Origin of the sequence: Massilia sp. Mn16-1_5, from assembly GCF_004798585.1 — a bacterium.
Classification (GTDB): domain Bacteria; phylum Pseudomonadota; class Gammaproteobacteria; order Burkholderiales; family Burkholderiaceae_D; genus Telluria.
In genome coordinates this window covers 1-230,686 of sequence record NZ_PPXQ01000009.1, presented here as the reverse complement: position 1 = coordinate 230,686, position 230,686 = coordinate 1, and the positions used below count along the sequence as shown (strand labels likewise).

The 230,686-nt window shown below is 64.5% G+C and carries 197 protein-coding genes, 3 tRNA genes and 4 pseudogenes (1 of these 204 cut by a window edge); 108 read left to right on the top strand and 96 right to left on the bottom strand.

The window, feature by feature from the left end; genetic code table 11:
* On the bottom strand, window positions 1-128 hold the 5' end (the start) of the coding sequence (locus C2862_RS12980) for an MFS transporter (RefSeq protein ID WP_136220545.1). It extends 1,159 nt beyond the left edge of the window; 128 of the gene's 1,287 nt are visible here — the first part of the coding sequence; its start codon is at window positions 126-128; the stop codon falls past the left edge of the window.
* Window positions 129-245: 117 nt separating this feature from the next.
* Entirely contained in the window at window positions 246-1,388 is a 1,143-nt protein-coding gene (locus C2862_RS12975; protein WP_136220544.1) for an MrcB family domain-containing protein, read from the bottom strand.
* 336 nt (window positions 1,389-1,724) lie between these two features.
* Here C2862_RS12975 and C2862_RS12970 point away from each other — a divergent pair, with 336 nt between their 5' ends.
* Window positions 1,725-2,825 (top strand): NADH:flavin oxidoreductase, encoded by a 1,101-nt coding sequence (locus C2862_RS12970; RefSeq protein ID WP_136220543.1) that lies wholly within the window; start codon window positions 1,725-1,727, stop codon window positions 2,823-2,825.
* A gap of 23 nt (window positions 2,826-2,848) precedes the next feature.
* Here the strand turns inward: C2862_RS12970 and C2862_RS12965 are convergent, their stop codons facing one another.
* Entirely contained in the window at window positions 2,849-3,985 is a 1,137-nt protein-coding gene (locus C2862_RS12965; RefSeq protein WP_136220542.1) for an acyltransferase, read from the bottom strand.
* 197 nt (window positions 3,986-4,182) lie between these two features.
* On the opposite strand from C2862_RS12965, the gene C2862_RS12960 reads away from it, so the two are divergent.
* On the top strand, window positions 4,183-5,868 hold the full coding sequence (locus tag C2862_RS12960; RefSeq protein ID WP_136220541.1) for a diguanylate cyclase: 1,686 nt from the start codon (window positions 4,183-4,185) through the stop codon (window positions 5,866-5,868).
* 7 nt (window positions 5,869-5,875) lie between these two features.
* Here the strand turns inward: C2862_RS12960 and C2862_RS12955 are convergent, their stop codons facing one another.
* Both C2862_RS12955 and C2862_RS12950 read right to left on the bottom strand, forming a co-directional pair.
* Window positions 5,876-6,439: a flavin reductase family protein gene (locus tag C2862_RS12955; RefSeq protein WP_136220540.1), complete on the bottom strand. Its 564-nt coding sequence runs from the start codon at window positions 6,437-6,439 to the stop codon at window positions 5,876-5,878.
* Window positions 6,440-6,441: 2 nt separating this feature from the next.
* Complete coding sequence (locus tag C2862_RS12950; RefSeq protein WP_136220539.1) at window positions 6,442-8,070, bottom strand: ATP-dependent helicase; 1,629 nt, start codon at window positions 8,068-8,070, stop codon at window positions 6,442-6,444.
* A gap of 120 nt (window positions 8,071-8,190) precedes the next feature.
* Between C2862_RS12950 and C2862_RS12945 the strand changes: the two genes are divergently transcribed.
* The 10 genes from C2862_RS12945 (at window position 8,191) to C2862_RS12900 (ending at window position 19,601) form a co-directional block, all read left to right on the top strand.
* Window positions 8,191-8,649 carry an Rrf2 family transcriptional regulator gene (locus tag C2862_RS12945; RefSeq protein WP_136220538.1) on the top strand — a complete coding sequence of 153 codons (459 nt, stop codon included), beginning with the start codon at window positions 8,191-8,193 and terminating at the stop codon, window positions 8,647-8,649.
* Window positions 8,630-9,535, top strand: a complete 906-nt coding sequence (locus C2862_RS12940; RefSeq protein WP_136220537.1) for an NAD(P)/FAD-dependent oxidoreductase — start codon at window positions 8,630-8,632, stop codon at window positions 9,533-9,535. Before C2862_RS12945 ends, C2862_RS12940 begins: the two co-directional genes overlap by 20 nt.
* 82 nt (window positions 9,536-9,617) lie before the next feature.
* Window positions 9,618-11,690, top strand: coding sequence for an ATP-binding protein (locus tag C2862_RS12935; RefSeq protein ID WP_136220536.1), 2,073 nt, complete (start codon window positions 9,618-9,620; stop codon window positions 11,688-11,690).
* Window positions 11,691-11,770: 80 nt separating this feature from the next.
* Window positions 11,771-13,639: an AI-2E family transporter gene (locus tag C2862_RS12930; RefSeq protein ID WP_136220535.1), complete on the top strand. Its 1,869-nt coding sequence runs from the start codon at window positions 11,771-11,773 to the stop codon at window positions 13,637-13,639.
* 42 nt (window positions 13,640-13,681) lie between these two features.
* Window positions 13,682-14,335, top strand: coding sequence for an HAD hydrolase-like protein (locus C2862_RS12925; RefSeq protein WP_136220534.1), 654 nt, complete (start codon window positions 13,682-13,684; stop codon window positions 14,333-14,335).
* A gap of 129 nt (window positions 14,336-14,464) precedes the next feature.
* A complete protein-coding gene (locus C2862_RS12920) occupies window positions 14,465-14,941 on the top strand; it encodes a MarR family winged helix-turn-helix transcriptional regulator (RefSeq protein ID WP_136220533.1) in 477 nt (158 codons plus the stop codon).
* Window positions 14,938-16,968: an FUSC family protein gene (locus tag C2862_RS12915; RefSeq protein WP_136220532.1), complete on the top strand. Its 2,031-nt coding sequence runs from the start codon at window positions 14,938-14,940 to the stop codon at window positions 16,966-16,968. Before C2862_RS12920 ends, C2862_RS12915 begins: the two co-directional genes overlap by 4 nt.
* On the top strand, window positions 16,965-17,171 hold the full coding sequence (locus C2862_RS12910) for a DUF1656 domain-containing protein (RefSeq protein WP_136220531.1): 207 nt from the start codon (window positions 16,965-16,967) through the stop codon (window positions 17,169-17,171). Before C2862_RS12915 ends, C2862_RS12910 begins: the two co-directional genes overlap by 4 nt.
* A 7-nt stretch (window positions 17,172-17,178) precedes the next feature.
* On the top strand, window positions 17,179-18,090 hold the full coding sequence (locus tag C2862_RS12905) for an HlyD family secretion protein (RefSeq protein ID WP_136220530.1): 912 nt from the start codon (window positions 17,179-17,181) through the stop codon (window positions 18,088-18,090).
* Window positions 18,087-19,601: an efflux transporter outer membrane subunit gene (locus tag C2862_RS12900; protein WP_136220529.1), complete on the top strand. Its 1,515-nt coding sequence runs from the start codon at window positions 18,087-18,089 to the stop codon at window positions 19,599-19,601. The genes C2862_RS12905 and C2862_RS12900 overlap by 4 nt, the downstream gene beginning before the upstream one ends.
* Window positions 19,602-19,607: 6 nt before the next feature.
* Here the strand turns inward: C2862_RS12900 and C2862_RS12895 are convergent, their stop codons facing one another.
* The 3 genes and pseudogenes from C2862_RS12895 to C2862_RS12885 all read right to left on the bottom strand — a co-directional run.
* Window positions 19,608-21,815 (bottom strand): xanthine dehydrogenase family protein molybdopterin-binding subunit, encoded by a 2,208-nt coding sequence (locus tag C2862_RS12895; RefSeq protein WP_136220528.1) that lies wholly within the window; start codon window positions 21,813-21,815, stop codon window positions 19,608-19,610.
* Window positions 21,812-22,807: a xanthine dehydrogenase family protein subunit M gene (locus C2862_RS12890; protein WP_136220527.1), complete on the bottom strand. Its 996-nt coding sequence runs from the start codon at window positions 22,805-22,807 to the stop codon at window positions 21,812-21,814. Before C2862_RS12890 ends, C2862_RS12895 begins: the two co-directional genes overlap by 4 nt.
* 16 nt (window positions 22,808-22,823) lie before the next feature.
* Window positions 22,824-23,342: pseudogene (locus C2862_RS12885) on the bottom strand ((2Fe-2S)-binding protein); the annotation flags it as partial.
* 217 nt (window positions 23,343-23,559) lie between these two features.
* On the opposite strand from C2862_RS12885, the gene C2862_RS12880 reads away from it, so the two are divergent.
* The gene (locus C2862_RS12880; protein ID WP_229467410.1) at window positions 23,560-23,970 is read left to right on the top strand and encodes a hypothetical protein; all 411 of its coding nucleotides are present in this window, start codon (window positions 23,560-23,562) and stop codon (window positions 23,968-23,970) included.
* On the opposite strand, the gene C2862_RS12875 is transcribed toward C2862_RS12880, so the two are convergent.
* From C2862_RS12875 to folE, 3 genes and pseudogenes are all read right to left on the bottom strand, one after another.
* The gene (locus tag C2862_RS12875; RefSeq protein ID WP_136220525.1) at window positions 23,967-24,575 is read right to left on the bottom strand and encodes a phosphatase PAP2 family protein; all 609 of its coding nucleotides are present in this window, start codon (window positions 24,573-24,575) and stop codon (window positions 23,967-23,969) included. The two genes, C2862_RS12880 and C2862_RS12875, sit on opposite strands and share 4 nt — an antisense overlap.
* Before the next feature lie 237 nt (window positions 24,576-24,812).
* A pseudogene (locus tag C2862_RS12870) lies at window positions 24,813-25,088 on the bottom strand (transposase); the annotation flags it as partial.
* Between the two features lie 84 nt (window positions 25,089-25,172).
* The gene (folE, locus tag C2862_RS12865) at window positions 25,173-25,739 is read right to left on the bottom strand and encodes a GTP cyclohydrolase I FolE (protein ID WP_136220523.1); all 567 of its coding nucleotides are present in this window, start codon (window positions 25,737-25,739) and stop codon (window positions 25,173-25,175) included.
* A 148-nt stretch (window positions 25,740-25,887) separates the two neighbouring features.
* Here folE and C2862_RS12860 point away from each other — a divergent pair, with 148 nt between their 5' ends.
* Window positions 25,888-26,799, top strand: coding sequence for a hypothetical protein (locus C2862_RS12860; protein WP_210735970.1), 912 nt, complete (start codon window positions 25,888-25,890; stop codon window positions 26,797-26,799).
* Here the strand turns inward: C2862_RS12860 and nudC are convergent.
* Complete coding sequence (nudC, locus tag C2862_RS12855; protein WP_136220522.1) at window positions 26,796-27,614, bottom strand: NAD(+) diphosphatase; 819 nt, start codon at window positions 27,612-27,614, stop codon at window positions 26,796-26,798. The genes C2862_RS12860 and nudC overlap by 4 nt on opposite strands.
* Window positions 27,615-27,881: 267 nt before the next feature.
* Between nudC and C2862_RS12850 the strand changes: the two genes are divergently transcribed.
* From C2862_RS12850 to C2862_RS12840, 3 genes are read left to right on the top strand one after another with little or no spacing between them, the layout of a single operon-like run.
* The gene (locus C2862_RS12850; RefSeq protein WP_136220521.1) at window positions 27,882-29,561 is read left to right on the top strand and encodes a carbamoyltransferase C-terminal domain-containing protein; all 1,680 of its coding nucleotides are present in this window, start codon (window positions 27,882-27,884) and stop codon (window positions 29,559-29,561) included.
* Window positions 29,558-30,916, top strand: coding sequence for a N,N-dimethylformamidase beta subunit family domain-containing protein (locus C2862_RS12845; RefSeq protein WP_136220520.1), 1,359 nt, complete (start codon window positions 29,558-29,560; stop codon window positions 30,914-30,916). Before C2862_RS12850 ends, C2862_RS12845 begins: the two co-directional genes overlap by 4 nt.
* A gap of 60 nt (window positions 30,917-30,976) precedes the next feature.
* A complete protein-coding gene (locus C2862_RS12840) occupies window positions 30,977-32,029 on the top strand; it encodes a glycosyltransferase family 9 protein (protein WP_136220519.1) in 1,053 nt (350 codons plus the stop codon).
* A gap of 170 nt (window positions 32,030-32,199) precedes the next feature.
* Here the strand turns inward: C2862_RS12840 and C2862_RS25730 are convergent, their stop codons facing one another.
* The 3 genes from C2862_RS25730 to C2862_RS25720 are packed head-to-tail and all read right to left on the bottom strand — an operon-like array spanning window position 32,200 to window position 34,894.
* Window positions 32,200-33,453 carry a glycosyltransferase family 9 protein gene (locus tag C2862_RS25730; protein ID WP_229467409.1) on the bottom strand — a complete coding sequence of 418 codons (1,254 nt, stop codon included), beginning with the start codon at window positions 33,451-33,453 and terminating at the stop codon, window positions 32,200-32,202.
* On the bottom strand, window positions 33,450-34,268 hold the full coding sequence (locus tag C2862_RS25725; RefSeq protein ID WP_136220518.1) for a glycosyltransferase family A protein: 819 nt from the start codon (window positions 34,266-34,268) through the stop codon (window positions 33,450-33,452). The genes C2862_RS25730 and C2862_RS25725 overlap by 4 nt, the downstream gene beginning before the upstream one ends.
* Complete coding sequence (locus C2862_RS25720; protein WP_136220517.1) at window positions 34,265-34,894, bottom strand: DUF4254 domain-containing protein; 630 nt, start codon at window positions 34,892-34,894, stop codon at window positions 34,265-34,267. Before C2862_RS25720 ends, C2862_RS25725 begins: the two co-directional genes overlap by 4 nt.
* Before the next feature lie 154 nt (window positions 34,895-35,048).
* On the opposite strand from C2862_RS25720, the gene C2862_RS12820 reads away from it, so the two are divergent.
* Both C2862_RS12820 and C2862_RS12815 read left to right on the top strand, forming a co-directional pair.
* Window positions 35,049-36,833 carry a glycoside hydrolase family 2 protein gene (locus C2862_RS12820; protein ID WP_136220516.1) on the top strand — a complete coding sequence of 595 codons (1,785 nt, stop codon included), beginning with the start codon at window positions 35,049-35,051 and terminating at the stop codon, window positions 36,831-36,833.
* Window positions 36,834-36,974: 141 nt separating this feature from the next.
* Entirely contained in the window at window positions 36,975-37,823 is an 849-nt protein-coding gene (locus tag C2862_RS12815) for an AraC family transcriptional regulator (protein ID WP_168710056.1), read from the top strand.
* Window positions 37,824-37,829: 6 nt separating this feature from the next.
* On the opposite strand, the gene C2862_RS12810 is transcribed toward C2862_RS12815, so the two are convergent.
* Window positions 37,830-39,002 carry an MFS transporter gene (locus tag C2862_RS12810; protein ID WP_373888257.1) on the bottom strand — a complete coding sequence of 391 codons (1,173 nt, stop codon included), beginning with the start codon at window positions 39,000-39,002 and terminating at the stop codon, window positions 37,830-37,832.
* 483 nt (window positions 39,003-39,485) lie between these two features.
* On the opposite strand from C2862_RS12810, the gene C2862_RS12805 reads away from it, so the two are divergent.
* Entirely contained in the window at window positions 39,486-40,505 is a 1,020-nt protein-coding gene (locus tag C2862_RS12805) for a lysozyme inhibitor LprI family protein (protein WP_168710055.1), read from the top strand.
* Here the strand turns inward: C2862_RS12805 and C2862_RS12800 are convergent, their stop codons facing one another.
* Window positions 40,506-42,455 carry a UvrD-helicase domain-containing protein gene (locus tag C2862_RS12800; protein WP_136220513.1) on the bottom strand — a complete coding sequence of 650 codons (1,950 nt, stop codon included), beginning with the start codon at window positions 42,453-42,455 and terminating at the stop codon, window positions 40,506-40,508.
* Between the two features lie 2 nt (window positions 42,456-42,457).
* Window positions 42,458-44,248, bottom strand: coding sequence for a DEAD/DEAH box helicase (locus C2862_RS12795; protein ID WP_136220512.1), 1,791 nt, complete (start codon window positions 44,246-44,248; stop codon window positions 42,458-42,460).
* A 133-nt stretch (window positions 44,249-44,381) separates the two neighbouring features.
* Between C2862_RS12795 and C2862_RS12790 the strand changes: the two genes are divergently transcribed.
* From C2862_RS12790 to C2862_RS12750, 9 genes are all read left to right on the top strand, one after another.
* Complete coding sequence (locus tag C2862_RS12790) at window positions 44,382-44,927, top strand: glutathione peroxidase (RefSeq protein WP_136220511.1); 546 nt, start codon at window positions 44,382-44,384, stop codon at window positions 44,925-44,927.
* A 207-nt stretch (window positions 44,928-45,134) separates the two neighbouring features.
* On the top strand, window positions 45,135-48,041 hold the full coding sequence (locus C2862_RS12785; RefSeq protein WP_136220573.1) for a monovalent cation/H+ antiporter subunit A: 2,907 nt from the start codon (window positions 45,135-45,137) through the stop codon (window positions 48,039-48,041).
* The gene (locus tag C2862_RS12780; protein ID WP_136220510.1) at window positions 48,041-48,385 is read left to right on the top strand and encodes a Na+/H+ antiporter subunit C; all 345 of its coding nucleotides are present in this window, start codon (window positions 48,041-48,043) and stop codon (window positions 48,383-48,385) included. Before C2862_RS12785 ends, C2862_RS12780 begins: the two co-directional genes overlap by 1 nt.
* Window positions 48,382-49,992: a monovalent cation/H+ antiporter subunit D gene (locus C2862_RS12775; RefSeq protein WP_136220509.1), complete on the top strand. Its 1,611-nt coding sequence runs from the start codon at window positions 48,382-48,384 to the stop codon at window positions 49,990-49,992. Before C2862_RS12780 ends, C2862_RS12775 begins: the two co-directional genes overlap by 4 nt.
* On the top strand, window positions 49,989-50,507 hold the full coding sequence (locus C2862_RS12770; RefSeq protein ID WP_136220508.1) for a Na+/H+ antiporter subunit E: 519 nt from the start codon (window positions 49,989-49,991) through the stop codon (window positions 50,505-50,507). Before C2862_RS12775 ends, C2862_RS12770 begins: the two co-directional genes overlap by 4 nt.
* Entirely contained in the window at window positions 50,491-50,769 is a 279-nt protein-coding gene (locus C2862_RS12765; protein ID WP_136220507.1) for a K+/H+ antiporter subunit F, read from the top strand. The genes C2862_RS12770 and C2862_RS12765 overlap by 17 nt, the downstream gene beginning before the upstream one ends.
* Window positions 50,766-51,170 carry a monovalent cation/H(+) antiporter subunit G gene (gene mnhG / locus C2862_RS12760; protein WP_136220506.1) on the top strand — a complete coding sequence of 135 codons (405 nt, stop codon included), beginning with the start codon at window positions 50,766-50,768 and terminating at the stop codon, window positions 51,168-51,170. The genes C2862_RS12765 and mnhG overlap by 4 nt, the downstream gene beginning before the upstream one ends.
* Window positions 51,171-51,245: 75 nt before the next feature.
* Window positions 51,246-51,467: a hypothetical protein gene (locus tag C2862_RS12755; protein WP_136220505.1), complete on the top strand. Its 222-nt coding sequence runs from the start codon at window positions 51,246-51,248 to the stop codon at window positions 51,465-51,467.
* 89 nt (window positions 51,468-51,556) lie between these two features.
* Window positions 51,557-51,916, top strand: coding sequence for a DUF1428 domain-containing protein (locus C2862_RS12750; protein ID WP_136220504.1), 360 nt, complete (start codon window positions 51,557-51,559; stop codon window positions 51,914-51,916).
* An 8-nt stretch (window positions 51,917-51,924) separates the two neighbouring features.
* On the opposite strand, the gene C2862_RS12745 is transcribed toward C2862_RS12750, so the two are convergent.
* The 4 genes from C2862_RS12745 to ssb all read right to left on the bottom strand — a co-directional run bounded on the left by C2862_RS12745 (window position 51,925) and on the right by ssb (window position 57,671).
* Window positions 51,925-54,108: a peptidase domain-containing ABC transporter gene (locus tag C2862_RS12745; RefSeq protein ID WP_229467407.1), complete on the bottom strand. Its 2,184-nt coding sequence runs from the start codon at window positions 54,106-54,108 to the stop codon at window positions 51,925-51,927.
* Window positions 54,105-55,415, bottom strand: coding sequence for an HlyD family secretion protein (locus tag C2862_RS12740; protein WP_136220502.1), 1,311 nt, complete (start codon window positions 55,413-55,415; stop codon window positions 54,105-54,107). Before C2862_RS12740 ends, C2862_RS12745 begins: the two co-directional genes overlap by 4 nt.
* A gap of 1 nt (window position 55,416) precedes the next feature.
* On the bottom strand, window positions 55,417-56,385 hold the full coding sequence (locus tag C2862_RS12735; protein WP_136220501.1) for a hypothetical protein: 969 nt from the start codon (window positions 56,383-56,385) through the stop codon (window positions 55,417-55,419).
* A gap of 785 nt (window positions 56,386-57,170) precedes the next feature.
* On the bottom strand, window positions 57,171-57,671 hold the full coding sequence (gene ssb / locus C2862_RS12725) for a single-stranded DNA-binding protein (RefSeq protein ID WP_136220499.1): 501 nt from the start codon (window positions 57,669-57,671) through the stop codon (window positions 57,171-57,173).
* A 454-nt stretch (window positions 57,672-58,125) separates the two neighbouring features.
* Between ssb and uvrA the strand changes: the two genes are divergently transcribed.
* Both uvrA and C2862_RS12715 read left to right on the top strand, forming a co-directional pair.
* Window positions 58,126-60,975: an excinuclease ABC subunit UvrA gene (uvrA, locus tag C2862_RS12720; RefSeq protein WP_136220498.1), complete on the top strand. Its 2,850-nt coding sequence runs from the start codon at window positions 58,126-58,128 to the stop codon at window positions 60,973-60,975.
* A gap of 219 nt (window positions 60,976-61,194) precedes the next feature.
* Window positions 61,195-61,656, top strand: coding sequence for a DUF2214 family protein (locus tag C2862_RS12715; RefSeq protein ID WP_136220497.1), 462 nt, complete (start codon window positions 61,195-61,197; stop codon window positions 61,654-61,656).
* On the opposite strand, the gene C2862_RS12710 is transcribed toward C2862_RS12715, so the two are convergent.
* A complete protein-coding gene (locus C2862_RS12710; RefSeq protein ID WP_136220496.1) occupies window positions 61,641-62,675 on the bottom strand; it encodes a MerR family transcriptional regulator in 1,035 nt (344 codons plus the stop codon). The genes C2862_RS12715 and C2862_RS12710 overlap by 16 nt on opposite strands.
* Before the next feature lie 116 nt (window positions 62,676-62,791).
* Between C2862_RS12710 and C2862_RS12705 the strand changes: the two genes are divergently transcribed.
* Window positions 62,792-63,268, top strand: a complete 477-nt coding sequence (locus tag C2862_RS12705) for a shikimate kinase (protein WP_136220495.1) — start codon at window positions 62,792-62,794, stop codon at window positions 63,266-63,268.
* Window positions 63,269-63,482: 214 nt separating this feature from the next.
* Here the strand turns inward: C2862_RS12705 and C2862_RS12700 are convergent, their stop codons facing one another.
* Window positions 63,483-65,345 carry a phosphoenolpyruvate carboxykinase (GTP) gene (locus C2862_RS12700; RefSeq protein WP_136220494.1) on the bottom strand — a complete coding sequence of 621 codons (1,863 nt, stop codon included), beginning with the start codon at window positions 65,343-65,345 and terminating at the stop codon, window positions 63,483-63,485.
* A gap of 337 nt (window positions 65,346-65,682) precedes the next feature.
* Here C2862_RS12700 and C2862_RS12695 point away from each other — a divergent pair, with 337 nt between their 5' ends.
* Window positions 65,683-66,675 carry a D-2-hydroxyacid dehydrogenase family protein gene (locus tag C2862_RS12695; RefSeq protein WP_136220493.1) on the top strand — a complete coding sequence of 331 codons (993 nt, stop codon included), beginning with the start codon at window positions 65,683-65,685 and terminating at the stop codon, window positions 66,673-66,675.
* Window positions 66,676-66,757: 82 nt separating this feature from the next.
* On the opposite strand, the gene C2862_RS12690 is transcribed toward C2862_RS12695, so the two are convergent.
* The gene (locus tag C2862_RS12690) at window positions 66,758-67,513 is read right to left on the bottom strand and encodes an L-asparaginase (RefSeq protein WP_136220492.1); all 756 of its coding nucleotides are present in this window, start codon (window positions 67,511-67,513) and stop codon (window positions 66,758-66,760) included.
* A gap of 134 nt (window positions 67,514-67,647) precedes the next feature.
* Here C2862_RS12690 and C2862_RS12685 point away from each other — a divergent pair, with 134 nt between their 5' ends.
* Together C2862_RS12685 and C2862_RS12680 are read left to right on the top strand one after the other, a co-directional pair.
* The gene (locus C2862_RS12685; RefSeq protein ID WP_136220491.1) at window positions 67,648-68,133 is read left to right on the top strand and encodes an asparaginase domain-containing protein; all 486 of its coding nucleotides are present in this window, start codon (window positions 67,648-67,650) and stop codon (window positions 68,131-68,133) included.
* A gap of 89 nt (window positions 68,134-68,222) precedes the next feature.
* Window positions 68,223-69,824, top strand: a complete 1,602-nt coding sequence (locus tag C2862_RS12680; RefSeq protein ID WP_136220490.1) for a catalase — start codon at window positions 68,223-68,225, stop codon at window positions 69,822-69,824.
* A gap of 72 nt (window positions 69,825-69,896) precedes the next feature.
* Here C2862_RS12680 and C2862_RS12675 read toward each other — a convergent pair whose 3' ends face one another.
* From C2862_RS12675 to C2862_RS12660, 4 genes are all read right to left on the bottom strand, one after another.
* Window positions 69,897-70,793: a recombination-associated protein RdgC gene (locus tag C2862_RS12675; RefSeq protein WP_136220489.1), complete on the bottom strand. Its 897-nt coding sequence runs from the start codon at window positions 70,791-70,793 to the stop codon at window positions 69,897-69,899.
* Between the two features lie 87 nt (window positions 70,794-70,880).
* Window positions 70,881-71,957: a DNA polymerase IV gene (gene dinB, locus C2862_RS12670; protein WP_136220488.1), complete on the bottom strand. Its 1,077-nt coding sequence runs from the start codon at window positions 71,955-71,957 to the stop codon at window positions 70,881-70,883.
* A 150-nt stretch (window positions 71,958-72,107) separates the two neighbouring features.
* Window positions 72,108-73,925 carry a S8 family serine peptidase gene (locus C2862_RS12665; RefSeq protein ID WP_136220487.1) on the bottom strand — a complete coding sequence of 606 codons (1,818 nt, stop codon included), beginning with the start codon at window positions 73,923-73,925 and terminating at the stop codon, window positions 72,108-72,110.
* Between the two features lie 389 nt (window positions 73,926-74,314).
* On the bottom strand, window positions 74,315-76,540 hold the full coding sequence (locus C2862_RS12660; protein ID WP_136220486.1) for a TonB-dependent receptor: 2,226 nt from the start codon (window positions 76,538-76,540) through the stop codon (window positions 74,315-74,317).
* A 333-nt stretch (window positions 76,541-76,873) separates the two neighbouring features.
* Between C2862_RS12660 and C2862_RS12655 the strand changes: the two genes are divergently transcribed.
* The 3 genes from C2862_RS12655 to C2862_RS12645 all read left to right on the top strand — a co-directional run bounded on the left by C2862_RS12655 (window position 76,874) and on the right by C2862_RS12645 (window position 80,009).
* Window positions 76,874-76,949, top strand: a tRNA-Val gene (locus C2862_RS12655).
* A 37-nt stretch (window positions 76,950-76,986) separates the two neighbouring features.
* A tRNA-Asp gene (locus C2862_RS12650) sits at window positions 76,987-77,063 on the top strand.
* A 234-nt stretch (window positions 77,064-77,297) separates the two neighbouring features.
* A complete protein-coding gene (locus C2862_RS12645) occupies window positions 77,298-80,009 on the top strand; it encodes a PAS domain-containing protein (protein WP_136220485.1) in 2,712 nt (903 codons plus the stop codon).
* A gap of 12 nt (window positions 80,010-80,021) precedes the next feature.
* On the opposite strand, the gene C2862_RS12640 is transcribed toward C2862_RS12645, so the two are convergent.
* The 6 genes from C2862_RS12640 to C2862_RS12615 form a co-directional block, all read right to left on the bottom strand.
* Window positions 80,022-81,173 (bottom strand): GGDEF domain-containing protein, encoded by a 1,152-nt coding sequence (locus C2862_RS12640; RefSeq protein WP_136220484.1) that lies wholly within the window; start codon window positions 81,171-81,173, stop codon window positions 80,022-80,024.
* Window positions 81,174-81,481: 308 nt separating this feature from the next.
* Window positions 81,482-83,671 carry a YgiQ family radical SAM protein gene (locus tag C2862_RS12635; RefSeq protein WP_229467416.1) on the bottom strand — a complete coding sequence of 730 codons (2,190 nt, stop codon included), beginning with the start codon at window positions 83,669-83,671 and terminating at the stop codon, window positions 81,482-81,484.
* A gap of 170 nt (window positions 83,672-83,841) precedes the next feature.
* Window positions 83,842-84,126: a DUF4404 family protein gene (locus C2862_RS12630; RefSeq protein WP_136220482.1), complete on the bottom strand. Its 285-nt coding sequence runs from the start codon at window positions 84,124-84,126 to the stop codon at window positions 83,842-83,844.
* Between the two features lie 23 nt (window positions 84,127-84,149).
* Complete coding sequence (locus tag C2862_RS12625) at window positions 84,150-84,362, bottom strand: VF530 family DNA-binding protein (RefSeq protein WP_136220481.1); 213 nt, start codon at window positions 84,360-84,362, stop codon at window positions 84,150-84,152.
* Between the two features lie 173 nt (window positions 84,363-84,535).
* Window positions 84,536-86,689: a M3 family metallopeptidase gene (locus C2862_RS12620; protein ID WP_136220480.1), complete on the bottom strand. Its 2,154-nt coding sequence runs from the start codon at window positions 86,687-86,689 to the stop codon at window positions 84,536-84,538.
* A gap of 152 nt (window positions 86,690-86,841) precedes the next feature.
* Window positions 86,842-88,977 (bottom strand): M3 family metallopeptidase, encoded by a 2,136-nt coding sequence (locus tag C2862_RS12615; protein ID WP_229467406.1) that lies wholly within the window; start codon window positions 88,975-88,977, stop codon window positions 86,842-86,844.
* 220 nt (window positions 88,978-89,197) lie between these two features.
* Between C2862_RS12615 and C2862_RS12610 the strand changes: the two genes are divergently transcribed.
* Together C2862_RS12610 and C2862_RS12605 are read left to right on the top strand one after the other, a co-directional pair.
* Entirely contained in the window at window positions 89,198-90,097 is a 900-nt protein-coding gene (locus C2862_RS12610) for an alpha/beta hydrolase (RefSeq protein ID WP_229467405.1), read from the top strand.
* 11 nt (window positions 90,098-90,108) lie between these two features.
* Window positions 90,109-91,395 carry an FAD-dependent oxidoreductase gene (locus C2862_RS12605; RefSeq protein WP_136220479.1) on the top strand — a complete coding sequence of 429 codons (1,287 nt, stop codon included), beginning with the start codon at window positions 90,109-90,111 and terminating at the stop codon, window positions 91,393-91,395.
* 141 nt (window positions 91,396-91,536) lie between these two features.
* On the opposite strand, the gene C2862_RS12600 is transcribed toward C2862_RS12605, so the two are convergent.
* Both C2862_RS12600 and C2862_RS12595 read right to left on the bottom strand, forming a co-directional pair.
* Complete coding sequence (locus tag C2862_RS12600; RefSeq protein ID WP_136220478.1) at window positions 91,537-91,743, bottom strand: SlyX family protein; 207 nt, start codon at window positions 91,741-91,743, stop codon at window positions 91,537-91,539.
* A gap of 25 nt (window positions 91,744-91,768) precedes the next feature.
* Window positions 91,769-93,850 (bottom strand): UvrD-helicase domain-containing protein, encoded by a 2,082-nt coding sequence (locus C2862_RS12595; protein WP_136220477.1) that lies wholly within the window; start codon window positions 93,848-93,850, stop codon window positions 91,769-91,771.
* A 69-nt stretch (window positions 93,851-93,919) separates the two neighbouring features.
* Here C2862_RS12595 and modA point away from each other — a divergent pair, with 69 nt between their 5' ends.
* From modA to C2862_RS12580, 3 genes are all read left to right on the top strand, one after another.
* Entirely contained in the window at window positions 93,920-94,690 is a 771-nt protein-coding gene (gene modA, locus C2862_RS12590) for a molybdate ABC transporter substrate-binding protein (RefSeq protein WP_136220476.1), read from the top strand.
* Window positions 94,687-95,385 (top strand): molybdate ABC transporter permease subunit, encoded by a 699-nt coding sequence (gene modB / locus C2862_RS12585; RefSeq protein WP_136220475.1) that lies wholly within the window; start codon window positions 94,687-94,689, stop codon window positions 95,383-95,385. The genes modA and modB overlap by 4 nt, the downstream gene beginning before the upstream one ends.
* A gap of 64 nt (window positions 95,386-95,449) precedes the next feature.
* Entirely contained in the window at window positions 95,450-95,935 is a 486-nt protein-coding gene (locus C2862_RS12580) for an SRPBCC family protein (RefSeq protein WP_136220474.1), read from the top strand.
* A 183-nt stretch (window positions 95,936-96,118) separates the two neighbouring features.
* Here C2862_RS12580 and C2862_RS12575 read toward each other — a convergent pair whose 3' ends face one another.
* Window positions 96,119-97,558, bottom strand: coding sequence for a dihydrolipoyl dehydrogenase (locus tag C2862_RS12575; RefSeq protein WP_136220473.1), 1,440 nt, complete (start codon window positions 97,556-97,558; stop codon window positions 96,119-96,121).
* A gap of 144 nt (window positions 97,559-97,702) precedes the next feature.
* Between C2862_RS12575 and C2862_RS12570 the strand changes: the two genes are divergently transcribed.
* Window positions 97,703-98,569 (top strand): hypothetical protein, encoded by an 867-nt coding sequence (locus C2862_RS12570; RefSeq protein ID WP_136220472.1) that lies wholly within the window; start codon window positions 97,703-97,705, stop codon window positions 98,567-98,569.
* Window positions 98,570-98,596: 27 nt separating this feature from the next.
* Here the strand turns inward: C2862_RS12570 and C2862_RS12565 are convergent, their stop codons facing one another.
* Entirely contained in the window at window positions 98,597-100,603 is a 2,007-nt protein-coding gene (locus tag C2862_RS12565) for a primosomal protein N' (protein ID WP_136220471.1), read from the bottom strand.
* Between the two features lie 565 nt (window positions 100,604-101,168).
* Entirely contained in the window at window positions 101,169-102,251 is a 1,083-nt protein-coding gene (gene hemE / locus C2862_RS12560; RefSeq protein WP_136220470.1) for a uroporphyrinogen decarboxylase, read from the bottom strand.
* A 121-nt stretch (window positions 102,252-102,372) separates the two neighbouring features.
* Between hemE and C2862_RS12555 the strand changes: the two genes are divergently transcribed.
* The 10 genes and pseudogenes from C2862_RS12555 (at window position 102,373) to C2862_RS12510 (ending at window position 117,748) form a co-directional block, all read left to right on the top strand.
* Window positions 102,373-104,310, top strand: a complete 1,938-nt coding sequence (locus C2862_RS12555) for a S9 family peptidase (protein WP_136220469.1) — start codon at window positions 102,373-102,375, stop codon at window positions 104,308-104,310.
* A complete protein-coding gene (locus C2862_RS12550; protein WP_136220468.1) occupies window positions 104,307-108,437 on the top strand; it encodes a DEAD/DEAH box helicase in 4,131 nt (1,376 codons plus the stop codon). Before C2862_RS12555 ends, C2862_RS12550 begins: the two co-directional genes overlap by 4 nt.
* Entirely contained in the window at window positions 108,434-108,898 is a 465-nt protein-coding gene (locus tag C2862_RS12545) for a hypothetical protein (RefSeq protein ID WP_136220467.1), read from the top strand. The genes C2862_RS12550 and C2862_RS12545 overlap by 4 nt, the downstream gene beginning before the upstream one ends.
* Before the next feature lie 76 nt (window positions 108,899-108,974).
* On the top strand, window positions 108,975-110,933 hold the full coding sequence (locus C2862_RS12540; protein ID WP_136220466.1) for a DUF885 domain-containing protein: 1,959 nt from the start codon (window positions 108,975-108,977) through the stop codon (window positions 110,931-110,933).
* Window positions 110,934-111,088: 155 nt separating this feature from the next.
* Window positions 111,089-111,886: a CsgG/HfaB family protein gene (locus tag C2862_RS12535; protein WP_136220465.1), complete on the top strand. Its 798-nt coding sequence runs from the start codon at window positions 111,089-111,091 to the stop codon at window positions 111,884-111,886.
* Window positions 111,887-112,162: 276 nt separating this feature from the next.
* On the top strand, window positions 112,163-113,899 hold the full coding sequence (locus C2862_RS12530) for a PHB depolymerase family esterase (protein ID WP_136220464.1): 1,737 nt from the start codon (window positions 112,163-112,165) through the stop codon (window positions 113,897-113,899).
* A 183-nt stretch (window positions 113,900-114,082) separates the two neighbouring features.
* Window positions 114,083-114,970: a DUF2167 domain-containing protein gene (locus C2862_RS12525; protein WP_136220463.1), complete on the top strand. Its 888-nt coding sequence runs from the start codon at window positions 114,083-114,085 to the stop codon at window positions 114,968-114,970.
* A 5-nt stretch (window positions 114,971-114,975) separates the two neighbouring features.
* Window positions 114,976-115,709 (top strand): annotated as a pseudogene (locus tag C2862_RS12520) (site-2 protease family protein).
* Between the two features lie 199 nt (window positions 115,710-115,908).
* Window positions 115,909-117,396, top strand: coding sequence for an alpha/beta hydrolase (locus C2862_RS12515; RefSeq protein ID WP_136220462.1), 1,488 nt, complete (start codon window positions 115,909-115,911; stop codon window positions 117,394-117,396).
* Window positions 117,397-117,493: 97 nt separating this feature from the next.
* Complete coding sequence (locus C2862_RS12510; RefSeq protein ID WP_136220461.1) at window positions 117,494-117,748, top strand: antitoxin Xre/MbcA/ParS toxin-binding domain-containing protein; 255 nt, start codon at window positions 117,494-117,496, stop codon at window positions 117,746-117,748.
* Window positions 117,749-117,797: 49 nt separating this feature from the next.
* Here C2862_RS12510 and tatC read toward each other — a convergent pair whose 3' ends face one another.
* The 30 genes from tatC to C2862_RS12360 all read right to left on the bottom strand — a co-directional run bounded on the left by tatC (window position 117,798) and on the right by C2862_RS12360 (window position 147,786).
* Window positions 117,798-118,553: a twin-arginine translocase subunit TatC gene (gene tatC / locus C2862_RS12505; RefSeq protein WP_136220460.1), complete on the bottom strand. Its 756-nt coding sequence runs from the start codon at window positions 118,551-118,553 to the stop codon at window positions 117,798-117,800.
* A gap of 7 nt (window positions 118,554-118,560) precedes the next feature.
* Window positions 118,561-119,052 (bottom strand): Sec-independent protein translocase protein TatB, encoded by a 492-nt coding sequence (gene tatB / locus C2862_RS12500; protein WP_136220459.1) that lies wholly within the window; start codon window positions 119,050-119,052, stop codon window positions 118,561-118,563.
* Between the two features lie 12 nt (window positions 119,053-119,064).
* On the bottom strand, window positions 119,065-119,304 hold the full coding sequence (gene tatA, locus C2862_RS12495) for a Sec-independent protein translocase subunit TatA (RefSeq protein ID WP_056341039.1): 240 nt from the start codon (window positions 119,302-119,304) through the stop codon (window positions 119,065-119,067).
* Between the two features lie 117 nt (window positions 119,305-119,421).
* Window positions 119,422-119,796 (bottom strand): histidine triad nucleotide-binding protein, encoded by a 375-nt coding sequence (locus C2862_RS12490; RefSeq protein ID WP_136220458.1) that lies wholly within the window; start codon window positions 119,794-119,796, stop codon window positions 119,422-119,424.
* A gap of 97 nt (window positions 119,797-119,893) precedes the next feature.
* Window positions 119,894-120,235, bottom strand: a complete 342-nt coding sequence (locus tag C2862_RS12485; RefSeq protein WP_136220457.1) for a phosphoribosyl-ATP diphosphatase — start codon at window positions 120,233-120,235, stop codon at window positions 119,894-119,896.
* On the bottom strand, window positions 120,228-120,641 hold the full coding sequence (gene hisI / locus C2862_RS12480; protein WP_136220456.1) for a phosphoribosyl-AMP cyclohydrolase: 414 nt from the start codon (window positions 120,639-120,641) through the stop codon (window positions 120,228-120,230). Before hisI ends, C2862_RS12485 begins: the two co-directional genes overlap by 8 nt.
* A 3-nt stretch (window positions 120,642-120,644) precedes the next feature.
* Window positions 120,645-121,406 carry an imidazole glycerol phosphate synthase subunit HisF gene (hisF, locus tag C2862_RS12475; RefSeq protein WP_136220455.1) on the bottom strand — a complete coding sequence of 254 codons (762 nt, stop codon included), beginning with the start codon at window positions 121,404-121,406 and terminating at the stop codon, window positions 120,645-120,647.
* Between the two features lie 18 nt (window positions 121,407-121,424).
* The gene (gene hisA / locus C2862_RS12470) at window positions 121,425-122,201 is read right to left on the bottom strand and encodes a 1-(5-phosphoribosyl)-5-[(5-phosphoribosylamino)methylideneamino]imidazole-4-carboxamide isomerase (RefSeq protein WP_136220454.1); all 777 of its coding nucleotides are present in this window, start codon (window positions 122,199-122,201) and stop codon (window positions 121,425-121,427) included.
* 40 nt (window positions 122,202-122,241) lie between these two features.
* Window positions 122,242-122,883 (bottom strand): imidazole glycerol phosphate synthase subunit HisH, encoded by a 642-nt coding sequence (gene hisH, locus C2862_RS12465; protein WP_136220453.1) that lies wholly within the window; start codon window positions 122,881-122,883, stop codon window positions 122,242-122,244.
* Between the two features lie 4 nt (window positions 122,884-122,887).
* Window positions 122,888-123,478 (bottom strand): imidazoleglycerol-phosphate dehydratase HisB, encoded by a 591-nt coding sequence (hisB, locus tag C2862_RS12460; RefSeq protein WP_136220452.1) that lies wholly within the window; start codon window positions 123,476-123,478, stop codon window positions 122,888-122,890.
* Between the two features lie 27 nt (window positions 123,479-123,505).
* Window positions 123,506-124,600, bottom strand: a complete 1,095-nt coding sequence (gene hisC / locus C2862_RS12455) for a histidinol-phosphate transaminase (protein WP_136220451.1) — start codon at window positions 124,598-124,600, stop codon at window positions 123,506-123,508.
* The gene (locus C2862_RS12450; protein ID WP_136220450.1) at window positions 124,597-125,442 is read right to left on the bottom strand and encodes a site-specific DNA-methyltransferase; all 846 of its coding nucleotides are present in this window, start codon (window positions 125,440-125,442) and stop codon (window positions 124,597-124,599) included. Before C2862_RS12450 ends, hisC begins: the two co-directional genes overlap by 4 nt.
* Complete coding sequence (hisD, locus tag C2862_RS12445) at window positions 125,439-126,755, bottom strand: histidinol dehydrogenase (RefSeq protein WP_136220449.1); 1,317 nt, start codon at window positions 126,753-126,755, stop codon at window positions 125,439-125,441. Before hisD ends, C2862_RS12450 begins: the two co-directional genes overlap by 4 nt.
* A gap of 3 nt (window positions 126,756-126,758) precedes the next feature.
* Complete coding sequence (gene hisG, locus C2862_RS12440; protein ID WP_136220448.1) at window positions 126,759-127,442, bottom strand: ATP phosphoribosyltransferase; 684 nt, start codon at window positions 127,440-127,442, stop codon at window positions 126,759-126,761.
* A 7-nt stretch (window positions 127,443-127,449) separates the two neighbouring features.
* Window positions 127,450-128,700 (bottom strand): UDP-N-acetylglucosamine 1-carboxyvinyltransferase, encoded by a 1,251-nt coding sequence (gene murA / locus C2862_RS12435; RefSeq protein WP_136220447.1) that lies wholly within the window; start codon window positions 128,698-128,700, stop codon window positions 127,450-127,452.
* Entirely contained in the window at window positions 128,701-128,937 is a 237-nt protein-coding gene (locus tag C2862_RS12430) for a BolA family protein (protein WP_056341013.1), read from the bottom strand.
* Window positions 128,938-128,953: 16 nt separating this feature from the next.
* A complete protein-coding gene (locus C2862_RS12425; RefSeq protein ID WP_136220446.1) occupies window positions 128,954-129,721 on the bottom strand; it encodes an ABC transporter permease in 768 nt (255 codons plus the stop codon).
* Complete coding sequence (locus tag C2862_RS12420) at window positions 129,718-130,632, bottom strand: ABC transporter ATP-binding protein (protein ID WP_136220445.1); 915 nt, start codon at window positions 130,630-130,632, stop codon at window positions 129,718-129,720. Before C2862_RS12420 ends, C2862_RS12425 begins: the two co-directional genes overlap by 4 nt.
* A gap of 166 nt (window positions 130,633-130,798) precedes the next feature.
* The gene (locus C2862_RS12415; RefSeq protein ID WP_136220444.1) at window positions 130,799-131,074 is read right to left on the bottom strand and encodes a lipid asymmetry maintenance protein MlaB; all 276 of its coding nucleotides are present in this window, start codon (window positions 131,072-131,074) and stop codon (window positions 130,799-130,801) included.
* A complete protein-coding gene (locus C2862_RS12410; RefSeq protein ID WP_136220443.1) occupies window positions 131,075-131,722 on the bottom strand; it encodes a phospholipid-binding protein MlaC in 648 nt (215 codons plus the stop codon). It abuts the gene before it with no gap.
* A 74-nt stretch (window positions 131,723-131,796) separates the two neighbouring features.
* Complete coding sequence (locus C2862_RS12405; protein WP_136220442.1) at window positions 131,797-132,609, bottom strand: VacJ family lipoprotein; 813 nt, start codon at window positions 132,607-132,609, stop codon at window positions 131,797-131,799.
* Window positions 132,606-133,079 (bottom strand): outer membrane lipid asymmetry maintenance protein MlaD, encoded by a 474-nt coding sequence (gene mlaD, locus C2862_RS12400; RefSeq protein ID WP_136220441.1) that lies wholly within the window; start codon window positions 133,077-133,079, stop codon window positions 132,606-132,608. The genes C2862_RS12405 and mlaD overlap by 4 nt, the downstream gene beginning before the upstream one ends.
* Before the next feature lie 61 nt (window positions 133,080-133,140).
* On the bottom strand, window positions 133,141-133,923 hold the full coding sequence (gene mlaE / locus C2862_RS12395) for a lipid asymmetry maintenance ABC transporter permease subunit MlaE (RefSeq protein ID WP_136220440.1): 783 nt from the start codon (window positions 133,921-133,923) through the stop codon (window positions 133,141-133,143).
* Complete coding sequence (locus C2862_RS12390) at window positions 133,920-134,723, bottom strand: ABC transporter ATP-binding protein (protein ID WP_136220439.1); 804 nt, start codon at window positions 134,721-134,723, stop codon at window positions 133,920-133,922. The genes mlaE and C2862_RS12390 overlap by 4 nt, the downstream gene beginning before the upstream one ends.
* Window positions 134,724-135,075: 352 nt before the next feature.
* On the bottom strand, window positions 135,076-136,539 hold the full coding sequence (locus tag C2862_RS12385) for a glutamate synthase subunit beta (RefSeq protein WP_136220438.1): 1,464 nt from the start codon (window positions 136,537-136,539) through the stop codon (window positions 135,076-135,078).
* A gap of 92 nt (window positions 136,540-136,631) precedes the next feature.
* Window positions 136,632-141,353: a glutamate synthase-related protein gene (locus C2862_RS12380; RefSeq protein ID WP_136220437.1), complete on the bottom strand. Its 4,722-nt coding sequence runs from the start codon at window positions 141,351-141,353 to the stop codon at window positions 136,632-136,634.
* Between the two features lie 279 nt (window positions 141,354-141,632).
* Complete coding sequence (locus C2862_RS12375; RefSeq protein ID WP_136220436.1) at window positions 141,633-142,337, bottom strand: transposase; 705 nt, start codon at window positions 142,335-142,337, stop codon at window positions 141,633-141,635.
* A gap of 218 nt (window positions 142,338-142,555) precedes the next feature.
* On the bottom strand, window positions 142,556-143,236 hold the full coding sequence (locus tag C2862_RS12370; RefSeq protein ID WP_136220435.1) for a response regulator transcription factor: 681 nt from the start codon (window positions 143,234-143,236) through the stop codon (window positions 142,556-142,558).
* Window positions 143,237-143,251: 15 nt separating this feature from the next.
* Entirely contained in the window at window positions 143,252-144,415 is a 1,164-nt protein-coding gene (locus C2862_RS12365; RefSeq protein WP_136220434.1) for a PAS domain-containing sensor histidine kinase, read from the bottom strand.
* Between the two features lie 254 nt (window positions 144,416-144,669).
* Window positions 144,670-147,786, bottom strand: coding sequence for a DEAD/DEAH box helicase (locus tag C2862_RS12360; protein WP_136220433.1), 3,117 nt, complete (start codon window positions 147,784-147,786; stop codon window positions 144,670-144,672).
* Between the two features lie 221 nt (window positions 147,787-148,007).
* Here C2862_RS12360 and C2862_RS12355 point away from each other — a divergent pair, with 221 nt between their 5' ends.
* The 4 genes from C2862_RS12355 to C2862_RS12340 all read left to right on the top strand — a co-directional run bounded on the left by C2862_RS12355 (window position 148,008) and on the right by C2862_RS12340 (window position 151,783).
* Window positions 148,008-148,346 (top strand): PadR family transcriptional regulator, encoded by a 339-nt coding sequence (locus C2862_RS12355; protein ID WP_136220432.1) that lies wholly within the window; start codon window positions 148,008-148,010, stop codon window positions 148,344-148,346.
* Window positions 148,343-148,888: a DUF2812 domain-containing protein gene (locus tag C2862_RS12350; RefSeq protein WP_136220431.1), complete on the top strand. Its 546-nt coding sequence runs from the start codon at window positions 148,343-148,345 to the stop codon at window positions 148,886-148,888. Before C2862_RS12355 ends, C2862_RS12350 begins: the two co-directional genes overlap by 4 nt.
* A 95-nt stretch (window positions 148,889-148,983) precedes the next feature.
* Window positions 148,984-151,335, top strand: coding sequence for a Tex family protein (locus C2862_RS12345; protein WP_136220430.1), 2,352 nt, complete (start codon window positions 148,984-148,986; stop codon window positions 151,333-151,335).
* A gap of 1 nt (window position 151,336) precedes the next feature.
* The gene (locus C2862_RS12340) at window positions 151,337-151,783 is read left to right on the top strand and encodes a GNAT family N-acetyltransferase (RefSeq protein WP_136220429.1); all 447 of its coding nucleotides are present in this window, start codon (window positions 151,337-151,339) and stop codon (window positions 151,781-151,783) included.
* A gap of 43 nt (window positions 151,784-151,826) precedes the next feature.
* Here the strand turns inward: C2862_RS12340 and C2862_RS12335 are convergent, their stop codons facing one another.
* Complete coding sequence (locus C2862_RS12335; protein WP_136220428.1) at window positions 151,827-152,135, bottom strand: hypothetical protein; 309 nt, start codon at window positions 152,133-152,135, stop codon at window positions 151,827-151,829.
* Window positions 152,136-152,268: 133 nt separating this feature from the next.
* Here C2862_RS12335 and grxD point away from each other — a divergent pair, with 133 nt between their 5' ends.
* Entirely contained in the window at window positions 152,269-152,580 is a 312-nt protein-coding gene (grxD, locus tag C2862_RS12330; protein ID WP_136220427.1) for a Grx4 family monothiol glutaredoxin, read from the top strand.
* On the top strand, window positions 152,580-153,185 hold the full coding sequence (locus C2862_RS12325; protein ID WP_136220426.1) for a UbiX family flavin prenyltransferase: 606 nt from the start codon (window positions 152,580-152,582) through the stop codon (window positions 153,183-153,185). Before grxD ends, C2862_RS12325 begins: the two co-directional genes overlap by 1 nt.
* 11 nt (window positions 153,186-153,196) lie before the next feature.
* Here the strand turns inward: C2862_RS12325 and C2862_RS25255 are convergent, their stop codons facing one another.
* The 3 genes from C2862_RS25255 to C2862_RS12315 form a co-directional block, all read right to left on the bottom strand.
* On the bottom strand, window positions 153,197-153,367 hold the full coding sequence (locus tag C2862_RS25255) for a hypothetical protein (protein ID WP_168710053.1): 171 nt from the start codon (window positions 153,365-153,367) through the stop codon (window positions 153,197-153,199).
* Between the two features lie 116 nt (window positions 153,368-153,483).
* Window positions 153,484-153,897, bottom strand: coding sequence for a hypothetical protein (locus tag C2862_RS12320; RefSeq protein WP_136220425.1), 414 nt, complete (start codon window positions 153,895-153,897; stop codon window positions 153,484-153,486).
* 271 nt (window positions 153,898-154,168) lie between these two features.
* Window positions 154,169-155,233, bottom strand: coding sequence for an MBL fold metallo-hydrolase (locus C2862_RS12315; RefSeq protein ID WP_136220424.1), 1,065 nt, complete (start codon window positions 155,231-155,233; stop codon window positions 154,169-154,171).
* A 138-nt stretch (window positions 155,234-155,371) separates the two neighbouring features.
* Between C2862_RS12315 and C2862_RS12310 the strand changes: the two genes are divergently transcribed.
* The 7 genes from C2862_RS12310 to C2862_RS12280 all read left to right on the top strand — a co-directional run bounded on the left by C2862_RS12310 (window position 155,372) and on the right by C2862_RS12280 (window position 162,730).
* Complete coding sequence (locus tag C2862_RS12310; protein WP_136220423.1) at window positions 155,372-155,803, top strand: MerR family DNA-binding transcriptional regulator; 432 nt, start codon at window positions 155,372-155,374, stop codon at window positions 155,801-155,803.
* 113 nt (window positions 155,804-155,916) lie between these two features.
* Window positions 155,917-157,101: an isovaleryl-CoA dehydrogenase gene (locus C2862_RS12305; RefSeq protein ID WP_136220422.1), complete on the top strand. Its 1,185-nt coding sequence runs from the start codon at window positions 155,917-155,919 to the stop codon at window positions 157,099-157,101.
* 107 nt (window positions 157,102-157,208) lie between these two features.
* Window positions 157,209-159,029, top strand: a complete 1,821-nt coding sequence (gene aceK / locus C2862_RS12300) for a bifunctional isocitrate dehydrogenase kinase/phosphatase (protein WP_136220421.1) — start codon at window positions 157,209-157,211, stop codon at window positions 159,027-159,029.
* Window positions 159,026-160,225, top strand: a complete 1,200-nt coding sequence (locus C2862_RS12295) for an acetyl-CoA C-acyltransferase (protein ID WP_136220420.1) — start codon at window positions 159,026-159,028, stop codon at window positions 160,223-160,225. Before aceK ends, C2862_RS12295 begins: the two co-directional genes overlap by 4 nt.
* A gap of 120 nt (window positions 160,226-160,345) precedes the next feature.
* Window positions 160,346-161,014, top strand: coding sequence for an SDR family oxidoreductase (locus C2862_RS12290; RefSeq protein ID WP_136220419.1), 669 nt, complete (start codon window positions 160,346-160,348; stop codon window positions 161,012-161,014).
* A gap of 32 nt (window positions 161,015-161,046) precedes the next feature.
* Window positions 161,047-162,174: an acyl-CoA dehydrogenase family protein gene (locus tag C2862_RS12285; protein WP_136220418.1), complete on the top strand. Its 1,128-nt coding sequence runs from the start codon at window positions 161,047-161,049 to the stop codon at window positions 162,172-162,174.
* A 1-nt stretch (window position 162,175) separates the two neighbouring features.
* Window positions 162,176-162,730 (top strand): GNAT family N-acetyltransferase, encoded by a 555-nt coding sequence (locus C2862_RS12280; protein ID WP_136220417.1) that lies wholly within the window; start codon window positions 162,176-162,178, stop codon window positions 162,728-162,730.
* An 84-nt stretch (window positions 162,731-162,814) separates the two neighbouring features.
* On the opposite strand, the gene C2862_RS12275 is transcribed toward C2862_RS12280, so the two are convergent.
* From C2862_RS12275 to C2862_RS12265, 3 genes are all read right to left on the bottom strand, one after another.
* A complete protein-coding gene (locus C2862_RS12275) occupies window positions 162,815-163,876 on the bottom strand; it encodes an LD-carboxypeptidase (RefSeq protein ID WP_136220416.1) in 1,062 nt (353 codons plus the stop codon).
* 89 nt (window positions 163,877-163,965) lie between these two features.
* Window positions 163,966-166,722, bottom strand: a complete 2,757-nt coding sequence (locus C2862_RS12270; RefSeq protein WP_136220415.1) for a TonB-dependent receptor — start codon at window positions 166,720-166,722, stop codon at window positions 163,966-163,968.
* Window positions 166,723-166,905: 183 nt separating this feature from the next.
* Window positions 166,906-168,702 carry an ABC transporter substrate-binding protein gene (locus C2862_RS12265; protein ID WP_136220414.1) on the bottom strand — a complete coding sequence of 599 codons (1,797 nt, stop codon included), beginning with the start codon at window positions 168,700-168,702 and terminating at the stop codon, window positions 166,906-166,908.
* A 230-nt stretch (window positions 168,703-168,932) separates the two neighbouring features.
* Here C2862_RS12265 and C2862_RS12260 point away from each other — a divergent pair, with 230 nt between their 5' ends.
* The 3 genes from C2862_RS12260 to C2862_RS12250 all read left to right on the top strand — a co-directional run bounded on the left by C2862_RS12260 (window position 168,933) and on the right by C2862_RS12250 (window position 174,412).
* Complete coding sequence (locus C2862_RS12260) at window positions 168,933-170,171, top strand: nucleoside recognition domain-containing protein (protein WP_136220413.1); 1,239 nt, start codon at window positions 168,933-168,935, stop codon at window positions 170,169-170,171.
* 8 nt (window positions 170,172-170,179) lie between these two features.
* Complete coding sequence (dacB, locus tag C2862_RS12255) at window positions 170,180-171,655, top strand: D-alanyl-D-alanine carboxypeptidase/D-alanyl-D-alanine-endopeptidase (protein ID WP_136220412.1); 1,476 nt, start codon at window positions 170,180-170,182, stop codon at window positions 171,653-171,655.
* A 291-nt stretch (window positions 171,656-171,946) separates the two neighbouring features.
* Entirely contained in the window at window positions 171,947-174,412 is a 2,466-nt protein-coding gene (locus C2862_RS12250) for a TonB-dependent siderophore receptor (protein ID WP_136220411.1), read from the top strand.
* Between the two features lie 72 nt (window positions 174,413-174,484).
* On the opposite strand, the gene C2862_RS12245 is transcribed toward C2862_RS12250, so the two are convergent.
* The 10 genes and pseudogenes from C2862_RS12245 to C2862_RS12200 form a co-directional block, all read right to left on the bottom strand.
* Window positions 174,485-175,114 (bottom strand): hypothetical protein, encoded by a 630-nt coding sequence (locus C2862_RS12245; RefSeq protein ID WP_136220410.1) that lies wholly within the window; start codon window positions 175,112-175,114, stop codon window positions 174,485-174,487.
* Between the two features lie 163 nt (window positions 175,115-175,277).
* Entirely contained in the window at window positions 175,278-175,892 is a 615-nt protein-coding gene (locus tag C2862_RS12240) for a M15 family metallopeptidase (RefSeq protein WP_136220409.1), read from the bottom strand.
* A complete protein-coding gene (locus C2862_RS12235) occupies window positions 175,889-176,794 on the bottom strand; it encodes a LysR family transcriptional regulator (protein ID WP_136220408.1) in 906 nt (301 codons plus the stop codon). The genes C2862_RS12240 and C2862_RS12235 overlap by 4 nt, the downstream gene beginning before the upstream one ends.
* A gap of 289 nt (window positions 176,795-177,083) precedes the next feature.
* Window positions 177,084-177,851 (bottom strand): annotated as a pseudogene (locus C2862_RS12230) (N-acetylmuramoyl-L-alanine amidase); the annotation flags it as partial.
* Entirely contained in the window at window positions 177,848-178,795 is a 948-nt protein-coding gene (locus C2862_RS12225; protein WP_136220406.1) for an N-acetylglucosamine kinase, read from the bottom strand. The gene C2862_RS12225 and the pseudogene C2862_RS12230, both read right to left, overlap by 4 nt.
* Window positions 178,796-179,000: 205 nt before the next feature.
* Window positions 179,001-180,608, bottom strand: coding sequence for a glycoside hydrolase family 10 protein (locus tag C2862_RS12220; protein WP_373888256.1), 1,608 nt, complete (start codon window positions 180,606-180,608; stop codon window positions 179,001-179,003).
* Between the two features lie 15 nt (window positions 180,609-180,623).
* Complete coding sequence (locus C2862_RS12215; protein WP_136220405.1) at window positions 180,624-181,766, bottom strand: acyltransferase family protein; 1,143 nt, start codon at window positions 181,764-181,766, stop codon at window positions 180,624-180,626.
* A 6-nt stretch (window positions 181,767-181,772) separates the two neighbouring features.
* The gene (locus tag C2862_RS12210) at window positions 181,773-183,038 is read right to left on the bottom strand and encodes an MFS transporter (protein WP_136220404.1); all 1,266 of its coding nucleotides are present in this window, start codon (window positions 183,036-183,038) and stop codon (window positions 181,773-181,775) included.
* 53 nt (window positions 183,039-183,091) lie between these two features.
* Window positions 183,092-183,973: an N-acetylmuramic acid 6-phosphate etherase gene (gene murQ, locus C2862_RS12205; RefSeq protein WP_136220403.1), complete on the bottom strand. Its 882-nt coding sequence runs from the start codon at window positions 183,971-183,973 to the stop codon at window positions 183,092-183,094.
* A 105-nt stretch (window positions 183,974-184,078) separates the two neighbouring features.
* A complete protein-coding gene (locus tag C2862_RS12200) occupies window positions 184,079-184,822 on the bottom strand; it encodes a GntR family transcriptional regulator (protein WP_136220402.1) in 744 nt (247 codons plus the stop codon).
* Between the two features lie 43 nt (window positions 184,823-184,865).
* On the opposite strand from C2862_RS12200, the gene C2862_RS12195 reads away from it, so the two are divergent.
* The 3 genes from C2862_RS12195 to C2862_RS12185 all read left to right on the top strand — a co-directional run bounded on the left by C2862_RS12195 (window position 184,866) and on the right by C2862_RS12185 (window position 188,658).
* Window positions 184,866-186,185 carry a serine hydrolase gene (locus C2862_RS12195; RefSeq protein WP_136220401.1) on the top strand — a complete coding sequence of 440 codons (1,320 nt, stop codon included), beginning with the start codon at window positions 184,866-184,868 and terminating at the stop codon, window positions 186,183-186,185.
* Between the two features lie 100 nt (window positions 186,186-186,285).
* Window positions 186,286-187,533, top strand: coding sequence for a D-amino acid dehydrogenase (locus C2862_RS12190; protein WP_136220400.1), 1,248 nt, complete (start codon window positions 186,286-186,288; stop codon window positions 187,531-187,533).
* A gap of 66 nt (window positions 187,534-187,599) precedes the next feature.
* Window positions 187,600-188,658, top strand: a complete 1,059-nt coding sequence (locus C2862_RS12185; RefSeq protein ID WP_136220399.1) for an AI-2E family transporter — start codon at window positions 187,600-187,602, stop codon at window positions 188,656-188,658.
* 29 nt (window positions 188,659-188,687) lie between these two features.
* On the opposite strand, the gene C2862_RS12180 is transcribed toward C2862_RS12185, so the two are convergent.
* On the bottom strand, window positions 188,688-189,473 hold the full coding sequence (locus tag C2862_RS12180) for a nucleotidyl transferase AbiEii/AbiGii toxin family protein (protein ID WP_168710052.1): 786 nt from the start codon (window positions 189,471-189,473) through the stop codon (window positions 188,688-188,690).
* A 22-nt stretch (window positions 189,474-189,495) separates the two neighbouring features.
* Window positions 189,496-190,527 (bottom strand): type IV toxin-antitoxin system AbiEi family antitoxin, encoded by a 1,032-nt coding sequence (locus tag C2862_RS12175; RefSeq protein ID WP_136220397.1) that lies wholly within the window; start codon window positions 190,525-190,527, stop codon window positions 189,496-189,498.
* A 261-nt stretch (window positions 190,528-190,788) separates the two neighbouring features.
* Here C2862_RS12175 and C2862_RS12170 point away from each other — a divergent pair, with 261 nt between their 5' ends.
* The 11 genes from C2862_RS12170 (at window position 190,789) to C2862_RS12120 (ending at window position 204,159) form a co-directional block, all read left to right on the top strand.
* A complete protein-coding gene (locus C2862_RS12170; protein WP_136220396.1) occupies window positions 190,789-192,840 on the top strand; it encodes a PAS domain S-box protein in 2,052 nt (683 codons plus the stop codon).
* 67 nt (window positions 192,841-192,907) lie between these two features.
* The gene (locus C2862_RS12165; RefSeq protein WP_136220395.1) at window positions 192,908-193,354 is read left to right on the top strand and encodes a YchJ family protein; all 447 of its coding nucleotides are present in this window, start codon (window positions 192,908-192,910) and stop codon (window positions 193,352-193,354) included.
* 27 nt (window positions 193,355-193,381) lie between these two features.
* The gene (locus C2862_RS12160) at window positions 193,382-194,989 is read left to right on the top strand and encodes a carboxyl transferase domain-containing protein (protein WP_136220394.1); all 1,608 of its coding nucleotides are present in this window, start codon (window positions 193,382-193,384) and stop codon (window positions 194,987-194,989) included.
* 9 nt (window positions 194,990-194,998) lie between these two features.
* Window positions 194,999-195,784, top strand: coding sequence for an enoyl-CoA hydratase/isomerase family protein (locus C2862_RS12155; RefSeq protein ID WP_136220393.1), 786 nt, complete (start codon window positions 194,999-195,001; stop codon window positions 195,782-195,784).
* A gap of 15 nt (window positions 195,785-195,799) precedes the next feature.
* Window positions 195,800-197,140, top strand: a complete 1,341-nt coding sequence (gene bioA, locus C2862_RS12150; protein WP_136220392.1) for an adenosylmethionine--8-amino-7-oxononanoate transaminase — start codon at window positions 195,800-195,802, stop codon at window positions 197,138-197,140.
* Window positions 197,141-197,142: 2 nt separating this feature from the next.
* Window positions 197,143-198,324 carry an 8-amino-7-oxononanoate synthase gene (gene bioF / locus C2862_RS12145; RefSeq protein WP_136220569.1) on the top strand — a complete coding sequence of 394 codons (1,182 nt, stop codon included), beginning with the start codon at window positions 197,143-197,145 and terminating at the stop codon, window positions 198,322-198,324.
* Between the two features lie 122 nt (window positions 198,325-198,446).
* On the top strand, window positions 198,447-199,154 hold the full coding sequence (gene bioD / locus C2862_RS12140; RefSeq protein WP_373888258.1) for a dethiobiotin synthase: 708 nt from the start codon (window positions 198,447-198,449) through the stop codon (window positions 199,152-199,154).
* A 17-nt stretch (window positions 199,155-199,171) separates the two neighbouring features.
* Window positions 199,172-200,206 (top strand): biotin synthase BioB, encoded by a 1,035-nt coding sequence (bioB, locus tag C2862_RS12135; protein WP_136220391.1) that lies wholly within the window; start codon window positions 199,172-199,174, stop codon window positions 200,204-200,206.
* 55 nt (window positions 200,207-200,261) lie between these two features.
* On the top strand, window positions 200,262-202,304 hold the full coding sequence (locus C2862_RS12130; protein ID WP_136220390.1) for an acetyl/propionyl/methylcrotonyl-CoA carboxylase subunit alpha: 2,043 nt from the start codon (window positions 200,262-200,264) through the stop codon (window positions 202,302-202,304).
* 3 nt (window positions 202,305-202,307) lie between these two features.
* Window positions 202,308-203,237, top strand: coding sequence for a glyoxylate/hydroxypyruvate reductase A (locus tag C2862_RS12125; RefSeq protein WP_136220389.1), 930 nt, complete (start codon window positions 202,308-202,310; stop codon window positions 203,235-203,237).
* 1 nt (window position 203,238) lies between these two features.
* Window positions 203,239-204,159 carry a hydroxymethylglutaryl-CoA lyase gene (locus C2862_RS12120; protein ID WP_307723542.1) on the top strand — a complete coding sequence of 307 codons (921 nt, stop codon included), beginning with the start codon at window positions 203,239-203,241 and terminating at the stop codon, window positions 204,157-204,159.
* Between the two features lie 112 nt (window positions 204,160-204,271).
* Here the strand turns inward: C2862_RS12120 and C2862_RS12115 are convergent.
* Window positions 204,272-204,348 (bottom strand) — tRNA-Pro (locus tag C2862_RS12115).
* An 88-nt stretch (window positions 204,349-204,436) separates the two neighbouring features.
* Between C2862_RS12115 and C2862_RS12110 the strand changes: the two genes are divergently transcribed.
* Complete coding sequence (locus tag C2862_RS12110; RefSeq protein ID WP_136220388.1) at window positions 204,437-205,042, top strand: hypothetical protein; 606 nt, start codon at window positions 204,437-204,439, stop codon at window positions 205,040-205,042.
* Window positions 205,043-205,155: 113 nt separating this feature from the next.
* Here the strand turns inward: C2862_RS12110 and rsmI are convergent, their stop codons facing one another.
* Window positions 205,156-206,064, bottom strand: a complete 909-nt coding sequence (rsmI, locus tag C2862_RS12105; protein ID WP_136220387.1) for a 16S rRNA (cytidine(1402)-2'-O)-methyltransferase — start codon at window positions 206,062-206,064, stop codon at window positions 205,156-205,158.
* A 75-nt stretch (window positions 206,065-206,139) separates the two neighbouring features.
* Between rsmI and C2862_RS12100 the strand changes: the two genes are divergently transcribed.
* The 6 genes from C2862_RS12100 (at window position 206,140) to C2862_RS12075 (ending at window position 210,397) form a co-directional block, all read left to right on the top strand.
* A complete protein-coding gene (locus C2862_RS12100) occupies window positions 206,140-207,348 on the top strand; it encodes a penicillin-binding protein activator (protein WP_229467404.1) in 1,209 nt (402 codons plus the stop codon).
* 1 nt (window position 207,349) lies between these two features.
* Window positions 207,350-207,709, top strand: a complete 360-nt coding sequence (locus C2862_RS12095) for a YraN family protein (protein WP_136220385.1) — start codon at window positions 207,350-207,352, stop codon at window positions 207,707-207,709.
* Between the two features lie 77 nt (window positions 207,710-207,786).
* Window positions 207,787-208,383, top strand: a complete 597-nt coding sequence (locus C2862_RS12090) for a phosphoheptose isomerase (protein WP_136220384.1) — start codon at window positions 207,787-207,789, stop codon at window positions 208,381-208,383.
* Window positions 208,376-209,011 carry a BON domain-containing protein gene (locus C2862_RS12085; RefSeq protein ID WP_136220383.1) on the top strand — a complete coding sequence of 212 codons (636 nt, stop codon included), beginning with the start codon at window positions 208,376-208,378 and terminating at the stop codon, window positions 209,009-209,011. The genes C2862_RS12090 and C2862_RS12085 overlap by 8 nt, the downstream gene beginning before the upstream one ends.
* 42 nt (window positions 209,012-209,053) lie before the next feature.
* Complete coding sequence (locus C2862_RS12080) at window positions 209,054-209,572, top strand: peroxiredoxin (protein WP_136220382.1); 519 nt, start codon at window positions 209,054-209,056, stop codon at window positions 209,570-209,572.
* Window positions 209,573-209,755: 183 nt separating this feature from the next.
* Window positions 209,756-210,397 (top strand): hypothetical protein, encoded by a 642-nt coding sequence (locus C2862_RS12075; RefSeq protein WP_136220381.1) that lies wholly within the window; start codon window positions 209,756-209,758, stop codon window positions 210,395-210,397.
* A gap of 7 nt (window positions 210,398-210,404) precedes the next feature.
* On the opposite strand, the gene C2862_RS12070 is transcribed toward C2862_RS12075, so the two are convergent.
* A complete protein-coding gene (locus C2862_RS12070) occupies window positions 210,405-210,824 on the bottom strand; it encodes a PaaI family thioesterase (RefSeq protein WP_136220380.1) in 420 nt (139 codons plus the stop codon).
* A gap of 86 nt (window positions 210,825-210,910) precedes the next feature.
* Window positions 210,911-212,899, bottom strand: a complete 1,989-nt coding sequence (locus C2862_RS12065; protein WP_136220379.1) for a helicase-related protein — start codon at window positions 212,897-212,899, stop codon at window positions 210,911-210,913.
* 253 nt (window positions 212,900-213,152) lie between these two features.
* Between C2862_RS12065 and C2862_RS12060 the strand changes: the two genes are divergently transcribed.
* The 16 genes from C2862_RS12060 (at window position 213,153) to C2862_RS11990 (ending at window position 228,265) form a co-directional block, all read left to right on the top strand.
* Entirely contained in the window at window positions 213,153-214,967 is a 1,815-nt protein-coding gene (locus C2862_RS12060; RefSeq protein WP_136220378.1) for a sensor histidine kinase, read from the top strand.
* On the top strand, window positions 214,964-215,368 hold the full coding sequence (locus C2862_RS12055; RefSeq protein ID WP_136220377.1) for a response regulator: 405 nt from the start codon (window positions 214,964-214,966) through the stop codon (window positions 215,366-215,368). The genes C2862_RS12060 and C2862_RS12055 overlap by 4 nt, the downstream gene beginning before the upstream one ends.
* On the top strand, window positions 215,358-216,875 hold the full coding sequence (locus tag C2862_RS12050) for an HD domain-containing phosphohydrolase (RefSeq protein WP_136220376.1): 1,518 nt from the start codon (window positions 215,358-215,360) through the stop codon (window positions 216,873-216,875). The genes C2862_RS12055 and C2862_RS12050 overlap by 11 nt, the downstream gene beginning before the upstream one ends.
* The gene (locus C2862_RS12045) at window positions 216,876-218,900 is read left to right on the top strand and encodes an ATPase, T2SS/T4P/T4SS family (protein ID WP_136220375.1); all 2,025 of its coding nucleotides are present in this window, start codon (window positions 216,876-216,878) and stop codon (window positions 218,898-218,900) included.
* A gap of 9 nt (window positions 218,901-218,909) precedes the next feature.
* Window positions 218,910-220,052 (top strand): type II secretion system F family protein, encoded by a 1,143-nt coding sequence (locus C2862_RS12040; protein ID WP_136220374.1) that lies wholly within the window; start codon window positions 218,910-218,912, stop codon window positions 220,050-220,052.
* Window positions 220,053-220,181: 129 nt separating this feature from the next.
* On the top strand, window positions 220,182-220,763 hold the full coding sequence (locus C2862_RS25910) for a prepilin-type N-terminal cleavage/methylation domain-containing protein (RefSeq protein WP_210735968.1): 582 nt from the start codon (window positions 220,182-220,184) through the stop codon (window positions 220,761-220,763).
* Window positions 220,764-220,772: 9 nt separating this feature from the next.
* Complete coding sequence (locus C2862_RS25250) at window positions 220,773-221,345, top strand: prepilin-type N-terminal cleavage/methylation domain-containing protein (protein WP_267873531.1); 573 nt, start codon at window positions 220,773-220,775, stop codon at window positions 221,343-221,345.
* Window positions 221,342-221,770, top strand: a complete 429-nt coding sequence (locus C2862_RS25245; RefSeq protein WP_267873530.1) for a prepilin-type N-terminal cleavage/methylation domain-containing protein — start codon at window positions 221,342-221,344, stop codon at window positions 221,768-221,770. The genes C2862_RS25250 and C2862_RS25245 overlap by 4 nt, the downstream gene beginning before the upstream one ends.
* Window positions 221,767-222,228 (top strand): PilW family protein, encoded by a 462-nt coding sequence (locus tag C2862_RS12025; protein ID WP_168710049.1) that lies wholly within the window; start codon window positions 221,767-221,769, stop codon window positions 222,226-222,228. The genes C2862_RS25245 and C2862_RS12025 overlap by 4 nt, the downstream gene beginning before the upstream one ends.
* Entirely contained in the window at window positions 222,225-223,130 is a 906-nt protein-coding gene (locus C2862_RS12020) for a DNRLRE domain-containing protein (RefSeq protein WP_136220371.1), read from the top strand. Before C2862_RS12025 ends, C2862_RS12020 begins: the two co-directional genes overlap by 4 nt.
* 14 nt (window positions 223,131-223,144) lie before the next feature.
* Entirely contained in the window at window positions 223,145-224,299 is a 1,155-nt protein-coding gene (locus C2862_RS12015; RefSeq protein WP_136220370.1) for a GGDEF domain-containing protein, read from the top strand.
* Window positions 224,296-225,402: a pilus assembly protein PilM gene (gene pilM / locus C2862_RS12010; RefSeq protein ID WP_136220369.1), complete on the top strand. Its 1,107-nt coding sequence runs from the start codon at window positions 224,296-224,298 to the stop codon at window positions 225,400-225,402. Before C2862_RS12015 ends, pilM begins: the two co-directional genes overlap by 4 nt.
* Window positions 225,395-226,042, top strand: coding sequence for a PilN domain-containing protein (locus C2862_RS12005; protein ID WP_136220368.1), 648 nt, complete (start codon window positions 225,395-225,397; stop codon window positions 226,040-226,042). The genes pilM and C2862_RS12005 overlap by 8 nt, the downstream gene beginning before the upstream one ends.
* Window positions 226,039-226,605, top strand: a complete 567-nt coding sequence (locus C2862_RS12000; RefSeq protein ID WP_136220367.1) for a hypothetical protein — start codon at window positions 226,039-226,041, stop codon at window positions 226,603-226,605. The genes C2862_RS12005 and C2862_RS12000 overlap by 4 nt, the downstream gene beginning before the upstream one ends.
* Entirely contained in the window at window positions 226,602-226,919 is a 318-nt protein-coding gene (locus tag C2862_RS11995; protein WP_136220366.1) for a hypothetical protein, read from the top strand. Before C2862_RS12000 ends, C2862_RS11995 begins: the two co-directional genes overlap by 4 nt.
* Window positions 226,916-228,265, top strand: coding sequence for a type II secretion system protein GspD (locus C2862_RS11990; protein WP_136220365.1), 1,350 nt, complete (start codon window positions 226,916-226,918; stop codon window positions 228,263-228,265). The genes C2862_RS11995 and C2862_RS11990 overlap by 4 nt, the downstream gene beginning before the upstream one ends.
* A 71-nt stretch (window positions 228,266-228,336) precedes the next feature.
* Here C2862_RS11990 and lipA read toward each other — a convergent pair whose 3' ends face one another.
* The 3 genes from lipA to C2862_RS11975 form a co-directional block, all read right to left on the bottom strand.
* Window positions 228,337-229,323 carry a lipoyl synthase gene (gene lipA / locus C2862_RS11985; protein ID WP_136220364.1) on the bottom strand — a complete coding sequence of 329 codons (987 nt, stop codon included), beginning with the start codon at window positions 229,321-229,323 and terminating at the stop codon, window positions 228,337-228,339.
* A gap of 6 nt (window positions 229,324-229,329) precedes the next feature.
* Entirely contained in the window at window positions 229,330-230,040 is a 711-nt protein-coding gene (gene lipB, locus C2862_RS11980) for a lipoyl(octanoyl) transferase LipB (RefSeq protein WP_136220363.1), read from the bottom strand.
* Between the two features lie 93 nt (window positions 230,041-230,133).
* Window positions 230,134-230,424 carry a DUF493 family protein gene (locus C2862_RS11975; RefSeq protein WP_267873529.1) on the bottom strand — a complete coding sequence of 97 codons (291 nt, stop codon included), beginning with the start codon at window positions 230,422-230,424 and terminating at the stop codon, window positions 230,134-230,136.
* A gap of 50 nt (window positions 230,425-230,474) precedes the next feature.
* Between C2862_RS11975 and C2862_RS25505 the strand changes: the two genes are divergently transcribed.
* Window positions 230,475-230,686 (top strand): hypothetical protein (locus tag C2862_RS25505; RefSeq protein WP_210735965.1); only part of this gene is annotated, 212 nt, incomplete at its 3' end.

Sequence of the window (230,686 nt, the reverse complement as noted above, 5' to 3'; positions counted from 1 at the left end):
TTGGCGACGGCCAGGGTGGCGCGGTCGAGGTAGTTGATGACGCCGGTGAGGACTAGCAGGATCAGGGCCAGGGTTTGGCGGCGGCGGATGCGTGGTGGTGCAGCTTGGTAGATAGGGGTAGCGTTCATCTGGCGATGCTACCAAATGAACGTTAATAGGATGAAAGTTTTTTCGGCCGGATGGGCGGTTGGCCAGCATCGAACTTACTACAGTCATGTCGTTATGTAGGGGATCGCTTTGCCTTACTAATCTTCCAACACGACCTTACCAGAATAGAACTGCAGAAAATCGCTATCTCTTACTTCAATCGCCTTGTCTCTCAACCTGGCTTTTCGTTCCCTTAGCAAACCTAACAAATGCGATTTTTTCTCCTCTGCGAGGCCAAAATGCATCATCCGGTGACAGGTAGCGCACAGGGACACCACGTTCGCTACCACATCTAACGAGGCTTCAAACAGGTTCTGCTGACTGATGGGAATTAGATGGTGTGCCTCGACGTAACGCTGCTTCTTGGCTTTGGAGCTAAACGTCCAGTGGTTTGGATCGATTTCACACTTAAATTCCGCTGCCCGAATAGCATTTGCAGCGACAATAGGAGATCGGATGAAAGCCTTTGTGCCTAGAATGGTCTTGGGAGACTCTGCACCTGGTACGTCGAGTTCAACATTTGGCGCCTGCGCTGCTGCCTTTTCCAACACAACCTGCTGAAATTCACCTTCGCTTACGTCGAACAGCGAATGTAGATTTGGTCCAAACTCTCTGTATAACAATTCGTAGTGGTCCAATAATTCGTTGAAGTGGCTGAAAAATACCGCTTCAGAAGGCAACTCATTGTTTGTATATAGAAAGCTTACGATAGCAGCCGCTTCGTACGCACGAGCTAAGTCGCCAGTCGACGCCAGATCGATTTTGCCAAGGTGCGCTTCGGGACTACAGTTCAGCCTTTTTAACGCCTCCGCAGCTGCTTCTAACATTTTGCGACGAGCAAACTGCTTGGTGTACATCTTCTCAATTGCCGTAATACCCTGATTCAGGCTCAGATAGCATCGGCTCATATCCTCAGAGAACAGAAGTACGATGTAGTACCCATTCTCAGCATTCTCTGTTACCCCTTGTCGAAAAACACCTACCCATGGGACGCGTGCTATGTTGCCGAGACCAATCGACCCCTTGATTTTGTAAAGATGAGCGCGGCCGCGGGCCGAGAGATGTGCTTGGATTTGTCTAGGAATTTCCGACAATAACGCCGTGTGATCCGGAGTATCAAGAATCTTAGCTCTACCGCTAAGGCGGATGCGTGTTTTGTAGTAGTGCTCGAAGACGTCACGGATTTCTGCCTGCATTGCCTGCTTGCCCAAAAGATATTGAACAAGATTAGCACTACCCACGCTGTTTTGCGACAGCTTATTACGTCCACTTGGTCACCGAACCACAGCACTCTTAGACGCCAATACTGCCAACACTGAGCGCTACCGCAATCCGTCTCCGGAATTGAAGTAATAACTCAGCCGCGACAAGACCGCCCTGCCTCGAAGAAACGTGCGGTGCGCTGACCCTGCGAGGTTTTACACTGCCTCACAGACAATTGCATGCGGCATTGGCTCCTGGTTCATTTCGCCAACGCACATCCCACACGCCCTCATGCCGGCGCCCTGCTACACGCAAGCGCTGCACACGGCATTGCATGCATCGATCACGCCATCCCACCCTCATGGAGAAACACGATGACATCACAGCATCTATGGTCCGCCCCCATCCAGCTAGGCAAGCTCTCGCTCAAGAACCGCATCGCCGTCGCCCCAATGACGCGCATCAGCGCCACCGAAGAAGGCCACGTGACCAACGACATGATCCGCTATTACCAGGGCTTCGCCGAGGGCGGCTTCGGGCTGATCATCACCGAGGGCATCTATCCCGACCTGAAACATAGCCAGGGCTACCTGCACCAGCCCGGCATCGGCGACGACGCCCAGGCGCAGGCGTGGAAACCGGTAGTCGAGGCGGTCCACGGCGCCGGCGCGAAGATCGTCATGCAACTGATGCATGCCGGCGCACTAAGCCAGGGCAATTACCGAACCAAGGAGAACGTCGGCCCGTCCGCCGTCCAGCCGAAGGGCGAGCAGCTGGGCTTTTACCGCGGCGAGGGCCCGTACGCGATGCCGCGCGAGATCACGGACCAGGAGATCGCCGGCGTGATCGACGCCTTTGCCGCCGCCGCGCTGCGTGCCAAACAGGCCGGTTTCGATGGGGTCGAGGTGCATGGCGCCAACGGCTACCTGCTCGACCAGTTCCTGACCGACTACACCAACCAGAGAACCGGCCGCTACGGCGGCGCGACCGAGAACCGGGTGCGCCTGCTGGTGGAGGTGCTCCGGGCCGTGCGCGCGGCGGTGGGCCCGGACTTCCTGGTCGGCATCCGCATCTCGCAGGGCAAGGTCAACGATTACACCCACAAATGGGCGAACGGGCAGCAGGACGCCGAGATCATCTTTACCAGCGTGGCCGCCGCCGGCGCCGACTACATCCACACCACGGAACACGATGCCCAGGCGCCCGCCTTCAGTGCGGCGAACAGCGACGGCGACACCCTGGCCGGCTACGCCAAGCGCTTCGGCAAGCTGCCGGTCATTGCCAACGGCAAGCTGGGCACGCCCGACGCGGCCAATGCCATCCTGGCCGACGGCAAGACGGACATCGTCGCGCTCGGCAAGTCGGCGCTGGCCAACCGCGACTGGCCGCAACGGGCTGCGAACGGCCACGATTTCCAAGAGCTCGACGCCGGCATCCTGCAGCCGCTGGCCCATATCAAGAGCAGCGAAATCTAAGATGCCCTAACGGGTGCGCCGCCTCAGCCTTTCAAGCCCAGCGGCTGCGGCGCGGCGCGCACCGTGAACAGCGAGACGGCACGCCCGATCGGCAGCTCGACCCAGCGGCAGAACGCGGCCCCGGCCAGCAGGCTGCATCCCCATGCGAGCACGGTGCCGGCGGCCTGCAGAACCACGTCGGCCGGCACGAAGCGCGCGAATGCGGCGTTGACGACCAGGCAGACCGGGAAGTGAACGAGGAAGACCGCATACGAGATTTTCCCCATCCTGCCGACCAGGCCCCACGCTGCGTTCGCGTTCGACGGCGCGCGCGCGCGGCCGAACAGGACCAGCACGCAGGCCAGCGCCAGGGCGACGGCAATGCGGCTGCGGAAGTCCAGCGTCAAGGCCAGCAGCGTCGGCACTGCAGCCATGAGCAGCAAGACGGCAACGCTGCGTGGACGGCGCAGGGGATCGCTTGCCCACCAGGCCAGGGCACCCAGGCCGTAACTGCCGAGGAAATACGGCGCCCACACGTCCCAGTCGGCATCCAGATTGAAGTACAGCAGCGAGCTGCCTACCGCCACCGTCATCACGGCAGGCACTAGCCAGGGCAGCCTGCGCTTGCCCGCCAGGCGACCGCAGCCCCACAGCAGCAGGGCCAGCACGGCGTAGAGCTGGAAATCGATCGCGACATACCAGACCCCGGCCGACAACGCCTCATATCCCAGCACATCGTGCAGCAGCAGCGCATGCGCCGCCAGTTGCCCCACGCTCGGCGGGCTGGATATCGAATCGTGCGTCATCCATGTGCTGGCCAGCGCGGAGGCGCCCACCGCCAGCAGCATCGCCACGATGAACGGCGGCGCCAGCTTCAGGTAGCGGCGCCAGATTTTCCCCAGCGGATCACTGAGCCCGGACTCGCCCCGCGGCGAGAGCGACTTCGCGGCCAGGAAGCCGCCAATGACCAGGAACACTTGCACGGCAATGCGCGCATCCCCGGCCAGCCAGTCGAACAGGCTTGGTGCCAGCGGCTGCGCGTGGTCCGCCATCGGACCGTAGAAGGCGAGATGGTGCAGCACGATCAGCTGCGCCGCGACTGCTTTCAGAAGATTAATCAGGCCAAATTGGGTGTGCTGCGATCCAGCTCCTGCGGGTACGACGCGACTGTTTGCTTTCATTGACTTCCCATGCCAGACAACATTGCTTCCCGACCTTACCGAAGCGAACGCTGCTGATATTGCCGACCGGGCGCCATCATAGCCGAGCTGGCAGAAGTGTTACCACTCCGTACACAGTTTGAAACATTTCAGCGGAGAAATCACTCATCCGGACGTGTGCTACCCTACCGGCGTCCGATGTTTTGCCGCTTCAGCCAATGAAATTCGAATCCAAGATCAAGCTCGCCGCCGCCGCGATCATCCTCGTCATGTCCACCGTGGCGGTGCTGCCGATGATCGTGAACCACCAGGTCACGACCGTCATGTCGGAATTACGCAGCGCCTCGGAGGTCGAGCGCCTGCAAATGTCGCTGTTCGAGATGCTCCTTAATGCCGAGACGGCGCAGCGCGGCTTCGTGGTGACGGGCGACGAGCGCTTCCTCGAGCCCTATCACACGGCGGTGAACGGCATCCCCGCGCTCCAGGCGGCACTGCGCAGGGAGTTGACCAGTCTGGACGAGATCGCGCGCCTCGCCGCCATCGAGCAGGGCACCGCGCACAAGATGAGAACGGTCGCCCTGACGATCGAGCTGCGGCGCGAACAGGGCTTCGACAAGGCCGCAGCCTTTATCGGCACCGGTACCGGCAAGATCCAAATGGACCGGCTGCGCCAGCTGATCGGCCAGGAGCTGACGATCTACGCCCAGCGCCGTACCGAACTGGGCGACCGCCTGCTGGCCACCTCGAATTCCGCGGCCAACGCCAGCCTGGTGGCGACGATCACCAACATCCTGTTCCTGGGCGCCGTACTGCTCGCGGCCACCCGCGTGCTGCGCCAGCGCGATGCCGCCGAGCGCAAGGCGCAGGCCGCCGCCGACCAGGCGCGCCTGACGACCGAGCGCATCTCGCAGCAGAACGACCTGCTGTTCCGCAGTGCCGAGCTGATGCACTCGCTGGAACTGGCCGAGTCGACCGACGAATCGGCGAACGTCATCGCCAGCTACCTGCCGCGCCTGCTGCCGAAGCTGTCAGGCAGCCTCTACTTGTATAACAACTCGCGCGACATCCTCGAGAGAAAAGCGGGCTGGGGCAGCGTCGCGGGCGAACCCGACACCATCGAGGCGCTCGACTGCTGGGCGCTGCGGCGCGGCAGTCCCCATGCCTATGCCGGCGGCGAAGGAGGCCTGGCCTGCCGCCACGTGCACAATCCCGAACTGGACCGCCTGTGCCTGCCGCTGGTGACGCAGGGCGATGTGATCGGTTGTCTCACCGTCACCGGCGAGCGCCTGGTGCATGACGGCGAAGACCGGCGCGCCTGGATCGGGCAGCTGGCCGAGCAGCTCGGACTCGCGCTGAGCAACGTGCGCCTGCGCGTCTCTCTGCGCCAGCAGTCGATCATCGATCCGCTGACCCAGCTCTACAACCGGCGCTACATGGACGAAGTCTTGAAACGCGAACTGGCGCGGGCCGAACGCAACGGCGCGCCGGTCTCGGTGCTGGTGCTCGACCTCGACCACTTCAAGCGCATCAACGACACCTACGGCCACGAAGCGGGCGACGCCATCCTGCGCAAGGTGGCGCTGACCCTGCGCGAGAACATCCGCTCCTGCGACGTCGCCTGCCGCATGGGCGGCGAGGAGATGGTCGTGCTGCTGCCCGACTGCGGCCTTGATGACGCCGCCAAGCGGGCCGACGCGCTGCGCCTGGCGATCGCCGCCGGCGACGTGCTGCACGGGGGCGAGCGCATCGGCGCCACGGCCTCGATCGGCGTCGCCTCGTATCCGGCACACGCGAACAATGCGCAAGCGCTGGTGCATGCGGCCGACCTGGCGCTGTACGAGGCCAAGCATGGAGGGCGCAATTGCGTGATGGTGGCGCAGGACAGTAGCGGCGCCCCGGCCTGAGGCCGTATCAGGGTTCCTTGTCGAGAATGCCCGGCGTGCGCCGCCTGACGACCTTCCCGGCCACCATGAATTCGCCGTCTCCCGTGTAGTGCAGCGTGCGCGGGTGGCGCGGCACGCGCGCGACCCGCGCGGACACGACTTCCCAGATAAAAAAGTTGTACTTGTCGACCAGGCTGTCGTCATGCAGGCGGCAGCCGAAACTGGCTACGCATTCGGCAATCGCCGGCGCCTCGACGCCTTCCTGCTCCTGCGCGCTCAGGCCGAAGCGTTCGAACTTGTCGCCCTCGCTGCCGGTACTCGTCCCGATGCCGACCACTTCATTGATCAGGTCCACGGTCGGCACGTTCAGCACGCAGGCGCGGCTCTGGCGCACCAGTTCGAAGCTGTGGTTTCCACGCGCGATCACGCAGCCGACCAACGAAGGACTGAATTCCATCACCGTGTGCCAGCCCATCGTCATGATGTCGCGCTCGCCCTGCCACGCCGAGCTGACCAGCACCAGCGGGCCCGACTCCAGGTAACGGCGCACCTGCTCGAGCGGCAGGTCGACCTTGTCGTAACGGCGGCGCACGCCTACATCCGGTCGAGCAACTGCAGCGAGGCCCGATCGCTCATCACCAGCACCAGTTTCAGCCTTGCCCGCGTCATCCCCACAAACAGTTTACGCAGCACGAGCTCCGTCATGTCCTCGAAATCAATCTCGGTAAAAATCAGGGCCGGCGCCGACTGGCCCTTGAAGCGGTACACCGATTCGGCCAGCAGCCCTCCTTCCCTGAACACCGGATTGCCGAACAGGTCGTACGACCCGGTGAAGGATTTCAGCGTATGCGCGTCGCTCAGCTTGTCGAGGTTGAGGATCGCCGACTTTTCGCGCCCGCGGAAGGAGCAGATGGCGATGTCGTGGCGGCCGAAACCGGCGGCCAGGCAGCTCGTCACCGCGCGCCGGGTCTGGGCCAGCATCGCCTCGGTATCTCCCTCCGGATAGGTCAGTTCCTCGATGTCCGCGCCCTTGAATGGGCTGCCGGCTTCGACCGGGTCGCGCGCGGCGCCGATCGATTTCAGCATCTGCACGATCTGGCGCGGGCTGCGGTAGTTGGTGTCGGAGTGCAGCTTCACCCAGCCCGGCAGGTCCACCATCTGCTTGCCATACAAATTCTGGTCGGGGTCCTCGAGCCAGATCGCGCGGCCGCCCGGCTTGAGCATGGCGAGCACGATGTCGCGCCAGCTGGTCGAGAAATCCTGCCCTTCGTCGACGATCAGCACGTCGTATTGCCAGGTCTCGGGGAACGCGACGTCGGCCAGCGCCTTTTCGATATCGTCCCAGACTTCGGGGGTGGAGTAATCGGGTGTGACGTCGCGTGCGCGCATGTAGGCGTCGCACAGCATGTGGAAGGTCGAGACGCGCCCGCCGGGCGGCACCAGTTTTTCGATGTGGTCGGCCAGCGGGCGGTTGAAGCAGACGTACAGCGGGCGCAGTCCGGCATCCAGGGCTGCCTGGTATTCGGCCAGCGCCAGTTGGGTCTTGCCGCTGCCGGCGGTGCCGACCACGCGCAAACGATACGGTTCGAATTCGAGGCGGCGCGCCCAGGTGGCCAGGCCGCCGGACAGGCGCGTCACCATCTGCGTGGCCGAGCCGATCATCGAGCTGGGGTCGGGACGCAGGCTCAAGGTGTCGCCGAGGTAGCGCGTGACCTTGTCGAATTCGTCGGTTTTATCCGTGATCGGCAGCGCCTCGCGGATCACCTTGGCCAGCTTGCCCTTGTTGGTGGCGTCGATGATGTGGCGCGGGTCGATGCCGGCCAGGTTCGGGTCGCGCACCGTGTAGTCGGGGCAGTACAGCAGGTAGTCGATCGACAGCTCGCCCTGGTAGCGCCGCGTCAGCCCTTCGATCGTGTGCAGGATGTGGGCGCGTATCTTTCTCGGCTTGCCCTGGAAGTTTTTTACCAGGCCGTCCGGCGTCTCGTTGAGGAAGCCGGCGACCTGCTCGATCAGCAGCATGCGGCCGTTGGGGGCGACGATGATGAAGTCGACGTCGCCGTACACCGAATAGCCCTGCTCGACATTGGTCCAGTGCACGCCGTGGTAGATGCTATAGGGCGTGTCGCTGAGCCGCTGCTCGAGCAGGGACAAGGTTTCGATCTCGCGGGTGGCGGCACCGGTGACGGACATCTCGCGCCAGCCGGCAGGATGGATTTGGGCCATGATCGACGCTTCGCAGATGATGAAGATGACAAGATTGTAAGGCTGTTCACCCTAAGCAAACACACTATTGAAAAAGAAGGCGCCGTGCATGCCGCGCGGTTTTGTACTATCATAAGTTACATGAGACGCGATTCCCGGCTTTCCTCGATCCTGCACCTGCTGCTGCACATGGCCCACAGCGAGCGCCCCCTCACCTCGGAGGAGCTGGCCGGCTTCCTGCACACGAATGCCGTGCTGGTGCGGCGCACGCTGGCCGGCCTGCGCGAACGCGGCTACGTCGGCTCGGGCAAGGGCCATGGCGGCGGCTGGGTGGTCACGGCGGATCTGCGGCAGGTGAGCCTGCGCGACATCTACGACGCCGTCGGCGCGCCCACCGTGTTCGCAATGGGGAATCGGGTCGACGATCCGGCCTGCCTGGTCGAGAAGGTCGTGAACCAGTCGCTGGCCAGCGCCTTCGACGAAGCCGAGGCGCTGCTTGTAAAACGCCTGGGCGAGGTCTCGCTGGCCGAGCTGTCCGAACGCTTCAATGCACAGTACGTACAACACTTGGGAGAACACCATGCACACCAGCGCACCTGAATTCGACGCCATCGTCATCGGCGGCAGCTATGCCGGCCTGTCGGCCGCAACCCAGCTGGCGCGGGCAAGAAAACGTGTACTCGTGATCGACGCAGGGCAGCGGCGCAACCGCTTTGCACAACACTCGCACGGCTTCCTGAGCCGCGACGGCATGGAGGCGGCTGCGATTGCCGCCACCGCGCGCGCGCAGCTGCTGCAGTATCCGACCGTGAGCTGGGCCGAGGGCACGGCAGCACAGGCGCAGGCCTCGGGGGATGGCTTTGCCGTCACGCTGCTCGACGGCGCCAACTATGCCGGCCGCCGCCTGGTACTGGCTACCGGCATGCGCGACGAGCTGCCGGCGATCGAGGGCCTGCGTGAACGCTGGGGTCGCAGCGTGTTCCACTGCCCCTACTGCCACGGCTACGAACTCGATGCCGGAGAAATCGGCGTGCTCGCCGTCGGTCCACTGTCGATGCACCACGCGCTGATGCTGCCGGACTGGGGCCGCGTCACCTTCTTCCTGAACGGCGCCTTCGAGCCGGACGACGCCCAGCTGGAGGCGCTGGCCACCCGCGGTGTCACCCTCGAGCGTGGCGGCATCGCGCGCATCGCCGGCGTGGCCGACGTGGTGCTCAAGGACGGCCGCGTGCTGCCAATGGCGGGCCTGTTCGTGGCGCCCCGGATGCAGCTCGCCAGCCCGATCGCGGCGCAACTGGGCTGCGAGATGGAGGAAGGTCCGATGGGCGCCTTTGTCCGTACCGACGCGATGAAGGCCAGCAGCGTAGCCGGGGTATTCTGCTGCGGCGACATGGCGCGCGCCACCGGCAACGTCGCCCTTGCCGTGGCCGACGGCGCCATGGCGGGCGTGGCGGCGCACCGTTCGCTGATTCCCGGGCTGGCCTGAGGCTTGCATGCTACATAAAATGACATCGCGCTCAGGATTGCTGGGCTAGAATCGAGCTCCTTTCCTAGCGCCGGATATAACAATGAGGTCCACAGCAGCAGGCTTGAAGTTCGACGGATTGAAGCACGTCCTGTCGGAGGCGGTGCGTGGCGCGCCCTATGACGTCATCCTGCAAAGCCTGCTGGAAGAGGCGCGGCGCCTGATCGGCCAACAGGCCTGGGCCGCGCTTTACCTGCTGGCCGCGCCGGCCAACGAGCTGCGCATGGCCGCATCGGCCGGCCTGCCCGCCGCGTTCGCCGATGCGCTGGCGCGGCTGCCGGTCGGTCCGGAGGAAGCCTCCTGCGGCCGTGCGGCGCATAGCGGGCAGGTCGTCGTCGTCGAGGACGTGCTGGCCGAACCGCTGCTGCAGCCCTACCTGCCCCTGGCGGCCCAACACGGCGTGCGTTCGTGCTGGTCCTTCCCGCTGCATTCGCCGGGCGGACGCGTGCTCGGCACCCTGGCCTTCTTTCATGCAGCGCCGAACGCCCCCGACGCGGCGCTGGCCGGCGAGATCGGCTACTTCACCGACCTGCTCGCCCTCCTCACCGAGCGCCACCTGCGCGAGCAGGAAAACGCGGCGCGCCACGCCGCCGCCGAGCGCGAGCTGGCGGCCATGGCCGAGGAATCCGAACGCCGCCGGCGCCTCTACGAAACCGTGCTCTCGAACTCGCCCGACCTGGCCTACGTGTTCGACCTCGAGCACCGTTTTACGTATGCCAACGCGGTGCTGCTGCAAATGTGGGGCAAGACCTTCGAGGAAGCCATCGGCAAGACCTGCTGGGAGCTCGGCTACGAACCCTGGCACGCGGCCATGCACGACCGCGAGATCGAGCAGGTCAAGGCGACCAAGGCGCCGATCCGCGGCGACGTCCCCTTCAACGGTACCTTCGGACGGCGCATCTACGACTACATCTTCGTGCCCATCCTCGGACCCGACGGCGAAGTCGAGGCGATCGCCGGCACCACGCGCGACGTCACCGACCGCAAGCGCTTCGAGGAAGCGCTGCAGGAAGAAAATCACCGCAAGGACGAGTTCCTGGCGATGCTGGCGCACGAGCTGCGTAATCCCCTGGCGCCGATCAGCGCCGCGGCCCAGGTGCTGCGCCTGGCGCCGAACAATCCGGACAAGGTGCGCCAGTACAGCGAAGTGATCTCGCGCCAGGTCAACCACATGACGACGCTGGTGAACGATCTGTTGGACGTCTCGCGCGTCACGCGCGGGATGGTGCAGCTGGAAAAGGCGCCGGTCGACGTGAAAAGCGTCGTCACCAGCGCCGCCGAACAGGTGCACCCGCTGCTCGAATCCGGGCGCCACACACTGGTGCTGCAGCTCGGCTCGGCCCCGGCCGGCGTGCTGGGCGACCGCGCGCGCCTGATCCAGGTGACCGCCAACCTGCTGGCGAACGCCGCCAAGTACACGCCGCCGGGCGGACACATCACGCTCTCGCTGCGCGTCGAGGACGGCCTGGTCCGTATTGCCGTGCAGGACGACGGCAACGGCATCGAGTCGGCGCTGCTGCCGCATATCTTCGACCTGTTCGTGCAAGGCAAGCGCACGCCGGACCGGGCCCAGGGCGGCCTCGGGCTTGGCCTGGCGCTGGTCAAGAACATCGTCACCATGCACGGCGGCCAGGTGGCGGCGCATAGCGACGGTCCCGGCACGGGCAGCTGCTTCACGGTCGTGCTGCCGGTGGCGGCGCAGCTGCCGCATCCGGCAGCGCCGGCAGCGGGCGCAACGCCGCCTGACGCGTCCAGCCGGGCGCTGCGCATCCTGCTGGTCGACGACAACGTCGATGCGGCCGCGACCCTGTCGGCCCTGCTCGCCGAAGCCGGCCACCAGGTCCAGGCCATCAACGACCCGCGCGACGCCCTCGAGGCGGCACTCGGCGATCCGCCCGAGGTCTTCATCCTCGACATCGGCATGCCGCTGATCGACGGCCACGCACTGGCGCGCCAGCTGCGTGCACAGCCGGCGCTGGCCGGCGCGCTGTACGTGGCGCTGACCGGCTACGGCCAGTCGAGCGACCGCGAATCCTCGCGCCAGGCCGGCTTCGACCACCACTTCGTGAAGCCGGTCGAGGCGGCGGGGCTGCTGGCCGCCCTGGCAAACCTGTAAAGGCCGGCGAACTGCCGGGTTGCCATTGGTGCTAGACTGCTCGCGCCCATTAACGATCGTCCTCATACAGCACTGCCCCGATGCGCGAATCAAGCCTGTTCAGCAACCTGACCGCCAGTTCGGTCGTCACCGCCACCTGCATCCTGGGCCTGCTGTATTTCGGCCGCGACGTGCTCGAACCGCTGGCGCTGGCCACGGTACTCAGCCTGGTGCTGGCGCCGCTGATCCGCGCGTTGCGCCGGGTCGGCCTGCCGCGCCTGCCGGCGACGCTGGTGTCGGTGCTGCTGGCCGGCGCCTGCGTGGTCGGCGTCGGCACCGTGCTCGCCTTCCAGCTGGTGGCCGTGACGCGCGACCTGCCGGAATACCGCGCGGCGATCAAATCGAAAATCGAACGCGTGCGCGAGCTGACCGAGCGCCCGTTCGCGCGCCTGGAAGCGGAACTCAGCGCCGTCGCTCCGCAATCGCCCGTCGCGCCGCCGCCGCCCGTCACCGTGCGCCGCGGTACCCTCACGACCAGCGCGAACCAGCCGCTGCCGGTCGAGATCCGCGCCCCGCGTGCCACCACCCGCGATACCCTGGCGCGCCTGTTCTCGCTGGCCTGGGGACCGATCGGAGAAACGGGCCTGGTGCTGGTGCTGCTGGTGTTCATCCTGCTCGAGCACGAATCGCTGCGCGACCGCGTGATCAGGCTGGCCGGCCAGGCCGAGATCAGCCGCACGGTGCGCGCGCTGTCGGACGCGACGCGCGGCGTCTCGCGCTTCTTCCTGTCGCAATTCGTCGTCAACCTGACCTTCGGAGCGCTGGTCGGCGTGCTGCTGTGGGCCTTCGGGGTGCCGCACGCGCTGCTGTGGGGCGCCCTGTCCGGCCTGCTGCGCTTCGTGCCTTACGTCGGCATCATGGTGGCGGGCGTGCTGATCGCCATTTTTGTGGCCGCCATCGACCCGGGCTGGACGATGGCGCTGTCCTGCCTGGCGATGTTCGTGGCTTTGGAGCTGCTGGTGGCGAACGTGGTCGAGCCCAAGGTCTACGGGCAAAGTTCGGGCCTGTCTCCGCTGGCGGTGATCGTCTCGGCCCTGTTCTGGGGCGCGATGTGGGGACCGGTCGGCCTGCTGCTGTCGACGCCATTGACCCTGTGCCTGGTGGTGGCCGGACGCCACGTGCGCGCACTGGAGCCGATCACGATCCTGCTGGGCGACGTGCCGAACGTGAACGTGGCCCAGCGCTTCTACCAGCGCATCCTCGCAGGCGAGACACACAGTATCATTTCCGACGCACGCAGCTACCTCGAGCGCCACAGCTTCGCCCGCTATTGCGACCAGATCCTGCTGCCGGGGATCTCGATGGCGGCGGCGGAACAGCGCACCGGCCACCTCGAGAGCGCGCAGGCCGCCCACCTGCGCACGACGATCGCCGAGGTCGCCGCAACCCTGACGCCGGTATCGAGCGAGCCGATGCGCAAGCGCCGCAAGGGTCGGGTGTCGCTGCTGGACGCCAACGTCGGCGCCCACCTGCGCCAGATGCGCGAAGCGCGCCTGGGCCGCTGGCAGGGCTCGCTCGACGTGCCTTCGCGCTCCATCGTACTGTGCGCGGGTCTCGGCACCGAGCGCGACGACCTGCTGACGGAACTGTTGGTGCGCTCCCTGCGCGAACTCGACGTCGACGCGCGCAGCGTGGTGGTCGGCGCCGACCAGGACAATCCGGGCCCGGACAAGGCCGACCTGATCTCGACCGTGTTCATCATCTACCCGGTCGAAGCGTCGCTGGAGCAATGGACACGCGTGGCCGACGAACTGCGCGCCGGCCTGCCGAACGCCTTACTGGTGACGATCCGCCTGCCTTTCGGCGAGACGGCGGCGAACCAGGCGGTGGTGCAGGAACACGTCGACATGGTGCTGCGCTCGTTCGAGGAAAGCCTGGCCTTCGTGGTGCCGGAACGCACCGAGGCCTGAGCTTGCGCTACCTTACCTCAGCCTGTGTATCATGGAAGCGCCATGCGCTACCGCCTCGCCATTTTCGACTTCGACGGCACCCTTGCCGACTCGTTTCCGTTCTTCATCAGCGTCTTCAACCGGATCGCTGACGAACACGGCTTTCGCCGCATCGACCACGCGCACGTCGAGCGCCTGCGCTATTTCGGCACGCGCGAGATCATGCGCCACGTCGGCATGCCGGCGTGGAAATTGCCGCTGGCCGCCGCCTCCTTTAAAACCCTGATGCGCGAGAACGCCGAGCAGGTACGCCTGTTTCCGCAAGTCGAACATGCCTTGCGCGAACTGGCGCGCGGCGATATCCAGTTGACCATTGTTTCCTCGAACGCCGAAGACAATGTGCGCCGGGTGCTGGGGCCGGACCTGTCGGCCCTGATCAGCCAGTACGAATGCGGCATGTCGATCTTCGGCAAGACCGCGCGCATCCGCAAGGTCTTGAAACGCGCGGCGACGGCGCCCTCGGCCGCGCTATACATCGGCGACCAGGCCACCGACGCCGATGCCGCCCGCCGCGCCGGCGTCGCCTTCGCCGCCGTGCACTGGGGCTATGCGCCGATCGAAGTGTTGCGCAAGGTCGCGCCGGAACACGAGTTCGACCTGCCCGCCTCACTGGCGGCCATCCCCAGCCTGCAGCCGAAACACCCCGCCCAGCCGTAATCCGCAGCGCCGGCTGACGCCTCCCCTCATTCCGTATGTCCGATACGCACGCCTGCAACGTATAACTTGGAAGAAATTACTTCGCATGCTAAACTTTTAGATTCGAAAAGTATTTATCTGAAATAATTCATGAGCCTATCGGACCAGACCCTGAGCAGTCTCACCGCCGCCCTCACCCTTTCTTCGCGCGTCTACCGCGCCGCCGCCGACAAGGTCGCGGCAGATTACGGGCTGTCGCAGGCGACCGGGCTGCCGGTACTGGTCATCAGCCGCTTCGGCGAGAGCGGCGTGCGCCCCGGCGTGCTGGCCGAAACGCTCAGCCTGGAGCCATCGTCGCTGGTGCGCGTGGTCGATCAGCTGCTCGAGTCCGGCTTGCTGGAGCGCCATGAGGACCCGAACGACCGCCGCGCCAAGATCCTGCGCCTGACCGGCGAAGGCCGCAAGACCGCCGATCTCATGGACCAGGCGCTGCGTCCATTCCGCCGCAAGCTGTTCGGCGCCTTCGCGCCAAGCGACGTCGAAGCCTGCCTGCGCGTGCTGGCGGGGCTCCCCGACGTGGTCGCCAACCTCACCCTGGAGCAGGCCGCGGAGCGCAAGAGCGCATGAAGCTGGCTTCCCGGACGGAGCTGCTGTTCTCCGTCAAATCATTCGCGGCAGCGATGCTTGCGGTGTACATCTCGATGCGCATCGGACTGCCGCGACCCTTCTGGGCGATGATGACCGCCTATATCGTCAGCGCGCCCTTCGCCGGGCCGACCCGTTCCAAGGGGTTTTATCGTGCGGGTGGTACGCTGCTGGGCGCCATCGCCGTCACCTTCCTGGTGCCGCAGCTGGGCAACTCGCCCGAGTTGCTTTCGCTGGCGCTGGCGCTGTGGATCGGCGGCTGCCTGTACTTCTCCCTGCTCGACCGCACGCCACGCTCCTACCTGCTGATGCTGGCCGGGTATACGGCCGGCCTGGTCGCCTTCCCTGCGGTGAACGAGCCGGGCGCGATCTTCGACATCGCCCTCGCGCGCGTCGAGGAAATCGTGCTCGGCATTACCTGCGCGACCGTGATCCACAGCCTGGTGCTGCCGCAGTCCTTCGGCCCGGTGCTGCTGGCGCGCCTGGACCATGCGGTGCAGGACGCCCACCACTGGATCCGCGACGCCCTCAATCCGGCTGGCGACAAGCGCAGTGCAAGCGAGCGCCGCAAGCTGGCCGGCGACATCACCGAACTGCGCGTGATGAGCACCCACCTGCCCTTCGATACCTCGCACGTGCGCTGGACCGGCAAGGCCGTCAACGCCCTGCAGGAGCGCCTGGCGCAGCTCGTTCCGGTCGTCTCGGGCATCGAAGACCGCCTGACGGCGCTGCGCGAGATGGGCGCCACCGCATCGTCGGAACGCTGGAGCGCCCTGCTGCACGACGTCACGGCGCTGGTCAACACGCCGAAGGACGCCGTGCTGGACGCACCCGCGGCCTTGCTGCATGCACGCATCGACGCGCTCGCGCCGCAGGCGAGCCGTGGCCTCGGCTGGAGCGGCCTGATCGAACTGAACCTGGCGGCGCGCCTGCGCCGGCTGCTCGACCTGTGCGTCGAGACCCGTACCCTGCGCCGGCACATCGACTCCGGCGTACACGGCAAGCTGCCGGATGCGGTGCGCCGCCTGCCGGGCGTGCCGCCCAGCACCTTGCACCAGGACCGCGGCATGGCCCTGCTGTCGGCCTTTGCGGCGATCGTCGCCACCCTCGCCTGCTGCGCCTTCTGGATCCTGTCCGGCTGGCCGTCCGGCGCCGCCGCGCCGATGATGGCCGCGGTGCTGTGCTGCTTCTTCTCGACCCAGGACGACCCGGTCCCCTTCATCAAGGGCTTCCTGGTGTATACGGTCTATTCGATCCCGGTGTCGGCGCTGTACATTCTCTGCATCCTGCCGGCCATCCACAGCTTCGAGATGCTGACGCTGGTGTGCGCGCCAACCTTCCTGCTGGTCGGCGTCTGGATCGCGCGGCCGTCGACCTTCGGGCGCGCCATGCCCTGGCTGTTCGGCCTGTGCGGCACGCTGGCCCTGCTCGACACCCACAACGTCGACATCGTGTCCTTCACCAACGGCACGCTGGCGCAGGTGCTCGGCCTGGTGGCCGCCGCCGTCACCACCAGCGTGCTGCGCCGCGTCGGCGCCGGCTGGACGGCGCGCCGCCTGCTGAAGGCCGGCTGGAGCGAGCTGGCGCGCCTCGGCAGCGGCGAACGCGTGACCTCGGCCGAATTCTCGGCGCGCATGGTCGACCGCGTCGGCCTGCTGACGCCGCGCCTGGCCCAGGCCGAAGCGCAGGCAGACCTGCAGGCGGCCGATGCGCTGCGCGACCTGCGCATCGGCCTGAACATGACCCTGCTGCAGGAAGTGCGCAGCCAGCTGGGACGGGGCGAAGCCGCGATCAAGCCCCTGATGACGCAATTGTCGCGCCATTTCGCGCTGCGCCCGCGCGTCGACAGGGACTGCGAATCGCGCCTGCTCGGCACCCTCGACAACGCCCTGCGCGCGATTCTTGCAGGCACCCGCGACAGCGCGCAGAACGAAGCGCTGGCTGCACTGACCGGCATGCGGCGCGACCTGTTCCCGCAAGCCGCCCCTTACGAAAAGGAGATCCGATGATCGGCGAAGTCAGCATCTACGGCCTCTACGTTCCTCCGCTCCTGCTGCTCACGCTGGCGGCGCTGGTGGTATCGAGGCTGCTCAACCTGGTCCTGGCACGGACCGGCTTTTACCGCCTGGTGTGGCACCCGGCGCTGTTCGATTTTTCCCTGTTCGTCATCGTGCTCGGCGCGCTGACCTACTTCACACGCAACTGGTCCTGATCCTGAGATGGCTTTGAAAATTTCGTTCCCGGCGCTGGGCCGGATGGGTATTACTCTGGCGTTCGCCGCCGGCGCGGTGTATGCAGGCTGGCAGCTGTGGCGCCATTACGAGGTCGAGCCCTGGACCCGCGACGGCCGCGTGAAGGCCTATGTGGTGCAGGTGGCGCCGGACGTCACGGGCCAGGTGACCAAGGTGTACGTGCACGATAACCAGCACGTCGCCATCGGCGAACCGCTGTTCGAGATCGACCGCGCGCGCTTCGAACTGGCGCTGCGCCAGAGCCAGGCCCAGGTGGTGGCCGCGCAGGCCGCGCTGGCCCAGGCCCAGCGCGAGAACCAGCGCAATACCCAGCTCGACGACCTGGTTTCGCAGGAGACCCGCGAACAGGGCCAGACCCGCACCGACCAGGCCCGTGCCGCCCTCGCCCAGGCCGAAGTCAACCGCGACACCGCGAAGCTGAACCTGGAACGCTCGCACGTGGTGTCCGCGGTGGACGGCATCGTCACCAACCTCGACCTGCGCGAGGGCGCCTACGCAAGCGCGGCGCGTCCGGTGATGGCCCTGGTCGACCGCACCACCTTCTATGTCGAAGGCTATTTTGAAGAAACCAAGCTGCCCGGCATCCAGATCGGAGATAAAGCCGAAGTGATCCTGATGGGTACGCGCCAGCCGATCGCCGGCCGCGTCGAAAGCTTCGCCGAAGGCATCGCCGACCGCGACCGCAGTACCGGCGCCAACATGCTGCCGAACGTGAACCCGACCTTCAACTGGGTGCGCCTGGCTCAGCGCATTCCGGTGCGCATCGCGCTCGATCCGGTGCCGGCCAGTGTGCGCCTGGTCGCCGGCCAGACCGCGACCGTGAAGGTGCTGCCGAAGGCTGTCGCCACGACTGCGCCGACTACGAACAAACGATCATGACCCGAACCAGATCCATTGCATATAAAACCTTCACGCTGACAGCGCTGGCGGCGGCAATCTCCGCCTGCACCACGGTCGGCCCCGACTACCACGTGCCGAAGGAGGCCGTGGTCAAGCGCGACGCCGCGAACGCCACATTCATGGGCGCCACCGAGCAGCCCTACACATCCGAACCGCTACCGGCCGACTGGTGGCGCCTGTACCAGGACCCGGTGCTGGACAAGCTGGTTACCAAGGCCTTTGCCGCCAACGCCGACCTGCGCGTGGCCGCCGCCAACCTGGAACGCGCGCACGGCGTGCTGGAAGAAGTCGAGGAAAAGAAGCGTCCTGAAGTCGAGATGAGCGCGTCTCCGGTGTACGGCCGCATCGCCGGCGCCTCGATCGGTCTCCCGGAACAGCTGCCGCGCACCGGCATCTATGACGGCGACATCAAGATCGGCTACCTGCTCGACATCTGGGGCCGTGTCCGCCGCGCCGTCGAGGCCGCGGAAGCCGACGTCGAAGCCGCGCAGGCGGCCAGCGACCTGACCCACGTGATCGTCGCGGCCGACACCGCGCGCGCCTACGCCGAGGCCTGCTCGGCGGGCTACCAGCTGAAGGTCGCGCAAGACTCGGTGGACCTGCAGCACAAGTTCGTCACGCTGACCTTTGAACGCGTCCAGCGCGGGCGCGGCATCGCCATCGACAACAGCCGTGCGCAGGCCCAGCTGGACCAGCTGCGCGCCAACCTGCCGCCGCTGGAGGCGCACCGCCGCACCGCGCTGTATCGCCTGGCGGTGCTGACCGGCGAAGTGCCGAGCGCCTTCCCGGCCGAGGTGGCGCAGTGCGCCACGCCGCCGCGCGTGAGCGCGGCGATTCCGGTGGGCGACGGCGCCGCCCTGCTGCGCCGCCGCCCCGACGTGCGCCAGGCCGAGCGCGTACTCGCCGGCGCCACGGCGCGCATCGGTGTCGCCACCGCCGAGCTGTACCCGAACATCACGCTCGGCGCATCCTTCGGCGGCGTCGGCTTCATGAACGGGTTCGGCGAAGCGAACACCTGGAAGTTCGCGCTCGGCCCGCTGATCTCGTGGAACCTGCCAGCGACCAGCTCGGCGCGCTCGCACATCGCCCAGGCCAAGGCCAACACGTCCGGCGCGCTGGCGAAGTTCGACTCGGTGGTGTTGAACGCCCTGCGCGAAACGGAATCGGCCTTGACCGTGTATGCGCGCGAGCTCGACCGCAACGCCATGCTGCGCGCGGCGCGCGACCAGAGCGCGCTGGCGTCGAAGCAGACGGCCAGGCTGTACCAGTTCGGCCGCACCGACTTCCTGGCCGCGCTGGATGCGGACCGCACGCTGGCCAGCGCCGAGAGCATGCTGGCGGCGTCGGATGCGCAGCTGGCAGCGGACCAGGTACAGCTGTTCCTGGCTTTGGGCGGCGGCTGGGAGAACACCCACGCCAAGCATGGCGAAGGCAAAGAGAAGGGTGAGCACGGGGCGGTTGCGCACCACACAGCTGCTACTCACCACTAACGCGGTTTATAAGACCTTATCGAGCGTCACCGGCAAATCCCGCACCCGCTTGCCGGTCGCGTGATACACCGCATTCGCAATCGCGGCCCCCACGCCGGTGATGCCGATCTCGCCGATCCCCTTCGCCCCCAGGGGGTTCACGTGCGGGTCAATCTCGTCGACGATCTGCACATCGATGGCCTGGATGTCGGCATTGGTCGGCACGTGGTACTCGGCCAGGTTGCCGTTCACCGCGCGGCCATTTCTCCCGTCGATCAGGGTTTCCTCGAACAGCGCCAGGCCGATGCCCCAGACGATCCCGCCCATCAGCTGGCTGTAGCCGGTCTTCTCGTTCATCAGCTTGCCGACACCGTAGACGCCGACCACGCGCGGCACGCGGATCTCGCCGAGGTCTTCGTCCACCGTCACCTCGACGAACACTGCACCAAAAGAGTGCATCGAGTACTTCTTCTTTTCGTCGCCGGGTTCGGCCTTCGCCGTCACCTCGACCGGGGCGCCGTGGCGCGTGACGATGGCCGCCATCGCTTCACGCCGCGCCGGTTCCGCCAACAGGTACAGTTCGCCGTTCTCGACGCCGACCTGGTCGGGCGTGGCGCCGAACAGCGGCGACGCTTCCGCGCTTGCGGCGATGCCCACCAGCTTCAGGCGCAGCGCATGGCCGGCCGCCTGCACCGCCGGGCCGACGCTGGCCACCGTGGTCGAACCGCCCGACACCGGCGACTCGGGCATCTGCGAATTCCCCAGCTCGAAGCGCACCTGCTCCACCTTCAGGCCGATGGCGTCCGCCGCAATCTGGGTCATCACGGTATAGGTGCCGGTGCCCAGGTCCTGGGTGGCGGAGCGGAACAGGGCCGTGCCGTCCGGGTTCAGGGTGGCCGAGCACTCGCCCGGCGAACGGTTGGTCGGATAGGTGGCGGTGGCCATGCCCCAGCCGACCAGCTTGTTCCCCTGTTTCATGGAACGCGGCTGCGGCTGGCGGTCCTTCCAGCCGAAGCGCTCGGCCCCGATCTCGTAGCACTGGCGCAGCGATTTACTGGACCACGGCAGGTCCTTGCCGGGGTCCTTCTCCGTATAGTTCTTCAGCCGCAGGTCGAGCGGATCCATGTTCAGCTGATAGGCCAGTTCGTCCATCGCCGATTCGAGCGCGAACGAGCCGGTCGCTTCACCCGGTGCGCGCATGAAGGTCGGCGTGCCCAGGTTCATGCTGGCCAGCCGGTGCGTGGTTTGCTGGTGCGGGCTCTCGTACATCATGCGCGTGACGATGCCGCAGGGCTCGATCCAGTCCTCGATCATCGAGGTATAGGCGATGGTGTCGTGGCTCGAGGCCAGCAAGCGGCCGTCGTCAAGCGCGCCCAGCCGGAAGCGCTGCTCGGTGTTGGGGCGCTGGCCGACCGGGCCGAACATATTGTTCCGGTCCAGCGACAGCTTGACCGGCCGCCCCAGCATCTTCGCCGCCATCGCCGTCAAGGGGGCATGCGACCACACCGAACCCTTCGAACCGAAGCCGCCGCCGGTGTAGGGGCAAATTGCCGTCACGTTCTCGGGCGGGATGCCGAAGATGGCGGCCATGATGCGCTGCACGCCCTTCATGTACTGGGTCGATTCGTGGATGGTCAGTTTGTCGCCGTTCCACTCTGCGATCGTCGCATGGGTTTCGAGCGGATTGTGATGCTCGATCGGCGTGGTGTAGCTTGCATCGAGCCGCACGCTGGCCGCGAGCAGGCCATCCGCCAGGTCGCCGCGTTTGGTGTCGGCGTCCTCGGTCAGCACCTTCTCGGGCGCATGCAGCGACTCCTTCGCCTGTTCGAAGTCGAGCACGGCATCCTTGCGCTCGTACTCGATGCGCAGCCGGGCCGCAGCCTCGCGCGCATGTTCAAAGGTGTCGGCTACCACCACCGCAATCGGCTGGTTGTTGTAGTAGACCTCGTCCTCCTGCAGCAGCGTGAGCCGGCGGCCGATCGGCGGCTGCAGCTTGCCATCCTTCGTCTCCTTCGGCAGGCGCATGGCGTTCTGCGGGGTCATCACCAGCAGCAGGCCGGGTACGTCGCGCGCCGCGCTGTCGTCGATCCGGAGCACGCGGCCGCTGGGAATCGTGCTGGTGACCAGTACAGCGTGGGTCAAGCCCTCGACGTAGTGCTCGGCGGTGTAATGCGCGGCGCCGCTGACCTTGGCCCAGCCGTCGGTTCGATTGATAGGTGCGCCGATGCCGTTCATGCCTGGCCTCCTTTTCCGATCACCGTCTGCAGCGCGCGCACGACGGCGCGCTGCGCCAGTTCGATCTTGAATGCGTTGTGCGCGTACCCGCGCGCGCCGGCGACCGCCGCCGTGCCCGCGCGCGCCAGCAGCTCCTCGGTGGGCGCCTGGCCGCGCAGCACGCTTTCCGCATCCCTCGCGCGCCATGGCTTGTGCGCCACGCCGCCCAATGCAATGCGCAGGTCGCGCACCTTCCCGCCATCGAGGTCGACGGCCACCGCCACCGACACCAGCGCGAACGCATAGCTGGCGCGGTCGCGCACTTTTACGTAGTGCGAGTTCTGCGCGAACGGCGTCAAAGGCAGCTCGACCGCAATGATCAGCTCGCCCGGCCGAATCACGGTATCGATCTCCGGATGGTCTTCCGGCAGGCGGTGAAAATCGATCAATGGCACCTGGCGTTCGCCGTCGGGCCCCTGCAGGTGGACGATGGCATCCAGCGCCGCCAGCGCGACCGCCATGTCGGACGGGTGCGTCGCGATGCAGTGCTCGCTGGCGCCGAGGATGGCGTGGATGCGGTTATGGCCGTCGATGGCGTCGCAGCCCGAGCCCGGGTCGCGCTTGTTGCAGTGGCTGAAGGCCGGGTCGGTGAAGTAATAGCAGCGGGTGCGCTGCAGCAGGTTGCCTCCGACAGTTGCCATATTGCGCAACTGGGTCGTGGCGCCGTTCAGCAGGGCCTCGGACAGCACACGATAGCGCTGGCGCACCAGCGGGTGGGTCGCCAGGGCGGTGTTGCTCGCCATCGCGCCGATGCGCAGGCCGCCGTTCGGCAGTTCGTCGATGTCGCGCAAGGACAGGCGGCTGACGTCGACCAGCCGTACTGGTTTCTCGATGCCGCTTTTATACAGGTCGAGCAGGTTGGTGCCGCCGCCGATGAATTTCGCGCCGGGTTGGCGCGCCAGCTCGATCGCGTGGTTCACGTCGCGGGCACGCTCGTAGGAGATCGATTGCATGGGCAGGAGTCCCTTTCTAGGCCTGGCGCAGCACGACGCTGTGGATCGCCTTGACGATGTTCGGATAGGCGCCGCAGCGGCACAGATTGCCGCTCATGCGCTCGCGGATCTCATCCTCGCTCAATGCGCCCGGCTCCAGCTGCTCGCCTTCCGTCAGCGCGCTGGCCTGGCGCTGCTTGATCTCGTCGAGCAGCGCCACCGCCGAGCAGACCTGGCCCGGCGTGCAGTAGCCGCACTGGAAGCCGTCGCAGTCCATGAAGGCCTGCTGCATCGGGTGCGGCTGTGCTTCGCTGCCCAGCCCTTCCACCGTGGTGATCTCGCGGCCGTCGTGCATGACCGCCAGTGTCAGGCAGGAATTGATGCGCTGGCCGTCGACCAGCACGGTGCAGGCGCCGCATTGGCCGCGGTCGCAGCCCTTCTTGGTGCCGGTGAGGTGCAGGCGCTCGCGCAGGGCGTCGAGCAGGCTCACGCGCGGCTCGACCATCAACTGGTGCTCAAGGCCATTGATGCGCAGCGTCAGCGGCTGCGCGGGAACATAAGGCGGCGCCGTCTCGTGCGCCATGGAGGTCTGGTCGTCGTCTGGCATGGTCTCGCTCGTCTCGAATGGGAGAGATCAAACATTCATCATCCCCGAATTCGCGAAAACGGGGAGTCCGGGAGAGATGCGGCATGCCGGCCAGGTTGCACGGCAAGAAAGACACGCTCTATACTGCCCAGGGCGCGCAAGGCCGCGCCGCAACCTGGAACCCTGCATGCGTAAATTCATCCTGATCGCCCCCCTGCTGCTCGCCGGCTGTGTCGACGACTCGGCTACCTATTACATCGACGGCAACCAGCATGCGCTGACCGTGCGCGCGGTGCAGGAACATTTCTGGAACAAGGACGTCACCCTCGACCTGATCGCCACCCGCATGCCGGATTGCCAGCGCCGCATCCCGCTGGGCCAGCTGCCGATGTCGGACATCGAAATCGAGCTGTTCGGCTCAGGCGAAAACATCTATACGCTGCGCGCGGGGGAACAGGCCTGGCGTGTGGAACTCGAGGGCTGCAACGAAATGGCGGCGCCGGAACAGGTGACCGGCGAGCCGATCGGCCTGTTCCACCTGGACGAGAACAAGAAGTTGATATTCGAGAAGGCGGAGCAGGAAGCCCCGAAGACCTAAGGTCGCAGCCAGCCGCGCGCGATCGGGGCGGCAAGGACGCGGCGGTACACGCTTTGCATCAGCGTTTCCAGCGTGGTGGCCAGTGCTTCGCCGACGCGGGTATCGACCAGGATCGCGGCGAAGGCCGCAACGATGAAGGCCCCCACCATATCCAGCGGCCAATGGACGCCAAGGAAGACCCGGGCCCAGGCCACCGACACACCCAGTACCAGCAAGGCCATGCCGAAGCGGCGCACTTCGCGCAGCTGGCTCAGCATCAGGGCCAGCGCCACCGAGAACATGCTGGTGCCGTGGTCGCTCGGGAAAGAACTGTCCGGCGCATGCGCCAGGAAATTCTGGCCGATGCCGCCCATGAAGGGCCGCGGATGGAACCACGCCAGGCCGATGAGCTTGCTCATCGTCAGGGCTACCATGGCCGTCAGCAGGGCCCGCACGGCCGCCTCGCGCTGGCCCGGCGCGCCGTTCGTCCACATCAGCACCAGGCCGAGCGGCACGATCATGATCACCCATTCGGCGGCGAAGATGGCCCCGTGCAGGCGCCAGCCCGACAGACCGGGCGCGGCATTGAACATGGCGAACAGGGATTGGTTCAAATAGTCGAACATGGCCGGGCTTGAAGAAAAGACAAGAGCTTAGCTTAGCTCAGCCGTGCAAGACGTACGATTCGAATTCGCAACAGATTGTGACAAGACGCCGGCGCAGGCACCGCAAACCTGATAAAGATCAGTCTTTACACTGGCAGTGGCGGAACTTTCATGCAGAAGCGTCGTGCAAACGCATCGCCAAATGTCTGCTCAGCGCGGCTGCAGCAGGCGGTGCAACTGGGCCAGTTCCGTGTCGCGTCCGAGTTTATCCAGGGTCTGTTCCAGCAGCGTGCGTTCGCCGTCGCGCAGCATTGTCCACTGGGTAAAATATTCGTGGACGGTGCGCCAGGGCGGGAAGTCGCGCGGCAGGCTGCGCCAGGCGGCGCCCGTGTGCAGGAAATACAGCACCGCGCAGTACACGTCGTAGAGGTCGTGCTTGCGCGGACGCGTCTTGCGCCGCGCCGCCTCGAGCATGTCGCGCACCAGCTCGAACTGCTCGCGCCCAATATCGCTGGGGAATGCGGGCCTGGCCATGTCGTTCTCCCCAAATTAGCTTTGAGAGGAAAGTTTCGGAACAGGTTCCCGGCAGGCCGCGGGCCCGCTGGCTTACTTGGATACTTAGTCGCGTGCGAGCGCCAGGAATTCGGTGCGCAACGCCAGATTCGGCTGCAGCTCGCCCAGCATGCAGGACGTGATCGTTTCTTCACCCTGGGTGCGGATGCCGCGGCTTTCCATGCACATGTGGCGGCACTTCACGACGACGCCGACGGCCTTCGGTTCCAGCACTTCCATCAGCGCATTCGCGATCTGCATCGTCATGCGTTCCTGCACCTGCAGGCGCTTCGAGAAAATGTCCACCAGGCGGGTCAGCTTCGACAGGCCGACGATCTTGCCGTTGGGCAGATACCCGACGGTGGCCTTGCCGAAGAACGGCGCCAGGTGGTGCTCGCAGTGGCTGTAGACCGGGATGCCGCGCACCACGATCAACTCGTTATATTGCTCGGCGCCATCCTCGAAAGCCTTCAGCACTTCGACTGGATTCTGGTCGTAACCGGAGGTCCAGTGCTTCCACGCTTTTGCCACGCGTGCAGGCGTTTCATGGAGGCCGGGACGGTTCGGATCTTCACCGAGGCTGGCCAGCAGCCGGCGCCAGTCGTTCTCGGTAAATTCTTCTTTGTAAGACATGGGGAAACCCTAAAAATACGATTGCCGCCAGTATATAGAAAACGGACGAAGACGGCCGGGAGCTGCTCTTTTCTTGAGCAAACCAGACTCATCCGTTGTAGGGATGCGCTAGCGTGGATTGGTACTTTATCTACAACGGAGGCGGCCTATGTTCGGAAGCTCGGTACTGGAACTGGCAATCGGTTTGACGTTTTGTTATGGAACGGTGGCACTGATCGTGGCCACCGTGCAGGAAGCATTGGCGGCGGCCTTCCGGCTGCGCGCCAACACGCTCCTGGCCGGCATCAAAAGCATGCTCAACGACCCGCGCTTTACCGCGCTGGCGCAGATGGTTTACGCGCATCCGCTGGTCAATCCGCACAGCGACGGCAAGGCGGTCGACGAACGGGCGCTCGCCAGCCGGCCATCCTACATCGAACCGGGATATTTCGCGATCGCGCTGATCGACAGCATCCAGCACGTGCCGGGCAACTTCGCACGGCTGGGCGCCGATATCGACGCCGTCTCCGATCCGCAGGTGCGGCGCGCGCTGCAGGGGCTGTATGCCCGTGCCGGCGGCGACCTCGAGCGTTTTCAATTGCTGGTGGCGGGCTGGTTCGACAATGCGATGCAGCGCCTGTCGGGCAGCTATAAACGGCGCCAGTTGCTGATTTCCTTCCTGATCTCGCTGCTGCTGGCGATCCTGTTCAACATCGACAGCATTGCCCTGTTCCGCACCCTGTGGCAGCAGCCGCAGCTGGCCGCCCACATCACGGCGGCGCCAAGCGCGCTCGACGCCGAGACCCTGCGCCAGCTGTGGGCGCTGCCGATCGGCTGGACGAGTTTTCCGCCGGTGCTCGATACCGCGTTCGCGCTGCAGGTGGCCGGCTGGATCGTGACCGCCTCGACGACCCTGTTCGGGGCCCCGTTCTGGTTCGACCTGCTGCAGCGTGCGGTGCAGTTGCGCAGCACCGGCACCCGTCCCGACGACGGCGTGCAGGTGCAGGTCGCGGCAACGACAACGGTTGCGCCGGCGGCAATTGAAGTACGTACTACTCCTGCCTTGCCAAACCAGGCTTAAGGGCCCGGCGGCCGGTGCGCGTCCACGAGCACGCTCGACACCGAAATGTGCGGCACGCGCTCCGGCCATTCGTCATCCGGTCCAAACCACCTTGCTTCGGCAATCTCGGTCGGGTCGACGCGGATCTCGCCGCCCGCATAATCGGCCGTGAAAGCGATCATCAGCGAATGCGGGAAGGGCCAGGACTGGCTGGCGAAGTAGCGCAGGTTCGTTACCTGCAGCCCGACTTCCTCGTACACCTCGCGGTGGATCGCTTCCTCGATCGACTCGCCCGCTTCCAGGAAACCGGCCAAGGGCGTAAAACGTTTCGCGGGTGAGGCCACGTGCATCGCCAGCAGCACGGCATCTCCCTTGCGGATCAGGACCATCATCGCCGGCGAAATGCGCGGGTAAGCCAGGTGGCCGCAATGGCCGCACTTGAAACTGCGCTCGTGCGCCACGCGCGCCATCGGATGGGCGCAGGCGCCGCAGAAGCGGTGGGTACGCGCCCATTCCGCGATCTGCGCCGCCCGTCCGGCCAGACCCAGCAGTTCCTCGTCGAAGTCTGCGAACAGCGAACGCAGGCTGCGCCACGCATAGCCCTGCGGCACTTCCTCGTGCTCCAGCCAGCCGGCCTGGCAATAGCGCTCGCCCAGCAGGCCAACCGGCTGCACATTGGCCGGGTCGAGCCCGAGCTCCTTGAGCACGCCCGCCTCGGGCAAGGCGAGATCGAGCTCGCGTACCAGCAGGCGGCCGCCGTGGAAGAGGAAGGTGATCGGGTCGGGATGGTCTTGCGGCGCCATCAGCGGCGTGAAGCTCGGGGGCGTTTTCAGCATCGTCGTTCGGAGTGAAATGGGTGGGCCATCATACCCCGGCTGCCGCCGCCGCGCCCGGCGCCGCATCCATCGTTTGGTCGCGTTGTCGCCTTTCCTTCTGTTGAACTTGCCACTCTCCCTGAGACCACATCCGGCGCGCCAAGTTTCCGTTTTCCCGGTTTCCTCCGACCTGCATCAGCCACGCGTAAACGAGCGAACTTCGGGCAGCTCATCCTGCTCAAAGATGGACCGGATCGCTCCATGGCTGGCACAGAACAGGAGAAGACGATGAACGATGTACCCGTCGTGCTCGGCATTAACCGTACCCAGGATGCGAGCATCTGCCTGCTGCACGGTTCGCACCTGCAGTGGGCGATCCAGAAGGAACGGCTGACCCGCCACAAGCACCACTGGGGCAAGCCCGGCGACCTGCGCCAGCATTACCGGGCGCAGCTGCCCGGACTCGAGCGGCCGATCGACGTGCTGGTCGAGTGTTTTTCCTCGGATGCCGAGATCGACGCGCTACCCGCCTACGAGGAGGAACTGGCCGCCACGCTGACCCTGTCTCCAGACTGCCGGCGCCTGCGCGTCTCGCACCATCTTGCCCACCTGTACAGCGTGTTTCATCCCTCTCCGTTTCGCGAGGCGGCCGTGATGGTGGTCGACGGCCAGGGCAGCGCCGCCAGCGACTTCACCGAGGCCTGGCCCGGCAGCGGCAGGGTGGCCGGCGACTGGCGCGAAGTCTCGTCCTTCTATACGGCCGACCGCGAGCGCGTCGCCTGCATCGCCAAGCAATTGTGGGACCGCGACGACGCCCGCCTGGTCGGCCTCGGCATGTTTTATTTCCTGCTGACCCAGGCCCTGTTTCCCGGCGAAGGCAACGAGGGCAAGGCGATGGGACTGGCGCCGCACGGCAATGCCCAGGCCCTGAACCTGCCGCCGCTCGAGGTCGACGGTTTCCAGGTCACGATCCCCGCGCCCTGGCGCACGCTGCTGGGCCAGCGCGGACGTTTCCGCTACGGCGCGCCCGGCGTGAAATTCTCCGAGTGCGCCAATTTGGCCGCGGCCGGCCAGCGCGCCTTCGAGGATGCGCTGCTGGCGCTGGCATGGCGCCTGCATCTTGAAACCGGTCTGGAGAACCTGTGCTTCGCCGGCGGCACCGCCCTGAACTGTTCGGCCAACGAACGCCTGCTGCGCGAAACGCCGTTCCGGCGCGTCTTCATTCCGCCGGCCCCGAGCGACGCCGGCACCGCGCTCGGCTGCGCCGTGTACGGCCTGGTCGAACTGGCAAATACATCCTGCGACTACCGCTGGCGCGACGACTACCTTGGCCCGGAACCGCAGCGCGCCGACATCGACGCCGCCCTCGCCGACGTGCCCGACCTGATCGTCGAACGCCTGTCCGGGCGCGACGCCCTGTGCGCACGCGTGCTCGACCTGCTGTGCGCGCAAAAGGTCGTCGCCCTGTTCCAGGGACGCAGCGAATTCGGTCCGCGCGCGCTCGGCCACCGCAGCATCCTGGGCGACCCGCGCCGCGGTTTCATTCGTGACTGGATCAATGCGCGGGTCAAGCAGCGCGAATGGTTCCGGCCGCTCGCGCCGGTGGTGCTGGAAGAACATGCGGACGCCTATTTCGACGTGCCGGGACCGTCCCCCTTCATGCAGTTCGCCGCGCCGGTGCGGCCGGAGCGCGCCAGCACGGTGCCGGCCATCACGCACGTGGACGGCACCGCGCGCCTGCAGACCGTGCCGCCCGACGGCGACCCGCTGCTACGCGCCTTGCTGCTGGGCTTTCATGCGCGCACCGGGGTGCCGGTGCTGCTCAACACCTCCTTCAATGGCAAGGACGAGCCGATCGTCGAAACGCCGGCCCAGGCCGTCGCCTCGTTCCGGCGCATGCCGCTGCACGCACTGGCAATGCCGCCCTACCTGGTGCGCAAGCGCATCGAACCGGAGCTGCCGGAATGATCCGCGCCTATCCCGCCCGCGCCAGCGTCTTGCCCGGCGAGCGCCTCGTGCTGCACGTGGCCACCGACAGCCGCCGCTTTCGCGTGCATTTCTACCGCTGGCGCGACGGCTTCGAAGCCTTGTACAGCTCGTCCTGGCAGCCCGGCGAACGCGCCCACGCACGCGGTGCCGGCGAGGACTGGGGCTGGCCGGCCTATGAATTCCCGGTGCCGGCGCACTGGTCCTCCGGGGTCTACATCGCCCATCTCGAGGAAGCCGGCGCCAGGCTGCCGCTGTCGCTCGCGCTCGAGAGCGCCGCCGCCCTGTTCGTCGTACGCGGCCAGCGCCGCGGCGGCATGCTGTATAAACTGCCGCTGGCCACCTATCAGGCCTACAACTTCAGCGGCGGCGGCTGCTACTACGCCAATCCGCCGCGCTCGCTCGATCCACCGGGTGCGCGCGTTTCCCTGCAACGGCCCGGTGGCGGCATCGGCGGCCGGACCTGGGGCGCGCCCGACCACTACGATTGCGCCTCGCAACGCCAGACCTTCGCCCACTGGGACGCGCGTTTCATCCGCTGGCTGGCACGCCAGGGTTATACGCCCGAGTTCTGCACCGACCTCGACATCCACGCCGACCCTGAGCTGGCGCTGCGCTACCGGCTGCTGGTGGCGGCGGGACACGACGAATACTGGACCGAAGCCACGCGCGACGCGGTCGAAGATTTCATCGCCTCGGGCGGCAACGTGGCCTGGTTTGCCGCCAACCTGTGCTGGTGGCGCGTGCACCTGGTCGACGGCGGCCGCGCGCTGGTCTGCCACCAGGGCGGCCCGCGCGGCGCCTTTGATCACTGGTGGCCCGCCAGCGGCGCCGGACGGCCCGAAGACCGCATGGGCGGCGTCAGCTACCGCCACGGCGGCGGCTGGTGGGACGGCGCGCGTGCCACGAGCGGCTTCATCGTCCAAAAACCGGAGCACTGGATCTTCGCCGGCACCGCGCTGCAGCGGGGCGAAGCCTTCGGCAGGGACACCTGGCCGCCGCTGGTCGGCTACGAATGCGACGGCGCGCCGCTCGACACCTTCGACCGCGCAAGCGGCAAGGCCACGCTGTCGGCCTGGGCCGACGAAGGCGGCACGCCGGACGGCTACCAGCTGCTGGCCGCCTGCCCGCTCGACCGGCGCTGGCAGGAACTGCCGCCGCGCGAACGCCACGCCGCCGGCGAAGGCGTCCACGCGGCCACCCTCGGCCTGTTCGAACGCGGCGGCACCGTGTTCTCGGCCGGCACCACCGACTGGGCGCAAGTCCTGGCCGACGGGCGCGACCGCAAGGTCGAACGCATCACCCGCAATGTACTCGACCGGCTGCTGTTGCACTGACCCGTCCCGCCTGTCACCTGCTGCCCGACTCTTTGCCTGTCTTTACCAACGGAGGAAACAGTGTCCCGGCGTCCGCTTTTTCACCGGCTCGATATCGCATCCGTCGTCGTGTTCCGCGCGCTGCACCTGGGCGACATGCTGTGCGCCGTGCCGGCCCTGCGCGCCCTGCGCGCTTCCCTGCCGACAGCGCACATCACGCTGGTCGGCCTGCCCTGGGCGCGCCAGTTCGCGCGCCGTTTCCCCCACTATATCGACGACTTCGTCGCCTTCCCCGGCCATCCGTTGCTGCCGGAACAGGTGCCGCGCCACGAAGAGCTGACGCCCTTCTATGCCGGCCTGTGCGAACGACGCTTCACGCTGGCCCTGCAATTGCACGGCAACGGCACCGTGACCAACGAGATCGTGGCCGGTTTCGGCGCCCAGGCGATGGCCGGCTACTGCAGCGGCGCCCCGGTCGCGACCGAGCACACGGTCCTGTTCCCGTATCCGGAAGTGGGCGCCGAACCGGACCGTTTGCTGCACCTGGTCGAGCGGCTCGGCGCCAGCGCGGCCGGCGACCACCTCGAATTCCCTGTCGCGCCGGAAGACCGGCAGGAGCTCGAGGCCAGCGGCATCGCCAGCGGCCTCGTTCCCGGCAACTACATCTGCGTGCACCCGGGAGCGCGCAAGCGCGACAAATGCTGGCCGCCGCACCGCTTCGCCGAAGTGGCCGACCGCCTGGCCGCCGAATTCGGCGTCGGCGTCGTGCTCACCGGCTCGGCCGAGGAGGCCGACCTGACCCGAGAAGTTGCGCGCCACATGCAGGCGCGCGCCATCAATGCCGCCGCACCGATTTCGATCGGCGCCATGGCGGCGCTGATGAAGAATGCCCGCCTGCTGGTCTGCAACGACACCGGCGTCTCGCACATCGCCGCCGGCCTGCGCCTGAAAAGCGTCGTCATCTTCAGCAAGGCCGATATCGCCCGCTGGGCTCCGCTCGACCGCGACCGCCACCGCTGCATCTGGGACCCCGACGCCCAGCGTTCGGCCGCCGTGCTCCAGCACGCCCGCGCGCTGCTGGCCGGCATCGATCCGAACCGGCAGCGGCGAGCGGGGATGTGGCCGTACTGGTAGCAAGGTACATCGGGCGCGTCCATGCGGGCGTCCAGATGTAGGGTGGACGGCTCCTCCTGAGCGCCTGGGTTATTCGCGCCAACTGCGCCGTCCACGCGTTCAACGCACGTCGGCACGATCACGCGGTACGCTCGAGTCGCGTGAACGCGTGGGCGGCGCGCGCTCTACCGTTATTCAAACATGTCGGTGGAGCCGACCACCCTATTACGTCCCTCCAGCACCTCCTGCGCCATGTGCACCACCTGCTCGACCGGCACGTCGGCCACGAAACTGACCTCGTGGCTGCAGCGCTGGCGCAAGTTCGGCAGGCCGCAGACGGGACAGTCCTGGCGCAGCGATAAAGCAGCGCGCAGCAGCGAGGGCCGCAGGGGCGCGCCGTCGACCAGGTTGGTCAACCAGAAGATGCCGACACAGGGTGTCCCGAGTGCCAGCGCCAGGTGCAGGGGTCCGGTGTCGTTCGAGACGACACAGGCCGCGCGCTCGATCAGGCCACACAGGCCGCCCAGGTCGAGCTTGCCGGACAGGTCGATCGCCGGTGCGTGCAGGGCGCGCAGCACGCGCCGCACCAACGGCGCTTCGTCGGCCGTGCCGTTCACCCCGATACGCGCGCCCATGGCGGCAAGCGCATTGCCGACGGCGGCGAAGGAGGCAGCCGGCCAGCAGCGGCGCGGGTCGCTCGACCCGGGCTGCAGCAGCACCAGGGGCGGGCCGGATGCCGCGACGGCAGAGGCGGCCGTCGCACCCGAAGCAAGCGCCCGCTGCGCGCTCGCGCCAGTCGCCGGGATCAGCCCCGACGACAATTCCGTCTTCCCATGCGCCAGTTCCGCCTTGCGCGCTGCTGCGCGCTCCGCCCGCGCCAACACGGCCGCGGCCGCCTGCCGATCCGCCTGCGTGACGGCCAGCTCCACTGCCAGGCTGACCTGCGCCGCGCCTACCAGCGCCGTGATCTCGAGCAGGGCCAGTCTCCGGTTCGCCGGTTCCACATAAGGCAGCCAGCGGTCCAGCGGCGGCGCCCCGGCGGCACGCGCGCCCACCGTCAGGCGCGCGCCGAACGAGGCGACCAGGGGATTCGAATAGCGTCCGCCGCCGTACATCTGGCAGGCGATATCGAATCCTTCCGCCTGCATCGCTGCGAGAAAAGGCCGGCGCGCCGCGGCATCGTCGGCATCCGGCGCCAGGCCGATGCCGGCCAGCGGCGGCACGACGATGACCCGGTCGACCGGCCCCGGCCGGCCCTGCAGGAAGCCGGCATGCCAGGGCAAGCCGAGCAATACCAGTTCGGCCTCCGGATACGCCTGTTTCAGGGCGTGCAGCGCCGGTAGCGCAAACACGAAGTCGCCCACGGCATTCGGACGCAGGACCGCGATCTTGCGCACGTCCGCCAGCCGGCCTGTCGCACACGCCCCATCAGCCGCCGCCGTCATTGCACGCCCGGCGCGGCGCCGGACAGCACATACGGCGCATCGACCTCGCGCGCCGTCACCGTGGTCGGCAACTCCATGTGGTACGCGCCGGACGGCAGCAATCCACAGCCGCCGTAACGCTCCATCACGCGCAGCTGGGCCAGCACATCTTCGCCGCAGTGTTCGGGCGGCAGGTCGCGCCAGAAATCGAAGCCGCCGCAAGCGCGCAGTTTATGCGTATCGAACAGCACGCAGCCGCCGATCCAGGCCACCCGGTACAGGCGGTCGGCCCTGTCCTGTGCGCGCGACTGCACGTGGAACAGATTGGCCGCGCTGTGCAGGTGGTGGCGTTGCCAGGCCGCGCTGCCGGGGCGCACGGTTTCCGGCTGCACGAGGCCGTCCCAGAACTCGATCCGCTCCTGCGCCGGCCGCTTCTGCCCCAGGTGGCTGAGTCCGTGCACCGCGCTGCCGACAAAGCCGCAGCCCTGCGCGACGAGCGCCGCATGCAGGCGCGCGAGCAGGCCGGGTTCGAGGATCACGTCGTCATCGAGGTAGAGGCAATACGGCGCCGTCGCCAAGCTCAGCAGGAAGGCGCGCTGTTCCGCCATGCCGCGCCGCGGCAGGTGCTGGCGCACCTCGGCCTCGATGCCGCGCGCCCGCAGGTAGCGCAGCACCGCCAGCACTTCCGGGGCAAGGGCGCCGGCCAGGCGTTCGGACTGGTCGGAGACGACAATACGCAGCGGCGGCCCGGTCTGCGCCGCCAGCGCCGTGAGCGTGACGGCCAGCGCCGCCGGGCGATCGCAGGTCGGCACCAGGACGTCGACGATGGCCGTCATGGCGCGCCCTGGCCCGCCGCATCCGCCGTGCGCGCCTGCCCGTACAAATACGGGTTCAGGGCCGGGTCGTTGTACATCTTGAACTGGCGATAGACCTTGAAGTAGGCGCGGCCCTCGCGTGCTTCGCGCAGCAGGCGGTCGAGGCAGCCGCACAGGTCGGCGCGCTGGGCGACCAGGCGCTGCAGTCGCGCGGCGCAGGCCTCGATGTGGCTGATACCCGCATCGCTGCGCTCGGTCTGGGCGCGCATGTGGTGGACCTTGAGGGCCAGGATCGAGAGCCGGTCGATCATGGCGCCGGCCGTCTCGCTCGACAGGCGCGCGTCCGGGCCTGGATCGACGCCGGCCAGGCTGGCGAGGATCGCTTCGTCGATGGCCTCCACGGCGTCGTTGCGCTGCTGGTTGTAGGCGTCGATGCGGCGCTTGCCGGCGGCGATGTCGGCGGCCGGTACGTCCTGGCGGCGCGCTTTGTCTTCTTCTCGCCACAGCAAACAATTAAATCGGTGGTTTGCCGCGATCGCAAACCAGGCGCCGGGACCGCTGCCCGGATGGTCGCTCTGGTCCTGCGCCAGGCGCACAACTGCGTCGTGATACTGGGTGATCGCGCTTGAATCAAGTGCATGTGCCATCGCCGCCTCCGCCTTTCCAGCTCATCGGTATGCCGTTTTTCAGCTCATGTTTGGAGGCAGATAGGGGCTTGAAAGTTCGGTGGGGTTCAGGTGTACACTTTATGAAAGCGCAAAAATATCGCAGTCCCTCCCCCCACCTCTCTCCACCACAATCATGCGCAGCTTTGACACCCCGAGCGCGCCCTATCCGCGTCCGCAGATGGTGCGCCAAGCCTGGGCCAGCCTCGACGGCTGGTGGGAGTTCGCCTTCGACGATGCCAACGCCGGCCTGTCCGAGCGCTGGTTCGACGGCCGCGAACTGCCCCAGCGGATCCTGGTCCCCTTCCCCTACCAATCCACCACGTCCGGCATCGGCAGCCGCGAGATCCACGAAGTCATGTGGTACAGCCGCAGCTTCGACGTACCCGAAGGCTGGGACAGCGGCGCCCTGCTGCTTCACTTCGGCGCCGTCGACTACCGCGCCGACGTCTGGGTCAACGGCCGCGTGGCCGGCCGCAACCGCGGCGGCCACGTGCCCTTCTCCTTCGACATCGCGCCCTACCTGCGGCCCGGTCCGAACCGGATCACGGTGCGCGTCGAGGACCGCCAGGACCCGTATCAGCCGCGCGGCAAGCAGTCCTCGTCCGGCACCCCGGTGCGGATCTATTACTACTGCACCAGCGGGATCTGGCAGAACGTCTGGCTGGAGCCGGTCCCGGCCCTGCGCATCGATCACCTGCGCGTGACCGAGTGCCGCCCGGACGGCAGCCTGGCGCTGAACGTGCACCTGCACGGCCCCTCGGGCGACTGGGAAGCCGAGCTCGAGGTGCTCGAGGATCTCGAGTCCGGACTGGTCTGCGCGCGCGCACGCACCTCCAGCAGCAGCGCCTGCCTGGAACTGCGCACGCAAGTGCCCGCGCCACGCCCGTGGTCGCCGAAGGATCCGCACCTGTACGGATTGCGGGTGCGCCTGCTGCGCCGCGGAGAAGTCGTCGACAGCGTCGAATCGTATGTCGGCCTGCGCTCGATCGAGCTGAAGGAAGGCTGGTTCCACCTGAACGGCGAACGCATTTTTCTGCTGATGGCGCTCGACCAGGGCTACTGGCCCGACACCCTGCTGGCGGCACCGAACGACGAGGCGCTGCGCGAGGATGTCCTGTGGGCCAAGCGCTTCGGCTTCAACGGCGTGCGCAAGCACCAGAAGATCGAGCACGAGCGCTGGCTGTACTGGTGCGACCGGCTCGGCCTGATGGTCTGGGAAGAGATGCCGAACGCGCGCTCGTGGTCCGAGGAGTCGGAAGAGCGGCTCGAGATCGAGTGGCTGCGCGCCGTGATGCGCGACGCGAACCACCCCTCGATCGTGGCCTGGGTGCCGGTGGTGGAAAGCTTCGGTTTTCCGGAACTGGTGCGCCATCCGCACCAGCACGATTTCCTGGAACGGATGGTGGCGCGCACGCGCCTGGTCGACGCCACCCGTCCCGTCATCGACAACGACGGCTGGCAGCACACGGACGTGACCGACGTCTGCACCATCCATGACTACTCGCATCCGGTCGAGGCGCTGCTGGAACGCTATGCCGCCACGCGCCTTTCCGGCCTGCCGCCGGATACCGGCTGGCACAAGGGCAAGGAGCTGTTCCTGCAAGGGGCCCAGTACCGCGGCCAGCCGATCGTGTTTTCCGAAGTCGGCGGCTACCTGCTGGCGCCCGAGAACCCCGAGCGGCGGCGCGACCGCCTGTACGACCACTACGGTAACGTGCGTAACGAGGATGAACTGGCGCAGCGATATCGCACCCTGATGGAAGGTCTCGCGTCGCTGCCCTTCCTTGCCGGGCTGTGCTACACCCAGCTCACGGACGTCGAGCATGAGCAGAACGGCTTGCTCACGACCGATCGGGTGCCGCGCCTGCCTCCGGAACAGGTCGCCGACCTGCACCGTACCCTCTGGCCGAATGCCTGAACAAACGCGGGTCATGCGGCGGGCTTGGCTCGCCCGCCGCATTGTTACTGTCTCGAACCTGACCCGACAATTTCATCAATTATCTTCCGGATTATTACCAAATCGTCCAAAATAAGCTGCCAATCCTCAAAAATGGAGCTTATGGATAAGATTTCGTCGCTGGTCGGCCGCTATTCGTTTCGTGCACGCGTGTTCTTCAATGGGGTGTTCTGCGATTCGAACACCTTTGCCGAAGACAAGGCGGCAGGACAATTGCACCTGGTGCGCAGCGGTCCGGTGATCTTCCGTCATGAAGGGGAGGAGCCGCTGCGTGTCAACCAGCCGGCCATGGTGTTCTACCCGCGCGGCACGGCCCATACGCTGGAAATCCCCGAAGGCGCCAGCGCCACCCTGCTGTGCGCCCATATCTGCTTCGAAGACGGCGGCGCCAATCCGCTGGCCCGCGCCCTGCCTACCTGCCTGTACCTGCCGCTGGCGGACATGCCGGCGCTCACGCATACGCTCGAACTGCTGTTCGCGGAAGCGGCCGCCAGGGCGCAGGGCCGCGACGTGATCCTCGATCGCCTGTGCGACGTGCTGATGATCCAGGTGCTGCGCCACGAGTTCGAAACCGGCACCCTGTCGGTAGGACTGCTGGCCGGCCTGGCCGACCGCCAGCTGGCGCCGGCGCTGGGCGCGATCCACGCGCGTCCGCACGAACCCTGGCAACTGGAATCGCTGGCGCGCGAAGCCTGCATGTCGCGTGCGCGCTTTACCGAACATTTCCGGAATGTGGTCGGCATGCCGCCGGGGGAATACCTGACGCGCTGGCGCATCGGCGTAGCGCAGGATTTACTGAGGAAGGGAATGCCGGTGAAGGTGGTCAGCAGCCAGGCCGGCTACACCAGCGCGCCCGCGTTCACACGGGCGTTTACTTCACTGGTCGGGGTGTCGCCACGGCAGTGGCTGAAGGATGTCGCGCCGGCCATCCAGGCCGGCGCAGGGCACTGAAGAAAATTACTTGAGCAGGCGGGTGCGGGTCGCAACGAAGGCGATGACCAGCGACAGCACGCCGACATAACCGATCGCCATTTGCATGCCGACGTGGTGGGCGATGGCGCCGATCACCGGCGGACCCATCAGGGTGCCGCTGTAGGCCATGCTGGCGACACCGGCCAGGGCCACCGGTCCCTGGGCGCCGGCGGCGCTGAACACGAACGGGAACAGCAGCGACAGGCCAAGGCCGGCGATCGCGAAACCGCCCAGGGCGAAGTAGGCGTTCGGCGACAGGACGGCGAAGAACAGGCCGGCGGCGGACAGCATGGCGCCGCTGGTGATCAGGCGCTGGGCGCCATATTTCGTCTTCAGCTTGTCGCCGACCAGGCGCGAGATCAGCATCATGGCCGAGAAGCAGGTCAGGCCCAGGGGCGCCATGCCGTCGCCGACATTGAAGTGCTCTTTCAGGAACACGCCGCTCCAGTCGGCGATGCTGCCTTCCGACATCGAACCCAGGAAGCCCAGCAGGCCCAGCAACACCATCGGACCGCGCGGCAGCGCGAACTTCTTCTTTTCGACGACTTCGGCGCTGTCTTCGATGTCCAGCATCTGGTAAGCGCCGTACAGGGCGGCGGCCAGCGGAATGGCGACCATCATGAAGTGGGTAGCCGGAGCGATCTTGAGGCCGGCCATCAGGCTGCCCAGGGTGGCGCCGGCGAGACCGCCGCCGCAGGCCAGGCCGTGCAGCATCGACATTTCCGATTTACCCGTCTGCTTTTCGCGCTTGGAAGCGGCGGCGTTCATGGCGACGTCATAGGTCGAGGCGGTGATGCCGAGCATCAGCACGGCCAGCATCAGGCGCGGCACGGTCGGGGCCATGCCGATCGAGACCAGCACGCACAGCAGGGCCATGCCGGCGATCAGCAGCGACTTACGCGCGCCGAAGCGGCCCATCAGGAAGGACGAGACCGGGAAGGACAGCAAAGCGCCGACGCCGCCGCACAGCAGCACCATCGACAGGGCCGAGTGCGACACGTGCACACGTTCGGCCAGGGCCGGGATACGGCCGGCCCAGGAACCCATGATCACGCCGAACAGGGCGAAGATGACAGGCAGGGCATATTGTTGCGCTTGAGCGAAAACCGAGCTGCGCGACGAAGAAACCGGGGATACAGCGGAAGCGGTGGTGTGCATTATTTCTGAATCAAAAATGTGCGTTTGTCTGTTTGCAGCGCGCTGGTCGAAGAGGCTCCACTCGTCGATTTCAGCTGTCGTCCGGCTTTGTTTATTGACTGCTCTGCCGTTCGTAACTGACTGCTAACAGGGGTCTAAAAAACCAAACGCCAACCGTATTGGCTGGCGTCAAGAAGTGATGGGTGGCAATTCTACGCAAGGGAAACGCAGTTTTCCTTTTCCACGCGGAAAAAATTTATGCGCGTTGCGTCATGTTCACAGTCGAAGTTTCAAGTAGTTGGCAGAGCTGCACAGGCCGTTTACGGACTTGCATCACATTAATGAAATTTCGGTTACGGAATGTAAATCGTCTTGGTCATGCGCTCATCCGGCGAGCAATTCGACAGCGCGGCAGATCGTAAAAATTGCGCCACCTCACCATCGCCTGCACCTGCCCGGGGTAGCGTTAAAGCTTCCGATAGGAAACTTTTTGAGGAGATTCCGATGTTCCGTGCGTATTGGCCTCTCTTGCTGGCAAGCCTGCTTGGCAGCGTCCATGCAGCGCCTTACCCGAATGTGTACGGCGCGCCGCCCGAAGTCCTGCGCGGCACCGACTGGTATCGCCAATGCCTGCGCGTCAAACAGCACAAACCGCAGCGCCCGCTGCTCGACGCCGGCAAGGGCCGCTGCGACGCCGCCGGCCTCTACTACGACACCCTGAACCAGCCGGATGCGAGCAAGGCCGACTGGCAGCGCGTGCACGCCTGCGCGGCGCGCACCGATGCGCATGGCGTGTTGATGATGCTGTATGCGAACGGCGCCGGGATGACGCCGCAGTTCGACCTGGCGTTAAAGCACGCCTGCAGCATCCAGAGTCCGGTCGACGAAATGAAAAGCCGGGTCCAGCACCTGCGGCGGCGCGCCGGCGGCGAGGACCGGGAAGCGATCGACGTCTGCGACGACGCCAGCACCGACATGCGCGGCCAGTGCGCGGCCATGCGCGAGCGCCAGCGCGACAGGTCGAGGAGCAGCCAGCTGGCGGCCTTGATGCGCGGCTGGAACGGCAAGGAACAGCTGGGCCTGGAGATGGCCAGCAAAGCCGTTCACTATTTTGCCCAGCACCGGGTCGACTACGAGACCGATGCCGGCAGCAGCGCCACCCGCTCGCTGCAGCTCGACGTCCAGGCAGCCGAGCTCGACCAGTTCGCCTTCGACGTGATGGATGCCGAAGCGGGCAAGGCGCCGCGCTTCACGGAAAACGAATTCGCCAGCCTGGAGGAGAAGATGAACACGGTGTACCGCCAGTTCATGTTGAACCGCCCGGCCAGCAGCTCTTACCTCGGCACCATCCGCAAGACGGGAGTGGAAAAGACCCAGCGCGCCTGGCTGGCCTACCGCGATGCGATGGAATTATTTGGTTCGATCCGCCATCCCCAGGTGCCCGGCTCCGCCTGGCGCGCGCAGCTCACCGCGCGCCGATTAAAACAGCTGACGGAACTCGACAACGCCGCGGCGGGACGCTGATCACCCGGCGCGGAACAGGGGCAGCGCATCCGGCGGCAGCGCTTCCGTACTCAGCATCACCAGGCGGTGGCTGGCGCGCGTCATCGCCATGTAGAGTTTGCGGGCATCGGCCTCGCGCGCATCGCCTTCTTCCACGTTCAGCAGGCCTTCTACCCCCAGCAGGAACACGGCGCCGCCTTCCAGGCCGGTCGCCGTTTCCAGGTTCGCCAGGCGCAGGTAATCGGGACCGTAGCCATCCGGCGGCTGCTTTTTATCCTTGTTCAGCCACCAGACCCGCTTGACGCCGAGCGCCGCGCACAGTCTGCGGTAGAGCAGCTGCTTCGGCGTGTCGCTGCCATAGATAACGAGGAAGGCGGACAAGGGCAGGCCGCGCGTCTGCACCAGTTCGACGATTTCGTTGACGGCGCGGTCGACCGCGTCCTGCGGCTTGTCGACCCGGATCAAAATTGGCGCCGCGCCCTCTTCCATGCCGGTGAAATCCGGCTCCAGGTAATCCTCGGGATCGGCCTGCACCGCGCGCGCCAATAAAGTGCCGGCGCTGTGCAGGATCGCTTGCGTGGTGCGGTAGGAGCGCAGCAGCTTCTTGGTACGCCCCGCCACGTCCAGCCCGGCGTTGCGCCAGCTGAGGCGGCTCTTCATGAACCCCTGGTTCGGATCGGCGCACAGGAACAGGCGCCCCTGCGGTTTCAAGGCCAGTTTCACGGTATGAAACCAGGACGGCGCAAAGAACTGGGCCTCGTCGATCAGGATGTGTTCGTAGCGCTCGAGCGCACCGTGGCCTGGTGCGCGGCAGACCTCGAAGGTGACCGCGCTCCACAGGCGCAGGCCAGCGGCTTGCAGCGCCTCCGTGACAGCTTCGAACAGGCGCCAGACTTCGCGCCGCTCTTTCGCCCGCAACGAAAAGCCGCGGCCGGCGCGGCTGGTGTCCATGTATTCCGCCTCGCTCGCGACCAGCATCTCGTTCAGAAAATCGAATTCCTCGATCAGCTGGCTTTCCTGCAGCTTCAGGTCCGGCCAGCTTGTGCGCAAGGCGCGCACCAGGTTCGGCACGTATTGCGGATCGGCCGGCATCGCCAGGGATGGGCCGAACAGCCGGCGCCACTGGCGGTGGATCCAGGCCGAATAGGTCGTGATCTCCAGATTATCCGGCAAGCTGCCGCGGGCGCGGTGCAAGCGCTCGCGGATATCGGCCACGATCGGCGTGTTGTGAATCAGGATCAGCACGCGCTCGCGCGGATGCATCTCGGCCAGCAGCAGGGCGCGGCTGAGCGCAATCAAGGTCTTGCCGCTGCCGGCGACGCCGTTCACCAGGCGCACCGCCAGGTCGGTCGCCGTGTGCACCTGCTCGTCGGGCAAATCGAGGTCGAGTTTACTGGCCCACTCTTGTTGCGAATCGAGGAACAATCCGCCTAAAACAGCCTGATTGTTTCGCTGGAAGCGACGACGCGCTACCGGAAGAAGCGGCAGGCCTGACTCGGGAAAGAAGCGTGTGCGCAGCGCGTCTTCTTCGGCCGGTTCCAGTGGTCGCTGTAGTGCCGCCAATCCGGCTGCGCCGCGTTCCAGATAGCGCTCGCGCGAGAGCAGGCGCAGGTTCTTCGCGTCGACCTGGCCGGCCAGTACGCTCACTTCGTCCTCGCTGCAGGCCCACAGTACCAGCAGCAAGGGCAGCGTCTCGGGCAAGGCGGCGCGCCAGGCTTGTACCTGGGCGTCGAAGGCGGTCCGCGTCTCGACGGCGAACAGCTGGCGCGCGTCGAGTCCATCGAAGGGCGTGTCGACCACGGCCAGCGCCAGCCAGCCGCGTTGCTCGTGTTCGATGAAGAGCTCGGGCGCCGCCGCCTCCTCGCGCAGGGGCTTGCGCACGACCGTCGCCTCATCGAGCCCGTTCAGCACACGCTTCACTTGCAGCTGGCGACCGCTGGCGCGGGTCCACTCGGGAATGAACAGCGCCATGGTCAGAACTCGATGCGGCGCGCCGCTGCCAGGAGGCTGCGGTACAGGGCCAGGTTGTGCGCCAGGCGCTCGTCATGCGCGCGGAATTCGGGCGGCAGCTCGGGACCGACGATGACCAGCTTCGTCATCGCCCGCGTGACCGACACGTTCAGCCGCTCCGGCTGAAAGAAGAATTCGGCGACCGCCGCCAGGAAGCGCAGATCGCCCGCGGCCAAGGAGAGAATGACCAGCTCGCGTTCTTGTCCCTGCATGCGTTCGACCGTGTCGGCGACGATGGCGCGCGCCGTGTGCCAGCCGAGCCGGTCGGCCAGGGCAGTCCTCAGCGCGCGGCCATGGGCGCGAAACGGCGTGACGATGCCGATGTCGTGCGGCTTCAGCCCGCCCTCGAGCGCGGCCGCGCACAGGTTCGCCACCAGCTGCGCATCCTCATGGTTGCGGCTGCGCGCGCTCTCGTCCAGCGTCGGGATGAACACCAGGCTGGCCGGATCGCGCAGCACCGCGTCGAACGGGTCGCCATCCTCGCGCGGGCGCAAGGCCAGCGTGCGTTCGCGGTTCGGCCCGGCCGCGCGCAGGCGGTTTCCGTAGAACGCCTTGCTCGGCCAGGCGGCCAGTTCGCGGTTCAGGCGGTAGGTATCGGTCAGCATGACGCTGTCGGCGTTGTGCAGGGTCAGCTTGGCAAAGATCGAATTCGGCGCCTCGTCCAGGATCGAATGCGCCAGCAGGACCGGCGGCAGCTGCTTCTGGTCGCCGATGAACACGAAGCGCGCGCCGCGCCGCATCGCCATCAGGGCCAGCGGCAGCGTCACCTGGCTCGCCTCGTCGAAGACGACGGTATCGAACTCGCAGTTCTCCAGCCGGCTGGTACAGGTGGCGAAGGGCGTGGCGCCGATCGCATAGCCGCCATCCTGCGGGCGGCCGTGCCAGTCGGCATAGCTGTCTGCGAGGGTCACGCCGCGGTCGAGGCCATCCATCTGGGTCAGGCGCCCGATCTTGGCGGCGCGCACGCCCTGGGCCGCGATCTTGTTCAAGGCATTGTTGATCGCCATGTGGGTGTGCGAGGTGACCAGCACCCGTTCGCCGCGCTCGGCCAGCAGGCGCACGGCCAGCGCCAGCACGCGCGTCTTGCCGGTGCCGGGCGGCCCCTGGATGCAGGCCACCTGCTCGGCCGCGAGGATTTTACCGACCGCCTCGGCCTGGGCCGCGTTCAGGCCTTCGCGCAAGGCGATGCTTTCCGCCTCCTCGAAATCGCGCGGATCGAATGCATTGCTGATGCGTCCCTCCAGCAGCGGCATCAGGCAGCGATGGGCGCGCGAGGGAGGCACGGTCTGGCCGATGTCGTCGAGCACGTCCTTGTAGAACGGGCTGAGGTCGAAGTCGTCGGGATCGGCGTAGCAGGGCGTCTCCCCCACCTCCTTCAGCACGGCCTGCGCATGCTTCAGGCGCAGCAGCCAGCGGCCTTCGTCTTCTTCCTCGAAGGCCGCCTCGCGCGCCAGCATCGAGCTCAAGGGCGAGCCGCCGTGCAGGCAGAGCAGGTCGCCCTCGCGAAAGCGCGATTCACCGCCGTCGACATAGGCCCACACCGTCGATTTTTCCGGGCCGGCCTCCAGACGCAGGAAGCGCTGGCTCAGACCCTTGGCCAGCCGGTCCGGCAGCGGCTGGCGCCAGATATCGGAAAGCTGCTGCTGCGCCGCCTCGCGTTCGCGCGCGACGAACTCGCGCAAGCCGTCGAGCAGGCGCGCCCGCCGCCGTTCGGTAGCGGCGTCGGCGATGGTCTTGCTGGCATCCTGCGTCATGGGGCTCCTTTCACAGCATGGCTTATAAGACGTGTGCCACGTCATCGTCAAGCATGGCCGAATTCGGGTGTTGCCAGCATGCTCCTGCGGCACGGAGTAGGATAGCGATTCCGCAACCCTGAGGACTGAACACATGAGCACGCTGTTCGATATCCCGCTGCACCGCCTCGAAGGCCAGGACGCCACGCTTGCCGAATACAGCGGCAAGGTGATGCTGATCGTGAACGTCGCCTCCCAGTGCGGCCTGACGCCCCAATACGCCGGCCTGGAAAAACTGTTCGAGAAGTATGAGGAACGCGGCCTGGTGGTGCTGGGCTTCCCCTGCAACGACTTCGGCGCCCAGGAACCGGGCAGCGAGGCGGAGATTGCCGATTTTTGCCAGCGCAACTACGGCGTGCGCTTCCCGATGTTCGAAAAGGTCGAGGTCAACCGCGAGGCGCGCCACCCGCTGTACCGCGAACTCATCCAGGCCCAGCCGCAGGCACGCCAGGCCGAAGGCAGCACCTTCGGCGACAAGCTGGCCCAGCACGGCCTGAGCCCGAAGAACCCCTCCGACGTGATGTGGAATTTCGAGAAATTCCTGGTCGGCCGCGACGGTGCCGTGATCGCCCGTTTCGCACCGGACGTGAAGCCGGACGACCCGGCACTGGTCGCGGCGATCGAAGCGGCGCTGGGCTAAATCCGCCGGGCAGGGGGTGTGGCGCCCTCCTGCTCGGCTAACGCGTTGCCGTCCTTGCCACAAAAACGGTAAAGTAGGCCGGGTTTGAGTCCTGACCCATGTGGAGGCACGCGTGACGACCAGCTTTGATGCGGCAGAGCCACACGGATTGCTGCCGGCTTCCGACCTGAGCACCCATTGCGGCCGCCCGCCGCCGCGCGGCGGGTGATGCCGATGCTGTCCTTGCTCATCCTTTTACCTTTCATCGGCGCGTTGGTCGCCGCCTGCATGCCCACGGGTTCGCGCAATCGCCCGGCGGCGGTGGCCGGCGCCGTCACCCTGATCGCGCTGGTGCTGGCCATCGGCTCCTTCGCCCGGGTCAGCGATGGCGAAGTCCTGCGCGAGCGCTACGCCTGGCTGCCCGACATGGGCCTCGACCTGATGCTGCGCATGGACGGCCTGGCCTGGGTCTTCACCGTCATGGTGCTCGGCATCGGCCTGCTGGTGCTGCTGTATGCGCGCTACTACATGTCCAGGCGCGACCCGGTGGCGCGCTTCTTCGCCTACATGCTCGCCTTCATGGGCGCGATGCTGGGCGTGGTCCTGTCCGGCAACCTGATTCAATTGGTCGTGTTCTGGGAACTCACCAGCGTCACCTCCTTCCTCCTGATCGGCTACTGGCAGCACCGCAACGACGCCCGCCGCGGCGCGCGCATGGCGTTCACGGTGACGACCATGGGCGGCCTGTGCCTGCTGGTGGGCGTGCTGATGCTGGGCCACATCGCCGGCAGCTACGAGCTCGACACCGTGCTGGCGGCCGGCGACCGGGTACGCTCTCACCCCTGGTACCTGCCGACCCTGGTGCTGGTCGCGCTCGGGGCGCTCACCAAAAGCGCGCAATTCCCCTTCCACTTCTGGCTGCCGCATGCGATGGCGGCGCCGACGCCGGTATCCGCCTTCCTGCACTCGGCCACCATGGTCAAGGCCGGCGTGTTCCTGCTGATCCGCCTCTGGCCCGCACTGTCCGGCACCGAGGAGTGGACATGGATCCTGGGCGCGGCTGGCGTCTGCACCCTGTTGATCGGTTCCTTCTTCGCGATCTTCCAGAACGACATGAAGGGTTTACTCGCCTATTCGACCATCAGCCACCTGGGCCTGATCGTCACCCTGCTCAGCATCGGCTCGCCCCTGTCCGTGGTGGCGGCTGTCTTCCACACCATGAACCACGCGATTTTTAAAGCCTCGCTGTTCATGGCGGTCGGCATCATCGACCACGAGACGGGCACGCGCGACATGCGCCTGCTGCGGGGATTGGGCCGTGCCATGCCCTACACCGCCGCGCTGGCCATCGTCGCCAGCGCGTCCATGGCCGGGGTGCCGCTGCTGAACGGTTTCCTGTCGAAAGAGATGTTCTTTGCCGAGACCATGCAGGTGGGCGGCACCGAGGACTGGTCGATGTCGTATGCGGCCGTCGCCATGGGTGTGTTCAGCGTGGCCTATTCGCTGCGTTTTATTAGCGTCTTCTTCGGCCGCCTGAGCGAGGACCTGCCACAGACGCCGCACGAGCCGCCGCGCTGGATGCGCTTCCCGGTCGAGTGCCTGGTGGTGCTGTGCATTGCCGTCGGCGTGATGCCCGAACGGGCCGTGGGCGAAGTGCTGGCGGTGGGCGCGCGCGCGGTGCTGGGTACATCTCTCCCCGAATACAACCTCGCGATCTGGCATGGCGTGAACCTGCCCCTCCTGATGAGCGTGGCCGCGCTGGCGGGCGGCCTGCTGTTCTACGTGCTGCTGCGGCGTTATTTCGATTTGGCCGAACGCGAGCGGGTGCCGGTGCTGTACCGCCTGAACGGCGCCCAGGCCTACGAGAACAGTTTATTGGCGCTGTCGCAGGCGGCCGCCTGGCTGGTACGCTGGACCGGTACCCGGCGCCTGCAATTGCAGCTGCTGGTGCTGATGGCGGCCATGGTCGCCGTCCCACTGCTGCTGGTGCGCCCGCTGCCGGCCCTGCCGCCGCTGCGCATGACCGACCTCGATCCGCTGTTCGCCCTGCTGTGGGTGATCGGAGCCGTCTGCGCGCTGGGCGCGGCCTACCAGGCCAAGTACCACCGCCTGGTGGCCCTGATCCTGGCCGGCGGCACCGGCGTCGTGACCAGCCTGACCTTTTTATGGATGTCGGCGCCCGACCTGGCGCTGACCCAGCTGATGGTGGAAACCGTGACCACGGTGCTGATCCTGCTCGGCCTGCGCTGGCTGCCGCCACGCTTCGTGCCGCCCGGCCTGGCGCCGCGCATTCCCCCCAGCAGCTGGCTGCGCCGTGGGCGCGACGGCGCGATCGCCGTGGCCGGCGGCCTGGGACTGGCCGCCACCACCTACGCCCTGCTGTCGACCGAGGCCCCATCGACCATCGCCGACTTCTTCGTCGAACGCGCCCTGCCCGAGGGCGGCGGCGCGAACGTCGTCAACGTGCTGCTGGTCGACTTCCGTGGCTTCGACACGATGGGAGAGATCACGGTGCTGTCGATTGTCGCGCTCACCGTGTATGCGCTGCTGCGGCGCTTCCGTCCCGCGCCCGAGAGTATCGCGATTCCCGTGCAGCAGGCCAGCGACGTCGATCCGGCCGTGAGCCAGACACCGGCGCAGCAGGCCACGACCGGCTACCTGATGATCCCGGCGGTCTACCTGCGCTTCCTGCTGCCCTTCATGGGCATCATCGCGGTCTACTTCTTCATGCGCGGCCATAACCTGCCGGGCGGCGGCTTCGTCGCCGGCTTAATTTTTGCCACGGCGATCATCGTCCAGTACATGGTGGCCGGCACTGACTGGGTCGAGTCGCAGCTGCGCCTGCGTCCGCACCGCTGGATCGCCTGGGGACTGGTCACGGCCTGCGGCACGGGCCTGGGCGCCTGGCTGTTCGGCTACCCCTTCCTCACCAGCCACACGGCGCACCTGCAGCTGCCGCTCTTCGGCGAGATCCACGTGCCGAGCGCTTTTGTCTTCGACCTCGGGGTGTTCCTGGTCGTGGTCGGCACCACCATGCTGATCCTGGTCGCGCTGGCGCACCAGTCGCTGCGCAGCCACCGCGCCCCGCCCGGCGCCACGCGCGCCACCATCCCGCCGGCCAAGGAGATCGCCTGATGGAACTCGCCCTGTCCCTGGCCATCGGCATCATCTTCGGCGCCGGCATCTGGCTGCTGCTGCGCCCGCGCAGCTTCCAGGTGCTCACGGGCCTGATGCTGATGTCGTATGCCGTCAACCTGTTCATCTTCGTCATGGGCCGCGTCTGGCTCGACCAGCCGCCGCTGACGCCGGCCGGCAGCACGCCCGACCCGCGCGTGCTGGCCGACCCGCTGCCCCAGGCCCTGGTACTGACCGCCATCGTGATCGGTTTTGCGACCACGGCCTTGTACCTGGTCGTGATGATCGGCGCGCGCGGCCTGACCGGCACCGACCACGTCGACGGCGAGGAGCCGGAACTATGACGGTTCATCACTTGGTCATTCTGCCGATCCTGCTGCCGCTGCTGTGCGGCGCGGTGCTGGTGCCGTTCACCCAGGGCCGGCACGAGCTGAAATTCGCACTGAGCTATGCCTCGGTACTCGGCTTGCTGGTCACGGCCTGCACGCTGATGGTGCAGGCCGACGGCGGCGCCTGGCCCGAAGGGATCGGCGTCTACCTCGCCGCCAACTGGGCCGCGCCCTTCGGCATCGCCCTGGTCGCCGATCGCCTGGCGGCGCTGATGCTGCTGCTGACCGCCGTGCTGGCGCTGGCCTCGCTGCACTTCGCCATGAAACGCTGGAGCCGCATCGGCGTGCATTTTCACTCGCTGTTCCAGTTCCTGCTGATGGGGATTAACGGCGCCTTCCTGACGCACGACTTATTTAATCTGTTCGTGTTCTTCGAGGTGATGCTGGCCGCCTCCTATGGCCTGGTCCTGCACGGCTACAACGCCGAACGCCTGCGCGCCAGCATGCAGTACATCGCCGTCAACCTGGCCGCGGCCCTGCTGTTCCTGATCGGGACCGCCCTGATCTACGCCAGCACGGGTACGCTGAACATGGCCGATCTCGCTGTGCGCATCAGCGCCATCGCCCCCGAAAACATCGGCCTGCTAAAAGTCGGCGTCGCCGTGCTGGCGCTGGCCTTCCTCGTGAAAAGCGCGATGTGGCCGCTCGGCTTCTGGCTGCCGACTACCTATGCGGCGGCATCTCCCCCGGTGGCGGCGATGCTGGTCCTGATGACCAAGGTCGGCGCCTACGTGATCCTGCGCCTGTGGCTGCTGCTGTTCGGCGACGAGGCCGGGGCCGCCGCCGGCTTCGGCTACGACGCCCTGGTCTGGGGCGGCATGGCCACCATCGTCTTCGGCGCGGCCGGCATGCTCTCGACCGACACCGCCGGACGCATGGCCGGCTACAGCGCCGTGGTCTCTTCGGGCACGCTGCTGGCCGTGATCGGCTACGGCCAGCCGTCCCTGGTAACGGCAGGCCTCTACTACCTGATCGGCTCGACGCTGGCGGTGGCGGCCTTCCTGCTGCTGATCGAACTGATCGATCGCATCCGCACCCCCAGCGCAGCCATGCTGGCGCTGACCATGGAAGCCTGGGCGGTCGAAGACACGCCCGACGAGCCGCGCGGCAAAGGCGTGCCGGCGGCGATGGCCTTCCTGTCGCTGGCGTTTACGGCCTGCGCATTGATGATCGCCGGCCTGCCGCCACTCTCGGGTTTCGTGGCGAAGTTCAGCATGTTCCACGCGCTGCTCAATCCGGAGCCCGGTGCCGGCACCATCGACGCCACCGGCTGGACCCTGATGGCCCTGGTCGTCGTCTCCGGCCTGATCGCCATCATCTCGATGCTGCGCTTCGGCGTGCGCACCTTCTGGGCTGCCGAGATGGTGACGCCGCCGCGCCTGCACCTGTCGGAAGTGGCGCCGGTCACGGCCTTGTTATTGCTGTCGCTGGCGATGACGGTACAGGCGCGTCCGCTGTTCGACTATCTCGGACGCGCCAGCGCCGACCTGCACGACCCGGGCCGCTATGCGCGCCAGGTCTTGCCCGGTCCGGTGGTCCCCAAGCCCGCGGAGGCGCCATGATGCGCTGGCTCCCTTATCCCCTGGTGTCGCTGGCGCTGTGCGCACTGTGGCTGCTGCTGAACCAGGCCTTCGATGCGGCCAGCATCCTGCTCGGCGCCGCGCTCGGCATTGCGCTGCCCTTGCTGCTGCGCCGCCTGCAGCCGCTCGGCTATCCGCGCCTGCACGCGCCTGCGACCCTGCTGCGCCTGCTGGGCATGGCGGGCGTCGAGATCGTCCGCTCCTGCTTCAACGTCAGCCGCATCATCCTGTTCGCCAAGCACGCGGACGTGAATTCGCAATTCATCCGTGTGCCCCTGACGATGCGCGATCCCTACGGCCTGGCCATGCTGTCCTGCCTGATCAACATGACCCCTGGCACGGTCTGGGTCGAGATCCTGCCCGAGGGGCACGAACTGTCCCTGCACGTGTTCGACCTGCACGATGCGGGGTGGTGGATCGACACCATCAAAACGCGCTACGAGCGCCCCTTGATCGACATCTTTGAACCCAGGAGCGTCCGTGGCGACCTTGCTTGAACTCTCGATAGGCTACGCACTCGTGTGCGTGCTGGTGGCGATGGTGCTGTGCGCCCTGCGCCTGTTAATTGGCCCCTCGGCCCACGACCGCGTGCTCGCCCTCGACACCCTGTGGATGGCCGGCATGCTGCTGGCGCTGGTGCTGGGCATCCGCTTCGGCACGCAGGTGTATTTCGAGGTGGCGGTCCTGATCGCGCTGGTCGGCTTCGTCTCGACGGTGGCGCTGGCGAAATTCCTGATGCGCGGGGAGATCATCGAATGACCGGCATCGCCGACCTGCCCGCCTGGGCCGCTCTGCCCGTCGCGCTGCTGCTGTTCGTCGGCGCCTCCATCATCCTGATCGGCGCGCTCGGCCTGCTGCGCCTGCGCACCTTTTATCAACGCATCCACGGACCGGCGATCACCATCACGCTCGGCGCCGGCTGCGTCCTGATCGCCTCGATGCTGTATTTCACGGTGTCGCAGGCGCGCCTGGTCATCCACGAAGTGATCATCGCAGCCTTCCTCCTGATGACGGCGCCGGTGGTGTCGATGCTGATCATGCGCGCCGCCGTTTACCGAGACTTGCGCGCCAGAAAGGCCGATGCCGGCGCCACCGCGGGCGGGGTCTATACGATTGTCGAGGCGGAAACACCCGCCAGCCCGGCCCCGGGCAAGGAATAAAAGCGCTGCGCCGGATCGCGCCCATGCGTTAAATAGGGCACGGTGGTAGCCGCCGCCCGGGTCTACCCTGAGCTCATGGTTAAGCATGTCTCACCTCGCAAGCTGTACGCGATGAAGCGGATGTCGGTCGCGCTGGCCCGCGCGTCGGGCGCCCGGCCGTTCGGCCCGGCAACCGACAAGGCCCTGCGCTGGGCCGCGGCCTGGGGCATGGCCGGCGGGATCCGCACGCCGCACACCCCGCTGCGCCTGCGCCGTGATACGCTGATCGGCACGGTGGGCGCCAGCCCTTCGCATTGAGCCTTGAGCAGGCGCACAGCAAGGCGCCGCACCGGGATTTTTCGTTTTCCGTCGCAGTCTCACCAGCCTACTCATAGAGGAGAGCGGTCATGGCCTACGTCGATGGTTTTGTCATCCCTGTTCGTAAAGAAAAACTCGAGGCTTACCTCGACATGTCCCGGCAATGCGCCGCCATCTGGCGCGAATTCGGCGCCACCGAATTCCGCGAATGCGTCGCCGACGACGTCAAGCCGGGCAAGCTGACTTCCTTCCCGCAGAGCGTGAACCTGCAGGAGGGCGAAGTCGTGATCTTTTCCTGGATCATCTATCCATCGCGCGCCAAGCGCGACGAGGTCAACGACAAGGTCATGAACGACCCGCGCATGGCCGAGTTCATGAAGCCGGAGAACATGGTGTTCGACGGCAAGCGCATGATTTTTGGCGGCTTCGAAATGGTGGTCGATAGCTAGATCTACGCTCAGGCCAGCGCGGAGGCGTTTGCCAGCGCATCCTGGGTGCCCGCCAGCGCCAGGAATTCTTCACGCCCGCGTTCGCCGCGCAGGTCTGCCACGATGCGTCCCTTGTCGAGAACGACGATCCGGTCCGCCGACAGGATCGTTTCGCGCCGGTGCGCAACAATAATACGGGTCATCGGCAATTCCCTGATGGCCGCGTTGACCTGGCGTTCGCGCGCCACGTCGAGGTGGCTGGTCGCTTCGTCGAGCAGCATCAGCACCGGCTCGCGGTACAGCGCACGGGCGATCAGGACCCGCTGCTTTTGTCCGCCCGAGAGCACGGTGCCCATATCGCCGATCAGCGTATGAAAGCCCATCGGCATGGCCTCGATGTCGTCCAGTACGCCCGCTTGCCGCGCGCATTCGCGGATGCGGACATTCGATGGCGCATCGGCGAAAAAACTGATGTTGTCGGCGATCGAGCCGGCAAACAGTTGGTCGTCCTGCATGACCACGCCGATTTGCGCCCGGTACTGCCCCAGCCCCGCCTCCTTCAGCGCCCGGCCATTGACGGCGAGTTCGCCCGAGGTCGGCTCCAGCAGGCTGGCGACGATGCGCAGCAGCGTGGTCTTGCCGCAGCCAGAAGGACCGACGATGGCGACCGATTCGCCGGGCGCGATCGACAGGTCGATGCCGTCGAGCACCCAGGGATCGCTGGCGCCGTAGCGATAGCGCAAGGCCCGCAGTTCGATCGCCAGCGGTGCCGGGTTATTGGTGCGCTCGAAGGGCGCCATATCGGCCGGCTCAGGCGGAGTCAGGGCGATATCGGCCAGACGCTCGGCATGCAGGCGCAGCATCCACAGGTCCAGGGCCTTGTCGATCAGGCTGCTGATGCGGCTGAGGAACTGGTCCTTGTAGCTGATAAAGGCGAGCAGCATGCCAACAGAAAACGTGTTCGCCAACACTTTTTCGGCGCCGAGCCAGACGACCAGCACGGCGATGACGCCAATCAGGCTTGCGTTCACGGTACGAAACATCAAGCCGAGCTTTTGCGTCGTCACCTGGCGGTTGACGGTCTGTACCAGCAGGTTCAGCCAATGGGCCTGGCGCGCTGCCTGCGCATTGAACAGCTTGATGGTCTTCATGCCGCGCAAGGTTTCCAATAAATGGCTGTCGCGCCGCGCACCCCAGACGATGGCCTCGGCCGAAGCATTGCGCAGACTGGCATAGGAAGCAGCGCGCAACAGTGCATAAAGCAATGCCCCGGACAGTACCAGTAGTGCGAGGCCGGGCGCATACACGACCATGACCGTCAGCGTGATCAGCGACATCAAGCCATCCAGCACGATCTCGACGAGGTCGGTCGTGAGTGCCTGCAGGATCGTTTCCTGCGAGCCGAAGCGCGACAGCACATCGCCCAGATGACGGCTCTCGAAATAGCGGGCGGGCAAGCGCACCATGTGGCCGAACAGGCTGGCGCGCCCCGACACTTTGAGCGTGCTCGAGATGGCAATCAGGGTCGCTCCGCGCATGGCGGTAATCGCCACCCGCAGCATCAGCACGAACAGGAAGCCGAGTGCCAGCGTCAGCAATAAATCGCGGTCGGCACTGACCAGTGCTTCGTCCACCACCCACTGCATGAAGAAAGGACTGATTACGCCGAGCAGTTCGATTGCCAGCGCCATGCAGGCCAGCACGCCGAGCGAACGCCGGATACCGACCAGCCTGCCGACCAGGGCGCGCAGACGCACCCGCGGCGCCGGCTCGGCCGCGACGAAACCCGGCGCCGGACTCAGCTCGAGGGCGACGCCGGTGAAGTGGCGCTGCGCTTCCGCATGGGCCAGGCGCCGCACGCCGGCGCCAGGATCATGGATCACCACGGCGGTCTTGGTTACGCGTTTCAGTACCACGAAATGGTTCAGGTCCCAGTGCAGGATACAAGGCACGGCCAGCAGGGCCAGCTCGTCGGCTTCAAGACGCAGCGGCCGCGCGGCCAGGCCCAGGTGGTCGGCAATGGCAACCAGGTCTTTCAGCGAAGCGCCTCGCTGCGACAGGCCGTAGCGGCGGCGCAAGGATGACAGATCGTAGCCATCGCCGTAGTAGGACGCGATCATCGCCAGGCAGGCCAGGCCGCATTCGGCCGCCTCGGTCTGCAGGATCAACGGCAGGCGGCCACCATAGCCGGCGCCTTCATGACTGGTCTTCATCGTTCCCACCTCCCGGTCAGGGTCAGCACCGGATCGAGTACCCATTCGATCAGGCGGCGACGCTCGAGCAACACATCGGCGTCGAGCTGCATGCCCGGTTGCAGCGGGGCAGCTTTGCCGTAGGCATTGACGCTTTGGCGTTCGAGTGCGACCGTGATGCGGTACAGGGCCTCGGCCGAGGCCCCGGGCGCGCCGGCAGTGAACATTGCAGGCAGCTCGGATGGTTCCATCGCGCTGCGCGATACGCTGGCGATCACGCCGCGCGAGTGGCCGAATTTCTGATACGGGTAAGCGCGGTAGCGCAGCAGCACCGTTTGCCCGGCATGTACGAAGCCGACGGCGCGGCTGGGCGCATACAGGTGCGCTTCCAGCACGGCGTTGCGCGGCACGATGCTCAGCAGCGGCACGGTCGGCCCGACCGCCGTCCCGCTATTGGCGTGGATCGCCGTGACGATACCGGCCTCGGGCGCCGGAATCACCAGGGAACGCCGCGCCTCGACCTCACCCAGCTCGCGGCTGTTGGCGGCCAGGGTGCGCGCGATCAGCGCATCCTGGGTCGCCTTCTTCGACGGCAACTGGTCGAGTTCGCCCTGGACTACAGCACGCTCGCGGGTCAGCGACAGCACCCCGCGTTGCAGCGTGCGCAGCTTGGCAGCCTGGTCAAGTGCAGTTTCGGCCGCGACCCGCACCTGCTGCTCGGAGATATAGCCGCTGCCCTGCAGGCCGCCCATCCGCTGCTGCCATTGCTGGGCCAGGGCCAGCCGTTTTTCCTGGACCGCGATTTCCTGGCGCAGGCTGTCGATCTCGCGGCCCAGCGTGTCGTAGCGTGTGTTCAGCGCTGCGCGCTGCTGCCCAAACATTTCCTCGGTGCGCGCCTTTTCCACATCGAGCGTCGCGCGCTGCGCTTCCAGCGCCCGCACCGTGCCCGCCTGGGTATCACCCAGGGCGGTGCTCTGCTCTTCCGCCGACAGCTGCGCCAGCGGCTGGCCCTTGTTCACTTGCGCGCCTTCGCGAACGAGCAGCTCGGTGACCACGGCGGCGCGCGGCGCAAACACCCGCACCATTCCCTGCTGCGGGATCAGCCAGCCGCTGACATGCGCCTTGCGCGTATAGCTGGCGGCAAACAGCAGACCGAGAATGGCGACCACCGTGATCCCGGCGAGCAGCGCGAACCACCAATTCATCGCGCGTGGCTTGACCAGGACCGGGCCCAGCCATTCAGGCTGCTGGTGGCGCATCACCTCGGGTCGGAACAGCGGTACGCCAACCGCGGTGCCGCGCCCGATCTCCTCGCTGCCGTCGCTCATGTCAGCCACCAGTAAACTGGTCTTCGGCCATGTAGTCGCGCACCTCGAAGGAGACCTCGATTACACGCGACACCTTGCGGATCGGCAGTATCTTGCGCAGCTTGGGATCGGCGAAATCCTTCAACAAGGGCGGGCGCGGAGCATTGAAGAAATAACCGGGATCGTTGGCGACGATCGGTTTCGCCACAAGGTCGAGCTCGTCGCGCGAGCTGACAGTCTGCACCACGCAGGGCGCGTGCGTCACGCCCAGTTCGAGCAGGGCGCAGGCACGGTGGTAGCCATTGTTCAGCAAGAGGCGGCCGCTGTCGTCGTCGCAGACCGCGTTCAGGAAATTCGAGCTGTAGCCGATCACCAGGCCCAGCGCCGCGGCGACCGAGCCGAACGAGGCATAACCGCTCAGCTGTTGGGGAGTCAGGACGACAGGTTCGTGGAAACGGAAATCGGTCGAGTCGGACCGGAATTCGTAGCGTTTGGAACCGAGTTCGCGGATCCGGACCGGCGCCGGGCAGTCGTCCGGCGGCAGGCAGAAGCGAAACAGCGCCTCCGGCTGAGGATCGGCGCCGAGACGCTCCTTGAGGTTGTCGACGAAACTGCGTGTGACGTGATTCTGGCAGACGACAAGGTGTTTCAGCTCCACCATGGCAAGGCGGGTCGGCAGATGGTCGAAGGTCCGCGTAAAACGGCTGCTCGCCAGGACGGCCTCGGCCAGGGGTGCGACTACCGGATCGAGCGGCCGACAGTCGAGCTGATCGGCAATGCCGGGTTCCCGTTGTGCCAGTTCCTCGTACCAGAGCGCGGCCTCGCTCCATTCGCGTACCAGCGCGGCCCGGTTCACGGTCGGGTTCTTGCAGCCGACTTCGTCGACGAAATCGAGATACTTGCGCAGCGGCGCCTGTCCCAGCAGCCACATCTCCTGTTCCGCGCCGGCTGCCTGCGCCAGCGTATCGCTCAGTTCACTATCCCTCTTCATTGTTGTTCTCCCCAGTATTGAATCAGCCCGGGGCGGTTCTTTGCCCCGGGCCGGGAGACAGTGAGTTCGGCAGCAGTGTGGTTTGACCGGCGTCCTGCCAGCCCGCGCGCTACCTGCCTACCGACCGCACTGTCCACTACAGCGGTGAGCCGCTCAGCCGGCAGGCTCAGTAGCCATGGCTCTTGCTGTGGCTACGGCTGTAGCTCCTGCTCTTGCTCATGCTCTTGCTTTTACTATGGCTGTAGCTACGGCTCTTGCTCTTGTGCTTGTAGTGCTTCGGTTTGTTACCACCGTACACATGCTCAAGTTCCGTACTCGTCAAGTTACGCATGATCTCTCTCCTTGATTTAACCGGACGTCTCCCGTCCAGCAAGGCCCTGCCGATGCTGCCCCGATGACAGCATCTGAAGAACAGAAACAAGCGATCCTGCAGCGGTGCGCGCCCCGCTGCGATGATGCATGTTGGGAATTTTTGCAGCGCTCCCGGCCTTGCAAAAAGACTAGCAACAAGCGGTCACAAGCTTTTACGCATTAAGGGTAGGGTTTGATATAAATCAAACGATGTTTAAAAAGTTGTAGTTTTCGGACAAATCCTACAAAAGTGATTGAACCTGTCCTACAGTAGAGTTACCACAAGTATTTATTTTCCTAAAACTAGAAGAACTAACGGTGGCTCATCGAGCTCATGCAGGTGGAGTAGGCCATGACATCGCCAGAGCAGATAAACAAAAGCCCGCTCTTCTTTCGAAGAGCGGGCTTTAACAGAAGAGAGCAGCGTTTGTGGATCAGAATGGAATATCGTCATCCATATCCGAGAAGTTCGGTGCCGGACGCTGCGGCTGCGGACGGGCTGCCGGTGCCGGTGGCGCCTGGCGTGGGGCCTGCTGGCGCTGCGGTGGGGCGTCGTAGCCGCCGTCGTCCATGCCCATGTCGTTGCCGCCGCCCATGCCCTGGCGGCCGCCCAGCATCTGCATGTTTTCAGCGATGATGTCGGTGGCGTAGCGCTCGATGCCGTCCTTGTCGGTGTACTTGCGGGTCTGCAGGCGGCCCTCCACATAGACCGACGAGCCCTTTTTAAGGTACTGGCCGACGATCTCGGCCAGGCGGCCGAAGAACGAGATGCGGTGCCATTCGGTCAGCTCTTTCTGCTCGCCGGTGTTGCGGTCCTTCGACTTGTACGAGGTGGCGACCGCGATGTTCGCGATGGCGTCGCCGCTCGGCATGTAGCGGATTTCCGGATCGCGGCCGAGGTTGCCGACGATGATGACCTTGTTAACTGATGCCATGTTGTTACTCCTTCAGGATTTGTGAGCCCTGGCTCTGCACTCTGTCTAAGCGCCAGGGAACTGGGTACCGCAGCACGATATTATGGGGCCGAAGTGCCTCCAAATAAAGGACATTTTGTTGGCCTCACTCAGCCTTTCTCGCGGTGAAAAACGGGGCAAAGCGGTGTCGCGACGCCCCGTCGACAGGGGCACCGAAAATTATTTTCGGATTCTGAACTGTTTGCCATTGAAGCCCGGCGCAAACGGCCCACCTACACCGGACTGGGGTATTGTCGATTTCACGCGCGCGGTCCGGATGGCGTAACAAATGCCATCGCTGGTACACCAGAGTACTGGATGAATGTACAGCCGCAACAAAAACGCGCTACACTAGCAGATTCCCCTCGATTGGCCCGCCCAACGCGACAGTTTCGTGCGCGGCCCCGCAAAACTTATTGAAAGCCTGCCAAAGTTAATGGAAGAAATTCGTATTCGTGGTGCCCGCACGCACAACCTGAAGAACATCAATCTCGACCTGCCGCGCAACAAGCTAATCGTGATTACCGGCCTGTCGGGTTCCGGTAAGTCCTCGCTTGCCTTCGACACCCTGTATGCCGAAGGCCAGCGCCGCTATGTCGAGTCGCTGTCGGCGTATGCGCGCCAGTTCCTGCAGCTGATGGAAAAGCCGGACGTGGACCTGATCGAAGGCCTGTCGCCGGCCATTTCCATCGAGCAGAAGGCGACTTCGCACAATCCGCGTTCGACCGTCGGCACCGTGACCGAGATCCACGACTACCTGCGCCTGCTGTACGCGCGCGTCGGCACGCCCTACTGCCCGGACCACCCGCACGAGCCGCTCGCGGCCCAGACCGTCTCGCAGATGGTCGATTCCGTGCTGGCCATGCCGGAAGGCACCAAGCTGATGATCCTGGCGCCGGTCGTGGCCGGCCGCAAGGGCGAGCATAGCGATCTGTTCGCGGCGATGCAGGCGCAGGGTTTCGTGCGCTTCCGCATCCAGAGCGGCGTGAACGCGGCCAAGATCTATGAGATCGACGAGCTGCCGAAGCTGAAGAAGACGGAAAAGCACTCGATCGACGTCGTGATCGACCGCGTGAAGGTCAATCCGGAAATCAAGCAGCGCGTGGCCGAGAGTTTTGAAACGGCCCTGCGCCTGGCCGACGGCCGCGCCGTCGCCTACGAGATGGACACGGAAAAAGAGACCGTGTTCTCGAACAAGTTCGCCTGTAACGTCTGCGGCTACTCGCTGCAGGAACTCGAGCCGCGCCTGTTCTCGTTCAACAACCCGATGGGCGCCTGCTCGCAATGCGATGGCCTCGGCCACATCGAGTTCTTCGATCCGAAGCGGATCGTCGCGTTTCCGAATCTGTCGCTGGCCTCCGGCGCCGTGAAGGGCTGGGATCGCCGCAACCAGTTCTATTTCCAGATGCTGTCGAACCTGGCGGACCACTATGAGTTCGACCTGGATAAACCCTTCGAGCAGCTGCCGAAGAGCGCGCAGGATGCGGTCCTGTTCGGCTCTGGTAAAACCGCGATTCCGTTCACCTATGTGAACGAGCGCGGCCGCACCGTGATCCGCGAGCACACCTTCGAAGGCGTGGTGAACAACCTGCAGCGGCGTTACAGAGAAACGGACTCGATGGCGGTGAAGGAAGAGCTGGCGAAGTTCATCAACGAGAAGAAGTGTCCTGCCTGCGAAGGCGCGCGCCTGCGTACCGAAGCGCGTTTCGTCAAGATCGGCCAGGGCGCCCAGCAGCGCGCCATCTATGAAGTGTCGGACAAGCCGCTGCGCGACACGCTGGAGTTCTTCGAAACGCTGGAACTGACGGGCGCCAAGAAGGACATCGCCGAACGCGTGATCAAGGAAATCACGGCGCGCCTGAAATTCCTGAACAACGTCGGCCTGGATTACCTGTCGCTCGACCGCAGCGCCGATACCCTGTCGGGCGGCGAGGCGCAGCGGATCCGCCTGGCTTCGCAGATCGGTTCGGGCCTGACCGGCGTGATGTACGTGCTCGACGAGCCGTCAATCGGCCTGCACCAGCGCGATAACGACCGCCTGATCGCGACCTTGAAGCATCTGCGCGACATCGGCAACAGTGTGCTCGTGGTCGAGCACGACGAGGATGCGATCCGTACCGCCGACTACATCGTCGACATGGGTCCGGGCGCGGGCGTGCATGGCGGCGTGGTGATCGCCGAGGGTACGCTGGACGAGATCATGCAGAACGAGCACTCGGTGACCGCCCAGTATCTGGATGGCCGCCGCAAGATCGTGGTGCCGAAGAAGCGTACCAAGGCGAATCCGGAACGCCAGCTGGTGATCACCAACGCCACCGGCAACAATCTGAAAGGCGAGACCTTGACGCTGCCGGTCGGCCTGATGACCTGCATCACCGGTGTCTCGGGTTCGGGTAAATCGACGCTGATCAACGATACGCTGTATCCGGCCCTGTCGCGCCACCTGTACGGCTCGCAGACGGAACCGGCGCCGCACGACGCGATCTTCGGCCTCGAGCACTTCGACAAGGTCATTTCGGTCGACCAGGCGCCGATCGGCCGCACCCCGCGTTCGAACCCGGCGACCTACACCGGCTTGTTCACGCCGATCCGCGACCTGTTCGCGACGGTGCCGACGGCCAAGGAACGCGGCTACTCGGCCGGCCGTTTCTCGTTCAACGTGAAAGGCGGCCGCTGCGAGGCCTGCCAGGGCGATGGCGTGATCAAGGTCGAGATGCACTTCCTGCCGGACGTGTACGTGCCTTGCGACGTCTGCCACGGCAAGCGCTACAACCGCGAGACGCTCGAGGTGCATTACAAGGGCAAGAACATCACCGAAGTGCTGGAGATGACGGTCGAAGACGCGCACGAGTTTTTCAAACCTGTGCCGGTCATCGCGCGCAAGCTGCAGACCCTGCTGGACGTCGGCCTCGGCTACATCAAGCTGGGGCAAAGTGCGACCACCCTGTCGGGCGGCGAGGCGCAGCGCGTCAAACTGTCGCTGGAACTGTCGAAGCGCGATACGGGCCGTACCCTGTACATCCTGGACGAGCCCACCACCGGCCTGCACTTCGCCGACATCGACCTGCTGCTGAAGGTGATCCACCGCCTGCGCGACCAGGGCAATACGCTTGCAATCATCGAGCACAACCTGGACGTGATCAAGACGGCGGACTGGATCGTCGACCTCGGTCCGGAAGGTGGTGCCGGCGGCGGCAAGATCGTTGCCACCGGTTCGCCGGAAGAGGTGGCGAACAACAAGGCCAGCGTGACGGGCAAGTACCTGAAGCCCTTGCTGAAACAGTAAACGGTTTATCCGGTTGAATAAAAAGGCAGAGCCGCGGCTCTGCCTTTTTTTGTTTTGGTTCTGGTTTTGGTAGGGTGGGCACTTTTGCCCACGCGGTACGCCGGCGGAGTGACCACAATAGCTTCGCGAACACGCGCCCGTTGAATCCGCGTGGGCACAAGTGCCCACCCTACGAAAGATGCGCTACAGTTGACACACCCAAACTGCCCAGCCGCCATCATGACCGACCTTGCCCTCGCCATCGTCCACCACCTGATCGTCTTCGGCATCGCCGCCGTGCTGGCCGCCGAACTGGCGCTGATGCGCCCCGCCGCCATGTCCTCGCAAACGGTGAAATTGCTGGGCCGCTTCGACGCCGCCTACGGCATGCTGGCGCTGGCCATCCTCGCCGTGGGTTTCCTGCGCGTCTGGTATGGCGCCAAGGGCCCGGATTTTTATCTGCACAACCACGTTTTCTGGGGCAAGATCGCCGCCTTTGCCGCGGTAGGGCTGATTTCCATTAAACCGACGATCCGCATCGCCGCCTGGAAGAAGGCCTTGAAGGCGAATGCCGCCTTCATGCCCGCGCTGGACGAAGTCGGCGCGCTGCGCCGCCTGCTGCTGATCGAGATCCACGTGTTCGCGCTGATCCCGATCTTCGCCGCGATGATGGCGCGCGGTATCGGCTACGGGGCCGGCTGAGGCTGCAAGGACTGCATCGCCGCGCGGATGAAGCCGATCATGCGCTCGTCCACCATGCCCGGCTGCTTCAGCTCCGGCTCGTTCTGGAGCGCCTGGCGGATCTTTTGCTGGGTCGCCGGATTGTCGCCGGCGTAGGAGCGGAACAGCTCGAACCAGTGGCGCGCCAGCGCCTGCGCTTCCGGCGAATCCGGCGCGCGTCCCTCGTCGATCGCCGTGCGGACGCGCGCCAGCAGCGGCGGCCATTCGGCGTTGCGCTTGCCGAGATTGGCGCGCACGAAGGCCATCTCCTCGGCATCGAGATAACGTTCGTAGACCGCCAACTGATTCTCTTTGGTCGCCGCCAGGATGAAGTCCATGACGTGTTGTGTGACGCCGGTGCGCTCCTGCACCGCAGGTTCTTGCTCATGCATCGTATTCAGCTTCGCGAACAGGATGGGATTGAAATTGGTGTCGCGTGCCAGGGTCGCCATCCAGCGTTTGGCCAGGGAGCGCGCCTTGCTGTCGGCCGGGCTGGTGCCGGCATCCATCAAGGTATGGACCTCGGACACCAGCGCCTGCCACTCGCCCTCGACCTGGTCGGCCTGGGTAACCAGCGGCAGTTCCTGCAATTCTTCCTGCGTAAAATATTTGTCGTACATCGTCATCTGCTCCAAAGTAGTCAGCCAGTCGGCCGGATCCGGCTGCCGCCCCGCATCGAGCTGCCCACGCAGGCGCGCCAGGCGGCTGCGCAGGGCGGTGGCTTGCGCGATCTGCTGATCGAGCATGCCGATCTGGCGCTCGACGATGCTTTCCAGGGACAGGTCCGGTCCGGATAGATAAGTTCCGATCTCGGCCAGCGCCATGCCGAACCTGCGCAGCGCCAGGATGCGGTGCAGCCGGGCGAGGTCGGATTCGTCATAGAGCCGGTAGCCGGCGTCGGAACGCGCCGAAGGAGACAGGAGCCCGATGTCGTCGTAATGGTGCAGCGTGCGCACGGTCAGCCCGGTGCGTTTTGCCAGCTCGCCGATTTTCAAGCGCATCGTGTCCTCTCCTCTTCTTGCGTGCACCCATGCTGGAGCCTGACGCTGCGTGAGGGTCAAGCACTACTTCGAAACGGCTAATATTAATACTTCAAGGAAATCAGGAACTGAAAAATATGCGCTTACTCATCATGGGCAATTCGGGTTCCGGCAAGTCCTGGCGCGCACGCGCCCTGGCCGCGCAGCACGACCTGGCGCACCTGGACCTGGATACGATCGTCTGGGAACCGGGGCAGATCGCCGTGCCGTGCGCGCCGGAACAGGTACGGGCCGACTTGCTGGCCTTTGTGACGGAACACGAACGCTGGGTGGCGGAAGGCTGTTATGGCGACCTGGTCGAAGCGGCGCTGCCTTTTTGTTCGGAGCTGGTCTTCATGAATCCGGGGCGCGACGTGTGCCTGGAAAACAACCGCCGGCGGCCGTGGGAGCCGCACAAGTACGCCTCGATGGAGGCGCAGCAAAGCAAGCTGGCCTTTCTGCTGGAGTGGGTGGCGGGATATTACGAGCGCGAGGATGCGATGTCGTATGCGTGTCACCGACGTATGTTTGATGCGTTTGATGGTAATAAAACCGAAGTCACAGTGGTCGATTAACTACGAAATGTAGGGTGGGCTCTGCCCACGCGGACTCATTGCCTGCATGGTGGAAACTGGGCCGCGAGTCTGCATCAGTTGTATCCGCGTGGGCAGAGCCCACCCTACGAAACCGGCAACACGAGCAGTGCCACAAAAAAAGGGCAGCGCCACACGGCACTGCCCTTCTTTACGCGCAGCCGCTGACTAGCGGCCGCCCTCCTCAGAAACCTGATTAGCCCAGCTGCTGTTCCAGCTTCTGCTTGGTCGCCACCAGCTCTTGCGGCAGGTGGTAAGACAGCTTCTCGAACAGCTCGGTGTGCAATTTCAGCTCTTCACGCCAGGCGTCCTTGTCGATCGAGGTGATCTGCGTGAATTGCTCTTGCGTGAACTCGACGCCGTCCCAGTTCAGGTCGACATAGTTCGGCGAGGTGCCGAACAGGTGCTCGCTGCCGCCGGCCTTGCCGGCCGTGCGGTCGAGGATCCAGCTCAGGACGCGCATATTGTCGCCGTAGCCCGGCCACACGAAGTTGCCCGACTCGTCGGTACGGAACCAGTTGACGCAGAAGATCTTCGGCAGCGCCGCCCCGCCCTTGGCTTCGACTTTCTTACCGAGATCGAGCCAGTGCTGGAAGTAGTCGCTCATGTTGTAGCCGATGAAAGGCAGCATCGCGAACGGATCGCGGCGCACGACGCCCATCTGGCCGGCGGCGGCGGCGGTCGTTTCCGAACCCATGGTCGCGGCCATGTACACGCCTTCGACCCAGTTCTTCGCTTCGGTGACCAGCGGCACGGTGGTCGAGCGGCGGCCGCCGAAAATAAACGCCGAGATCGGCACGCCGGCCGGATCGTCCCAAGCTGGGTCGATCACCGGGTTCTGGGTCGCCGACACGGTGAAGCGTGCGTTCGGGTGGGCGGCCTTGGTGCCCGAGGCCGGGGTCCAGTCCTTACCTTGCCAGTCGATCAGGTGGCTTGGGGCTTCCTTGGTCATGCCTTCCCACCAGACGTCGCCGTCGTCGGTCAGCGCGACGTTGGTGAAGATGACGTTCTCGCGCAGCGAAGACATGCAGTTCGAATTGGTCTTGTCGTTGGTGCCCGGTGCCACGCCGAAGTAGCCGGCTTCCGGGTTGATCGCGTACAGCTTGCCGTCGGCACCCGGCTTGATCCAGGCGATGTCGTCGCCGATGGTGGTGACCTTCCAGCCGTTGAACGAGGTCGGCGGGATCAGCATGGCGAAGTTGGTCTTGCCGCAAGCCGAAGGGAAAGCGGCCGCGACGTATTTCTTTGCTCCTTCAGGCGATTCGACGCCCAGGATCAGCATGTGTTCGGCCAGCCAGCCGGTGCCGCCCTGTTGCGCTTCCTGGTAGCCCATGTTCGAGGCGATGCGCAGCGCGAAGCATTTTTTACCGAGCAGCGCATTGCCGCCGTAGCCCGAGCCGAAGGACCAGATCTCGCGGGTTTCCGGATAGTGGACGATGTACTTGGTGCTGTTGCATGGCCAGCGCACGTCCTGCTGGCCAGGCTGCAGCGGCATGCCGACGCTGTGCACGCAAGGAACGAATTCACCATCCGCGCCCAGCACGTCGTACACGGCCTTGCCCATGCGCGTCATGATGCGCATGTTGACAGCGACGTAAGGCGAATCCGACAGCTCGACGCCGATGTGGGCGATCGGCGAACCCAGCGGGCCCATCGAGAACGGCACGACGTACATCGTGCGGCCGGCCATGCAGCCGTCGAACAGGCCGTTCAGGGTGGTGCGCATCTCGGCCGGGTCGGTCCAGTTATTCGTCGGGCCGGCCTGCTCCTTGGTAGCCGAGCAGATGAAGGTGCGGTCTTCGACGCGCGCCACGTCGGACGGGTCGGAATGGGCCAGGTAGGAATTCGGACGCTTTTCGGGATTCAGGCGAATCATCGTGCCGGCGTCGACCATCAGCGCGCACAGGCGGTTGTACTCTTCTTCGGAGCCGTCGCACCAGTAGATGGCGTCGGGCTTCGTCAGGGCGGCGATGTCGGCCACCCAATTGATGAGCTTCTGGTGTTTGACGTGGTCTGGGACGTTCAGGGCGGCGACACCGCTCATCACGGGCTGGTTCATGGTACCTCCAACAATTAAGAATTCTGTCTGGTCCGGCATGGCAGGATCGTCGTATGGTCCCGGGACTGCTGTGCATGCTGGCTCGAAAAGCGGCGCGACGGCGGTCGGGGCGATGGCCTCAGCGGGTGAGGCACGGAACGGTGATGCCTGGTCTGATATACACTTTGGTGCTGTCAAACCCTTAATATTCGGCCGATTGTACACCCCTCAAACAGCGATTCAAGCTCTTCGGATCGAAAAATGTAGGAAATATAGTTGACTAATATAGTAGGCTACTTCGAATCCCGGAGAACCCGTTATTCCTTTACGTGCTCATCCATAACTTCGTCCAACTTCCATGAAAATTGCCGTTCTCGACGATTACCAGAATGCCGTACCGGGTCTCGACTGTTACAAAATATTGGACGGTCATGAGGTCAAAGTGTTCAATAATTCCGCGCGCGGCCTGGGCCAGCTCGCGATCCGGCTCGCGCCCTTTGACGCGCTGGTATTGATCCGCGAAAGGACGAGCCTGTCTGCCGCCCTGCTGAACAAGCTGCCGAATTTGAAGCTGATTTCGCAGACGGGCAAGCTCAGCGGCCATGTCGACGTCGCCGCCGCCACGGCGCGTGGCATCGCGATTGCCGAAGGCGTCGGCTCGCCGGTGGCGCCGGCCGAGCTGACCTGGGCGCTGATCATGGCGGCCAGCCGCCGCATCGTCCCCTATGCGAATAATTTACAGGATGGGCTCTGGCAAACGGCCTCGACCAACCCGCGACTGAACGGCCTGGGCCGGGTGCTGCGCGGACGTACGCTGGCGATCTGGAGTTACGGCAAGATCGGCAAGCTGGTGGCAGGATACGGCAAGGCCTTCGGCATGCGGATCCTGGTCTGGGGTGGCGAGAAGAGCCGGCAGGCGGCCCTGGCCGACGGCTTTGAGGCGGCCGCGTCGCGCGAAGCCTTTTTTGAACAGGCCGACGTGCTGAGCCTGCATTTGCGGCTGGCCGATGCGACGCGCGGCATCGTCACGGCAAGCGACCTGGCGCGCATGAAGCCGGACGCCCTCTTCGTCAACACGAGCCGCGCGGAACTGGTCGAAGCCGGCGCGCTGGAGGCGGCGCTGCAGGCCGGCCGGCCGGGGATGGCGGCGCTCGACGTGTTTACCGACGAACCCTTGGCGCCGGACGCGCCGCTGCTGCGCATCCCGACGGTGCTGGCGACGCCGCACCTCGGGTATGTCGAGCAGGACAGTTATGAGCTGTATTTCAGGGCGGCGTTCGAGAACGTGGTCAATTTCGCGGCGGGCAAGCCAACCAACATCCTGAATCCAGAGGTGCTGGATATGGCGTAGGGTGGGCGCCCCGGGCCCACCGGACACGGGTTGAACTAACGCTGCTCATCGTTTTGGTGGGCACGGGGCGCCCACCCTACCACTAGCGCAGCTCGGGTTCGCCCGTGAGATTGATTTTCTTCGCCGGCATGACGTGGGAGCGCGTCCACATGCCCGCCCAGCCCGGCGGCCAGCCGATGTCGGGACCGTTATAGGCCGGCAAGCCGGCACGCACCGCCACCACCGGCACCGGCGGCGCCTCGATCAGGCCGCCGCCTGGCGGACGCTCGATGTTCAGGCTGTACATGTAGCCCGGCAGCAGCGCGTCGCAGGTGGCGGCGAACCAGGCCGTGTGGTCTTCGTCGCGGCCGAGGGCTTGCGCCAGGCCCTGCGGGTCGAACTTCGCCAGCGCGTGGATGAGTTCCTCGGTGCTGGCGCCGGGCGTATCTCCCCATCCCATCACCGGGTTGTTGTTGTACTCGGCGCCGGACCCATACCAGCCTTCGCGCCAGGAGCGCTGCATCCAGTTGCGCTGGCCGGTGAACAAATGCCAGCGCCAGTGCAGGCCGGAAGGCTTGGGCCAGGAGTACAAATACAGTTTCTGGTAACCGGCCCGGTGCAGTTCGCGCACGGTCGCCATCAGGCGCGCATGGGGCATGCGGTCGGGCGGCGCGCGCCTGAACAGGATCGGTTCGCCATCGGCGTGCTGGACTTCATCGCTCGACAAATTGAGGTCGAGCGTGCGTGCTTCGTTGCCGAAGCGTGCGGAAATCCAGCCCGTCAGCAGGTTGACGTGGGTGATCACGCCATAGCCGCGATGACGGTGGAAAATAACGGTTCCTGGAGCAACGGCTTTCATGAGTCTTGGGGCTTGCCCTTGGTAAAAGATCAGTCTACTCATCCGATCCAGACGATTCTAGCGCAGTCACATCTGGATACACACCATTTGGCGCTATGATGTTCCACCTTTTTTTACTGCGTGTATAAACCGATATGACTTTGCGACTCATCGCCACAGGCGGCACCTTCGACAAACACTACAACGAACTGAACGGCGTGCTCGGCTTTTCCAAAAGCCACATGCCAGACGTAATCAAGCGTGCGCGCCTGACCATTCCGGTCGAGCTGCAGGTGCTGCCCTTGCTCGACTCGCTCGACATGCAGGACCCGGACCGCCAGCGCGTGCTCGAGGCTTGCCAGGCCGCCGGCGAGAAGGCGATCGTCATCGTCCACGGCACCGATACCATGCCGCAAACCGCCGCCGTGCTCGGTGCCGCGAATCTCGGCAAGACGGTGGTGCTGACCGGCGCCATGATCCCCTACGAGATCGCCAATTCGGACGCCCTGTTCAACCTTGGTTTTGCCTGCGGTGTGGCGCAAACGCTGGCACCCGGCGTCTACGTGGCAATGAACGGACAAGTTTTTGCCTGGAACAATGTGACCAAGAACCGCGCCGCCGGCGTGTTCGAACCGCTGTAATCGGATAAACATTCCAGAGGGCAGCATAGCGCTGCCCTCTTATTAAAGTTCCTATACTTTTCTCTCCATGAACAGAGAGGAGAGTTCCCATGCCTGACCGTCCCATCCTGACTACGCGCCAGGGGCACCCCGTGCGCGACAACCAGTCCTTGCGATCCGTCGGCGAGCGCGGCCCGGCCACGCTCGAAAACTACCAGTTCATCGAGAAGATCACCCATTTCGACCGCGAGCGCATTCCCGAGCGCGTCGTCCATGCGCGCGGCACCGGCGCCCACGGCTTTTTCGAAGCTTACGGCACCATCGGCGGCGAGCCGGCATCGAAGTACACGCGTGCGCGCGTGCTGAACGAAACCGGCGTGCAGACGCCCGTCTTCGTGCGTTTCTCGACCGTTATCGGCGGCAAGGATTCGCCGGAGACGGCACGCGATCCGCGCGGCTTTGCGGTGAAACTGAAAACCGTGGAGGGCAACTGGGACCTGGTCGGGAACAATCTGAAAGTCTTCTTCATCCGCGATGCCATTAAATTCCCGGACATGATCCACGCCTTCAAGCCGGACCCGGTGACGAACCAGCAGGAAGCCTGGCGTTTCTATGATTTCGTCGCGAATTCGCCGGAAGCGCTGCACATGGTGACCTGGGTGAAAAGCCCCTGGGGCATCCCAGCCAACTACCGCGAGATGGAAGGCTCGGGCGTCAACACCTATAAGCTGATCAACGACGAGGGCGTGGCCCATCTCGTGAAATTCCACTGGCAGCCGCGACAAGGCGTGCGCAACCTGACGGCGGCGCAGGCGGCCGAGATCCAGGCCCATGACACCAGCCACGCCACGCGCGACCTCTACGATGCGATCGCGCGCGGCGATTATCCGGAGTGGGAATTCTGCGTGCAAATCATGGCCGACGGCGAGCATCCGGAACTCGACTTCGATCCGCTGGACGACACCAAGCGCTGGCCGGAAGACCAGTTCCCTCTGCTGCCCGTGGGCCGCATGGTGCTCGACCGCAATCCCGATAACGTCTTCGCCGAGACGGAACAGTCCGCCTTTGGTACCGGCGTGCTGGTCGACGGCATCGATTTTTCGGATGACAAGATGCTGCAAGGCCGCACCCTGTCCTATTCCGACACCCAGCGCTATCGTGTGGGACCGAATTACCTGCAACTGCCAATCAATGCGCCGCAAGAAAAAGCGCGCGCCCGCACCAACCAGCGCGACGGCCAGATGGCGTATTACGTCGACGACAGTGGTGAGAATAAACACATCAACTACGAGCCGAGCTTGCTGGGCGGCACGCAGGAAGCCTTGAGGCCGGCGCGCGATTATCACCAGTATGTCGAAGGCCACCTGGGCCGCTACCAGACGACGAACACGCGCAGCGACTACAAGCAGGCGGGCGACCGTTATCGTACGTTCGAGGATTGGGAGCGCGACGAGCTGGTGAAGAATGTCGGCGGCGACTTGAAGCAGTGTCCCGAAGTCGTGCAGCTGCGCATGGTGTGGCACCTGTGGCATTGCGACGAGGATTACGGGCGTCGCGTGGCGGAAATCGCCGGCATCGACCTCGAGAAAGCCAAGGCGCTGCCGCCGCTGCCGGGCAAGCCGGCACCACACGACAACCGCCAGGGACCGACCTACACCGACGGCAGGAGCGAAGAGCCGGCAACCAGCGACGAGGTCGCGAGCGCCAAGTAAGCACCAAAGCAAAACGGACCCATGAGGGTCCGTTTTCGTAGGGTGGGCGCTCCGTGCCCACCTTCCCAACGCTTACGCCTTCGCTTCGCCACCCAATGCCTCGACCACGTCGGCCAGCATCTTCGCCAGCTCGCCGGTCATCAGCATCATGTCGTTATCGAAACGCTCATCGTCGCTGTGCGTAACGCCTTGTCCCTCGTTGATGACGTCGAGCGGCTTGACGCCCTTGATCGCCAGCGATTCGGTCAGCACGAAGCTGATGCGGCTGTTCCAGGTCATGGCCAGGCGCGTGCACTGCTTGCCGGCCGCGATGTGGCGGCGGATGTCTTCCGGGTCGAGCGAGTGTTTTACGTAACGCACGGCGGCGCGGCTCTCGCCGGTGGCGCGCAGTTCCGTGTCCTGGTCGATCGTGAAGTTGTAGGGCGCCTCGTCCGATTCCAGCCAGCCGGTCATGACGGCCACCGGGGATTTCTGCACGCGCAGCGATTCGAGCGGCATGCGGTCCACGGCCTTCAGCAGCAGTTTCACGACGTCGTCGGCCTTGGCCGGGCTGGCGGCATCGACGACCAGCCAGCCGTTGACCGGGTCGATCCAGGTCCAAGTGTTGCTGCGGATCGTAAACGCGCGCGGCAGCAGCTCGTCGGCCACGCGTTCCTTCAGTTCTTTCATCGCCTTCTTACCTGGCGGGAAGCCCTGCTGCTCTTCCAGTTCGGCGGCCTTGGCCTTGGCGACCTGGTTGATAACCGAGCTCGGCAGCAGCTTCTTTTCGGTGCCCAGCATCATCAGCATCTGCTTGTTGACGACGTGGACCAGGCCGCCGTTCGGACGCGGCGTGTCCCAGCCCTGGCGCAGCAGTTCGTTGCTGTTCGCAGGCGTGAAGGCCTGGGTGGCCAGCGCCTGTTCCATCTGTTCAGGCGTAAAGGCCCAAGGTGCGGGCAGGCGGTAAATCTGAAGATTCTTGAACCACATAGTTGCTTTCTGTTGTCTCAGTATTTCAGGGGAACGACATTCTACACGCTGATGCCCGCGTATTTTCACGTGGCAACAGACGCTTTTTTAATGTGTTGCGTGTTCGTCAAACAGGCTGAGCTGCTCGACATGTTCGGTGTCGCCCAGGCGCACCCCTACGCCCAGCAGGCGTACGGGGCGGCTGGCGCGCAGCCAGCCGGTTTCCATCAGGCGGGCGAAGGTGGGCAGGTGTGGCGCGTAGGCGACGCACTCGACGGTGGTTTGCTGGAAGTCCGCGAATTTAATTTTTACAAATAACTTGTTGATGAATTTTTCGGCACCGGCACGTTTGATACGCCCCAGCAGGTGTTCATATAAATCGGGCAGCAGCGCCAGACAGGCCGGCAAGTCCGGCACGTCGTTGGTATAGGTTTCCTCGGTACTGACCGATTTACGCTCGCGCTCCGGGCTGACTTCGCGGAAGTCGATGCCGCGGCATAAATTGTGCAGGCGCGCGCCGAAACTGCCGAAGTGGTGCTGCAGCTCCTGCAGCGTCCAGCTGCGCAGGTCGGCGCAGGTCTGCGCGCCCAGCTTGTTCAATTTTGCCGCCGTCACCTTGCCGACCCCGTGCAGCTTTTTGACGGGCAGCGCCGCCACGAAGGCATCCACTTCTTCCGGACGTACGAGGAACAGGCCGTCCGGCTTGTTCCAGTCGCTCGCGATTTTCGCCACGAATTTATTCGGCGCCACGCCGGCCGAGGCCGTGATACCGACGGTCTCGAAGATGCGCTGGCGGATTTCCTGGGCGATCAGGGTGGCGCTGCCCTTGCAGTGCGGTGAATTCGTGACGTCGAGATAGGCCTCGTCGAGCGACAGCGGTTCGACCAGGTCCGTGTAGTCGCTGTAGATCTCCATGATCTGGCGCGAGGCAATCCGGTATTTTTCCATCGCCGGCGGGATCACCAGCAGCTCCGGACAGAGTTTCATGGCCTGCGCGGTGGCCATCGCCGAGTGGATGCCGTAGCGGCGCGCCTCGTAGTTGCAGGTCGCCACCACCCCGCGCTGGTCGGGACGGCCGCCGACGGCGAGCGGCCGCCCGCGCAGGGACGGATCGTCGCGCATCTCGACCGAAGCATAAAAGCAGTCGCAATCGCAATGGATGATTTTACGTGCGGGGGCGTTCACTCTGGCGGCGGCCGGAGCCGACTACTGTAATTCTGTACAGTATCTCGTCAATTGGGATTCCGTGCAAGGGGCGCAGGCAGCGGCGCTCCAGACAAAAAAAGACGCGCGGCAAGCCGCGCGTCTTCGATGTACCTACTCAGGCAGGACCAATTACCAGGTCGCCTTCAGCGTGTACTTGCCGTTGGTCGAACCGGTACCGCCGCTGTAGTACTTGACGCGCACATAGACTGATGCGGTGGTGGTGCCGTTATTCACCACCGAACCGGTGTCGGCGGCGCCGGCGCCATTTTCGCTGTAGGTCAACTGCGTGCCTGCACTGTTGTAGATGTACAGGTCGTAGTCGGCGGTCGACAGGCCCGGGGTCATCGTTGCCGTCAGCGTCTTACCTGCTGGCAGCTGGACGCGGAAGTAGTCCGAGTCGGTCGAGGCGCTCATCGTGCCGTTGACGGTGGTGCCCGAGGTGCTGATGGTGTTCGCGGTCGAGATCGTGTTGTTCGACTCGGTTTCCGACATCGTCGTCGTTGGCGGCGGGGTCACGCCGCTGGCGGCGGCGACGGCGGCTGCCGCGTCGACGATACCGGTGCCGCACTGCGAGCAGGTGCCCGGGAACGCACGTGCGGTCGACTTCAGCTTGGCTTCGATGTCGTCAGGCGTCAGCGCGCTGTTCTTCGCGAGCATCAGCGCAGCCACGCCGGCAACGTGCGGAGTCGCCATCGAGGTGCCCTGGTAGCCGGCGTAGTTGTCGGCGCCAGGCGAGCTGGTGCCGGCGTTCAGCGTCGACAGGATGTAGCCGTTGGCATCGCCGCCCGGTGCTGCGACGTCGACCACGGTACCGTAGTTCGAGTACGGAGCGCGGGCGCCGTTGCGGTTGGTTGCAGCCACGGTCACGACGCCGGCGCAGTTGGCCGGATTCGAGTTGCTGGCGTTCATGTTCTCGTTACCAGCCGCGACGATGACCACGGTGCCGCGCGAACGGGCGCTGTTGATCGCATTTTGCGTGGTGGTGCCGCAGGCACCGCCGCCGCCCAGCGACATGTTGATGACCTTGGCCACATTGGCGTTGGCCGGGACGCCGGTGACGGTGCCGCCCGAAGCCCAGATGATGGCGTCGGCGATGTCCGAGGTGTAGCCGCCGCACTTGCCGAGTACGCGTACCGGGACGACGCGGGCGTTATAAGCCACGCCGGAGACGCCGACGCCGTTATTCGTCTTGGCGGCGATGGTGCCGGCTACGTGGGTGCCGTGCCAGCTCGAGTTCGATGCCGGTTCGCCGGCGGCGCACTCGTTGGCGGCGGTCCAGTCGCCCGGATCGGATGGGTCCGCGTCGCGGCCGTTGCCGTCGTTGCCGATCGTTGCGTCGGAAATGAAGTCGTAACCGCCGACGTACTGGCCGGTCAGGTCGGTGTGCGGACGAATACCCGTGTCGATGACCGCCACCTTGACGCCGGTGCCGGTCGAGCTGTCCCAGGCTGCCGGCAGGCGCAGGCCGCCGGTGGTCTCGTAGTAGTGCCACTGCTGGGTGTACATCGGATCGGTCGGCGTCGCCATCTTGCGCATGATCAGGTCAGGCTCGGCGTACTCGATCGTCGCGTCGCGCTCCATCATGTCCTTGGCCAGCGCAGCGGCTTCCTTGACCGAGACCTTGCGGTCGATCTTGAAGACGTGGGCGCCGGTCGCGGTGGCGCGCAGCGCCTGCAGGCGCACGCCGATCTGCTGGCCGGCACGCTCGGCGATCGCCTGGCGGCCGGCGGTCATGGCGGTGGCCACGCGGGCACCGGCGACGTTGGCGTCCTTGTACTTGACGATCAGGCGGTCGGTATCGAGGATGTAGTGCGAGGAACCCGCGCCCTGTGCTTCAGGAGCGGCGCCGGCGGCGATCGCGGAGGCGGAGCCCAGCGAACCGGCGGCGATGGAGACAGCTACAGCGACTTTCAGCAAACTCGGGTAAATCGATTGCGTCGACTTCATGTTGAGTCCTTCGATGTGTAGTTTTCCGTCAAGGCGTGATTGCCTTGGTTTATGGTCATCGGCGGGTGACCGATGTGCCCTCGAACTGGCGGCTCAAGAAATGTACTGCGGAGTAATCATGCGTGTCGGGAATTTCGAATCGAGTGAGGCCAATCCGCAACACTTTCTACCGCTGATTTAACAAAAACATCGTTTATTTGCAGGTTTTGTATGTACGCCAAATAACATACGGCGCGCTTTCATTACCTTCGTCGCAACAGTCGTTACTTTGCAAAAAGAGCAAGACAAGTGCCTATGTATTAAGCATAAAAAAAGCCGCGCAATGCGCGGCTTTTTTACATTGCACAGGCCGATTTAACGTTTACCTGTGCGCTGTCAGCTTCGTGTAATTAAAAGTTACCCTTGAATTGCACACCCCAGGTACGCGGCTCGTTCGTAAAACCGGTCAGGTTGTTGAAGTCGATAGCACCCGTGATGCGGCGTTCATCCAGGATGTTGCGGCCAAACACAGCCGCTTCATACTTGCCGTTCGCCCAGGTATAGCCCAGGCGCAGGCCGCCTTCGGTCAGCGGCTTGCCGGTGAACTCAGCCGCCTCGTACAGGAAGAAATTGATCTTCGTGCGGTACGACCAGTCGGTGAACACGAACACTTCGCCGTCGGCAACCGGCATGCTCCAACGCGCGGTGGCGTTGACGATCCAGCGCGGCGCCTGCGGCAGCATATTGCCGTCGATGACGACGCGGTTGGCGGCGTTGATCGGGTCGGTAATGGTGCAGGAACCGCAGCGGTTCACCGACAGGCTGGCGTCGCGGATCTGCGTGTAGTTGTAGCTGGTGCTGCCGGTCACGCGCAGCGACGGGCTGATCGCCGCCTCGACGTCGAGCTCGACACCGCGGCCCTTGGTTTTATCGGCGTTGATCAGGCGGTTCACGTTCGAATTACCGCCGACCACCGTCAGCTGCTGGTCCTTGACCGTGTAGTCGTAGACCGAGAAGGCGACGCGGCCGCGGCGGTCGAACAGGTCGGCTTTGATGCCGGCTTCGACCGAGGTGATGGTCTCGGCATCGGCCACCGTGATCGGCACCGAGGCCGACGCCGCTGCGATACTCGGCGCGCGGAAGCCGGTGGCGACGCGGCCGTACACGTTGACGTCCGGCGTCAGCTTATAGGTACCGGACAGGTCCCAGCTGACCTTGGCCTTGCTGGTGCCCACCGACGTGTCGCCGATCTGCACCACGTTTTCGTTGACGACGGTAGCAAAATCCTTCTTGTCCTTGGTGTAGCGCACGCCGCCGCGCACGTCGAACACGCTCGAGACCTTATAGGTGGCCGAACCGAACAGCGCCCAGGCCGTATTGTCCTGGCGGCTGAACAGGCGAGAGGTGCGCGCGCCGGTGGTGCTGTTGAAGTTGTCGCTGCCACCGGTCGCCGATTCGTCGAACCAGTACACGCCGGCCTGCCAGTTCAGCGGTGCGTTGTATTCCGATTCGATGCGCACTTCCTGGCTATACTGCTTCAGGTCCTCGATCTTGCTGGCGGTCTCGACCTGGAAGGGGATGAAGCCGGGGCCGGCCGGAATGCCGCCGTCGATGTCGCCGCGGCTGTTGTAGTCGGCGATCTGCTCGTAGCCGGTCACCGAATACAGCTTGTAGTCGCCCAAGTCCCAGGACAGGCGCACGTTGGCGCCGCGGGTTTTCAGGTCCTGGTAGTTCTGGGCATTGGTGACGATGCGGTCGAGGTCGAGGCCGTCGGCGATGTCGTTCGTGCCCTTCTTGATCAGGTTCGCGCGGAACAGGCGGGCGCTGCCGCTGGTGGTGCGCTGGTGCACGTTGAACAGGGCGCTGAACGGACCGCTGGCCGGCTTGTACAGCAGCTGGATGCGTTCGGCGTGTTCGTTGTAGCCGTCGAGCTGGTTGCGCAGCTGGGTCTGCGCGAGATCCGCGTAGTTGTCGACGTAGTCGTCGCGGTGCTGGCGCAGGGTCGAGAAGCGCATGGCCCACTCGTTCGACAGCGGCACGTTGACGGCGCCGTCGACGTTGATCGTGTTGTGGGTCGCGACCGAAGCGTTGTAGTAGCCCTCGACGCGTTTCAGGTTCGGCTTTTCGGATTCGAATTTCACGACGCCGGCCGGGGTGTTGCGGCCGAACAGGGTGCCTTGCGGGCCGCGCAGCACTTCGACGTTTTGCAGGTCGAAGATCGGGAAGCCTTTCAGGATCGGGTTTTCCTGCACCACGTCGTCATAGATCAGGGAGACCGGCTGCGATGCGAAGGTGTTGAAGTCGGTATTGCCGTAGCCGCGGATGTAGAAGCGCGGGAAGGTACGGCCGTTCGACGATTCCACGTTCAGGCTCGGGAGCTTGCCGGCCAGCAGGCGGATGTCCTCGCCTCCGGATACCAGCACGTCGAGCTTTTCGCCACGCAGGGCGGTGACCGAGACCGGCACGTCACGGATGTTTTCGCTGCGGCGCTGGGCGGTGACGGTGACGGTTTGCAGCTCGCCCGCGTTGGCGCTTGGCGCGGGCTGGACCGCTTCCTGGGCAAAGGCCGAACCGAGCGGCAATGCTGCGCTCAGCGCAAGCACGACGCGCTTGTGCATCTTGGACATCTTGATCATGTTGTTCCTTGAAGTGAGAAAAAAACGTGATGCCGCTACTTCCTCCATGCGCCGCCAGGCGGCCGGCGGTTTGCCCGCCTACGGCAGCGCATCTTGTCGATGTCTAAAGCTTGCCGTTGTTTCAAGCCGCTATTGTTGGCGATGCCGGCGATAGAAGGCAAGCGCAGGTGGATATGCACGGACCGAATAACAACACTCGGAAGCGGCCACGGTGCCAAAACGGCTTTTCAGCTTTTTTTCGAAAAGCTCTTGCACAATCGCGAAGCCATACGCTATGATTCGGGCCTCTTCAGACGTGATGACAAACGTCAGACGAACAGAAAGCAGTGAGCGGGGCGCTTAGCTCAGTTGGTAGAGCGGATCCCTTACAAGGATTAGGTCGGGAGTTCGAGCCTCTCAGCGCCCACCAGATCTCTGTTCAACACGAAGAACCGATCAGTAAAAACGGAGCGGTAGTTCAGTTGGTTAGAATACCGGCCTGTCACGCCGGGGGTCGCGGGTTCGAGCCCCGTCCGCTCCGCCAGCATCAAGAAAAAAGGTCCGACTTGTCGGGCCTTTTTTCGTTTCAACGTCCACGCGGAGCCCGCGGAGCCAATTTGACAAAATTGAGCATCCGTCTCGAAATTCGCGTAAGCTCCTCAATTTGCTCATCCTCCCCCGGCGTTACCGAACGCACAGTCGTCCGTCCCGGGCACATGCTATTGATGAGCCCTCACAGTTTGAACCATGCCTGTCGGCTAACCTGGACCCTCGCCTCATGCAGCAATCCCCTGCCACCGCTCCCGCCATCGACACCAATGCCCTTGGCGTGCAACTCTTCGAAAGCAGCCCGGATTGCGTGAAACTGCTCAGTATTGACGGCAAGCTGCTGACGATGAACCGCAATGGCCTGTGCGCCATGGAGATCGACGACTTCGGGCCCTTTTCCGGCGCCGTGTGGAGCACGTTCTGGCCGCAGGAAAGCCAGGCCGCGATCGACGCCGCGGTCGAGCGCGCACGCGCCGGTGCGACGGCCCGGATCACGGCATTCTGCCCGACCGCCAAGGGCTCGCCGCGCTGGTGGGACGTCACGGTCACCGGCGTGCGGAGCGACGATGGCCAGGTCAGGACGCTGCTCGCGGTCTCGCGCGACGTCACTGCCACGCATGAGGCCGAGACCGAGCGCGAGCGCCTGTTCAAGGAAGTGCAGGCGGCGAATGCGCGCATGGCCGACATCTTCCACCAGGCGCCCGCCTTCATGTGCGTACTGAACGGTCCTGAGCACGTGTTCGAGCTGGTCAACGAACGCTATCTGCAACTGGTCGGCGGCAATCGCGACCTGATCGGCCAGCCGGTCCGCCAGGCATTGCCGGAAATCGAGGGCCAGGGCTTCTTCGAACTGCTCGATGGCGTCTACCGTAGCGGCGAGCCGTTTTTCGGCAGCGACCTGCCCGTCAAGGTCCAGCGTCATCCGGGCGCACCACTGGAGCAGCGTTTCGTCGACCTGGTCTACATGGCCCTGCGCGACGCCGACGGCAACATCACCGGCCTGCTGGCACACGGCGTCGACCAGACCGAACGCAAGCTGGCCGAACTCAAGCTGTTCGAAAGCCGCGAGCGCTTCGCGAAAATCGTCGGCCAGGCCGCCACCGGCGTGGTCGAGATGGATCGACAGGGCCGCATCACGCTCGTCAACCAGAAGTATTGCGACATGCTCGGCTACACGGAGTCCGAGCTGGTCGGTAAGGGCGTGGCCGACGTGACAGCGCCGGATTCACTGACCACGTCCCTGCGCGGCCTGGCAGGCCTGGCCACGGGCGGCCCCGGCTTTGTCATCGACAAGCATTACGTGCGCAAGGACGGTTCCCTGATGTCGGCCACCAGCAGCGTGAACGCCTTGCGCGGCCCTGAAGGTGAATTCCAGGGCCTGGTGGCGATCGTCCTCGACACCACGGAAAGCCGCCAGGCGGCGCAAAAACTGCGCGCCAGCGAGGAGCGCTACCGCACCCTGTTCGAGTCGATGGACCAGGGTTTCGCCATCATCGACATGCAGTTCGATGAGGCCGGCCAGGCGCTCGACTACCGTTTCGTCGAAATGAACGCCATGTTCGAGCGGCATACCGGCCTGGCTAACGCGGTCGGCAAATCCGCGCGCGAACTGGTGCCCAACCTCGACCGCTTCTGGTTCGACACCTACGGCCGGGTCGCGCTGAGTGGGGAGACGGTGCGCTTCGAAAACGAAGCGCCGGCGATGGGGCGCTGGTTCGAGGTCTACGCCACCCGCATGGGCGGCGCGGGCAGCCACCGCGTGGCGCTGCTGTTTTCCGACATCACGGCGCGCAAGCATTCCGAGGAACAGCTGCGCCGCCTGGCCACCGATTTGTCCGATGCCGATCGCCGCAAGACCGAATTCCTGGCCACGCTGGCCCACGAACTGCGCAATCCGCTGGCGCCGATCCGCAGCGGCCTGGGCGTGATGCGGCTGGCCGGCGACAATCCGGCCACCGTGCGCAAGGTGCGCGACATGATGGAACGCCAGGTCGGCCACATGGTGCACCTGATCGACGACCTGCTCGACGTGGCGCGCATCAGCGGCGGCAAGCTCGAACTCAAGCGCGAGCGCACGGGCCTGAAAGGCATTCTGTCGAGCGCGGTGGAAACGAGCCTGCCGTTGATCGAGGCAGCGCGGCACCACCTGGAGGTGGTCCTGCCCGAGCAGGATCTCATCGTCGATGCCGACGTCACCCGCATTGCCCAGGTCGTGGCCAACCTGCTCAACAACGCCGCCAAGTACACCCCGGGTGGTGGGCGCATCGAATTGTCGGTGCGGGCGGAAGCGGAGATGGCCGTGATCGCGGTGGCTGATAACGGTGTCGGCATTCCGGCCGACGCCCTATCCAGCGTGTTCGACATGTTCAAGCAGGTCGAGCGCCACCTGGAGCGTGCCCAGGGCGGCCTCGGCATCGGCTTGTCGCTGGTGCGGCGCCTGGTCGAGATGCATGGCGGAACCGCCCACGCCGCCAGCGCCGGTCCGGGCCGCGGCAGCCGCTTCGAGGTGCGGCTGCCGCTGGCGGCCGGCGCCGCGCAGGACCTGCAGCGTGTACAGCCTGGCATCCCGGCGGCGGGCGCGGGCTTGCGCGTGCTGGTCGTGGACGACAACGTCGACGCGGCCCTGACGCTGTCGATGATCCTTGAGGCCGGCGGCCACACGACCCACGTGGCGCACGACGGTGTCGCGGCTTTGGAGGCGGCCCCAGGATTCGCGCCCCAGGTCGCGTTCCTGGATATCGGCATGCCTGGTCTGAACGGCTACGAAACGGCCAGCGCCATGCGCCGCATGCCGGGACTGGAGGGCATCACCCTGGTCGCCCTGACCGGGTGGGGCTCGGAAAGCGATCGCCTGCGCTCGAGCGAAGCGGGCTTCGATCATCACCTGACGAAGCCGGCGCAGCTGGCGGCGGTACAGGACCTGCTGGCGGGCCTGGCCTAAAAAAGAGAGCGTTCAGGCGCGGCGCCGTCCGGGCAGGCCGGCCTCGACCCGGTTGCGCCCATTTCTCTTGGCTTCGTACAGCGCGTGGTCGGCGCGCGCCAGTGCCGCCGCCAGGTCTTCCTGCGGGTCGATCAGCACCACGCCGATACTCACCGTCATCGTATAGCTGTTGCCGCAGGTGAGCAGGCGAATCGCGAGCACGGCCTCGCGCAGGCGTTCGGCCGCGTGCAGGGCGCCGGCCAGGTCGGTACCCGGCAGCGCCAGCGCGAACTCCTCTCCGCCGAGGCGGCCCAGGATGTCGTGCTCGCGCAGGGCGTCGCTGCAGCTCGTCGCGAACTTCACCAGCGCCTCGTCGCCCGTCGCATGGCCGAAGCGGTCGTTGAGCTGCTTGAAATGGTCGATGTCGAGCATCAGCAGCGTGATCGGCTGGTGCTGGCGCAGGGCCAGCAGGCGCGCCGCCTCGGCACGGTCGAAGAAGGCGCGCCGGTTCAGGAGGCCGGTCAGGCCGTCGGTGGTCGCCAGGTGCTCCATGCGCGCGTCGTCGCGCTGCTTGCTCATCAGGATGAAGCCGAAACCGTTGACGATCAAGAGCAGGTAGCCGGCCAGGTAGGCCATCGCTTCGCCCCAGCCCGGCACGGGAAGGCCGGCCAGGAAAATCATCGACCAGACGGCCATGGCCGCGCCGGAACCCATGTCGCTCACGCCGATCAGGCGCTGCAGCGCGGTGGCCTCGGACAGGCGCGGGTGCATCAGGATCGCGCCGGTCGTGAACGCGCCGATACCCATGGCCAGCGACACATACACAATCAGCTCGCGGTGCGGCAAGCCGTGCAGGGAGGCTGCGCAGGCCAGCAGCAGGCCGAGTGCCGCGACGGGGATCAGGTAGCGCCGCAGCTGGGGATAGCCGAAGAACGCGGCATATGCTGCCGCCTCGAGCGTCAGGCCGGCGATCCAGCCGGCCGACTCCAGCATCGCCAGCACGGGGGAACCCGTTTCCGGACGCATCCAGGCCAGCAGCTGGGTGGCGCCGAAGGCCATGCGTGCGCCCATCCAGACTCGCAGGCCGGAGGTGGCGGCGGTGCTGCGCAGATAGGGCAGCATCAGCACGCCAAACGCGACGTTGCCCATGGCGACACCCAGGATATAAAGATAATGATCGATCACTGCAGATTCCTCGTGGGCGAGCATGGCCCGGCCTGGGCGCGGGCAAGCGTTCAACCGACTGCAGTCGTTGAAATATTATTCAACAGCTAACAGCTATTTCCCAAAAGAATTATTCTACATGGTTTGACGGGCTCGATTCGCACGCTTGGAAACGTTTAGTGTCCATACTCGGCAATCGCCTGCTTTGCGGTGTAAGGCAGACAATGTTACGTCGTCAATGTGCAACAAATCATCAATATGGCGCAAAAAAACGGCCCATGCGCTACTGCATGGGCCGGCTTTTTATCGGACTTGACGATCCGTATGCCTTATTTGCGTGCGCCCTTCGGCTTGGTCTTGATCGTCGACAGGATCGACGGGCGCGCACGCTCGGGCGCGGCCGCTACCACACGACCGCCTGGTGCAGCCCGTTCCGGCTTGCGTTTGGCATTCGCCGCGATCTGGTGCGGCTGGGGCGCTGGCATGCCACCCTGGCGCTTGCGGTCGCCTGCGATGGCGGTGCCGTTTTCTTCCGACGGATGCCAGGCCGGCACCAGGTGGCGCTCGCCGTTGCCGATCAGGTCGCCACGGCCCATCTTGGTGAGGGTCTCGCGCAGGATCGGCCAGTTCTCCGGATGGTGGTAGCGCAGGAACGCCTTATGGGCCTTGCGCATCTTGCCGCTTCTCGCCGTTTCCACGACTTCCGAATCTTCCGTCACCTTCTTCAGCGGATTTTTACGGGTGTGGTACATCGTCGTCGCCATCGCCATCGGGGTCGGCGTGAAGGTCTGGACCTGGTCGAGTTTAAAATTGTTCTTCTTCAGCCACAGGGCCAGGTTCAACATGTCCTCGTCGGTCGAACCCGGGTGGGCGGCAATGAAGTACGGGATCAGGTACTGCTTCTTGCCGGCCTCGAGCGAGTATTTTTCGAATAAACGCTTGAACTCGTCGTAGGCGCCGATGCCCGGCTTCATCATCTTCGACAAGGTCCCCTGCTCCGTGTGCTCCGGCGCAATTTTGAGCAAGCCGCCCACATGGTGGGTGACCAGTTCTTTTACGTATTCGGGCGAGCGCACGGCCAGGTCGTAGCGCAGGCCGGAACCGATCAGGATCTTCTTGATGCCCGGGATCGCACGCGCCTTGCGGTACAGCTGGATCAGCTTGCTGTGATCCGTGCCGAGGTTGCTGCAGATCGTCGGATACACGCAGGACAGGCGGCGGCAGGACTCCTCGATGCTCTTCTCTTTACAAGCCAGGCGGTACATATTGGCCGTCGGGCCGCCGAGGTCGGTAATCGTGCCGCCGAAATTCTTCGTCGTGTCGCGGATCAGCTCGATCTCGCGCAGGATGGACGGTTCCGAACGGCTCTGGATGATGCGCCCCTCGTGCTCGGTGATCGAGCAGAAAGTGCAGCCGCCGAAGCAGCCGCGCATGATGTTCACCGAATACCGGATCATTTCCCAGGCCGGGATGTGGGCCTTGCCGTAGCTCGGGTGCGGATTGCGCGCATACGGCAGGTCATACACGTTGTCCATCTCGTCCATGGCGAGCGGCAGCGGCGGCGCGTTCAGCCAGACGTCGCGGTCGCCATGCGCCTGCACCAGCGCGCGCGCATTGCCCGGATTCGATTCGAGGTGGAACACGCGCGAGGCGTGCGCATACATCACCGGGTCTTCGCTGACGGTCTCGAACGACGGCAAACGGACGACGGTCTTTCTCGCCTTTTCGCGCGCAGCCGCCTGGCGCTCTTCGCGCGTCATGATGACGACCGGCTTCACTTCCGGCTCCGGCTTGGCGTTTTCGGTGGCGCAGGCCTTGGTGTCCTCTTGCGCCATCGCGTACGGATTCGGGTGCGCGTCGATGCGGCCCGGCACGTCCACGCGGGTGGAGTTGTGCACCGACCACTCTTCGTCCGGCAGCCAGCCCTGCGGCACCAGGAAGGCGGTGCCGCGGATGTCGCGGATACTCTTGATGTTCTCGCCGGCGGCGATGCGGCGCGTGACGTCGACCAGCGCCCGTTCGGCGTTACCGAAGATCAGCAAGTCGGCCTTCGATTCGAACAGCACCGAGCGGCGCACTTTATCGGACCAGTAATCGTAGTGGGCGATGCGGCGCAGCGAGGCCTCGATCGAGCCGATCACGACCGGCACGCCCGGATAGGCTTCGCGCACGCGCTGGGCGTAGACGGTCACCGCGCGGTCCGGCCGTTTATTTGGCTCGGCGTTCGGCGTATAGGCGTCGTCGGAACGGATTTTACGGTCGGCCGTGTAGCGGTTGACCATCGAGTCCATGTTGCCGGCGGTGATGCCCCAATACAGGTTCGGCTTGCCCAGCGCGCGGAAGGGTTCCGCCGACTGCCAGTCCGGCTGGCTGATGATGCCGACCTTATAGCCCTGCGCTTCCAGCAGACGGCCGACCAGCGCCATGCCGAAGCTCGGATGGTCGATGTAGGCGTCGCCGGTGACGAGGATCACGTCGCACGAATCCCAGCCCAGCGCATCCATTTCGGCGCGGGTCATCGGGAGGAAAGGCGCGGCAGGTGCGCGGCTGGAGCGCTTTGGAACGCTCGCGAAGAGATTGGTTGGGGTCATTGGCCGGCATTTTACCGGAAAACGGTTAATACGGCTGCTGCCCCTTCCAGAAATTGCTTACATTTCAATGACTTGTGGCTGAGTCGCGACTGCTGGCGCTAGATGCCCATGCTCGACAAAATGTTTCCGAGCTGCCGCAACGCCGCCGACACGTTCGGGTGACGTGAATCGAAACGGGCGCTCAGCTCCTGGGTGCGCGAACCGAGACCATAGGTGTTGGCGTCCAGGTCGGCGTCGGCACGGCGTTCCAGGACCTGCTTGATGTCGCCGTCCAGCTGGCGCAGCAGCATCTGCAGCTCCTCGTCGACCTCGCCGGTCTCGGCCAGGCTGCGGTGCAGGGTTTTCAGGTGTGCCTTCAGGTTCGAATCGTTTTCGTTCAGCATGTCGGTTCTCTCCTAGTCCATCGCTAGTTGGTGAAGCGGGTCTCGAGGTACAAGGCCTCGACCTGCTCGCGCGCCCAGGGTGTGCGGCGCAAAAACTTCAGGCTCGACTTGATGCTCGGGTCCTTCTGGAAACAGTTGATGGCGATCCGGCGGCCGAGTCCCTCCCAGCCATAGTGCTCGACGAGGCGGGTTAACAGGGATTCTAAGGTAATACCGTGGAGGGATTGAACACTCATCGCTGGTGGTGCTTTTCTGTGGGTGGCGTTAGGGGATTTATACACCACGTTGGGGTGTGCAGGGACACGAAAAAAACGCGTGGGCACAAGTGCCCACCCTACGAACCATGGTTTTGTAGGGTGGGCATTCATGCCCACGCGGTTACAGCATCAATCCAGCCGCAACGTACGTATTACTGCCCCGTCAACCCACGACGCTCCAGCAGCGGCTGCACTTGCGCATCGCGTCCGCTGAAGTTGCGGTACATCTGCATCGCATCGAGCGTACCGCCGCGCGAGAGCAGGGTCTTGCGGAAGTGGTCGCCGTTCTTGCGGGTCAGGCCGCCGTGTTCCTTGAACCAGTTGACGGTGTCCGCGTCCAGCTTCTCGGCCCACAGGTAGCCGTAGTAGCCGGCCGAGTAACCACCCGAGAAGGTGTGCGAGAAGTAGGTGGTGCGGTAGCGCGGCGGCACCAACGGGAAGTCGACGCCCGCCTTTTTGAGGGCGTCAGCTTCGAAGGCCAGCACGTCGGTCGGGATCTGGTTCGGCGCCAGCTGGTGCCAGGCCTGGTCCAGCAGCGACGCGGCCAGGTACTCGGTGGTGCGGAAGCCTTCGTTGAACTGCTGCGAGGCCTGCACCTTGTCCAGCAGCTCTTTCGGCATCGGCGCGCCGGTCTGGTAGTGCTTGGCATAATTGGCCAGCACTTCCGGCCAGGCCATCCACATCTCGTTCACCTGCGACGGGAACTCGACGTAGTCGCGCGGCACGCGCGCCAGGCGCGGGTATTTCACTTCCGAGAACATGCTGTGCAGCGCGTGGCCGAACTCGTGGAAGGTGGTGCGCACTTCGTCGTAGGTGAGCAGGGTCGGCTCGCCCGCGGCCGGCTTGGCGATGTTCAGGTTGTTCGCGATGACAGGCTTGGTACCCAGCAGTTTGCTCTGCGCGACCCAGGCATTGGCCCAGGCGCCGCCACGCTTGGTCGAGCGCGCATACGGGTCGAGGGTGAAGATCGCCAGCTGCTTGCCGTCGGCGTCGAACACGTCGAAGGTACGCACGTCGGCGTCGTAGGTCGGCAGGTCGGTGCGTTCCTTGAAGCTGATCCCGAATTCCTTGTTGGCCGCGAAGAACACGCCGTCGATCAGCACGCGGTTCAGCTCGAAGTAGGGGCGCAGCTGCGAGGCGTCGAAGGCATAGCGCTGGGCGCGCACCTTGTCGCTATAGAAGGCCCAGTCGTGGGCCGCGGTCTGGAAGCCGCCTTTCTCGGCATCGATCACCGCCTGGATCTCGGCCGCTTCCTTCTTCGCGTTGCTCACGGCCGGCTTGGCGAATTCTGCCAGCAGGCTGTTGACGGCCTTGGTCGTCTTCGCGGTCTGCTCTTCCAGGTTGTAGGCCGCATAGTTCGGGTAGCCCAGCAGCACGGCGCGTTCGGCGCGCAGCTTGGCGATCTTGAGGACGACGTCGCGGTTGTCGAAGTCGCCGCCGCGCGAGCCGCGCGCCAGCGAGGCCGCCAGCAGCTTTTCGCGGGTGGCGCGATTGGTCAGCACCGACAGGCCGGCCTGCTGGGTCGTGTTCACGACCGGGATCGCGAACTTGCCGTCCAGGCCACGCTTCTTCGCTTCGGCGGCAGCCACGGCGATCTGTTTGTCGGACATGCCGGCCAGTTCGGCGGCGCTGTCGACGATCAGGGCCGAGGCGTTCGCTTCCTTGAGCACGTTCTGGGCGAACTGGGTCTGCAGCGCGGCCAGTTCACTGTTATAGGCCTTCAGCTTCTGCTTGTCGGCCTCGGACAGCTTGGCGCCGGCGCGCACGAAATCGGTGTGGTAGCGCTCGAGCAGATAGCTCGACTCGGCATCGAGTTTCAGCTTGCTGCGCTTGTCGTACAGGGCCTTGATGCGGGCGTACAGCTTCGGGTTCAGGCGGATCGCGTCGTTGTGCGCAGCCAGTTGAGGCGACAGTTCCTTCTGCAGCGCCTGCAGGGTGTCGTTCGTGTACGAACCGGTCAGGGTGCCGAACGCGGCCTGCACGCGGTTGAGCAGCTGGCCCGAGCGCTCCATGGCGACGATGGTGTTGTCGAAGCTCGGCGCGGCCTTGTTGTTGGCGATCGCCTCGACTTCGCGCGCTTCCTGGCGCATGCCTTCGGCAAAGGCCGGGGCGAAGTGCTCGTTCCTGATCTTGTCCCAGGCCGGGTAGTTGAACGGCAGCGTGCTCGGCTTGGCGAACGGGTTCGATGCGTCGAAGACCGTGGCCGATTGGGCGTGGGTGGCTGGCGCGACAGGCGCAGTCTGGGCCGAGGCCAGGCTGGCGACGGCAAGGCTGACGGCAGCCAGCAGGATGTGGGAACGGTTCATGGTGTCTCTATGGTGTGGTATTAAATGGGCAAACATGGTGCATGCTTCCGCGCGGGCATGCCCGCCCTACGGTAAACCGCTATTCGTAGGGCGGGCATGCCCGCGCGTGAACGACGAACATTGTTGGCGCGGACCGCAGCTCGCGCCGGCTATCAATTCGCCGTCAAGCCGCGGCGCTCGAGCAGCGGCTCGATGATCGGATCGCGGCCGCGGAAATCGCGGAACAGGTTCATCGCCTCGGTGGTGCCGCCGCGCGAGAGCAGGGTCTTGCGGAAGTGGTCGCCGTTCTTGCGCGACAATCCTCCGTTTTCCTTGAACCACTCGACCGTGTCGGCGTCGAGCTTTTCGCTCCACAGGTAGGCGTAGTAGCCGGCCGAGTAGCCGCCGTTCATCGAGTGCGAGAAATAGGTCGAACGGTAGCGCGGCGGCACCGGGGCGAAGTCGACGCCGGCATCCTTGAGCGACTTGGCCTCGAAGGCCAGCACGTCGGTCGGGATCTGGCTTGGCGTCAGCTGGTGCCAGCGCTGGTCCAGCAGCGAGGCCGCCAGGTACTCGGTGGTCACGAAGCCCATGTTGAATTTCTTCGAGGCGACCACTTTATCCAGCAGCGCCTTCGGCATCGCTTCGCCGGTCTTGTAGTGCTTGGCGTAGTTGGCCAGCACTTCCGGCCAGATCGCCCACATCTCGTTGACCTGCGACGGATACTCGACGAAGTCGCGCGGCACGTTGGTGCCCGAGAAGTGCGGGTACTTCACGTTCGAGAACATGCCGTGCAGCGCGTGGCCGAATTCGTGGAAGGCGGTGCGCACTTCGTCGTAGGTCATCAGGGTCGGCTCGCCGGCGGGCGGCTTCGGGATGTTCAGGTGGTTGCCGACCACCGGGTGACGGCCCAGCAGGTGCGACTGCGACACGTATTCGTTCATCCAGGCGCCGCCCTGCTTGTTGGCGCGCGCATACGGGTCGAAGATGAAGATGGCGAGCTGCTTGCCGTCGGCGTCGATCACGTCGAAGGTGCGCACGTCCGGATCGTACACCGGCAGGTCCTTGCGTTCCTTGAAGGTGATGCCGAATTCCTTGGTCGCGGCGAAGAACACGCCGTTGACCAGCACGTTGTTCAGTTCGAAGTACGGGCGCAGCTGGTTTTCGTCGAAGTTGTACTGGGCGGCGCGCACCTTGTCGGTATAGAAGGCCCAGTCGTGGGCCGCGACCTGGAAGCCGCCCTTCTGGGCGTCGATGATCTTCTGGATCTCGCCCGCTTCGCGTCGAGCGTTGTTCACGGCCGGCTTGGCCAGTTCCGCCAGCAGCTTGTTCACGGCGGCCGGGTTCTGCGCCGTTTCCAGTTCCTGCGAATAGGCCGCGTAGTTCGGGTAGCCGAGCAGGGTCGCGCGTTCGGCGCGCAGCTTCGCCAGTTTCAGTACCAGCTCGCGCGTGTCGAACTCGCCACCGCGCGAACCGCGGTTCATCGAGGCCGCCTGCAGGCGTTCCCGCACCGAGCGGTTCGTCAGGCTCGCGAGCGGCGCCTGGATCGTGGTGTTGGCGATGGTGATCACGTACTTGCCGTCCAGGCCGCGCTTCTTCGCTTCGCCGGCAGCGGCCGTGATCTCGGCCTCCGACAGGCCGGCCAGCTCGTCGCGGGTATTCAGCACCAGCGCCGAGGCGTTCGCTTCCTTCAGCACGCGCTGCGAGAATTCCGATTGCAACGAGGCGATCTGGCCGTTGTAGGCTTTCAGCTTTTCCTTGTCGGCGGCGGACAGCTTGGCGCCGGCGCGCACGAATTCCTTGTAGTAGCGCTCGAGCAGGAACTTCGCTTCCGCATCCAGGCCCAATTTATCGCGCTTGGCGTGCAGGGTCTCGACCCGTTTGAACAGCTTCGGATTCAGGTAGATCGCATCGTTGTGGGCGGCCAGCTTGGGCGACATTTCGCGGTCGACGGCGTCCAGGCGGTCATTGGTATTCGCGGTCTGCAGGTTCGAGAACACGGCCGACACGCGAGACAACATCTGGCCCGAGCGCTCCATCGCGACGATGGTGTTCTCGAAAGTCGGCGCCTTCAGATTGTTGGCGATGCCGGCGACTTCGCGCAGCTGCTCGCGCATGCCGGCGGCATAGGCCGGCAGGAAGTGCTCGTCCTTGATCTTGTCGAAGGCCGGGTAATTGAACGGCAACGCGCTCGGCTTGGCAAAAGGATTGGAGGCGTCCAGCACGGCGCCTGGTGCGGGCTGGGCTGCAAAGGCGGTACCGGCAAAGGCCAGGCTGGCTGCGATGATGAGCATTTGTGGGCGTGTCATGGTCTCTCTCACGAACTCGAAAAGGCTGCCCGCGGGATCGCCGCCGACAGGTGCGCCGGAGATCATAGCAGGCTTATTGTCGCGTCGGCGGCTGAAACATTACAGATACAAAGCGGGGTGGTACGCTTGCGGGCTGGATGCCGGATGCGCGCATGCGCGGCACGCGAATTGCCGTAAAATCAACAGATTGCATTTGATTGCCTATCGCCGGAGCGAGCATTTGAAAACGACCGTCCTTGCCCTCTTCTTCATGGCCGCTGCTGCATCGGTACCGGCCGCGGCGCAAACCGCACCGCCTTATACGCTCGAGAACACCGAAGTGCGCGACCTGCGCGCCACTGCCCTGAAACGCGACTACCAGGTGTTCGTGGCGCTGCCCGACTCCTACCGCGAGGGCACGCGCAGCTATCCGGTGCTATTCGTGACGGACGCGAACTACGCCTTCCCGCTGGTGCGCAGCATCACCCAAAGGCTGACCAAGCACGCCGGCATGGAAGAGACGATCGTGGTCGGCCTGTCGTATGCGAAGGGAGACACGGGCGTGTACAGCCGCCGCCGCGACTACACCCCCACGGTGCCACGCAAGCACGACTATCGCTCGGACATGCCGGGCCGCCCGCTCGCCCTCGGCGAGGCGCCGGCCTACGCGCGCTTCCTGACGGACCAGGTGCTGCCGCTGATCGCAAAGCACTACCGCGCCGACATGAAACGCAAGTTCTTCGTCGGGCATTCCTATGGCAGCCTGCTGGGCCTGCAGATCCTGTTCGACAAGCCGCGCACCTTCGAGTACTACATCCTCGGCAGTCCTTCGCTGTGGTACGACGGCGGCGTGATGTTCAACCGGCTCGAGGTCTACGGCGAACGGCACCGCGACCTGCAGGCCAACGTCTTCTTCGGCATCGGTTCCCGGGAAGGGCTCGCCCCCGGCAAGAAGCGCGCGCGCGACGAAGAGAACGCCGACATGGTGGCCGACTTGCGCGATTTCGATAAGGCCCTGAAGGCGCAGCGCTATCCGAACCTGCGCACGCAAGTGAAGGTGTTCGCCGACGAGGACCATGCGAGCGTGTTCCCGCTCGTGCTCACCCACGGCTTGCGGGCCGTGCTGCCGACGAAAAAGTAAGCTTCCTCGCCATGCCTCCTGCACTGCGCTCCTCGTATGACGCCATCGTCGCCGGCAGCGGCCCGGGCGGCGCCAGCACGGCGCGCGAACTGGCGCGGCGCGGCCTGCGCGTGCTGGTGCTGGAACAGGGCGGCGCCGTGCCCCTGACCGGCACCGTCACCCAAATGGCCGCGATGGCAGCGGTGCCCGGCAAGGGCGCGTTCCTGCATCGCGACGCTTCGCTGCTGGTGTCCGGCACCACGCTTGGCGGCAGCTCGGCGGTCAATTTCGCGACGGCCGCCGCGCCGCCGCAGGCCCTGTTCGCCCGTTACGGCATCGACCTGTCCGCGCCCCTGGCCGAACTGCGCGTCGAGCTGCCGCTGGCGCCGCTGCCCGATACGCTCGTCGGTCCGATGGCGGCGCGCATGATGACGGCCGCGCGTTCGCTCTCGCTGGATTGGCGCAAGCTCGACAAGATGATCCGGCCCGAGAGCTGCCGCAGCGGCTGCTGGCGCTGCGTGTACGGCTGCCCCTTCGGCGCCAAGTGGACGGCGCGCGATTTTATCGACGAGGCTTGCCGCCACGGTGCCCAGCTGCTCGACCACGCGCGCGTGCTGCGTGTGCTGGTGCAGGACGGGCACGCGGCGGGCGTCGAGTTCGAACATGGGAAGCAGTTGCATACCGTCGCCGCCCCCATTGTCGTGCTGGCCGGCGGCGGCCTGGGCAGCCCGCGCCTACTGCACCAGTCGGGCCTGGGGCCGCGTCATGCTCCCTTCTTCAGCGACCCGGTGGTGGCGGTGATGGGCACCGTCGACGACATCGAGGGCGGCGCCGAGGTGCCGATGGCGGCCGGGCTGCACCTGCAGGACGAGGGTGTGGCGCTGGCCGACCTGACCCTGCCGCAGCCGATGTATGCGGCATTCGCCATGCAGGTCGGCCGGGTCGACCGGCTGCTTGCGCACCACCGCACCCTGTCGATGATGGTCAAGATTCGCGACGATATCGGCGGCAGTGTCGGCCCGCGCTGGGTCGATAAAACGCTGTCGGCGGGCGACCGCAAGAAACTGGCGCATGGGGTCGGGCTGGCGAAAGCCATCCTGCGCGAAGCCGGGGCCCATCACATCTTCAAATCGTGGCATTTCGCGGCGCATCCGGGCGGGAGCGTGCGCATTGGCGCAGGGGTGGATGCGGACTTGCAGACGTCCACGAAGGGGTTGTTTGTGTGCGATGCGTCGGTGATTCCGGAGCCGTGGGGATTGCCGCCGACCTTGACCTTGCTGTGTCTCGGTAAGAGATTAGGGGAACATGTAGCGACGTAGGGTGGGCATTCATGCCCACGCGGTCCACCGGTTGAAACCCTGCGGCGCATTGTTCGACCAATCAACCGTGCCATACCGCGTGGGCATAAATGCCCACCCTACGGTGCGCCGCCGCAGATTCACAATGACGCAAGCGCACGATCAATAATGCGGCGGCCGCTCGTTCGCCGGCATCACCTGGCCGGTTTCGCGCAGCGTGCGCACGTGTTCGGCCAGCTGCTGCACGATGCCCTCGAGCTGGTCGATGCGGCGCGCCTGCTGGTAGACGGTCGTATTCAAGCTGTCGACCAGGTCTTCCATGTGCGCCAGCTTGATTTCGATATCGACAAAACGGTCTTCGTGTTCCACGGTGTGTCCCTGCATTAAACGACCATTATGACAGCAGCTTGCCCGCATCCGGCTTCGGCGTATTCAGCAGCGCCTTCAGACTGGCCAGGCGGTCCTTCGGGCTGATGATTTCCGATTCCTTCGGTGGCGCATCGCCTTCGTCCAGCGCCATCTCCTTGATGAAGCGCGACGGATCGCAGTGCACCAATTCTCCGGCGCGCTTTCTCTTCTTGCACCAGGTGATCTGCAGCGAACGCTGGGCGCGCGTGATCCCGACGTACATCAGGCGCCGCTCTTCCTGGATGCGCGCGGCGATCTTCTCGATCGGATCGTCCGGGTCGCCTTTATGGGGCAGGATGCCCTCTTCCACGCCAACCAGGAACACGTGCGGATATTCCAGTCCTTTCGAGGCGTGCAGGGTCGACATGCGCACCGCGTCCTGCTCTTCGTCTTGTCCCTCGAGCATGGACATCAGCGCCACCATTTGCGTCAGTTCGAGCAGGTTCTTTTCCTCGCCGGTGCCATCGCGCCCGCCGTTGCCGCGTTCCTTCAGCCAGTTCAAGAACTCCATGACGTTCTGCCATTTGCCTTGCGCGGCGCGGTCGTCGAAGTTCTCGTACAGGTAGTGCTCGTAATTCATCTCCTTCATCATGTCGTCGAGCACCTCGGCCGCATTTTCCCCGCTGCCCGATGGTCCCGGGCGGGTGGCGCGGCTTTCCAGCTCGTCGATGAAGCGGCAGAAGTCGCGCAGCGGATGCAGCTGGCGGTCCTGCAGCTTCGCTTCCAGCCCGCCTTTACTCGCCGCCTCGAACAGCGAGCAATTCCACTGCTTCGACACCTCCCCGAGTACCTCGAGCGTGGCCATGCCGACGCCGCGCTTGGGCGTGGTGACGGCGCGAATGAAGGCCGGGTCGTCGTCCTGGTTGGCGATCAGGCGCAGGTAGGCGATGATGTCCTTGATCTCCGCCTTGTCGAAGAAGCTCTGGCCGCCCGACATCGTGTACGGAATGCGTTCCTTGCGCAGCGCCTGCTCGATGATGCGCGCCTGGTGGTTGCCGCGGTACAGGATCGCGTAATCGGTCCACTTGTTCTTGCGTTGAAAATGGTCGGCCGAGATCATGATCGCGACCTGGTCGGCTTCCTGCTCGTCGCTCTGCATCCCCAGCACTTTAATGGGCTCGCCCAGGCCGTGCTCCGACCACAGCGACTTTTCGAACAGCTTCGGGTTATTGCCGATGACGGCGTTCGCCGCCTGCAGGATGCGCGTGGTCGATCGATAATTCTGCTCGAGTTTAATCACGCGCAGGTCCGGGAAGTCGGTCTGCAGGGTTTTCAGGTTTTCGACCGAGGCGCCGCGCCAGGCGTAGATCGCCTGGTCGTCGTCGCCCACCGCCGTGAACATCGGCTTCTTGCCGAGGCCCGTCACCAGCAGTTTCACGAGTTCGTACTGGCAGGTATTCGTGTCCTGGTACTCGTCCATCAAGAGGTAGCGCAGTCGTCTCTGCCAGCGGTCGCGGATCGGCTCGTTATTCCGGAACAGTTCCACCGGCAGGCGGATCAGGTCGTCGAAGTCGACCGCCTGGTAGGCCTGTAGCGTGGCGACATAGCTGCGGTAGATGCGGCCGGCCTGGGCTTCGTCCTCGTCCTTGGCGTTGTTGATGGCATCGTCGGGATCGACCAGGCCGTTCTTCCACAGCGAGATCATGTTCTGGATGCGCCGCACTTCCTGTTTATCGGTGGTGACGGCCAGGCTGGAGACGATCGTGTAGCAATCGTCGCTGTCCATGATCGAGAATTTATCTTTCAGGCCGACGCCGGCCGCCTCCTGGCGCAGGATTTTTACGCCCAGCGAGTGGAAGGTAGAAACGGTCAGCTGCTTGGCCTGCTTCGGCTGTTTCAGCAGCTTGCCGATACGCTCCTGCATTTCGAGCGCGGCCTTGTTCGTGAACGTGAGCGCGGCGATCGTGCGCGGATCGTAGCCGCAGTGCTCGATCATGTACGCGATCTTTTGCGTGATCACCCGCGTCTTGCCCGAGCCGGCGCCGGCCAGCACCAGGCAGGGGCCGTCGAGGTAGAGCACGGCTTCGCTTTGCGGCCCGTTCAGGCCGAACTTTGGTGCGTTGGACATGGGAAATGTTCTTGAAGACAGCCGAGCATTGTAGCGAACCGGCTCGGTGCGCGCGCTACAATGTTCAGCATGAAAAAATTGCTAATTCTGTTACTGGCAGGGATGTTTGCCATGCCGGCGCTGGCGCGCCCGCTGCTGGTCGCCGCTGCCAGCGATCTCGGCTATTGTATCGATGAACTCGTCAGCGCGTACCGGAAAACGGCGCCTGAGGCCGAGCCCACCGTCTCCCTTGGCGCATCCGGCAACTTTTTTGCACAAATTCGCAACGGTGCCCCCTTCGAGGTCTTCCTGTCGGCCGACATGGATTACCCACGCCAGCTGGCCAAGCTCGGCGCCGCCGACGGCAACACCCTGGTTCCCTACGCCATCGGCCGCATCGCCCTGTGGTCGCTCGATCCGCAGCTGGATCCGAACCGCGGCCTGGCCGCCCTTGTCGGCGACGAGCGCGTAAAACGCTTCGCGATCGCCAATCCGGTGACGGCGCCCTATGGGCGCGCGGCCAAGGCCGCCTTGGTGCGCGATGGCCTGTGGGACAAGGTGCAAAATAAACTCGTGATTGGCGAAAACATCGCCCAAACCGCCCAGTTCGTCCAGACGGGTAACGCCCAGGCCGGCATCATTTCGTTTGCGACGCTGCACTCGACCAAGCTGAAGGGCGTCGGCCGCTACGCGCTCGTGCCGACCAAGGACCTGGCGCCGATCGAGCAGGGCGCGATCGTTACCAAAGCCGGCGCCGCCAACCCGCACGCCGTCGGTTTTATCCGCTTCCTGGGTTCGCCCGAGGCGCGCGCCATCCTTTCGCGCAACGGTTTCAGCCTGCCCGCGGGCGCCGCCGAATGACGGATTGGCAGTTCCCGCCCGAACTCTGGGACGCCATCGGCCTGACCCTGCGCCTGGCCGCCGTCACCTCGGTCGTGCTGCTGCTCGTCGGCATTCCGCTGGCGAATTGGCTCAACAACAGCAGGATGCGCGGCATCATCTTCGTCGAGACCCTGGTCAGCCTGCCGATCGTGCTGCCGCCCACGGTGATCGGCTTTTATTTGCTGATGCTGATGGCGCCGCAGCAGCCGGTCGGGGCGGCCTGGATGAGCGTGTTCGGCCATCCGCTGCCGTTTTCGTTTGCAGGTCTCGTGGCCGGCTCCGTCGTGTACAGCCTGCCGTTCGCCGTGCAGCCTTTCCAGGCCGCCTTCCGCGGCGTCGGGCGCGAGCTGGTGCAATCGGCACTGGCGCTGGGCCTGACGCGCCGCCAGGCCTTCTGGTCCATCGTATTGCCGCTGTCGAAACACGGGATCCTGACTGGTGTGTCGCTCAGCTTTGCGCACACGATGGGGGAATTTGGCGTCGTGCTGATGCTGGGTGGGAACATCCCCGGTCAGACCCGGGTGGCGTCGATCGCGCTCTACGATGAAGCGCAGAAGTTGAATTATGCGACTGCGCACGCATATGCACTGGTATTGCTGGCGATCTCGTTTGCCATCCTGATCGGCATCGCCTTCCTGCAGCGCCGCCAGAATGCGATCCTGCTATCGAATTAGCCGTCATTTCGGCTACCATCGCCCCTTTGGCGCCAGCGCATCCACCTGATACGAGCACGACACGATGAAATTCGAACACCTTATTGAAATTAACGACCTGCTCAACCCGCTGATGGACACCATCACGCGCGAGCAACTCTGGCGCGGCCTCGTGATCCGCGCGGAATCGCCGAAGCTGTTCGTGCCCCACCTCGACGACGCTGAGATCGGCCCCTGCGAAGCCGGGAGTTTCAAGCGCCGCCTGCGCTACGGCGACCTGGTGGTCGAGGACACGGTCATCCTCACGCCGCTGCAGGAAGTGCGTTACGAGGTACCGGCCCAGGGCGAGATCAGCGCGTCGACCTTGAGCATGACGATCGAAACGCCCGCCGAAGGCCGGCTGTACGTGCGCTTCCGCTACGACGACGGCATGGGCGAAGCGCTGGATGCGGCCTCGCAGATGTATGCGGATTTCAAGAAGTCGGCGTACCAGGAGGCCGATATCGATACCGTGCGCATCGTGCGTGAGATGGCGGCGGCGGGCAAGCTGGATGCGAGTTATCTGAATTAAGCGTGGCCGTTGGCATTTGCCCTTGTAGGGTGGGCACTCGTGCCCACGCGGTATCACCCTTCGATCAGAGGCAAACGTCGCCGAGATGCGCAACGTGAGTCCGCGTGGGGTCATTGAGGCCAATGGCCTCAATGACGGCTTCACTACAAGTGCCCACCCTACGATGTGCACAAGCCAACAACATCAGGTCCCCGGCTCCGAATCCGCCGCATCGGTGTGATTGGTCGCCTTCGCCAGGTTCGCCGCCAGGTCGCGCAGCGCCGTGCGCACGCCTTCCTCGATCACGGGGTGATAGAACGGCATGTCCAGCATCTGCGGCACCGTCAGGTGCGCCTGCACCGCCCAGGCCAGCAAGTGCGCGATGTGTTCGCCGCGCGGGCCGATCATCTCGGCGCCCAGGAAGCGGCAAGAACCGTACTCCGCATACACGCGCAGCATCCCCTTGTTCTGCAACATGACCCGGCTGCGGCCCTGGTTCTCGAAGGAGACCTGGCCGATCGCGAACTTCGGCCGCCCGCCTTCGCACAGGGTTTTATAACTTTTACCCAGCGTGGCGATGTTCGGTTCCGTAAAAGCGATGCCCAGCATGGCCCGGCGCAGCCCCGGACGCACGTCCGGATAGCGGCCCGCGTTCTCGCCGGCGATCTTGCCGTGGTCGGCCGCCTCGGCCAGCAGCGGCAATTCGTTATTCGCGTCGCCCGCGATAAAAATGTGGCTGGAGCCGCACTGCATGGTGCGGCTGTCGAATTCCGGCACGCCGTTCGGCAGCAAGTCCAGTCCCGTCGTCTCCAGCCCCATGCCGCGCACGTTCGGGCTGCGGCCGGTGGCCACCAGGACATATTGAAAACGTTCGCTCGTCTCCTTGCCGAGCGCATCGCGGGTGGTCAGCAGCACCTCATCGCCCTGCTGCTCTGCGCGCACGACTTCGGTCTGGAAGCGCAGGTCGAGTTCTGCGCTCAAGGTACGCGTGGCCGCGTGCAGCACTTCCGGGTCGGTCAATTGGGCGATGCTGCCGCCGCGCGCGAACAGGCTGACTTTGACGCCCAGCCGCGTCAGCGCCTGGCCCAGTTCCAGCCCGATCACGCCGGTGCCGATCACGGCCACCGATGAGGGCAGGTCGTCCCAATAAAACACGTCGTCGCTGGTGACGATGCCGGGCCCGACACCCTGCAGCTGCGGCAGGACTACCGGAGAGGAGCCAGTGGCGATCACGATCCGCGCCGCTTCGATCTCGGTGTGCTCGTCGACCACCAGGGTATGCGGGCCGGTGAAGCGGGCGTGGCCGCGGATGCGGTCGGTTTCCGGAAAACTCTCGACGCTCTCCAGCACGAAGCCGACGAAACGGTCGCGTTCCTTGCGCACGCGCTCCATCACGGCGCGGCCGTCGATGCGCTTTTCGCCCGGATGCACGCCGAAGCCGGGCGCGAGGTCGAGCATGTGGGCGGCGTCGGCGGCGGCAATCAGGAGTTTACTCGGCATGCAGCCGACGCGCGCGCAGGTGGTGCCGTAATGGCCGCTTTCGATGACGACGGTACGCGCGCCTTGCGCGTGCGCTGCGCGGTAGGCCGACATGCCGGCGGTGCCGGTGCCGATCACGGCGACGTCGACTTGCAATTTCTTCATGTTGTTCCTTATAAGTCCGCAGACGTGACAATACGCCTTTTTTGACGATGTCGGGTTACCGCTACAACGCAACAATTCGAGAGTTTTCCGGCGGGAGTACGCCGGTAAAATCTGGTGGCATCTACCGACGAAAGAAGATTGCACATGCATGCCAAGAAAACCAGCCTGACCAACGCGATCGTACTCCTTTCCACTCCTTTGCTCGCCCAGGCTGCCGCTCCCATGGCCCCGCCGCTGTCCTCGTATTTCCCGAAGCTCGAGCCAAATGCCGGCCTCGTGGCCGACATGGGCAATGGTGCAGGAATGGCCGTCGTCGGTCTGCTGACACCCGAGGTAACGGCCTCGGTCCGGCTCATCCTCGACAAGAACGCACGCATCAACACGATGTATATCGATTCTCAGGGCGGCGACATGCGCGCGGCGATGGCCTTGGGCGAGCTGGCAAGGGAGCGCAAGCTGCGCCTGGTCGTGGCAGGCCGCTGCTTTTCGGCGTGTGCGAACTATGTCTTCACCGCAGCGCGCAGCAAGGACGTCCTGCCAGGCTCGCTCATCGGCATCCATGGCAAGACCTATAGTTACACTTACAAGGACAAACCGCTGACCTTCAGCGCGAACGACAAGAACCAGGTGATCGCCGCCTCCGGTGACCCGTCGGCACCTGCGCAGGTCGCGGCACTCGACCGGGCCGAGCGGGCGTTCAACGCGGCAGTCGGGATCTCGAGCGCGTATCACGACGCCTACGATCGTTATGCGGCCCAGTACCGTAGTGCACCGGCCGGCAGCTGTCCCGCGGTCGACTATTGGGTCCTGCGCCGCCGGGATCTGGAAAAGATGGGAGTAGACGGCATGGGCGCCGTGTGGGAACCGGCCGACCAGGATGCGGCAGGCAATGCCGCAGCCCGCTTCGGATTCAATCCCAAGACCGTGTTCTTCGGCGACCCAGCGGCGCTGGCAGTGCGCTGCCAACCTGCGTCCGGTCTCATGGCAAAGCTGCGCGCCCTGTTTGAGTAGGATAGCCGCGGCGCGTCAGGCCATGCGCTAAATGTCGAGCGGGTCCACTTCCAGCGACCAGCGCACGCGCGTCTTCACGGCGCGCAGCAGAGATAACCACTCCTTTAAAAACGCCTGCAGCGCCGGGCGCGACGGCGACTCGACCAGCAGCTGGGCGCGGTCGACGTTATGCACGCGCGTCATCGTCATCGGAATCGGGTCGTTGAGCGTAATGGCATCGGTCGGCAGGATGTCGCGGGCTTCCTCGAGGAAGGCGATCGCGGTGGCCAGTTCCGGCGCCTCCGCGCGCAGCAGGGCCTGGTACATGTAGGGCGGCAGCGCGGCTTGCCGGCGTTCTTCCAGCAAGGTGCCGGCAAAGCGGTCGTAGTCGTGGCGCACCACGGCCGAGTACAGCGGATGCTGGGCGTAGCGGGTCTGGATCAGCACCTCGGAGGCCAGGCCTGCACGGCCTGCCCTTCCCGCCACCTGCATCAGCTGGGCGAACAGGCGCTCGCTGGCCCGATAATCCTGCGAGAACAGGGCCGTATCCGGATTCAGGATGCCCACCAAAGTCAGCTTTTTGAAATCGTGGCCCTTGGCGACCATCTGCGTGCCGATCAGGATATCGACCTCTCCCCGGTGCACGGTGTCGAAGGCTTCCTGGGCGCTGCCCTTCTTTCTCGTGGAGTCGGCGTCGATGCGCAGGATGCGCGCCTGCGGGAACATCGCGCGCAGGTTTTCCTCGAAGCGCTGGGTGCCGCGTCCCAGGGGCTGCAAATCGACGTTGCCGCAGGTCGGGCAATGTCTCGGGATGCGCAGCTCGAGGCTGCAGTGGTGGCAGCGCAGCCGGTGCTCGGGTTTATGCAGCACCATGAAGGAGGTGCAGCGGGTGCAGTTGCTGATCCAGCCGCAGGACTCGCAAGTGATGACGGGTGCATAGCCGCGCCGGTTCAGGAACAGCAGCGATTGTTCTCCGCGCTCCAGGCGAGCGCGCAAGGCCGCCAGCAGGCCACCGGTGAGACCCTCCTTCGGCTTGTCGCGCTCCATGTCGAGCAGGCGCACGGTCGGCAGCACGGCATCGCGCACGGCGCGCTCGCGCAGTTCCAGCTTGCGGTAGCGGCCCGTGCCGGCGTGGTGCCAGCTTTCCAGAGACGGCGTGGCGGAGCCGAGCACGATCGGAATGCCCAGCTGGTGCGCGCGCCAGACAGCCAGGTCGCGTGCGGAATAGCGCAGTCCCTCCTGCTGTTTATAGGAGGGGTCGTGCTCCTCGTCGATCACGATCAGTTTTAAATGCGGCAGCGAGGCCAGGATCGCTAGACGCGTGCCGAGCACGATGCGCGCCTGGCCCTGGTGGGCCGATAACCAGTGCAGCATGCGCTCGCCTTCGGACAGGCTCGAATGCAGGGTGGCCAGCATCAGGCCCGGGAAGCGCGCGCGGATATTCCCTTCCAGCTGAGGCGTCAGGTTGATCTCGGGGACCAGGATCAGGATCTGCGCTTGCGGGTCGCGTTGTAATACCTGGGCGCAGGCCTGCAGATACACCTCGGTCTTGCCGCTGCCGGTGACGCCGTACAGCAGCAGCGGCGTGAAGCCATGCGCGCCGCCGATGGCATCCGCCGCTTCCTGCTGCGACGGATTCAGGGGTGGCATGCCCAGCGGGCTCGGATCACCCGGCGGCGGCAATTTGCCCAGTTTTTTCAGGGCGCGGTCGAGCGCGACCGTCTTCGGCACGCGCAGATTCTTGGGCAGGCCGGGCAGCGCCACTTCGCCCAGCGGGCGCTGGTAATAATCGGCGGCGAAGCCGGCCAGTGCCAGCCATTGCGGCGACAAGGGAGTCAATTGGTCGCGCACGGCGATTGCGTTCTTCAGCTTGTCGGGCGGGACATCGGTTTCCTGGACGACGTCGACGATCAGGCCGACGGCTTCGCGGCGCCCGAAACTGACCAATGCCAGCTGGCCGATTCGCGGCGCAGTACCCTCCTCATGCGGCCAGCCGTAATCGAACACGCTGTTGAGCGGCGTATCGAGTGCAATTCGTAGGATGCAGTGCGCCAATGCCGAACCTTGTATAAAAGCTGTGGAAAACTTTGTGGAGAATGAACTGCTTGACCGGTGGAGAAGTTTACGTTAAGTCAAATGATGTACGGATCAGCTAAAAACAAGACCAAATAAACCATTTAGTTTCAATGACTTGCAGATACCGAAGTAGTCCACAGCAACTCGTTTACCGCAGTGCAACGATTGTGTATAACTGCTCTTTTGCTTATGGTAAATGCATAGAGCCTGTGACGATTTAAACAAGAGTCTGCGATGCCGTGCGTAAGTGCTTGTCAACGCAGAGAATTTCACAGATGAGCTAAACAGCCTGTGAATAACTTTGTGAACAAGGGCTGATAAGCTGCGATTTCTGCTTCGAAATACTCGCTTCCAGATGGTCATGTGTGCTGAGGAATGAAGATAAAACCCAGCAATTTCAACCACTTATGGTTTACCGCCTTTGTTCTTCACATGTCCACAGGTTTCATTGGGGCGGTTTCGCCACATGTGAACAAGTGTGAGATTGCGCTCTGCCGTGGTGCATGACGCGGGGCGCCACGAATGTGGCGCCGCAGCATTTTGATCAGGCGCTACGCTGTTTGCGGCTGAATTCGTGGACGGCGTCCACCATCGCCGTGACGGACTCCGGCGGCGTGAATTGCGAAATGCCGTGGCCCAGGTTAAAGACGTGGCCGTGGCCATGCGACGGCGTGCCATAGGCAGTCAGGGACCGCTCGACTTCCGCGCGGATCTGCTCCGGCGAGGCAAACAGGATGGCCGGATCCAGGTTGCCCTGCAGGGCCACGCGCTCGCCCACCAGGGCGCGCGCACGGCCCAGGTTGACGGTCCAGTCCAGGCCGAGCGCATCGGCGCCGATATTCGCCATCTCGTCGAGCCAGATGCCGCCGCCCTTGGTGAAGACGATGGCCGGGATGCGCACGCCATCCTTTTCGCGCTGGAGCTGGCTGACGACTTTCTCCATGTAGCGCAGCGAGAATTCCTGGTAGGCGCCATCGGCCAGCGCACCGCCCCAGGAGTCGAAGACCATGACGGCCTGGGCGCCGGCATCGATCTGGGCGTTCAGGTACTGGGCGACGGCGGTCGCGTTGATGTCCAAAATCCGGTGCATCAGGTCCGGACGCGCGTACAGCATCTTTTTGATGGTGTGGAATTCGCGCGAGCCCTGGCCTTCGACCATGTAGCAGGCCAGCGTCCACGGGCTGCCGGAAAAGCCGATCAGCGGCACGCGGCCGTTGATCTCGGTGCGGATCTGCGTGACGGCCTTGAAGACATAGTCGAGCGATGCCATATCCGGTACCTGCAGCGCCATCACTTCGCTTTCCGTGCGCAGCGGACGCTCGAACTTCGGCCCTTCTCCCTCGGAGAAGTACAGACCCAGGCCCATCGCATCGGGCACGGTCAAAATGTCCGAGAACAGGATCGACGCGTCCAGCGCATAGCGGTCGAGCGGCTGCAGCGTGACCTCGGTCGCGTAGTCCGGATTCTTTGCCAGGCCCAGGAACGAACCGGCGCGCGCGCGGGTAGCGCGGTATTCCGGCAGGTAGCGCCCCGCCTGCCGCATCAGCCAGACGGGCGTGTACTCGGTCGGCTGGCGCAGCAGCGCGCGCAGGAAGGTGTCGTTCTTGAGCGGGGCAAATTGTGGCATGGCTGACAATAGTGGACGTCGGAAGAGAGCTATTATCGCATCCATTGCGGCCGCTGCGAACGCTGCCCGATCCGGCCAACTCTTATAATGCAGGTCCACCTTCGATAGCACATTCACCACCATGACCGACGCCATCCGCAAGCAGGCCGCTCCCTGCGGCACCTGGACTTCCCCGATCAGCGCTTCCGTTGTCGCGGCCGGCGCCGTGCCGCTCTCGCAGATCGCCCTCGACGGTCACGACGTGCTGTGGCTGGCCGGACGCGCCAGCGAAGCGGGCCGCACCACGCTGCAGAGATTGCGCGCGGGCGCGAGCGCCGAGCTGACACCCAGCCCCTTCAATGTGCGCACCCGCGTGCACGAGTACGGCGGCGGCGCCTACGCGGTCGATGGCGGCACGGTCTGGTTCTCGCACTTCGCCGATAACCGTCTCTACCAGGTCGAGCCAGGCGGCGAACCCGTCTGCTTCACGCGCGAGGAAGCCGTGCGCTATGCCGACTTCGTGCCGGACCGCGCGCGCAATCGCTTGATCGCCGTGCGCGAAGACCACCTGGCCGGCGAAGCGTATCCCGTCAATACCATTTGCGCGGTCGGCTTCGACGGCGTCGAGTCCATCCTTGTCGACGGCAACGATTTCTATGCGGCGCCGCGCCTGTCCCCGGATGGACGCCATCTGGCCTGGCTGTGCTGGGACCATCCGCGCATGCCCTGGCAGGGCACGGAACTCTGGGTCGCCGACGTCAACCCCGACGGCAGCCTGGTCGACGGGCGCCTGATCGCGGGCGGTATCGACGAATCGATCTGCCAGCCCGAATGGTCGCCCGACGGCCTGCTGCACTTCGTCTCGGACCGCAGCGGCTGGTGGAACCTGTATCGCTTCGAGGACGGCGTCGTCCATCCGCTGTGCCCGCGCGAAGCGGAGTTCGGCGGGCCGCAGTGGAACTTCGGCGGCTCGATGTACGGTTTTATTTCCAGCGACGAGATCATCTGCACCTATATCGAGGACGGCATCAGCCGCCTGGGGCGCCTGTCCACGCGCGGCTGCCTGCTTACGCCGATCGAGACGCCGTACCAGGAAATCCGGGAGTTGCGCGTGTCGCCCGATGCGGTGCTGGTCCTGGCCGGCTCGCCGACGATTGCGCTGGAGCTGGCCCTGATCGACCCGCACTCCGGAAAACGCACCGTCTTGGTGCAATCGATCGCGCAGCTGCCGCCTGTCGAGAACCTGTCGGTCCCACAGAGCATCCGCTACCCGAGCGCGAACGGCCGCAGCGCGTACGCCTTCTACTACCCGCCGGCGAACGCGCAATTCGAAGCGCCAGCCGGCGAGCTGCCGCCCTTGATCGTGATCGGCCACGGCGGCCCGACCAGCATGGCGACCAGTACATTAAAACTGGCGACCCAGTTCTGGACCAGCCGCGGCTTCGCCGTGCTCGACGTGAACTACGGCGGCAGCTCCGGCTTCGGCCGCGTCTACCGCGACCTGTTGAAGGGTCAGTGGGGCGTGCTCGACGTCGAGGATTGCGTGGCCGGTGCGCGCTACCTGGCCGAACAAGGCACCGTCGATCCCGAACGCCTGCTGATCCGCGGCAGCAGCGCGGGCGGCCTGACGACCCTGAACGCCCTGACCTTCCACGACGTGTTCAAGGCCGGCGCCAGCTACTACGGCGTGTCGGACCTGGCCGGACTGGATGCGGATTCGCACAAGTTCGAATCGCACTACAACGAATACCTGATCGCCCCGAAAGCGCAGGCGCAAGCCGTCTATCAGGCGCGCTCGCCGATCCACCATACCGATGCCCTGAAGCGCCCCATGATTTTCTTCCAGGGCCTGGACGACAAGGTGGTGCCGCCGCAGCAGTCGGAAACCATGGTCAACGCCCTGCGCGCGCGCGGCGTACCAGTCGCCTACCTGACCCTGGAGGGCGAAGGCCACGGTTTCAGGAAAGCCGAGAGCGTGGTGCGCACCCTGGAAGCGGAACTGGCGTTTTATCTGCGCGTGTTCGGCATCGCGCTGCCGGAAGGCTTGCCGCAGCTGGAGATAGAGAACCTGGCTGCATGATCGGTACGGAACTGCTTGACGCCTTCGCCACCTGCTCGGCGCGTGAAAAACTGATCCTCGGCCTGCTGGCGCTGGCCGGCGAGCCGCTCGGGCGCACGCGCCTGCGCGAGCACCTCGAGCTGCTGCAAGCATTTACAGGCGAAGACGAGTTGACGGCCACGCTCGCCCAGCTGCGCGAACGCGGCCTGGCCGCAGAGATTGCCCAGCGTGGCAGCGTTGTCGTGCCGAACGCCGCGTGGCCGGCGATCGAGTCCGTGCTGCGCGAAGGCCGCCTGGACGAGGTGCGCGCGGTCTACGACAGCGTCAATCCGCTGCGCCGCGACTGGCAGGGCAATCCGGTCCTGCGCAGCTACCGCCAGGGACTTGCCCTGCTGCGCATGGCCCTCGTTGGCGGCGACGGTCCGAAGGCGATCGCGCCGCTGCTGTCCGCCTGCCTGCGCTGCCACGAGGCGGCCTACCTGCACCCGCTGGTCGAAATCTGCGCACGGCCCTTCGAGCCGGAGCTCATCGGGCGCATCAACCCGGCCCTGCGCGACGAGGTGCTGGCGGTACTGATCGACCACGTCCAGCGCGAGCCCCTGAGCGCGCCGGCGGTGCGCGCCTATGCCGAGGAACACGTGGCGCAAGGCGGCGCCTCGATGGCGCTGCGCACCGCGCTGGCCGAACACCTGATCCTGTGCGGCCGCCTGGACGACGCCGGCGCCCTGCTGCAGGACATGGACGATTCGATCGCCCTGTTCTACCGCAGCACGCTGCTGCTGCTGCGCGACCACCTCGACGAGGCGCTGGCCGGTTTCGACGCGGCCTTGAAACAGCTGCGGCGCGAGACGGGCAAGAGAAAGCAGGTGTTTGCCGGCATCGGCGGCCACCTGTACGTGGCGGCCCTGCTGCGCCGCGGCGATGCCAAGCACCAGAAGGCCGTCGAAAGCTATCTGGACAGCGCCACGCGCGCCGTGCAGAGCCACGACACGGCCGTCTATCAACAACTGAGCATGCTGCGCCAGATCCGCGGCGGCACCGTCGATGCCGAGGTGCTTCCCTCGCGGAACTGGGAGACGGCGCTGCAGCCGATCACCTTCCGCGCGCTGCTGCACTGGTGGCTCGGCATGCCGCAGCTGGCGCAGCAGCGCACACGCCTGGAAGAAGCATTGAGCCTGTCGGAAAGCGCAGGCTTCGATTTCCTCAGCGCGACATTGGCGGGCGTGCTCGGCCAGCTGGGAAGCATCGGCCACGAGCAGCGCGCCATCGCGCTGCGCCAGCGCCACCGCCTCACCGACATGAGCCACTGGTTCGAACGCGAGCAGCCCTGGGAACGCCAGCTGAATGCCCTGATCAACCTGCAGCCGGCCGTGAACGTCGAGGCGGTGAAGGAATCGCGCCTCGTCTGGCTAATCCGCTACGACCCGGTGCTGGGCGTGCAGGAAATCGAACCGCGCGAACAGAAGCGCGATGCGCAAGGTGCCTGGAGCCGCGGCCGCCCGATCGGATTGAAACGCCTGACGGAGGATGCCGCCACGCTCGACTTCCTCACTGCGCAGGATTTGCTGGCGGTGTCGAGCATCGGCGCCGCGCGCCAGTACTACGGTAGCGGCCTGCGCTATGAATTCGACCTCGACAAGGCTTTATCGGCCCTGATCGGCCACCCATTGCTGTTCTGGTTCGACGCGCCCGGTACCCGGGTCGAGCTGCTGCCGGGCGAACCGGAGCTGCTGGTAAAGGCGGCGCGCGAGCACGTGACGATCTCGCTGCGTCCGCCGGTGAGCGACAACAGCGGCGAAGTCGTCGTCACGCGCGAGACCCCGACGAGACTGCGCGTGGTGCGCATCCGCGACGAGCACCGCCGCATCGGCGCCATCGTCGGCGATGCGCTGGTGGTGCCGCTGGAGGCGGAGATGCGCGTGCTGCAGGCGATCGGCGCGATCTCCTCGATCGTCACCGTGCAGTCGGACATCGGCGCCAGCAGCGCCGACATCGAGCGCATCGATGCCGACCCGCGCCTGCACGTGCACCTGCTGCCCTACAACCAGGGCCTGCGCCTGCGCATCCTGGTGCGTCCGCTGCCGGACGGCGCCTATTACGCGCCGGGTAGCGGGGCGGAGCGCGTGATCGCCGACGTCCAGGGCGTGCGTACCGAAGCGAAGCGCGACCTGAACGCCGAACGCGAGGCGGAGCGCCAGCTGATCGCCGCCTGCCATGCATTGGAAAGCGCCGAGGAAGAACACGACGAATGGCTGCTCGGCGCGCCGATCCACTGCCTGGAACTGGTGAGCGAACTGCAGGAGCTCGATGCGAGCAAGGTGGTGATCGCCTGGCCCGAGGGCGAACCCTTCCGCGTCAGCGCCAAGGCGAACTCGAAATCCGTGCGCATCAACATCAAGCGCGACAAGGACTGGTTCGCGGCGAACGGCGAGATTGTCATCGACGAGAACCGCGTGATGGATTTGCGCGAGCTGCTCGACAAGGTGAGAAACAGCGAAGGCCGCTTCGTGGCCCTGGGCGACAACCAGTTCATGGCGCTCACCAATGAGCTGCATCGGCGCCTGATGGACCTGGCCGCCTACACCGACGCCGGTAAGGAAGCCCTGCGCGTGCATCCGCTGGCCAGCTTCGCATTGGAAGAGCTGGCCTTGGGGGCCGGCGGCGTCGAAGCGGATAAAGCCTGGCGTACGCATTTGAAAAAAATGGCGGACAGCGCCGCCTACGAACCGCAGCTGCCCTCCACCCTGCAGGCCGAACTGCGCGATTATCAGCGCGAAGGTTTCGAGTGGCTGGCGCGCCTGGCCCATTGGGGCGTGGGCGCCTGCCTGGCCGACGACATGGGGCTCGGTAAAACCCTGCAGGCGCTCGCCCTGATCCTGCTGCGCGCCCCGAACGGACCGACGCTGGTGGTGGCGCCGACTTCCGTCTGCACCAACTGGATCGCGGAAGCGGCACGTTTTGCGCCCACCCTGAACATCAGGCTGTTCGGGCCGGGAGAGCGCGCCGAGATGCTCGAGCAGGCCGACAAGTTCGACGTCGTCGTCGCCAGCTACGGCCTGTTGCAGCTGGAAGCGCCGCTGTTCGCGAAAAAGCGCTGGCACACGATCGTCATGGACGAAGCCCAAGCTTTCAAAAATGCGGCGACCCGGCGTTCGCAGGCGGTGATGGCGCTGCAAGGGGACTTCAAGATGGTGGCCACCGGCACGCCGCTGGAAAACCACTTGGGAGAGTTGTGGAACCTGTTCCGCTTCATCAATCCGGGCCTGCTCGGCACGGCCGACCAGTTCCAGTTGCGCTTTGCCGGCCCGATCGAGAAGGCGCAGGACAAACGCGCCGAAGCAGGTGCGCGGGCGAGATTAAAACGCCTGACGCAACCCTTCATCCTGCGCCGTACCAAGAGTCAGGTGCTGACCGAGCTGCCGCCGCGAACCGAGATCGTGCTGCCGGTGGAATTAAGCAGCGAAGAGACGGCCCTGTACGAATCGTTGCGCCGTGAAGCGCTCGATAAACTGGCCTCGCTGGAAGCGCCGCAAAGCCAGAAGTCGATCGCGATCCTGGCCGAGATGATGAGACTACGCCGCGCCTGCTGCAATCCTGAGCTGGTCGCGCCTGGCCTGGGCATCGCCAGCAGCAAGCTGGCGGCATTCGCGCACCTGCTCGACGGTCTATTGGAGAACCGCCACAAGGTGCTCGTGTTCAGCCAGTTCGTCGACCACCTGTCGCTGATTCGCCAGCACCTCGATGCGCGCGGCATCCGGTATCAGTACCTGGACGGCTCGACGCCGATGCAGGAACGGAAAAAACGCGTGGATGCCTTCCAGGCCGGAGAGGGCGATTTGTTCCTCATCAGCCTCAAGGCCGGCGGCGTCGGCATCAACCTGACGGCGGCCGACTACGTGATCCACATGGACCCGTGGTGGAACCCGGCGGTCGAGGACCAGGCCTCGGACCGCGCGCACCGCATGGGCCAGCAGCGCCCGGTGACGATCTATCGATTGGTGGCGCGCCATACGATCGAGGAAGGCATCGTCGAGCTGCACCATCATAAACGCGACTTGGCCGACAGCCTGCTCGAGGGCGGAGATATGTCGGCGCGCATGTCGCCAACCGACATGCTGGCCATGCTGCACCAGGGACTCGGCCGTTGAACGCCCAGGACGCGCTGGCCTTTGTGCATGCGCACGGCGTCGTGCTGGCCTCGGCGCGCGGGCCCGTGCCGACGCTGACCCACGCGATCGCAGGGGAGCCGATCCGCGGCAGCTGGTGGAGCCACCCGCAGGGCAAGCATATCTTCGCCGTGCTGAACGCGGTGAGCGCGGATCCCGACATCCTGGTGTGCCGCCTGGTGGCCGATAAAATCACGCTGGTGCATCGGCGCTTGTGGCCTGCGCTGGCGGCGGCCGCGCCCACGTTCGCACCCGGCCGCCTGGCGCGCGTAAAACAGGAGCACAGCGCGCGCGGCCACCATGAAAACAGCGAGACGCCCTTCCCTGACTGGCTGCCGGCCGGCGTGCTGGAAGAGGCCGCATTGCTGGACCCGCAGGCGGCGCTGGCCGCGCTGGGGCCAACATTTGTTACAAACCCGGGGCAGCGCAGCGTGCGCGAATAATGCTAATCTGGCGCGCTGCCGCGTTCGAACGGGCGCCGCCGCTACCCGACATCTCCATCTTTACGGGCCGAATACGATGATGAAAACGAAACTCGCGCTGGCAGCCATGATCGCCAGCCTCGTGCTGGCGCCAGCTAGCGCCAAGCCAGCCAAGACCGGCAAGCCGAAAGCGGCCAAGGTCGTCAAATCCAAGGCGTCCAGTAAACGCGCCGCCGCGCCGGTCGCCAAGGCCAAGGGTAAACCGGCAAAGGGCGGCAAAGGCAAGGCTGCCGCAGCGGCGGCCGGCGCCGCCGCCGTCGCAGCCGTTGCTACCAATGCGGCACCGGCACGCGCCCAGGTGCAGGCGCCGGCATCGAGCGAAAAACGCCTCGACCGCCGCGCCGACGCCCTCAGCATGCAGTACCTGACGGCGCTCTGGCGCATCGATCCGGAAGGCGGCATCGCGGTCGGCAAGTTCGACGCCGCTGCGAATCTCACGATTCCGGACGACGCCACGCGCGCAAAAAAGCTCGCCTTCGCCGAGGAATGGCTGGAGAAATTCAGGAAGATCGACACGCGCCAGCTGTCGCCGCGCCAGCGCACCGACCTTGCCCTCCTGATCAACAAGCTGGAAACGGACCGCTGGCGTCTGACCACGCTGCGCGAGTTCGCATGGAACCCCTCGCTGTACAACATCGCCCAGCCGCTCGATCTGATCCTGAATACCGAGTACGCAGCGAAACCGCAGCGCCTGCGCACCATCCTCAAACGCCTGACCAATGTGCCGGCCTACTACCAGGCGGCGCAAGCGAGCATCGTGAACCCGACACGCGAGCACACGCAGCTGGCGATCGCCCAGGCGCCGGGCGCGCTGGTGGTGCTGGCCGACCTGGGCCAGGCGGTGCAGAACTCGATCCTGAACGTGCAGGAAAAGGCGATCTTCGCCCAGCGCATCGCGAATGCCGGCTCCGCGGTGCTCGGCTATGTCGACTTCCTGACGAACCTGGAAAAGACGCAGGCTGCCAGCGGCACCGCGCGTCCGTTCAGGCTCGGCAAGGCGCTGTATGAACAGAAGTTCGCGCTCGAGATCCAGTCGGCCAGCAGCGCCGAGCAGATGTACAACAAGGCGCTGGCCGCACGCGAGGAACTCCTCACGCGCATGAACGCGATCTCGGACGAACTCTGGCCACGCTACATGGCCGACGTGCGCAAACCGAACGACCGCTTCCAGAAGATCGGCATGCTGATCGAGCGTCTCTCAAGCCGCCACGTCGCCCGTGAAAACTTCTTCCCCGAGATCCGCCGGCAGATCCCGATGCTGCAGGACTGGGTGATCAAGAACGATTTGTTGACGCTCGATCCGGACAAGCCGCTCGAGGTGCGCGAGACGCCGATGTACCAGCGCGGCGTGGCCGGCGCCAGCATCGATGCGCCGGGCCCGTACCGACCAAAGGACAAGACCTATTACAACGTGACGCCGCTGGACGGTCTGTCGGCCGAACAGGCCGAGAGCAGCCTGCGCGAGTACAACGAGTGGATCCTGCAGATCCTGAACATCCACGAGGCGATCCCCGGCCACTACGCCCAGCTGGTGCACGCCAACCGTTCGCCCTCGCTCGTGAAATCCCTGTTCGGGAACGGCGCGATGGTCGAGGGCTGGGCCGTGTACGGCGAACGCATGATGCTGGAATCGGGCTATGGCGGCAACGCGCCCGAGATGTGGCTGATGTACTCGAAGTGGAACCTGCGCAGCGTCACCAACACCATCCTCGACTACTCGGTGCACGTGAACGGCATGGGCCGCGAGGAGGCACTCGACCTGTTGACGCGCCAGGCCTTCCAGACGCGCCAGGAAGCAGTCGAGAAGTGGCGCCGCGTGCAGCTGTCGTCGGTGCAGCTGACCAGCTACTTCAGCGGCTATGCCGAGATCATGGAACTGCGCGAGCAGCGCCGCCAGGCCCTGGGCGAGCGTTTTAATCAGAAGGCCTTCCACGACCAGTTCCTCAGCTACGGCAACGCGCCTGTCAAGATGATCGCGGAGCTGATGCGCGATTGATCCTCGATCGCGCTTGCGAGAGACCGGAGACGCGTGCTCCGGTTTTTTTTTGCCTGCCGCGTTTTTTGAGCGCCCACAAATCCCCGAAAATCCACCCCCTTACGATCTGAGGCTTGCGCGTTTTTTACTCCAACCTCTCGATCAAGGGATCCTGCATGAAAGCGATCGTTTTACCCTTCCTCCTGCTGCCGCTGGTCCTGGCCGGCTGTTCGACCACGCCCGGCATCGGTTCCTCCGGCGCGAAGACGGTGGCCACCGGCGCGGCCGGTGGCGCCACCGCCATCAACGCCAACGAGCAGCTTGAAAAATGCGACAGGACGCTTGGCACCTTGTCCATCGTCGAGGAAGCGAACCAGCCCTGGATCCAGCAGTTCACCGCCGAATACCGGATGCAGAGCACCGTTCCCCTGCTGCGCATGATCGTGCAGCAGTCGAACTGCTTCGCCATCGTCGAGCGCGGCCAGGCCTTCCGCAATATGCAGACCGAACGCGCGCTGATGGAAGCGGGAGAGCTGCGCAAGACCAGCAACATCGGCAAGGGGCAAATGGTCGCCGCCGACTACACCATCACGCCCTCGGTCACCTTCAGCGCGAAAGGCACCAAGGACTACGGCGCCCTGATCGGCGGGCGCGCCGGCCTGGTCGCGTCCCTGATCGGCGGCTCGATGAAAGCGAACGAGGCCTCGACCATGCTGCTCCTGACCGACAACCGCTCCGGCCTGCAGCTGGCCGCGGCCGAAGGCAGCGCCAAGAACTGGGACTTCGGCATGATGGCCGGCTTCTTCCACCACGGCCTGGCCGGCGCCAGCGGTTTCAGTAACACCCCGCAGGGCAAGGTGCTGGCCGCCTCCTTCATGGACTCGTACAACCAGCTGGTGAAAGCCGTGCGCAGCTACAAGGCGCAATCGGTCGACGGCGGCATGGGCAATGGCGGGATGCTGAAGACGAACTGACCCTCACCCTACGCTGTGCAAAACCGCACAAACGGCGTGCCTGTGCGCCGCTTGTGCGCCATCCCCGCAGGTCTAGAATAAGTTTGGCGACTTCTCGTCGCCCCATAAAACTATACAGACAGCGGAGACAAGCCATGACCTATTCCCCCTCGCCCGCCTCCTAGCGCCCCGCGCGCGGCTGCCTGCTTTCCCGTGTCACCCATCCCGGCTCCTGCGACGCCGTCGCGTCCTCACGTCCGGGCTTTACGCAGTGCTTCACGCTACGGAGGCTTTTCAATGGCATTCACGTTCAAGCGGACGGCCCGCCAGGCCGTCCTCCTCGCCGCATTGGCACCCTGGATCGGCGCCCAGGCGCAAGTGCAGGCCGGTCCCGGCGCCTGGTCCGGCAACCAGACCTGGGCCAGCGATACCGTCAACGGCGGCGCCCTCACCGGCTACTACTATTGGCCCTCCACTGCGCCGGCCCTCGCCGGCAAGCGCGCCCTGGTGCTGGTGCTGCACGGCTGTTCCCAGACCGCGGCCGGCGACGTCATCGACTCGACCTCCGACAAGGGCTACAACTGGAAAGGCGTGGCCGACCAATACGGTGCCGTGATCCTGGCGCCCAACGCCACCGGCAACCTGTATGGCTCGCATTGCTGGGACTGGGCCAAGAGCACCCATAGCCGCACGACCGGCCACTCGGGCATCCTGCTCGACCTGATCAACCGTTTTGTGAGCAACCCGCAGTACGCGATCGACCCGAAACAGGTGTATGTCGCCGGCCTGTCCTCGGGCGGCGCCCAGACCATGGTGATGGGCTGCCTGGCGCCCGACATCTTTGCCGGCGTCGGCATCAATGCCGGCCCGCCGCCGGGCGTGAGCACTCTTCAAATCGGCGCCGTCCCTTCCGGCTACTCGGCCAGCACCGCCGCCAACAATTGTAAAAACCTGGCCGGCACCAGCGTCTCCGAATTCGCGACCCAGGTCGCCGGCGTGATCTGGGCCACCAGCGACTACACGGTGGCGCAGGCCTATGGCCCGCTCGACGCGGCGGCGATGCGCATCGTTTATGGCGGCAGCTATACCAAGGGCGCGGCCGTCAGCGTACCCACGGGCGGCAGCAATATCCCTTATACGGATGCGAACGGTAAAGTACGCACCTCGGAGATCACGGTCACCGGCATGGGCCATGCCTGGCCGGCCGGCACCGGGGGACAGAACAGCAATTTCGTCGACGCCAGCAAGGTGAATTATCCGGCCTTCGTGATGGATTTCTGGTTCAAGAACAATCTACGGGTGGCGCGCGCGGCGCCGCCGAGCATGACGTCCTGCAGCGCCAGCGTGTCCGGTTCGACGATCACCGTGAACGGGGCGGCGAGCGGCAGCATCGGCAGCTACAAGGTGGTCTTGAACGGGCCGACGCCGGTGAACGACGCCGCCGCCGGCAGCGGCGCCAGTTTTACCAAAGCCTATACGGGGCGCGCCGACGGCTACTACAGCGGCAGCGTGACGGCGACCGACAGCGGCACCGGCCTGACTTCGAACGCCTGCACCATTGGGCAGTTCCTGGTCGGCAGCGCGCCGGCCCTGCAGCCGCCCGCCGGCCTCGCCGCCGGCACGCGCACGGCCAACAGCATCGCCCTGAGCTGGAACGCGGCGAGCGGCGCCACCGGCTACAACGTCTACCGCAACGGTAATAAAGTCAACGCCACGGCGATCACGTCCACCGGCTACACCGACAGCGGCCTGGCGGCGGCCACCAGCTACAGCTACCAGGTCTCCGCGCTCGGCAACGGCGGTGTGGAAAGCGCGCGCTCCGGCTCCATTACCGCCAGCACCACGGACGGCTTCGTGTGCACGACGACGACATCCAGCAATTACGCCCATGTGACGGCCGGACGCGCCCACAACAGCGGCGGCTATGCGCTGGCGAACGGCTCGAACCAGAACATGGGCCTGAACAACACCTTTTATACGAGCACATTGGCGCAGACATCGAGCGGCTACTACATCATCGGCAGTTGCCCGTAACCCCTCAGGTGCAGGACTTTGCCGGGGCGATGCCCCGGTTTTTTTTGCCTGGACGGGATAGACACGCATCAAAATTTTCACTAAGGAAACAATTGGAGAGTTTTCGCCGCCCTTGCGACGCCTAAAATAGAGGCAGGGCAATCTTGCCCATCCTTTCTTTTAACCACCGCTTTCGAGGAAGTCATGAAGACTGCTCTGTTTGCGCGCACCTGCGCGGCTCTCTTATTCACGCTGGCATGCGGCGCCGGCCACGCGCAAAACGGCAAGATCGACCAGGAAGCCGAGATGAACACGGCGCTGGCCGCCGCCCGGGCAGCCTCGCAAAACGGCCCAGCCGAGATCGCGCTGGGCAGCCAGGCTAAATTGAAGCTCCCCGAGGGCTATGCCTTCATTCCGCAGCCGCAGGCGGGCCAGCTCCTGAAAGCGATGGGCAACGGCGAGGACCCGACCCGCCTGGGCATCATCATCCCGCCCGACAGCGACAGCTTCGTGGTGCCGCGCTACATCGAGGCCGGCTACATCAAGGATGACGAAGCGGCCGACTGGAAGGCGGACGAGCTGTTGACTGGCCTGAAGGAAGGCACCGAGGAAAACAACAAGGAGAGAAAGGCGCGCGGCCTGGCGGAGATGGAAATCGTCGGCTGGAACCAGAAGCCGGTCTACGACAAGGCCGCGCACCGCCTGGTGTGGTCGATCGAGACGCGCGACAAGGGCACGTCGAACGAAGAGCACGGCGCCAACTACAACACCTATGTGCTGGGCCGCGAAGGCTATCTGTCGATGAACCTGGTGTCCGGCTTCGATGCGCTGGCGGCGAATAAACCCTTCGCCCAGGCCTTGCTGGCCCAGACCAGCTTCAATCCCGGCAAGACCTACGCCGACTTCAACGCCTCCACCGACAAGGTCGCGGAATACGGCATCGCCGCCCTGGTGACCGGCGTCGCCGCCAAGAAGCTGGGCCTGTTCGCCGTGATCGCGGCTTTCCTGGCCAAGTTCGCCAAGCTGGCGGCGATCGCCGCCTTTGGCCTGCTTGCCGCCATCGGCAAATTCTTCAAGCGCGACAAGGCGTAAAGGCCGTGAAACTGCTCCTGCTGCTTCTCAGCGCCGGCAAGCTCGGCAAGCTGTTCACCAGCGGCGGGACGATGCTGCTGTCGGTGCTGGCCTATGCCTTCGTCTATGGCTGGTGGTATGCCGCCGGTTTCGTGGCCCTGCTCTTCTGCCACGAGATGGGACACTTCCTGGCCGCCCGCCAGCGCGGCCTGCCGGTCGGCCTGCCGACCGGCCACCCTTTTTTACGGGTGGCCTTCCCTTCGTCGGCGCCTGGATCGAGATGAAGGAAATGCCGAAGGACGTCGAAACCGAAGCCTATGTCGGCATCGCCGGGCCGGTTGCCGGCAGCGTGGCAGCGCTCGCCTGCTATGCGCTGGCGCGCGAATTCGACAGCCGCCTGCTGCTGGCGCTGGCCTATGCGGGCTGCTTCCTGAACCTGTTCAACCTGATCCCGGTTTCCCCGCTCGATGGCGGACGCATCACGGCGATCGTCTCTCCGCGCCTGTGGCTGCTGGGCGTGCCGGTGCTGGCGGCCGCCTTCTTCTGGCGTCCCAGCCCGATCCTGATCCTGGTCGCCATCCTCGCGCTGCCGCAGTTGAAGGCGGCCTGGAACTGGGACGCATTAGCGCCCGCGAACCAGCATTACTATGCGGTCAGCAATGAAGACAAGTTCACCTACGGGGTGTTCTATCTGGCCCTGATCGTCTTCCTGAGCCTGATGGTGCACGGACTGCACACCGAACTCGGTCCGGCGCATTGAACGTGTTTCTCCACTTGATGACCGGGGCTGCGGCTCCGGTTTTTTTTCGCCCGCACGCTGCCGATCGTCTCATTCCTCGCACACCATGCTCACAAGATCGTGCTTTGCTTACATTACCTTTCGTTTAACTCTAGAATAAAACCGCTAGGCGAAGTCATATTTCGCTGTGCAAAACTATAAAATTATTGGAGACATACGAATGAAAAAGCAGCTCCGTACGTTCGTTTCACGTCGACTCATCCCGCCGCTGCTGGCGACCCTGGCCCTGTCCGCCTGCGGCGGCAGCGACGACGATCCGGGGGTGGCACCGACGCAAACCGCCGTCACGCCCATCCCGTTCACGCCGGAAGCGGAATCGACCCGCGCCCAGGATGCGCGCACCTTCGCGGTGGCCCAGACCTTGCCGACGCTGGCGGCCATGGCTGGCGCCCCGGCGACCGACCGCTGGACCGGTGTGCTGAACAACGCCTCCTACATGGTCGAAGTGCCGAAGAACTGGAACGGCATGCTGGTCATGTACGCGCACGGCTATGCCGGCGAAGGCGCCAACCTGTCGGTCTCGCCGCCGGCAATCCGCCGTCACCTGATCAGCCAGGGTTATGCCTGGGCCGCATCGAGCTACACCAAGAATTACTACGACGTGCGCGCCGGCGTGGAAGACACCAACGCGCTCGCCATCAACTTCGTCGACATCGCGCGCCAGAACGGGCGGACGCTGGCCGCTCCGTTTAAAACCTACATCATCGGCGTGTCGATGGGCGGCCACATCTCGGCCGCGGCCGTGGACGAGGAAAACATCGCCACCGCCAACAACCGCATCCGCTACAACGGCGCCGTGCCGATGTGCGGCGTGCTGGGCGACACCGAACTGTTCGATTACTTCGCCGCCTACCAGACCGCCGCGATGCGCGAAGCCGGCATGCCGGCCACCAGCTGGCCGGTCGCGGACTGGGCGACCATCGGCCCGCAGGTGCAGGCCAAGCTGTTCACCAGCTTCCCGACGGTGGCCGCGCCGACCGTCGAAGGCCAGCGCCTGAAGCAGATCGTGCAGAACCTGACCGGCGGCCCGCGTCCGCTGTTCGACTACGCCTACGCCAGCCCGCTGCAGGCCACCGTCTGGGGCACCTTCGGGCGCGACGGTAAAGTCAACGGCATCCTGAACCAGGACCTGGTGTCGACCCGCGACATCGTCTACCAGCTCGACGCCGACCCGGCCCTGAGCGCCGAGGAGCAGGCATATAACGCCTCGATCTACCGTGTGCAGGGCACGCCGGAGGCAAACCGCCTGCGCCGCGACGGCCTGCGCTGGATCCCGAAGACCAACGCCCAGATCAAGGTCCCGGTCGTCACCATCCACACCCTGGGCGACATGTACGTGCCGTTCAAGATGGAGCAGATCTATAAGCGCCGCGCCGATACGAACGGCACCTCCAATCTGCTGGTCCAGCGTGCGATCCGCGGCATCAGCCACTGCGACTTCACGATCGCCGAGCAGGTGTCGGCCTTCGAGGCGATGACCAAGTGGGAGCAGCAAGGCGTGAAACCGGCCGGCGACGACGTCCTGACGCCGTCGGTGGTGGCCGATCCGAAGTACGGCTGCCAGTTCACGGACAACACGCCGTCGACGGACGACAGCGCCAACCTGTTGCGCGTGCGGGCGTCGCTGCCGCAATGCAGCGCGCCGTGAACCTGAGCTGAAGCGCAGAACGCCGGCCTTGATCAGCCGGCGTTTTTTTATGGCGCGCGTATGATGTCCTCTTCTTCGACGACACCGAATCAGCAACATGAGCGACAAACCACTGAGCTCCGACGCCCTCGCCGCCCTGCAGGGCCGCTTCCAGCAGCAATCGCGCAAGGCGCAGGCCTATTACGCCGTCATGCACGAGGCGCGCCGTGTACTCGGCAGCGACGAGGCGGCAAGCGTCTGGATGGAAGCGCCGCTGGCGGCGCTTGACCGGCAGACCCCGGCGCAGCTGGTGGCAGCCGGGCGCGAGCAGGAGGTGCTGGAACATGTGCACGGCCTGAAGCCGGCGCGCTGACCCAGGCGAAAAAAAACCGGGCAAGCCCGGTTTCTTGCGCTGAACCTCCTTATGCCGGCTCTTCCGGCGACTGCGTCATCCGCACGAACAGCGGCGAGACCAGTAGCCCCAGCTCGAACAGCAGGCACATCGGAATAGCCAGCGACAGCTGGCTGACCACGTCCGGCGGCGTGACGATGGCGGCGATGACGAAGGCGCCGACGATGACGTAGGGACGCACTTCCTTGAGTTTCTCGAGGCTGACGATCCCCATGCGCACCAGGATCACGACCACCACCGGCACCTCGAAGGTGGCGCCGAAGGCCAGGCACATCGACATCACGAAGTCGAGGTAGTTCTCGATGTCGGGCATCACGGCGATCGAGGACGGCGCGAATTCGGCAATGAAGTGGAACACGCGGCCGAACACGAGGAAGTAGCAGAAGGCGACGCCGGCGACGAACAGCAGCGAGGACGAGATCACCAGCGGCAGCACGAGGCGCTTTTCGTGGGCGTACAGGCCAGGGGCTACGAAGGCCCATAACTGGTAGAACACCCAGGGCAGCGCCACGATGATCGCCGCCATCAGGGTCACCTTCATCGGCACCAGGAAGGGCGCGACGACGCCGGTGGCGATCATCTTCGCTCCCGGAGGTAATGAAGCCAGCATCGGCATGGCGAGGAAGTCGTAGATTTCCTTCGGCCCCGGCCAGATGAACAGCGCGATACAGACGATGGCGACGCCGATGATGGCCTTGACCAGGCGGTCGCGCAGTTCGACGAGGTGGGAAATGAAGGTTTCTTCGACTGGCGCTTCGTCGGTCATCTAGGTGTTAAAAAAATGAAGAATTAGATTTGACGCCCGGGCGGAACTTGCGCACGCGCGCGGCGCCCGACAGGACCCGGGTCTTGCCGCCGTGGCGGTGCTTGTACCAGGCGGGAACCGCCGACGAGCGTACCAGCTTCTTGCGCCGGAAGTCTTTCGCCTTGCGCTCGAGGTCGTCCATGCTGGCGGAAGGCGCCGGGACGTTCGGCTGGATGTCGCCGCGCCAGGCCGATTCGACTTCCTGCAAGCTGCTCGTCATGTGGTGCTCGATGTCGGACTGGAATTCGGCGGCGCTGTCGGCCACCTCCTTCTGCAGGTTGCGTAGTTCGTCGAGCTGGATCTCGCGGCTGACCTCGGACTTGACGTCGTGCAGGTAGCGCTGGGCGCGACCGTACAGGGTGCCGGCCATGCGCGCCACCTTCGGCAGCTTTTCAGGGCCGATCACGATCAGCGCCACCACACCGATGATGGCGAGCTTCGACAGTCCCAGGTCGATCATACGGCGACCGGATTACGAACGGTGTTTTTCGCGGGTTTCGACGTCGATCGTCGATTTGTCGGCAACCTGGCTCGGCGGCACAGGCGTCGACGGATTGGCGGCGGATTTCTCTTCCTCGCCCTTGACGCCATCCTTGAAACCTTTGACGGCCTTGCCGATGTCGGAACCGACATTGCCCAGCTTCTTGGTGCCGAACAGCAGCACCACCACGACCAGCACGATTACCCAGTGCCAAATGCTCATCGAACCCATTTTGATCTCCTCAGTGGGCGCTTGCGCCCAATCGTTACAGCTTTGCGTTACAGCTTGTTTGTGACTTTGCCGCACCAGTATAAGCCAAGCCGGCGCTAGTGATGCCTAGAAAAAGTCCTAGGTACCCAGGCCGCGCCAGGGACGCGGGCCGCCATACATGTGCAGGTGCAGGTGATAGACTTCCTGCCCGCCGTTCGGACCGCTGTTGATCAGGGTTTTGTAGCCGCCGCCAGGCTTGCCGTCCGCGCCCTTGGTCACCGCCACGCCGTGTTCGCGCGCCAGTTTCGGCGCCAGCGCCAGCATCTTGCCCAGCAGGGCCGTGTGCTCTTCCGTCGTATCGGACAGGGTGTCGATGTGTTGTTTCGGAATCACCAGCAGGTGCACCGGCGCCGCCGGGTTGATGTCCTTGAAGGCCAGCACGTCCTCATCTTCGAAGACGACCTGGGCCGGAATCTGCTTCGCAGCGATCTTGCAAAAAATGCAGTTATCCATCTTGTCTCCAGTCTCTGTTGCTGCGGCAATGAGGCCGCGAGTCAATCTGGTGAATCTTATACGAGAACAATGACGCTGGAATGACGCACGCCTTAATTCAAGCGTCCTTGCGCGACGCTTTCTCCTCGAGGCCAGACAAGCCTTCGCGGCGCGCCAGTTCGTCGACCACCTGCTGCGGGCTCAAGCCGAATTTGGCCAGCAGCACCATCGAGTGAAACCACAGGTCGGCCACTTCGTACAGCAGGCCGTCCGTCTCGCCCGAGACGCGCGCATCCTTGGCCGCCATCACGGTCTCGGTGGCTTCCTCCCCGATCTTTTTCAGGATCGCGTCGTCGCCTTTCGAGAACAGCTTGGCGACATAGGAGGTAGCCGGGTCGCCGCCGTTTTCCAGCTTGCGCGTTTCGATCGTCTGCGCCAGGCGCGCCAGGGTGTCACTCATGGGTTGTCTTCGTATTCGAGTAAATCGTTTGCGGGTCCTGCAGCACCGGCTCGACCGCCTGCCAGTCCTCGCCGTCGAACTTCTGGAAGAAGCAGGAGTGGCGTCCGGTATGGCAGGCGATGCCGCCCTTCTGCTCGATTTTTAAGAGGATCACGTCCTCGTCGCAATCGAGGCGCATTTCCAGCACCTTTTGCGTATGGCCGGACTCCTCTCCCTTGTGCCACAGTTTTTTACGCGAACGGCTCCAGTACACGGCCTCCCCGAGTTCGGCGGTGCGCGCCAGGGCGTCGCGGTTCATCCAGGCGAACATCAATATGTCGCCCGTGGCGGCTTCCTGGGCGATCACCGGCACCAGGCCATGCTCGTCCCAGCGCACCTTTTTCAGCCATGCGGCATTCGTCGTCATGATTTACTCCAGGCGCATCGGGATGCCGCGTTCGGCCATGTAGCGCTTGGCTTCGCCGACCGTGTGCTGCCCGTAGTGGAAGATCGACGCCGCCAGCACCGCATCCGCGTGCCCTTGCAGGACGCCGTCAGCCAGATCCTGCAGGCCGCCGACGCCGCCCGAGGCGATCACGGGAATGCCGACCGCATCCGACACGGCGCGCGTCAGGCCCAGGTCGAAACCGGACTTGGTGCCGTCGCGGTCCATGCTGGTCAGCAGCAGTTCACCCGCGCCCAGCTGTTCGAGCTTGATCGCCCACTCGACCGCATCCATGCCGGTGGCATTGCGGCCGCCATGAGTGAACACTTCCCACTTGCCGGGGGCGGTCTGCTTGGCGTCGATCGCCACCACGATGCACTGGGAACCGTGCTTTTGCGAGGCGTCGAACACCAGCTGCGGATTCTGCACGGCCGAGGTGTTCATGCTGACCTTGTCGGCCCCCGCATTCAACAGGCGCCGCACGTCCTCGACCTTGCGCACGCCGCCGCCCACCGTCAGCGGGATGAAGACGGTGGAGGCGACCGCCTCGATGATCGGCAGGATCAGGTCGCGGCCGTCGGAGGAGGCCGTGATGTCCAAAAAGGTGATTTCGTCCGCGCCCTGGCCGTCGTAGCGGCGCGCGATTTCGACAGGATCGCCGGCGTCGCGCAGTTCGGTGAAATTGACGCCCTTGACGACGCGCCCGCCGGTCACGTCCAGGCAGGGGATGATGCGTTTTGCCAGCATAGTCTTTCCAGAGGCTCCTTAAGCCTGTTCGCCCTCGGTCAGTTCGTCGGCGCGCGCCTGGGCCGAGGCCAGGTCGAGCGTGCCTTCGTAGATCGAGCGGCCGCAAATGACACCTTCGATGCCTTCGTCCTGCACCGCGCACAGGGCCTCGACGTCGGCCAGGTTGTGCAGGCCGCCGGAAGCGATGATCGGGATGCGCACCGCCTGCGCCAGGCGTACGGTCGCTTCGATGTTCACGCCGCCCATCATGCCGTCGCGGCCAATATCCGTGTAGATGATCGATTCGACGCCATAGCCCTCGAATTTCTGGGCCAGGTCGATGACTTCGTGGCCGGACATCTTGCTCCAGCCATCGGTGGCCACTTTACCGTCCTTGGCATCGAGGCCGACGATGATCGAGCCGGGGAAGGCGCCGCAGGCGTCGTGCAGGAAGCCCGGGTTCTTCACGGCGGCGGTGCCGACGATGATGTAGCTGATGCCGTCGTCCAGGTAGCGCTCGATGGTGTCGAGATCGCGGATGCCGCCGCCCAGCTGGACGGGGATCTCGTCGATGCCGTTGTCTTCGGCGAATTCCTGGACCACTTGCAGGATCGATTTGATGGCCGGCTCGTTCTTCGGTTTGCCGGCGAAGGCGCCGTTCAGGTCGACCAGGTGCAGGCGGCGCGCGCCCTTCTTGAGCCAATGCAGGGCCATTTCGGCGGGGTCTTCGGAGAAGACGGTGGCGAGGTCCATATCGCCTTGTTTCAGGCGAACGCAGTGACCGTCTTTCAGGTCGATGGCGGGGATCAGCAGCATGGTCGTGGTGTGTAAGTGAACGGTGGAGTGAGGTTAAACGTCACGGATTCCAGTGGATGAAATTGCGGTACAGGCGCAGCCCGGCGGCCGCGCTTTTCTCGGGGTGGAACTGGGTGGCGACCAGATTGTCGCGTGCGACGGCGCAGGTGTACAGGCCGCCGTAGTCGGTCTCGCCAATGGTGTCGCTCGCGACGTCCGGCGCGACGTAATAGCTGTGCACGAAGTAGAAATAGGTACTATCGTCGACGCCGTCCCACAGCGGGTGGCTGCGGGTCTGCCGGACGCGGTTCCAGCCCATCTGCGGCACTTTAAAACGTGAGCCGTCGGCCTGCACCTTTCCATCTAACTGGAACCGTACCACCTTGCCCGGCAGGATACCGAGGCCCGGGGTGCCGCCATTTTCTTCGCTCTCGTCGAATAGCATCTGTTCGCCGACGCAGACGCCCATCACCGGACGGGTTTTCACGGCGCGCAGCAGGGCTTCCTCGGCGCCGGATTCGCGCAGGCTGTTCATGCAGTCGCGCATCGCGCCCTGGCCCGGCAGCACGATACGGTCGGCGGCGTCGATGTCGGCGGCCTGGTTCGAGACCAGGATGTCGGCCTCCGGCGCCGCGGCGCGCAGGGCCTGCGCTACCGAACGCAGGTTGCCCAGGCCATCCACTACTACGATCTTGTTCGCCATAAGCTTACAGGCTGCCTTTGGTGGACGGGATGATGCCGGCGGCGCGCTCGTCGAGCGTGGTCGCCATGCGCAGCGCGCGCCCGAAGGCTTTGAAGACCGTCTCGCACTGGTGGTGCGCGTTCACGCCGCGCAGGTTATCGATGTGCAGGGTGACGCCGGCGTGGTTGACGAAGCCGCGGAAGAATTCGCCCGTCAGGTCGACGTCGTAGGTGCCGATCATCGCGCGCGTCCAGGGGATGTGCATTTCCAGGCCGGGACGGCCCGAGAAATCGATGACCACGCGCGACAGCGCCTCGTCCAGCGGCACGTAGGAATGGCCGTAGCGGGTCATGCCTTTCTTGTCGCCGACCGCCTTGGCGATCGCCATGCCGAGCGTGATGCCGGTGTCCTCGACCGTGTGGTGGGCGTCGATGTGCAGGTCGCCGACGGCCTCGACTTCCAGGTCGATCATGCCGTGGCGCGCGATCTGGTCGAGCATGTGGTCGAGGAAGGGCACGCCGGTGTTCAGTTTCTGGCGGCCGGTACCGTCGAGGTTGACCGAGACGCGGATCTGCGTCTCGTTGGTGTTGCGGGTGATGTCTGCGGTGCGGGTCATGAGGGGTGCTCGTCGGTTCAGGGCCGCCTACGCTTGCGTCAGCGCGGCCTTGAGGGCATTCAGGAATGCGGAATTTTCTTCCGGGGTGCTGACCGTGACGCGGATGCAATTGGCCAGCATCCCGTGCATTTTACTCAAATTCTTGATCAGCACCCTTGCGTCGTACACTTTTGCGCAGACGGCGGCGGCATCCGGCACGCGCAGCAAAATGAAATTCGCGCTTGAAGCAAATACTTCGACTCCCGGCAGCGCCGCCAGTTCGGCGCTCAGGCGCTCGCGCTCGGCATTGATGCTGGCGGCCTGGGCGTCGAGTACATCGATATGCTCGAGCACGAACTCGGCCGCCACCTGGGTCAGCACGTTGACGTTGTAGGGTGGACGCACCTTCTCGAACTCGGCCAGCAGCTCGGGCGCGGCCGTCATGTAGCCGAGGCGGATGCCGGCCAGGCCGAGTTTGGAGACGGTGCGCATCACGACCAGGTTCTCGAACTCTTTCACGCGGTCCATGAAGGTTTCGCGGGCGAAGGGTTGATACGCTTCGTCCAACACCACGATGCCGTGCTCGCCCTGCGCGTGCAGGATCGCCTCGATATCCTCGACGGCGAACAGGTTGCCGGTCGGGTTGTTCGGGTAGGCCAGGAATACGACGGCCGGCCGGTGCAGGGCGATCGCCGCCAGCATGGCTTCCATGTCGAGCGTGAAGTCGGCTTTCAGCTTCACGCCGACGAAGTCGGCGCCCGCGAACTGGGCCGAGCGCGCATACATGACGAAGGCCGGCACCGGGGCCAGCACGGACGCGCGCCGTTCCTGGCTCGCCACCGTCGTGGTCACGATCTGGATCAGCTCATCGGACCCGTTGCCGAGCATGACATCGAAGCCGGCCGGGATGCCGAGCTTGTTTTTTACTTTTTCCTTCAGCGTCGCGTAGGACGCCACCGGATAGCGGTTCAGCACGGCGTCGGCCAGGCGCTGGCCCAGTTCCTGGCGCAGTTCGGCCGGCAGCTCGTACGGGTTTTCCATCGCGTCGAGCTTGATGAAGCCGGACGCATCGGGCACCACGTAGGCGCCGGCAGCGCGCACGTCGGCGCGGATCACGTTGGCGATCAGGTTATCGATACTCATGCTTGTTCCTCGGTGGTGGCAGCGCCGGCGCGCGCATCGAGCTTGGCGGCGCGGGCGATACTCTTGCGTTGTTTGATGGTCAGTTGCGGTTCCGGCGCGGCCAGGCGCGCGTCGATGATGGCGCAGTACTCAGGATTGAGTTCGAACCCGGCGTACTGGCGCCCCAGGCGGCGCGCGGCGATCGCCGTGGTGCCGCTGCCCATGAAGGGGTCAAGCACGACGCCGCCTGGTGGGCAGGACGCCTTGATCATGCGTTCGATGATTTCCAACGGCTTCTGGGTCGGATGGTCGGCGCGCTCCGGATGCTCGCGGTGCAGGCGCGACACGCTCCATAAATCCTTCGGGTTGTAGCCAACTTCGAGCCACTTGGCGCCGACGAAGATCGAGCGCGAGCGCGCCTTCTTGGTCGCCGCGTCATAGGGAATGCGCACCGAGTCGAGATCGAAGTAGTAATCCTTGCGGTTCACAAAAAAGCCGATGGTGTCGTGCACGGAACTGAAGCTGCGCACGCTGCCGCCCATCGAGGGCACGCGGCGGTCCCAGATAATCTCGTTCATCATCGTCATGCGTTTTTTCAGCATGACGAAGATCTCGGGCGCGAAGCGCCAGGTGAGGAAGATGTACAGGCTGCCGTTGGGCTTGAGCTTCGGCAGCGCGGCGTCGATCCAGCGTTCGGTCCACTCCAGGTAGGCTTCGACGCTTTGCTGGTCGGAGCCGTTGCCGTAGTCCTTGCCGAGGTTGTAGGGCGGGTCGGTCAGGATCAGGTCGACCGAACTGTCGGGGATGCGCGCCAGGCCCGCCAGCGCATCCTCGCAGAAGACCTGGTTGACCCAGTCCGTCATGACTTGGACTTTAGACGCAGCTCGGCGCTGCGCGCGTGCGCCTGCAGACCTTCGCCGTAGGCCAGTTCGGCCGCCACTTTACCCAGGGTCTGGGCACCCGCCTCGCTCACGTGCAGGATCGAAGAGCGCTTCTGGAAATCGTACACGCCCAGCGGCGACGAGAAACGCGCCGTGCGCGAAGTCGGCAGCACGTGGTTCGGACCGCAGCAGTAATCGCCCAGCGATTCGGACGAGAAGCGGCCGATGAACATCGCACCCGCGTGGCGGATTTTGTCGGCCCATTGCTGCGGGTTTTCCGCCGAGATTTCCAGGTGCTCGGCGGCGATGTCGTTGGCGATCGCGCAGGCCTCGTCCATGTCGCGCACTTTGATGAGCGCGCCGCGGTCGGTCAGCGAGGTGGTGATGGTTTCGTGACGCGGCATGGTAGGCAGCAGCTTGTGAATGCTGGCTTGCACGCGCGCGATGTACTCGGCGTCCGGGCACAGCAAAATTGCCTGCGCCAGTTCGTCGTGCTCGGCCTGCGAGAACAGGTCCATCGCGACCCAGTCCGGGTCGGTCGTGCCGTCGCACAGCACCAGGATTTCCGAAGGACCGGCGATCATGTCGATGCCGACCGTGCCGAACACGCGGCGCTTGGCAGCGGCGACATAGGCGTTGCCGGGGCCGACGATCTTATCGACGGCCGGAATCGTCTCGGTGCCGTAAGCGAGGGCCGCGACGGCTTGGGCGCCGCCGATGGTGATAACGCGCGTCACGCCGGCAATCGCGGCGGCGGCCAGCACCATCTGGTTTTTCACGCCGTCCGGAGTCGGCACCACCATCACGATGTCCTTGACGCCGGCTACCTGCGCCGGAATCGCATTCATCAGGACCGACGAGGGATACGCGGCTTTACCGCCGGGGACGTAGATACCGACGCGGTCGAGCGGCGTGACGCGCTGGCCCAGCACCGTGCCATCCGGCTCGGTATAGGTAAAACCGTTCAGTTCTTGCTTCTGGCGCTCGTGGAACACGCGGATCCGTTCAGCGGCCGTCTGCAGCGCCTGGCGCTGGGCGTCGGGCAACGCGCTGAGTGCGGCCTGCAATTCGCTTTGCGGCAGGTCGAAGGCGGCCACGTCCTGCGCGTTCACGCGGTCGAAACGATTCGTGTACTCGAGCACGGCGGCGTTACCGCGTTTCTTCACATCGGCCAGGATCTTACTCACGGCCGTTTCGATCGCGTCGTCGGTCTCGGCCTCGAACGCCAGCAGCGCATGCAGCTGCTGTTTGAAACCGTCGTGGGTGGAGTCGAGTGTGCGGATCTGTACTGCCATGGTTCAGCCTTGTTTCGTTTGAAGTGCCGACGCTTTTTCGAAAGCCTCGATGATGGGTTGCAGGCGTGCGCGCTTGAGTTTCAAGGCGGCCTGGTTGACGACCAGGCGCGAGGAGATCTCCATGATCTTCTCGACTTCGACCAGGTTGTTCGCGCGCAGCGTGTTGCCGGTCGAGACCACGTCGACGATGGCGTCCGACAGGCCGACCAGCGGCGCCAGTTCCATCGAGCCGTACAGTTTGATGAGGTCGACGTGCACGCCCTTGCTGGCGAAATGCTCGCGCGCGGTGTGGGTGAACTTGGTCGCCACGCGCAGGCGCGCGCCCTGGCGCACGGCGGTCTCGTAATCGAAGCCGGCATTCACCGCCACCGACATGCGGCAGCAGGCGATGTTCAGGTCGACCGGTTGATATAGCCCTTCGCCGCCGTGCTCGAGCAGTACGTCCTTGCCGGCCACGCCGAAATCGGCCGCGCCGTACTGCACATAGGTCGGCACGTCGCTGGCGCGCACGATCAGCACGCGTACACCCGGATCGTTGGTCGCCAGGATGAGTTTACGCGAGGTTTCCGGATTCTCGGTGACGACGATGCCGGCCGCTTCCAGCAGCGGCAGCGTGTCTTCGAAAATGCGCCCTTTCGAGAGCGCGAGGATCAGACCGGAGTCGGTCGATTGTGTTGCGATGCTCATAGCTCTTTTATTTGATGCGCACGATGTCGGCGCCCACCTTCGACAATTTGACTTCCATGCGGTCGTAGCCGCGGTCGAGGTGGTAGATGCGGTCGATCAGGGTCGTTCCTTCGGCCGCCATGCCGGCGATCACCAGCGAAGCCGAGGCGCGCAGGTCGGTCGCCATCACGGGCGCGCCCACCAGGCGTTCGACGCCCTTGATGAAGGCCGTATTCCCCTCGGTCGAGATGAAGGCGCCGAGGCGGTTCATCTCCTGCACGTGCATGAAGCGGTTTTCAAAAATGGTCTCGGTCACGCGGCTCGGGCCGGCGGCGATCGTGTTCACGGCCATGAACTGGGCCTGCATGTCGGTCGGGAAGCCCGGGTATTCGGTCGTGCGGAACGAGACCGGCTGCGGACGGCCGTCCATGCGCGCACGGATCGTATTCGAACCGATGTCCATCTGCAGGCCGACTTCGCGCAGCTTATCCAGCGCGACGTCGAAGATGTCGGTGCGGGTATTGGTCAGCACGATGTCGCCGCCGGTGGCCGCGACCGCGCACAGGAAAGTCGCCGCTTCGATGCGGTCCGAGATCACGGCGTGCTTGGCGCCATGCAGTTCGGAGACGCCCTGGATCACCAGGCGATCGGTGCCGATGCCTTCGATCTTCGCGCCCATTGCCACCAGCAGGTTGGCGAGGTCCGTGACTTCCGGTTCGCGTGCCGCGTTTTCCAGCACCGTCTCGCCTTCGGCCAGGGTCGCGGCCATCAGGAGGTTTTCGGTGCCGGTGACCGTGATCATGTCGGTCAGGATGCGCGCGCCCTTCAGCTTTTTCGCCTTGGCGTAGATGTAGCCGCCTTCGATGGTGATCTCGGCGCCCATCGCGCGCAGGCCCTTGATGTGCTGGTCGACAGGGCGCGAACCGATCGCGCAGCCGCCCGGCAAGGACACCTTGGCTTCGCCGAAGCGCGCCAGCAGGGGACCGAGCACCAGGATCGAGGCGCGCATGGTCTTCACCAGTTCATACGGCGCTTCCAGGCTGGTGATGTTGGCGCCGTTCAGGGTGACGTTTTCGTCGTCCTGGGTCACCTTCAGGCCGGTCTGCTCGAGCAGTTTCAGGATGGTCTTGACGTCGTGCAGGCGCGGCACGTTCGACAGTTCGACGTCGCCGCTGCTCAGTAGGCCTGCGCACAGGATCGGCAGCGCCGCGTTCTTGGCGCCCGATACCGCGATCTCGCCGTTCAGGCGCTTGCCGCCAACAATTTGAAGCTTGTCCATTTAGCCTCCGTATTCTTCAGGGGTCAGGGTCTTCATCGACAGCGCGTGGATTTCTTCGCGCATGCGGTCGCCCAGCGCCGCATAGACCAGCTGGTGGCGCTGGATCGGACGCTTGCCGGCAAAGGCCGGGGACACGATCAGGGCCGAGAAGTGACGGCCATCGCCCTCGACTTGCAGGTGCGTGCATTGCAGGCCGTTTTCGATGTAGCTGTGGATCAGTTCTGGAGTGGTCGACACGATAATTCCTAAGGTTTCAGTGACGCAGCTTGTAGCCGCGGCGGAGCAAATTGATCGCCACTGCCGCGAGCACCGCGAAGAAGGCGCAGACGATGGCAAGGCTGGTCCACGGCGAGATGTCGGACTGGCCGAAGAAGCCGTGGCGGAACCCGTCAATCATATAAAAGAACGGGTTGAAATGCGAGACCGCCTGCCAGAATGCGGGCAGCGAGTGGATCGAATAGAACACCCCGGCCAGGAAGGTGGCCGGCATGATCAGGAAGTTCTGGAACGCGGCCAGCTGGTCGAATTTATCGGCCCAGATACCGGCGATCACGCCCAGCGTGCCGAGGATGGCCGCGCCCATGATGGCGAACACGATGATCCACAGCGGCGCCGCAAAGCTCAGGTGCGCGAACCAGGCGGTGATCGCGAACACGCCGGCGCCGACCGCCAGGCCACGCACGACGGACGCGGCCACATAGGCGAGCAGGATTTCCCAGTGCGACAGCGGCGGCAGCAGGATGAAGACCAGGTTGCCCGTGATCTTGGACTGGATCAGCGAGGACGACGAGTTGGCGAAGGCATTCTGCAGCACGCTCATCATCACCAGGCCCGGCACCAGGAAGGCGGTGTAGGACACGCCCGGATACACCTCGACCCGCCCTTCCAGCACGTGGCCGAAGATCAGCAGGTAGAGCATGGCCGTCAGGATCGGCGCGGCAATCGTCTGCGTCGCGACTTTCCAGAAGCGCAGCATCTCTTTGTAGAACAGGGTACGGAACCCTACGGACACGACGCTCACAGGGCACCCTTTTCCATGATTTGCAGGAAGATATCTTCGAGATCGGCTTGCTGCAGCTGCATCTCGTCGATGACGGCGCCGCTCGCGCGCAGGCGTGCCAGGATCGGCTCGACCTCGGCGTAATCGTTCACGCGCAGGCTGTATTTGTTGCCATTCTGGTGCTCGTCATGCGAGACCAGGTGGCGCAGGTCTTGCGGCAAGTCGCCGCTTTTCAGGTGCACGATCAGTTGCGAGCCGGACACGCGGCGCAGCAGCGCATTCATCGTGTCGAGCGCGACAACTTGCCCGGATTTCAGCATGGCCACGCGCTGGCACATGGCTTGCGCTTCTTCCAGGTAGTGGGTGGTCAGCACGACCGTGTGCCCGCCTTCGCGGTTCAGGCGCGAAATGAATTTCCAGAGGGTCTGGCGCAGCTCGACGTCGACGCCGGCGGTCGGCTCGTCCAGCACGATGACGGGCGGTTTATGGACCAGCGCCTGCGCCACCAGTACGCGCCGCTTCATGCCGCCCGACAGGGCGCGCATGTTGACGTCGGCTTTGCTGGTCAAATCGAGGTTTTCCATGACCTCGTCGATCCACTTGTCGTTGTTCTTGATGCCGAAGTATCCCGACTGCAGGCGCAGGGTTTCGCGCACCGTGAAGAAGGGATCGAACACCAGTTCCTGCGGCACGACGCCCAGCTTCTTGCGGGCTTCGCGGAAATCGGTGACGACGTCGTGGCCGTGGATCTGCACGCTGCCGACGTCGGGCCGGATCAGGCCGGCGATGGTGGAAATCAGGGTCGTCTTGCCGGCGCCGTTGGGGCCGAGCAGGCCGAAGAATTCGCCCTGTTCGATGGTGAGAGACACGCCTTTCAGGGCCTTAAAGGCCTTGTAGCTCTTCTCGACGCTGTTAATCTGGATCGCTGTCATTGTTCTTGGATGTGGCCGCCGTGCGGGCGCACGCAAGCCGGGCGGGGAAACGGCCCATTATAGGTGAAATCGGAAATACAAGAGCCCGGCGGCATTGGACATGCCGTGGGCATAGAGGGAGGAATGATCCGGGGCCGTGTGGACCGCCCCGGAAACAGCGATGCGATTACGCGCGCGCCAGCACGTCTTCCAGGCCGTACAGATGCGTCAACGCATCGATATTGCCTGGCACGTTGATGAATGTGAGTTTCTGCCCCGCATCGCGGGCACGGCGCTGCCAGGCCAGCAGCAGGGCCACGCCGGACGAGTCGGCGGCGCGCACGCCGCCCAGGTCGAACACGGTCTCGCCGGCCCGGATCGCGGCGCAGCCCTGCTCCAGGGCCGCATTGGCGGTCTCGAAGGTCAGGGCGTCGAGCGAGAGCATCGGATTTGCTTCAGCCATTTACTTGGGGGCCTTCAGCGGCTTGCTGGCCAGCTGCTTGTTACGCTCGGCCAGTTTGTTGATCAGGCCATCGATACCCGACTTGTTGATCTCGGCCGCGAAGGTGCCCTTGTAGGTTTCGACCAGCCAGGCGCCCAGCACGTTGATGTCGTAGATCTTCCAGCCTTGCGGACCCTTGGCCAGGCGGTAGTTCAGCGTGATCGGCTCGCCGCGGGTGACGTTCACCTGGGAACGCACTTCGACTTCGGTGTCGGCCGCGTCGTTACGCATCGGCTTGAACTCGATGGTTTCGTTCTTGATCTGCGACAGCGCGCCCGAGTAAGTGTAGACCAGCAGCGTGCGGAATTCTTCCGACAGGCGCTTTTGCTGTTCCGGAGTGGCCTGGCGCCAGAAGCGGCCGGCGGCTTGCGCCGTCATTTTTTCGGCGTCGACATACGGCAGGATCTTGGAATTGACGAGTTCCATGATCTTGTTGCGGTTGCCGGCCTGGATGTCCTTGTCGGACTTCACGGTCTCGATCACGTCGGCGCTGATGCGCTTGACGAGCACGTCCGGTGCCTCGTTGGCGGCCGGGGCCGGTGCGGCGATCACGCTGGTGGCGAAGGCAAAGGTAGCGGCGGTGGCGATGAGTTGGGCGATTGGTTTCATAAGCTCTCTTTTCTGTATTTGATGAGACAGCTTGCAGGACAGGTCGTGCCGCATGCGAGCTGTTTTACGAACTCTTACTTCCGCTGCGTTTCGGTCGCGCTCGATGCCGGTTCCGGCACCACTTGCGTGTTCGACTGCGCTTCATCCTTCGGCTTTTCCTTCGGCGCATCCTTTTCGGGGCCCGATTCGCCGTCGTAAATCCGGCTCTGGCGGCGTTGCAGGTAACCGTCACGGATGAACTCGTAACGGTCGAGCGCGGCTTCCTCGAACAGGTTCGATGCTTCCAGCACCGAGGCACGTTGGTCGACGGCACGCACGGCAACACCAATGTTGCGCACGTGCTCAGGATTCTTGTTCGACCACGGATCAGCCCAGATGTCAGCAGGCAATGCAGCGGTGTCACGAATCGTAGATGGGCCCAACAATGGCAACATCAAGTAGGGACCGCTTGGAACGCCCCACACACCCAGGGTCTGGCCGAAATCTTCGTTGTGTTTCTGCAGGCCCGCCTCCGAGGCGATGTCGAGCACGCCGGCGATACCGAAGGTCGAGTTGATCGCAACACGCATGAAGTCGCTCATGCCTTCCTGACCCTTGCCCTGCATCAGGTTATTCGCCGAGCTCCAGACATCCGACAGGTTGCCGAAGAAGTTGCTGACGCCCGTTTGCACGAAGCCCGGCAGCACATTCTTGTAGGCGGTGGCGGCCGGCTTCAGGGCCACGCGGTCGACCGCGTCGTTGAAGGCGAAGGTAGCGCGGTTGAATTTTTCCAGCGGGTCTTGCGGATTGCTCGGGGCCGCGCAGCCGGCCAGGACGACGCAGCTAGCAGCCGCCAGCGCCAGTCCGCGCCAGCGCGGCAGAGTGTTGTCTTTGTTCTTGCTCTTCATTCACTGCCTTCCTTTCCTTCGGCAGCCTTGCTGTAGATGAACTGATTGATCAGGTCTTCCAGCACGGTGGCCGATTGCGTACGGTTGATTCGATCGCCGTCGACGAGGTTCTTGGTGTCGCCGCCCGGTTCGATGCCAATGTATTGCTCGCCCAGCAGGCCTGCGGTCAGGATCTTGAGCGACGAATCTTTCGGGAACTTGTAGTTTGGATCCAGGTCGAGGCTCACCATGGCCTGGAAGGTTTTGTCGTCGAAACTGATGTCGCCCACCCGGCCGACCACGACACCGGCGCTCTTGACTGGCGCCTGTGGCTTCAATCCACCAATGTTGTCGAACTTGCCAACGACGGTATAGGTTTCGGCAAACGACAGCGAGCTCATATTCCCCGCCTGCAGCGCGAGGAACAGGATGGCGGCGGCGCCCAGCAGGACGAACAGGCCGACCCAGACATCGATGATTTTACGGTGCATAGTATTTCCTAGTATTCAGGCCGTCTGTGCGCGGCCAAACGAAACGGTTTTTATTAATTCTTTACTGAGTGAACATCAGGGCGGTCATCACGAAGTCCAGGCCCAGGACCAGCAGCGAGGCGATGACGACGGTACGCGTGGTCGCGCGCGCCACGTCGGCCGGGGTCGGCTTCACGTGGTAACCCTGGAACACGGCCGTGAAGGTCACGGCAATGCCGAACACGAAGCTTTTGATGACGCTGCTCACGACATCGCGGCGCACGTCGACGCCGGCCTGCATCTGCGACCAGAAGGCGCCTTCGTCCAGGCTCAGCATTTTCACGGCGACCAGGTAGCTGCCGATGATGCCGACGGCCGAGAACACGGCGGCCAGCACCGGCATGGCGATCACGCCGCCCCAGAAACGCGGCGCCAGCACGCGCGCCACCGGATTCACGGCCATCATTTCCATGGCCGACAGCTGCTCGCCCGCCTTCATCAGGCCGATCTCGGCCGTGAGCGAGGTACCGGCGCGGCCCGCGAACAGGAGCGCCGTGACGACCGGACCGAGTTCGCGGATCAGCGACAGCGCGGTCAGCGAACCGAGCTTTTCCTCGGCGCCGAACTGGATCAGGTTCACGTAGAACTGCAGGCCCAGCACGAGACCGACGAAGAGGCCGGAGACGATGGTGATGACCAGCGAGTAGTTGCCAATAAAGTGAATTTGCTCGGAAATCAGGGTCGGACGACGCCATGCACCCGGCGAAAAGCGCAGCAAATTAAAAAAGGCGCGCGTGGCAAAACCCAGGCTTTCGATCGATTCGCGCACGGTGGCGCCCGTGCTTTCAAAGACACGCATGATCATCGCGGCGCTCCCAGGCCCAGGTCGTCGGCCAGCGACTTACCCGGATAGTGGAAGGGCACCGGACCGTCGGGCTCGGCGTTCACGAACTGTTTGACGTAAGGATCTTGCGAGACACGCAGCTCGGCCGGCGTGCCTTCGGCCACGATCTTGCCCGCCGACATGAAGTAGACGTAGTCGGCGATGGCGAAGGTTTCGTTGACGTCGTGCGAGACCAGGATCGAGGTCGACCCCAGCGCATCGTTCAGGTTGCGGATCAGGCTGGCGGTCAGGCCCATCGAGATCGGGTCGAGGCCGGCGAAGGGCTCGTCGTACATGATCAGTTCAGGGTCGAGCGCGATGGCACGGGCAACGGCGACGCGGCGCGCCATGCCGCCGGAAATCTCGCCCGGCTTGAGTTTCGAGGCGTTACGCAGGCCGACCGCGTTCAGCTTCATCAGCACCAGGTCGCGGATCAGCTCTTCCGGCAAGTCGGTATGCTCGCGCAGCGGAAAGGCGACGTTGTCGAAGACGGTCAAATCGGTGAACAGGGCGCCGAACTGGAACAGCATGCCCATCCGGCGGCGCAGGCGGTACAGGCCCTCGGTGCGCAGCTCGTGCACGACCTCGCCGCCGACCCGCACCGAACCGCGCTGCGGACGGATCTGGCCGCCGATCAGGCGCAACACCGTGGTCTTGCCGCAGCCGGAACCACCCATCACGGCAATCAGCTTGCCGCGAGGGAAATCCATGCGCAGGTTCGACAGGATCTTGCGTTCGCCGTAACCGAACTCGAGATCGCGTATTTCTACAAGGTTAGACACAGAGGGGATAATCGGATGTAAAGAATCCCGTATTGTAGTGCAGAAACGGCAATCCCTGCTTGAGACACCCCCGTTTCACGCCTCGTTTCGACGCGCGCCTACAACACTAATAACCGAGAAGTCAGATATTTCCTGCCGCAAGTCATTGTTTTTGTTGAGATATGCATATATGTCAACATTGCAATTTGTTGACATAAACCAACATTTCTCGGAGGCAGTAGCAATAAGCGAAATGTAGGGTGGAGTCCCGACTCCACGCGTTTGCAATGGGCGAGTCGATATGGAGTATGCGACTCAACCGTTGTACGCGTGGAGTCAGGACTCCACCCTACGTCTAATTACCTTAACTAATTTAGCGCGGCAGTACCGACGAGCCCATCAGGAACTCATCCACCGCCCGCGCGCACTGGCGGCCTTCGCGGATCGCCCACACCACCAGCGACTGGCCGCGGCGCATGTCGCCGGCCACGAAGACCTTCGGCACCGAGGTCTGGTAGCAGGTCTCGCCCTCGGTCGTCGCCCGCGCGTTACCGCGCGCATCCTTCTGCACGCCGAAGGCGTCGAGCACCTGCTGCACCGGGGAGACAAAACCCATGGCCAGGAACACGAGGTCGGCCTTCAGCTCGAATTCGCTGTTCGGCACTTCGGTCATCTTGCCGTCTTTCCACTCGACGCGGCAGGCGATCAGCTTCTCGACTTTGCCGTTTTTACCCTCGAAGCGCTTGGTCGCCACGGCGAAATCGCGTTCGCAGCCCTCCTCGTGCGAGGACGAGGTGCGCAGCTTGGTCGGCCAGTAGGGCCAGACCAGGGGTTTGTTTTCATGCTCGGGCGGCATCGGCATCAGCTCGAACTGGGTCACCGTGGCCGCGCCGTGGCGGTTCGAGGTGCCGACGCAGTCGGAACCGGTATCGCCGCCGCCGATCACGACCACGTGTTTGCCGGTCGCCTTGATCTGGTCTTTCAATTTATCGCCGGCATTCACCCGGTTTTGCTGGGGCAGGAAGTCCATGGCGAAGTGCACGCCTTTCAGTTCGCGTCCCGGCACCGGCAAGTCACGCGGCTGCTCGGCGCCGCCGGCCATCACGACCGCATCGAATTCGGCCTGCAGATCTTCCGGGAAAATCGTGTCGCGCGCCATGTTGCTGACCGTGGCCGGGAAATCCTTGCCGATCAGGACGCTGGTACGGAAGGTGACGCCCTCGGCCTGCATCTGCTCCATGCGACGGTCGATCAGGCCCTTTTCCATCTTGAAGTCGGGGATACCGTAGCGCAGCAGGCCGCCGATGCGGTCGCTCTTCTCGAACACGGTGACATCGTGGCCGGCGCGCGCCAGCTGCTGGGCGGCTGCCAGGCCGGCTGGGCCGGAACCAACCACCGCCACTTTTTTACCCGTTTTCACGGCCGGCGGCTGCGGCACGACATAGCCGTGTTCAAAGGCGTTGTCGGCAATCTTGCGCTCGATCGACTTGATGCCGACCGGGTCGTTGTTGATGCCGAGCGTGCAGGCCGCTTCGCAGGGTGCCGGGCAGATGCGGCCGGTCACTTCTGGGAAGTTGTTGGTCGAGTGCAGGTTGTCGATCGCTGCACGGTAATTGTTGTGATACACCAGATCGTTCCAGTCGGGGATCTGGTTGTTGACCGGGCAGCCGGTATTGCAGAAGGGGATGCCGCAATCCATGCAGCGTGCGCCCTGCACCTTGGCTTGGCCGTCGGTCAGGGTGACAACGAATTCTTTGTAGTTCTTGACGCGTGCGGCAGGTTCCAGGTGATCTTCTTCCTGCCGTTGAAATTCCATGAAGCCGGTGATTTTGCCCACGTTTTATTCCTTTTAATCTCGATGCAGCGGCTGCTTTGCAGCTGGTTGAACGCGTGGGCAGGAAACCTGCCCACCTTACGGGTCGAGCTGCGTTATGCCGCGAGTTCGATTTTGTCGTTCGCTTCTTCCATGCTGCTGTTGTGCATTTCTTCCAGCGCGCGCTTGTAGTCGGTCGGGAAGACTTTTACGAATTTGCCGCGGCTGTTGGCCCAGTCGTCCAGCAGGTTGCGGGCACGGGTGCTGCCGGTGTACTTGAAATGGCGCTCGATCAGGCGGCGCAGGATGACCTCGTCGGCCTCACGCTCGCTGCCGCGGCTCTGGCTGTGCCAGCCGGAGACGTCGCCCTGCTCTTTCGCCGAGACGACACGCTCCAGGTTCACCATGGTCGTGTTGCAGCGTGCGGCGAACTCGTCCTTCGGATCGTAGACATAGGCCACGCCGCCCGACATGCCGGCCGCGAAGTTGCGTCCGGTCTCGCCCAGCACCACGACGGTACCGCCGGTCATGTATTCGCAACCATGGTCGCCGCAACCTTCCACGACCGCGGTGGCGCCCGAGTTACGCACCGCGAAGCGTTCGCCGGCCACGCCGTTGAAGAAGGCTTCACCGGAAATCGCGCCGTACAGCACGGTGTTGCCGACGATGATGTTGTCCACCGCCCAGCCACGGAATTCCGTGTTCGGACGCACGATCACACGGCCGCCCGACAGGCCTTTGCCGACGTAGTCGTTGCCTTCGCCCACCAGGTCGAGCGTGATGCCTTGCGCCAGGAAGGCGGCCGCCGACTGGCCGGCCGTGCCTTGCAGCTGGATGTGGATGGTGTCGTCCGGCAAGCCGGCGTGACCATAGCGCTTGGCGACTTCGCCCGAGAGCATGGTGCCGACCGTGCGGTTCACGTTGCGCACCGGAGAAATGAAGGAGACGCGCTCGCCCTTTTCCAGTGCCGCTTTCGCCTGCGCGATCAGCTTGTGGTCCAGTGCCTTGTCCAGGCCATGGTCCTGCTCGTCGCTGTGGAACAGGTTGCGCAGCGAATCCGTCTTCGGCTGATAGAAGATGTTGCTGAAGTCCAGGCCTTGCGCCTTCCAGTGCGTGATCGCCTTCGATTTGTCCAGCAGGTCGGCACGGCCGATCAGTTCGTCGTAGCTGCGGATGCCGAGCTGGGCCATCAGCTGGCGCGCTTCTTCGGCCACGAAGAAGAAATAATTCACCACGTGTTCCGGCTTGCCCTGGAATTTGGCGCGCAGGACAGGGTCTTGCGTCGCCACGCCCACAGGACACGTGTTCAGGTGGCACTTGCGCATCATGATGCAGCCTTCGACCACCAGCGGGGCCGTGGCGAAACCGATCTCGTCAGCGCCGAGCATGGCGGCGATCACGACGTCGCGGCCGGTCTTCATCTGGCCGTCGGCCTGCACGCGGATGCGGCTTCGTAAACCGTTCAGCACCAGGGTCTGCTGGGTTTCCGCCAGGCCCAGCTCCCACGGCGTACCGGCGTGTTTGACGGAGGACAGCGGCGAAGCGCCGGTGCCGCCATCGTGGCCGGCCACCACCACGTGGTCCGCCTTGGCTTTCGAGACGCCCGCGGCGACGGTGCCGATACCGACTTCCGACACCAGTTTCACGGAGATCGACGCGCGCGGGTTTGCGTTTTTCAGGTCGTGGATCAGCTGTGCCAGGTCTTCGATCGAATAGATGTCGTGGTGCGGCGGCGGAGAGATCAGGCCCACGCCCGGCACCGAGAAGCGCAGCGAGGCAATGTATTCCGACACCTTGTGGCCCGGCAGCTGACCGCCTTCGCCCGGTTTCGCGCCCTGCGCCATCTTGATCTGGATCTGGTCGGCGGCGTTCAGGTATTCCGCGGTGACGCCGAAGCGGCCCGAGGCGACCTGCTTGATCTTCGAGCGCAGCGAATCGCCCTCTTCCAGCGGAATGTCGGCAGCCACGCGGTCGGAGCCGAGCACCGAGGCCAGGGTTTCGCCCTTGGAAATTTTGATTCCCTTGAACTCGTTGATGTAGCGCAGCGGGTCTTCGCCGCCTTCGCCCGTGTTCGACTTTCCGCCGATGCGGTTCATGGCGATCGCCAGCGTCGCATGCGCTTCGGTCGAGATCGAACCGAGCGACATCGCACCGGTCGCAAAACGCTTCACGATCTCTTTCGCCGGCTCGACTTCGCCCAGCGGAATCGCTTTACTCGGATCGATCTTGAATTCGAACAGGCCGCGCAGCGTCAGGTGGCGGCGGCTCTGGTCGTTGATGATCTGGGCGTATTCTTTATAGGTGCTGAAGTTGTTGGCGCGGGTCGCGTGCTGCAGTTTCGCGATCGAGTCCGGCGTCCACATGTGGTCTTCGCCGCGCACGCGGAAGGCATACTCGCCGCCCGTGTCCAGCGCGTTCGCCAGCAGCGGATCGGCGCCGAAGGCCAGGTTGTGCAGGCGCAGCGCTTCTTCCGCCACTTCGAACAAGCCGATCCCTTCCACCGTCGACGAGGTGCCGCGGAAGTACTTGTCGACCAGCGATTTATTCAGGCCGACGGCCTCGAAGATCTGGGCGCCGCAGTAGGACATGTAGGTCGAGATGCCCATCTTCGACATCACCTTCATGAGGCCCTTGCCGATCGCCTTTGTGTAGTTATAAGCGGCGGCGCTCGGATCCATCTCGTGCGGCAGGTGCTGGGCGAGATCGGTCAGGGTTTCCAGCGCCAGGTACGGGTGCACGGCTTCCGCGCCGTAGCCGGCCAGCAGGGCGAAGTGGTGGGTTTCGCGGGCCGAGCCGGTTTCGACCACCAGGCCGGTGGAGGCGCGCAGGCCGCGCATCACCAGGTGCTGGTGGATGGTCGAGGTTGCCAGCAGGGCCGGAATCGCCACGGTCTCGCTCGAGACCGCGCGGTCCGAAACGATCAGGATGTTGTGGCCCGATTTGACGGCGTCGACCGCTTCCGCGCACAGCGAGGCCAGGGAGGCTTCGATGCCCTCCTTGCCCCAGGCGACCGGGTAGCAGATATTCAGTTCATACGATTTGAACTTGCCGCCGGTATGCAGGCTGATATTGCGCAGGCGCGCCATGTCGTCGAAACCGAGCACCGGCTGCGATACCTCCAAACGCATCGGCGGGTTGACGTTGTTCGTGTCCAGCAGGTTCGGCTTTGGACCGATGAACGAGACCAGCGACATCACCATCGCTTCGCGGATCGGGTCGATCGGCGGGTTCGTCACCTGGGCAAACAATTGTTTGAAATAGTTGTACAAAGGTTTGAGCTTGTTCGACATCACCGCCAGCGGCGAGTCGTTGCCCATCGAACCGGTCGCTTCTTCGGCCAGCACCGCCATCGGCGCCATCAGGAATTTCAGGTCTTCCTGGGTGTAGCCGAAGGCTTGCTGGCGGTCGAGAAGCGAGATGGCCGCCTTTTCGCCCTGGGCCGGGGTGTCTTTTGCACGGTTCTGCGCCAGCTGCGATTCGCTCAGCTTGATTTCGTTGAGCTTGATGCGCACCGATTTGATCCAGGCTTTATAGGGCTTGGCGTTCGAATAGGTGTCTTTCAACTCTTTGTCGTCGATGATGCGGCCCGCTTCCAGGTCGATCAGGAACATTTTTCCTGGCTGCAGTCTCCACTTCTTGACGATGCGCGATTCCGGGATCGGCAGCACGCCCGACTCGGAAGCCATCACGACCAGGTCGTCTTCGGTGACGACGTAACGGGCCGGACGCAGGCCGTTGCGGTCCAGGGTGCCGCCGATGTGGCGGCCGTCCGTAAACGCCATGGCGGCGGGGCCGTCCCATGGTTCCATCATCGCCGCGTGGTATTCGTAGAAGGCCTTGCGGTTGTCGTCCATCGCCGAATGATTTTCCCAGGCTTCGGGAATCATCATCATCATTGCCTGGGCGATCGGGTAACCCGCCATCACCAGCAGTTCCAGGGCGTTGTCGAAGCAGGCGGTGTCGGACTGGCCTTCGTAAATGAGCGGGAACAGTTTATTCAGGTCCTCGCCCAGCACGGCCGACTTCATCATGCCTTCGCGGGCACGGGTCCAGTTGAAATTGCCTTTGACGGTATTAATTTCTCCGTTGTGGGCAATCAGGCGGTAGGGGTGGGCCAGCGGCCATTCCGGGAAGGTATTCGTCGAGAAGCGCTGGTGCACCAGGGCGAGCGCGGAGACGCAGCGCGGATCTTGCAGATCCTTGAAGTAGACGCCGACCTGGTCGGCCAGCAGCAGGCCTTTATAGACGATCGTACGGGCCGACATCGAGGGCACGAAGAATTCCTTGCCGTGCAGGAGTTTCAATGCCTGGATCGCGTGGCCTGAGGATTTGCGGATCACGTACAGCTTACGCTCGAGCGCGTCGGTGACCATGATGTCCGGACCGCGGCCAATAAAGATTTGGCGAATCACCGGTTCCTTGGCTTTCACGGTCGGCGACATCGGCATCGCTTCGTCGACCGGCACATTGCGCCAGCCGAGCACGACCTGGCCTTCGATGCGCACGGCGCGCTCGATTTCCTGTTCGCAGGCGATGCGCGACGCGTGTTCCTTCGGCAGGAACACCATGCCGACGCCGTATTCTCCGGGCGGCGGCAGCTCGACGCCCTGCTTGGCCATCTCGTCGCGGAAATACTGGTCGGGAATCTGGATCAGGATACCGGCACCGTCGCCCATCAGCGGATCGGCACCGACGGCGCCCCGGTGGTCCAGGTTTTTAAGGATCAATAACCCCTGGTCGATGATGGAATGGCTTTTGTTGCCCTTGATATGGGCGATGAAACCGACGCCGCAGGCGTCATGTTCATTGGCGGGATCGTATAAACCTTGGGCAATCATTGCGGGACTCTCCACAGCTTTTCAGGGGTTGAAGGCCGAGAATAGTGCAATGCAACAAAGGCTGCAAGTGGAACAATGAGGGTCGGAGTCGAATTAATTCATTCACTCGGCAAGGATGACATAAATAGGGACAGGTCGAATCATGGTAATAAAGTGACTTTCCGAGCAGCGAAAATTCGGCCTTTTCCTACTAGGTCAGCAGGAAATTGCTATGCCTAAAAGATGAGCAGCGCAAACATTGCGCGATAGCCGAGGATGACCGAACGGCTGATGCAGGGTTCAGGCGGCTGTCGCAGGAGGCACTTTGAATGGCCGGCCGCGCTTGGCCGGCAGGATGCGGCGCTGGGTCTGGCGCTCGAGTTCGAGCTTGAAAGCATGGGAGCCGAGCGGCTGCCCCTTTTGTACGGCGCCGGTCACCTGCGCCAGCTCGTCCGGGCCGATGCCTTGCTCCACCCACTCGATATACGCCGCCTCGCGCTGGAAGGGCGTATTGCCCAGCCCCCAGAACAGGGCGTGGTCGGTGACGACGGCATCGGGCGCCATGCCGGCATGGTGGCGGTAGCTCGACCACAGATACACCGCCGGCTCGGCCCCCTCCCCCTCGCGCACCGGCGCCAGCTCGATGAAGCGACTGCACATCAGCAGATGACGGTCGGGTTCGACCACGGCCGTGCGGAACCGTCCTTCGAACAGCCCGCCGGCGCGCTCGTACTTGCCGTTGTACCAGGGAACGTAGAGACGGCCGAGCTTTTGCATCATGGCCGCCAGACCTTCCTCGGTTTCGGGCGTGGCCAGCAGCTGCAGCTGGGTCGGCAGCAGCACGTAGGCGTGGATCGCCACTTTATAAAAGCGGGCGGCTTCTGCCAGCCAGGCCAGGAAACGCTCGTAATCGGCCGGCTCGCGGAAGATGCGCTGGCGATCGTTGCCGCGCTGGAGGATGTGGTGGGCTTGCTTCGGGAGGATCAGGCGGGGTTGGCGGGCCATGGTGCGCAAGAATGAGGCAGATAAGCGTATTCTAGCGCGGTGGGAAGACTGTGTCCCTCATTTATTTTAAGCAAGGGAAATTTTACCATTGACTCTGTCCCGATTTTGTAGGGTGGGCATTCATGCCCACGCGGTGCGGCATGTGCGGGTCGAAAACACGTTTCGATCAGGAAGGGTTGCACCGCGTGGGCATGGAATGCCCACCCTACAAACGACGATCAAGCCAGCGTAAAGCCTGCCGAGAGGCTGTAACCCTCGCCATACGCGCTACGCAGCGGCAGCTCCTGTCCCAGCGCGCTTCTCGTCTTCTTGCGCAGGCGATACACCAGCATGTCGACGCGGCGGCTGGCGTCCGGATCATCTCCTCCCATGCCGGCCACGATGGTGGCGCGCGGCACCGGGCGCGTATTGATCGTCAGCAGGTGCAGGAAATTGAACTCCTTCTCCGTCAGATCGATCACCTTGCCGCTCAGCTCGAGCTGGCGCGCGCTCACGCGCAGGGTCCATTTCACGGGCGCCGGGGCCGGCTCGCTCGGACGCACGCGGCGGCCCAGGGCTTCGATGTGGGCGGCCAGTTCCGGGAACTTGATCGGTTTCGTCAGATAGTGGTCGGCGCCCAGCTGCAGGCCGAGGATGCGGTTGTCGAAGGCGACGCGGCCGGTCAGCACCAGCAGGCCGATTTCCGGATACAGCTGGCGCATGCGCGGGATCACCGTAAAACCGTCCTCGTCGGGCAGGCCGAGGTCGAGCACGACCACCGCGGCGGGCGTGCGCGTCAGGGCCGCCCACATCTCGCTGGCGGAGGTGGCGATGGTGACTTCATGCTCGAGTTCGCGCAGGAAATCGGCCATGTCCCCGGCGTAATCGCCGTTGTCTTCCACAATCAATATCTGCGTCATGGGCTTACACGTTCTTCATGTTGGGTTGCCGGAGGGCAGCGCGGGATTATCGGGTGTCGTGCCTTGGCGCGCAAGCAACTTCGCAGCGCCGGCGATCGGCAGCCAGATGCGGAATTCGGCGCCACCGCCGCTCGGCGTGACCAGGCTGAGGACGCCGCCGTGTACCTCGACGATCGAGCGCGCCATGTACAGGCCCAGGCCGCTGCCCGGCATGCCGGCAGCGTTGCTGCCACGGTAAAACTTGTCGAAGACCCGGGTTTGCTCGTCGCGCGGCACACCCGGGCCATGGTCGCGCACGGCCAGTTCGATGCCGCTGGCGGCCAGGCGTCCTCCCAACACCACCGGGGAGGTGGCCGGTGAATACGCGATCGCGTTGTCGACCAGGACTTTTAAGGCCAGGCGCAAGCCTTCGGGATCGCAGCGCAGGGTTTCGGGCAGTTCGCGCGCCTTGATGCTGGCTGTGCGCCCGGCCGCGCGCAGCTGGGCCGCGCCCTCCTCCAGCAGGATACGTGGCGCCACCGTGGTCGGCTGGCGCTCGCTGCCGATGCCGGCCATGCGTTCGGGCGACAGGTAATCGTCGAGCATGCCGATCAGGCGGTCGGTGGCGACGGCGATCTTGCGGTAGCGGGCGCGCGTCGCCTCGTCGGTATGCGGGCTGGTGGCCTCGAGGCGCTGGATCGCGCCGTCAATGGTGGACAGGGGCGTGCGAAATTCGTGGTTCAGCATGCTGGCGAAGCGCTTTTGCTCGGCTTCGCGCAGGCGCCGCGGCGACAGGTCGCGCAGCAGGCCGACCAGGGCCTGGGGCCGCCCGTCGTCGTCGCACAGCAGGGAAGAGATGACTTCGACCGGCACCGGATACCCGTGTGCGCCTTGCAGCTCGGTCTCGCGCACCAGGCGCAGGCGGCTGCGGTCGCCCGCGCGCAGGCGCCGCATGCGCTCCGGCACGCCGGCATGCAGCACGGCCAGCGGCCCCTCGGCGCCGGCACCGAAATCGGCCACGATTTGCTCCGGGGTGTAGCCGAGCAGTTGTTCGATCGCAGGGCTGACATAGCGCAGCTGGCCGCTGGCGCAATCGATGCTGAAGGCAACGTCGCCACCGATCTCGGCAATCACGCGGAACTGCTCGGACAGCGCCACGCCGGCATGGCCGGAACAGTCGCTACTGGCGCTGCGGTTCATCAAACACCCTTCTAGAAATTAGTACAATCAGCGCACTGAACTAGTGCGCAAGGAGTATATAGCTGGGAATACCCTTCTGTATAGGCAAGCGTTGTTGCAATATCAATTACCTAAAATTGCATCATACATAATTCTGTTCAATATCTTTTACATTACGCCTCCTGGATGCCACATTTCATGCCCTGCGCATGAGAATCCGGCAAAAGAGCGAAAAAAAGCCCGCCGAAGCGGGCCTGGTTCTGCGCCGGACAACTTTACTGCTCGTCGAGCGGCGCGAAGATTGCCTGTAGATCTTCCTGGGTCAAGGCCATCTTCTGCGATTCGCCTTCGGCCAGGATCGACTGCGCCAGTTCCGATTTCTTCTGTTGCAGCTGCTGGATCTTTTCTTCCAGCGTACCTTTCGCGATCAGCTTGTACACGAACACCGGCTTGTCCTGCCCGATGCGCCAGGCGCGGTCGGTGGCCTGGTTTTCCGCCGCCGGGTTCCACCACGGGTCGTAGTGGATGACGGTATCGGCCGCCGTCAGGTTCAGGCCGACGCCGCCCGCCTTCAGGCTGATCAGGAAAATCGGCACCGCGCCCTGCTGGAAGGCTGCCACCTGCGCCGAACGGTCGCGCGTTTCGCCGGTGAGGATGGCGTAGCGGATGCCACGCGCCGCCAGTTCTTCTTCGATCAGCGCCAGCATGCTGGTGAACTGCGAGAACACGAGGATCTTGCGGCCCTCTTCCAGCAAGTCGTCGACCATCTGCATCAGGTCGGTGAGCTTGGCGGAGATGGCTGCCGTGTTCTTTTTCGCCGGCATGGCTTTGACCAGGCGCGGATCGCAGCAGACTTGTCGCAGTTTCAGCAGCGCTTCCAGGATCACGATCTGGCTGCGCGCCACGCCCTTGCGGTCGATTTCCTCGCGCACTTTCTTGTCCATGGCCAGGCGCACGGTTTCGTACAGGTCGCGCTGGGGGCCGGTGAGTTCGACCCTTCTCACCATCTCCGTCTTTTCCGGCAATTCCTTGGCCACGTGGTCTTTCGTACGGCGCAGCAGGAAAGGACGGATGCGGCGGTTCAGCAAGGCGCGCCGCACCGGATCGTCCTGGCGTTCGATCGGGTGGCGGAACTGGGTATTGAAGGCTTTTTCCTCGCCCAGCAGGCCGGGCAGCAGGAAGTGGAATTGCGACCAGAGTTCTCCCAAGTGGTTCTCCAGCGGCGTGCCGGTCAGGCACAGGCGGTGGTTCGCGTTCAGGGAACCGGCCGTCTGCGCCGCTTTGGATCTCGTGTTTTTGATGTAGTGCGATTCGTCGAGGATCACCAGGTGATAGTGGTGCTCGCGCAGCTTTTCCTCGTCGCGCGGCAGCAAGGCATAGGTCGTCAGCACGATGTCGGCCTGCTCGATCTGGTCGAACATGTCCACGCGTTCCTTGCCCTGCAGCAGCAACACCTTCAGGCTCGGTGCGAAGCGCGCGGCTTCTTCCTGCCAGTTGGTCATCAGGCTGGTCGGCGCAATCACTAAGGCCGGGCTGGTCAGGCGGCCCGCCTCCTTCTCCGTCAGGATGTGCGCCAGGGTCTGCACGGTTTTACCGAGACCCATGTCGTCGGCCAGGATGCCGGCGAGGTCGTATTCGCGCAGGAACTGCATCCACGACAGACCATCGAGCTGGTAGTCACGCAGGGTCGCCTGCAGGCCGGCGGGGGCCGCCACTTTTTTCACCGAACCGAACTGGCTCAGCTTGCGGCCGGTCTCGCGCAACTGTTCGCCGCCGAACCAGCGCAGCTCGACGCCGCGCGCCAGTTCTTCCAGGCGGCTGGCGTCCAGGGTCGACAGGCGCACCCGGTTCTTGATCTTGTCGTTGAAATACAGCTCGCCCAGCGTCGCCAGGATCGGTTTTACGCGCGCCCAAGGCAGGGCGACCCGTAAACCTTCCGGCAGCGTCGCCAGCATCTGGTCGGCTTCGCCATGGGCGGCCAGCACGGCCGGATCGAAATCCGTCGGTGCGTTGCGGATCAGCTGCACCAGTACCGGCAGCAGCGGCACGCGCTTGCGGTTGACGACGATGCCCAGCTCCAGCTCGAACCAGGCTTTACCGGCCTCTTCCGGCTCGTCGATCTCGGCATACCAGTCTTCCACCGGCACCACATCGTAGCGGTATTTATTCGACTTTTGCAGGTGCCAGCCGGCATCTGACAGGGCGTCCAGGTCGGTTTCGGCAAAGCGCAGCCAGTGCGCCTGGCTTTCCAGCTGTACGGCGCCGGCCACGGCCGACAAAGGCGTGGTCGCCGGTTTACGGAAGCCGAGTTCCGTCAGTTTGTCCAGCGCTGCGGCCTCGGCGGCCGCGTCGCGCTCGATGATTTCGGTAACGTCGCCGATCTGGCGCACCACGCGCTGCGAAGGGTCGAAGGAAACACGCTGGCCGTCGTAGTCGAAGGACAATACGGCGAAATCGTGCCAGCGCGGGGCGCCGCTGTCGGCCAGCGACACGGAATCCAACAGCAGGAAGGGCTGTGGCTTGACGTCGGTGCGCAATTTCTGCGTGAGCGGCTGCGGCAGCGGCATCAGTTCCTGCAGGCCGTGGGCCAGCAGCAGTTGCGAGACGCGCTTTTTGTCGTTGCCGGTGAGGACGGGGGCTTGCGCCACCAGCGCCTGCAGTTCGGCCAGCGAGATGTCGACGCCGCCGCGGTTCAGCGACAGCGGTCCGCAGGACAGGTTGTCGATGTACCAGGGCGGATCGGTCGGCAGCATGTAGTCGATCAGGTCGGCGCCCGGGTGATTCGCACCGTTGGCCGGTTCCACCGACCAGCCGAGCTTGGCGGCGCGGCCTTCGTCGCGCCATGCCAGGTTTGCCTGGCGCGTGGGGCCGGCCTGCAGCGGATAAACGAGACCGTTGGCCATGTCGGCCCAGGAATTCGCCCACAGCAGCTTGCCCTGGCGCAGCAATAAATCGAGCAGGATGGCGCCGACTTTGCCCTTCGGCTCGGTCGCGCTGGTGCTTTGCGAGGAACCGCTGCGCATGGCGATGAAGAAGCGCACCAGGTCTTCGTCTTCGCCTTCCAGGTAGGCCGGCGGGGCGGACAGCAGGGAAAACACCTCGTTCACCGGGCTGGCGGCGGCGACGTCGCCGTTCGGACGCAGGCGCGCCTTGCACAGGCAGATGGCGACATGGCGTCCACCGCTGGTGGGGGCCATCACATAGACGAATTTGTACTGGATCGCTTTTGGATCGGCAACTTCGACATCCAGCTTGGGTTGCGGATGCGCTGCCGCTTCGACCCGTTGCAGCCAGGTCGCCACCGGCGCGGGCAGTGCGGGCGCGCGTGCCGGCGTCGCGCGCGGTGCCGGGGCATCGCTCGCGTGTTCGCGTGGGAAATCAACTGTGTGCATTGGGTCCTTGAACCTGTATGAAAAAAAACAACAAACACCATTATCTCTCATACGGGCACTTCAGTTTTGTTCGGAATCGCACCTTGCCGAAAATTCTTTACGGTGTGAAAGATACGCATCGCTTGACCCGGCTTTCAAAAACACATTGACAAGCCGGCAAGCGCTGCTAGTATATCGAACAGCGATATGTCGGGACCCGATATATCAACCGAGGAGCTGGTTTGGACATCGATTTCGCAAAACTCTTGCCTTTATCCGAGGCGACGTATTACGTGCTGGCGGCGCTCGACGAGCCCTTGCACGGCTACGCGCTGATGCAAAAGGTGGAAAGCATGAGCCAGGGGAATGTGGTGATCGGCCCCGGCACCCTTTACGGCGCCTTCGGCACGCTGGAAAAGCAGGGGCTGATCGAGAAAGTCAGCGAAGAAGAGCGGCGCAAGACCTATGCGCTGACGCCGAAGGGACGGCTGGTGCTGGCCGAGCAGGTGCGGCGCCTGGCGATCATGGTGCGCAACGGACAGTTTGCACTGTCGACAGAGGGAAAGGAAGCAGCGGCATGAACGATGTGACTGTTACCAAATTCAAATTCTTCTGGGCGCACCAGGACCAGGAGCAGGAAGCCTGGCTGCGCGCGATGGCGCAGCAGGGCCTGCACCTGGTGAGCGTGAATCCCTTCTGCTTCTGGACCTTCCGCCGCGGCGCCCCGCGCGACCTCGTGTACCGCCTCGATTTCGGCCATGGCCGCACCGACGATGGCTTTGCCCAGCTGATGGAGGACGCCGGCTGGACCCTGGCCACGACCTGCACCGGCTGGCATTACTGGAGCATTCCGGTGACTAACGGCCGCGAACCGGAAATTTTTACGGACGGCGCCTCGAAGGTCAAAAAATTCCAGCGCCTGCTGGCCCTGCTCGTCTGCAGCGCCCTGCCCGCGTTCATCATGGTGGTCACGACAGATAAAGCCTCCCTGCCCTCCCGATTGTCGCTGCCTTCTCTGGTCATCCTCAGCGGCATTTATATCGTCCTGTTCGCGATGCTAGGGTATTCGGCGCTGCAGCTGCTGCTGCGCATCCGCGCGGAGCGCGCGCTGCAGCGGGCCTGATAAAATCTACTGCACGGTGCATATCCGCTGTCAAGACTGGCACTTCGCGCGCGTTTGCGTATCATTGCCCGCCTGACTCACGGATTTCTTGCACCATGCTGCCTTCTATCGAACAACGCCTCGCTCTCGAGCTGGCCGCCAAGCCGGCGCAAGTCGCCGCCGCCATCGCCCTGCTGGACGAAGGCGCCACCGTCCCCTTCATCGCACGCTACCGCAAGGAAGCAACCGGCGGCCTCGACGACGTCCAGCTGCGCCTGCTGGAAGAGCGCCTGCGCTACCTGCGCGAGCTGGAAGACCGGCGCGCCGCGATCATCGAATCGATCACCGAACAGAACAAGATGACGCCGGCCCTGCTGGAAGCCATCGCCCTGGCCGAAGACAAAACCCGCCTAGAGGATTTGTACCTGCCCTATAAACAGAAGCGCCGCACGAAAGCGCAGATCGCGGTCGAAGCGGGCTTGTCTCCGCTGGCCGACGACCTATTGAACGATCCATCCCGCAATCCGGAAGAGGAAGCGAATAAATACCTGCGCGAGGCGTTTACGAATGCCGATGGCGTGAACAATCCCGGCGTGGCGGACGTGAAGGCGGCGCTCGACGGCGCACGCCAGATCCTGATGGAACGTTTTGCGGAAGACGCGACGCTGCTGCAGTCCCTGCGCGAATATGTGCAGGAGCACGGCGTCGTCGAATCGAAAGTCGTCGACGGCAAGCAGGAAGAAGGAGAGAAGTTTGCCGATTACTTCGATTATTCGGAGCCGCTGGCCACTGTCCCTTCGCACCGCGCGCTGGCGCTGATGCGCGGGCGCCGCGAAGGTATCCTCGACGTCACGCTGCGTCTCGACACCGAGGCGGAAAAACCGAAGTGGGATGCGCCGCACAATCCCTGCGAAAGCCGTATCGCCGCCCGTTTCGGTATCAAGGCCGCCGGCCGTCCGGCCGACAAATGGCTGCTCGACACGGCGCGCTGGACCTGGCGTGTGAAAAGCTTCATGTACATCGAGACGGAATTGATGGGTGCCCTGCGCGAAAAAGCGGAGCTGGACGCCATCAACGTCTTCGCGCGCAATCTGAAATCCCTGCTGCTGGCGGCGCCGGCCGGCCAGCGCGCCACCATGGGCCTCGATCCGGGCCTGCGTACCGGCGTCAAAGTCGCGGTGGTCGACGCCACCGGTAAAGTGGTCGACACGGCGACGATCTACCCGCACCAGCCGAGAAACGACTGGGACGGTTCGCTACACGTGCTCGGCCAGCTGGCCGCGAAACACAATGTCTCGCTGATCTCGATCGGCAACGGCACCGCCTCGCGCGAGACGGACAAGCTGGCGCAGGATCTCATTAAAGCCCGTCCGGAACTGAAGCTGACCAAGATTGTCGTCTCGGAAGCGGGCGCCTCGGTGTACTCGGCCTCGGAATTCGCCTCGCGCGAACTGCCGGACCTGGACGTGTCCATCCGCGGCGCCGTCTCGATCGCGCGCCGCCTGCAGGATCCGCTGGCGGAACTGGTGAAAATCGACCCGAAATCGATCGGCGTCGGCCAGTACCAGCACGACGTCTCGCAGACGCAGCTGGCGCGTTCGCTCGATGCCGTGGTCGAGGATTGCGTGAACGCGGTCGGCGTGGATGTGAACACGGCCTCGGCGCCGCTGCTGGCGCGCGTGTCCGGCCTGTCGTCGAGCGTGGCGCAGAGCATCGTCAGCTACCGCGACATGAAGGGCGCCTTCGCCTCGCGCGCGGCCTTGAAAGCCGTACCACGCCTGGGCGACAAGACTTTCGAGCAGGCGGCCGGCTTCCTGCGCGTGATGGGCGGAGAAAATCCGCTGGACGCCTCGGCGGTGCACCCGGAATCCTATCCAGTGGTGCAGAAGATCCTGGCGGATGTGAAACGCGACATGAAGGCGGTGGTCGGCGACAGCGCCCTGATCAAGACCCTGAATCCGGCGAAATATGCGGATGAAAAATTCGGCGTGCCGACCGTGACCGACATTTTGAAAGAGCTGGAAAAGCCGGGGCGCGATCCGCGGCCGGAATTCACGACGGCGACGTTCAAGGAAGGCGTCGAGGAAATCAGCGACCTGCGTCCGGACATGATCCTGGAAGGCGTGGTCACCAACGTGGCTGCCTTTGGCGCCTTTGTCGACATCGGTGTGCACCAGGATGGGCTGGTGCACATCTCTGCGCTGTCGAACACGTTTGTGAAAGATCCGCACACGGTGGTGAAGGCGGGCCAGGTCGTCAAAGTGAAAGTGCTGGAAGTCGATCCGAAACGCAAGCGCATTGCGCTGACGATGCGCCTGTCGGATTCGGCGCCGCAGCCGGGTTCGCAGCCGCAGCAACGCGGCGACCGCGAGGACCGCAAGCGCGTGGCCCAGCATACGCGCCAGGAACGCCCAGCCTCTGATGCGGGCGGCGCGATGGCGGCAGCTTTTGCCAAGCTGCGCAAATAAAATGCAGTGCGCACCCGCCGATCCGGACAGTCTTGATGCGCGGGTGCTGGTCAAGGAACTCGATGCCGCGCTGGCTGCGATCTGCGGCGACAATGGTTCGGGTTCCTTCGATCCGGCGGACGTGCGCGGGCCGTCCGCCGTGTTCCTGGTGGCGCGCGATGCACAGGGCAATGCGCTCGGCTGCGGCGCCCTGCGGCCGCTGGCGCCGGGCGTGGCGGAACTGAAAAGGATGTATGCCAGGCCGGGCAGCGGCGCCGGGCTGGTGTTACTAAAGGCGCTGGAAACGCAGGCGCTCGCCTTCGGCTACCGCGACATCTGGCTGGCGACGCGGCGTGTCAACGCGAAAGCGCTGGCGTTTTATGCGCGCAATGGCTACCTGCCGGTCGAGAATTACGGACGGTATGTCGGGCGGGAAGAATCCATCTGCCTCGGCAAACGTTTGCGCTGATCACACGGTGTCCCGCGTGGACTCGGGAGTCCACCCTACAAAATCAAGCAAAGAACTGCGCGAGTTCGGGCACTCGTTTCACCAGCACCCCGAACACATACAGCGCCAGGCAGGCCAGCCCGATCTTGTTCATCTTCGCCCGGCTCATGGCCGGCTGGCCGGTTTTTTTGATGTGCAATGCGTCGCGCAGCAGCAGGGCTGCGTAGATCGTCATCGCCAGGCCGGTGATGAAGACACCGGCGCCGGCGCCGCGCGCGCCCATCACCAGGTCGAACACGCCCATGAGGCCGAGCACGGCGGCGAGCACGAGATTGAAAACGGCGGACGGTGCGGCGCTGGGACCTTGTTGCATGCTTGATTCCTGGATGATTGGCACAAAATAAACCCGCGGATAATACCGCAATCGCCGGGCCTGGCGCCGCACCGGCGCGGGCGATTTCTTATAGAATGGCGCCATCTATCTCATCTCCACCGAAGGCACACACATGAGCGACGTACAAACCTGGATCAAAGACACCGTGACCAACACCCCGGTCGTGCTGTTCATGAAGGGCACCGCGCAATTCCCGCAATGCGGCTTCTCCGGCCGCGCCATCCAGATCCTGAAAGCCTGCGGCGTCGATAACATCGCCACCGTCAACGTGCTGGAAGATCCGGAAGTGCGCCAGGGCATCAAGGACTTCTCGAACTGGCCAACCATCCCGCAGCTGTACGTGAACGGCGAATTCATCGGCGGCTCCGACATCATGAACGAGATGTACGAGTCGGGCGAACTGCAGGCGATGTTCAAGAAGTAATGACTGATAAGCGACCGCGTCGTATCGTCGTCGCCATCACCGGCGCGACCGGCGCGGTGTATGGCGTGCGCCTGCTGCAACGGCTGGGCGCGGTTGAAGGCGTCGAAACCCACCTCGTGGTCTCCGACGCCGCCTCTCTTACGCTGCACCAGGAAGTCGGGATGCAGCGGCGCGACGTCGAGGCCCTGGCCCACGTCGTCCATAAAAATCGGGAAATCGGCGCCTCGATCGCCAGCGGCTCGTTCCAGACCGACGGCATGGTGATCGCGCCCTGCTCGATGAAAACGCTGGCTGCCGTGGCGCATGGCCTGGCGGACAACCTGGTGGCACGCGCGGCCGACGTGATATTGAAAGAGCGGCGGCGCCTGGTGCTGATGGTGCGCGAAACGCCGCTCAACCTGGCGCACCTGCGCAATATGACGGCGGTGACGGAAATGGGCGGCATCGTGTTTCCGCCCCTGCCAAGCTTTTATCACCGGCCCAACAGTATCGACGAGATGGTCGACCACACGCTCGACCGCGTGCTGGATTTATTGGGTCTCGAAACCACCACTGCGCCACGCTGGCCCGGCATGCGCGGTTCCCCGGACACGCCAGCCAGCTGAACCGGCAACTGTCAGCGCTTCAAATGATCGCTGTCGCCGGCCTTTTTCAATTCCCTGGCTTCCTCCAGCATCCTGCGCTGGGCGATACGCTTGCGCATCACCTCGGCATGGCGCGCGGCCGACATCGGCGGCGCGGTCATGAGTTCCTTCAGCTGGGCGGTGTTCATGTAATTGCTTTTCATAGGCGCACGATCCTCGGCTGTGAGAAATCGATTATGCGCCAAGTTCGGGCAATATGGACTACCTGACTCGGAAGAAAATTTGTAAGCGGAAACGCTGTCTGGAAGAAGGCGGCGGCTTACTTCGAGGGGGCCGGGTGGTTCATCCGTACCAGCATGCGGATGAACTCGCGCGCCAGCTGACGGTGGTGTTCATCGAGCCGCTGCAGGTCGGCGATCAGCTTGACGTCGGCCGATTCGAAGCGGGCCGCACCGCTGCCTTCGGCTTGCGCACCCGGCGCCTCGGCACCGCCAAAACGCAGCCAGTCGGCAGGCACGCCCAGCCATTGGGCAATCATGCGCAGCTTTTCCTGGGTCGGAATGGCTTCGCCGACCAGCCACTTGCGGGCGGCGTGTACCGTGATCGGACGGCCCTCGAAGCGAATGTTAAATTCGCGCGCCAGCCGGGTTGGGCTGTCGGGTGAGTAATGGGCGTTTTTCAGGGCCTGCTGGAGACGCTCACTAAAGCTCTCCCGTTCGTTCGTGGAATTCATGATGGCACTATTTCATGCTCGACCATAAAAGTCAGTTAGTGGACTGTAAAGACCACTTGTGACACTTGCTAGGCCGATGACTTAACAAAGAAGTGGAAATTGAAGAGAGTTTTCCCGGATGGGATGCATCATGCCACAAAATTTCCAAAAAGCATGAATGTATCGTATCTGTAGCTGTACAGAAACAAAGAGTCGTCGCGTGCGCGGCACGGTATAAGCGGGGCCGGCGTTGCCGTGGCGCCGGATCCAGGACGGATCCGGCCTGAAGCGTTCAGGTGAGTGCGAACCGGATGACGGCGTCGTCGCCGCCGTCGTTACCAGTTACACGCCTTAACATACCATCGTTCCAAAGTTTATGCAGGTGCGCGAGCGCCTCGCCCAGGGCAAAGCTGAGCTGGTGGGCATCGAGCTGGCGCCGGAACATGATGGGCACGATATCCATCGCGCTCTGCGGCGTACGGCAGGCTTCCAGCACCTCGGCCAGGCGCGCCACGTGGTGCGCGCGCAGCTGGGCAATGCGCGTGTGCAGGCCGCGGAAAGGTTTACCGTGCGAGGGCAGCACCAGCACGTCGGCCGGCAGGCCGGCGAATTTATCCAGGGAATCGAGATATTGCTGCAGCGGGTTGCCCTCCGGCTCAACGGCGAATACCGAGACGTTCGTCGAAATGCGCGGCAAGACCATGTCACCGGACACCAGCACATTCAATTCTTCCGAGTACAGCGAGGCGTGTTCCGGCGAGTGGCCGAAACCGGTGATCACGCGCCAGGTCGCATCGCCGATCGCGACCCGCTGGCCATCCTGCAGGCGCGTATAGGCTGCGGGCACGGCCGGCACCAGAGAAGGATAGTAATTGCGGCGGCTGCGCATCTGCTCGTGCATGGCCGGGTCCTGTAAACCGTGGCGCTCGAAATGGGGGATGGCCGACGGGCCGTCCACGCCCGGCAGGGCGGCCGCCATCATGCGCGCGAAACCGAATTCGCCGGCGGTCAGCCAGAACGGCGCCTCGAAACGCTCGCACAGCCAGTTCGACAAGCCGACGTGGTCCGGATGGCAGTGGGTGGCCAGCACCCGCAGCACCGGTTGCTGGTCCATGGCGCCGGCGAACACTTGCTCCCAATTGGCGCGGGTGGCGTCGGTGGCCACGCCGCAATCGATCACCGTATAGCCGCTCCTTCCCTCGCGCTCGTCGCGCAGCAGCCACAAATTGATGTGGTCGAGCGCGAACGGCAGCGGCATGCGCAGCCAGCCGACGCCGGGCGCCACCTCCTGCACGCTGCCGGGCGCAGGCAGCAGGTCGGCGAAGGGATAGGACAGTTCGGATTCGAGCGGATTCATGTTCGACAATCTTTCGTATTCGTGACGGGTAGTGCGCGCTACAATGCGGTTGACGTTGACGTAAACGGAAAACGCGTAAGAAGATTCTAAGCGATTCCACGATTTGCCACTTTCAGCCGCCTAAGTGCTCTACCGGAAATGCCCACGACCTATACCATCGCCGAACTGGCCCGCGAATTCGATATCACCGCGCGCGCAATCCGCTTCTATGAAGACCAGGGTTTATTGAGCCCCAGCCGCGAAGGCGTCGGCGGACGCAACCGTGTCTACACGCCGCGCGACCGCACCCGGCTAAAACTGACGCTGCGCGGCAAGCGCCTCGGCCTGACCCTGTCGGAAATCAAGAGCATCGTCGACATGTACGAGTCGCCGAAGGACACGCGGGCGCAAATCGACCGTTTCCTGGGCGTGCTGGCGCACCAGCGCGAAACGCTGGAGCAGCAGCGTGCCGACATCGAGATGGCGCTGGAGGAAATTGCCGCGCACGAGGAAGAATGCCGCCGTTTGCTGGCCGACAGCGCCGCCGGCATGGCTGCCGACCTTGCACCCGAGGCCAGCAAGGCCGCCTGAGCTGCGCGCAAGGGAAGCTCTTCCCTTACCCTCTACTTGACGTTTACGTTAACGTCATACGCGAGTATGATCGCAAACGCTCAACCGCTAACCCCGTTCACCGAGAGGACGACATGCTGCATCTTCCAGGCTTGACCTTTGACCATGGCGAAGACATCGCCGCGCTGCGCGAAGCAGTCCAACAGTTCGCGGCGAGCGAGATCGCCCCGCGCGCTGCCGAGATCGATCGTACCGACCAGTTCCCGATGGATTTGTGGAAGAAGATGGGCGAACTGGGCCTGCTCGGCATCACCGTGAGCGAAGAATACGGCGGCGCCAACATGGGCTACCTGGCCCACATCGTCGCGATGGAAGAGATTTCGCGCGCCTCGGCCTCGGTCGGCCTGTCCTATGGCGCCCACTCGAACCTGTGCGTCAACCAGATCAAGAGAAACGGTACCGAAGAACAAAAGCGCAAATACCTGCCGAAGCTGATCTCGGGCGAGCACGTGGGCGCGCTCGCCATGTCGGAACCGAATGCCGGCTCGGACGTGGTCAGCATGAAGCTGCGCGCCGACCTGAAGGGCGACCGCTACGTCCTCAACGGCACCAAGATGTGGATCACCAACGGTCCGGATGCCGACACCCTGGTGGTCTACGCCAAGACCGACCTGGAAGCCGGCCCGCGCGGCATGACCGCCTTCCTGATCGAAAAAGGTTTTAAAGGGTTCTCGATCGCGCAAAAGCTGGATAAGCTCGGCATGCGCGGCTCGCACACGGGCGAACTGGTGTTCCAGGACTGCGAAGTGCCGGTCGAGAACGTGCTGGGCGGCGTCGGCAAGGGTGTGAATGTCCTGATGTCGGGCCTCGACTTCGAGCGCACCGTCCTGTCCGGCGGCCCGCTGGGCATCATGTCGGCCTGCATGGATTCGGTCGTGCCGTATATCCATGAGCGTAAACAGTTCGGCCAGGCGATCGGCGAATTCCAGCTCATGCAAGGCAAGATCGCCGACATGTATTCGACCATGATGGCTTGCCGCGCCTACGTCTACGCCGTGGGCCAGGCCTGCGACCGCGCAACCAGCCCGGAGCAAGTGCGCGCGCTGCGCAAGGACGCCGCCGGCGCCATCCTGTACAGCGCCGAAAAGGCGACCTGGATGGCGGGCGAAGCGATCCAGACCCTGGGCGGCAACGGTTATATCAACGAGTATCCGGTCGGCCGCCTCTGGCGCGATGCGAAGCTCTACGAAATCGGCGCCGGCACCAGCGAAATCCGCCGCATGCTGATCGGCCGCGAGCTGTTCGGCGAGACGATGTAATTTCGCGGTTGTGGGATGGACGGGCCCCCGTCCATCCCACATCGGGTTCAACACGCCACGTTGCATTGCAATAAAATAGCCGCTCATCCCCAGGCGCGAGACGAACGATGACACAAGTTGCGTTCCCCAAAATGCTGTCTTCCCAGATCGCATTCGACATCGCGCGCACCATCCTGGACGGCTTCGACAAGCACTACCGCCTGTTCCGCGCGGCCAGCAAGGCGGCTAAACGCCATTTCGAGACCGCCAGCTGGGCCGTCGCCCAGCGCGCCGCGCGCGAGCGCATCGATTACTACGACCAGCGCGTCCAGGAAACCGTCACCACCCTGGAAGGCGGCTACACCGCCGACGAACTGGGCGACGCCGTCTGGCGCGAAACCAAGCTGCATTACATCGGCCTGCTGTCCGGCCACAAGCAGCCCGAACTGGCCGAGACCTTCTTCAATTCGGTCAGCTGCCGCATCTTGCACCGCAGCTATTACCACAACGATTTCCTGTTCGTGCGCCCGGTGATCTCGACCGAGTACATCGAGACCGACGAGCTGCTGCCGACCTACCGCGTGTATTACCCGGCCGTCGACGGCCTGCGTTTTGCCTTGAAACGGATCGTCACCAACTTCCAGCTCGACTGCTCCTTCGCCAACCTGGACCGCGACGTGCAGCTGGTCGAAGCGCGTATGAGCGAGGCTTTCGGGCTCGACCAACTTGAACCGAACCAGCAATTCCAGGTGCTGTCGAACCTGTTCTTCCGTAACAAGGGCGCCTACATCGTCGGCCGCGCGATCAATGGCGCGCGCGACTATCCGTTCGTGATCCCCCTGCTGCACAACCGGCGCGGCGAACTCGTGCTCGACACGGTGCTGACCGACCCGCGCCAGATCGCCGTCCTGTTCTCGTTTACGCGCGCATACTTCCTGGTCGATATGGAAGTGCCCTCGGCCTATGTGCAATTCCTGCGCAGCCTGCTGCCGCGCAAGCCGAAGAGCGAGATTTATACGCTGCTCGGCCTGCAAAAGCAGGGCAAGACCCTGTTCTATCGCGATTACCTGCAGCACTTGAAACATAGTTCCGACCAGTTCCAGATCGCCCCCGGCATCCGCGGCCTGGTCATGCTGGTCTTCGAGCTGCCCTCTTTTCCCTATGTGTTCAAGGTGATCAAGGATTTCTATCCGCCGCCGAAAGACACCACGCGCGCCCAGGTCAAGGAAAAGTATTTATTGGTGAAGCACCACGACCGGGTCGGGCGCATGGCCGATACGCTCGAATATTCCGACGTCGCCTTTCCCTTACACCGCTTCAGCGAAGCGCTGCTGGCCGAGCTGCGCGAGTACGCGCCCTCTCTCATCGAGATCGAGGACGAGCACCTCATCGTCAAGCACCTGTACATCGAACGGCGCATGGTGCCGCTGAATATGTTCCTGGCCGAGGCCGGCCAGGCGAACGACGAAGCACGCCTGGAACACGGCATCCTCGAATATGGGAATGCGATCCGCGATCTGGTCGCCGCGAATATTTTTCCGGGCGATATGCTCTACAAAAATTTCGGACTGACGCGCCAGAACCGGGTCGTGTTCTACGATTACGACGAGATCGAATACCTGACCGATTGCGTGTTCCGCGACGTGCCGGAGGCGCGCACCGAGGAAGAGGAAATGGCGGCCGAGCCGTGGTACCCGATCGGGAAACACGATGTATTTCCCGAACAATTCGGCCGTTTTCTTCTTGGAAATTCGAAGATTCGCCATTACTTTATGAAGCACCACGCGGACCTGTTGACGCGCGCCTGGTGGCAGGCCCATCAAGACCGCATCCTGGCGGGCGAAGTCCAGGATATTTTTCCGTACCCGCAGCACATCCGTTTTCACCACCCGCTTACCACCCCGGCGCAGACAAGCGAAGCGCCATCCCTTTTGGAGACACAACAATGAATGATCCAGTCGTTATCGTCGGCGCCGCCCGTACCCCGATGGGCGCCTTCCAGGGCGATTTCTCGTCGAAGTCGGCGAGCGACCTCGGTGCGGTGGCAATCAAGGCCGCGGTCGAACGCGCCGGCGTCGATCCGCAATCGGTCGAACACGTCTATTTCGGCAACTGCCTGATGGCAGGCCAAGGCCAGGCCCCGGCACGCCAGGCCTTGATCAAGGCCGGCCTGCCGCTGTCGACCGGCGCCGTGACCCTGTCGAAAATGTGCGGCTCGGCCATGCAGGCCGCGATCTTCGCCCATGACCAGCTGGTCGCCGGCAGCGCCGACGTCGTCGTCGCGGGCGGCATGGAGTCGATGACCAACGCCCCTTACCTGATCCCGAAGGCACGCGGCGGCTACCGCATTGGCCACGCGCCGATGTTCGACCACATGATGCTCGACGGCCTGGAAGACGCCTACTCGCGCAACGAAAAGACCGGTGAAGGCCGCTCGATGGGCACCTTCGCCGAAGAGTGCGTGGCCACGTACCAGTTCTCGCGCGAAGACCAGGACAACTTCGCGATTGAATCCGTCAAGCGCGCACAAGCCGCCAACAACGACGGCACCTTCGGCTGGGAAATCGCCCCGGTCACGCTGGCAACCCGCACCGGCGAGCTGGTGGTCGAGAAGGACGAAGGCCCGATGAAGGCCAAGATCGACAAAATCCCGTCGCTGAAACCGGCCTTCAAGAAGGAAGGCACCGTCACCGCCGCTTCGTCCTCGTCGATCAACGACGGCGCCGCGGCGCTCGTCATGATGCGCGAATCGACGGCCAAGGAACTGGGCCTGACCCCGATCGCGCGCGTGATCGGCCACGCCACCCATGCCCAGGAACCGAACCTGTTCACGACCGCCCCGATCGGCGCGATGCAGAAGCTGTTCAAGAAGACCGGCTGGATGCCGAAGGATGTCGACCTGTTCGAGATCAACGAAGCTTTCGCTGCCGTGCCGATGGCCGCCATGCGCGACCTCGACATCCCGCATTCGAAAGTTAACATCCACGGCGGCGCCTGCGCGCTGGGCCACCCGATCGGCGCCTCGGGCGCGCGCATCATCGTCACCCTGCTGGGCGCGCTGAAGAAGACCGGCGGCAAGCGTGGCGTGGCATCGCTGTGCATCGGCGGCGGTGAAGCGACGGCGATGGCGATCGAGATGGTGTAATTGAGGCTGTAAACGCGTGGGCTCGAGAGCCCACCCTACGGTTGCGCACCGTAGGGTGGGCATTTATGCCCACGCGGTCGTCCCCATGCGCACCACCAGGCCAACCGGAGGAATACCATCATGCCAACCGCTTTGATCATCGGCGCCTCGCGCGGCATCGGCCACGAACTGGCGCGCCAATACCGTGCCGATGGCTGGCGCGTGATCGCCACCGCCCGCAAGCCGCAAGACCTCGACAACCTGAAACAACTGGGCGCCGAGCCGCACGAGCTCGACGTCACGAATCTTGAGGCCATCGCCGGCCTGGGCTGGAAACTGGACGACGAAAAGATCGACACCGCCTGGCTGGTCGCCGGCCTGTACGGCCCGCGCCACGACGGTTTTCCTACCCAGCAGGATTTCGACGCCGTCATGCACACCAACGTGCTGGCCGCGATGCGCCTGCTGCCGATCGTCGCGCCCCTGGTCGCCTCCACGCGCGGCAAACTCGGCGTGCTGTCTTCGCAGATGGGATCGATCGGCGGGCGCCACAGCGCCAACGGCTCGCTCTACCGCGCCAGCAAGGCGGCTTTGAACTCGGTGCTGCGCGACACCGCCATCAGCTTCGGCCCGCAAGGCGCCACCTGCATCGCTTTTCATCCGGGCTGGGTCCAGACCGACATGGGCGGTCCAAGCGCGGCGATTCCCGTGGAAGACAGCGTGCGCGACCTGCGCACCACGTTGGCGAACGCGCAGCCGGATGCCAACGGCACTTTCCTGAACCACGACGGCGCCCCGATTCCCTGGTAAGCCGATCACACAATAATCAGACAAGAGACACCATGATCCTGACCGAAGAACACCAGATGATCCGCGACGCCCTGCGCAGCTATGCGCAGGAACGCCTGGCCCCGCAGGCCGCCCGCTGGGACAAGGAACATTATTTTCCGAAAGCCGAACTGAAGGAACTGGCCCAGCTGGGCGCCTTCGGCGTGGCGGTGCCGGAACAGTACGGCGGCGCGGGCCTCGACTACGTGTCGCTGGCGCTGGTGCTGGAAGAAATCGCGGCCGGTGACGGCGGCATCTCGACCATCATCTCGGTCAACAACTGCCCGGTGTGCAGCATCGCCATGATGTATGCGAACGAGGAGCAGAAAGAACGCTTCCTGCGTCCGCTGGCGCAAGGCGAGATGCTCGGCGCCTTTGCGCTGACGGAACCGCACACGGGCAGCGATGCGTCGGCCCTGCGCACCACGGCCACCCGCGATGGCGACGAATACGTCATCAATGGAACAAAACAGTTCATCACCAGTGGCAAGTACGGCGACGTCGCCATCGTCATGGCGGTGACCGACAAGGCGGCCGGCAAGAAGGGCATCAGCGCCTTCTGGGTGCCGATCGACACCCCCGGCTACATCGTCGCCGGCCTGGAACAGAAGATGGGCCAGCACTCGTCCGACACGGCGCAGATCGTATTCGAGAACTGCCGCGTGCCGGCAAGTAACCTGATCGGCGAAGAAGGCATGGGCTACAAGATCGCCCTGTCCGGCCTGGAAGGCGGCCGCATCGGCATCGCCTCGCAATCGGTCGGCATGGCGCGTGCCGCCTTCGAAGCGGCCCTCGGCTACGCCAAGGAGCGCGAGAGCTTCGGCAAGCCGATCTTCGAGCACCAGGCCGTGCAGTTCCGCCTGTCGGAGATGGCGATGCAGATCGAAGCGGCGCGCCAGCTGATCCTGCATGCGGCCTCCTTGAAAGATGCGGGCGTGCCCTGCCTGAAGGAAGCGGCGATGGCGAAACTGTTCGCGTCCGAGATGGCCGAGCGCGTCGTCTCGAGCGCAATGCAGGTCTTCGGCGGCTACGGCTATGTGGCCGACTTCCCGATCGAGCGCATTTATCGCGACGTGCGCGTCTGCCAGATCTACGAAGGCACCAGCGACATCCAGAAGATCCTGATCGCACGGGCGCTCTGAGATGCAGGACGAGGCGCGACTTGCGATCCACAGCGTCGCGCCGGCGGACCTGCCGGCCCTGTTCGTCTACCTGGACGACCACCTGCAGGACAACGGCCGCGCCGGCACGCCCCTGTTCCAGCCCATGGCGCGGGCCGACTCGCGCTTCCCGGTGGACAAGCGCGCGAGCTTTGCCATCGGTTTGAATGCGGAAGTCGGTGCGCCCGGCTGGCGCCGCGCCTGGATGGCGCTCGATGCGGACGGCGCCATCTGCGGCCACGTCGACCTGCGCGCACGGCCGGAACGGGCCGCAAGCCACCGCTGCCTGCTCGGCATGGGCGTGCACCGCGACTGGCGCCGCCAGGGACTGGGCGAGCGCCTGCTGGCGAGTGCCCTCGACTGGGCACGGGGGCAGCCGGGCCTGGACTGGGTCGACCTCGAGGTCTTGTCGAATAATGCCCCGGCGCGCCGCCTGTACGAGCGCTGCGGGTTCGTGTTTGCCGGCGAATTGCCCGACCTGTTTCGCATCGATGGCGAAGGGCATGGGTACGTTTACATGACGTACCGGCTGCGGTGAATGTAAACGCGTGGAGTCAGGACTCCACCCTACGGTTAGCCGCTATTCGTAGGGTGGAGTCCCGACTCCACGCGTCTACGAACGCTAGCTGACTGCGGGCTCCAGCAAGGTCACCGTCTGCCGCTGCGTATCAAGGGTGGCCCGGATCCCCATCGGGATCGTGAACTGATCGCGGATGTGCCCGATCGAATAACCCGTCACGGCCGGAATCGACAGCGGCTGCAAATGGATGTCGAGAGTCTCGTCGAGCGTGAGCGAGATGTCCTCATGCTCGGGCCCGCAATCCTCGCAAATCCCGATCATGACCCCGGCCGCCTTTGAAAAGCCGACCGACAATTCGAGCTGGGTCATCCAGCGGTCGAGCCGGTACGGCGCCTCGTTGACTTCTTCCAGGAACAGGATGCTGTCCCTGAAATCGGCCGCGTAGGGCGTGCCGGCCAGGGCTGCGACCAGGCTCAGGTTGCCACCGATGAGGGGACCGGTGGCGACGCCGCCGTGCACGGTGCGCATCGCGAAATGCGGCTGTTCCAGGGCGCGCCGGCTGTTCTCCAGGGCCATCGGGATCGTGTAGGTCGGCTGCGGGTCGGACAGCACGGCCAGCATGTGTTCACGCGAATAATCGGTCATGGTCGACGAGGCCACCGGGCCGTGGAAAGTCACCAGTCCGGCGTGCTTGAGGATCGCCAGGTGCAGGGCCGTGATGTCGGAGTAGCCCAATAAGATTTTGGGGTTGGCCCGGATCAGCTTGAAATCGAGGTGGGCCAGCAGCGAGATGCAGCCCGAGCCACCGCGGATCGGCCAGATCATCTTGATCTCCGGGTCGCCGAACATGGCGTGCAGGTCGGCCAGGCGTTGCGGCACGGTGCCGCCATAGTTGCCGTTCACTTCGCGCAGGGACGCGCCTTCGCGCACTTTCAGACCCAGGGCTTCGATGTTGTGGCGGGCTTTCGCAATCGATTTCTCGGTGGCGTAGCCGCCGGGGGCGATCAGGCCGACGGTGTCGCCCGGCTGCAGGCGGGGAGGTTTGATCAGGGGTTTCATGTGGGAGCGAGTCGAAGGACGCTTGCGCGGCGCGGCCAGCGTCGTCGCCGGCAGCAGAGCAGCAGCGGCAAGCAGGGAAGAAAAGGCGCGGCGGCTGATGGTCATGCGGCTTGGCTTAATAGAAAAAAACAGCCCCGGGAAACGCGCTGGCGCTTCCCGGGGCTGCAGGCTGTCTCACGAAAGATCAGAAAAGATCAGAAGAACTTGTAGGTGAGGTTCAGCGTATAGGCGCGGCCGCGCGGGTCGGCGACACGTGGATCCCAGCCGGCACCGACGACGTCGTCGACGTTGTGCGCGGTGAACGGTGGATCGCGGTCGAACAGGTTCTGGATACCGAAGGTGATCGACGTGTTCTTGAAGCCCTTATACGTCGTCGCCAGGCCGAAGCGGGTGTAGCTCGACACGTCCGGATCGAAGCCGCTTGGTGGCGTGCCCTTGCCGCCGTTCGGCAGCTGGTCCTTGTAGCCCGATGCGAAGTTGTTGCTCACCAGGACGTTCCAGTCGCCTTTCGTCACGCTGAAGGTGGCGGCGTGCTTCCAGCGCAGGTACAGGTCGCGCGTGAAGAACTGGCCCACGTATTCCTTGTACGGCTGGCCTTCGATTTCGGCGAACTTGTAGCTGCCGGTCCAGGTGCCGTCCAGGGTCGCGCTCCACTTGTAGCCGTCGCCGAACTTGCCGTCGCCGCGCAGGCCGAGGTCGATACCGCGGGTCTTGGCGCCGGCGGCGTTGATCCAGCCAGCCTGGACGTAATTGATGGTGTCGTCGGCGTTGCGGATGATGTTGCCCGACAGCGCAACCGGATTCTGCAGCACGATAGTCGCGCTACGGTTCAGGATGCGGTCCTTCATGTTGATCGCCCACCAGTCGATCGAAGCCGAGAAGCCCTTGAACGGCTCGACCACGAGACCGAGGGTGCCCTGCTTCGAGGTTTCCGGCTTCAGGTTCTGGTTGCCGCCCGACTTGAAGTCGAAACGCTCCGGCGCGCAGAAGCGCACGTCGCCAGGATGGTTCGCGCAGCCGACGCTGTCGATCACGCCGCTCGACAGTTCGCCGTCGAGCGAACCGGCGTAGAGCTGGCTGAAGCTCGGTGCCAAGAAGCCCTTGTTGGCCGAACCACGGAACAACAGCCAGTTGGTCGGCTGGTAGCGGAAGGCGACCTTCGGATTGGTAGTGGCGCCGATAACGCTGTAATCGTCGCGGCGTACGGCCAGCTGCAGTTCCAGGTCCTTGGTGACCGGCACGATGAATTCGGCGAACAGCGCCTTGACGTCGCGCGAGGCCTTCGGCAGGTTGGCGTTGCCCGGTGCCAGCAGGATCGGCTCGGCGGCCACGTCCTGGGAGTACAGGTAGCTCTCGCGGCGGAAGTCGAAACCGGCCGCCATCGCCAGCTTGCCGGCCGGCAGCTGGAACAGCTCGCCCGAGACGGTACCGTCGATCTGCGTCAGCGTGGTCTTGCCAGTCTGGAAGGCGCCGCGGTACTTGGTCGCTTCGATCGCATCCATGGCCTCCTTGGTCTGGCTGCCGTCGAGCGACCAGGGGTTGACGATGCCGCTGCCCAGCACCTTGTAGAAGGCGGTGGTGTTGGCGTAGCCGTCGAGCAGCTCCATGTGCGAGGTGCTCTGGGCTTTCGACAGGCCGAGCTTGTAGTCCCATGCATTGACCGTACCTTCGAAGCCGACCAGCAGGCGGCCGCTCTCGGTCGAGTTTTCCTGGGTGCGGTTACCCAGCGGATTGGCGCGCCACTTGTAGATGATCGGCTTGGTGCGGTCGAAGGTCGAGATGATCGACGACAGGTCCTGGTAGTACTGGCCGCCGACCGGATAGGCATTGCCGTTGGCCAGCGAGGTCGAGATCTGGGCCGGCGTCAGGATCGACACGACTTCCGAGCGCGAACCGATCGCCTCGACGAACATCGTGTGGTTCGGCGCCAGCTTGTAGCTGCCGCGCAGCAACAGGTTGGTCTGTTCCGACGGCGACTGCATGACGTAGTCGCCACCGTAGTCGTAGGCGCAGGAATAGGTCGAGCGCAGCGGCGAGGTGACGTCCTTCCACAGCTCGGTCTGGTATTGCGACATGCCTTCGACGCTGTCGCACTTGCCCTGGAAGCTCAGGGGATTGGCTTGCAGGTAGGTATTGGTGCTGCCGGGTACCTTGAAACCGGTGCCCAGCGCCGTGCCGGCGCCGGTCAGCTGGTTGGCGTAGGGCGTGCCGGTAGTGTCCGGCGACAGGCCGCGCGAGGGCTGGAAGCCGTTGGCGAAATCGCGCTGGCGCGATTCGAGCTTTTCGTTCTTGGTGAAGGAAGCGGTGGCCATCAGGTTGAAGCCATCGTTTTCCAGGTCGCCATGGCCGACGATCAGCGAACCGCGGTGGATGTTGCCGCCGCCGGCTTCGGTAACGTTGGTGTAGGCCGACGCTTCCGCGCCCTGGTAGTTGGTCTTCAGGATGATGTTCATCACGCCACCGATCGCATCGGTACCGTAGATCGCCGAGGCGCCATCCTTCAGGATCTCGATGCGGGAAATGGCCGCCATCGGGATCGAATTCAGGTCGACCGCCTTGCCGCTCTTGCCGTGGGTCGGCGCGCGGCGGCCGTTGATCAGCACCAGGGTGCTGTTCGGGCCCAGGCCGCGGAAGGAGGCGAAGGATGCGCCGCCGCTGACGCGGTCGGCGTCCGGGCCGAAGACGTTGTTGCCCGAGGTCGGGTTATCGGCACCATTGCCATTCGCCGAAATCGTGGCCATCAGTTGTTCGGCCGAGGTGATGCCCTGCTTTTGCAGGGTATCGAAGGTGATCACTTGCACCGGCAGTGCGCCTTCCTTGGCGACGCGCTTGATGCTGGAGCCCGTGATCTCGACGCGTGCCATCGGCGGGTCTTGCTGGACTTGCTGTGCAAGCGCCGGGCTTGCCACCCCGATCAATGCAATCAGATGGGCTAATTTCTTTAACTTCACGCGTCTCTCCTAAGGGTTCCGTCAAACTTGTAATCAGTGCGCACTATGTCGCTTATGTGTAATGTCATGGCATTACGTTATGAGTCGTTCCGAGACTACGCCGCGCATGGGGCGCCATCCAATGAAATAACTGGCGAGAAGTATAACTTCGAGGAATGTTTATAAGCGGAAATCTATCACTTTCTAACGCTGCCGCTCGGCAGCGCGTGCTCTTTCCGCAACATCGACATCCAGATAGCGCCAGGACGTGAATTCGACCGGGTGACGCTTGTAGTTTTTTAACCACGAATGACGGATGTCGGCCGATACCGCATGGGTCAACGGCACCCAGGGGTTATAGGCGTGGATCAGCTGGTTCATCTCGAAATACAGCTGTTGGCGCGCGGGGCCGTCGTTCAGCTGGCGCGCCTGTTCGTAGCGGCTGTTATAGGCCGGCAAATTGAAGCGGGCGTAGTTGGCGCGGCCCGCGTTCGGGCCGTAGAGCAGCTGGTAAAAATTGTCGCCGTCGGGGAAGTCGGCGATCCAGTTACTCTCGAACATGGTCACCTTGCCCAGGCGCGAAGCCTTGATGATCTCGGTCTTCTTGTCCGATTTAAAGACGACACGCAGGCCGATCGAGTTCAGGCATTTGCGCCACAGCTCGTCGCGCAGGCGGCCGCCGACCGTCGCTTCGCTGTGCATGGTCAGGGTCAGCGGCTTGCCGTCCGGGGTGCGCCGGAATCCCTCGTCATCACGCTTGCCGTAACCGTGGCGGTCCAATAATGCGTTGGCCAGCGCCGGGTCGTAGGGGATCGGGCTGCGGTAACCCGGGTCGTAGCCGAGTACATTCGGCGGCAGCGGCGACTCGGCCTTGATCGCAAAGCCTTTTTTCAGGAGCGCGATGTCTTCCGCACTGTTGTAGGCCAGCGCGATGGCGCGGCGCAGGGCGATCCGATCCTTGCTGTAGCCACCCAGCACCGGATCGTTCATGTTCATCCACATGTAATAGGTCTGCAGCACGGGAAAGCGCGACAATCGCATGCCGCGCGCCTGCAGTTCCGGTTTTAATTGACCGTCGCGGATCACCATCTCCGTCATCGATTCCGGCACCTGCTCGAGGTAGTCGTATTCGCTGTTCAGGAAGCCGAGCATGCGGCCCTGGAATTCCTCGGCGATTTTGACTTCCACCCGGTCCACCCGCGGCAGGCGTTTGCCGTTCAATGCGGCGGCAATCGCCTGGTCCTCGGGATCCTTGCCAGGCGTGGCGCTGAACACGGCCGTCGAATAGGGATTGGCCAGCAGGACGATGCGGTCGCTTCTCTTCCAGTCGCCCAGCATGAAGGGACCGGTGCCGATCGGATGGTTGCCGGCCTGCCCCGGATAGGCCTCGATCACTTCGCGCGCCACCACGCCGGATGCCGGCGTGGCCATATAAAACAGGAAGTTGTTGTCGGGTTCTTTTAGACGAATGCGCAGGGTGTACTTGTCGAGCGCCCGCAGGCCGGGAATGGCCGTGTCATAGCTGAAGCGATTTTTCAGCGCCTCGTCGCCTTCGAGCTTGCCGTCGAACATGTACGACCAGGGCGATTTCAGGGAAGGATCGTACAGGCGCGTCAGGCTGTACACATAGTCCTGCGCCGTCATCTCGCGTTTGATCCCCTTGAACGCCGGGTCGGGCGTGAAATAAATGCCGGGGCGGATACGGAAGGTGTAGGTACGCCCGTCGGCGCTGACTTCCGGCATGCTTGTTGCCGTATTCGGACGCAGTTTGACCGGGCGCGCCAGGTAGTCGTAGCGCAGCAGGGGGTCGAACAGGTTTTCCAGCAGGGACAAGGTGGCGATGTCGGAGGCGGCGGCCGGATCGAGGCCGGTTTCGCTGGTCGACAGGAACAGATGCAGCACTTTTTCGCCCTTCACTGGAGCGGCCGGGGCTGCGCCCGCCGGCAAGGTGCAGGTGGCGCCAGCGAACAGCAAGGCGAAAAGAGTGGCGCGAAGTGTCATGGTGCAAGTCCTGGTTGAGCGTGCGTATCATAGGCGCGGTGTGCTGTGCAGGCAAACGAAACACGGCGCTCATAACTTTTCTGCATGGCGCGGCTGCATTCTTTCATCTGTGCAGCTTGCTCTGCGCCTATACTCTCCGCTGCACAATCGTGCGCAGGATTGCCGTGACTTCGTCTGCGGCCTTGAACCAGCAGCTTACCCGCTGCCCTGCCGCCTTATCGGACTGACTCATGGCTTTAAATTACATCTGGACTGGTTTCTTCCTCGTCGGCTTCGTTGCCGCGCTCGGACAGTGGATCTTCCTGGGCGACACCGAGATCTTCAAGCGCATCATCGACGGCACTTTTAGTTCAGCCAAGATGGCGGTGATGGACATCGCCCTGCCGCTGGCCGGCGTCATGACCTTGTGGCTCGGGATCATGAACGTGGGTGAACGGGCAGGCGCCATCAACTTGTTCGCGCGCATCATCGCGCCCTTCTTCTCGCGGATTTTTCCCGGGGTGCCGCGCGATCACCCGGCGAATGGCCACATGGTGATGAATTTTTCGGCGAATATCCTTGGCCTGGACAACGCGGCGACGCCCTTCGGCCTGAAGGCCATGGAAAGCCTGCAAACCCTGAATCCGCGCAAGGATGAAGCCAGCGATGCCCAGATCATGTTCCTGGTGATCCAGACCTCCGGCCTGACGGTGATTCCGCTGGCCATCATGGCCCAGCGCGCCATCCTCGGCGCGGCCAATCCCGCCGATATTTTCATTCCAACGCTGATCGCGACCTTCTGCTCCACGCTCACCGGCATCGTGGCCGTCAGCCTGAAGCAACGCATCAATCTGCTCCATCCGGTCGTGTTCGGCTGGATCGGCGGCCTGACGGCCGTCGTCGGCGCCCTCGTGTTCTACATGACCAATTATCTCGCCAAGAACGAGATCGAACTGTTCTCGGTGGTGGTTGCCAACCTGATCCTGTTCTCGATTATCGCCGCCTTCATGACGGCAGCCCTGCGCAAGCGGGTCAACGTGTTCGAAGCCTTCATCGAGGGCGCGAAGGGCGGCATCGAGACCTCGTTGAAGATCATTCCTTACCTCGTCGGCATGCTGGTCGCCATCAGCGTGGTACGCAACTCCGGCATCCTCGGCCTGATCGTCCAAGCCTTCGCATGGGTATTCAGCCAACTCGGACTGCCCACCGATTTCGTCGGCGCCTTGCCGACCGCGCTGATGAAACCCCTGTCCGGCAGCGGCTCGCGCGCCATGATGATCGATGCCATGAACACCTATGGCGTCGATTCCTTCGTCGGCCGCCTGGCTTCGATCCTGCAGGGCGCCGCCGATACGACCTTCTATATCGTCGCCCTGTATTTCGGCTCGGTCGGCATTCGCAAGACCCGCTATGCAATCGGCTATGGCTTGCTGGCCGACCTCGCGGGCGTGATCGCCGCCATTTTTGTGGCCTACCTCTTCTTCGGTTAAGGAAACGTATGCTCCGTCCGCTCGCTCTCGCCGCCGCCCTGTTCTCCTGCCTGCCCGCGCAGGCACAGTTGCCGGAACCGGTGGCAAGCCTGCTGGCGCAGAACGGCATGACGCCGGCCTCGTTCAGCGCCCTCGTGCTGCGCGGCGACCAGGTCGTGCTCTCGCACCTGGCGGAACGTCCGATGCAGCCGGCCTCCACCATGAAACTGGTGACGACCCTGGTCAGCCTTGAGCACCTGGGTCCGGTGTTTCGCGGGCGGACCGAGCTGCTGACGAACGCCGACGTCAAAAAGGACGTATTGAAGGGCGACCTGGTGCTGCGTGGCGGCGCCGACGCCGACCTGTCGGGAGAAGTATTGGAAGGCATGCTGCGCGCCCTGCACAATGCGGGCATCCGGCGCATCGCGGGTAATCTGGTACTGGACCGCGGCGTGTTCCAGCCGGCGCGCATGGATGTCGGCCTGCCGCCCTTCGACGAGTCGCCCGAAGCCTATTACAACGTCATTCCCGACGCCCTCCTGATCAACAAGAACATGCTGCAGATCGACATGCGCTCGACGGATAAACGCATGCAGCTGGACATGCAGCCGGCGCTGTCCGGGGTGACGATCGCCTCCAACATGACCCTGATCGACGCCGATTGCGCGAAGTGGGAGGACGGCTGGAAGCTGCCGCAGGTCGTGCACACGGACGACAACAAGATCAAGGTCGTGCTGCAGGGGACGTACCCGAAAAACTGCGCCAAGACCAACAGCATCAACGTGCTCGAGCGCGACGCCTATATCGATGGCCTGTTCCGCCTGAAATGGAAGCAGCTGGGCGGCAAACTGGACGGCAAGACGCAGGCGGGCACGGCGCCGCTGGACGCGAGACTACTGGCCGAGCACCGCGCCCGCGCCCTGCCGGAAGTGGTGCGCGACACCAATAAACCCTCGGACAATGCGCTGGCGCGGACCCTGTTCCTCAGCCTGGGCGCACTGGAAGCCGATCCGGTGCTGGGCAGCCGGCCCTTGCCTTTGGCGCCGGACCAGACCACCTACACCCGCGCCGATGCCACGGTGCGCAACTGGATGCGCGCGCATGGCATCGACGACAGCGGCCTGGTCATCGAAAACGGCTCCGGCCTGTCGCGCATCGAGCGCATCAGTCCACTGCAGATGGGCGGCCTGCTGCGCGCCGGCCTGCGCAGCAACTGGGCGCCGGAATTCCTGGCCAGCATGCCGATCGCGGCAACGGACGGCACCATGCGCCGCCGCCTGAACGGCAGCCCGGCCGCCGGCCGTGCCCGTTTGAAGACGGGGACCCTGCGCAATGTGGTGGCGGTAGCCGGCTATGTGCCGGATGCGAGCGGGGTGCAGAACGTGGTAGTGGCTATGGTCAACGACGACCTGGCGGGAGAAGGACGCGGACGCGCCGTGGTCGATGCGTTAGTGGATTGGGTGGCGAAGTCGGGAGCGGCAACGCCAGCGGCAGTACAGCCGTAAAGCAGGGAGATCGAGGTAGGGTGGGCGCCCCGTACCCACCATGCGCGGCATGCGCCCACATCGCACGTCACAATCGACGCACCAAAACCGGGCACAAGCGATCCAGCTTACTGCCTTTTCTCTTGCTTCGCACCCAATATTGCTGTGATAACACGCAAATACAACGCTCATGCTGTGTGCGTTGTATGGACAAACGTCAATTGTTAATATGAATTTCACGTATGGAAACATAGCCATACCTTATGGTGCATTTCAGACCGGTTCGTATCGACAATCCAGAAAAGAGAGAACATGACGCGTCACCCTGCCTGCCATCCTTTCCGCCAGACCCTGCTTGCCACCGCCCTGCTGGCCGCCTTTTCCTCCGCCGGCGCACAAGAAACCACCTCGACCACGACCACGACGGTCGCCGATGAAAACAATCCGGCCCGTGTCGTCGTGCTCGGTTCGCGCTCCAGCGCCAAGACCGCGCTCGATACGGCCGCGCCGGTGGGCCTGATCAACGTGAAGGACATGCAGACCGCCGGTCCGCTGGAACTGGGCAAGCTGTTGCAGACGCTCGATCCCTCGTTCAATTTCTCGACCACCTTCATCAGCGACGGCACCGACATCATCCGTCCCGCCACCCTGCGCGGCCTCGGCCCGGACCAGCTGCTGGTGCTGGTCAACGGCAAGCGCCGCCACCAGCAGGCACTCGTCAATGTGCAGCAGACCATCGGCCGCGGCTCGGCCGGTACCGACATCAATGCGATCCCGATGTCGGCGATCCACCACATCGAAGTCTTGCGCGATGGGGCGGCGGCCCAGTACGGGTCCGATGCGATCGCCGGCGTGATCAACATCGTATTGAAATCGCAGGTCAAGGAAACGCAGGTCAGCAGCTCGATCGGCACCACGGCCGAGGGCGACGGCGACATGATCTCGGCCAGCGCGAATACCGGCTTTGCGATCGGCGACGGCGGCTATGTGAACCTGACGGCCGAAGGCCGCCGCCGCGGCGAAACCAACCGCGCCGGCCTCGACACGGCGCGCACCGATCCGCCGCGCGTGACCCAGCGCATCGGCGACAGCCTGGCCAAGGATGCTTTCCTGTGGCTGAATGCCGGCCTGCCGGTCGACAAGGACAGCGAGTTCTACGCCTTCGGCGGCGTCTCCAAGCGCACCGGCGACTCGGCCGGCTTCTTCCGTACCGCGGGCGATGGCCGTAACGTGCCGGCCGTGTATCCGAACGGCTTCCTGCCGAACATTCTCACCACCGTAAAAGATGCCTCCTTCGCCGTCGGCTACAAGCGCAACCTGGCCAACGACTGGAAATTCGACGTCAGCGTGAACCATGGCCGCAGCCAGCTCGGCTTCCACGAGCGCGAATCGATCAACGTCAGCTACTGGTACGAACCGAAACCGGGCGGCGGCATCTATGCCGAATCGCCGCTGGAAGCCGATACCGGCACCCTGAAATTCAACCAGACCACCTTCAATGCCGATGTGCGTGGCCCGATTGACATCGGTGGACGCAAGATTTCGCTGGCCACCGGTTTCGAATACCGCCGCGACAACTACGAGATCGAAGCGGGCGATCCGATGTCCTACCAGTACGGCCGCACCAACAACCCGGCCATCGTGATCCGCGACCAGAACGGCGGCATTGCCGCCTCGGGCGCCCAGGGCTTCCCCGGCTACACGCCATCGACCGAAGTCGACGACGGCCGCCACAACATCGCCCTCTATGTCGATGCCGAGCACAACCTCACCGACCAGCTGCTGATCGCCGGCGCGGTGCGCTACGAAAAATACTCGGACTTCGGCAGCACCACGACGGGCAAACTGTCCATGCGCTACGACCCGTCGCGCACGGTCGGCCTGCGCGGCAGCATCTCGACCGGTTTCCGTGCTCCCTCGGTGCAGCAGAAGTTCTACAGCTCGGTGTCCACCAACCTGAACGCGGCCGGCGTGCTGACCGAAACCCTGACCGCGCGCGAAGGCAGCGCCGTCACCCGCGCCTTTGGCATCGCTCCCTTGAAGGAAGAGACCTCGAAGAACGCCAGCGTCGGCATCGTGCTGCGTCCGCTGCAAAACTTCTCGGTCACGGCCGACCTGTACCGCATCGACATCGACGACCGCATCGTCTTCTCGAGCAATATCGCACCAGAAGCCGGCGCCGGCCCGATCCGCGCCATCCTCGACCCGCTGAAGGTCGGCCAGGCGCAGTTCTTCACCAACGCGATCGACACCCGCACCAGCGGCCTGGACATCGTTGCCGAGCACACCACGCGCTGGCCCGGTTCGACCCTGGTGCTGTCCGGCCAGCTCGGCTTCAACAAGACCGAAGTCAAGGCACGCCATTCGCAGTCGCCAGTCCTGACCGGCGAGCAACTTTTCGACGACACGCAGGTGACGCTGATCGAACGCGGCCAGCCGCGCCAGCACCACGTGGTGGCGGCCGACTACACGACCGGTCCGTGGAACGTGAATACCCGCGCCAGCTACTTCGGCGAAGTCCAGGGCCAGGGCTTTACGCCCGGCTTCATCCAGACCTGGGATGCCAAGTGGTTAGTGGACCTGAGCGTGCGCTACGCCTTCACCAAGCGCCTGAGCCTGTCGGTCGGTGCGAACAACCTGTTCGATACCTATCCGACGGAATGGGACAAGGTACGCGCCGCACCGTTCCCGCAGCTGGGCTTTACCCACTGCTGGGAAACCTGCCCGATCGGCATCAACGGTCGCCAGATGTACGCCCGCGTCGACTGGTCGTTCTAAGCAGCACCTGCCGAGCTGCCCCCGCAGCTTCGACCGAGCTGCCCCCCCAGCTCGGTCGCATTCACCGGCGCGTCAGGGTTTCGAGGCCTGCGCGCCGGGCCGTGAAGGCTCGAGCCAGGGCGCGCCGGCCAGCTCCGGTTTCGCCTCCACCAGCGCCACCTGCGCGCCCGTCGTTTCGCGGATCGTGCGCACCAGGTCGATCATTGTCTTTTCCACGAATTTCTCGGGTGTCCCCATCACATAGCCGGTGGCGCGCCGCGGCCAGGCCAGCCAGCCGCCCTCCTTTTTGGTGAACCCGGCGTACATGTCGAGGTGATAGCCGGTTTTATACGGATAAAGGCAGGCGACGATGTGCACGTCCTGGCTGCCGCGCACGTCGGGGCGGGCCTGGGCGGTCCAGCTGGCACCCTCGCAGCTGGGGCCGCGGGCGGCGCCCGGGGCGTCGGCCATCTTGAAGCGGCCGGGCTGGTCGAGCCTGTCTTCTGATTCAGGCAGGGGCGTCGCCAGCGTGGCGTTCCGGATGTTGCGGCTGATGCCTTCGCTGGCCGCGCGCGCCACGGCCAGCGGCGGCGCCTCGGTCTTGATATCGAATACCCGGACATACTCGACCGTCCGGTCGCGCGCCGTAAACAGGTCGCCCGCCGCCGTGCCGCAACCCGCCAGCGCCGCGCCCACGACCGCGGCCATGATGACTCGTTTCATCGCCCACCTCTCTCGTCCGTTGGAAGAATGATTGCGCGAGAAGATGAAAGCGGACTCGTCAAGCCACGGCATCAATCTCTCGTCAATACGAGAAGATTGTCTCGGGCTCAAGCCTTATAAAGGCTGAGACAACTCAAGTGTGTGCGGGGAACGAAATGGGAGCTTACAGGACGCGACGAAAAGTCGATCGCACGCGCTCGCGGTCGCCGCAGTCGAAATGCCACCATTCGGTATTGATGCCGACAAAACCGGCACCGAACATGGCGCCACGCAGCAACTGGCGGTTGGCGACTTGCCCTTCGCTCAGCTGGCCGGCAGCCATAAACCCCTCTTCCAGCGCCGGGTGCGACAAATCGGTCATGTCGTCGAAGCCGGTGCCCATGTCGAGCTCGCGGCCTTGCGGATCGAGGATGGTGACGTCGAGCGCCATGCCATAGGAGTGGATCGAGCCGCGCGCCGGATTAGCGAGGTACATCTGCAGGCCGGTACCCTCCAGGGCGTCCCACAGCTGCTGCTGCACCCGCTGCGGGCGCAAGGCGTCCAGCACCAGCAAGGTGTGGCCGGGCGCGTGGCTGCCGAGCCAGGCCACGGCCGCTTCCAGCGCCGCGGCGGCTTCAACGTGCAGCCAGGCGCAGTCGAAGGGCGAATACAGATCGCGTCCCACAAAATTGTTCGGACCGGCGTAACGGAGGTCGACCGCGATGCCGGCGATCATTGAGAGGTGACGGAATTCTTCGCTGCCGGCGATGTCTTCGCTGGCAACCGTCAGGATACTCATGCACAACCCTTATCAAGACAGGCGCGGGCCGTCGCGCCGATACAATTGGCCAGTTCACGCGCGCCGTGCGACAGCGGCGCGTGGTTTGCGGTCAGCAGATACAGCTGCACGGGAATCGCGGGTGCCCACTGGCGGCGCTGGACCTTGTCGGACGCCGCCGAGGCTGCGGTGAACGGATCGACCACGGCCGTGCCGGCGCCCGCTTCCACCAGGGAACGGGCGATCTGGTAAGTCTGGACCACGGTGCGAAACACGGGCTGCACGCCCTGGGCCTCGCAGGCGGCCACCACAATTTCGCCCAGAGGATCGTTGTCGGCCAGGCCGATCAGTTCACCGGACAGATCCGCGGCGCCGATCGGCTGCGCGCACTCGGCTTCGCTCCAGGTGCCGGCGGGGGCCATCACCGTCAGGTTGCCGGAGGCAATCGGCTCGGCGACGATGCCGGGATGGCGCGGGTCCTGCAGCGACAGGGCCAGATCCGCCTCGCCCAGGCGCAGGGCATTCACGATCTCGCTGGTGTGGTAGGTCGCCAGTTCGCAGCGCGTCTGGGCGAAGTCGCGGCGCCAGGCCGTCATCGCCTGCGGCAGCACGCTGATGGCCAGGGTCGGCGTCGACACCAGGCGCACCGTTTCCACCGCGCGCCCTTTCAGGCTGGCGGCGAGGCGGCGGATACCCTGTAAATCGCGGTTCAGTTTTTCCGTCTCGGCGAACAGGCGGTGCGCCTCCGGCTTCGGATACAGTTTGCCGCGCACGCGCTCGAACAGCGGCATGCCCAGCTGCAGCTCGGCGTGCTGCAACACCTTGGTGACCGCGGGCTGCGAGATGTGGAGAACCTGGGCGGCACCGCTGATGGTGCCGACCTGCATGATGGCGTGGAAAACTTCGATGTGGCGCAGGCGCATGTATCAATCCTTCAACGAGACGCCCGCGCACCGTATGGGCGCGGGCTGGCCGCAGGATACATGGAAACGCACATCGGAGCGACCGTCATCGTGGGTTCTACGCCACCGGCGGCGTGTTGGGCGGCGTCGGCGGGGTGGTCGGGGTCCCGGGCGGCAGCGGCTGGACTGGCTGGACTGGCTGGACCGGCTGGATGGGCTGGACTGGATCCACCGGCTGGGTCGGCTGTACCGGACGCATTTCCGGAATCGGTGCCGGCGGCACCGGCGGCAGCGGGGCATTTGCCGGCGTGGTCAGCACTTCCAGCATGGCCGCCGTTTCCGCATCCGGCTCGCCGGCAATGTTCGCCGGGCGGTATTTCATCTGGAAGGCGGCGATCGTCGTCCTGGTCGGCTGGTCGAACACGCCGCTCTGGGTCACACCGTAGCCGTGGGCCGCCAGTTTTTTCTGGAACCAGACGGCATCCGGCACCTGCACATCGAACACCTGGCGCACGGCGGCAACGCGGTTCGCGTCCGGCCACACGATCAGGCCGGCCTGCGCCAGCTGGTACCAGGGGAACATCGGACCCGGGTCCTGCTTGCGCAGCGGAGCGATGTCGCTGTGGGCGACGACGTTTTCCGGCAGGATGCCATGGCGCGCGACGATGTCTTTAACCAAGGGAATCAGCGCGTCGATCTGGGTTTGCGGGAAGGGCGCATAGACGCGGCCTTGCGGCGTGTCCTTCCAGCCGGCGTTCACGATCTCGATGCCGATCGAGCTGTTGTTGAGCTGGGTATACCCTTTCCAGCTCGAGTTGCCGGCGTGGTAGGCGGAGCGGGTTTCGTCGACCAAGCCGTAGATGGTTGGGCTGGCATCGTCGGTGAGCAGATAGTGGGCGCTTACTTGCTGCTCGGTCAGGATCTTGATCGAGGCCGGCTTGTCCGCCACCGTGTAGTGCAGCACCAGGAAGCGCACCCGGCTGCCCTGGCCCTTGGCCGTATAGGTCTTGTCGATGCCGCCTTGGGTGGCGCAACCGGCCAGCAAGGCGATCAGGAGGGTAGCTGCAAGCGATTTCATGGTTGTCCGTTCGATAATGAAAATGCGGGGTGACTGTCGGCCACCGCCAGGCGCGCGGCGGCGTGGTGGGCGCGCATGGCGGTCTGGGTCAGCAGGGTATCCGGCGGCAGGCTAGCGCGCATGCTGGCCGCGATCGATGGGTGCAGCTCGGCGGCGCGTCCCGCCAGCGCCACCGGACGCGGCCCGAAGCGGCGCAGCAGTGCGTTCGCGAGGCGGCCCAGCTCGCGCCCGGCTTCAAGCAGGATCGCGTCGGCGGCCGGGTCCTGGCCGGCGCTGGCGGCCACGGCCAATGCCAGCTTGCCGACTTCGCCACGCTCCTGGCCATAGATGAACTGGCGAGAGAATGCCCAGTCCGAACCGCCGACGTGTTCGAAGACGGCGCGCGCCATGGGCGAACTTTCCCAGCTCCCCGGCGCTTCGTCCTCGCGGCGCCAGATGTGGCGCAGGGCTGCGCGCGCGATCCAGAATCCGCCGCCGCCGTCGTCGAGCACGACGCCGCGGCCGCCGGCACGGTGGAATGTGCCGTCGCTATCGATGAAAGCCCCGATCGAGCCGGTGCCGGCGTATACCAAATAGCCTTCGCCGGGGGCGAAACTGGCGCGGTAGGCGATGTCGATGTCGTTGCACATGGCAATCGCAGTGGGCTCGATGCCCAGCAGCTCCGCCAGCCAGGCCGTCATTTGCGCGCCCTCGCCGCCGAAGCCGGTCAGGCCGGCGCGCACGCTGGCCGGCTGCGCGTGCTGGAGCACGGCGCGCGCGAGCTCAATGAACGTGGCGCGCACGCTGGCGCGGCCGTCGGGTTTGCTCATTTGCAGGGCAGACAGGCCGGCGACCGTGCCTTCAGCCAGGATCGCGCCATCTGGCGCCGCCAGCGCCCAGCGGGTCTGGGTGCCGCCGGCGTCGATGCCAAGGCCGATGCCTGGATGAGCGGAAGAATTCAACATGAAGCGAGTGTAGGGCTTGGAAGCAAATGACGCGAATGAATGCTGGCCGTCAATCTATGAATGTAGGTTATGAATGAGGGCGTCAATACATGAACAGGGAAACTGAATCTGGTGCGGCAAATCAAGCGTGCGTTGAACGCGTGGGCGGCGCATACGCTATCTCGACGCATCATGTAGGGTGGAGCCGACCACCCTACGCCTACGATTACGGCTTGCCCCACACCTGGATCCGGTCGCCTTCGATGCCGAGACGGTCCACGGCGCCGACGAATACGGCGTCCGGCGCACCGAGACGGACGTCGTCCTCGAGCTTCCAGTCCACTTTCGAGGCCGGCACGACATTGAAACGCCACTCCTCGCCATGGCGCGACCACACGGTGTACAGCGCATTCGCTTTGCCGGCCGTCAGTTTCAGGTCGACGCCCTTACCCGTGCGCACCGCCTTGACGCGCGGCAGGCCGGGTTTCACGTTGCCGAGCCAGGGCGTGGCCGGCACCAGGGCCGGCGTCGCGTAGGCACCGCTGCTCAGCTGGTCGGTAATGCCTTTGCGGTTCTGCATCAGCGCAATCATGCTGAAGTGTACGTGACCACCGGCCTGCGGGCGCGCACGGGTCGATTCGATCTGGTCGACGATTTCCTGCGGTGGATAATCCTTGGTCGGGGCGCCGATGCGGCTCGTAAACAGGCCCGGCCACAGGTGGCGGCCCTGCGTGTTCTGGCCGATCCAGTAATCGAGCAGCACGTCATAGGCTTGCGCCGACTGGCTGCGCGCCCAGTACAGCTGCGGCGTGAAGTAGTCGAGCCAGCCCTTCTGCAGCCACAGCTCGGCATCCGCGTACAGCTTGTCGTACTGCGAGAAGCCGGCGATGCCCGGCGGACGGCGGTCCGGGCGGCCCAGGCCGAAGGGGCTGATGCCGAAGCGCACCCAGCTCTTTTCGCGGTGGATACCCTCGTACATGTCCTTGATCAGCTCGTTGACGTTCTGGCGGCGCCAGGATGCGCGGTCGAGCTTGCCGCCGCGGGCGAGATAGCGTTCCCAGGCCGGCGTATCCGGGAAGTCCAGTTCGGCCTTGACGCCGGGCTTGCCGTCCAGCGCCGCCTCGTTGCCGGCGACGGTCGTGGCGGCCTCGATCGGGTAAGGATAAAAATAATCGTCGATATGGACGCCGTCGATGTCGTAGCGGCGCACGACGTCGAGCACCACGTCCAGGGTCTGCTTCGAGGCCGCGTCCTCGCCCGGGTCCATCCACATGAACTTGCCGTAGCGTTTGACGGCGGCCGGATTGGTGCGGGTGATGTGGTTAGCTGCGGCGGGCGAGCGGGCGCCGTCGTGGCGGGCGCGGTAGGGATTGAACCAGGCGTGCAGTTCGAGGCCGCGCGCATGGGCCTCGGTGACCCAGAATTTCAGCGGGTCGTACCAGGGCTGTGGCGCCTGGCCCTGGGTGCCCGTCAGGTATTCCGACCAGGGCTCGATCGAGGACGCGTAGATTGCATCGGCCGAAGGACGCACCTGCAGCACGATCGCATTCAGGCCCATGGCCTTGGCGCGATCCAGGATGGCGATCGCCTCCGCCTGCTGCTGCGGGGCCTTTAAATTCTGGCGGCTCGGCCAGTCGATGTTCGCCACCGTCGAGACCCAGGCGGCGCGGAATTCGCGCGGCGCGGCGGGCGGCAGCTTGCCGCTGGCGTGGATCGTGCCCGTCGGGCTCGTCGTGCTTTTTTGTGGCGTGGTGCAACTGGCCAAGAAACCACCCAGGGTCATCATCCCCGCCACACCTGCCAGCGCCAACGCGCGTTTTTTCAAATCAACCACTACCGCTCCCACTATTTATACTTTGACAAACCATCGTTTGCGCCACATGCCCCAGGCCAGCAAGAACATGGCGGCATTGAACAGCAGCGCGTACAGCACCGAGGTGTTGAGCGCGCCGATCGGCAGCTCGCGGATCGGCGCATAGAGAAGGCGTCCGAGCGAGACCGTGCTGCCATCCGGCTGCGCGAGTTTGATAAAACCGAACATCTTGGCCACCAGGCCCGAAAACGCGAAAATGAACAGCGCATTCATGCCATAGATCTGGAACGGCCGCGTCCAGCGCGCCGCTGCTTCACGCACCGCCGCATACGGATTCACGTCGAGCAGCCAGAAGAAGGCGCTGAATATTAGCAAAGCCCACCCCGTCATCAGGAAACAATAGGAAGGTGTCCACAGGCTCTTGTTGATCGGCATGAGGATGGCGTCCAGGATCACGCCCAGCCAGAGGAACAGCAAACCGGCCAGCAGCAGCCAGACGGTCTGCTCGATGCGGCTCAAGCCGCTCAACAGGAAACGCCCGGCCAGCACCCCGAACAGCTGACTGCACAGGGCGGGAATGGTCGAAAACAGGCCTTCCGGATCCCAGGTCTTCGATTGCACCCACATGTGCCCGTCGAGCAGCATGCGGTCGATGTAGGCCCCAAAATCCTTGCCTGGTTCCAGCACGCCGGCGCCGATGCCCGGCACCGGATAGAACAGCATGAAGGCGGAATACAGCGTCAGCAGGACGGCAATGATCGCCAGTTGCAGGCGCCAGCCGCAATACACGACGATGGGCGCGGCCAGCAGGGTGCACAGGGCGATGCGCTGGAGGACGCCCGGAATCCGCACCTTCTCGAAATTAAAATACGGGATCAGGTTCAGCAGGAAGCCGATCAGGAAGATCAGCGCTGCCCGTTTCGCCAGTTTGATCAGCAGGCGCGGCTTGTCGGCGCCCTCGGCGGCCAGACGGCCCAGCGACAGCGCCATCGAGACACCGCCGATGAAGAGGAAGAAGGGGAAGATGGTGTCTGTAAAAGTCCAGCCGTGCCACTTGGCGTGTTCAAGCTGGGAATAAAGATGAGACCAGTCGCCGGGATTGTTCACCAGCACCATGGCGGCAATCGTGAAGCCGCGGAAGGCGTCGAGCGAAGAGAGGCGGCTGGCGGATGTCGTCATCGTCCCTTATTTCTTCCCGAACTCCGGATCGATCCTGACCAGCGCCGCCATGATGAAGGCGGGGATCGTCGCGATGCACACCCAGATGAAGAAGTGCTTGTAGCCCAGGTATTCCTGCAGATTCCCGCTCCACATGCCCGGCACCATCATGCCCAGCGCCATCAGGCCGGTGCAGATCGCGTAGTGCGCCGTTTTATGTTCGCCCTCTGACACCATGATCATGTACAGCATCATGGCGGTGAAACCGAAACCGTAGCCGAACTGTTCGAGCGCGAGGAAGGCGGAGATCAGGTAGAAATTGGCCGGCTGCGCATGCGACAGGTACACGAACACCAGGTCCGGCAGGTGCACGGCAAACACCATCAGCCACAGGCAGCGCTTCAGGCCCAGTTTCGAGATCAGGTAGCCGCCGGCCAGGCCGCCGATGGTCAGGGCGATGATGCCGATGGTGCCGTAGGCGATGCCGTACTGGGCCGTGCTGAGGCCAAGTCCCCCCTTTTCCAGCGGGTCCTTGAGGAAGGGCGCCACCAGTTTCAGCAGCTGCGCTTCGCCAAGGCGGAAGGTCAGAATGAAACCCAGGATCAGCCAGATGTCGCGCTTGCGGAAGAAGGAGCCGAAGGTACCGAAGAATTCGCGCAGCGGATTGCTGCCGGCGGCCACGGCGTGGTCCTCCTTCGGTGTCGGCAGCACCAGCTGGTGCCAGGCAAAGGCGACGGCGAACAGGCCGGCGAGAACAAAAAAGACGATCGACCAGGCCTGGTGCGCATCACCCAGCGAGACGGCGAGATAGCCGGCCAGCACCACCAGCGGCCCCTGCCCCGCCAGCGTCGCCAGGCGATAGAAGGTGCTGCGCACGCCCACGAAGGCGGCTTGGTCCTTCTGGCGCAGGCCCAGCATATAAAAGCCGTCGGCCGAGATATCGTGGGTGGCGGAACCGAAAGCCATCAGCCACATCACGGCCAGGCTGACCGCGAAGAAGGCGGGCAGGTGCAGCACCGTGCCCACCGCCGCCAGCGAGGCGGCCACGACCAGCTGCAGCAGCACGGTCCAGCGGCGCTTGGTACCGAACATGTCCACCACGGGCGACCACAGCGGCTTGATGACCCAAGGTAAATACAACAGGCTCGTATAGAAGGCGATGTCGGAATTCGACACGCCCAGGTCCTTGTACATGATGACCGACAACTGCATCGCGACCACATACGGAATGGCCTGGGCGAAGTAGAGCGAGGGCACCCACAGCCACGGACTTTTCGCTTGAGAAGTTTGCATAGAGCTTTCGTGATCGGGCAAGGGTCCGGCCAGGCAGCCCTATCGCATCACGCTTACTGGGCCAAGGCTTGGCGCACGCTTCCGCGTGCCGTCTCCAGCAAGGCCCGTGCTTGCTCGACATTGATTTGTTTGGACAAGGCCACGATCGCGGTCTTGACGTGGAATTCGCACTGCTCCAGCACCGCGCGCGCCGCTTCCTCGTCGGCGCCGGTCGCGAAGGCCGTCAGGCGGATGGCGCGCCGTACCAGCTTGGCGTTGGTCGCCTTCAAGTCTACCATCAGGTTGCCATAAACCTTGTTCAAACGCACCATCAAGGCGCTCGAAAAAGTGTTCAAGGCAATCTTTTGCGAGGTGCCGGCTTTCAAACGGGTGCTGCCGGAAATGATTTCGGGACCCGTGTCGAGAGTGACGCCGATTTCCGCTTCATTCGCGACCGGAGCGTCGGTGTTGTTGGCAAAGCCGATCGTCAGCGCGCCGATGGCACGCGCGGCGCGCAGGGCGCCCAGCACATAGGGCGTGGCGCCGGAAGCGGCGATCAGCAGGACGACGTCGTCCTTGCACACATCGACGGCACGCAGGTCGGCCGCGCCCTGCTCGATATCGTCCTCGGCGCCTTCGACGGCAACGAACATCGCATCGCTACCGCCGGCCAGCAGGGCGACCGCGCGACCATGCGGCCAGGAAAAAGTGGGGTACAGTTCCACGCTGTCGAGCAGGCCCAGGCGGCCCGAGGTGCCGGCGCCGACATAGATCAGGCGTCCGCCCGCTTCCATGCGCGGCAGGGCGGCCGCCACCGCGGCGGCGATGCGCGGACCGGCGGCGCGCACGGCGTTCACCGCATTCAACTGGTCGTCCACCAGCGCATTGACCAGTTCCGCGGTCGGGTACTGGTCGAGGAGGGCGTGGTCTTGGGCCGGGGTTTCGGTTTTCAGCATGGCGGCGGCTTTTGACAGATTTTCGATAAAACCAGTGTAATACCAATTAAGCAAGGCCGGTCATGAAAACCAGGACCGGGCTCATGCCATAAAGTTATGCGGCGCTTATGCTGGAGCTCGGCGCAGCTCGGCGACGAAATCGTAATAATCGCTGCGGCAATACGAATGCGTCAGCTCCACCGCGACGCCCGATTCCAGGTAGCCGACCCGGGTGATGAACAGCACCGCCTGCCCTTCCGGCACGCCCAGCCGGCTCGCCAGCTCGGCGGGCGCGTTCATGGCGCGGATATGCTGCAGGGCGCGCACCGGCATCTGGCCGCTGCGCTCAAGGTGGGCGTACAGCGAATACTCCACCGCCTGCGGGTCGGGCAATACCGTCGCCGGGATCACGCTCGTTTCATAGGCCATCACGACCTCGTCGGCCAGGCGCAGTCGCTCCAGGCGCGCCACCCGGGCGCCGGGCGACAGGCCCAGCGCCAGCTGCTCGTCGGCGTCGGCAACGACCGTGTCGCGCCGCAGCCAGCGCGAATTCGGCGTGTAGCCGCGCTGCTGCAGCTGCTCGGAAAAGCTCGACAAGTTCGACAGCGGCTGCTCGATGCGCGGCGCGATGTAGTTGCCGGAACCGCGCCGGCGCACCACCAGGCCCTGCTCGACCAATTGATCGATGGCTTTTCTCGCCGTGACGCGCGAGACGTCGAGCAGCTCGGACAGGGTGCGTTCCGAAGGCAGCGCCTGGTCGGCCTGGTAGCGCCCTTCGCGCACGTCCTGGGTCAGCTTGCGGGCCAGCTGCATGTAGAGCGGCGAGTTGTCGTTGAGATCGATTTTGAAATCGATGAGAGCTTGGTTCATGGTTATGATTGTAAGCTGATCGGAGAAGACAGAAGGAGACCGAATGAATGGACACAGGCGCACGATACTTGGACTCGCCCTGCTCGGCACGATCGAGCCGCTGCTGGCGGCCGTTCCCATGAGCGGCGCCGATACTGCGCTGGGGCGCGAGCTGGCCGCTATCGCCGCCGACCCGGCCTGCGAGCTGGCCAGCCTCTCGGTGCTGGCGATCCGCGACGGCAAGGTCAGCTATGAAGGCCAGTTCGGCCGGCGCAGGATCGGCAACGGCGCCACACCCGACCTGCCCGCGAACCGGGACACCCTGTATCGGATCGCCTCGATCTCCAAGCTGATGACGACCCTCGGCCTGATGCGCCTGGTCGAAGACAAAGGGATCGACCTGAACGCCGACGTTTCCGGCTACCTGGGTTTCAAGCTGCGTAACCCGCATTTTCCGGACCGGACCATCACCCTGCGTCACCTGTTGACCCACACGTCCTCCTTGCGCGACGAGGCCGGCTATTCCTTCCCGGCCGGCACCGCCCTGCGCGACTTCGTCACGCCCGGCGCGGCACTCTACGGCACCGGCGCGATGTGGGCCAGCCATGCCGGTCCGGGCGAGTATTTCACGTATTGCAACCTCGGCTGGGGCCTGATCGGCACCCTGATGGAGAGAATGACGGGCGAGCGCTTCGACGGCCTGATGCAGCGGCTGCTGCTGCAACCGCTCGGCCTGACGGCCGGCTACAACCCGTCCGCCCTGCCGCCGCAGGCGCTGAATAACCTGGCCACCCTGTACCGCAAGCGCACGACGGACACCGAAGTCTGGGATCCGAACGGCCCCTGGATCGCCCAGGTCGACGATTATTCGACCCGGCCACCGGCACCGCCGCCCGGCATCGAGCGCTATGTCATCGGAGACAACGCGACACCCTTCAGCCCCACCGGCGGCCTGCGCATCGCCGCGCGCGACATGGGCGTCATCATGCGGATGCTGATGAATGGCGGCGTACACGAGGGCAAGCGCATCCTGCAGCCGGCGACCTTGTCACGCATGTTCGCGCGCCAATGGACGGCCGACGGATCGGGCAAGAATGGCGACACCCTGAATGGCTTCTTCAACTGCTGGGGCCTCGGCAATGCCCAGTTCCCGGACCAGCCGGGACGCCGGCTGGCCGAAGGCTTCGACGCCATCGGCCACCTGGGCGACGCCTACGGCTTGCGTTCGGTCTTCGCCTTCGATGCCGCCCGACGCAACGGCCTCATTGTCCTCGTCGGCGGCACATCAAGCGATCCCGGCCTGCAGAAAGGCACCTATTCGGCCCTGGCCCGTTTCGAGGAGCGCGTATTGACAAGCCTGTTCCGCCACGCCATCGCCGGTTAGCATCACCGCCGGTTATGGCGTGACGTTTCACTTTCATTGGCCCAGACAGCGCCGTGCCCCTAAGCTCTTCCCTTATATCAGTAACTTACGGTGTAGCGGGATGGGGCAAGGGGGACAACAAGTAATCGTCATCGGCGGCGGCGTCGTCGGCCTGACCTCGGCCTGGTGGCTGCTCGAGGCCGGCTTTGGCGTGACCGTCGTCGAACGCGCACCCGAGGTGGCCATGGGCGCAAGCGGTGCCAATGGCGGCCAGCTGAGCTACCGCTACGTCTCCCCCCTCGCCGATGCCGGCGTGCCTTTAAAAGCCATCGAATGGCTGTTCCAGGAACACGGCCCGCTGCGCTTCAAGCCCGAATTCGACCTGCGCCAGTGGACCTGGCTGGCCAGCTTCCTCGGCCAGTGCACGGCTGGCGCGAATCGCCGCACCACCGCCAAACTGCTGGAACTGGGCGAATGGTCGCGCGCCGGCATGAAGCAGCTGGAAAATATCGTCGCACCAAGCGATTTCGCCTGGCGCGACGCCGGCAAGCTGGTGGTGTACCGTTCGTCGAAAATCTTCGAGCAGGCGGCGGGTAAAGCCACTGCCGGCGAAATCTGGAGCGGCGCCGAATGCGCCCAGCGCGAACCGGCACTAAGCGCGGCCCGCTCGCTGCTGGCCGGCGGCATCTATAACGGCGGCGAAGCCGTGGCGGACTGCCACGCTTTTTGCGTCAAACTGGCCGAGCGCCTGCGCGCACATCCACTCTTCAAAGGTTTTGTCCAGGCCAAGGTGGAGCGCATCGCCGCGAACGGCGGCCGGGTGGTGGGCCTGGACACGGATGTCGGCGCTATCGGCGGCGACGCCTTCGTGCTGGCCGCCGGCATCCAGAGCCGTAACCTGGCGGCGCAGGCCGGCATCCGGCTGCCGCTGTATCCATTAAAAGGCTACAGCCTGACGGCGCCGATCCGCCCCGGCGACACCGCGCCCGAGATCAGCGTGACCGACTTCGAACGCAAGGTTTTATATGCGCGCATCGGTGACCAGCTGCGGGTGGCGGCCATGGTCGACATGGTCGGCGAAGATGTCAGCCTGAACCCAAAACGCATCGGCAGCCTGACGCGGCAAGTGCGCGAAACCATGCCGCACGCGGCCGACTACGAACGCATCTCGGCCTGGGCCGGCCTGCGCCCGGCGACCCCGAACAGCGCGCCGATCATCGGCGCCACGCCACTTGCGAACCTGTGGCTGAACGTCGGCCACGGCCCGCTCGGGTTTACGTTTGCCGCCGGCACCGCGCGGATCCTGGCCGACCTGATGGCGGGGAAGAATCCGCCGTTCGCGCTGGACATGCTGGCGCTGCGGCGCTGACGAGAGCGACTCGGCGCACCGGATGCTCTATCATGAGGTCAACATTATGAAAAGAGCATCGGCACCATGACCCAGTACACCCTGCAGCAAAAATTCTTCCTGCTCTTACTCGCCCTCGTCACCCTGGCCTTCGTTTACATCCTGCTGCCGTATTCGGGCGCGGTGTTCTGGGGCGTGGTGCTGGCGATCCTGTTCGCGCCCCTTTACCGCAAGCTGCTGCGCGAAACCAAGAACAAGCCGACGATTGCCGCCCTGTTGACCCTGCTCCTGATCATCGTGATGGTGATCCTGCCGGTGTCGCTGATCACCGCCTCGCTGGTCAAGCAGGCAGCCGGCATCTATGAGATGGTCAATTCCGGCCAGATTAATTTCGGCGCCTATTTTCAGCGCATCATTCACTCGCTGCCGCAGTGGATGGTGAACCTGCTGGAACGCTTCGAACTGACCGACCTCGCCTCGCTGCAGGCGAAAATGACGGAGGCGGCGGCCCAGGTCAGCCAGACGGTGGCGCGCCAGGCGATTGCCATCGGCGGCAAGACCTTCGATTTCCTGGTCGGCATGTTCGTCATGCTCTATCTGCTGTTCTTCCTGCTGCGCGACGGCCAGGCGCTGGCGACGCGCGTACGGCAGGCCATTCCGCTCAGCCTGAAATACAAGCAGCGCCTGTTCACCAACTTCACGACCGTGATCCGCGCCACCGTGAAGGGCAATGTGCTGGTGGCGGCGGCCCAGGGCGCGCTGGGCGGCCTGATCTTCTGGTTCCTGGGCGTGCAGGCGCCGCTGCTATGGGCGGTGGTGATGGCCTTCCTGTCGCTGCTGCCGGCGGTCGGCGCCGCCGTGGTCTGGGCGCCGGTGGCGATCTATTTCCTGGTCACGGGCGCGATCTGGCAGGGCGTGGTCCTGATCGCCTTCGGCGTACTGGTGATCGGCCTGGTCGACAACGTGCTGCGCCCGGTACTGGTCGGCAAGGACACGAAAATGCCGGATTACCTGGTGCTGCTCTCGACCCTGGGCGGCATGGCCCTGTTCGGCCTGAACGGCTTCGTGATCGGCCCGGTGGTGGCGGCGCTGTTCATTGCATGCTGGGATCTGTTCGTGGCGACCGAGGAGTTTCAGTCGCAATGAAGCGTGGCGTGAAACGCAGAGCAAACGAATCAGGCGGCGATCTCGTCGATGAATGCTGCGAATAGCAGCGTTGCACGATCGCCGACTCCGGGTTGGGAACGCAGCATCTGGGCGATAAACCGCTCGGAATGCTTTTCGCTTGCGAATACTTTCATGACTTGCGCCAGGGTCTTGCTTGCGAGATCGCGCCGGGCATCACGCCCTAGAAGCGCAGCGCCAGCCAGTTCCGCATCGTAGCCATGACGCTCAAGCAGGGCAATGTGCTCGTCATCATACAGCCGCTCGAATTGACCGGTTTGGTGATAATGCCGAAGGATCAGCAGTACGTCGGACGCGTGCTTGTCGCGTTCCGGCCTGTCGTTCCATGCGAGGATTTTTAAGACCACCATCGCCGGCAAGGACAGGATCTTGACCGTGAAACCGGTCTCGATCTCGACAGCGAGCGCACTCTCGTAGGCTTCGGTATAACCCGCAACGTTCATGACGAAATCGCCCTTCGGCGGCCAGGCTATTTCTCCGTTACGCTCCACGCCGTCAAATGGCACCAGGTCGAGAGGGTAAGCGCCGTTCTCTCCAAAACCAAGGCGCTGCGATTGCTCGCCGGCCCGAAATGCGCCGGTCCCGATCAACTGCTCCTTCAATCGTGCAAATTCTTCCCAGGAAGAGACTGCCACCGCGAAATCAACGTCCCTGGTGGCGCGCGTCGTTTCCAGTCCGTGGACATGTTCGATCACGATGTCGCGTGCCGTCGCGCCGATCACGAAATAGGGAATCTGCAGTCGCACCGCTACCTGATCGAGCTGCTGTATCAGCATGAGCAGGTCGGCAGACAGCGGCCTATCCGGCCTTACTTTCAACATTGGCGCAAATTTCCTTTCTTAACTCCGCAGCAATTTCCATCGTGCGCTCGTCAGCGGTACCGATCAGGTCCGCATAAATCAATGCATCCGGTACGGTTGGAAATGATTCCAACTCGTTTGCGTTCCAAAACATGTGGACCAGTTCGATCTGCCCGTTGGGATCGCGCCGTAATTTCAATTCCTGCACGAGATCGCGCATCACACTTGGATCGCGAAGGTCAATATACAAGGTCAGTGTCCCCGGTTTCAGGGCAAATGTTCGCACTGATGCAGCAGCCTCGCCACCCAGGACCACCTCGCGATAGCGCGGACTTACCCGTTCCAACACAGCAGAGATCGGTTCAGGCGCACTCATCCTGTACTTCTCGAGTTTTGGGCGGATCCGGCCGAGATAGCCTTCAGTCCAGGTATCGAGCCAGCGTCCAGGCATCGCCAGTACGCGACTCCCTGATTTAGCGCTGGTAAAGTAACCGGCCTTCTCGAGCGCGAGCATGGCGGTCCCGGCTGCACCATGGGAAATCGACGCTATTTCGGCGATGTGCCGGATATTGCTGTTTAAAATGGACGGGCGCGTCAACACGGCGAATACGACGCGTAATGCGGCGGGCGTCAGTCCGCGCGCTGCCGCTTGCTGCGAGGTCGAGCTTTCTTTAAGGCCGGTTACAAAGACAAACAGCCCAGGTTGTCGCAGAAAACAGTTGCCTGCGTGATCAATGAACTGGATACCGAGTTCCCGGCACTGCGCCGCCATTGCGCGACTGAGTTCGCGGGTGATCAACACGCCGCCATCGTGACGATTCTTAAAACTCAGCAATTGATCGCGGCGGTCGATGCTTGTTTTGACGTCGTAAGGCAAATCGAAGGTTCGGCCGTCATCGGTGTCGATGGCCACCTGGCCGTCAAAGGAGGGCGACAGGTGTGGACGCATCGATGCACGCAGCCCCGTTGTACGCTCCAGCCCTTCCCGAGCCTGGTTTGCCGATAGTACTTCGTATTGATGTGGCCGCATGTCCGCTCCAGATTCAATTGTCCATTAATATTTCATGTCCACGTAACGTGAACATACATGGAAGACCGGACAATGTCCATTAAAAATACAATGTCCACGTTACGTGAACAGTGGATTTTAGTGGACAAACTGATGTCTTTACACCATTACCTTTGGCTCAGGCAGAATAATCGAACACGCGACAATAAACTGTGACATGATGCCGCGCATCTCTTTGTGCGGCTGTTACTGCGGTAATCGCCAAACGTGTTCCTGGACCCTATGCCCCCTTCCCCTCCCGCCGGACTCAGCCTTCATCCCAGTTCCGAAACACGGTTCCGGGAACTGTTCGAGCAGGCGCCGACCAGCATCCAGATCGTATCGCCCGAGGGCCGCACCCTGCGCGTGAATAAAGCCTGGGAACAGCTGTGGCAGATCCACGAAGGCACGCCGCTGCACGCCTACATCCTCGGCGACTATCGCCTGCTGGACGATCCGCAGCTGGTGGAAAGCGGCATCGCCGGCTACCTGCGGCGGGCCCTGGACGGGGAATCGGTCGAGATCCCCGCCATCTACTACGACGTGGTGGCGCTGGGCGGCACCGGCCGGGCGCGCTGGGTGACGGCGCGCGCGCATCCGATCAAGGACCAGGCCGGCCGCATCCTCGAAGTCATGCTGATGCACGAGGACATCACCGACCGCGTTATCGCCGAAAAAGCCCTGCGCGAGCGCGAGCAGCGCTTCCGCTCGCTGGTGATGGCGACGTCGCAGACCGTGTGGAGCACCACGCCCGACGGCCGCGTGCTCGAGGATTCGCCGACCTGGCGCGCCATCACCGGCCAGAGCTACGACGAGTGGAAAGAATATGGCTGGCTCGACGCGGTGCACCCGGACGACCGCGAAACGGCCCTCGCCACCTGGCGCAACTGCACCGCCAGTGGCGCCGTGTATGAGACCAATTACCGCCTGCGCCAGCTCGACGGCAGCTACCGCTGGACGGCCGTGAAAGGGGTGCCGATCGCGGATGCCGACGGTTTTATACGCGAATGGATCGGCGCCAACAAGGACATCCACGAGATGGTCACGGCCCAGGCCGAACTGGCCGAGCGCCTGGAGCGCGAACAGCGCCATTCGGCCCTGCTGGTCAAGGTGGCGCAGGCTTCGCGCATCCTCGGCAGCGCCCTGTCGACCAAGGAGATCGCCCAGGGCCTGGTCGAGGAAGTGCGCGCCATCCTGGAGGTGCACCAGGCGGTCGTCTCGCTGAACGTGGGCGGCGCCCAGGAAATCAATGCGGTGTCGATGTCCGACAAGTACGCGCGCTACCGCAGCTACGACGTCAAGCCGGACGGCAGCGGCATCTATGCCGAAGTCTGCCGCACCAACCAGGTCATGCGCCTGACCCAGGCGCAGCTGGAAGCCCATCCTGCCTGGAAGGGCTTCGGCAAGCATGCGACCCAGCATCCGGCGATCCGCGGCTGGCTGGCCGTGCCCCTGGTCGACCGCCAGGGCCAGAACATCGGCCTGATCCAGGCGTCCGACAAGTTCGAGGGCGATTTCACGGAGCAGGATGAAGCCATTCTCGTGCAGCTGGCGACGATCGCGGCCAACAGTTTCGAAAATGCCCGCCTGTACGGCTCGCTGAAGGAGCAGGACCGCCGCAAGGACGAGTTTCTCGCCATGCTGGCGCACGAGCTGCGCAATCCGCTGGCGCCGATCGCCTCGGCAGCCGAACTGCTGAAAATCGGCATCGCCAGCGAGGAGCGGGTACGCCGCTCGAGCGAAGTCATCAGCCGGCAAGTGCGGCACATGACCTCGCTGGTGAACGACCTGCTCGACATCTCGCGCGTCACGCGCGGCCTGATCCAGCTTGAAAACGTCGAGGTCGAGCTTGGCGCCACCATCCACAGTGCCGTCGAGCAGTCGCGTCCGCTCATCGAGGCGCGCGAACACGCGCTGGTCGTCGCCCCGGTGCCGGCCGCTGCGAGGGTCATGGGCGACCCGAACCGGCTGGTGCAGGTGCTCGTCAACCTGCTCAATAATGCGGCAAAGTACACGCCGCGTGGTGGCCGCATCGACGTGACGGTCAGCTGCGCCGCGGGCCAGGCGCAGATCCGCGTGCGCGACAACGGGATCGGCATCGACAAGGCGCTGCTGCCCCAGGTGTTCGACTTGTTTACCCAGGCCGAACGCACGCCGGACCGCTCGCAAGGGGGACTGGGCATCGGCCTGGCGCTGGTCAAGAACGTGGTCGGCCTGCATGGCGGCAGCGTCACCGCGGAAAGCGACGGGCCCGGCACCGGCAGCGTTTTTACAGTCACACTGCACACAATGTAAGCAGCTGCGGTTTTCCCCAATACGCCCGGCAGCGTCGGCCTGGGTAAAAATCGCGGATAATCGCGGGATGTCCAAACCGACCCTCCCATCCGGCGCCTGCCCCTGCGGCGGCGCCGCGCTTAGCAGTTGCTGCGGCCCTTACCTTGCCGGCGCCGCCCTGCCGCCCACAGCGGAGGCCCTGATGCGCTCGCGCTACACGGCCTATACCCAGCGTAACGAGGACTACCTGCGCGCGACCTGGCACCCCAGCACCCGGCCGCAGGATGCGATCCTCGATCCGGACGAGGATCTTCGCTGGCTCGGCCTTGAGATAAAATCTGCTTTACGTTTACGTCAACGTAAAGCAGAATTGCTGGATCATCCAGATAGCGATACGGTCGAATTCGTCGCGCGCTTCAAGGTGGCGGGCCGCGCGCACCGGCTGCACGAAGTCAGCCGCTTCCTGCGCGAACCCGACCCGGCGCTCGGCGGAGAAGTCCGCTGGTTCTATCTGGACGGCACATTTCCCAAGTAAGCACGAGACAGAAAAACAGAGGACGGCATGCCCCACATCGAGACAAAACTCAACCCGCGCAGTGATGATTTCAAAGCAAATGCGACGGCCATGCAGTTGATCGTGGACGATTTGCGCGCGAAAGTTGCCGCGATCGCCGAAGGCGGCGGCGAATCGGCGCGCGCCAAGCACGTCGCGCGCGGCAAGCTGCTGCCGCGCGACCGCGTGCAGATGCTGCTCGACCCGGGTACGCCCTTCCTCGAGTTTTCCCAGCTCGCCGCTTACGACATGTATGACAACGCTGCCCCGGCAGCCGGCATCATCACGGGCATCGGCCGCGTCGCCGGCCAGGAATGCGTGATCGTCTGTAACGACGCCACGGTGAAGGGCGGGACCTACTACCCGATGACGGTGAAAAAACACCTGCGTGCCCAAGAAATCGCCGAGCAGAATAAACTGCCCTGCATTTACCTGGTGGACTCGGGCGGCGCCAACCTGCCGAACCAGGACGACGTGTTCCCGGACCGCGACCATTTCGGCCGCATTTTTTATAACCAGGCCAATCTGTCGGCCCAGGGCATCCCACAAATCGCGGTCGTGATGGGTTCCTGTACGGCGGGCGGCGCCTACGTCCCGGCGATGAGCGACGAGTCGATCATCGTCAAGGAACAGGGCACCATTTTCCTCGGCGGTCCGCCCTTGGTAAAAGCGGCGACCGGCGAAGTCGTCAGCGCGGAAGACCTGGGCGGCGGCGACGTCCACACCCGTTTATCGGGCGTGGTCGATCACCTGGCCCAGAACGATCTGCACGCCCTGTCGCTGGCGCGCACCATCGTCTCGAACCTGAACCGCACCAAACCGGTGCAGGGCGCGCAGCGTGAAGTCGTCGAGCCGAAGTACGCACCGGAAGAACTGTATGGCGTGATCCCGGTCGATACCCGCAAACCCTTCGATGTGCGCGAAGTGATCGCACGCGTGGTGGACGGCAGCGAATTCGACGAATTCAAAGCCCGCTACGGCACCACGCTGGTGTGCGGCTTCGCCCATATCTACGGCGTGAAAGTCGGCATCATCGCGAATAACGGCATCCTGTTCTCGGAGTCGGCGCTGAAGGGAACGCACTTCATCGAGCTGTGCTGCCAGCGCAAGATTCCACTCGTTTTCCTGCAGAACATCACCGGCTTCATGGTCGGCCGCAAATATGAGAACGAGGGCATCGCCCGCAACGGCGCCAAGATGGTCACCGCTGTCGCCACCGCCTCGGTACCGAAATTCACCGTCATCATCGGCGGCTCCTTCGGCGCCGGCAACTACGGCATGTGCGGCCGCGCCTTCTCTCCGCGCTTCCTGTGGATGTGGCCGAACGCGCGCATTTCGGTGATGGGCGGCGACCAGGCGGCGTCCGTGCTGGCAACCGTGAAACGCGACGGCATCGAAGCCAAGGGCGGCCAATGGTCGCAGGACGAAGAAGCGGCTTTTAAACAGCCGATCAAGGAACAGTACGAGCACCAGGGCCACCCGTATTACGCCTCGGCGCGCCTGTGGGACGACGGCGTCATCGATCCGGCCGATACACGGATGGTCTTAGGTTTAGGCTTGTCAGCCGCGCTGAACGCGCCGATCGAAGAGACGAAGTTCGGCGTCTTCCGCATGTAAGGAGTGAATATGAACTATGAGACCCTTACTATCGCGATCGCCGACAAGGTCGCCACCGTCACCCTGAACCGTCCGGAGCTGCGCAACGCCTTTAATGAACAGGCGATCGCCGAGCTGGCGCTGGCCTTCGATGAACTCGGACGCAACGAGCTGGTACGCGCGATCGTCCTGGCCGCGAACGGCCCGGCCTTCTGTGCCGGCGCGGATTTGAACTGGATGAAGAAGATGGCCGGCTACTCGCACGACGAGAACCTGGCCGACGCTTCGCGCCTGGCCGACATGCTGCGCACGATCTACCTGTGCCCGAAACCGACCATCGCAAAAGTCCAGGGCGACTGCTACGCCGGCGGCATGGGCCTGGTCGCAGCCTGCGATATCGTGGTCGCGGCCGACAGCGTCAATTTCTGCCTGTCCGAAGTCAAGCTGGGGCTGATCCCGGCGACGATCTCTCCCTACGTCATCAAGGCGATGAGCGAACAGGCAGCGCGCCGCTACTTTATTACGGCCGAGCGCTTCGACGCGGCCGCCGCGCTGCGCATGGGCTTTGCGCATGAAGTGGTGGCGATGGAAAACCTCGACACCACGGTCGCCGGCCTGCTGAAGTCCTTGGTATCGAACAGTCCGCACGCCGTCGTGGAAGCGAAAAAACTGGTGCGCGAAGTCGTCGGCGTGCCGGTGACGGATGCGCTGCTGGTTGACACCGCCGAGCGCATCGCAGCGATCCGCGCCTCAAGCGAGGGACGCGAAGGTGTCGCCTCTTTCCTCGAGAAGCGCAAGCCGAACTGGCTGAATTAAATTATAGGAACCACCTTGAAGCAGCACACATCTTCCGACTGGATCGCACGCAGCCTGCGCAGCGTATGGCACCCCTGCACGCAGATGCAGCACCACGAAGAGGTGCCGCTGATCGCGGTTGCCCGCGCCAAGGGGCCGTGGCTATACGACCACGAAGATAAACGCTACCTGGATGCGATCAGCTCCTGGTGGGTGAACCTGTTCGGCCACGCCAACCCGCGCATCAACGCGGCCTTGAAACAGCAGCTCGACACGCTGGAACACGCGATGCTGGCCGGTTTCACGCACGAGCCGGTAATCGAACTGTCGGAACAGCTGGCCGGCCTCACCGGCCACGCGCTCGGCCACGCCTTCTATGCGTCCGATGGCGCCTCGGCGGTCGAGATCGCGATGAAGATGAGCTTTCATGCCTGGCGTAACGCGGGCTTCAGCGAAAAGCAGGAATTCGTCTGCCTGCAGGGCAGCTACCACGGCGAGACCGTCGGCGCCTTGTCGGTCACCGACGTCCCGCTGTTCAAGGATGCGTATGGTCCGCTCTTACGCGCTTCCCACGTGGTGGCCTCCCCTGACGCGCGCAATGCCCTTGAGGGGGAATCCGCACAGGATGTAGCGCGCCGCGCCATCCAGGATGTCGAACAGCTGTTCGAGGAACGCGCGCATAACATCGCCGCGATCATCGTCGAGCCGCTGGTGCAGTGCGCGACCGGCATGGCGATGCACGATCCGCTTTATCTGGAAATGCTGCGCGAGCTGTGCGACCGCCACCACGTGCACCTGATCGCCGACGAGATCGCGGTGGGCTGCGGCCGTACCGGCACCTTCTTCGCCTGCGAGCAGGCGGCGATCTGGCCGGATTTTATCTGCCTCTCGAAAGGCATCAGCGGCGGCTACCTGCCGCTGTCGCTGGTCCTTACCACGGACGCGATCTACCAGTCCTTCTACAGCGAGGACATCACGCGCGGCTTCCTGCATTCGCATTCGTACACCGGCAATGCGCTGGCCTGCCGCGCGGCGCTCGCGACCTTGCAGATCTTCCGCGACGACGACGTTTTAAATCGCAACCGCGAGCTGGCCACCAAACTGACCATCGCGCTGGCGCCGCTGGCCGAACACGAGCGCACCCATGCGTTCCGCCAGCGCGGCATGATCTTCGCCTTCGACGCGGTCGAGCCGGATGCGGCGCGCGCGGCGAGCTTCGCACGGCGCTTCTTCACCGCCGCCGTCGACAATGAGCTGCTGCTGCGCCCGATCGGCCGCACCGTGTATGTGATGCCGCCCTATGTACTGAACGAGGAAGAGATCGACCTGCTCGGCGTGCGCGTGAAATCGGTCTTCGAATCCGTGATTGCGGCCTGATGATGGACCTGATCGACAACGTCAACGGCAAGCTGGCCGCCCTGGACCAGCAAAGCCTGCTGCGCCGGCGGCGTGTGGCCGACACCCGCTGCACGCCGCTGCAGGTGGTCGACGGCCGCGCCATGCTTGCCTTCTGCAGCAACGACTATCTGGGTCTCGCCGCGCATCCGCGCGTGGTGGAAGCCTTGCGCGCCGGCGCCCAGCTGTACGGCGCCGGGAGCGGCGCCTCGCACCTGATCAGCGGGCATAGCCGCGCGCACGCCATCCTCGAAGAGCGCCTGGCCGAATTCGCCGCGCCGCATATCGAGGAGGCGCGCGCCCTGTACCTGAGCACCGGCTACATGGCGAACCTGGCCGTGCTGACCGCGCTCGGCGGCGATGCCGATGCGGTGATCTTCTCGGAAGCGCTGAACCACGCCTCGCTGATCGACGGCGCGCGCCTGGCCAGGGCGCAGGTCAGCATCTATCCGCACGGCGACGTGGCGGCGCTGGAAGCGCAACTGGCAGCCAGCAGCGCGGCCACGAAAATCGTCGCGACCGACAGCGTCTTCAGCATGGACGGCAACCTGGCGCCGCTGCCGGAGCTGCTGGCCCTGTGCGAACGCCACGGCGCCTGGCTGTTCGTCGACGACGCCCACGGCTTCGGCGTGCTGGGCGCCCAGGGCCGCGGCGCACTCGAACATTTTGGATTGCGCTCACCCAACCTGGTGTATGTCGGCACATTGGGAAAAGCGGCCGGCGTCAGCGGCGCTTTCATCGCGGCCCACGCCAGCGTGATCGAGCTGATGATCCAGCGCGCCCGGCCCTACATCTACACGACGGCCGCGCCGCCGGCACTGGCGCACGCCCTGCTGACGAGCCTGGACATCATCACCAGCGACGAAGGCGCGGGCCTGCGCAGCCAGCTGGAGCAACTGATTGCCCAGCTCGACGCCGACCTGCGCCTCACGCGCTGGCAGCGGCCGGTGTCGAGCACGCCGATCCAGCCGATCCTCATCGGCGGGAACGAGGAGGCGCTGCGCGTGGCGGCGGCGCTGTACGCGAAGGGATTGTGGGTACCGGCGATCCGTCCGCCGACGGTACCGAAAGGAACGGCGCGCCTGCGCGTCACGCTGTCGGCCGCGCACACCCATGACGAAGTCGCCCAGCTGGTGACGGCATTGAACGAACTGGAGGCCATGTGACCAAGAACCTCAACGATCCGCAGGAACCGGCGGTCGAACTGGCGATTCCGCCTGCGCCCGTACTGACCGCAAACGAGGAAAAGCCCGTCAGCGCACCAAGCGAAGCCCTGGCCGCCGAGGGCATTCCTTCGCGCTTTTGCTGCTTCGTGACCGGCACCGATACCGAGATCGGCAAGACCCTGGTCTCGAGCGCGATCCTGCATAAACTGGTCGAGGCCGGCCACCGTGCCTGCGGCATGAAGCCGATCGCGGCCGGCGCCGAGTTACGCGATGGAGAACTCCACAACGAAGACGCCGACATGCTGGCGGGCGCCGGCAACGTGCACCTGCCGCAGAACATCACGACGCCCTTCATGCTGCGCGAACCCTGCGCGCCGCACATCGCGGCCAGCCTGGAAGGCGTGAGCATCGACCCGGTGCCGATCATCGCCGCCTATGCCGAGATCCTGGCCGCGTCCGATGCGGTCGTGGTCGAAGGCGTCGGGGGTTTCCGCGTGCCCTTCTCCGACACCTTCGACAGTGCCGACCTGGCCGCGCAACTGAACCTGCCGGTGATCCTGGTGGTCGGCATGCGCCTGGGCTGCATCAGCCATGCCTTGCTCACCGTCGAAGCGATCGTCGCCCGCGGCCTGGTGCTGGCCGGCTGGGTCGCGAACACGGCGGACCCGGACATGCGCTTTTTTGACGAGAACATCGAGGCCCTCGAAGCCCGCATTCCGGCTCCGCTGCTGGGTGTGGTGCCGCGCCTCGAGGACCCCACCGCCGCCAACGCGGCCCGATTCATCGATCTCGCGGGACTGCCGGGCTGGCCGTCGACGCGGGCTCTGTAACACCTAAAGGAACCACCATGAATGCTCCCCACACCGTCGCCCTCCACCGCCCGACCGCCGCCATCAAGGAACGGCCTGACGCCACCTGGCCGCTGGCCGACGTGTTGTCTCTGTTCGAACTGCCGTTCAACGAGCTGATGTTCCGCGCCCAGGAAGCGCACCGTGCACACTTCCCGGACGGCGACGTCGAGCTGGCGACCCTGCTGTCGATTAAAACCGGCGGATGTGAAGAGGACTGCGGCTATTGCCCGCAGGCGGCACGCTACGACACCGGGGTCGAAGCCAAGAAAATCCTCGACATCGATACGGTGCTCGACGCCGCGCGCCAGGCGAAAGCCAACGGCGCCACCCGCTTCTGCATGGGCGCCGCCTGGCGCAGCCCGAAAGAGCGCGACATGGCGAAGGTCGAAGAGATGGTGCGCGAAGTAAAAGCGCTGGGCATGGAAACCTGCGCGACCCTCGGCATGCTGGAAGAAGGACAAGCCGAGCAGCTGAAAAACGCCGGCCTCGATTTTTACAATCACAACATCGACACCGCGCCCGATTTCTATAACAACGTGATCTCGACCCGCGAATACCAGGACCGCCTGGATACGCTGGGCCGCGTGCGCAACGCCGGCCTGAAGGTCTGCTGTGGCGGCATCGTCGGCATGGGAGAAACGCGCGAGCAGCGCGCCGGCCTGATCGCCCAGCTGGCGAACCTGAATCCGTATCCGGAGTCGGTCCCGGTCAACCACCTGGTACAGGTCGAAGGCACGCCGCTGCACGGCCTCGATCCGCTCGATCCGCTCGAATTCGTCCGCACCATCGCGGTGGCGCGCATCACCATGCCGAAGGCGCGCGTGCGCCTGTCGGCCGGCCGCCGTCAATTGGGCGAAGCGGTGCAGGCGATGTGCTTCATGGCCGGCGCGAATTCCATCTTCTACGGCGACAAGCTGCTCACCACCGGCAATCCGGAAGCCGAAGACGACCGCGCGCTGTTGGCGAAACTCGGCCTCAAGACGCGCTCGGCGACGCTCGAATCGGCACCGAAGGAAAGCTGCGGCTGCTGATTTGCAGACCTGCGCTTCCCAATACGATCAACACTAAAAAATACGAGACAAACGCATGTTCACCAAAATCCTCATCGCCAACCGTGGCGAAATCGCCTGCCGTGTCGCCGCCACCGCGCGCCGCATGGGAATCCGCACCGTCGCTGTGTATTCGGAAGCGGACGCCGGATCGAAACACGTTGCGGTCTGCGATGAGGCGGTGTTGATCGGACCTGCCGCAGCCAAGGAAAGCTACTTGCGCGGCCAGAAAATCATCGAGGTGGCAAAGGCCACCGGCGCCCAGGCGATCCATCCGGGCTATGGCTTCCTGTCCGAGAACGCGGAGTTCGCCGAAGCCTGCGAACAGGCCGGCCTGGTGTTCATCGGCCCGCCGGGTTCCTCGATGCGCGCCATGGGTTCGAAGTCGGCCGCCAAGCAGCTGATGGAAGGCGCGAACGTGCCGCTGGTGCCGGGCTACCACGGCGAGAACCAGGAACCAGAGTTTTTGCGCCAGCAGGCCGACCGTATCGGTTATCCGGTGCTATTGAAAGCCAGTGCCGGCGGCGGCGGCAAGGGTATGCGCGTGGTCGAGAGAAGCGAGGACTTCGTCGCCGCGCTGGGTTCCTGCAAGCGCGAAGCGATCAGCTCCTTCGGCGACGACAAGGTGCTGGTCGAAAAATACCTGACGCGTCCGCGCCACATCGAGATCCAGGTGTTTGCCGATAAACTGGGCAACTGCGTCTACCTGCACGAGCGCGACTGCTCGGTGCAGCGCCGCCACCAGAAGGTGCTGGAAGAAGCGCCGGCACCGGGCATGCCCCCGGACCGCCGCGCGGCGATGGGCGAAGCGGCCGTCAACGCGGCGCGCGCCGTCAATTACGTCGGCGCCGGCACGGTCGAATTCATCGCCAACCAGGACGGTTCGTTCTACTTCATGGAGATGAACACGCGCCTGCAGGTGGAGCACCCGGTCACCGAAATGATCACCGGGACGGATCTCGTCGAATGGCAGCTGCGCGTAGCCGCAGGCCAGCCGCTGCCGAAGAAGCAAAATGAACTGGCCATCCACGGCCATGCGATCGAGGCGCGCATCTATGCCGAGAATCCGGAAAAGGGTTTTCTCCCGTCGATCGGCACGCTGCGCCACATGGATACCCCGAACGCCGTGAATTTTGAATTGGGCGGCGTGGCGGGCGTCGAGCCGGCGGGCGTGCGCATCGATTCCGGCGTGCGCGAAGGCGATGCGATTTCTCCGTTCTACGATCCGATGATCGCCAAACTCATCGTCTGGGGCGTCGACCGCACCCAGGCGCTGGCGCGCCTGTCGCAGGCGCTGAGCGAATTCCAGATCGTCGGCCTCGCCACCAACATCGCCTTTTTAAAACGCCTGGTCGAAGGCGAGGCCTTCTCCACGGCCGACCTCGACACGGGCCTGATCGAACGGAACGGCGCGACCCTGTTCCCGCCGTCGAAAGCGGCGCCCGCCGGTGCGCTGGCACTGGCAGCGGTGGCGTTGATCGAATCCGAGAAGAAGCGCTCGAGCGGTGCTTCGCGCGTCGCCGCCGATCCGTGGGGCCAGGCGCAGGGCTGGCGCCTGAACGGCGACTATCGCCGTCAACTCTCCTTCGCCGACGAGCACGCGGCCGGGCTCGAAGGCGGTGCCTACCAGGTCGGCGTGGTGTACCACCCGCAGGGCTGGGAACTGGACGTCGGCGGCACGAAGCAGCCCTTGAGCGTCAGCGGCCATGACGGTGCGACGCTGTCGATCCGCCTCGGCGAACAATCGATGCATGGCGCCGTGCGCCGCGATGGCGACCTGTTCCACGTCTTCACCAACGGCGAACACCATACCTTTGCTTATAACGACCCGATGGCGCATGCCGGCGAGGCCGAGGCTGCGGGCGGACGCCTGACGGCGCCGATGCCGGGCAAGGTCGTGGCCGTGATGGTCGAAGGCGGCCAGAGCGTCAAGAAGGGCGAGCCGCTCGTCATCATGGAAGCGATGAAGATGGAGCACACGATCGCCGCGCCGTCGGACGGCCTGGTCGAAGAGGTGCTGTACGCGGTCGGCGACCAGGTGGCGGACGGCGCGCCGCTGCTGGCCTTCAAGGCGGCATAAACAATGCGCATCCTGCTGTACCGGGGCGATGGCCAGATCGGCGCCTGGGCTGAGGATTTCGCGCGGGTGCTGCCCGGCGTCGAAACCGTCGGCTGGCAGGAAGGCGAGCCGCTCGTCGCGTGCGACTATGCGGTGCTGTGGGCGCCTCCGGCAGCGCTGCTGGCGCAACTGGCACACGTCAAAGCCGTGTTCCTGATGGGCGCAGGAGCCGATGCCATTCTCAAATTCGGAGGATCGCTGCCGGACGTGCCGCTGGTGCGCCTGGGCGACGCCGGCATGGCGGTGCAGATGGCGGAATACGTGGCCTACGCGACGCTGCGCTATTTCCGCCGCTTCGACGAATACGAGCAGCAGGCGAGACATGGCCTGTGGTCGCCGCTCCCCAACCATGTGAAGGAAGATTTTACGGTCGGCGTCATGGGGCTCGGCAAGCTGGGCCTGCGGGTGGTCGAGACCATGCGCAGCTTCGGCTTTCCCGTGCGCGGCTGGAGCCGCACGCCCAAAGACTTGCCGGGCGTCGACTGCTATGCCGGCATGGAGTCCCTGGAGGACTTCCTGCGCGGCACGCGCGTCCTGGTCTCGCTGCTGCCGCTGACGCCTGACACCAACAACCTGCTCGACCGCCGCCGCCTGGCGACGCTGCCGCAGGGCGCGTATATCATCAACGTCGCACGCGGGGCGCAGGTGGCCGAGCCGGATCTGCTGGCCCTGATCCGATCCGGCCACATCGCCGGCGCCACGCTCGACGTCTTCCGCAACGAGCCGCTGCCGGCGCCGCACCCGTTCTGGGAAGAGCCGCGCATCACGATCACGCCGCACATCTCCGCAGTGACCATCCGTGGAGAAGCCGTGCGTCAGATCGCTCATAAAATCGCCGCGTTCGAAAGCGGCCAACCGGTGGACGATATCGTCGACCGCAACCTGGGATACTGAAATGACCACCGCAATCAACCTGCCCAAGCAGGTCAAAATCGTCGAAGTCGGTCCGCGCGACGGCCTGCAGAACGAGAAGGAAACGATCAGCGCGGAAGTGAAAATCGAGCTGGTCGACCGCCTTTCACGCGCGGGCTTTTCGAACGTGGAAGCGGCGTCCTTCGTGTCGCCCAAATGGGTGCCGCAGATGGCGACCAGTACCGAGGTGATGGCGAAGATCACGCGCCTGCCGGGCACCATCTATTCGGCGCTGACGCCCAATATGCAGGGCTTCGAGGCGGCGCTGGCCGCTAAAGCGGACGAGGTCGTGATCTTCGGTTCGGCTTCCGAGGCTTTCTCGCAAAAGAACATCAACTGCTCGATCGCCGAATCGATCGCGCGCTTCGAACCGGTGGCGAAAGCGGCCAAGGCGAACGGCCTGCGCCTGCGCGGCAGCATCAGCACGGCCTTCGGTTGTCCTTACCAGGGCGAGGTGCCGTTGGAGGCGGTCGCGGACGTGGTGCGCCGCATGCGCGACCTGGGCTGCGACGAGATCGACATCGCCGACACCATCGGCGTCTCGACCGCGCGCAAGACGCAGGAAGTGATGCTGGCGGCAAGCCGCGAATTCCCGCTGCAGCAGCTGTCGGGCCACTTCCACGACACCTATGGACAGGCGCTGGCCAACATCTACGCCAGCCTGGAGGTGGGCGTGCAGATCTTCCACTCCTCGGTGTCGGGACTGGGCGGCTGCCCGTATGCGAAAGGCGCGACCGGGAACGTGGCCACCGAGGATGTGCTGTACATGCTGCACGGCCTGGGCATCGAAACCGGGATCGACCTCGACCAGGTAGTGGATGCGGGCCAGTTCATTTCGCAGCAGCTCGGCCGCAAGGGTTCCAGCCGCGCGGGGAATGCGATCGCGGCGAAACGCCTGGGCTGAACCAATTCAACAAGGGCCCGGTCGAAGGCTATTTCGACCGGGCCCTTGTCTTCATGTCGGGACGTAAACGAAAAAAGCCGACAACGTTCGCTGTCGGCTTTCTTCTTAATACTGGTCGGAGTACAAGGATTCGAACCTTGGACCCTCTGGTCCCAAACCAGATGCGCTACCGGGCTGCGCTACACTCCGAAGACACACATCATAGCCGCTGCAGGCCCATCGGTCAAGGTCGGGTTTGAATTTTGTGGAGTTTTCGTGCAACAGGGGGCGATGTATTGTGAAACTGGCAGCAGGGAATGGCGCCGTGTTCGCGGACGATGCGAGGAAGAGTCACCGGCGCATCGCGGCCGGGATCGCGCTTTCGCTGGCACTGCACGCGCTGCTGCTGAACCTGCAGCGCGACGGCTGGCGGCGCGCAGCGGAGGCGCCGCCGCGGCCGATCGCCGTGCGTCTGCGCCCTCCTCCACCTCCGGCGCCTGTGGGGCAGGCCGAGCCGACGCCGCCATCGCGGCCTGCGCCGCGTGCGCAGCCCCACGCCCAGCCCAAGCGGCCACGCCCTGTGATCGCGGTCGAACCCGCGCCCGCGCCGGCGCAGCCCGAGCCGTTCACGGTGCAGCAGGCGCCGCAGTCCGAACCGGACACACCGCGCTTCGACCGTGAAGCGGCGCGCCAGATGGCGCGTTCGCTGGCCAATATGCGTGACCCAAGCAAGGAGGGCACGGCGGTCGGTCAGTTCCCCGACAAGCCGCTGGAAACGGAAACGCGCGCGGCACGGGCCATCGGGGCGGCAAAGCGGAGGGATTGCAAGGATGGCTTGCCGGGAGGGTTGTTAGGACCTTTGCTGATCCTGGCCGACAAAAAAGATAGCGGGTGCAAGTGGTGAACCGTAGGGTGGACTCCCGAGTCCACGCGTTACGGCGTTTGCCCAGAGTTTACGCTTATAACAAAGTCGCCGTAGATCCACCGGTGAGACCGCGTGGGCACGGAGTGCCCACCCTACGACTCCCCTTTGATCTGCAAGGCGCGCTCGTACAGCGCATTCTTCTTGCGCCCGGTAATCTGCGCCGTCAAATTCGCCGCCTGCTTGACGCTGCATTCGCTCAGTAAAATGTTCAGGATACGCTCGGCCTCCGCATCCTGGGCATCGGTCTCGAGCGTCGCCCCTTCGACCAGCACGACGAACTCGCCGCGCTCGCGGTGCTGGTCCGCCTTGACCCAGGCCAGCGCCTCTTCCAGCCGGCAGCGGTGCACTTCCTCGAACAATTTGGTCAGCTCGCGTGCAAACACGACCTGGCGCGTCGGCTCGAACACGCTCATCAAACCCTCGACGCAATCGACGATGCGGTGCGGCGCCTCGTAGATCACCAGGGTCGCCGGCTCGCGCACCAGTTCCGTCAACGCCGCTTCGCGCTGCTTCGATTTCGCCGGCAAGAAGCCGACAAACGTAAACCGGTCGTTGACCAGGCCGGATGCCGACAGGGCCGCGACCGAGGCCGAAGCGCCCGGCAGCGGGATCACGCGCAGGCCGGCGTCGCGCACGGCGTCGACGATGCGCGCGCCCGGATCCGAGACGGCGGGGGTGCCGGCATCCGACACCAAAGCAACACGTTCGCCGGCGCGCAGGCGCGCGATCAGCTTGTCGGCCGCTTCGCGCTCGTTATGCTGATGTGCCGCGACCATCTGCTTGTTCAAGCCGTAACGGGTGAGCAGCGCGCCGGTTTTGCGGGTATCCTCACAGGCGACCACGTCGGCCAGCGCCAGCAGGTGCAGCGCGCGCAGCGTGATGTCGGTGGCGTTCCCGATCGGGGTGGCCACCACGTACAATGTTGCTGTAGGATAAGACTGTTGAGCTGCCTCGGCCATCACGGGGAGCTGGGCGATATCGATGGACTGGTTGTCGGTCATGTTGAGGATACGATGCTCTTAAAAAGTCTTAATTCAAATGTGATGAGGGGCCTGCTGGCAGTCAGCGCAGCCGGCATGTTTGCAGGCTGCAGCACCCCGATGCCACCCGACCTGGGTTGCGGCGTACCGGGCGGATTGTGCGCGCCCGCCGAGCCAAACACAAGGGCGCTGCCACCGGCGCCGCCGCCGGAAACGCCCACCCGGGCGCCGGCTTCCGAAACCCGCACCTCCCCCGTGGAACTGTATCCGGGTACCGGTACCCCGCAATCCCAGGCCAGGCCCGCGGCCGGCACGGCGCGTATCGCCCTGCTGTTGCCGCTGCAGTCCCCTGCCCTCGGCCAGGCCGCCGAGGCCGTGCGCGCCGGTTTTATGGCCGGCCATGAACGCGACCGCAATGGCATCGAAGTCAACGTGGTCCCGAGCGGCGACTCTCCCGAGTCGACCCTGGAAGCCTATGCACGCGCGGCCCAGCAGAACGACATCGTCGTCGGTCCCCTGGCGCGCTCGAGCGTGGCGGCGATCGTCGCCAGCAACGCGGTCAGCAAACCGACCATCGCCCTGAACCATCCGCAAACCGAGCGCCCGCTGCCGCCGCAGATGCTGGTGGTCGGCCTGTCGGTGGAAGAAGAAGCGCGGCAAGCGGCCGACTGGGCCGCGCAGGAACACCCGATGGGACGCGCGCTCGTGCTGAGCGGCAAAGCCGCCTGGCAGCAGCGCACCGCCGGTGCCTTTGCCGCGCGCTGGGCCCGCCTGGGCCGCAACAACGCGACGGCCGAATTGCCGATCCTCGATGGCTACGTCGACGCCACCGCCCTGGCCGAACTGCGTTCGCGCCTGGCGATCGACCGTCCGGAACTCGTGTTTGCCGCGCTCGACGCCGGCGCCCTGCGCCAGGTGCGCAGCGCGCTCGGCACCTCGCTGCCGACCTATGCGATCTCGGCCGCCAATCCGGGCCGTTCCCCGGGCATGGGTGTGCCGGAACTCGACGGCGTGCGCCTGGTCGACCTGCCCTGGACGGTGCAGCCGGACCATCCGGCCGTGATGGTCTATCCGCGCCCGGTCGACAGCGAGTCGCTCGACATGCAGCGCCTGTACGCGCTCGGCATCGACGCCTTCCAGATCGCGCGCACCCTGGCCCAGCAACCGGGCACGAATTTCACGCTGGACGGCGTCACCGGACGCCTGTCGGTACGCCAGAACAATGGCGCCTGGTCGCTGCGACGCAGCGAGGCGGCCGCCGTCTACCGCGACGGCATCGGTTTCGAAACGGTCGCCGGACAATGACATGGACCCGGTCAAGCTCTCGGAGAAGCAGGCGCAAGGCCGCGACTGGGAGCAGACCGCGCTGCGCTACCTGCGCCGCCACGGCCTGGTGCTCGTCGTTGCCAATTTCACCTGTAAAGGCGGCGAAATCGACCTGATCATGCGCGACGGTGAAGCGCTGGTCTTCGTCGAAGTGCGCCAGCGCGCCGACCGCCGCCATGGCGGAGCCGCCGCCAGCATCACTCCCCAGAAAATCCGCAGGCTGATACGGGCCGCCCAGGTCTACCTGCAGCGCCTGCCCCATGTTCCGCCCTGCCGCTTCGACGTCGTCGCCATCGACGGCGACCAGCTCGAGTGGCTGCGCGACGCGATTCAAGTTTGACAATCCACTCCGGTTTTGTAAGCAAACTTTACATTGCTTTGCCGCCCGGACTCCCTACTACACTATAATCGTCGGCTATGAACACTCAACGCATCCTCGCTCACTTCCAGGAGAGCGCCGACCTGAAGCTGAAGTCGGCCGCGGCTCTGTCTCAACCCATTTCGCAGGCGATTGAACTGATGTTCAGCGCCCTGTCCAACGGCAACAAGATCCTGGCCTGCGGTAACGGCGGTTCCGCCGCCGACTGCCAGCACTTCGCTGCCGAGCTGGTCGGCCGCTTCGAGCGCGAGCGCTTCCCGCTGCCGGCCATCGCGCTGACCACCGACACCTCGATCCTGACGGCCGTCGCCAACGACTACAGCTACCGCGAGATTTTCTCGAAGCAGGTGCAGGCCTTCGGCCAGGCCGGCGACATCCTGCTGGCGATCTCGACTTCGGGCAATTCGGCCAACGTGCTGGCCGCCGTCGAAGCGGCGCTCGAGCGCGAGATGCGCATCGTCGCCTTCACCGGCAAGGACGGCGGCGCGCTGGCCAAGCTGCTGACCGACGCCGACGTGCACATCAACGTGGCGCACAGCCGTACCGCGCGCATCCAGGAAGTGCACCTGGTCGCGATTCACGCTATTTGCGACGGCATCGACGTCGCGCTTTTCGGAGGAGACGAGAATGAATAAACCCGGCCTGAATGGCTCCCTGGCAAAAGCCGTCCTGTGCGCAGCCCTGATCGGCTCGCTGCAGGGCTGCGTGCCGCTGGTCGTCGGCGGCGCCGCCATGGGTGCGGCCGCCACCATGGACCGCCGCACGCTGGGTGCACAGACCGAGGACAAGTCGATCACGGTCAAGGCCGAGGTGCAAGTACCGAAGATCGTCGGCAGCGCCGGCCACGTGAACATCGCCAGCTACAACCGCAAGGTGCTGCTCACCGGCGAAGTGCGCGACGAAGCCATGAAGGCCGCCGTCGAGCGCGAAGTGCGCGGCATCGAGAACGTCGTCTCCGTCATCAACGAACTGGTCGTCGCCGGCCCGTCGAGCTATACCTCGCGTTCCTCGGACGCCCTGATCACGGGTAACGTCAAGGGCAGCCTGGTCGAAATGAAAACGATCTCGGCGACCTCGTTCAAGGTGGTCACCGAGCGCGGTACCGTGTACCTGATGGGCCGCGTGACCCAGCGCGAAGGCGACCTGGCAGCGAAGATCGCCCAGAGCGTCTCGGGCGTGCAGCGCGTCGTGAAAATTTTTGAATACATCACCGAAGAGGAACTGCGCACGCAGTACCCGAACACCTCGTCGGTCGCCCTGTAATCCTGGCGGGACTGCGGTCCCGCTTTTTTTATCGCTAGCGCCATGACTGCCAGACTATCTTCCTGGATCAAACCTGCCGCCATCGGCGCCCTTGTGCTGGCGCTGGCGGGCGTCGGCTATGCTACCTTCGGCAAGGCCGAACAGGCGCCCCAGGTGACCTTCATCAGCATCGCCGGCGACAAGATCAGCACCGCCGACCTGCGCGGCAAGGTCGTGATGGTCAATTTCTGGGCGACCTCCTGCGTCACTTGCGTCAAAGAGATGCCGGCCATGGTCGACACCTACAACAAGTTCAAGGGGCAAGGACTGGAATTCGTGGCGATCGCCATGCAGTACGATCCGCCGAACTACGTCCTGAATTTCACCGAGACGAGAAAGCTCCCCTTCACCGTCGCCCTCGATGCGGGCGGAAATATCGCCAAATCCTTCGGCGACGTCACCCTGACTCCCACCACCTTCGTGATCGGCAAGGATGGCAGCATCCTCAAGCGCTATGTCGGCGAGCCCGATTTCAAGGAGGTGCATGCTCTCCTGCAAAAGGCGCTGACGGCAGCCGGCTGAGGCTTTCCCTGGCCGTGCTCGCCTTGCCGCGATGCGCTTCTGTCATTACACTGAGTTATATGCATGGCAGCATCGATGGCAAACACGCCACAGCACGCCTGACTTAGCTCAAGCCGACGGTGCCGCAAGAGGCCAAGCTTGATGCATTCGCAGGCGCAGGCGGCCATGCGCAAAGGAGATGCGATGGGACACTGTTTACGCAGGATAGGAACGTCAGCGGCGCTGCTCGCGCTGGCCGCCTGCGCCGGTCCAAAGCCGAAGGCGGTCGCTGTGCTGCATTACCAGCATGTCGCGAATGCCCACGAAATCCGCTTCACCAATCCAATCCCGCTGTCGGCCGCGCTGTACCGCGTCGGCTACCTGTCCCCGGTCGATTCCCAGGGCTTCTGGGCCATCTTCGTGCTGTGCAATGTCGACGTCAACGAGCATGCGCAGCGCGGTTTTCACTACAGCGTCAACGGCTTTCGCGTACGCCACGAGGGGAAAGAATACGGCGGCCTGCCGCCCTATTCGCTGCGTTACCAGGGCCAGCTGGACCTGAACAATACGGGCGACACCATGCCCATCCTCGACGCGGTCGCCGCCGAAATTCAGGAAGGGCCGCCCGAGCAGGTGTTTCATAGCGGCTTTTATCCCGACCTGAACTACCGCTTCGCCATCTTCGTGCCGAAGGCGCTCGCCAACTACGCCGGTGAGGAATTGACGCTCACCTATAAAGGCCAGCCGGCCATCCTGGTCGGCAACGGCAAGCCGCCGTCCGACCTGCATGCAGTGGGGGGCACCGCGGCAGGTGTTGCCGCAGCCTGCGTGCCGCCCTCGCCTTGAATCTGGCTTATTTAGGATAAAGAATCATCTGGGTGCAGCGGAACAGGGCAATCGTCTTGCCATTGCTCTTGTCCGTCACCTTCACGTCCCACACCTGGGTCGTGCGTCCGCCATGCACCAGGCTGGCCACGGCGACGATCGTGCCCTCGCGCGCGGTGCTGAAATGGTTCGACTTCAATTCGATCGTCGTAAAACTCTGGGCGCCTTCGGGCAGGCTGGCGATGCAGGCATAGCCGGCGGCCGTATCGGCCAGCGTTACCACGCTGCCGGCGTGCAGGTAGCCGTTCGGCGCCAGGTGGTGCGGCTTGATCGGCAGCTGGGCGGTCAGGGTCTGGTGACCGACCTCGAGGATCTCGATGCCGAGGTAGCCGGGCAAGGTGCCGACGCCGCGCTGATTAAAAGCTTCCAGGGTAGGTGCAGTGCTCATGTTGGTTTATCCGGAGTGGCGAATCCGACATCCTACACCGGGCAGGCGCGGGCTGCCGGAAGGCGGCCAGCGTCTGCACCGTTCCATTATGCGCGCCGCTTCTGCTTGTGCGCATTCCCCGCATGGCGCTTACGCGTGGCCGCGTTCTGCTGCTGTAAGAGCGCATCCACCCGCTCGGAGGCCTCGCGCGCCAGTTGCTGGGCTTCCTCGATGCTCGGGAAATAGTCCGGCGCGCGGTAGCCGAGCCAGGCATAGGCCGAATACATGCGGCAGGTGTCCTCGACTTCCTGCAGGTTCTTCCAGAACAGGCCTTCCGGATGCGGCGTCAACTTGGACACCTTTTTCTTCGCCAGAGAGAGCGCCCAGTGTTCCCAGGCGCTTTGCAGCATCGGCACCCGGCTCGAGATCGGCACCAGCGACAGCATGAATTTTTCGGCCACCGTCAGGTCGAGGGTGTCGAGCCATTCGGCGCGTTCGTTCTGGTCTTCCGTAATGCGCGGATAGAAAAAACCGTCCGGCACGTCGATGTTGTGCACAAACCGGCGCAGCAGCTTTACCAATGAGGTTTCACCCGTCACCGAGGAGATCCTGTGTAACTGTTCGAGCGAGGGGGCGACGGCGAAACCGCTGGCCGGCACCGGCGGGATCTTTTCCTTCATCAGCGCCCGCATCACCTCGTGGGTGTCGTCGTCGTAGCCGGCGACAAAACCCTCTTCGTGCACGCCGTAGCGTCCGGCGCGGCCGGCGATCTGCTTGGCCAGCGCCGCCGAGATCTCTTCCTCTTCATAGCCGTTGTATTTCACCGCCGTCGTCATCACGATGCGCGCGATCGGCATATTCAGCCCCATGGCCAGGGCGTCGGTACCGACCACGATGTCGGCCTGCCCCTCTCTAAAACGCTCGGCCTGGGCACGGCGCACTTCCGGAGACAGGTTGCCGTAGACGGTGGCGACCGACAAGCCCTTCTCGGTGATCATGTCGCGCCACATCAGCACCTCGCGCCGAGAGAAGGCGATCACGGCGTCGCCGCGGCGCAAGTTCGACAGTTTACGGACCGGCGACGGTTCCATCGCCAGCGGCGCCATGCGTTTCAGCACATGCACCTCGAGTGGCACTTCCAGCCGTTCGGCCAGCGCCTCGATCGCACGGCGCGCTTCCGGGGCGCCGACCAGGTAGACAGTGGAGGCCGGCGCGCCGCAAACGGCGGCGGTCCAGGCGGCGCCGCGGTCGCGGTCGGCCAGCATCTGGATTTCGTCGATCACGGCCACTTCAATCGGCGTTTTACTGTCCAGCATCTCGACCGTGCTGGCCACGTGGGTGCTGCCCTCGACCACGCGCCGCTCCTCGCCCGTGATCAAGCTCACTTTTAAAGCTTCGCCGTGCGGGCGGGCCGCTTGCAGGCGTTCGTAGTTTTCCAGCGCCAGCAGGCGCAAGGGAGCGAGATAAGCGCCGCTGGCCGCCTTCGCCAGCGCTTCCATCGCGCGGTGGGTTTTACCGGAATTCGTCGGTCCCAGCAGGGCGATGAATTTACGCTGCATGCGGCTGGCAACCTCGAAGGATTCCGGGTATTCAGCGAGATTGATGCTTTCCTTGGTGCGGGCGGCGTGGCGCTCCTCCTGCTCGCGCTCGATGGCGTGCTCGAGGCGCTGGCGGATGCGTTCGAACACGTATTCGGCCGGCTCCGAGGTTTCCAGTTCATCCAGCACGCCCAGAAAAGCGCGCGGATCGAAACCGGCGTCGTCGGCCTGTTCGGCGATGTCGCGCACGAACTCCTCGGCATCGAGCTGCAGTTCGGCGATGGCCTTGTCGGAGGTGCGTTCCTCGATCAGTTCGCGCCGCGCGACGAGATCCATCTTGCGCCATTTACTCGGCTTGGCCAGCACGCCGCGCGCCGGCACCAGCGCGTAGGACACCCGCAAACCCTCGTATTTCACTTCGCCGGCAAAGCGCAGGAAGACCCGCCCTTCCATTTTGACCAGTTCGATGCCGCGCTCGGCCAGGCCGAGTTCGCGTTCGAGGAAGGCGTCCTCGTCGCCGGTGTCGTTATCAAGGGTGTCGTAGCGTGAATTGCTCATGTCTCTGAAGGATGATGTCTGCTTGTTATCACTATAGCGCGGATGGCCTGGCGGCCCTGTTCCACAGTGCGCCGGCATGCCGCGCTGAAACTTCGCATTTTGTCCGGAAGTGTGTACTGGTATCGACAAAAACTTGACCGGACAGGCGATCTAAGCAGAATGTTATTTTCCTTGAAGAAATTTTCAACTATAGTCTGACGCTTCCCCCACTACTTTTTGCCGACCTGCCCACTCGCCCGGAAGGACCGCCCATATGAAAAATAACCGGATCGGCCTGATTCTCGTTGGCTCCATGCTGGCAGTGATCGCACTGGTCGTGACGCTGCTGCTGCAGCGCCAGCAAACGGAACACGCCGAGCAGGTACGGGCCCAGGGCCTGGGCATGGTGCGCTCGCTGGCGGCACTGCCGGTACCGGTGCTGGTGCCCGCCAAGGGCGCGCCCGGCGTGCTCGATTCGATCCTGGCCTACCGCGACAATCCCGATTTCGCGTATGCCGCCGTCAGCCTCGACAACGGCCGCAACCTGGTTGAAGTGGCCAGCGCCGGCGCCATCGTGCCCCCAAGCGCGCCGCTGGCGCTGACCGGTTTCGCCGAACGCGCGATTCCGCCGGGCCAGAACGGACGCGCGATCCGCGAATTCCACGGTCCCCTGGCCAGCGCCGAAGAGAAAATGCAGGTGCGCATCGGCTACTTCGAGCCGCGCACGCCTTTCGACATGAAGGACCTGCCCTTCTATGCGCTGATCGCGCTGGCCATGTTCCTGCTGGTGCCGCTCATTTACCTGGTGATCAAACGCGAGATGGCACCGCTGGCCGCACTCGGCGAGCAGCTGCGTACGGTGGGCGCCGGGCAGACCATGCCCGCGGTCGTTGCCGATGCCGATGCCGACGTGCGCGGCCTGGCGAATAAGCTGAACCGCTACCTCGACCAGGCCAGCGCGCGCATCCGCGAGCTGGAACAGGAAAGCGTGGCCAGCATGGCCAGCGGCCGCCTGCTCGAATACGGCAGCAACAAAATGCAGGCGGTGCTGCAATGCCTCCCGGACGGTCTGCTGGTGCTGGATCCGGCCGGCGAAGTGACTTTCGCGACCGGCAAGATCGAGCCGCTGCTGGGCGTGCCGGTGGCCGAGGTGCTGTCGCAACCGGTGGAAGCCTGGTGCCGCGATCCCGAACTGCGCGCGATGCTGGCGCGTTTCCGCAGCGCCGGACTCGATACGCGCAGCCAGATGACGATCGAATTCAATCCTGCGCGCGTGCCCGATAAACGGCTGTGGGCCACGGCCCAGGCGCTGCTGGGGCACTCGATGGCCTACGGCACCCTGGTCGTGCTGCGCGACGCCACCCGCGAACACCTGGCGCGCCAGGCCGGCAATGACTTCGTTGCCCACGTGGCGCACGAACTCAAATCGCCGCTGAACGTGATCGGCATGTACGGCGAGATGCTGGCCGACGACGGCGTCGACGCGGCGGTGCGGGTGGAAGCGATCAACGTGATCCAGGACGAAGTCGAGCGCATGACTTCGCTCGTCAACAACCTGCTGAACGTCAGCAAGCTGGAAATGGGCAGCATGCGGCCCGAACGCCACCGCGTAAAGCTCGACGATTTATTGCGCGACGCCTGGCAGCAGGCCCGTGCGCGCGCCGAAAGCCGCGGCATCCGCCTCGATCTGCAGGTGGCGCGCGACCTGGCCGCCGTCTCGGTCGACAAGGACCTGCTGCGCATCGCCCTGAACAACCTCCTGAACAACGCGATCAAGTACAACCAGGCCGGCGGCAGCGTGGTGCTGGCCGCCGAGGAAGGCGACGCCGATGTCGTCATCGCGGTGCGCGACAGCGGCATCGGCATGACCCCGGAAGACCGCGAACACGTGACCGAGAAATTCTTCCGCGTGCGCGAGACCGGGCCCGAACAGCGCGGCGGCCACGGCCTCGGCCTGTATCTGACCAACCAGATCGTCGAGCTGCACCACGGCCGCCTGACGATCGACAGCGAGCTCGGACACGGCAGCGTGTTCTCGATCCACCTGAAAAAAATGCCAGCCCTGGCCGAAGGAGGCCAAGTGTTATGAACAAACGCACGATCCTGCTGGTCGACGACGAACCGCACGTGATCCGCGTGCTGCGCCTGATGCTCGAGCGCGAGGGCTATGAGGTCGCCAGCGCCAACGACGGCGCCGAAGCGCTGGAAAAGATGGCCGCGCGCCGTCCCGACGTGATGGTCAGCGACATCCAGATGGCCGGCATGGACGGACGGGAGTTGTGCCGCACCGCGCGCGCACGCTATCCGGACGAATGCTTCCCCATCTTCGTGATGACCTCGATGACGGCCTCCAGCGAGCGCGAATGGGTGCGCGATCTGCTTGATGTCGATTTTCTCGAAAAACCCCTCAGCCCACGCCAACTGATCGCGCGCCTCGCCACGCACTTCGCCGGCGCCGCCACCCAGCAGGAGAACACCCATGCAGCCTGACGCCCTGAACGAGCTCGATTACACCCGCTACGCGCGCTGGCTGCGCCGCGTCACCGGCGTCGAACACGATTTCGCCGTCTGCGACGCCTCCGGCGCCCTCGCCTGGACCGCCCGCGGCGACAGCGACATCGGTCGCTGGATCGGCGAACGCTGCGCGGCCGGTTTTGCGTGGGCCTGTGTCGGCGACGGCATGCAGCGCCATGATGCGGACACTGCCACGCTGCTGTACATGGCCATTCACGGCAAGAGCGGCCTGCTCGGCTACCTGGCGGCGCGTGTCGCCCGCCTGGCCGAGGCCCCGACCGCCTGGGACCTGCTGGCCGAGACCTTCGAGGACATCGCCGCCGGCATCGCCGACGACGTGGCCGCCAAGCGCGAACTCGACAGCATGGCGCTGGAACTGTCCGAGCGCTACGAGGAACTGCACCTGGTGTATGCGATAGACAAGCAGGTCCAGCAGCTCGAACCGGGCGCCGACCTGTTCCAGAAGCTGCTGCAAAGCTGGGCCGAGCACATGGACGCCGACGTTGCCGCCTTCGTCAAGCCGGGCGAGAACCTGTGCGTGCACGCGACCAACCTGTCGGCGCCGATCCACAACCTGGACCTGGTGCTGGTCGAGATGCGCGGAGATTTGTATCGCTTCACGCATTCGGCGCGCGCCCCGATCGTCATCAACGACGTCAACGACCCGCGCCGCGCCTACATCTTCACGGACCTGCCTTATAAACTGCTGTGCTGCCCAGTGATCCACGACCGCAGCGTGGTGGCGATCCTGGTGCTGGCGAACCACCTGACGAAACCCGATTTCTCGAACAGCGACCGTAAACTCGGAGAGCTGCTGGCGAACCAACTGTCCGGCCTGTCGAAGATGTACGGCGCGCTGGCGGAAACGCAGAAATTCAACGAGCAGATGGCGAACGCCCTGATCGAGGCGGTCGAAGCCAAGGACCCGTACACGCGCGGCCACTCCGAGCGCGTGCACTACATCGCAATGCAGATCGGCGAAGCCATGCAGCTCTCCACGCGCGACACCGACGACCTGTTCTGGGGTTCGCTGCTGCACGATGTCGGCAAGATCGGCATCCCGGATGCGGTGCTGTGCAAACCGGGCCGCCTGACGCGCGACGAGTTCACCTTCATCATGGTGCACCCGGAGCGCAGCTACGAAATCCTGCGCCACATCGACCGTTTAAAGGGTGCGGTGCCGGGCGCGCGCCACCATCAGGAAAAATACGACGGCACCGGCTATCCGCATGGCCTGAAGGGTAACGACATTCCGCTCAACGCGCGCATCATCGCGGTGGCCGACACCTACGATTCGATCACCAGCTCGCGTGCCTACCGCGCCGGACGCAGCCACGAAGTGGCGATGGCGGAGATCAAGCGCGTGGCCGGCAGCCAGCTCGACCCGAGCATCATCAAGGTGTTCGAGGAAGTCTGCGCTGCCGAGCCGGAGTGGATCGCCCGTTTCAACATTGCACGCGAAGCAGTGGGAGTTGCCGCGTAAATGAACGATGCCGTGACCCGCAGCCGCATCGGCTCGATGACCTACCTGGCGCCGTCGATGGCGCTGGTGGCCGTTGACGCCATCGATGCGGTGGAAAGCGCGATCGCCGAATGCATCGCCCAGCACCAGGTCAGCATCGTGCTCGACCTGGGCAAGGTGCCGCTGCTGTCGGGCCGGGCGCTGGAACTGATGACGCGCGCGGCCAGCCGCCTGGGCGCCCTGGGCGGCTGGCTGAAACTGGCCTACCCGAGCCCGCTGCTGCTCGACATCCTGACGATTACCGGCGTCGCCGACCAAGTGGCCCTGTATGACGCGCCCCAGGCGCCGGCCAAGCCCGCGCGCCCGCCCGGCCAATTAAAGCTGGGCGACATCCTGGTCGAACGCGGCATCGTGACTGCAAGCCAGGTGGCGGAAGCGGCGCGCCTGCAGGAGCAGACCGGCAAGCGCATGGGTTTCATCATGGTCGAAAAGAAGTGGCTGTCCGAAGCCGCCCTCTTCCAGGCCCTGGCCGAGCAGCTCGATCTCCCTTTCGTCAGCCTGCGCGCCGGCCTGTACGACCCGACCGCCGTCTCGCTGCTGGAACGCGACGTGGCGAAACGCCTGAACGTGATTCCGCTGTTCGTGGTCGAGAACACGCTGACGATCGCCACCGGCGAGCCGCAGGCCGTGCACAGCATCGACGAGATCCGCGCCCGCACCGGCTGCCGTATCCGCGTCGCGATGGCGCCGCCGGCCGACATCAACCGCGTGCGCGACGACGCCTACGGCGGCACTATGCCGGATTTTATCCACAGCGAGGCGGACGACCTCGAGCTGGTGGAAAACCAGATCCCGGACGACTACACGCAGATCGACCAGATGGCCGGCGCCAGCCCGGTGATCAACATGGTCAATGCCGTGATCCAGCGCGCGATCCACGACAACGCCAGCGATATCCACATCGAGATCTCGCGGAATAAATCGCGTATCCGCCTGCGCATCGACGGCATTCTCTATGAAGTCATGTCGCCCCGGATCGAGCTGCATCCGGCGATCGTCTCGCGTTTAAAGGTGATGGCGCATCTCGACATCGCGGAACGGAGATTACCGCAGGACGGCCGCATCCAGGTCATGACGCAAGGCCGCACGGTCGACCTGCGTTTTTCATCCCTCCCCGGCATCTATGGCGAGAAGGTGGTGCTGCGCGTGCTGGATAAAAACCAGTCGATTCTGGATGTCGACAAGCTGGGCATGAACGGCGGCGCGGTGGACACCTTCAAACGCCTGCTCGGGCGCAGCCACGGCCTGATTCTTGTCACGGGGCCGACCGGCAGCGGCAAGACCACCAGCCTGTACGCGGCGATCAACTACCTCAAAAGTATCGAGAAGAACATCGTCACGATCGAGGACCCGGTCGAGTACCAGCTGGACATCATCAACCAGAACCAGGTCAATGATGCGATCGGGCTGACCTTCCCGAAGATCCTGAAGCACGTGCTGCGCCAGGATCCGGACATCATCATGGTCGGCGAGATCCGCGACCGCCAGACCGCGGAGATCGCGGTGCAGGCGGCGCTGACCGGACACCTGGTGCTGACCACCCTGCACACCAACGACACGCTGGGCGCGGTGGCGCGCCTGGTCGAGATGGGGGTCGAGCCGTATTTGCTGTCGTCGGCCCTGATCGGCGTGATGGCGCAGCGCCTGGTGCGCCGCATCTGCCCGGCCTGCAAGACCGGCTACCTGGTACCGCCCGGCGCCGCGCTGGCGTATGGCTGGAAGGGCGAAGGCAACCTGAAACTGCAAAAGGGCCGCGGCTGCCCGTCCTGCTACGACTCCGGCTACAAGGGCCGCCTGGGCATCTACGAGCTGCTCGAAGTCGGGCCGGAACTGCAGCGCATGATCGTGGCGAACGCCAGCAAGGATGCGATGGCGCAGCACGTAGGCGCCAGCGGCCACCGCGACCTGTACGCGGACGGCATGGAACGCGCCTTTGGCGGCGACACCACGCCTGAGGAAATCGCGCGCGTCGTCCATTCCTTGTAAGGGAGCGCCATGGCTATCGAATGGAATGACCACCCGCTGACCCCGACCGCGACCGAGCTGGCCGGACCGGCCAAGGCGGCCGCACGCAAGCCGGCCTGGCACCTGACGAAGGACGCGCGCATCGGCAGCGCCGACCGCATGCTGTTCACCGAACGCCTGGCCCTGCTGCTGGAGACGGGCGTGCCGCTGCACGACGCGCTGCGCGCCCTGCACGAGCAGGCCGGCAAGCCGCGTTTGAAGGCGATCATCGGCGAGGTCGCGGATGACATCGTCGGCGGCCAGCGTTTTTCCGAAGCCCTGCACAAGCACCCCGACCTGTTCCCGCCGACCTACATCAACCTGGTCGGCGCCAGCGAGGAAGGCGGCTTCCTGCCGGAAGTGCTCGAGCAACTGGTCGACATGGACGAAAAGCAGGAACGGCTGCGCAGCACGATCGTCTCGGCCCTGTCCTATCCCGGCTTCCTGATCGTGTTCTCGATCCTGGTGGTGATCTTCATCCTGGTCGCCGTGTTCCCGAAGTTCTCGGTGATGTTCACCTCGATCTACGACGAACTGCCGGTGACGACCAAGATTTTCATCTTCGCCAGCGAGGCGCTGACCCGCCATGGCGCGCTGTTCGGCATCGGCACGCTGGCGCTGCTGGCCGGCGCCCTGCTTGCGCTGCGCCGTCCCGACGTGCGCGAAAAGCTCGACCGCCTCAAATTGCGCCTGCCCTACGTCAAAGACATCTTCATCAAGATCTATCTGACGCGCCTGCTGCGCGTGATGGGCATTTCGCTCGAGCGCGGCGTGACCATCCTCGCCACGCTGGGCGCCTGCCGCAACGTGATCCCGAACGCGGAATTCCAGCGTTTTATTGGCGAACTCGAAGTGCAGGTGACCGAAGGACGGGGCATCGCCGCCGGTTTTCGCGACAGCCCGCTGATCCCGGTCAGCGTCAAGCAGATGATCGATACCGGCGAGCAGACCGGCACGCTGGGCCGCGTGATGGGCCGCGTCGCCGACTTTTACGAGCGCGACCTGACGCGCCAGCTGAACGCGCTGGCGAAGATGGCCGAACCGGTGATGCTGCTGGTGATGGGCATCCTGGTCGGGACGATCGTCACCTCGATCATCCTGCCTATTTTCAAAATGTCACGAGCTGTGCATTAAAAAACGACAATTTGAAAAAGTAAATGCGCCGTAGCAACAAAAGAACCGTTTGTTCATGCTACTCTTCGTTGCTATCCGTTAAGAATTTGCCTCTCAGCAAACTTCACTTAACCTTATTCTAAAATGATGATGACCTCCACTTTCCGCCGCCATGCCGCCAAAGGCTTCACGCTCATCGAGCTCCTGATCGTCGTGATCATCATTGCGATCCTGGCGGCGATTGCGATTCCGCAGTTTGCGAACACCTCTGGTGACGCGCAGGAAGCGGCGCTTGATGCCAACCTGAACACCATGCGCTCGGCGATCGAGCTCTATCGTGTCCAACACCGTAACACTTACCCTTCGGCCAATACCGCTGCCGGTACGACAGCGGCGGCATGCACGGCCGCCGGCGGTACTCCGGGTGCCGGTGCGGTGAATACCGAAGCTGCATTTACGGAACAGCTCACCGGCTTCTCGAACGCCGCCGGCGAAACCTGCACGGTGCGTGTCCAAGCAAGCGGCCTGTCCCTGGGACCGTATCTGGCTGCCATTCCAGCTGAACAGATCACGAACCCGCCGAGCCGTGCCGTTGCCATCATCTCGACTGGCGCGCAAAATCAGGCACCTGCTGCGGCGACGGGTGGCTACCAGTTCGACAACCGCTCGGGCCGTATCGTCATGAACAGCAACGCCGTCGGCCGTCGCGGCGCAGCATACTCGACCTACTAAACACTGGCAGTGGTTCGTCCTACGCTACGGCAAACGGGCGTAACCCTTGCCGAAATGGTCATCGTTATCGCAGTCGTTGCGATCGCAGCATCGATTGCGGTTCCAAAAGCGGACCCGGTCAGCTCCTTCGCGGCCGATGCCATGGCAAACGAAGTGGTCCGAGCCCTGCGCTTCGCCCAGCGCGAAGCGATCCGGACCAACACCTACCAGCAGGTCAGCGTGGACCCCGCTACCCAGATGCTGCGGGTTTACCAGCCCACCACATCTGGAAGCATTACCACCACACATCCCCTCGACAAACGCGATTACCAGATCAGCTTCGCAGCAAACGCCATGCCGCGCGCCACCATTGTCAGCGCCGTTTTCAAGTACGAGGGCGGACCCACGACCAATTTCGCCTCCTTCGGACCGGATGGCGCGCCCTCCTACGTCGACACCAGCAAACTGAGCCAGTTGTGGAGCCTGCTAAGCGGCACCAAGGACGTCGATCCGCTGAAGGAAGACGGCCTGGTCACGATCCGCTACGGGAACATCGAACGCGTGGTACGCGTGGCACCGGTGACGGGCCGGGTGACGCTGTGAAGGCTGCCGTTCGACAGCATGGCTTTTCCTTCATTGAAGTCATGGTCGCCGTACTGCTGCTGGCCATCTGCGTCGTGCCGATGGCGGAAGCGGTGCGCAACGGCTTGTCCGCCTCGTCGGCCGCCGTCGACAAGGCGCAGGAGCTGCGCTGCATGAAGAATTCGATGGAAACCATCCTCGCCGAGCCCTACCAAACCTTGTGGAGCGCAGCCGTCAAGGACGGCGGCGCGAGCTATGTGCTGCCCGAGGACACGGCCTGCGCGCGGGTCGTGCGCAGCCTCGCGCTCGTGCTATGCGAGCAGTGCGCGCCGGCCCCGGTACCGCTGGCCGCAAGCACCGCCCAGGATCGGCTCGAATCGGCCATGCTGTCGGTCTCGCTCACCTCGGACAAAGGGTACTCGTTCACAACCCTGGTGGCGCGATGATCCCGCATCTGCCTGCCCGCGCACAGGGCCTCAGCCTGGTCGAACTGCTGATCGGACTGGCTATTACCGCCCTCGTCATGGTCCCACTGGTGCCGATGCTGCAGACCGCCTCGGCTGCCGCCAGCGTCGGACAGGAACAGATCGCGCTGCAACGCGACGCCGACTTCGCCCTCGAGCGCATCGCCGCGCGCATCCGCGCCACGCCACCTTCCACCACCCTGGTCGGCAAACCGAGCAGCGACTGGCTAAAACCGGCCGTCTACAGCGTCAACAACGGGGTACTGATCGAGCAGCAGGGCAAGGAAAGCTATGTGCTGGCCGAATCGGTCACGGCCTTCGAGCTCAGCATCCCCGTGAACGACAGCACCCAGCCGCTCATCAAGGTGAGCCTGAGCATGTCCCGTAATGGCAGCAGCACCAGCGCCATGGCAACGGTCCGCATGGGGACCGCACAGTGAAGGCCCAGCGCGGCATCCTGCTGCTGCCCGTGGCCCTGATGCTGGCCATCGTCGGCACGCTGGCTTATGCGGTGACCCGCGAAGCCGGCATGAGCGTCGCCGATATCGATGCCCAGTACGATATCGAGGTGGCGCGCTACCTGGCGTCCAGCGGCGTCCAGTATGCCAAATGGCGCACCGCCAAGAGCGGCTGCGACCAGTACGCCGCCAATTTCGGCACCCTGACCCTGCGCGACGGGACCGTCACCGTCACCAAGACCGTGTGGAGGAAACCGCTCATGACGGTCAGCGTGAGCGCCACCAGCAACCGCAACCAGGGCGGCGGCACGGTCAATGTGCTGAGCCGCGAAGAACTGATCGTCGATGCCAACGAAGTCCGGCAAGCCACCATCATCGGCCCGGGCGACGCCGACACGACGATCGTGCGCGACGGCGGCGCCAGCGTGTTCAATGCCGACACCCTGACCGCGACCGAGGACGGAGCCCATCCCCTGATCCTCTTCAAGCTGCCGGCGGACCTGGACAAGGCATCGATCATCCAGGCCGATTTGCGGGTCACCAAGAAGTCGGGCAATGCCAACCAGCCGGGGCGTACGCTGGCGGTCCACCGCGTCACGCGCGACTGGGCGAAAAGCGTGACCTGGACCACGCCCTGGTCACGCGAAGGCGGCGATTATGTCGATACGCCTGCAGCCAGCGTCGTGATCGACCCGGGCAGCAGCGCCTTCAACGGCGCCTATGTCTGGCGCATCGATCCGGTCGTGCAGACCTGGGCCAGCGATGCGTCGCAAAACTTCGGCGTGCTGCTCAAGCCGACCGCTTTATCGAACGTGTCCTTCTACAGTTTCGACGGTTCCAGCAAGCCGGAACTGTCCGTGCGTTATTTCAAGCGCTGCTCCTGATTGAACCTACAGCCATGAAAACAACTGCCCCTACCCTCAGCAATCTGTCCGGCGTCTGGTCCTGCCTCGACTTCGGCGTGCCGGAACTGCGCGAGTACGCCACGCCCGTGATCACGCGCGAAACCCGCAAAGGCGTCGCCCTGCTCAGCCTTGTCGCGCTGATGTTCCTGGCCCTGGCGGCCGTCATCTCGGCCGTGTTCGAGCTCGGCACCCTGTACACCTATACCTACGGCGTGCTGAGCGCCCTGGCCCTGCACATCTACCTGTCGAGCGCGAAGGTCGAGCAGCTGCGCGCCCTCTACCTGCTGGCGATGCTGCTGCTGGTCGTGTGCGGCTCTTCGCTGGTGCTGCTGGCGCAGCGCTCGGGCCACCTGCATGCGATGCTGCTGCTCTCCGTGGCGGTCCTGATCATGCTGGTGCCGGTGGTGCCCTGGGGACTGCGCGAGGCGGCGCTCACCACCGGCGCCATCTACCTGATGTTCACCGCCTCGACTTACCTGAGCCGCTTCCGCTTCGCGGCGCTCGACCTGTGGGTGCTGCAGTGCCTGATGCTGGTGGCGGCCGTGATCTCGCTGGCCCTTGTCGCACGCGCGCTCGGCCTGCGCAAGCACGACCTCGCGATGCGCTTCCAGCTCGAACAGGCGCAACGCGAGCTGACCGAACTGGTCAACCGCGACCACCTGACCGGCGCCTGGAACCGCAGACATATCGAGCGCGACTTCGACCGTGTGGTGGCGCACCACCACGACCAGGGCAGCGCCTGCTGGTTCGGCCTGTTCGACATCGACCGTTTTAAATCGATCAACGACACCTTCGGCCACGGCAGCGGCGACGAAGTGCTGCGCGCGGTGCGTGCGGCCTTTAGCGACTTGCCGGGCGACGTCGAATACCTGGCGCGCCTGGGCGGCGACGAGTTCGCGCTGCTGATGTGCGGGCATGATGTGCCGGCGCGCGTCGAGGCGGCGCTGGCCTCGATTTCGAGCAGGATGACGGTGCCCCTGCCGGGCGGCGTCACGCCGACCGTCAGCCTGGGCCTGGTGCGCCTGGCGCCGGGCGACAGCCTGGATTTCGACGCCGCCTACAAGCGTGCCGACGAACTACTGTATGAAGCCAAGCACACGGGCGGCAACACGATCCGTTCGAACATCGAAGGGAAAGCCGCCGCATGAAGTCCTGGTTCACCTCCTTGCTCAACAAGGGCGCCGCGCCGGCACCGATCGGCGTCGACTTCGCCGCCCAGCGCCTGAACATGCTGCAAAGCGCGCCCGGCCCCGCTGGCCCGGTGGTGCGCGCGGCCGTTTCTCTTCCTTACCCGCTCGAGCGCGCGCAGTTGCTGGCCGATCCGCGCCGCCTGAAAACCTTTGTGCGCGAAGCGCTGGCGGCGGCGCCCTTTGCCGGCCGGCGCGTGGTGTCGGTGCTGGCGCCGAGCGAAGTGCGCATCCTGCCACTGACGGTGCACGTGCCGGATGGCCACAGCGAACCGCAGGCGGTGGCAAAAGCCGTGCGCGACCAGCTTGGCGCGGCGGCCACGGAATCGGTGGTCGACTACTACCAGGTGCGCAGCGTCGATGCCGCCGGACCTGAAAAACAGGTGTTGGCCGCGGTGGCGGCATCGAACAAGGTGCTGGCCTACCTGGAGACGCTGCGCAGCGCCGGCCTGGAGCCGGTGGCGCTCGACATCGGCCCGGCGGCGATTGCGCGCCTGCTGGCGGCGATGCAGGACGACTTCGAGCAGTCGGTCCTGTTGATCAATTTTGGCGCCAGCAAAAGCTATCTGACCGTGATCTGGGGCCGGCGCCTGATGCTCGACCGCGAGATCGACTTCGGAGAAATGCAGCTGGTCGACCGCCTGTCGCGCGCGCTCGGGCTGAGCCTCGATGTGGCGCTGGCGCTGCTGCGCGAGCACGGCATCGGCACGCCGGCCGGCGCACAGTATGGCGCAGGCAGCGGCGCGGCGCCCGACATCGGCCGCACGGTGCGCGAGATCCTGTACCAGGAATTCGCGGCGCTGGCCGAGGAGCTGGTACGGACCCAGGTATATGTGGCTTCGCGCACGCGCGGCAGCGCGATCAGCCGCGTGTACCTGAACGGCAGCGTGGCGCGCTACCGCCACATCCAGGAGCGGGTCGAGGAGCTGGTACGGCTGCCGGTCGAACTGCTCGACCCATTCAAGGCCTTCCAGGGCGCGCCGATGTCGGCGCCGGTCGGCAGCGACACGCACGGCATCGCCCTGGCCGCGGGCCTGGCATTACGGGGAGAAGCCCATGGCTGATATCGACTTGATCCCGCGCAGCTACCGCGAGGGGCTGCGCGTACGGCGCAGCTTGACCGTCTATGGCGCCGCCCTGGCGCTGCTGCTGGTGGCAGGGGGCGCGAGCAGCGCCCTGCTGCGCTGGCGTCTGGCGCTGGAAACGCCGCGCCTGGAGCAAAGCCGCGCCACCTCGATCCAGCTCGGGGCGATGCGCTCGCAGCTGGCGAGCGCGCAGGCGCGCAAGGACCTGCTGGCCGAGAACGTGGCGGCGCTGGCGACGCTGCGCGGCGGCGGCGAAGTGACGGCGCTGGCCGCCAGCCTGGACGGCGCCCTGAACGAGCGCGTCTGGTTCGACCAGCTGCGCTTTGCGCGCACCCAGGAACAGCTGCAGGCGGCACCGACCCCGCTGCCGCCGGGGACCGTGCAGGCGCGCGCGCCGCAAACGGGCGCGCTGCAAGCCTGGCGTCTCGGCAGCCAGATCGAGATCGCCGGCCAGGCGCTCGACAACGGCGCGATGAGCGCCTTCCTGGCGGCGCTGGCGGCCGACGGGCGGCTGTCGGACGTACGCTTCCTGAACAGCAGCACGGCGCCGCTCGAGGATGGCGGTACCGTCAGCTTCAAGGTCGCCGCCACTCTGGTCAAGACGGGAGCGACGCCATGAACGCCAGCCTGATCCGCAAGGCCGCCGCACTGCCGGCGCGCCAGCTGCACCTGATGGGCGGCGGCCTGCTCCTGATCGTGGCCGCCGCGCTCTGGTTCTATGCCCTGCGCGCGCCGCTGGCGGCGCTGCGCGCGGTGCGCGCCGAACAGGCCCAGCTCGCGCTCGTCGCCAGCGACCCGGCGCAGCTGTCCGCGCAGCTGGCCGTACTCGAAAGCGACAGCGCGGCGCTGTCGAAGCGCTTCCAGGCCGGCCCGGCGGCCGCGCCGGAGCAAGCGCTGGTGCGCCTGGTCGGCGAACTGGGCAAGCTGGCCCAGGCCCAGGGCGTGACCCTGCACGGCGTCACCCCGGCGCCCGACGAAGTGGTCCTTGCGTTCGTCCAGTCCGGCTTCGATGCCGAGGCGAGCGGCAGCTATGCCGGCCTGCTGGCCTGGATGAACGCGATCGAGCGCGCGCAGCCGAACCTGGCCGTCGCCGGCTTCGAGATGCGGCCAGGCGAAACGCCGGGGCAGGTCGCCATGAAAATCCGTATCGCGGCCTACCGGCCGCAGGAGAGCAAGCCATGAAGCCGAGCTTCATCATCCTGCTGGTGCTGGCCGCCGGCGCGGCCCAGGCCCAGCCCCTGCGCGACCCGTTCGCGCGCCCTGCCCCGCCGGCACCGAGCGCGGCGGCCGAACCCGAGATGCCGCAGGCCGTACCACGCCTGCGCGCCATCATGGTGGCGCCGGGACGTGCGCTGGCAAACATCAACGGCCAGATCCTCGCCACCGGCGAGTGGTTCGGCGACTATCAACTGATCAAGGTGGAAGAACGCGGCGTCACGCTTAGTAAACGTGGCGTGAAAAGCGTTCTGGTACTGGACGAGGCATCCCGCAAATGAAGCAGAACCTGTTGAAACCGATCGTATTGGCCGCCCTCCTCGCTGCCGCCTTCGATGCCGGGGCCGCCAAGCAAAGCGGCGTCCAGCCGCCGACCGCGGTGTCGTCGACCGCATCGTCCACCACCGCGCCGGCAAGCAGTTCCCCCACCTCCTTCGTATTTCGCGACACCCCGATCGCCGAACTGTTCGAGATGATCTCGCGCCACGAACGCGTCAACATCATGCTGGGCAAAGGCGTGACCGGGAATGTCGCCGTCAGCCTGTACGACATGACGCCGCGCCAGGCGATCTACGCGATCGCCGAAGCCGGCGGCTACCAGGTGATCGAGCGCGACAAGGGCTATGTGATCGTCAACCCGGCGCAGCCGGCCGACGCCGGCGTCGGCCCGATCGGCCAGCTGGAAGTGAAGGCCTTAAAAGTGCTGTATTCGGAGCCGCAGCTGGTGGCCGACATCCTTACCAAACACGTGGGCCGCGGCGGCAAGGTCACCGTACTGCCGTCGCGGCGCATGGTGGTGGTCGAGGACACGCGCGAGGGCCTCAAGCGCATCGAGGCCCTGCTGCGCGAGATCGACACCCAGCCGCAACAGATCATGATCGAAGCGAAGATCCTCGAGATCACGCTCGACGAGAACGAGAACTTCGGCATCGAGTGGAACAAGGTCTTCAGCGCCAACGGCGTCAACCGCATCGGCACGAGCGCGCTGGTGCCGGCGAATGGCGCGGGCCTGGTCTTCAATTACGTGAACAAGAACGTCGACCTCTACCTGAATGCCCTCAGCAACAAGGGACGGGTGCGCACGCTGGCCACGCCGAAACTGCTGACGCTGGAAAACCAGGAAGCGAGCACGAACATCGGCGACAAGCTGGGCTACCGCGTGACCACCACCATCAACAACGTCACCAGCGAATCGATCCAGTTCCTGGAAACGGGCGTGATCCTGCGCGTGACGCCCTCGGTCGACACGGACGGGCGCATCGCCCTGCGCGTGCGACCGGAAGTAAGCTCGGGTTCGCTGCTGGGCGGGATCCCGTCGAAGAAGACGACCGAGGTGAACACCCAGCTGGTGGCGGAAAACGGGCAATCGATCCTGATCGGCGGCTTGATCAAGACCAGCGCCGGCCTGCGCCGCACCGGGGTGCCGATCCTGGGCGAGGTGCCGGGTCTCGGTAAACTGTTTTCGAACGACGAAACGACGGGCAGCTCGACCGAGACCATCGTCCTGATCACGCCGCGCATCGTGCCGACCCGCGCCGTCGGCGTTGACGCGCAGGTGGTCGAGCAAGTGCAGCAGGCGGCAGGAGAGATCCAGCAGCAGATCAAGGGACCGGCGATCCTGCCCTAGTGCCTGCCGAGAGCCGCCAATAAAAAACGGCCTCCGCGGAGGCCGTTCCTGTTTGCGTAGCGCGTAACAGCTTACGCCGCCACGCCGGCGTTGTGCGCCTGCTGGTCCGCATGGTACGAGGAACGCACCATCGCGCCGACGGCCGCGTGCACGAAGCCCATCTCGTAGGCCGCTTCCTCGAACTTTTTAAATTGGTCCGGGTGCACGTAGCGGCGCACCGGCAGGTGCGAGTTCGACGGCGCCAGGTACTGGCCGATGGTGAGCATGTCGATGTCGTGTTCGCGCATGTCGCGCATCACCTGCAGGATCTCCTCATCCGTTTCGCCGAGACCCACCATGATGCCGGACTTGGTTACCGCGTTCGGGTACATCTTCTTGAAATCGCGCAGCAGCACCAGCGAGTGTTGATAATCGGCGCCCGGACGCGCTTCCTTGTACAGGCGCGGCACGGTTTCCAGGTTGTGGTTCATCACGTCCGGCAGGCCGTCGGCGAAGATGTTCAAGGCCTTTTCCAGGCGGCCGCGGAAGTCCGGCACCAGCACTTCGATCTTGGTGTTCGGCGACAGGGCGCGGGTCTTCTGGATGCACTCGACGAAGTGGCCGGCGCCGCCGTCGCGCAGGTCGTCACGGTCGACCGAGGTGATCACGACGTAGGACAGGCGCAGGTCGGCGATGGTCTTCGCCAGGTTGGCCGGCTCGTTGACGTCGAGCGGGTCCGGACGGCCGTGGCCGACGTCGCAGAACGGGCAACGGCGCGTGCACTTGTCGCCCATGATCATGAAGGTCGCGGTGCCCTTGCCGAAGCACTCGCCGATGTTCGGGCAGCTCGCTTCTTCGCACACGGTGACCAGGTTGTTCGCGCGCAGGATGTCCTTGATCTCGTAGAAGCGCGAGGAGGCGGTGGCCGCTTTCACACGGATCCAGTCCGGCTTCTTGAGGCGCTCGGCATCGGCGATCGGCACGATCTTGATCGGGATGCGCGAGGTCTTATTCGCACCCTTCTGCTTGTCGGTGGCGTTGTAGGCGGGAGTCAGACCGGTATCGGTGTCGGTAGTCATATCGCTCTAGCCCGGGAGGGCTTCAGTTGGTTTGTTCGGTTCGGAGATCACGGCCAGGTGCCGGATCAAGGCTTGCGCCAGCGCCTGCTGCACGTCCGCCAGGGGCGCTTCGACGCCCATGGTGCGCATGTCGACGGTGGACAGGCCGGAATAGCCGCAGGGGTTAATCCAGGAAAACGGAGATAAATCCATCGCCACGTTCAGCGAGACCCCGTGGTAGGTGCAGCCGTTGCCGCGCACCTTTAAACCGAGCGCGGCGATCTTGGCGCCGCGGCGCGGTCCTTCGGCAATATAGATGCCGGGCGCCCCGGCAATGCGCTCACCGCCGAGATTATACGCCGCCAGCACGTCGATGACCGCCTGTTCGATTTTTTCCACAAATTGCCGGGCGTACAACTTGCCGCCAGGCTTGTTGCGGCGCAGATCCATCAGCAGGTAGATCACGACCTGGCCAGGACCGTGGTAGGTCACTTCGCCGCCGCGGTCGGTTTGCACCACGGGAATGGCACGCGCCGGCACGCCTTCCCCCTGCAACAGGTGCGCGCGGTCGGCTCCCAAGCCGAGGGTGAACACGGGCGGATGCTCGACGATCCAGAGCTCGTCCGGCGTTTCAGGCGTGCGCGCATCGGTAAACGCGCGCATCGCAGCAAACACGGGTTCGTAGTCGGCGCGGCCCAGCTCGCGAATCAGCGGGCTGGCGGGACGGGTGGGTTGCATGGGATCCGGTCGGGAAGGTGGACAGCCCCGACATTATATGCCAGCGCCGTCCGCCTTGCCCGGCTGCGGCAGGCCTTGCCTGCCTGATAAGGCTTAAAGAACGATCTTGACCATCGGGTGGGACGACAGGGTGCGGTAGATGTCGTCCAGCTGTTCGCGGCTGGTCGCGCGCACGATGCAGGTCAGTCCCGTGTAGTTGCCCTTGCCGGAAGGACGCACTTCCATGCGGCCGTGGTGGAAGGTCGGGTCGAAGCCGGTCACCACCTCGACGATCGTGTTGGCGAAGGCGTCATGCGTGGGGCCCATCACCTTGATCGGGAAGTCGCTCGGGTATTCGATGAGGGATTCTTTGGGGTCCATGGTGGCTCCTGTGCAAACCGACATTGTAGCCAATGCGCGCCGGGCGCGTGCGATTGCTGAAAGGACACTGCGGGATGCTGCGCACTGGTCCTTTCCTGGTCAGCGCTCCATCTGGCGCGCGCCGCGCTCCTGCTGGCGCCAGTTCTCCGCACGACGCGGCGGCGCGGTCCCTGCGCACGATGGCCTCGTCCGGGCGCAGCGCTTCGAGCGCGCGGATGGCTTCCACGGTCTGGCCCTTGGCGCGCGCCTCCAGCCATTTGCCGAGCAGGACCAGGGTGATCACGGT

Excerpts from the sequence above, each read along its gene's own strand:
- C2862_RS12970 (WP_136220543.1), top strand. The coding sequence starts at position 1,725 with ATGACATCACAGCATCTATGGTCCGCCCCCATCCAGCTAGGCAAGCTC.
- C2862_RS12965 (WP_136220542.1), bottom strand. The coding sequence starts at position 3,985 with ATGAAAGCAAACAGTCGCGTCGTACCCGCAGGAGCTGGATCGCAGCAC.
- C2862_RS12960 (WP_136220541.1), top strand. The coding sequence starts at position 4,183 with ATGAAATTCGAATCCAAGATCAAGCTCGCCGCCGCCGCGATCATCCTC.
- C2862_RS12950 (WP_136220539.1), bottom strand. The coding sequence starts at position 8,070 with ATGGCCCAAATCCATCCTGCCGGCTGGCGCGAGATGTCCGTCACCGGT.
- C2862_RS12945 (WP_136220538.1), top strand. The coding sequence starts at position 8,191 with ATGAGACGCGATTCCCGGCTTTCCTCGATCCTGCACCTGCTGCTGCAC.
- C2862_RS12940 (WP_136220537.1), top strand. The coding sequence starts at position 8,630 with ATGCACACCAGCGCACCTGAATTCGACGCCATCGTCATCGGCGGCAGC.
- C2862_RS12935 (WP_136220536.1), top strand. The coding sequence starts at position 9,618 with ATGAGGTCCACAGCAGCAGGCTTGAAGTTCGACGGATTGAAGCACGTC.
- C2862_RS12930 (WP_136220535.1), top strand. The coding sequence starts at position 11,771 with ATGCGCGAATCAAGCCTGTTCAGCAACCTGACCGCCAGTTCGGTCGTC.
- C2862_RS12925 (WP_136220534.1), top strand. The coding sequence starts at position 13,682 with ATGCGCTACCGCCTCGCCATTTTCGACTTCGACGGCACCCTTGCCGAC.
- C2862_RS12920 (WP_136220533.1), top strand. The coding sequence starts at position 14,465 with ATGAGCCTATCGGACCAGACCCTGAGCAGTCTCACCGCCGCCCTCACC.
- C2862_RS12915 (WP_136220532.1), top strand. The coding sequence starts at position 14,938 with ATGAAGCTGGCTTCCCGGACGGAGCTGCTGTTCTCCGTCAAATCATTC.
- C2862_RS12910 (WP_136220531.1), top strand. The coding sequence starts at position 16,965 with ATGATCGGCGAAGTCAGCATCTACGGCCTCTACGTTCCTCCGCTCCTG.
- C2862_RS12905 (WP_136220530.1), top strand. The coding sequence starts at position 17,179 with ATGGCTTTGAAAATTTCGTTCCCGGCGCTGGGCCGGATGGGTATTACT.
- C2862_RS12900 (WP_136220529.1), top strand. The coding sequence starts at position 18,087 with ATGACCCGAACCAGATCCATTGCATATAAAACCTTCACGCTGACAGCG.
- C2862_RS12895 (WP_136220528.1), bottom strand. The coding sequence starts at position 21,815 with ATGAACGGCATCGGCGCACCTATCAATCGAACCGACGGCTGGGCCAAG.
- C2862_RS12890 (WP_136220527.1), bottom strand. The coding sequence starts at position 22,807 with ATGCAATCGATCTCCTACGAGCGTGCCCGCGACGTGAACCACGCGATC.
- C2862_RS12880 (WP_229467410.1), top strand. The coding sequence starts at position 23,560 with ATGCGTAAATTCATCCTGATCGCCCCCCTGCTGCTCGCCGGCTGTGTC.
- C2862_RS12875 (WP_136220525.1), bottom strand. The coding sequence starts at position 24,575 with ATGTTCGACTATTTGAACCAATCCCTGTTCGCCATGTTCAATGCCGCG.
- folE (WP_136220523.1), bottom strand. The coding sequence starts at position 25,739 with ATGTCTTACAAAGAAGAATTTACCGAGAACGACTGGCGCCGGCTGCTG.
- C2862_RS12860 (WP_210735970.1), top strand. The coding sequence starts at position 25,888 with ATGTTCGGAAGCTCGGTACTGGAACTGGCAATCGGTTTGACGTTTTGT.
- nudC (WP_136220522.1), bottom strand. The coding sequence starts at position 27,614 with ATGCTGAAAACGCCCCCGAGCTTCACGCCGCTGATGGCGCCGCAAGAC.
- C2862_RS12850 (WP_136220521.1), top strand. The coding sequence starts at position 27,882 with ATGAACGATGTACCCGTCGTGCTCGGCATTAACCGTACCCAGGATGCG.
- C2862_RS12845 (WP_136220520.1), top strand. The coding sequence starts at position 29,558 with ATGATCCGCGCCTATCCCGCCCGCGCCAGCGTCTTGCCCGGCGAGCGC.
- C2862_RS25730 (WP_229467409.1), bottom strand. The coding sequence starts at position 33,453 with ATGACGGCGGCGGCTGATGGGGCGTGTGCGACAGGCCGGCTGGCGGAC.
- C2862_RS25725 (WP_136220518.1), bottom strand. The coding sequence starts at position 34,268 with ATGACGGCCATCGTCGACGTCCTGGTGCCGACCTGCGATCGCCCGGCG.
- C2862_RS25720 (WP_136220517.1), bottom strand. The coding sequence starts at position 34,894 with ATGGCACATGCACTTGATTCAAGCGCGATCACCCAGTATCACGACGCA.
- C2862_RS12820 (WP_136220516.1), top strand. The coding sequence starts at position 35,049 with ATGCGCAGCTTTGACACCCCGAGCGCGCCCTATCCGCGTCCGCAGATG.
- C2862_RS12815 (WP_168710056.1), top strand. The coding sequence starts at position 36,975 with ATGGATAAGATTTCGTCGCTGGTCGGCCGCTATTCGTTTCGTGCACGC.
- C2862_RS12810 (WP_373888257.1), bottom strand. The coding sequence starts at position 39,002 with ATGCACACCACCGCTTCCGCTGTATCCCCGGTTTCTTCGTCGCGCAGC.
- C2862_RS12805 (WP_168710055.1), top strand. The coding sequence starts at position 39,486 with ATGTTCCGTGCGTATTGGCCTCTCTTGCTGGCAAGCCTGCTTGGCAGC.
- C2862_RS12800 (WP_136220513.1), bottom strand. The coding sequence starts at position 42,455 with ATGGCGCTGTTCATTCCCGAGTGGACCCGCGCCAGCGGTCGCCAGCTG.
- C2862_RS12795 (WP_136220512.1), bottom strand. The coding sequence starts at position 44,248 with ATGACGCAGGATGCCAGCAAGACCATCGCCGACGCCGCTACCGAACGG.
- C2862_RS12790 (WP_136220511.1), top strand. The coding sequence starts at position 44,382 with ATGAGCACGCTGTTCGATATCCCGCTGCACCGCCTCGAAGGCCAGGAC.
- C2862_RS12785 (WP_136220573.1), top strand. The coding sequence starts at position 45,135 with ATGCCGATGCTGTCCTTGCTCATCCTTTTACCTTTCATCGGCGCGTTG.
- C2862_RS12780 (WP_136220510.1), top strand. The coding sequence starts at position 48,041 with ATGGAACTCGCCCTGTCCCTGGCCATCGGCATCATCTTCGGCGCCGGC.
- C2862_RS12775 (WP_136220509.1), top strand. The coding sequence starts at position 48,382 with ATGACGGTTCATCACTTGGTCATTCTGCCGATCCTGCTGCCGCTGCTG.
- C2862_RS12770 (WP_136220508.1), top strand. The coding sequence starts at position 49,989 with ATGATGCGCTGGCTCCCTTATCCCCTGGTGTCGCTGGCGCTGTGCGCA.
- mnhG (WP_136220506.1), top strand. The coding sequence starts at position 50,766 with ATGACCGGCATCGCCGACCTGCCCGCCTGGGCCGCTCTGCCCGTCGCG.
- C2862_RS12755 (WP_136220505.1), top strand. The coding sequence starts at position 51,246 with ATGGTTAAGCATGTCTCACCTCGCAAGCTGTACGCGATGAAGCGGATG.
- C2862_RS12750 (WP_136220504.1), top strand. The coding sequence starts at position 51,557 with ATGGCCTACGTCGATGGTTTTGTCATCCCTGTTCGTAAAGAAAAACTC.
- C2862_RS12745 (WP_229467407.1), bottom strand. The coding sequence starts at position 54,108 with ATGAAGACCAGTCATGAAGGCGCCGGCTATGGTGGCCGCCTGCCGTTG.
- C2862_RS12740 (WP_136220502.1), bottom strand. The coding sequence starts at position 55,415 with ATGAGCGACGGCAGCGAGGAGATCGGGCGCGGCACCGCGGTTGGCGTA.
- C2862_RS12735 (WP_136220501.1), bottom strand. The coding sequence starts at position 56,385 with ATGAAGAGGGATAGTGAACTGAGCGATACGCTGGCGCAGGCAGCCGGC.
- ssb (WP_136220499.1), bottom strand. The coding sequence starts at position 57,671 with ATGGCATCAGTTAACAAGGTCATCATCGTCGGCAACCTCGGCCGCGAT.
- uvrA (WP_136220498.1), top strand. The coding sequence starts at position 58,126 with ATGGAAGAAATTCGTATTCGTGGTGCCCGCACGCACAACCTGAAGAAC.
- C2862_RS12715 (WP_136220497.1), top strand. The coding sequence starts at position 61,195 with ATGACCGACCTTGCCCTCGCCATCGTCCACCACCTGATCGTCTTCGGC.
- C2862_RS12710 (WP_136220496.1), bottom strand. The coding sequence starts at position 62,675 with ATGCGCTTGAAAATCGGCGAGCTGGCAAAACGCACCGGGCTGACCGTG.
- C2862_RS12705 (WP_136220495.1), top strand. The coding sequence starts at position 62,792 with ATGCGCTTACTCATCATGGGCAATTCGGGTTCCGGCAAGTCCTGGCGC.
- C2862_RS12700 (WP_136220494.1), bottom strand. The coding sequence starts at position 65,345 with ATGAACCAGCCCGTGATGAGCGGTGTCGCCGCCCTGAACGTCCCAGAC.
- C2862_RS12695 (WP_136220493.1), top strand. The coding sequence starts at position 65,683 with ATGAAAATTGCCGTTCTCGACGATTACCAGAATGCCGTACCGGGTCTC.
- C2862_RS12690 (WP_136220492.1), bottom strand. The coding sequence starts at position 67,513 with ATGAAAGCCGTTGCTCCAGGAACCGTTATTTTCCACCGTCATCGCGGC.
- C2862_RS12685 (WP_136220491.1), top strand. The coding sequence starts at position 67,648 with ATGACTTTGCGACTCATCGCCACAGGCGGCACCTTCGACAAACACTAC.
- C2862_RS12680 (WP_136220490.1), top strand. The coding sequence starts at position 68,223 with ATGCCTGACCGTCCCATCCTGACTACGCGCCAGGGGCACCCCGTGCGC.
- C2862_RS12675 (WP_136220489.1), bottom strand. The coding sequence starts at position 70,793 with ATGTGGTTCAAGAATCTTCAGATTTACCGCCTGCCCGCACCTTGGGCC.
- C2862_RS12665 (WP_136220487.1), bottom strand. The coding sequence starts at position 73,925 with ATGAAGTCGACGCAATCGATTTACCCGAGTTTGCTGAAAGTCGCTGTA.
- C2862_RS12660 (WP_136220486.1), bottom strand. The coding sequence starts at position 76,540 with ATGATCAAGATGTCCAAGATGCACAAGCGCGTCGTGCTTGCGCTGAGC.
- C2862_RS12645 (WP_136220485.1), top strand. The coding sequence starts at position 77,298 with ATGCAGCAATCCCCTGCCACCGCTCCCGCCATCGACACCAATGCCCTT.
- C2862_RS12635 (WP_229467416.1), bottom strand. The coding sequence starts at position 83,671 with ATGACCCGCGCCGAAATGGATGCGCTGGGCTGGGATTCGTGCGACGTG.
- C2862_RS12630 (WP_136220482.1), bottom strand. The coding sequence starts at position 84,126 with ATGCTGAACGAAAACGATTCGAACCTGAAGGCACACCTGAAAACCCTG.
- C2862_RS12625 (WP_136220481.1), bottom strand. The coding sequence starts at position 84,362 with ATGAGTGTTCAATCCCTCCACGGTATTACCTTAGAATCCCTGTTAACC.
- C2862_RS12620 (WP_136220480.1), bottom strand. The coding sequence starts at position 86,689 with ATGAACCGTTCCCACATCCTGCTGGCTGCCGTCAGCCTTGCCGTCGCC.
- C2862_RS12615 (WP_229467406.1), bottom strand. The coding sequence starts at position 88,977 with ATGACACGCCCACAAATGCTCATCATCGCAGCCAGCCTGGCCTTTGCC.
- C2862_RS12605 (WP_136220479.1), top strand. The coding sequence starts at position 90,109 with ATGCCTCCTGCACTGCGCTCCTCGTATGACGCCATCGTCGCCGGCAGC.
- C2862_RS12595 (WP_136220477.1), bottom strand. The coding sequence starts at position 93,850 with ATGTCCAACGCACCAAAGTTCGGCCTGAACGGGCCGCAAAGCGAAGCC.
- modA (WP_136220476.1), top strand. The coding sequence starts at position 93,920 with ATGAAAAAATTGCTAATTCTGTTACTGGCAGGGATGTTTGCCATGCCG.
- modB (WP_136220475.1), top strand. The coding sequence starts at position 94,687 with ATGACGGATTGGCAGTTCCCGCCCGAACTCTGGGACGCCATCGGCCTG.
- C2862_RS12580 (WP_136220474.1), top strand. The coding sequence starts at position 95,450 with ATGAAATTCGAACACCTTATTGAAATTAACGACCTGCTCAACCCGCTG.
- C2862_RS12575 (WP_136220473.1), bottom strand. The coding sequence starts at position 97,558 with ATGAAGAAATTGCAAGTCGACGTCGCCGTGATCGGCACCGGCACCGCC.
- C2862_RS12570 (WP_136220472.1), top strand. The coding sequence starts at position 97,703 with ATGCATGCCAAGAAAACCAGCCTGACCAACGCGATCGTACTCCTTTCC.
- hemE (WP_136220470.1), bottom strand. The coding sequence starts at position 102,251 with ATGCCACAATTTGCCCCGCTCAAGAACGACACCTTCCTGCGCGCGCTG.
- C2862_RS12555 (WP_136220469.1), top strand. The coding sequence starts at position 102,373 with ATGACCGACGCCATCCGCAAGCAGGCCGCTCCCTGCGGCACCTGGACT.
- C2862_RS12550 (WP_136220468.1), top strand. The coding sequence starts at position 104,307 with ATGATCGGTACGGAACTGCTTGACGCCTTCGCCACCTGCTCGGCGCGT.
- C2862_RS12540 (WP_136220466.1), top strand. The coding sequence starts at position 108,975 with ATGATGAAAACGAAACTCGCGCTGGCAGCCATGATCGCCAGCCTCGTG.
- C2862_RS12535 (WP_136220465.1), top strand. The coding sequence starts at position 111,089 with ATGAAAGCGATCGTTTTACCCTTCCTCCTGCTGCCGCTGGTCCTGGCC.
- C2862_RS12530 (WP_136220464.1), top strand. The coding sequence starts at position 112,163 with ATGGCATTCACGTTCAAGCGGACGGCCCGCCAGGCCGTCCTCCTCGCC.
- C2862_RS12525 (WP_136220463.1), top strand. The coding sequence starts at position 114,083 with ATGAAGACTGCTCTGTTTGCGCGCACCTGCGCGGCTCTCTTATTCACG.
- C2862_RS12515 (WP_136220462.1), top strand. The coding sequence starts at position 115,909 with ATGAAAAAGCAGCTCCGTACGTTCGTTTCACGTCGACTCATCCCGCCG.
- C2862_RS12510 (WP_136220461.1), top strand. The coding sequence starts at position 117,494 with ATGAGCGACAAACCACTGAGCTCCGACGCCCTCGCCGCCCTGCAGGGC.
- tatC (WP_136220460.1), bottom strand. The coding sequence starts at position 118,553 with ATGACCGACGAAGCGCCAGTCGAAGAAACCTTCATTTCCCACCTCGTC.
- tatB (WP_136220459.1), bottom strand. The coding sequence starts at position 119,052 with ATGATCGACCTGGGACTGTCGAAGCTCGCCATCATCGGTGTGGTGGCG.
- tatA (WP_056341039.1), bottom strand. The coding sequence starts at position 119,304 with ATGGGTTCGATGAGCATTTGGCACTGGGTAATCGTGCTGGTCGTGGTG.
- C2862_RS12490 (WP_136220458.1), bottom strand. The coding sequence starts at position 119,796 with ATGGATAACTGCATTTTTTGCAAGATCGCTGCGAAGCAGATTCCGGCC.
- C2862_RS12485 (WP_136220457.1), bottom strand. The coding sequence starts at position 120,235 with ATGAGTGACACCCTGGCGCGCCTGGCGCAGACGATCGAAACGCGCAAG.
- hisI (WP_136220456.1), bottom strand. The coding sequence starts at position 120,641 with ATGACGACGAATGCCGCATGGCTGAAAAAGGTGCGCTGGGACGAGCAT.
- hisF (WP_136220455.1), bottom strand. The coding sequence starts at position 121,406 with ATGCTGGCAAAACGCATCATCCCCTGCCTGGACGTGACCGGCGGGCGC.
- hisA (WP_136220454.1), bottom strand. The coding sequence starts at position 122,201 with ATGCTGCTGATCCCCGCCATCGACCTGAAAGACGGTCACTGCGTTCGC.
- hisH (WP_136220453.1), bottom strand. The coding sequence starts at position 122,883 with ATGGCGAACAAGATCGTAGTAGTGGATGGCCTGGGCAACCTGCGTTCG.
- hisB (WP_136220452.1), bottom strand. The coding sequence starts at position 123,478 with ATGACCCGCACCGCAGACATCACCCGCAACACCAACGAGACGCAGATC.
- hisC (WP_136220451.1), bottom strand. The coding sequence starts at position 124,600 with ATGAGTATCGATAACCTGATCGCCAACGTGATCCGCGCCGACGTGCGC.
- C2862_RS12450 (WP_136220450.1), bottom strand. The coding sequence starts at position 125,442 with ATGACGGACTGGGTCAACCAGGTCTTCTGCGAGGATGCGCTGGCGGGC.
- hisD (WP_136220449.1), bottom strand. The coding sequence starts at position 126,755 with ATGGCAGTACAGATCCGCACACTCGACTCCACCCACGACGGTTTCAAA.
- hisG (WP_136220448.1), bottom strand. The coding sequence starts at position 127,442 with ATGAGCATCGCAACACAATCGACCGACTCCGGTCTGATCCTCGCGCTC.
- murA (WP_136220447.1), bottom strand. The coding sequence starts at position 128,700 with ATGGACAAGCTTCAAATTGTTGGCGGCAAGCGCCTGAACGGCGAGATC.
- C2862_RS12420 (WP_136220445.1), bottom strand. The coding sequence starts at position 130,632 with ATGACAGCGATCCAGATTAACAGCGTCGAGAAGAGCTACAAGGCCTTT.
- C2862_RS12415 (WP_136220444.1), bottom strand. The coding sequence starts at position 131,074 with ATGGCTGAAGCAAATCCGATGCTCTCGCTCGACGCCCTGACCTTCGAG.
- C2862_RS12410 (WP_136220443.1), bottom strand. The coding sequence starts at position 131,722 with ATGAAACCAATCGCCCAACTCATCGCCACCGCCGCTACCTTTGCCTTC.
- C2862_RS12405 (WP_136220442.1), bottom strand. The coding sequence starts at position 132,609 with ATGAAGAGCAAGAACAAAGACAACACTCTGCCGCGCTGGCGCGGACTG.
- mlaD (WP_136220441.1), bottom strand. The coding sequence starts at position 133,079 with ATGCACCGTAAAATCATCGATGTCTGGGTCGGCCTGTTCGTCCTGCTG.
- mlaE (WP_136220440.1), bottom strand. The coding sequence starts at position 133,923 with ATGATCATGCGTGTCTTTGAAAGCACGGGCGCCACCGTGCGCGAATCG.
- C2862_RS12380 (WP_136220437.1), bottom strand. The coding sequence starts at position 141,353 with ATGATTGCCCAAGGTTTATACGATCCCGCCAATGAACATGACGCCTGC.
- C2862_RS12375 (WP_136220436.1), bottom strand. The coding sequence starts at position 142,337 with ATGGCCCGCCAACCCCGCCTGATCCTCCCGAAGCAAGCCCACCACATC.
- C2862_RS12370 (WP_136220435.1), bottom strand. The coding sequence starts at position 143,236 with ATGACGCAGATATTGATTGTGGAAGACAACGGCGATTACGCCGGGGAC.
- C2862_RS12365 (WP_136220434.1), bottom strand. The coding sequence starts at position 144,415 with ATGAACCGCAGCGCCAGTAGCGACTGTTCCGGCCATGCCGGCGTGGCG.
- C2862_RS12360 (WP_136220433.1), bottom strand. The coding sequence starts at position 147,786 with ATGCACACAGTTGATTTCCCACGCGAACACGCGAGCGATGCCCCGGCA.
- C2862_RS12350 (WP_136220431.1), top strand. The coding sequence starts at position 148,343 with ATGAACGATGTGACTGTTACCAAATTCAAATTCTTCTGGGCGCACCAG.
- C2862_RS12345 (WP_136220430.1), top strand. The coding sequence starts at position 148,984 with ATGCTGCCTTCTATCGAACAACGCCTCGCTCTCGAGCTGGCCGCCAAG.
- C2862_RS12340 (WP_136220429.1), top strand. The coding sequence starts at position 151,337 with ATGCAGTGCGCACCCGCCGATCCGGACAGTCTTGATGCGCGGGTGCTG.
- C2862_RS12335 (WP_136220428.1), bottom strand. The coding sequence starts at position 152,135 with ATGCAACAAGGTCCCAGCGCCGCACCGTCCGCCGTTTTCAATCTCGTG.
- grxD (WP_136220427.1), top strand. The coding sequence starts at position 152,269 with ATGAGCGACGTACAAACCTGGATCAAAGACACCGTGACCAACACCCCG.
- C2862_RS12325 (WP_136220426.1), top strand. The coding sequence starts at position 152,580 with ATGACTGATAAGCGACCGCGTCGTATCGTCGTCGCCATCACCGGCGCG.
- C2862_RS25255 (WP_168710053.1), bottom strand. The coding sequence starts at position 153,367 with ATGAAAAGCAATTACATGAACACCGCCCAGCTGAAGGAACTCATGACC.
- C2862_RS12320 (WP_136220425.1), bottom strand. The coding sequence starts at position 153,897 with ATGAATTCCACGAACGAACGGGAGAGCTTTAGTGAGCGTCTCCAGCAG.
- C2862_RS12315 (WP_136220424.1), bottom strand. The coding sequence starts at position 155,233 with ATGAATCCGCTCGAATCCGAACTGTCCTATCCCTTCGCCGACCTGCTG.
- C2862_RS12310 (WP_136220423.1), top strand. The coding sequence starts at position 155,372 with ATGCCCACGACCTATACCATCGCCGAACTGGCCCGCGAATTCGATATC.
- C2862_RS12305 (WP_136220422.1), top strand. The coding sequence starts at position 155,917 with ATGCTGCATCTTCCAGGCTTGACCTTTGACCATGGCGAAGACATCGCC.
- aceK (WP_136220421.1), top strand. The coding sequence starts at position 157,209 with ATGACACAAGTTGCGTTCCCCAAAATGCTGTCTTCCCAGATCGCATTC.
- C2862_RS12295 (WP_136220420.1), top strand. The coding sequence starts at position 159,026 with ATGAATGATCCAGTCGTTATCGTCGGCGCCGCCCGTACCCCGATGGGC.
- C2862_RS12290 (WP_136220419.1), top strand. The coding sequence starts at position 160,346 with ATGCCAACCGCTTTGATCATCGGCGCCTCGCGCGGCATCGGCCACGAA.
- C2862_RS12285 (WP_136220418.1), top strand. The coding sequence starts at position 161,047 with ATGATCCTGACCGAAGAACACCAGATGATCCGCGACGCCCTGCGCAGC.
- C2862_RS12280 (WP_136220417.1), top strand. The coding sequence starts at position 162,176 with ATGCAGGACGAGGCGCGACTTGCGATCCACAGCGTCGCGCCGGCGGAC.
- C2862_RS12275 (WP_136220416.1), bottom strand. The coding sequence starts at position 163,876 with ATGACCATCAGCCGCCGCGCCTTTTCTTCCCTGCTTGCCGCTGCTGCT.
- C2862_RS12265 (WP_136220414.1), bottom strand. The coding sequence starts at position 168,702 with ATGACACTTCGCGCCACTCTTTTCGCCTTGCTGTTCGCTGGCGCCACC.
- C2862_RS12260 (WP_136220413.1), top strand. The coding sequence starts at position 168,933 with ATGGCTTTAAATTACATCTGGACTGGTTTCTTCCTCGTCGGCTTCGTT.
- dacB (WP_136220412.1), top strand. The coding sequence starts at position 170,180 with ATGCTCCGTCCGCTCGCTCTCGCCGCCGCCCTGTTCTCCTGCCTGCCC.
- C2862_RS12250 (WP_136220411.1), top strand. The coding sequence starts at position 171,947 with ATGACGCGTCACCCTGCCTGCCATCCTTTCCGCCAGACCCTGCTTGCC.
- C2862_RS12245 (WP_136220410.1), bottom strand. The coding sequence starts at position 175,114 with ATGAAACGAGTCATCATGGCCGCGGTCGTGGGCGCGGCGCTGGCGGGT.
- C2862_RS12240 (WP_136220409.1), bottom strand. The coding sequence starts at position 175,892 with ATGAGTATCCTGACGGTTGCCAGCGAAGACATCGCCGGCAGCGAAGAA.
- C2862_RS12235 (WP_136220408.1), bottom strand. The coding sequence starts at position 176,794 with ATGCGCCTGCGCCACATCGAAGTTTTCCACGCCATCATGCAGGTCGGC.
- C2862_RS12225 (WP_136220406.1), bottom strand. The coding sequence starts at position 178,795 with ATGTTGAATTCTTCCGCTCATCCAGGCATCGGCCTTGGCATCGACGCC.
- C2862_RS12215 (WP_136220405.1), bottom strand. The coding sequence starts at position 181,766 with ATGACGACATCCGCCAGCCGCCTCTCTTCGCTCGACGCCTTCCGCGGC.
- C2862_RS12210 (WP_136220404.1), bottom strand. The coding sequence starts at position 183,038 with ATGCAAACTTCTCAAGCGAAAAGTCCGTGGCTGTGGGTGCCCTCGCTC.
- murQ (WP_136220403.1), bottom strand. The coding sequence starts at position 183,973 with ATGCTGAAAACCGAAACCCCGGCCCAAGACCACGCCCTCCTCGACCAG.
- C2862_RS12200 (WP_136220402.1), bottom strand. The coding sequence starts at position 184,822 with ATGAACCAAGCTCTCATCGATTTCAAAATCGATCTCAACGACAACTCG.
- C2862_RS12195 (WP_136220401.1), top strand. The coding sequence starts at position 184,866 with ATGAATGGACACAGGCGCACGATACTTGGACTCGCCCTGCTCGGCACG.
- C2862_RS12190 (WP_136220400.1), top strand. The coding sequence starts at position 186,286 with ATGGGGCAAGGGGGACAACAAGTAATCGTCATCGGCGGCGGCGTCGTC.
- C2862_RS12185 (WP_136220399.1), top strand. The coding sequence starts at position 187,600 with ATGACCCAGTACACCCTGCAGCAAAAATTCTTCCTGCTCTTACTCGCC.
- C2862_RS12180 (WP_168710052.1), bottom strand. The coding sequence starts at position 189,473 with ATGCTGATACAGCAGCTCGATCAGGTAGCGGTGCGACTGCAGATTCCC.
- C2862_RS12175 (WP_136220397.1), bottom strand. The coding sequence starts at position 190,527 with ATGCGGCCACATCAATACGAAGTACTATCGGCAAACCAGGCTCGGGAA.
- C2862_RS12170 (WP_136220396.1), top strand. The coding sequence starts at position 190,789 with ATGCCCCCTTCCCCTCCCGCCGGACTCAGCCTTCATCCCAGTTCCGAA.
- C2862_RS12165 (WP_136220395.1), top strand. The coding sequence starts at position 192,908 with ATGTCCAAACCGACCCTCCCATCCGGCGCCTGCCCCTGCGGCGGCGCC.
- C2862_RS12160 (WP_136220394.1), top strand. The coding sequence starts at position 193,382 with ATGCCCCACATCGAGACAAAACTCAACCCGCGCAGTGATGATTTCAAA.
- C2862_RS12155 (WP_136220393.1), top strand. The coding sequence starts at position 194,999 with ATGAACTATGAGACCCTTACTATCGCGATCGCCGACAAGGTCGCCACC.
- bioF (WP_136220569.1), top strand. The coding sequence starts at position 197,143 with ATGGACCTGATCGACAACGTCAACGGCAAGCTGGCCGCCCTGGACCAG.
- bioB (WP_136220391.1), top strand. The coding sequence starts at position 199,172 with ATGAATGCTCCCCACACCGTCGCCCTCCACCGCCCGACCGCCGCCATC.
- C2862_RS12130 (WP_136220390.1), top strand. The coding sequence starts at position 200,262 with ATGTTCACCAAAATCCTCATCGCCAACCGTGGCGAAATCGCCTGCCGT.
- C2862_RS12125 (WP_136220389.1), top strand. The coding sequence starts at position 202,308 with ATGCGCATCCTGCTGTACCGGGGCGATGGCCAGATCGGCGCCTGGGCT.
- C2862_RS12120 (WP_307723542.1), top strand. The coding sequence starts at position 203,239 with ATGACCACCGCAATCAACCTGCCCAAGCAGGTCAAAATCGTCGAAGTC.
- rsmI (WP_136220387.1), bottom strand. The coding sequence starts at position 206,064 with ATGACCGACAACCAGTCCATCGATATCGCCCAGCTCCCCGTGATGGCC.
- C2862_RS12100 (WP_229467404.1), top strand. The coding sequence starts at position 206,140 with ATGTTTGCAGGCTGCAGCACCCCGATGCCACCCGACCTGGGTTGCGGC.
- C2862_RS12095 (WP_136220385.1), top strand. The coding sequence starts at position 207,350 with ATGGACCCGGTCAAGCTCTCGGAGAAGCAGGCGCAAGGCCGCGACTGG.
- C2862_RS12090 (WP_136220384.1), top strand. The coding sequence starts at position 207,787 with ATGAACACTCAACGCATCCTCGCTCACTTCCAGGAGAGCGCCGACCTG.
- C2862_RS12085 (WP_136220383.1), top strand. The coding sequence starts at position 208,376 with ATGAATAAACCCGGCCTGAATGGCTCCCTGGCAAAAGCCGTCCTGTGC.
- C2862_RS12080 (WP_136220382.1), top strand. The coding sequence starts at position 209,054 with ATGACTGCCAGACTATCTTCCTGGATCAAACCTGCCGCCATCGGCGCC.
- C2862_RS12075 (WP_136220381.1), top strand. The coding sequence starts at position 209,756 with ATGGGACACTGTTTACGCAGGATAGGAACGTCAGCGGCGCTGCTCGCG.
- C2862_RS12070 (WP_136220380.1), bottom strand. The coding sequence starts at position 210,824 with ATGAGCACTGCACCTACCCTGGAAGCTTTTAATCAGCGCGGCGTCGGC.
- C2862_RS12065 (WP_136220379.1), bottom strand. The coding sequence starts at position 212,899 with ATGAGCAATTCACGCTACGACACCCTTGATAACGACACCGGCGACGAG.
- C2862_RS12060 (WP_136220378.1), top strand. The coding sequence starts at position 213,153 with ATGAAAAATAACCGGATCGGCCTGATTCTCGTTGGCTCCATGCTGGCA.
- C2862_RS12055 (WP_136220377.1), top strand. The coding sequence starts at position 214,964 with ATGAACAAACGCACGATCCTGCTGGTCGACGACGAACCGCACGTGATC.
- C2862_RS12050 (WP_136220376.1), top strand. The coding sequence starts at position 215,358 with ATGCAGCCTGACGCCCTGAACGAGCTCGATTACACCCGCTACGCGCGC.
- C2862_RS12045 (WP_136220375.1), top strand. The coding sequence starts at position 216,876 with ATGAACGATGCCGTGACCCGCAGCCGCATCGGCTCGATGACCTACCTG.
- C2862_RS12040 (WP_136220374.1), top strand. The coding sequence starts at position 218,910 with ATGGCTATCGAATGGAATGACCACCCGCTGACCCCGACCGCGACCGAG.
- C2862_RS25910 (WP_210735968.1), top strand. The coding sequence starts at position 220,182 with ATGACCTCCACTTTCCGCCGCCATGCCGCCAAAGGCTTCACGCTCATC.
- C2862_RS12025 (WP_168710049.1), top strand. The coding sequence starts at position 221,767 with ATGATCCCGCATCTGCCTGCCCGCGCACAGGGCCTCAGCCTGGTCGAA.
- C2862_RS12015 (WP_136220370.1), top strand. The coding sequence starts at position 223,145 with ATGAAAACAACTGCCCCTACCCTCAGCAATCTGTCCGGCGTCTGGTCC.
- pilM (WP_136220369.1), top strand. The coding sequence starts at position 224,296 with ATGAAGTCCTGGTTCACCTCCTTGCTCAACAAGGGCGCCGCGCCGGCA.
- C2862_RS12005 (WP_136220368.1), top strand. The coding sequence starts at position 225,395 with ATGGCTGATATCGACTTGATCCCGCGCAGCTACCGCGAGGGGCTGCGC.
- C2862_RS12000 (WP_136220367.1), top strand. The coding sequence starts at position 226,039 with ATGAACGCCAGCCTGATCCGCAAGGCCGCCGCACTGCCGGCGCGCCAG.
- C2862_RS11995 (WP_136220366.1), top strand. The coding sequence starts at position 226,602 with ATGAAGCCGAGCTTCATCATCCTGCTGGTGCTGGCCGCCGGCGCGGCC.
- C2862_RS11990 (WP_136220365.1), top strand. The coding sequence starts at position 226,916 with ATGAAGCAGAACCTGTTGAAACCGATCGTATTGGCCGCCCTCCTCGCT.
- lipA (WP_136220364.1), bottom strand. The coding sequence starts at position 229,323 with ATGACTACCGACACCGATACCGGTCTGACTCCCGCCTACAACGCCACC.
- lipB (WP_136220363.1), bottom strand. The coding sequence starts at position 230,040 with ATGCAACCCACCCGTCCCGCCAGCCCGCTGATTCGCGAGCTGGGCCGC.
- C2862_RS11975 (WP_267873529.1), bottom strand. The coding sequence starts at position 230,424 with ATGTCGGTTTGCACAGGAGCCACCATGGACCCCAAAGAATCCCTCATC.